Below are 221,546 nucleotides of genomic sequence, written 5' to 3' on the forward strand. Positions count from 1 at the left end.
GGAGAAGCTGCGCTTCGCCATCCGTGAAGGCGGCCGCACGGTTGGCGCCGGCGTCGTCGCAAGCATCATCGAGTAATCAACGTAGCTGTGACGGGGCCGGCCATGGCCGGTTCCATCACAATCGAGGCTGACATGAACGGTCAGAATATCCGAATCCGGCTCAAGGCGTTCGATCATCGTGTACTCGATGCATCGACCCGCGAGATCGTCTCGACGGCAAAGCGCACCGGAGCCCGCGTTCGCGGACCCATCCCGCTGCCCACGCTGATCGAGAAGTTCACGGTCAACCGTAGCCCCCACGTCGACAAGAAGAGCCGCGAGCAGTTTGAAATGCGCACGCACAAGCGTCTTCTCGACATTGTCGATCCGACCCCGCAGACGGTGGACGCGCTGATGAAGCTCGACCTCGCCGCCGGCGTGGATGTCGAGATCAAGCTCTGAGAGGGACGGCAACAATGCGGTCCGGTGTAATTGCCCAGAAGGTCGGCATGACGCGCATCTTTACGGATGCTGGCGAACATGTGCCGGTCACGGTCCTCAAGCTCGATCAGTGCCAGGTGGTTGCCCACCGCACGATCGAGAAGGACGGTTATGTCGCGCTCCAGCTCGGTGCTGGCCTGCGCAAGGCGAAGAATGTCTCGAAGGCGGCTCGCGGCCAGTTCGCGGTGGCTCAGGTCGAGCCGAAGCGCAAGGTCGTGGAATTCCGCGTTCCGGCCGATGGGCTGATCCCCGTCGGTGCCGAGATCACGGCGGACCATTTCCTGGCTGGTCAGTTCGTGGATGTCACGGGCACCTCGACCGGTAAGGGCTTCGCCGGCGCCATGAAGCGCTGGAACTTCGGTGGTCTCCGTGCAACCCACGGCGTGTCGGTCTCGCACCGTTCGCACGGTTCGACCGGCGGCCGCCAGGATCCCGGCAAGGTCTTCAAGAACAAGAAGATGGCTGGTCATCTCGGTGTCGAGCGTGTCACCACGCAGAACCTGAAGGTCGTCCGGACCGATGTCGAGCGCGGCCTCATCCTTGTTGAGGGTGCGGTTCCTGGCCCGGCCGGCGGTTGGATCGAGCTTCGTGACGCTGTGAAGCGCAAGCTTCCCGACGGCATCCCGACGCCCGGCAAGTTCCGGCTGCAGGATGAAGCCAAGGCTTCGGCGAAGAACGCGGACGAGGACAACGTGGCCGACGTCGAGGCGAAGAACGCCGAAGACGCCGCGACCGGTCCCGACACTGTTGATGGGGAGGCCGTCTGATGGTCGATATCAGCGTCAAGACGTTTGCGGGCGAAGACGCCGGCAACGTCACCCTATCGGACACGATCTTCGGTCTGGAGCCGCGCGCGGACATCCTGGCTCGTGTGGTTCGCTGGCAGCTCGCTAAGCGCCAGGCAGGCACGCACAAGTCGCTTGGTCGTTCCGAGGTGAACCGCACCAAGTCGAAGATGTACAAGCAGAAGGGCACGGGCCGCGCTCGTCACCACGCTGCGTCCGCTCCGCAGTTCCGCGGCGGCGGTCGTGCCTTCGGTCCGGTGGTGCGCAGCCATGCGCATGACCTTCCGAAGAAGGTGCGCGCCCTCGGTCTTCGCCTGGCTCTTTCGGCCAAGGTGAAGGACGGCGGCCTGATCATCGTCGAGAACGCGGCCCTGGCGGAAGCCAAGACCAAGGCGTTCCGCGAGACCATGGTCAAGTTGGGCCTGCAGTCGGCTCTCATCGTCGACGGCGCGGAAGTGGAAACCAATCTTGGCCGCGCGGCGCGCAACGTTCCTTATGTGGACGTGCTGCCGGTCCAGGGCATCAACGTCTATGACATCCTGCGGCGCGATACGCTCGTGCTCACCAGGGCTGCGGTGGACGCGCTCGAGGAGCGTTTCAAATGAGCAAGGATCCGCGCCACTACGACGTGATCATTTCGCCGATCATCACCGAAAAGGCGACGATGGCGTCCGAATACAACAAGGTTGTCTTCCGCGTCGCCAAGACGGCGACCAAGCCTCAGATCAAAGAGGCGGTCGAAAAGCTGTTCGACGTGAAGGTGACCGGCGTTAACACCCTCGTCCGCAAGGGCAAGGTGAAGCGCTTCAAGGGAAGGCTTGGCCAGCAGGGTGATGTCAAGAAGGCCGTTGTGACCCTCGCCGAGGGCCACTCGATCGACGTGACGTCTGGTCTCTGAGCGGGCGAGGGCACAGAAAATGGCACTCAAGCACTTTAAACCCGTCACCCCTAGTCTCCGTCAGCTGGTCCTCGTCGACCGGTCTGACCTGTACAAGGGCAAGCCGGAAAAGACGCTGACGGAAGGCTTGTTCTCCAAGGGCGGCCGCAACAACACGGGTCGCGTCACGGTCCGTTTCCGTGGCGGCGGTCACAAGCGCACCTACCGCGTGGTCGACTTCAAGCGCCGCAAGCTGGACATTCCGGCGACCGTCGAGCGCATCGAGTACGATCCGAACCGGTCGGCGTTCATTGCGCTGGTGAAGTATGCGGATGGCGAGCTGGCCTACATCCTGGCTCCCCAGCGCCTTGCGACGGGTGATCAGGTGATCGCCAGCCAGCTGGCCGACGTAAAGCCGGGCAATGCCATGGCGCTCCAGAGCATCCCGGTGGGCACGGTCGTGCACAACATCGAGATGAAGATCGGCAAGGGTGGGCAGATCGCCCGCTCGGCTGGTGCTTACGCTCAGATCGTCGGTCGTGACCAGGGTTACGTGTCGCTCCGCCTCAATTCTGGCGAGCAGCGGCTGATCAACGGCCAGTGCTTTGCGACGATTGGTGCGGTATCCAACCCGGACCATTCGAACCAGAACCTTGGCAAGGCTGGTCGTTCACGCTGGCTTGGTCGTCGTCCGCACAATCGCGGCGTGACCATGAACCCGGTCGACCATCCGCACGGCGGCGGCGAAGGCCGCACCTCGGGCGGCCGTCATCCGGTTACACCGTGGGGCAAGCCGACCAAGGGCAAGAAGACGCGTCGCAACAAGTCGACGACCAAGTTCATCGTGTCCAGCCGGCACGCCAGGAAGAAGTAAGGGGATCGGATCGTGGCACGTTCCATCTGGAAGGGACCTTTCGTCGACGGATATCTGCTCAAGAAGGCAGATGCCGCCCGCGGGTCCGGCCGCGCCGAGGTCATCAAGACCTGGAGCCGGCGTTCTACCATTCTGCCGCAGTTCGTGGGCCTTACTTTCGGCGTCCACAACGGTCAGAAGCACATTCCGGTCTTCGTCTCGGAAGAGATGGTGGGCCACAAGCTCGGCGAATTCGCTCCGACGCGGACCTATTACGGTCATGCGGCGGACAAGAAGGCCAAGAGGAAGTAATCCGATGGGCAAGCAAGCTCGTGAGCGCCGCCTCCCTGAAAACGAGGCGCAGGCCAAGACCCGCCTGATCCGGGTCAGCCCGCAGAAGCTGAACCTGGTGGCGCAGCTGATCCGCGGCAAGGCGGTCGCGACTGCGCTCGCCGATCTCCAGTTCTCGCGCAAGCGGATCGCCAAGGACGTCAAGAAGACGCTCGAAAGCGCCATCGCGAATGCCGAGAACAACCACAGCCTGGACGTCGACGATCTGGTCGTCGCCGAGGCTCACGTTGGCAAGGCGCTGGTCATGAAGCGGTTTTCGCCGCGTGCCCGTGGCCGCGTCGGCCGCATCGAAAAGCCGTTTTCGAACCTCACGATCGTGGTTCGTCAGGTTCGGGAGACCGCATAATGGGACAGAAGGTCAATCCGATCGGGCTGCGCCTCGGCATCAATCGTACCTGGGATTCGCGTTGGTTCGCGCAGGGTAACGAATACGGCCGGCTGCTGCACGAAGACATGAAGATCCGTGACGCCCTGCTCAAGGATCTGAAGCAGGCGGCGGTCTCGAAGATCGTCATCGAGCGTCCGCACAAGAAGGCCCGCGTGACCATACATTCGGCTCGTCCGGGTATTGTCATCGGCAAGAAGGGCGCCGATATCGAGAAGCTGCGCAAGAAGGTCGGTTCGATGACGGACAGCGATGTCCACATCAACATCGTCGAAGTGCGCAAGCCTGAGGTCGATGCGCAGCTGGTTGCCGACTCAATCGCCCAGCAGCTAGAGCGTCGCGTGGCGTTCCGCCGTGCTATGAAGCGCGCTGTTCAGTCAGCGATGCGCCTTGGCGCGGAAGGCATTCGCATCACCTGCTCCGGCCGTCTCGGTGGCGCGGAGATCGCGCGTACCGAATGGTATCGCGAGGGCAGGGTGCCGCTGCATACGCTGCGCGCCGACATCGACTACGGGGTTTCGACCGCGCACACCGCGATGGGCACCTGCGGCGTCAAGGTTTGGATTTTCAAGGGCGAGATCATGGAACACGACCCGATGGCGCAGGAGAAGCGCCTGGCCGAGGGTGAGGGTTCCAGCAACCGTGGGCGCCGCGAGCGCGAAACGGCCTGATCCGTTCCGGGATTGAGTGAGGAAAGATCATGCTTCAACCGAAGCGCACCAAGTTCCGCAAGCAGTTCAAGGGACGCATTTCCGGCGTCGCCAAGGGCGGGACGAATCTGGACTTTGGAACCTTCGGTTTGAAGGCGATGGAGCCCGAGCGCATCACGTCGCGTCAGATCGAGGCGGCTCGCCGCGCGCTAACGCGTGAGATGAAGCGCCAGGGCCGCGTCTGGATCCGCATTTTCCCGGACGTTCCGGTGACGGCGAAGCCGACCGAAGTCCGCATGGGCAAGGGTAAGGGCGCGATCGAGTATTGGGCGGCGAAGGTCAAGCCTGGCCGCATCATGTTCGAACTCGACGGCGTGAGCGAAGAGGTGGCCCGCGAGGCGCTGCGTCTCGCGGCTGCCAAACTGCCGATCCGTACGCGCTTTGTTGCGCGCATCGCGGAGTGAATGGAATGACGAAGATCATCGACATCCGTGGCCTCAGCGCCGACCAGGTCTCCGACGAGGTCCTGAAGCTGAAGCGCGAGCAGTTCAACCTGCGCTTCCAGCGCGCGACGGGCCAGCTCGAGAACACGAACCGCTTCCGTGAGATCCGCCGCGATATCGCGCGCCTCAATACGGTTGCTCGCGAGCGGGCCCTCGAAGAGGGTGCTACTGAAACCAAGCCGCGCGGCAAGCGCGCGGCGGCGAAGGCGAAGGCCTGAGGGTAAATCATGCCGAAGCGCATTCTCCGCGGCGTCGTTGTCAGCGACACCAACAATAAGACTGTGGTCGTGAAGGTCGAGCGCCGTTTCACGCATCCTCTTCTCAAGAAGACGGTGCGGCGCACAAAGAACTATCACGCACACGACGAGAACAACGTGTTCAAGATCGGTGATCAGGTCTCCATCGAGGAGAGCGCACCGATCTCGAAGCAGAAGCGCTGGCGGGTTGTCGAATCCGCTGCCGCAGCAGCTGAAGAAAACGTCTGAGACTGGGTATGGCGGGACAGGTCCCTTCGGGGAAACCGGTTCGTCATTAAAGAGGAAGTGATGCCATGATCCAGATGCAATCGAACCTCGACGTTGCCGATAATTCCGGCGCGCGTCGTGTCATGTGCATCAAGGTGCTTGGCGGTTCGAAGCGTAAGTATGCCTCCGTTGGCGACATCATCGTCGTCTCCGTGAAGGAGGCCATTCCGCGCGGCCGCGTTAAGAAGGGTGAAGTGATGAAGGCGGTGATCGTTCGCACCGCCAAGGACATCAAGCGCCCCGACGGTTCGGTGATCCGGTTCGACCGGAACGCCGCCGTTCTCGTGAACAAGGAAGGCGAGCCGATCGGGACCCGTATCTTCGGACCGGTGCCGCGCGAACTGCGCGCCCGCAACCACATGAAGATCATCTCGCTCGCGCCGGAGGTGCTGTAATGGCGGCCAAGATTAAGAAGGGCGACAAGGTCGTCGTGCTTTCGGGCAAGGACAAGGGCAAGACCGGTGAGGTCCTGCAGGTCATGCCGAAGGATGAGCGCGCCGTTGTGAAGGGCGTCGCCATGGTGGTTCGTCACCAGCGCCAGACCCAGTCCCAGGAAGGCGGCCTGATCCACAAGGAAGGCACCATCCACCTGTCGAACATCGCGCTCGCCGATCCCACCACGGGCAAGGCCACGCGCGTTGGCTTCCAGACCCTGGACGATGGCCGCAAGGTCCGCGTTGCCAAGCGCTCGGGAGAGCGGATCGATGCTTGATACTGTGAACTACACGCCGCGGATGAAGGAGCTCTACGAGAGCACCGTCCGCCAGAGCATGACCGAAAAGTTCGGCTACGAGAACGTCATGCAGGTGCCGACCATCGACAAGGTGGTCATCAATATGGGCGTCGGCGAAGCTGTCGCTGACTCCAAGAAGGTGGTTTCGGCGGCTGCCGATCTGGCACGTATCGCCGGCCAGAAGCCGGTGATCACCAAGGCACGCACCTCGATCGCGACGTTCAAGCTTCGTGAAGGCCAGTCGGTCGGCACCAAGGTGACGCTGCGCAAGACGCGCATGTGGGAGTTCCTGGACCGCTTCGTGAACGTGGCGCTGCCGCGTGTTCGCGACTTCCGCGGCCTGAACCCCAAGAGCTTCGACGGCCGCGGCAACTTCGCCACGGGCATCAAGGAGCACATCATCTTCCCGGAGATCAACTACGACCAAGTCGAGCAGATCTGGGGCATGGACATTATCGTCGCGACGACCGCGCGGACGGATGACGAGGCTCGCGAACTGCTTCGCAGCCTGAACTTCCCGTTCCGGACCTGAGCGGCGAGAGGAGAGACCGATGGCGAAGAAGAGCCAGATCGAAAAGAATAATCGCCGCAAGGCGATGGTCGTCAAGTTCGCCGCCAAGCGCGCCGAGCTGAAGGCGGTTGCCGACGATCAGAACCGTCCGATCGAGGAGCGCTTCGAGGCGCGCCTCAAGCTTGCGGAACTGCCGCGCAACTCGTCCAAGATCCGCGTGCGTCTGCGCTGCGAGATCACCGGCCGTCCGCGCGCGAACTATCGCAAGCTGAAGATGTCGCGCATTGCACTTCGTGAACTGGGCAACAAGGGTTTGATCCCTGGCCTGGTCAAGTCGAGCTGGTAAGGAGAACACGACCATGAGCATGGTTGATCCGCTCGGCGATATGCTGACCCGCATCCGCAACGCGCAGATGCGGCGCAAGACCAGCGTCACGACCCCCGGTTCCACGCTTCGGGCCCATGTGCTCGACGTGCTGAAGACGGAAGGTTATATCCGCGGCTATTCCTCGGCCGAGTTCGACGCCGGCCGTACGGAGTTCGAGATCGAACTCAAGTACTTCGACGGCGCGCCGGTGATCCGCGAGATCGCCCGCGTCTCGAAGCCGGGCCGTCGGGTTTATGCCTCGGTGAAGAATTTGCCCCGCGTGTCCAACGGACTCGGCGTGGCGATCGTCTCCACGCCGAAGGGCGTCATGGCTGACCACGAAGCTCGCGAGCAGAACGTGGGTGGCGAAGTTCTCTGCACGGTTTTCTGAACCGGCATACGAATAAGGAAAGCGCCATGTCGCGCATTGGCAAGAAACCGATCTCGGTCCCGCAGGGTGCGACGGCTACGGTCGATGGTCAGACGGTGAAGTTCAAGGGTCCGAAGGGCGAACTGTCCTTCGTTCTCCATGAGGACATCGAAGGCAAGTTGGAAGATGGCGCGGTTCGCGTCACGCCTCGTCATGAAACCAAGCGTGCACGATCCCAGTGGGGTCTGTCGCGCAGCATGGTTCAGAACCTGGCGGTTGGCGTGACCACCGGCTTCGAGAAGAAGCTGGAGATCGAGGGCGTAGGCTATCGTGCGTCGGTGCAGGGTAAGAACCTGGTACTCGCGCTCGGCTACAGCCACGACGTGACCTATGCCATCCCGGATGGCATCTCGATCGTCGCCGGCAAGCCCACCGAAGTCACGGTCTCGGGCATTAACAAGCAGCAGGTCGGCCAAGTGGCGGCCGAGATCCGCGAATGGCGTCCGCCGGAGCCCTATAAGGGCAAGGGCGTGCGCTATGCCGGTGAATTCATCTTCCGTAAGGAAGGCAAGAAGAAGTAACGGAGCGCACGATGGTCAAGGATCTCAAGGCGGCCACCCGGCGCAAGAACCGCGTCCGCCGCGCCCTTCGGAAGGTCGCGACGGCAGGACGCCCGCGCCTGTCGGTGTTCCGTTCGTCGAAGCATATCTATGCGCAGATCATCGATGATGTGCGCGGCCATACCCTGGCTGCGGCGTCGTCGAACGAAAAGGATCTCCGCACCCGGACGGGCGCCGATGTCGATGCGGCGTCTGCGGTCGGCAAGCTGATTGCCGAGCGTGCAACGCAGGCTGGCGTCACGGACGTGGTCTTCGACCGCGGTTCCTACATTTATCACGGGCGCGTCAAGGCGCTCGCCGACGGCGCCCGCGAGGGCGGCCTGAACTTCTAAGTCCCGTACGGGAAGAGGACGAGACATATGGCAAACGAGCCGAGAGGCCCGCGCAGCAACGACGGGCAGCGCGCTCAGCGTGGCGACGGTCGCGGTCCCGGTAGGGGCCGGGGCGGTCCCGAGCGCGAGGAGCGCGACAGCGAGTTCGTAGACAAGCTGGTGCACATCAACCGCGTCGCCAAGGTGGTGAAGGGCGGCCGTCGCTTCGGTTTCGCGGCACTCGTCATCGTCGGTGACCAGAAGGGTCGCGTCGGCTACGGTCACGGCAAGGCCCGCGAAGTGCCGGAGGCTATCCGCAAGGCAACCGAGGCCGCTAAGCGCGGAATGGTCCGGATTGCCCTGCGCGAGGGTCGCACGCTGCATCATGACGTTTCGGGCCGCTGGGGCGCCGGCAAGGTCATTGTGCGGGCGGCACCGGCAGGTACCGGCATCATCGCTGGCGGCCCGATGCGTGCTGTGTTCGAGACGCTTGGTGTCCAGGACGTGGTGGCGAAGTCGCTCGGCTCGTCCAATCCGTACAACATGGTTCGCGCGACGTTCGCGGCTTTGCAGGCTGAAGACAGCCCGCGCTCCGTGGCCGCTCGCCGCAACCTGAAGGTCTCGGCCCTGCAGTCTCGCCGTCGTGATTTCGACGCCAGCGAGCCTGTGGAAGCCTGATCTGGGAGAGCACATCATGGCAAAAACCCCGAACAAGGCAGCGCCCGCGGCCGGCTCGATCAACTCGGCCGGCAGCATCACCGTCGAGCAGACCGGCAGCCATATCCGCCGGCCTGACCACCAGCAGCGCACGCTGATCGGCCTTGGTCTCAACAAGATCGGCCGCCGCAAGACGCTGCCGGATAACGCCGCAGTGCGCGGCGCGATCGCGAAGGTCGCGCATCTCGTCCGGATCGTGGACGAAGCCTGAAGACAACGGCCCGGACAAGTTCCGGGCCGCCGCTTTACGCGGCACCTCTAAGATTGTAAGCGAGTTGCGGACTGCTCCCCCTGGCGTGAGCGGTCTTCTTGAGTGATGCGCGACATCGCGATCGCGCGCGAGCGAGCCAGACGGAGCAGAAGATGAAGCTGAACGAGATCAAGGACAACGCCGGCTCTTCCAAGAAGCGCATGCGTGTCGGCCGCGGCATTGGCTCCGGCAAGGGCAAGACCGGCGGACGCGGCGTGAAGGGCCAGAAGGCTCGCTCGGGTGTTGCTATCAATGCCTTCGAAGGCGGTCAGATGCCATTGCATCGTCGTCTGCCGAAGCGCGGCTTCGTCAACATCTTCCGCAAGGACTTCAACGAGCTGAACCTCGACCGGATCCAGACCGCCATCGACGCGGGCAAGATCGACGTTGCACAGCCGGTCACGGTCGACAGCCTGGTTGCAGCCGGCGTGCTCAGCCGCAAGCGTGACGGCGTCAAGCTGCTCGGCAAGGGCGAACTGACGGCGAAGAACGTGTCCTTCGAGGTTTATGCGGCTTCCAAGTCGGCGCTCGAGGCGATCGAAAAGGCGGGCGGTTCCGTCAAGATCCTTGCTCCGCAGGCCGAAGTGGCCGACGCCTGAGCGGATCGCGGACAGTACAGTAGAGATCGGAGCGGCGTGCTATGGCATCGGCGGCTGAACAGCTTGCGGCGAATCTGAACTTCGGGGCCTTCGGCAAGGCCACGGAGCTGAAGAAGCGAATCTGGTTCACGCTGGGCGCGCTGATCATCTACCGGCTCGGCACCTATATTCCGCTGCCGGGCCTGAATCCCGATGCGCTGGCGGATGTGTTCCGCCAGCAGAGCCAGGGCATAGTCGGGCTCTTCAACATGTTTTCCGGGGGTGCGGTCGGCCGTATGGCCATCTTCGCCCTCAACATCATGCCCTATATCTCGGCCTCCATCATCATCCAGCTGATGACGTCGGTTTCCCCGCGTCTCGAAGCCTTGAAGAAGGAAGGCGAGCAGGGCCGCAAGGTTCTGAACCAGTACACGCGCTACGGCACCGTTCTGCTTGCGACCGTGCAGGCCTACGGGATCGCGGCCGGACTGGCCAGTGCCACCAATGTTGTTCTGGAACCCGGCCCGTTCTTCTATCTGTCGACGGTCATCACGCTCGTCGGCGGCACCATGTTCCTGATGTGGCTGGGTGAGCAGATCACCGCCCGTGGTATTGGTAACGGCATTTCGCTGATCATCTTCGCCGGCATCGTGGCGGAGCTTCCTTCCGCGATTGCGGGAATGCTCGAGCTCGGACGTCAGGGTGCCTTGTCCACGCCGCTGATCCTCGGTGTGATGATCATGGCCCTGGCCGTGATTGCACTGATCGTCTTCGTCGAGCGCGCACAGCGCCGCATCGTGATCCAGTACCCGAAGCGCCAGGTCTCGGCCACGCGCATGACGGGCGGCGAGAACTCGCATCTTCCGCTGAAGCTCAACACCGCCGGCGTTATCCCGCCGATCTTCGCTTCCTCGCTTCTTTTGCTGCCGACCACTGCTGCCAGCTTCTCCGCCGCAGGCGGACCGGAATGGCTCACGACGATCACGACCTATCTCGGCCACGGTCGCCCGCTCTACATGGCGTTCTATGTCGCGCTTATCGTGTTCTTCGCGTTCTTCTACACGGCCATCGTGTTCAATCCGCAGGAAACGGCTGAGAATCTCAAGAAGTACGGCGGGTTCGTGCCGGGCATCCGGCCCGGCGAGCGCACGGGGCAGTACATCGACTACGTCCTGACGCGCATCACGGTGATCGGCGCCGCCTATCTGGCGCTCGTCTGCCTGATCCCCGAGATCCTGATTTCCTATGCTTCGGTTCCGTTCTACTTCGGTGGCACCTCGCTGCTGATCGTGGTCAGCGTTACCATGGATACGGTCGCGCAGGTGCAGGGCCATCTTTATGCGGCCCAGTACGAGGGCCTGATCAAGAAGGCCAAGCTGCGGGGAGGGCGCCGATGAGGCTGATTCTTCTCGGGCCGCCGGGAGCAGGCAAGGGCACTCAGGCGCTGCGCCTCGTGGAACGCTACGAGATTGTGCAGCTCTCGACCGGTGACATGCTGCGGGCTGCGGTTGCCGCCGGGACCGAGATCGGTCTGCGTGCAAAGGCGATCATGGACAGCGGCGAGCTTGTGCCCGACGAAGTCGTCGTCGGCATCGTCGCGGATCGCATCCAGCAGCCGGACGCGCGGCGCGGGTTCATCCTTGACGGGTTTCCCCGGACCGTCCGGCAGGCGGAAGCGCTCGAGCAGATGCTTGAGGAGAACGGGCTCGGCCTCGACGCCGTGATCGAACTCAAGGTCGATGAGGGCATTCTGCTGTCGCGCATCGAGAAGCGGGCGGGAGAGACCCCCGGGGGGCCTCGGGCCGACGACAATGCCGAGGCACTTGCAAAGAGGCTTGCAGTCTACCGTGAGCAGACGGCTCCGCTGGTTGCCTATTTCGAGGCGCGGGGCCTTCTCCGCACCGTCGATGGCATGGCGCCGGTGGATCGCGTGAGCCGCGAAATCGAATCCATTCTTGATGTCCGCTTAGAGGCAGCAAGAGGTTGACTTCGAGGGCGTATGCCCTCTATATCCGGGCCCTTGACCGCCGATAGCTTTGCTTCGGTGCCGGGTCCCCACGGGTCCGGCATCGTTTTCGTTTTGCCGGGGCTGAAGAATCCGGGCATCACTGCCCGATCAACACAACGGCCCTCGGGCGAACTGGGAGACTGCACGTGGCGCGTATCGCTGGTGTGAACATTCCGACGAACAAGCGCGTGATCATCGCGCTTCAGTACATCCATGGTATCGGCGCCAAGAAGGCCGAAGAGATCACGGAGAAGGTTGGCATCCCGGCAGAGCGCCGCGTGAACGAGCTGACCGACGCCGAGGTGATCCAGATCCGTGAAACCATCGACCGTGAGTATATGGTCGAAGGCGATCTGCGCCGCGATGTTTCCATGAACATCAAGCGCCTGATGGATCTTGGCTCCTACCGTGGCCTGCGTCACCGCCGTGGCCTTCCGGTCCGCGGTCAGCGCACGCACACGAATGCCCGTACCCGCAAGGGCAAGGCAAAGCCGATCGCCGGCAAGAAGAAGTAATTGCCTGGGCCGGCAGGACCGGCCCGTCCCTAGCGCCCGGCATTACGGGCGCGACCGAAGGACCAGAGGAAAGAAGATATGGCCAAGGAAGTGCAGCGCGTCCGCCGTCGCGAACGCAAGAACATCGTGTCTGGCGTCGCCCATGTGAATGCCACGTTCAACAACACGATGATCACCATCACCGATGTCCAGGGCAACACGGTTTCGTGGTCGTCCGCCGGTACGATGGGTTTCAAGGGCTCCCGCAAGTCCACGCCGTTCGCCGCCCAGATGGCGGCCGAAGATGCGGCCAAGAAGGCTGCCGAGCACGGCATGCGCACACTTGAGGTTGAGGTCCGCGGTCCGGGTTCGGGTCGTGAGTCCGCTCTCCGCGCGCTGCAGGCTGCGGGCTTTGCCGTGACGTCCATTCGGGACGTGACGCCGATCCCGCACAATGGCTGCCGGCCGCGCAAGCGCCGCCGCGTCTGACCACGCTTTGCAGATGGCGGGCTTCATGCCCGCCTTTCGGCGTCCATACGGGGCGCCGCGCCACATTTTAGAAGGTGCCGCCGTGATCCAGAAGAACTGGCAAGACCTGATCAAGCCAAACAAGCTCGAAGTCAGCCCCGGCCGCGATCCGCAGCGCTTCACCACCGTGGTGGCCGAACCGCTCGAGCGCGGCTTTGGTGTTACCCTCGGCAATGCACTCCGTCGCGTGCTGCTGTCGTCCCTTCAGGGCGCGGCCGTGACCTCGGTGCAGATCGATGGCGTGCTGCACGAGTTCTCGTCCATCGCCGGTGTGCGCGAAGATGTCACCGACATCATCCTGAACATCAAGGACATCGCGATTCGCATGCAGGGCGAAGGTCCCAAGCGGATGACGCTGCGCAAGCAGGGTCCCGGCGTGATCACCGCTGGTGATATCCAGGTTACCGGCGACGTCGCTGTGCTGAACCCGGACCACGTGCTGGCCACCCTCGACGAGGGCGCGGATGTGCGCATGGAGTTCACGGTCGACACCGGCAAGGGCTATGTGCCGGCAGACCGCAACCGCGCAGAGGATGCCCCGATCGGACTGATCCCGATCGACAGCCTCTACTCGCCGGTCCGCAAGGTGTCCTACAAGGTCGAGAACACCCGCGAGGGTCAGATCCTCGATTACGACAAGCTGACCGTCACGGTCGAGACGGACGGCTCGGTCACTCCGGATGATGCGCTGGCCTATGCCGCCCGCATCCTGCAGGACCAGCTCGAAGTCTTCGTCAACTTCGAAGAGCCGAAGAAGGAAGCGGAGCGCACCTCCATTCCCGAGCTGGCGTTCAACCCTGCCTTCCTCAAGAAGGTGGACGAGCTCGAATTGTCGGTTCGCTCGGCCAACTGCCTGAAGAACGACAACATCGTCTATATCGGCGATCTCGTTCAGAAGACCGAGGCGGAGATGCTGCGGACGCCGAACTTCGGCCGCAAGTCCTTGAACGAGATCAAGGAAGTGCTGGCGCAGATGGGTCTGCACCTCGGCATGGAAGTGACCGGCTGGCCGCCGGAGAACATCGAAGAGCTGGCGAAGCGCTTCGAAGAGCATTACTGAGCGCCGAACGGCGACACACGGCGTAAAAGGATAAACGACAATGATGCACGGCAAGCGCGGCCGCCGTTTCAACCGGACGCAGAGCCATCGGAGCGCGATGTTCTCGAACCTCGCGATCTCCCTGATCGAACACGAGCAGATCACGACGACGCTGCCGAAGGCGAAGGATCTTCGCCCGGTGGTCGAGAAGCTGATCACTCTCGGCAAGCGTGGTGACTTGCACGCCCGCCGTCAGGCGATCGCCGAGATCCGGCACCTGCCTGCAGTGAAGAAGCTGTTCGACGTGATCGGTCCGCGTTACGCGGAGCGCAATGGCGGGTATACCCGCATCATCAAGGCAGGCTTTCGCTATGGCGACAACGCGCCTGTGGCGGTGATCGAGCTTCTCGATCGCGACATCAACGCAAAGGGCGCGGTTGACGCTGCCCGCTCCGATGCTTCGGAAGACGCCGCCGCCTGATAGGCTGGCTACAGACTTGATCAAAGGCGGCTCCGGCCGCCTTTTTTCGTTTCGCTGGGACGCTTCAATGGATTTGCTCTGGGCCTTATAAACAGAGCGGGCGGGATGATGTTTGAGGATTCGTTGATGACGTTCATGAGGCCCATGCCGGCAACATCTCGATTGATGAAAGCGTCGGTGCTTGCATTGCTGGTCGCCGCGTCGGCCGTCACCGTGCAGTCCGCTCAGGCGCAGCAAAGGGCAGTCCCGGCCAGCACGGGCGATGTTCGTTTGTCGTACGCTCCCGTGGCGCGCCAGGTCTCGCCGGCCGTGGTCAATGTCTACGCGTCACGCGTGGTGCCGCAGCAGCGCGTGCGCGCGTTCCCGTTCGAAGACCCACTTCTTCAGGAATTCTTCGGCCGCCAGATGCCGTCCATGCCGCGTGAGCGTCTGCAACGCTCGCTCGGCTCCGGCGTGCTGGTCGACGCCTCGGGGCTTATCGTCACCAACAATCATGTCATCGAAGGCATGACCGATGTGCGTGTCTCGCTTGCTGATCAGCGAGAATTCGACGCCGACATCGTATTGACCGATCCGGCAAGTGACATCGCCGTCCTGCGTATCCTGGAAGGAAAGGGCGGGTTCCCGATCCTGCCGCTCGCGGAGACTGATGACGTCGAGGTCGGAGACGTGGTGCTTGCCGTCGGCAATCCATTCGGCCTCGGCCAGACGGTGACGCAGGGCATCCTGTCGGCGGTTCGCCGGGTCCAGAACAAGGAAGGCGGCGCGAGCGTCTACCTGCAGACCGACGCGGCGATCAACCAGGGCAATTCCGGCGGCGCTCTCGTAGACATGGGCGGCAAGCTGGTCGGCATCAACACCGCCATTTTCTCGAAGTCCGGCGGGTCGGATGGCATCGGCTTCGCGGTCCCGACGCCGATAGTCCGTCTCGTGCTCGACGCCGCGCGTGGTGGCGACAAAACGGTGCGGCGTCCGTGGTTCGGCGCGGAGACGCAGCAGGTCACCCGAGAGATCGCCGAGAGCCTTGGCGTGGACCGTCCCATCGGAGCGTTGATCGTCGATGTGCAGCCGAATTCGCCCGCCGCAGAAGCCGGGTTGAAGGCGGGCGACCTTGTCACCTCTATAGATGGTCGCGCCGTCGAGGACACGATGGCCCTGACCTACCAGCTGACGATCAAGCCGCTGGGTTCCAGCGCACGCTTGAACTTCGTGCGTGATGGCAAGGAGACGGCAGCCACGCTGAAGGTGCAGCCTGCCCCGGAAACCACGCCGCGCGACGAGCGTGTGATCGAGGGCGAAGGCCCGTTCGCGGGTGCCAAAGTGGTGAACCTTTCGCCGGCCGTCAGCGAAGAACTCGGCATCGGCGGACAGCCCACGGGGGTGATCGTCATGGACGTTGCGCGCGCTTCGATCGCCGGGCGTCTCGGCATACAGCGTGGTGATCGCGTTTTGGCCATCAACGACCAGCCTGTCGGCAGCGTTCGTGAACTCGCCGAAATGAACCAGGAGCGCCAGCGTTTCTGGAAGGTATCGATCGGGCGCGGCGGTCAGGTACTCACCCAGGTCTTCCGCTTCTGATGGCCGCGGGGGCGAGAGGCGCCAACCTGTTCGAGGCCGCTGGTCTGGAACAGGCGGCGCCGCGCCCGTTGGCCGACCGTTTGCGCCCGCGCAAGCTTGCGGAGGTCGTGGGGCAGGATCATCTGGTCGGAGAAGGCGGGGCGCTGGCCCGGCTTCTCCATTCCGCCAGCATCGGCTCCCTGATCTTCTGGGGGCCGCCGGGCACGGGCAAGACCACCGTGGCCCGCCTCCTGGCCGGCGAGACGAGCCTCTTCTTCGAACCGATCTCTGCCATCTTCAGCGGCGTTGCTGATCTGAAGAAGATCTTCGAGACGGCGCGCGGCCGCCGGCAGACCGGGCAGGGCACGCTGCTCTTCGTGGACGAGATCCACCGCTTCAACAGGGCGCAGCAGGATGCCTTCCTGCCCTTCATGGAGGACGGCACCATCACCCTGGTCGGCGCGACCACGGAGAACCCCAGCTTCGCGCTGAACGCCGCGCTCCTCTCCCGCGCCCGGGTGATGGTGTTCCGCTCTCTGGATGACGAGGCGATCAGCCGCCTCCTGTCGAGGGCCGAGGAGATCGAGGGCGTGGGTCTTCCGCTCGACGAGGAGGCACGTGCCTCGCTGGTCCGCATGGCAGATGGCGACGGTCGGGCGGTTCTAACGCTCGCCGAGGAACTCTGGCGTGCCGCGCGCCCAGGCGAGGTGTTCGACCTCGAAGGCGTGCAGGAGGTGGTCCAGCGCCGTGCACCCATCTACGACAAGTCGCAGGATGGCCATTACAACCTGATCTCGGCTTTGCACAAATCCGTGCGGGGCTCGGACCCCGATGCCGCGCTCTATTATCTCGCCCGCATGCTGGATGCAGGGGAAGATCCGCTCTACCTCGCGCGCCGACTGGTGCGCATGGCGTCGGAGGACATCGGCCTCGCCGACCCTCGGGCCTTGGTGGTCTGCAACGCGGCGCGTGAAGCCTACGAGCATCTGGGCACGCCGGAGGGTGAACTCGCGCTGGCTGAAGCCTGCGTCTATCTTGCGACAGCTCCGAAATCCGCTGCGGTCTACGTCGCCTACAAGCGCGCACGTGCCTTGGCGAAGAGCGGGGGGTCGCTGGTTCCGCCAAAGCACATCCTGAACGCTCCGACCGGCTTGATGAAGGATGAGGGTTACGGCGACGGTTATGCCTACGACCATGACATGCCCGACGCCTTTTCAGGCCAGAACTACTTTCCTGAAGGGATGGCGCGGCCGGTCCTGTACGAGCCGGTGGAACGGGGCTTCGAGCGGGAGCTTCGCAAGAGGCTGGATTATTGGGAGCGCTTGCGGCGTGAACGGAACGCCTGACATGTCAGCCTCCGGGACGACGGCGCCATTCGGTGGAGTGGATTGGTGAGCGCTGCCGATGTGCCACAGGATCGGCCGCATCCCTCCGTGAAGGAGCTCTTTCTTGGATTCTTCGGGATCAGCGTGGTCGGCTTCGGGGGCGTGATTCCCTGGGCGCGCTGGATGCTCGTGGAGCGGCGCAGATGGCTGACGCCGATTGAGTTCAACGAGATCATGGCCTTGGCCCAGACGCTGCCCGGCGGCAACATCCTCAACATGGCCGTCATCCTTGGACACCGGTACCACGGCTTCGCAGGTGCGCTGGCAGGCGTGCTGGGCCTGATCCTCGGCCCGTTCGGCATCGTCATATTGATGGCGATGTTCTTTGAGCGTTTTCAGGATCTCCCGGGAATTCAGGGAGCCCTTCACGGCATCAGCGCAGCGGCCATCGGCTTGATCGTGGCGCTTGCGGTGAAGATGATCCTGACCTTGAAGGGTGAGTGGATCGGTCTTGGCTTCGCGGCGGCGGCGTTCGTCTGCGTCGGCGTTCTGCGGCTTCCCCTGTTGCCCACGCTCGGCGTGCTCGCTCCCCTTAGTGTCGCCTATGCCTGGTTCCGGCTCGTGAGAGCAGCCCTTTGAGCGCGGAAGAGGAGCCCCTCGGCCAACTCGCGCGCGAGTTCGCATTGCTGGGCATCATCGCCTTCGGCGGCGTCAACACCATCCTGCCCGAGATGCAGCGGCAGGCGGTGGAGGCGCATGGCTGGATGAGCAACACGCAGTTCACGCAACTGTTTGCCATCGCGCAGGCCGCCCCCGGACCAAACTTCATGATCGTGACCTTGGTCGGCTGGCAGGTCGCGGGAATCCTGGGAGCGCTCACCGCGACGTTGGCGCTGATCGTACCAACCTTCGCGCTGGCTTACGCAGTCGCGGGCGCCTGGAGGCGGTTCAGCCAAGCACGGTGGCGAAAGGCCCTTCAGGCCGGATTCATCCCGCTGACGGTTGGCCTTGTGGCCGCCGGTGCCTTCGTTCTGTCGACGAGCACACTGGCCACATGGCAGCAGGGTCTGGCCATGGCATCGACCTTCCTGCTGGTCATGTTCACCCGCATCCATCCCCTGATCCCGCTCGCCGTGGCGGGCGTGCTGGGTTATCTCGGCGTGGTTTAGGGAGAGGTTCATGCAGGCGGTGGCGCTGGTCTTCGTCGGGGGCGGTCTTGGGGCGGCGCTCCGCCATGTTCTGAACAGTGCCGCACTCCGTGCATTTGGCGCCGAATTTCCCTGGGGCATCTTCGGCATCAACGTGGCGGGTTCGCTCCTGATGGGGCTGCTCGTGGGATGGGCTGGGGCGCGTGCGGTCGCAGTGCCGAACGCGATGCTGTTCCTCACCACCGGCGTTCTTGGCGGCTTCACCACCTTCTCCACGTTCTCCCTCGATGCGGTAACTCTGTGGGAGCGCGGAGCCGGTGTCGCAGCCGTTTTCTATGTTCTCGGCTCGGTGTGCCTGGCGATTCTTGCTCTGGCAGCAGGTCTCTTGATCGGGCGGGCGCTGGCATGATGCTGAAGCAACTGCCGCATGTGCTGATCATTTTCCTCGGGCTCGCCGTCCCGGCAGCCGCTCAGGATTGCGCCCAAGCGAACACTCAAGCGGACATGAACAGGTGCGCCGGCGAGGCGTTCATGCAGGCCGACGCGGCCTTGAATGCGGCCTATGCGGATCTGCGTCGCGAACTTGAGAACGAAGCCGAGCGCCAGACACTCCTCACGAAAGCACAGCGTGCATGGCTTGCCCTGCGCGATGCAGAATGCGACTTCAAGACAGTGGAGAGCAGGGGTGGCAGCGTGCATCCCTTGCTTGTCCAGCAATGCCGGACGGAGCTGACGGCGCGCCGCACCGGCGAGCTGCAGGCCCATGCGGCTTGCGTCCAGGCGGACAATTCCGCCTGTCTGGCACGATGAAGATCCGGGCGATGCTCGGCGGAAAGCTTGTAGACCATGGCCGGCGTTGAGATCGTCACCGTAAAGGACAGCGAAGACGGATTGCGGCTCGATCGCTTCCTGAAGGGGCGCTACCCCGCGCTCGGCTTTGCGCAGTTGCAGAAGATCCTGCGCACCGGGCAGGTGCGGGTGGACGGCGCTCGCGCCAAGCCGGCCGCGAAAGTCGTCGCAGGCCAGAGCGTCCGCGTGCCGCCACTAGGGGAGGCAAGCGACCCGGCCGCGCTGGAGAAGCGCAAGAAGGAGGTGTCGTCGCAGGACGCGGTCTTCCTGAGGCAGATGGTCATCTTCGAGGATCGTGACCTGATCGTCCTCAACAAGCCTCACGGGCTTGCGGTGCAGGGCGGGTCCGGCACCACGCGGCACATCGACGGCATGCTGCAGGCGCTTGTCGGCCCGGACGATGAGCGGCCGAAGCTGGTGCATCGGCTGGACCGCGACACCGCCGGCTGCCTTATCGTGGCGAAGACCCGCAAGGCGGCGGCCGCGCTTGCCAAGTCGTTCCGCTCGCGGTCCGCCCGCAAGATCTACTGGGCTCTGGTCCCGGGCGTGCCGAACCCCACGCAGGGCCGCATCTCCACCTATCTTGCCAAGGGTGGCGAGCAGGGCATGGAGCGCATGCGCGTGGCTCGTCACGGCACGGAGGATTCCAGCCACGCCATCACCTATTACGCGGTGATGGATAAGGCGGCGAACCGGGCATCCTGGCTTTCGCTGAAGCCGGTGACCGGGCGCACTCATCAGCTCCGCGCCCATCTTGAGCATATCGGCCACCCCATCCTCGGCGATCCGAAATACGGCGAGCAGCTCCAGCAATTCTCGGCCGACCTGCCGGACAAGCTGATGCTTTTGGCCCGGCGCATTACGCTCCCGCATCCGCGCGGCGGCACCATCGACGTTACGGCACCTTTGCCCGAGCATTTCAGGCAGGCGTTCGACGTGTTCGGCTTCGAGGAGCGCGGCGGCAAGGACCCGATCCTCGACGCACCGGAGGACTAGGGCAGGGGCTTCGTGCCCGGGATAGTCACGCCGCGAAGCATCCCCGCCAAGGCTTCGAATGAGGGACGCCGCACATCGGTGCGGCGCCACGCCAAGCCGATCGTGCGTCCGACAGCATCGTCTTCCAGTTCGATGTAGCGCAAATGCGCCTCAAGCAGCGGGTCCTCCGGCCGTGCGGCCAGTCCGGGCAGCAATGCGTGGCCGCTGCCCGCCGCCACGAGGTGGCGCAGCGTCTCGATGCTGGCTGCATGGCGGTGATCCCGCGCGACGCTGGGACGGGCGCACAGCGCCAAAGCCTGGTCGCGGATGCAATGGCCCTCGTCCATCAGCATCAGCCCCTCCACATCCAGATCGGCAATGCGAAGGCTCTTCCGGTTCGCCAGCGCCGACCGTGTAGAGCAGAGCCCCACGAAAGGCTCGAACAGGATGGCGGCTTCCGCCAGGCGCTCGTCCTCGACCGGCAGCGACAGCAGCACGCAATCGATCTGGCCGGCGATCAGCAGCCCGCTCAGGTCCGTGGTGAGACCTTCCCTCAGCACAAGCTGCAGATCGGGAAAGGCACTTCGCAGCGGCCCGAGAATATGGGGGACGAGGTAGGGACCGAGCGTTGCGATCACGCCCAGTCTCAGCGGTCCGGCCAGCGGATCGTCCAGCGTCCTGGCAAGATCGAACAGGCGGCGCGCCTCACCCAGCACCGCCCGAGCCTGCTCAATCAGGCCTGCTCCCGACGCGGTGATCCTCACATCCCGTCCGACGCGCTCGAACAGCATGACTCCCAGCTTGGCCTCGACCTTGCGCACCTGCGCGCTCAGGGAGGGTTGGGAAACGCCGCATTGCTCGGCCGCTGTCGTGAAACCGCCGGCGTCCGCAATGGCAACGACATATTCGATGTCACGAAGGGAAAGGCCGCCGAAGCTCATGGAGGATAGTAGATAGGATATTCCTATCGAGAATGAAGGAGATTTGTATTTCTCCTATCATGCTACATCGATATTGTAGCCGTTCCAGATTCAGACGAGGTGAACGGCATGAGCGACAACAGGACACTGACGACCCGACAGGGCCATCCGGTTCGCGACAACCAGAGCATGCGCACCGTGGGCGAACGTGGTCCGGCAACGCTCGAGAACTACCAGTTCCTCGAGAAGATCACCCATTTCGACCGTGAGCGCATACCGGAGCGCGTCGTGCATGCGCGTGGCGCCGGCGCCCATGGCTGGTTCGAGGCCTACGGAAAGATCGGCGACGAGCCGGCGTCCAAGTACACTCGCGCCCGCGTTCTGACCGAAACCGGCGTGAAGACGCCCATGTTCGTGCGCTTCTCCACCGTGGCCGGTGCCAAGGAAAGCCCGGAGACGGAGCGCGATCCGCGCGGCTTCGCCGTGAAGTTCAAGACGCTCGAGGGCAATTGGGACCTCGTGGGCAACAACCTGAAGATCTTCTTCATCCGGGACGCCATCAAGTTCCCGGACATGATCCACGCCTTCAAGCCGGATCCGGTGACGAACCGCCAAGAGCCGTGGCGCTTCTACGACTTCATCGCCGCGCACCCAGAATCGATCCACATGGTGACCTGGCTGAAGTCCCCGTGGGGCATTCCGGCCAATTACCGCGAGATGGAAGGCTCGGGCGTCAACACCTACAAGTTGGTGAACGCACAGGGCGAGGCCGTGCTTTGCAAGTTCCACTGGCAGCCGAAGCAGGGCGTCCGCAACCTGACCTCGCAGCAGGCCTCGGAGATCCAGGGCAAGGATGTCGGCCACGCGACGCGTGACCTCTACGACAACATCACCGCCGGCAACTTCCCGGAATGGGAGTTCTGCGTACAGATCATGCCGGACGGCCCAAATGACGACCTGAGCTTCGATCCGCTGGACGACACGAAGCGCTGGCCGGAAGACCAGTACCCGCTGCTGCCGGTGGGCCGCATGGTGCTGGACCGCGTGCCAGATAATTTCTTTGCGGAAGTCGAGCAGTCGGCCTTCGGCACGGGCGTGCTCGTGGACGGCATCGACTTCTCGGACGACAAGATGCTGCAGGGCCGCACGCTCAGCTATTCGGACACCCAGCGTTACCGCGTCGGGCCGAACTATCTGCAACTGCCGATCAACGCCCCGCAGGTCGGTTGCCCCTTCGCCACCAATCAGCGCGACGGCCAGATGGCCTATTACGTCGATCGCGGTGGCGAATCGAAGCACGTGAACTATGAGCCCAGCTATCTCGGCCAAGGCCTCAAGGAAGCCGAGCATAGGGCGCAGGAATATCGCCAGTTCATCGAGGGGCACCTCGGCCGCTACAAGCCGACCCGGGTCTCCGATGATTACGCCCAGGCTGGCGAGCGCTACCGCACCTTCCAGGATTGGGAGCGCGATGATCTCGTCAACAACCTGATCGGTGACCTGAAGCAGTGCCCGGAAGCCCTCGCACTGCGCATGGTGTGGCACTTCTGGAATGCGGATGAGGATTACGGCCGTCGCGTTGCGGAAGGCGTCGGCATCGATCTGGAGAAGGCGAAGGCCCTCGCGCCCCTGCCGGGCCAGCCCGCTCCGGGCGAAAACCGTGCTGGCCCGACCTATACGGACGGCAAGCTGGAAGCCCAGGCCGCTGCCGAGTAGGCCGCGATCTCGAACCGGAACAGAAAGCCCGCCAATCAGGCGGGCTTTTTATTTAGCCAGCACCAGGAACGCAAACACCGCGACAGCCCCGATCACAAGAAAAGGCCAGTAGCGCATCAACGGCCCGCTGGGCGCCTCCTCCGGAGGGGCCTTGGGCGTGGTCTTCACCTCGGCTGCCCGGGCCGCGGCGACTGCGGCCCTGCTGGGCGGAGTGCCGGCCGCCTCGTCGTCCGTGCCCAACGGGGAGGCCGCGGGATCTCCCTTGGAGATTTTCGACCCTGTCCGTCCGCTGTCGATATCAGCCCGAAGCTGCTCGGTTGTGGGGTCGGTCCGGTCGGAGCTTGGGTCGTTCATGGGGTGGCAACGTCGGCAGGGGCCGCAGGTTCCTGCGTTCGATCAGGCGTACGCCAACTCTCCCACGTTCGTGAGCGTGCGGAGGTCGCCGGGCCGAAGCTATTCAGACACCGAGGATGGTTTCTCGGGCGAAAGGCGATAAAACCGCCCCATGCAATTGGTAATCTTCGACGTCGATGGCACCCTGATCGACAGCCAGCACATGATCGTTGCCGCGATGACGCGCGCCTTCGAGGCGCATGGGCGCTCCGTGCCCACCCGCGACACCATCCTGTCCATTGTCGGGCTCTCGCTTGACACCGCGATGCGCACTCTGTGCCCCGAGGAACCGGAGGAGCTGTCCGGTACTCTCGCTACCGCCTACAAGGAGGCTTTCGCTGATCTGCGCACGAGCCGGGATCATGACGAGCCGCTGTTTCCGGGAGCCATCGAGGTGCTCGACGCCCTGAGCGAACGCGATGACGTGGTGCTTGGCCTGGCAACGGGCAAGTCATTGCGCGGCGTCCGGGCGGTACTGGATCTGCACGGCCTGCACGGGCGCTTCGCAACCATCCAGACCGCCGACGGCCACCCCTCGAAGCCTGATCCGTCCATGGTCCTGACAGCCGCAGCCGAGATGGGCATCTTGCCGAACCGAACAACCATGATCGGCGACACCACCTATGACATAGCCATGGGCCGCGCCGCGGGCGCACGCACCATCGGCGTTTCGTGGGGCTACCATCCCGCTGAACAGCTCGCCGCCACGGGCGCTCACATCATCATCGACCGTTTCAGTGAATTGCCCGAAGCACTCGAGAACCTTGTTGTGGAGGCCTGACCGTGAGCGAAGAGCGTGAAGATGCCATGGCCATGGCCAAGCGGCTGATGCGCCCGGAACTTGCCAAGCGGTTCTATAAATCTGCGGACATCCAGCCTGCCGAGGCAGGATATGCCGTGGTCCTCGACGGACGGGGTGTTCGAACCCCGGGGCGGAACCCTGTTGTCACGCCTTGGGAAAGCTTGAGCCAAGCTCTGGCAGCCGAGTGGAACGCGCAGGTGGACGTCATCAATCCGTCCACGATGCCTTTGAGCCGCATCGTCAATTCGGCCATCGATGGTGTGGCCCGCGACAGCGGTGCTGTTCGCGCCGAGGTGGTGAAATATTCCGGTTCCGACCTGATCTGCTATCGGGCGGAAGGGCCCGAGCGGCTGGTCGCGCGCCAGGCTGAAGCGTGGGATCCGATCCTCTCATGGGCCGAGAGACAGCTCGGCTCGCGATTCGTGCTGGCGCAGGGTGTCGTGTTCATCAGCCAACCGCCCGAGACGTCAGCGGCGATGGATCGGGCATTGGCCGATCTCGACACGTTCCGTCTCGCGGCCGTCAATGTCGTGACCACTCTCACAGGCTCCGCGCTGATCGCGCTCGCTTTGCTCCACGGCCACCTCACCTTGGCCGAAGCATGGGGCGCGGCGCATGTGGACGAGGACTGGAACAACGAGCTGTGGGGAGCGGACGAGGAGGCGGAGGTCCGTCGGGCACGGCGATTCGAGGAGTTGCGTGCCGCTGGCAGCATTCTCCAGATGGGGTCGCGAGAAGCAGCCACGGCATGAAAAAACCTCCGGGCGCAGTGCGCCCGGAGGTTTTTTCAGATTGCGTGAGTTCTTACTTGGCGGCGTCGCGATGGACGAGGCGCGCGCACTCGCCGGCCTCACGGCCGATCTTGCGGGCGTAGTCTTCTTCCATGCGACCGGCGTCAACGCCGGGCTTCAAGGTCTTGGTGAAGGCGTTTTCGAGAGTGTCGCCGTTCACGACATAGACTACCGCTTCGCGATAGGCCTTCAGCGCGTCGCCCTGAAGTCCCTTGGCGCACGCGTCCGCATCGGCCTTCGTTGCGAAAGCAGGCACCGGAGCGGCGAGAAGGGCGGCGATGATGAGTGTCTTACGAAGCATGTTGATCCCACGGACAAAAGGAGGGTGCCGGTGGGCTGCCCGAGAGCAGCCCGTTTAGGCACATACATCAGGAACGAAGCCGAGGCCGCTACCGTTCCGTCATCCTGTGGGTATTCCACCCAAATAGTGTGGTGCGGTCGAGAAGACTCGAACTTCCACGGGTTGCCCCACAGCGACCTCAACGCTGCGCGTCTACCAATTCCGCCACGACCGCATCGCCGACTGTTTAGGCCGGCGGCGCGTCTGTAACAAATCGGTGCATGGGCCACAAGGGCCACGATGCGCGATGTGCAGGCAATTGCGTGATGTGCCATATGCCTGTTGTCGCCCAGCCTGTCTGAACAGGAGATGACCGTTCGCCACCAACCATTGCGTCTGCCGGACGCACAGCCCTTTCCCGAATGGCGCGTGAGCTTCGGTCAGGTGCCGTATCCCGATGCCGTGGCACTGATGGAGAGCCGGGTTCAGGAGATCGTTGAAGGCCGCGCCCGCGAGCTTGTCTGGCTTCTGGAGCATCCGCCGCTCTACACGGCGGGCACCAGCGCGCGTGACGAGGACCTTCTCGATTCGATGAGGTTCCCGGTGTTCCGCACGGGACGGGGCGGCCAGTTCACCTATCATGGCCCCGGCCAGCGGGTGGTCTATGTGATGCTGGACCTTCGCCGCCGTGGAAATGACGTGCGCGCGTTCGTCGCCGGCCTCGAAGAATGGGTGATCCGCGCCTTGAAGCCGTTCAACGTGGACGGCGAACGAAGGGCTGGGCGAATCGGCGTCTGGGTGCGGCGGCCTGAAAAGGGTGCGGAAGCCGAGGACAAGATCGCCGCGGTGGGCGTGCGGCTCCGCCACTGGGTGAGCTTCCACGGCATCAGCCTGAACGTGGAGCCGGATCTCGATCATTATGCGGGGATCGTGCCGTGCGGGGTGCGAGGGCCCGGCGTCACCAGCCTTGTCGATCTTGGACGGCCTGTCGGCATGGACGAGGTGGATGCCGCTTTGCTCTCGGGGTTTCGTGACGTGTTCGGCGAGGTTCAGCGTTCGGAGGAATAACGCCATCAGGCGTCCGGACGTACCTCGAAGCCGGCGGGAGCGTGTTCATCCGGCGCGTCCATGCGCTCCACGCGCTGGACCTCCGCCGCAGGCGGCCCCTTCCAGATGAGCGACAGCGCATCGTCGACCACCGTCTGATGGCCGATGAGCAATGCCTCGACCGAACCATCGCGGCGGTTGCGGGTCCAGCCACGCAGCCGGTGCTCTTCGGCCATCTGCTGCAGCCAGCGGCGGTATCCAACTCCCTGCACCCGGCCGTGTATCAGCACGAGAACCCGGTCATCTGTCATCGCGGTACAGACCTTTCTGCCGACCGAAGGGGCTTCCGGTCGCCGGCCGCTTTGGGCCATAACCTCTGCCAAGCATATAAGCCGAGGATATCAGGACATGGACGTTCGCGCCGCCGTCGCGATTGCCGCTGGCAAGCCGCTTGAGATCACAACCGTCCAGCTTGAGGGGCCTCGTGCCGGCGAAGTGCTGGTGGAAATCAAGGCCACCGGCATCTGCCACACCGATTGGTTCACGCTTTCCGGAGCCGATCCCGAGGGCCTGTTTCCGGCCATTCTGGGCCATGAGGGCGCGGGTGTGGTCGTGGAAGTCGGAGCCGGCGTCACCTCGCTGAAGCCCGGCGACCATGTGATCCCGCTCTACACGCCGGAATGCCGCGAATGCCCGTCCTGCCTCTCGCGCAAGACCAATCTCTGCACCAAGATCCGCGGTACGCAGGGGCAGGGGCTGATGCCGGATGGCACTTCGCGCTTCTCCATCGAAGGCAAGAAGCTGCACCATTACATGGGCACCTCCACCTTCGCGAACTACACGGTGCTCCCCGAGATCGCGCTGGCGAAAATCCGCGAAGACGCGCCGTTCGAGAAGGTCTGCTACATCGGCTGCGGCGTCACGACGGGCGTCGGCGCCGTCATCAACACCGCCAAGGTGGAGCCCGGCTCCACGGCCATCGTGTTCGGCCTCGGCGGCATCGGCCTCAACGTTATCCAGGGCCTGCGCCTCGTGGGCGCGGACATGATCATCGGCGTCGACATCAACAACGACAAAAAGGCCTGGGGCGAGCGCTTCGGCATGACGCACTTCGTCAACCCCACGGAAGTGGGCGACGACCTCGTTCCCTACCTCGTCAACATGACCAAGCGTGGCGCGGACCAGATCGGCGGCGCGGACTACACCTTCGACTGCACGGGCAATACGAAGGTGATGCGGCAGGCGCTGGAAAGCTGCCATCGCGGCTGGGGTGAAAGCGTGGTCATCGGGGTGGCCGGCGCCGGACAGGAGATCGCCACCCGCCCGTTCCAGCTCGTCACGGGGCGGGTCTGGAAGGGCTCCGCCTTCGGCGGCGCGAGAGGCCGCACCGACGTGCCGAAGATCGTGGACTGGTACATGGACGGCAAGATCGAGATCGACCCCATGATCACCCATGTGATGCCGCTGGAGGACATCAATCACGGCTTCGAGTTGATGCACCACGGCGAGAGCGTGCGCGGCGTCGTGGTGTTCTGACGTTCCGGAAAGGAGGGCAGCGCCGAGCGCGTTGCCCTTATCTGGCCGCCACCAGCGTAACCGCCGCCCCGGGAGCCGCGGCAACCGGAACAGCCTTCGGCGCGGCCGGCTTTAAGGGCTGGGCAGGCGCAGCCTTGGCGGGTCCGGCAGGAGCCGCCGCAGGGCTCGGAGCCATAGGTTTCGGCAGGTTTTTCGCCGCCGCCGATGCCGCCTTCGATCCGTGGACGTGGATCAGCGCGTCCTTGGCGATCTGCCCCGTCATCGCATCTTCGAAACGCTGATCCTCTTGCGCGAGGGCGATTGCCGCGCCGATCAGGCCGTTCATCGCGCCGTTTTCCGTCGAAACGACATTGACGCGGCCGTGTTCCGTCTTGCCGGCTGTGTCGGTCACCACCAGCGTGGCCCTCATCCGGTTGGCATCGCCGACCAGCAGCGACATCGCGGCGTTCTTCTTGTGCAGGTCCGTGACCAATATGTGCAGCGTCTTGGGCTCACCCTGCGCCGGATAACGTGAGGCCTCCATCAGCGTCTTCGTGCGGATCGCCTCCGCCATCTGCGGCGAGCCAAGCGGCTTCGCCAGCTTTACCTCGACATTGCTGATGAATCCGGAGTTCGGCCCCTTGAGGATGCCTTCCGGTCCACACGCGCACAGCAATGTCGCCAGCGCGACGGCGCTGCCAATCTTCATCAATCGTTTCATGATTTCAGTCCCCCGCGAGCAGGTTAGCGGGATCTGCGTTCCCCTGTGTGACGAATAGGGGTGCTGCCGCACAATCATGGCGTGCGTTGCGCGCCTGCAACTAAAGTCGACCTGCAGCGGTGTTCGCAGAAAGGCAAAACACTCATTGCCCATTAGGGCATCTTCACTACAAGGACACCGATACACCCAGTTCGAGCGGACGGTTGCATGGCCGAGCCTGATGAAAAAGCCACGGCCGAGGTGATCCCGGAAACGTTGCTCGACGAGGAGGACGGGCTTCCGGCTGCCTTGATCGCCGCCGTTGCGGAAACAATCGAGACCGGGGATGCCGAGCGCCTGCGCGCGCTTGCGGGTGATCTTCATGAGGCTGACCTCGGCGACCTGATTCAGGCTCTTGAGCCCGATCTAAGACCGGGCCTCGTCGAGCTCCTCGGATCGGCCTTTCACTTCGCGGCCCTCACCGAGGTGGACGAAAGCGTCCGCCTTCAGATCCTCGAAGGGCTGCCCACGCAGACCATCGTGGACGGGCTGCGCGAGCTCGATTCGGACGACGCGGTATACATCCTGGAGGATTTGGAGGACGAGGATCGAAAGAAGATCCTGGATCGTCTGCCGCTCCCGGATCGCGCGGCCCTGGTGCGCGCGCTCGACTTCCCGGAAGAAGCCATCGGTCGCCTGATGCAGACGGACTTCGTGGCCGTGCCGCCGTTCTGGACGGTCGGCCGCGCGATCGATTACCTGACCGAGCTCGGGGAAGACGGACCCGAGACCTTCTACGAGATCTTCGTCATCGACCCGGTGTTCCGGCTCGAGGGGACGGTCTCGCTGGACAAGCTGCTGCGCAGTTCACGAACGGCCCAGCTGAAGACGGTGCTGAACGACGAGGTGCGTTCGTTCGAGGCGCTGGAAGACCGTGAAGATGTCGCTCGTCAGTTCCAGCGCTACAACCTTGTTTCCGCGCCGGTGGTCGACCCGGAGAACCGGCTTGTCGGCGTCGTCACTATCGACGACATCGTGGACGTCATCCAGCAGGAAGCCGACGAGGATCTGAAAGCGCTCGGCGGCGTCTTCGGCGACGAGGAGTTGTCGGACACCGTACGCGAAACCGCGCGAAGCCGTTTTCCGTGGCTCGCCATCAATCTCTGCACCGCCTTCATCACGGCGACCATCATCGGCCTGTTCTCGGACACCATCGAGCGGATGGTGGCGCTCGCGGCGCTGATGCCGATCGTCGCCAGCATGGGCGGCAACGCCGGCACGCAGACCATGACCGTTACGGTGCGGGCGCTGACGCATCGCGAACTCGGACGTCGGCGCATCCGCTGGATCATCAGCCGCGAAATGCTTGTCGCACTCGTCAACGGCGTTGCCCTGTCCATCATCCTCGGCGGGGTGGCGGCTGCCTGGTACCGGAACCCGGAACTTGGCGTCGTCATCGGCACGGCGCTGATCATCAACATGGTGGTGGCCGGGCTTTTCGGGGCGCTGATTCCCATAACGGTGCACCGGCTGAAGTTCGACCCTGCGGTCGCTTCCGGCGTGTTCCTCACCACCGCCACGGACACGGTCGGCTTCTTCGCCTTTCTCGGTATCGCAGCCTGGTGGTTCGGCCTCTGGTGAACCGCGAACTGCGGCGGATTGCGGCTTAAGGGCGGCAGGTCTATATGAGCCGTCTTTCGGCGCGCTGGAGCCTTCCTCCACCCAGCACGTTCATGGTGCGAACGTCCTTGCGGCGATTTGGGGTCAGAGGCCCGGCTCATGACTGAACAGTCGCCGAATGCATCGGCCATGCCCACCCCTACATCGGCTGACGGACACCATCCAGGTGGTGGCGCGAAGTGGATGCTGCTGCTCGGCAGCCTTGGCGTCGTCTATGGCGACATCGGCACGAGCCCGCTCTACGCGATGCGCGAGTCGCTGCTCCATGCCGGGGACAATCCGACGGACGTCGAGATCCTCGGCATCGTCTCGCTGCTGATCTGGGCGCTGATCATCGTGGTCACGCTCAAATACGTCGTGATGATGATGCGCGCCGACAATGGCGGCGAGGGTGGTACCTTCTCGCTGCTGGCGCTGGCGCAATCATCCTTGAAGACACCAAGCCCCGTGGTGCTGACGCTTGCCATCGTCGGCGCCGCGCTGTTCTACGGCGACTCGATCCTGACACCCGCCATCTCCGTCCTTTCGGCCGTGGAGGGGCTGACGACTGCTTCGCCATTGCCGAAAAGCTGGGTGGTGCCGGTCACGCTCGTCATCCTGACAGCTGTCTATGTGGTGCAATCCTACGGCACCGAGCGGGTGGCCACCTTCTTCGGGCCCATCATGCTGGTGTGGTTCGCTGTCCTCACCATCCTCGGTGTCGTCCACATCTTCGATGCGCCGGAGATCCTGTGGGCCCTGAGCCCCACCTACGCGCTAAGCTTCATGTTCGGCCACGGCATCATCGGCTTCACGGTGCTGGGCTCGGTCTTCCTCGCCGTCACGGGCGCCGAGGCCCTCTACGCCGACATGGGCCATTTCGGGCGCGACCCCATTCGGCGCGCGTGGCTGTTCTGCGTTCTGCCCGCGCTGTCGCTCAATTATCTCGGGCAGGGCGCGATGGCGCTGACGCAGCCCGAGGCCATCGAGAACCTGTTCTTCCTGACGGCACCGGAATGGGCGCGCCTGCCTTTCGTGCTGCTGGCAACTCTCGCCACCGTCATCGCCGCGCAGGCGGTCATCACGGGCGCCTATTCGCTGACGCGTCAGGCCATGATGCTGGGCCTGCTGCCGAGGCTTGAGGTCACCCACACCTCGGAGACGCAACACGGGCAGATCTACATGCCCAAGATCAACTGGCTGATGCTGGCCGGCGCCATCCTGCTCGTCATCCTGTTCGAAAACTCCAGCGCGCTTGCCTCGGCCTATGGCATCGCGGTGGTGGGCACGATGTTCACCACGAGCTTCCTCGCCATCGTGGTCATCGCGAGGGTGTGGAAGTGGGGCTGGTGGCTCGCGGTGCTCGTGATGCTTCCCTTCATCGTCATCGACACCTCGTTCCTCATCGCCAACCTGTTGAAGCTGTTCGACGGTGGATATGTGCCCCTTCTGCTTGGCGTGGTGATCGCGGTGATGATGTGGACCTGGGTGCGCGGCACCCGGATTCTTGCCGAGAAGGTGCGCAAGGGCAGCGTCCCGATGGTCGACCTGCTCAAGTCCCTGATGAAGACCTCGGCCACCCGCGTGCCGGGCACGGCCATCTTCCTGACCTCGGACCCGGAAGTCGCCCCGGCGGCGATGCTGCACAACCTGAAGCACAACAAGGTGCTCCACGAGCGCAACATCATCGTCACCGTCCGCACCCTGCAGCGGCCCTATGCCAGCCCGGAAGAGCGGATCAAGCTGGAGTGGATGGCGGAAGACTTCGCGCGCCTGCAGATCTGCTACGGCTACATGGAGACGCCGAACATCCCCAAGGCTTTGGCGAAGGCCAAGTCGCACGGGCTGAAGTTCGACATCATGTCGACCTCCTTCTTCATCGGCCGCCGCTCGCTGCGGGCGTCCGCCAAGGAGGGCATGCCGCTGTGGCAGGACAATCTCTATATCGGGCTCAGCAAGCAGGCCGACGACCTGATCGAGTACTTCCGCATACCAGCCGGCCGCGTTATCGAACTCGGCAGCCAGGTCACGCTCTAGAGCGGATCTTCCTGGCTGCCGGTCGTCAGCCTGTAGATGCCCTTGAACGCGTCGGGATCGACCGGCTTGCCCTTCCGCAGGATCGTGATGCGCCCGGCCTTCGCCAGACGGACGGCGGCGCGGCGCACCGGCTGCATCAGCGGGTGCCAGTCCGTGTCATTGGCAGCGCCTGCGGCCCGCGCGGCTTCCGATGGGCAGATGCTCTTGCCTGTGCCCCGTTCCGCGGTCATGCGCAGGATGATGTCCTCAAGCTGCCCGTCGTTCATGGCTGACCTTCTGTCCAGGCGGCGGCATCGCGCGAATCGGAGTTGAACTGGCGTCGCCAAAGCACGACCGCGACCAGAGCGGTGCTGGCGATCATCGCATAGGGACCGGCGAACCAGCCGAGATAGGCGATGGCGAAGAAAAACGCCCGAAGGCCACGGTTGAAGTTCTTCGCCGCCGAGGTGTTCATGCGTGCGGCACGCTGGATGGCCTGCTCCTTCTCGACGGGGTCGGGATGTGCGGGCGGAGGCATGACGCCGATCAGGATGGCCGCGTAGTTGAACAGCCGGTATGCCCAGACGAACTTGAAGAACGCGTAGGCGAAGATGAGAGCGAGGCCGAGAATCTTGGCTTCGAACAATGCGCGCGGGCTTGGTTCGGTGAACGGCAGGGCGGCGAACAGTTCCAGCGCACGATCGGTCAGGCCGAGGACGGACAGCGTGCCGCCGATTGCGATCAGCGAACTGGACGCGAAGAACGCGGTGCCGTTCTGGAGGCCGCTCATCAATTGGCCATCGATGATGCGGTTTTCACGCGAGTAACAGCTGCGCATCCACTGCACGCGAGCGAGGTGCATCGTGGCGTTCAGGCTTCCCCGGGCATGCTTGCTGCTCTCGAGATAGGCGTAATAGGCCAGCCAGGCTGCAATGAAGAAGACGAGCGCGGCGTAGTCGGCAAGGGTCATCCCGCTCACAGCAGTCCCAGCTCCCTTAGTTCGAGCAGCAGGTGCTGCGGCAGATCGCCAGCATCGCCGCCGGCACCGAGATCGCCCGGCGCATCATCATGCGCGAGATAGCGCCAGCCCTGAAAGGCCCGACGCGGCCAGGGCGTGACCCGCACCATCCGGGGCTCCAGCACGATGGCACAGCGCTGGATGCCGTCCTGGCCGGTGACGGCGCGTAGTTCCAGGATCTGCTGGCGCGCCAGCATCGTGCCCTTGATCACCCAGTACAGCGATCCCCCCTCGACGATCTCGGCGGCGCGGCTCGGCATCATGCGTGTGGTGTGGATCTGCTCGACGGGCAGGCCCGCGCGGCGGCGCTGGTCCAGCGTCTGCGCGATCCAGTCTTCCATGTCCTCGAAGGATTCGGCCCCGACGCAGAGCTTTTGAAGGTGAAGCGGCATGCTGCTTACCTGCCGTGCCCCGTGCGCCGCCGCAAGAGCCGCGCGCGCGGGTCAGACCTCGAACTGCGGCAGGGTCCAGCTTTCCTCGGCGGCGGACCGGCACCAGTCCCGCATATCCGGGTGGCCCAGAATGGCGTCCATATAGGCGCGGCTCTCAGCGGAAACCTGCACGTCATAGGTGACGAAGCGGGTGACCACGGGAGCGTAGAACGCGTCCGCCGCCGAGAAGCTGCCGAGCAGGAAGGGGCCGCCTTCGCCGAAGCGCCGGCGCGTCTCGGACCAAATGGTCTCGATGCGCGCGACGTTCTCGGCAACATCCTCGGCCACCGGAAAGCCGGGGATGCGCCGCCGCACATTCATGGTCATCTGCTTGCGAAGAGGCACAAAGCCCGAATGCATTTCCGCGCAGATGGAGCGCGCCCAGGCGCGTGCCTCCCGGCCCGCAGGCCAGATGGCGGCATCCGGGAAAGCCTCGGCGGCATATTCGATGATGGCCAGCGAATCCCAGACTGTGATCTCGCCGTGGCGCAGCGCCGGTACCTTGCCTGACGGCGAATGCTGCAGGATCTGCTCGCGGGAGCCCTCGATGTAGATTGGGATCACCACCTCGTCGAACCCGATGCCTGCACCTTTCAGCGCAAGCCATGGCCTCAGCGACCACGAGGAATAGTTCTTGTTCCCGATGATGAGCGTGAGGGTCATGTCAGGTCCCCGGTTTGTCATCGCAGTGTGCGGTGTGGCCCGTGAGGAAGGAAGTGCATTCGCGTGATGCGAGACATCAGCATCGGCAATGATGGCTTCAGTCAGTGAGCGTCCGACGGCACCGGCACATTGTCGATGAGGCGCGTGCCGCCGATGCGGGCGGCAACCAGCAGGCGCACCGGCCCATGATGCGGGCCTTCGATGGGCGTCAGCGACTCAGCGTGACGACCTTCGAGGTAGTCCACCGAGAAGCCGGCGCGCTCCACGGCCTGCCGTGCCCGGACAAGCGTCGCCCCCATCGGTGCGCCGCCGCCGATTAGGGACGCCGCCTCGGAGAGGGCGCGGTGCAGCGCCGGCACCGCCGCCCGGTGCTCGGGAGATAGGTAAGCGTTCCGCGACGACAGGGCGAGGCCGTCCGCCTCCCGCACGGTGTGGCCGGCCACGATGTCGATATCGATGTCGAGGTCGCGCACCATCTGCCGCACGACCTGCAATTGCTGCCAGTCCTTCTCGCCGAAAACCGCGAGATCGGGCCGCACCTGCAGGAACAGCTTGCTCACCACGGTCGCAACGCCGCCGAAGAAGTGTGGCCGGGCGTCGGATTCGAGCCCCAGCGCCGGCCCGGCATCGGGCACCACGCGGGTTGCGTACCCGGCAGGATACATCTCCTCGGCCGCCGGAGCGTAGATCAGGTCGACCTGCTCCTCGGACAGTTTTTCAGCGTCGGCCTCAAGCGTCCGTGGGTAGCGACCGAAATCCTCGTGGGGCGCGAACTGCGCCGGATTTACGAAGATGGACACGATCACCCTCGCGGCTCGCTGGCGTGCGGTGCGCACGAGGGCCAAATGCCCCTCGTGCAGTGCACCCATCGTCGGCACAAGTGCGATTGCATCGCCGGAGCCACGCCATTGGGCTGTGATCTCGCGCAGCCTGGCCTTGCTGTGGATGATGGGGGTCTGTGCAGCCATGCGGGTTCCTCCGGCGGCTCGCTCTAGCAGAGGGGGTAGAGCACCGACAAGCCGGCGCAAGGAGACCCGGTTTGCTCCGGAAGGCCGGCAAGGCTATGTGCCGGGAGACTTCGCCGATGCGTCACGAGGCGTATCGAACCGCAAGCACAAGGCCACACGCATGTTCATCGTCCTGTTGGTCCTCGCCGGCATTCTGCTGCTGGCATGGCTCGGCCGAAGATCACGTACTTCCGGCTCGGCGCAGGTTTACCCCCAGATGCGCCTGATCGGCGCGGTCGCCGTCCTCGCGCTCGGCGTTCTCCTGACGGCGATGGGCCGCTTCATCATCGGTGCCCCGATGATCCTGCTCGGCGCGGGGCTGCTGCTCAGTGGGATGCGCAGGCGTCGTTTTCAGCGGAAGCGATCGACGCGGGCCGCAAGCGGCTGGATCATGCTGGTGCACGACAGCACCACGGGGCGGATACGCGGTCAGGTGCTGAAGGGAGGCTTCGCGGGGCAGGATCTCGACGCCTTGAGCCTTCACCAGCTTTGGCAACTGGGGTCCGAACTTTCGCGCGCGGACCCCAACAGCCTGTCTTTACTCGAAGCTTATATGGACCGCCGGCAGCCCGGCTGGCGTGAAGACCTGCAGAGCGACCTGCGTTCTGGGAGCCACCACCCGGCGGGCAAGAGCCCGATGACCGAGCAGGAGGCGTACCAGATCCTGGGGCTTGATCCGGGGGCCGACGCGGCGGAAGTCAGCCGTGCGTACCGGCAGCTGATGAAGAAGCTGCATCCCGACCAGGGGGGGTCGAACGACCTCGCCAGCCGGATTAATCAGGCCAAGGACGTGCTCACCCGCGCTAAACGCTAGACTATCGGCGGTCGGATGCATCGGAATTCGCTCAGTTCTTGAGGGCGAAGCAGGAAAGGGCAGACTTCTTCAGCGCCTTGCACGCAGCCTGGGCGGAAGTTTCCGTCAGGCCGGCGAAGCGGGCGCGATACAGGGTCACTTCGCCCTTGTTCACCGTCTCGGTGAAGGACTGGGCGCGCGAATCGATCTTGCGCATGGTCGGCTGCGCGCGGTCGAGGAGGGCCGCTGCCTTGGCGGCGTCGTCGGTAGCGCCGATCTGGATCTGCCAGCCCGGGCGCTGCGGTGCGATGGCCGCCAGCGCGCCGTTCCCCGCGGTGGGTTCGTCGGCATAGGCCGCTGCAACCTTGGTGGACGCAGCCCGAGGTTCCGGAGCAGGACGCATCGACGGGATCAGCATACCGGCTTCAACCGGCCTCTGGATCTCGACCTGAGCCACCTGGCGCGGCGACGAACCAGGCGTCGTACCGCCATTCGCACGGTTCTCGTTCGCCGCAGGCTGGCTGCCCACGACCCAGCGCATATCCGGCTGCACGGGGGTCGTTGCAACTGCCGTCGCCATGGCGATGCGGCGTGCGATTGCGTCAGGGCTGGTCGCCGGCGTGGCCGCCGACGCGGGGACGGTAGGAGCGGCAGGCGCGGCGGCGGCGGTGACGGCGGCAGGCCGTGAGGGCGCAGGTACCGGAGTCGACTCGACGGCCGCCAGATCTGGAGTGCGCGGCTTGGGAAGCGGCATGCGCGTGGCTGTCGTTGTCGTTGTCGTCGTCGCGGCGACAGGCGCGGCTGCGGCGACCTGAGTGGTCAAGGTGGGCAGCGGCTCCGGCGCCACGCGCCCTTCCGCAATGACGGAGGTCTTTGCGCCGGTGGAGGCCTTCGGGAGGTTCTCCGCAACCAGCTTGCGCATGGCGGCATCGCGGGATGCGCCGGACCTTCCGCCCAGCACCACGGCGACGATGGAGCGGCCATTGTCATTGGCGGAGGTCAGCAGGTTGAACCCGGATGCCCGCACGAAGCCGGTCTTAATGCCATCCACCCCGCGCACCGAGCCGACGAGGCGGTTGTGGTTGCCGATCACGCGTCCCTTCCAGGTGAAGGTGCGGGTGTTGAAGTAGGGGAAATACTTCGGGAAACGATCCTGCACGGCACGGCCGAGGATGGCGAGGTCGGCGGCCGTCGTGACCTGACGGTCATCGGGCAGGCCGGACGCGTTCGCATACACGGTCGAGCTCATGCCGAGCGCGCGTGCCTTGCGCGTCATGCGCTGGGCGAAGGCAGTCTCGGAGCCGGAAAGGTTCTCGCCGATCGTATAGGCGACGTCATTCGCGGACTTCGTGACGAGTGCCTTGATCGCGTCTTCGACGCGGATGGTCTCACCGGGGCGAAGGCCCAGCTTGGATGGCGCCTGGCGCGCCGCATTTGCCGAGACCTTGAGGGGCGTATCGAGATCGACGGAGCCGCGTTCCAGTTCCTCGAAGAGGACATAGAGCGTCATGACCTTCGTCAGCGAAGCGGGATGACGGATCGCGTTCTGGCTGTCGGAGTGCAGGACACGCCCGGTCTTCGCGTCCACGACGATCGCGGAATAGGGCGGATTGTAGCCGCCACCGGCCGGCGCCTTCTTGGCGCGGCTCTTCTGCGACAGTTCTTTCTTCGAGGAAGCCTTTTTCTTGGCCGCCTCGGAAGGCGTGGTGGCCATCAGGCCCAGGACGAGTGCCGCGCTGAGTGCGCGCACGGCAAATCCCCAGCAGACAGCAGATACCTTACGCGAACTCATCGACAATCCCCACTATCCGACCTTCGCCCCAAGGTCGGTCCATGCGTCCAGCCCGGCGTTTCCGCCACGGTTCTTAGAATGCTGCGATTGCGGTTACGGAGGCGTTAAACACGATGAAATGGAAAGCGGGCGCTGACATGGCGCGTCGGGTTTCCTCACGCTTCCCGAAAGCTTGAACCGGGGGTGCTGGCAGAGAGGCGGGCGTGCTCCTAGATTAAGGGGCAACAGCGTCGGCTCGTGAGGGTTTGGGGTCGGCGCGACGGCATCAGGAAGCCAACCAGACTAATGACAGATCACTTTCTCGAGCGTGCGACAGGGGCAACGCGCCGGAATGACGACGGGGGCGGCGGCACCGTCCTCGCGCCGAAGACACGATTCAAGACGAAGCGCCCGAGCCTGTACCGCGTCCTTCTGCTGAACGACGACTACACGCCCATGGAATTCGTCGTTCACGTGCTGGAACGGTTCTTCAACAAGAACCGGGAGGAGGCCACGCAGATCATGCTGCACGTCCATCAGAATGGCGTCGGCGACTGCGGCACCTTCACCTACGAGATCGCGGAGACGAAGGTCACGCAGGTGATGGACTTTGCGCGACGCCACCAGCATCCTCTGCAATGCGTCATGGAAAAGAAATGAGGTCGACTTGCCGACTTTCTCGCACAGCCTAGAGCAATCGCTCCATCGGGCGCTGGCGCTCGCCAACGAGCGCCATCACGAATACGCAACCCTCGAGCATCTGCTGCTGTCCCTCATCGACGATGGGGACGCGGTGGCGGTGATGCGCGCCTGCAATGTCGATGTCGACCAGCTGAAGCGTAACCTCGCGGAATATGTAGACGCCGAGCTCGACAATCTCGTGACGGATGGTCACGAGGACTCGAAGCCGACGGCGGGCTTCCAGCGCGTCATCCAGCGCGCGGTCATCCACGTCCAGTCGTCCGGACGCGAAGAGGTCTCCGGGGCCAATGTGCTCGTGGCGATCTTCGCCGAGCGCGAGAGCCACGCGGCGTATTTCCTGCAGGAGCAGGACATGACTCGCTACGACGCGGTGAACTACATCAGCCACGGCATCGCCAAGCGCGCGGGCGCCGCCGATGCGCGTCCGAAGACCGGAAATGACGACGAGCCGTCCGGGACAGAAGACACGTCCAAGAAGAAGGCGGACGCGCTCGATACCTATTGCGTCAACCTCAACAAGAAGGCGCGCGACGGCAAGATCGACCCGCTGATCGGCCGTGACATGGAGATCCAGCGCACCATCCAGATCCTGTGCCGCCGCCAGAAGAACAACCCGCTCTTCGTCGGCGATCCCGGTGTCGGCAAGACCGCCATCGCCGAGGGCCTCGCACGCCGCATCGTGCGCCATGAAGTGCCCGAGGTGCTGGAAGACGCGGTGGTCTTTTCGCTCGATATGGGTGCGCTGCTCGCCGGCACCCGCTATCGCGGCGACTTCGAAGAGCGCCTGAAGCAGGTGGTGAAGGAACTGGAGAATACGCCCGGCGCCATCCTGTTCATCGACGAGATCCACACCGTCATCGGTGCGGGTGCGACCTCCGGCGGGGCCATGGATGCGTCCAACCTGCTGAAGCCGGCCCTCGCCAACGGCTCGCTGCGCTGCGTCGGCTCCACGACCTACAAGGAGTACCGCCAGCACTTCGAGAAGGACCGCGCTCTGGTGCGGCGCTTCCAGAAGATCGATGTCGCCGAGCCGACGATCCCGGACGCGATCGAGATACTGAAGGGCCTGAAGCCGTACTACGAGAGCTTCCATCGCGTGCGCTACACCAACGACGCCATCAAGGCAGCGGTGGAGCTGTCGTCGCGCTACATCCACGACCGCAAGCTGCCGGACAAGGCGATCGACGTGATCGACGAGACCGGCGCGTCGCAGATGCTGCTGCCCGAGGGGAAGCGGAAGAAGACCATCGGCATCAAGGAGATCGAGGCCGCGGTTGCGTCTATCGCACGCATTCCGCCCAAGGCCGTCTCCAAGGATGATGCGGAGGTTCTGCGCCATCTGACCGAGAACCTGAAGCGGGTGGTGTACGGCCAGAACGCGGCCATCGACGCTCTGTCTGCGGCCATCAAGCTGGCGCGCGCCGGTCTTCGGGACGCGGAGAAGCCCATCGGCTCCTACCTGTTCTCGGGCCCGACCGGCGTCGGCAAGACGGAAGTCGCCAAGCAGCTCGCCGACATCCTCGGTGTGCAGATGCTGCGGTTCGATATGTCGGAATACATGGAGCGCCACACGGTCTCGCGGCTGCTCGGTGCACCTCCCGGCTATGTCGGCTTCGACCAGGGCGGACTTCTGACCGACGGCGTGGACCAGCATCCGCATTGCGTGCTGCTGCTCGACGAGATCGAGAAGGCCCATCCGGACCTGTTCAACATCCTGTTGCAGGTCATGGATCACGGCAAGCTGACGGACCACAACGGCAAGACCGTCGATTTCCGCAACGTCATCCTGATCATGACGACAAATGCGGGCGCGTCCGACATGGCGAAGGAGGCCATCGGCTTCGGGCGTTCGCGGCGCGAGGGCGAGGACACGGAGGCCATCAACCGCCTGTTCGCGCCGGAGTTCCGCAACCGCATCGATGCTATCGTGCCGTTCGCGCCGCTCCCGGTCGAAGTGGTCCAGCTCGTGGTGGAGAAGTTCGTGTTGCAGCTGGAGGCCCAGCTGGCGGATCGCGGCATCACCATCGAACTGACCGACGAAGCCCGGGCATGGCTGGCGGAGAAGGGCTACGATCCTCGGATGGGTGCGCGTCCTCTGGCGCGCCTCATCCAGGAGACGATCAAGAAGCCGCTGGCCGAGGAAGTGCTGTTCGGCAAGCTGGTGAATGGCGGCGCCGTGAAGGTGCTGCTGGAAGGCGCGGGTACCGACAGCAAACTGGCCTTCGAGTTTCCGGCAGGTCGCATCGAGCAGCCCAAGCCGGAGAAGGTGGTCCGGAAGACTCGGGGCGAGCCGGACGAGGCCAAGGCTGTGAAGCCGAAGCGTCCCGGACGCAGCACCGTTCCGAAGGTGCCCACCCAGGACTAAGCGACATGAAAAAGCCCCCGGAGACGGGGGCTTTTTTTACGTTCGGCAGACGCCTCAGGCGTCGAGCGCTTCGCGGATCCGCTGCGCATTGGAGGCCAGAACCTCCGGCTTCTCCATCTGGTTGGAATGCGGGCGCAGCGGCACTCCGGTTTTCCGCGGCAGGATGTGGAAGTGCAGATGGAACACCACCTGACCGCCGGCATCCTCGTTGAACTGCTGAATGGTGAAGCCATCCGCGTCCATGGCAGCCACGGCGGCGCGGGCGACGTTCTGCACCACGCCAGTCACATAGCCGAGTTCCTCCGGCGGGCAGTCCAGCAGGTTGCGGACCGGCACCTTTGGAATCACCAGCACGTGCCCCTCTACACGCGGCATGATGTCCATGAAGGCGAGCGCGCGGTCGTCCTCGTACACCTTGTGGGCGGGCAGTTCGCCTCGAAGGATCTTGGCGAAGATGTTGCTCGGATCGTACTCGGCCATCGGGTCCTCTTGCGCTGAAAGGCTGCCGGCTTAGACGCGGTGAAGGTGAACATTCTAAGGCAGCACGCTCAATCGGGCGGCTGGTGCTTGAATGGCGTCTCCTGGTCGAGAGCCTCGCGTGAGCGCGCAATCTCTTCCCGCTCACGCGCCAGATAGGCCTGCGCCGCCTGCTCAAGTCCGGGATGGGCGAACAGGTGGGCTGAATGTGTGATGGAAGGCCGATAGCCGCGCGCGAGCTTGTGCCCGCCCTGCGCCCCGGCTTCAACGCGGCTCAGGCCATGAGCCAGGGCAAAGTCGATGGCCTGATAATAGCAGACCTCGAAATGAAGGAAGGGGTGCTCCTCGGTGCAGCCCCAATAGCGGCCGTACAGCGTGTCCCCGCCTATGAAGTTCAGCGCGCCGGCCACGGGGATGTCGCCGCGCATGGCGAAGATCAGCAGGATCTTGTCGGCCATGGCGCTTCCGACGCGGCTGAAGAACTCGCGCGTCAGGTATGGCCGGCCCCATTTGCGGGAGCCGGTGTCCTGATAGAACCGCCAGAACGCGTCCCAGTGATGCTCGCGGATGTCTGAACCTGTGATCCAGCGGATCTGCAGTCCGTCGGCCAGCGCATCGCGCCGCTCCCGGTTCAATGCCTTGCGTTTGCGTGAGGCCAGGGAGGCAAGGAAGTCATCGAAGCTGGCAAAGCCTTCATTGGCCCAGTGGAACTGGATATCGTCGCGGGCCAAGAACCCCATCCCGCTGTCCGTGAACAGCCGCTGCTCCTCGGCCGTCATGAAGGTGATGTGGACCGACGATGCCTCGACCCGTCGCATCACGCTGGCCAGTCCCTGGATCAAGCCGAGCCTCGCCATGTCATGCTCTGCACCAGGCTTTACCAACAGGCGGCGTCCGGTGGCTGGCGTGAACGGCACCGCTACCTGGATCTTCGGGTAATAGTCTCCGCCGGCACGTTCCAGCGCGTCGGCGAAAGCGTGGTCGAAGACGTATTCTCCCTGGGAGTGCGACTTCGCATAGGCCGGCGCTACGCCGAGCAGTGCTCCGCCCTCATCCTCGATCAAGAGGTGGATGGGTTGCCAGCCCGTCTCGGCCACCGCTGAGCCGCTGTCTTCCAGCGCCCGCAGAAATTCATGGGAGATGAAGGGGTTGTAGTCGGGACCGGTGCCGGTCCCACCGCTCGCCGAAGTGCCCGGATTGGCACAGGCGTTCCAGGCTGCGGCATCGATGGCGCTGATCGAGGGCAGGAGATTGACGCGGAGCTTGGCGCGCTCCGTGGATTGAACTGACATCTGCTCAATCTAAGCCGATCCGGCGCCGCGCCAAGGCCACCGCCGCAGCGGGCGACGGCCGAACGCGTACGCTTCAGGCGATCTCGAAGATCGCCTCGACTTCCACCGCCGCGCCGAAAGGCAATGCGGCGACACCCACGGCGGACCGGGCGTGGCGGCCAGCGTCTCCCATCGCTTCCACGAAGAAGTCGGAGGCGCCGTTCACCACCTTGGGCTGATCGCCGAAGCCGGGCGCGGACGCAACAAACCCGACGACCTTGACCAGCCGGACCACCCGGTCGAAGCCGCCCAGAGCGGCGTTCAACTGCGCCAGCACGTTGATGGCGCACAGGCGGGCTGCATCCTGAGCGGCTTCCACGGCAACGCCGTCTCCCAGACGGCCGGTCAGCGTGAGGCCGCTGGCGTCGATTGGAAGCTGGCCCGACACATAAGCGTAGCTGCCCGTGATAACGACCGGAACGTAGTTGGCGGCGGGCGGGTTGGGGCGGGGCAGGGTAACCCCGATTTCTTCCAGGCGGCTGTCGATGCTCGTTGTCATTGGGGTCTCCTCTGGGCGCGCCCGTCTTTGACGCAGCCGCACTGCATGCGCAAGCGGTCTGAACCGGGCAACCTAAAGCACGCGTTGCGCCGCCACCCGGCGGCACCTATCTTCGCCGAGCCTTCAGGGGAGAAATCGATGATCATGCCGCTTCCCCGAAGAGCACTGCGCGCGCTGACAATTTCCTTTGCGCTTGTGGCCGGCACGGCTGCGCTCGCCAGCCCCGCGGTGCCGGTCGATCGTCTCGTTCCCCACATAGCCGTCTACGACCTGAGCCTTGTCGAAGCGCGTGACCGTGCGGGCATCCGCACGATCAACGGACGGCTTGTCTACGAATTCGCGCGGCGTGACTGTCGGGCGGTGCTGACCTATCGGCAGGTGATGTCCATGCGCACCGGCGAGGGGCAGGGTACATCTCTCGACTTCCGCTCAGTGACCGACGAGGCGGATACCGCGCAAAGCTTCGACTTCGAGGCCAACAGCGTCGTGAGCGGTACGGACGCCACCGAGGTGGACGGCGTGGCGAAGCGCGGGAACCGCGGGCTCATCAAGGTGGAACTGCAAAAGCCCGAGCAGAAAAGCGCGGACCTGCCAGCTGAAACCATGTTCCCCACCGAGCATCTGCGCCACATCCTCGGTGCGGCCGAAACGGGCGCCTTCACCCTGCAGGCAGATGTGTTCGACGGTGGCGAGCCTGGCGATACCTCAAGCCCGTCGGTCACCTTCATCGGGCCGCCGAAGGCGCCCGGAAGCGCCGGCGGTGTTTCGCTGGGGCTAGAACTCGGCATGGATAAACTTCGCCGCTGGCCCGTGAGCATCAGCTATTTCGATGCGGCATCGACGGAGAGCGAGCAGACGCCGAAGTTCATCTTCGCAGCTGACCTCTACGAAAACGGGATAGCCGGCGCTCTGCGGCTCGACTACGGGAACTTCGTGGTCGAGGGCCGCCTCGTCTCGTTGAAGGCCTTGCCCGCCGGAGAGTGCAAGCAGCCGTGACGGCGCGGACATGCGCTGCGCGCCGCGAGGGGGCGCAGGCGCTAGTCCGGCTCGCGCCTTCGGGGTAGCCGCACCCCGGGCGCGAAGGAGATGCCCCGATCGAGGATGCCGGCGCCGAATTTCCGGCGAAGGTCATCGACGGCCTTCTCCGCCGCAATGCGCCTCGGCAGACCCGGATCCATGAGATCGGGCGGGTCACCGTCACCCAGCGGATGGAGGTCTTCCACCCCGATCCCGATCAGCCGGAAACGGGCGCCATTGGCCTCCTTTACGAGAAGGTCGCGCCCCGTCTCGAAGATCCGGCCGGCCAGTCGCGTCGGTGTTTCCAGCGAGCGACTGCGGGTGCGGCTTCGGAAATCCGGCGTCTTCAGCTTGAGCGTCACCCGCGTGCCGCTGAATTCAGCCGCCTTCAGCCGCGCCGACACGCGATCCGCCAAACTCCACAGGACAGCAGCGAGCTGCGCCGGATCGGAGATGTCCTCGTCGAAAGTGGTCTCGGCGCTGACGCTCTTGGTCTCCCGCTCCGGTCGAACCGGGCGGGTGTCATGGCCGTGCGCGAGGTTCCACAGATGGAGCCCGTGAGCGCCGTGGCGGCGCGCCATCTCCCTTGCGTCTAGCTGCCGCAGATGGCCGACCTCCGTGATGTGGTCGCGCGCGAGCCGCGCCTGCGCCGCCGCTCCCACGCCCGGAAGGATGCCAACCGGCTTATGGGTGAGGAATTCCTGGGCTTCCGCGGCGCCGATCACGGCGAAGCCGCGCGGCTTGTCGAGATCCGAGGCGATCTTTGCGAGAAACTTGTTCGGCGCCAGCCCGACCGAGACGGTGATGCCCAGCTCTGCTTCCACCCGCCTGGCGAACCGCGCAAGCGTGCGGGCGGGCACCAGCCCGTGCACACGTTCCGTGCCGCTGAGATCGAGAAAGGCCTCGTCGATGGAGACCGGCTGCACGAGCGGGGTCAGGTCCATCATCATGGCTCGCACCTGCCGTCCCACGGCGACGTATTTGCCATGTGTGGGCTTGATGACCACGGCCTCCGGGCAGAGCTTCAGCGCCTTGAACATCGGCATGGCGGAACGCACGCCGTTGATGCGCGCGATGTAGCAGCAGGTCGACACCACGCCCCGGCGACCGCCGCCGACGATCACCGGCTTGTCCCGAAGGTCCGGATTGTCGCGCTTTTCGACTGCAGCGAAGAAGGCATCGCAATCGACATGGGCAATGCTGAGCGAGTTGAGCTCCGGGTGGCGCACCAGCCGAGGGCTGAGACAGGCGCGGCATCGTGGCCCCTCTCCAGCCTCGGCCAGGCAGTCCCGGCAGAAGCCTGGGATCGCGCGGGTGATCAGTGCAGGTTCGCGCCGCCCAGCGCGCGGCGCGCCTCCGCCACGCGTTCCGGCGCCACGCCGCTCTCGGAGGAGAACCGCAGCAGCAGCTTTTCGTCTCCAAGGATGTGGTCCAGCACGCCGGCAAGGAACCCATGTTCCTTCGCCGCTTCCCGGATGCGCCGCGGGTCGAGACCCGTGACCGCGAGGAATGCACCGAGTTGCTCGGCGTCGCCCGCGAGAAACAGAAGGGCCTGGCCCGCAAGGTCGGCCGGATCCGGCTGGATACCTCGAACTTTCATCGTGCAGGTTCGCCCTTCGTCAACTTTTAGCTACTACTATTTTCGTCAACCACAACCAATGCCGCCCACCGCTTGCACGTGGGTCGCCAATGTTCCGCGGCGCGGAGGATCAGAGCTGATGGCCAAGACGATCCTCATTGTGGAAGACAATGAGCTGAACATGAAGCTCTTCAACGATCTTCTGCAGGCGAATGGATATCAGACGGTGCAGACGCGCAACGGCATCGAAGCCATAGCGCTGGCCCGCCTGCACAATCCCGACCTCATCCTGATGGACATCCAGCTGCCGGAAGTCTCCGGGCTGGAAGTGACCCGCTGGCTGAAGAACGACGAGGAGTTGCGCGGCATCCCCGTCATCGCCATCACCGCTTTCGCGATGAAGGGCGATGAGGAGCGGATCCGCGAAGGCGGTTGCGAAGCCTATCTTTCGAAGCCTATCTCGGTTTCCAAGTTCCTGGAGACCGTCCGCCATTTTCTCGACAGCTGAGGCCGCCACATGCCGGCGCGCATCCTTGTCGTAGACGATGTCTTGCCAAATGTGCGCCTGCTCGAAGCACGGCTGACAGCCGAGTATTTCGAGGTTGTCACGGCAATGAGCGGGCAGGAGGCCCTGGATGCCTGCGCCCGCAGTGCGTTCGATCTTGTGCTGCTCGACGTGATGATGCCCGGAATGGACGGCTTCGAAGTATGTCGGCGACTGAAGGCCGATCCCTCCACCTGCTACATACCCGTCGTCATCATCACCGCGCTTGATCAGGCGGTGGACAAGGTGGCGGGTCTCGAGGCGGGGGCGGACGACTTCCTGACGAAGCCCGTTTCCGAGCTGGCGCTCATGGCGCGGGTGCGCAGCCTCACACGCATCAAGCAGATGACCGACGAGCTGCGCATGCGGGCCAAGTCGGGGCTGCAGATCGGGCTGTCGAACAGCGTGCTCGACGCCGTTCTCGACGATGGCCTCGGCGGACGCATCCTGATCGTCGATGACCGCGCATCGTCCTACGAGCGCATGCAGCTCGCGCTGTCCATCAATCATCACGTTGAAGTCGAGACCTCCCCCCAGGAGGCGCTGTTCCGGTCGGCTGAGGGCGCCTACGATCTGGTGATTGTCAGCCTGAGCCTGCAGGGTTTCGACGCGCTCCGCCTGTGCAGCCAGATGCGCTCGCTGGAGCGTACCCGCCATCTGCCGATCCTCGCCGTGGTGGAGCCGGACGACAATCTACGCGTGATGCGGGGGCTGGACCTGGGCATCAACGACTTCCTGTCGCGCCCGGTAGACCGAAACGAACTCGTCGCACGCACGCTGACGCAGATTCGCAGGCATCGGTATACACAGCGGCTCCGATCCAAATACCAGATGAGCCTCCAATGGGCGGTCACGGATCCGCTGACCGGCATGCACAATCGCCGCTACATGGAAACGCATCTCGAGACGCTGCTGGACCAGGATCAGGACCGTCCGCGGCCTCTCAGCGTCATCATGGTGGACATCGATCATTTCAAGTCGATCAACGATCGCTACGGGCATGATCGCGGGGATGACGTGCTGCGTGGCTTCGGCGAACGCGTCCGCCAGAGTGTGCGTAGCGTGGACCTGGCCTGCCGCTATGGCGGCGAGGAGTTCATCATCCTGATGCCGGACGCCGATATCGGCGTGGCCCAGGCCGTCGGCGAGCGCCTGCGCCGCCGGATGGAGTCGGAGCCCTTCGGTGATGGAGCGGACGAACCGATCAGCGTCACGATCTCGGTCGGCATCACCGCCAGCCAGCCGAATGACAGCCCGGCTGCAATCATGAAGCGTGCGGACCTCGCGCTGTACCGTGCGAAGAGCGATGGTCGAAATCGCGTGGTCTCTGACGCCGCCTGAATTTTTGCGAGTAATCTTAAAAGTTTAGGTAAATTTTGCGCGGGCTGCGGCGGTACGTTGTTAGCGCTTTGATTCAAATGCGCTGCAACCTAAGTGTGGTGGGCCGGATGTTCGTTGGCTTTTGCCCGTGAGCGCCTGGTGGTCCAAGGACGGTGGGTCCGCCGCATCTCCTGCTGTTCGAGGGCCTCTACCGGCGGGGGCGGTCCAAAAGCCTCAACTCCAGGGCTGTCCCCGCCACCTCATACAGCACATGAACAAAGGGCCGGTGCGAGATCGCACCGGCCCTTTGTTCATTCAAACCAGCTGAGGCTTCAGATCACTTGATCTTCGTCTCGCGGAATTCGACGTGCTTGCGTGCGACCGGGTCGTACTTCTTCAGCACCATCTTCTCGGTCTTGGTCCGTGCATTCTTCTTCGTGACGTAGAAGAAGCCCGTGTCTGCAGTGCTCTGCAGCTTGATCTTGATCATCGCGGCCTTGGCCATGCGAAACTCCTCGGCGGCGCGCGGCGCACACACTGTGAATTCAGGAATGCGGCAAACTACGCATCCGAAGCCTGAAGTCAAGGATTCTCCACCGTCACCTTCTGTGAAGCGCTGCGTCCCGTCGCAATCCTCCAGGCCACAACGACCACATAGAGCAGGAACAGGAGCGCGATCGTCAGCGGCAGCCCATGTGGATTCCAGATGTCCATGCCGAGCCCCATGGCAGGCGGACCAGCCAGGAGACCCAGGCTGTACATCATGACGAAGGTGGCATTCGCGCCCGCCAACTGGGAGCCGCGGAACTGGGCGCCGAGATGCGCGAGGCCGACGGTGTACAAGCCCGCGACGAGGCCGCCCCAGATGGCGACGATGGGGAACAGAGCAAAGGCATGCTGCGCGGCGAACGGCATCGCCGCCGCCCCGACGAAACCGACTGCTCCGAGCGTCAGCAGCAGTTTGCGGCGGTCGACGCGGTCGCTGATGAGCCCCATCGGGATCTGCACCAGGACATTGCCTAGCGCGAGGATCGAGACAAGCAGGGCCGCACTGGCTTCGCTGTAGCCGTTCCTGAGCCCGTAGAGCGGCAGAAAGCTCATGCCGCCCGTCTCGACAGCGCCGAAGATGAACGCCGCGAGGACGGCGGACGGGGCCGCTGCAAGGTAGAGCAGCACCTGGTTGGACGGCGTGTGGTCGATGCTCGGCATCAATTGACCAGCCAGGGCCACGGGAATGATGGAGAGCAGGAACAGCACCGCGCCGATGACATAGGGCGTCATGGAGGTCGGCGGGAAGATCGTCAGCACGGTCGGCCCTATCGCGAACCCGACCGACAGGCATGATGCGTAGATGCCCATGACCAGCCCACGCGAGCCTTCAGGTGCCGCGGCGTTGATCCAGAACTCGGAGAGCACGAACAGGACGCAAAGGGAGACGCCGAACAGAAACCGGAGCGGGAACCACAGCCAGAACGGACCGGCATAATAGAAGCTGATGAACACTGCGGCGCCGAGAACAAGCGCGCTGATGAGCAGCCGCCGGGTGCCCATTCGCGCGGCGATGTTCGGAATGAACGGCGCGAGCATGATGGTCGCGACACCGGACATCGCGGTGTTGATCCCGATCATCGTGCCGGAAACGCCACGCGCCTCCAGCACAAAAGAGAGCAGGGGCACCGAAAGGCTGAGTCCGATGCCGACCACCGTGATGCACGTAATGGCGGTAGCGATGGCCAGCATCCGGTGACGCTGATCGGTGAAGACGCTCATGGATCAGATCTCGTCGCGCCGCATGCGGCCGGCGCGAAAACGAAAGAAGGGGACCGGCAGATCGCGGCTGATTCCCGCTTCTATACGCCGGAATAACTCTTCGAGGATGACACGCGTAATCGGAAGAAGGTCGAGTTCGTCGGTCTCTTCCCGCGTAAGCCAGCGAAGATCATCCAGTTCGGCATCCGGCCCTGCCGGCAACTCCCCGCGTGCCGCGACGCTCGCCGCATCGGCGGCAAAGAAGCGGGTGTCGTAGCGGCGGGGCAGGCCGGTGGGCGTTACCGCCCTTGCGATCAGTGCCAGCCCGGAAAGATCCGGGACAACGGATTCGCCCGCAAACGCAGACCATGACGGTGGTATCCGGCGGCGCTTCCACTCGCCCCGTACGCCAAGGAACAGCCCCGTCTCTTCGGCCGTCTCGCGAATGGCCGCCGCTGCAAGAGCCTGTGCCCGTTGCAGGCTCAGTCGCGGCGCGCCATTCGTCAGCTTTTGCTGCACATGGGCCGGCAAGCCATGTGCCAGCTCGATACCGCTGTCCGTGCGTTCCACGCGGCCGCCGGGAAAAACATAGATGCCGGGGAGGAACCGCATGGCCATGTTCCGGCGCCCCATAAGAACGCGGGGCCCGCTGTCTTCATGCGAAACCAGGATCAGCGAAGCCGCGTCATGGGGACGGCGCTGGGACGGGTGATACGAGGGGGCAGGTGGGGCGTTGGTCCCTTGGGCGTTTGGCGTTTCCGCCGGTCCGCGCAAGCTCACGCGGCTTCCGAACCATGCTGTCCCGGCGCGAAGCCGTGCATGCGCAGCGCCCATTGCATGCCGACCAGTGCACCCTTCACCACCGGGAGGAGCACGAGCGACATGACGATCGTCATGGGGAGCCAGAGCGCCATGTGCACCCAGACTGCCGGCTTCAGCGCCATCTCCACAGCCAGCAGCAAGGCAATGATGATGTGCGCCACGATGAAGATGACGACGTAGGCCGGCGCATCGTCGGCGCGGTGATGATGCAGTTCTTCGCCGCAGACGGCGCACTGGTCGACCACCTTGAGATAGCGGCCGAACATTCGCCCTTCGCCGCAATTCGGGCAGCGGCACATGGCTCCGCGCAGGATACCAGACATCAGCGAACGGTCCCGGGGCGGCGTCTGTTCGCTCACTGGCGCCTCTTGGTGCGGCGTGGTCGCGGCTCGTTGCCACCGGGGCGGCGCATGGCGCGCTTTCCACGGCCGGGCGGACGCATGGTGCGGCCCTCGCTGAGCACCTCGAAACGCAGCGCGCCGGCGACGGGGATGGCCTCGACCAGCTTCACCTCGACATCATCGCCCAGCCGGAACGCCTCGCCGGTGCTCTGGCCGATGAGCGCATGCTGCGCCTCGTCATGCACGTAGTAGTCCCGCCCCAGTGTCGATGCCGGTATGAACCCGGACGCGCCGGTATCGGCCAGCGTGACGAAGAGGCCGGACCGGGTGACGCCGGAGATGCGTCCGGTGAAGGTTGCGCCGATCTGCTCGGCCAGATGATGCGCGATCAGCCGGTCCACCGTGTCGCGCTCGGCCGCCATGGCGCGCCGTTCGGCAGCGGAGATGGCGGTGCCGATCTCGGCCATGATGGCCGGGGTCATGTGAGCCGGCAGCCCGTCGTCGCCGAAGTCGTGGGCGCGGATCAGCGCCCGGTGCACGATGAGGTCCGCATAGCGACGGATCGGCGAGGTGAAGTGCGCGTAGCGGCGCAGGTTCAGGCCGAAATGGCCGTAATTGTCCGCCCCGTACTCCGCCTGCGCCTGCGAGCGCAGCACGACTTGGTTCACGACCTCGCTGTGCTCGGTGTCGGCCACCTTCGCGAGGATGCGGTTGAAGTTCGCCGGGCGCAGATTCTCGCCCTCGGGAATCGCGATGTCCAGCGTCTTCAGGAACTCGCGCAGGCCTGCCATCTTCTCGAGCGATGGCGCGTCGTGCACCCGGAAAACAAGCGGCAGCTTCTTCGCCGTCAGAGTCTCCGCCGCCGCCACATTGGCGAGGATCATGAACTCCTCGATCAGCCGGTGAGCGTCCAGACGCGGAGGGACGATCACCCGGTCGACGCCGCCCTCGGCATTGAGGATGATCTTGCGCTCCGGAAGGTCGAGGTCCAGCGGCTGGCGCTGGTCGCGCGCTTTCTTCACGGCGGCGTAGGCAGCCCAGAGCGGCTTCAGGATCGTGTCGAGGATCGGCCGCGTCGTGTCGTCGGGATGATCGTCGATCGCGGCCTGCGCCTGCTGGTAGGAGAGGCGGGCCGCCGAGCGCATCATCACCCGATGGAAATGGTGCGACCGCTTCCTGCCCTCGGCATCGATGACCATGCGCACGGCAAGTGCCGGACGGTCCTGCAGGGGACGTAGCGAGCAGAGATCGTTCGAGATCCGCTCCGGCAGCATCGGCACGACGCGGTCCGGGAAGTAGACCGAATTGCCGCGGGTCAGTGCCTCGCGGTCCAGTGCAGTGCCGGGACGCACATAGGCCGCGACATCGGCGATGGCCACGGTGATGACGAAGCCGCCGGGATTGGACGCGTCATCATCCGGCGCTGCGTAGACGGCGTCGTCATGGTCCTTGGCGTCCGCCGGGTCTATCGTGACGAGAGGCAGGTCCCGCCAGTCCTCGCGGCCCGAGAGCTCCGCAGGCTCTGCCGCATCGGCTTCCGCCAGCACATCGTCCGGGAAGACGTGCGGAATGTTGTGCGTGTGGATGGCAACGAGGCTGATGGCCTTCTCGCTGTTCAGCGATCCCAGCCGCTCGCGCACGCGCCCGGTCGAATTGCCGTGCCGGCCTTCGCGCAGCAGGTCGGCGAATACGAGATCGCCATCCTTCGCGCCGCCTTCCTCGCCCGGTGCCACGTCCAGCGCGCGACCGAGCTTCTTCTTGTCCACCGGCTCGATCCGTCCTCCGCCGCCCTGGTTGGCGCGGAAGATGCCGAGCACGCGCTGGTTCTCGCGGGTGAGGACCTTGATGACGCGTCCAACCGGACGATTGTCTTCCTCGCGGGTGCTTTCGATCCGCAGAAGCACGCGGTCACCCAGACCTGGAGCATATTCGGGCTTGTGGCCACGGCGTGGAATGTGGACGACGATCTTCGGAGCGGGGCCGTCCCCCTCCCACTCGACCGGGGTGGCGAGCAGTTCGCCATCCTTGTCGCGGCCAGTCACTTCCGCCAGCACGACGCCGGGCAGGGCGCCCGGAGTGCGCAGCTTCCGGCTCGTGCGCCTCAGCGAGCCTTCGCGTTCCATCTCCTTCAGCAGCGCCTTCAGCGCCACCTTGGCCGCGCCGCCCTTGATGCCGAAGGCCTTGCCGATATCCCGCTTGCCGGCCTGCCCCGGATTCTGGGCGATGAAGGCGGCGATCTGGTCCTTGCTCGGAAGGTCGGGTGTGCGGGAGGGGGCCAATCGTGCTCCTTGTCAGTCGCTTGCGGTCGCCACGGCCTTGCGAGCCGCGGGCTTCTTCTTTGCCGGCGCCTTCTTGGCCGCCGCCTTCTTCGCCGGAGCCTTGCCATTCGCGGCGGCCTTGGCGGGAGCCTTTTTGCGGGCGGGCTTCGCACCGCCGCCGGCCTCCACCTTGGCTGCGATCAGGGAGACGGCCTCATCCAGCGTGAAGGTCTCCGGGTCGCGGCTCTTGGGTATCGTCGCGTTGATCTTGCCGTGGCTTACATAGGGTCCGAAACGCCCGGCGCGAAGGGTGACGGCGCCACCTTCGGGATGATCGCCAAGGGTTTTTGCCGGTGTAGAACCGGCGCGGGCGCCTCGGCCGCCGGCAGCCTTTTCGGCCAGCACGTCCACGGCGCGGTTGATGCCCACCTCGAAGACCTCCTCGGGCGTCGGCAGGTTCGCGTATTTGCCGTCATGCGAGATGTACGGCCCATAGCGGCCGATGCCGGCCTGGATCATCTTGCCGGTCTCGGGATGCAGGCCGATGTCGCGAGGCAGCGCCAGCAGCTCGACGGCCCGCTCTAGTGTCATCTCGCCGGGAGCCCAGCCTTTCGGCAGCGATGCCCGCTTCGGCTTGTCGCCATCGCCCAGCTGCACGTAAGGGCCAAACCGGCCGTCGCGCAGCGTGACGTCGAGCCCGCTCTGCGGATCCTGGCCCAGAACCTTGTTGCCGTCGCCGCCCACGCCTGCCGTGTCGTCCGCACCGCTTGCCGCGAGCGGCCGCGTGTAGCGGCATTCCGGATAGTTCGAGCAGCCGATGAAGGCTCCAAACTTGCTGGTCTTCAGCGAAAGCCGGCCGGTGCCGCAGACCTGGCATGTGCGCGGGTCGCCGCCGTCTGCGCGGGGCGGGAAGATATGCGGGCCGAGAACCTCGTTGAGGGAGTCCAGTACCTCGGTGGTGCGCAGTTCCTTGGTGCCCGCGATCGCCGCTGCGAAATCGCGCCAGAAGTCCCGCAGCACTTCTTTCCAGTCGAGCTCGTTGTCGGAGATGAGATCGAGCTTTTCCTCGAGGCTGGCCGTGAAGTCATACTCCACGTAGCGGCGGAAGAAGCTTTCGAGGAATGCCGTCAGCAGGCGTCCCGTGTCTTGCGGAACGAGGCGCTTCTTGTCGATCTCCACATAGCCGCGGTCGCGCAGCACACCGAGCGTGGCCGCATAGGTGGAGGGACGCCCGATGCCGAGCTCCTCCATCTTCTTCACGAGGCTTGCTTCCGTGTAGCGGGGCGGCGGCTCTGTGAAGTGCTGGGTCGAGGCAATCCCACGGTTCTCAAGCCGCTCATGCGCGGCAAGGATGGGCAGCCGGCGGCTGTCCTCGTCCTCGGAATCGTCGTCGCGGCCTTCCTGGTACAGCGCGAGGAAGCCATCGAAGGTGATGACCGTGCCCGAGGCGCGCAGCTCAAGGCCGCGACCACCAGCATGGGCCACGATCTCGGCCGTGGTGCGCTCCACCTCGGCGGATTCCATCTGGCTGGCGACGGTGCGCTTCCAGATCAGCTCGTAGAGCGCGAGTTGCTCCTTATCGAGATATTGCCGCACATCCTGCGGACGGCGCGACACATCGGTCGGCCGGATCGCCTCATGGGCTTCCTGCGCGTTCTTGGCCTTGGTCTTGTAGACGCGCGGCGCACCCGGCAGGTAGCGGCGGTCATAGCTGCGGCCGATGAAGGAACGCACCTGCGTGACTGCTTCCGGTGCGATCTGCACGCCGTCGGTACGCATATAGGTGATGAGGCCGACGGTCTCGCCGCCGATGTCCACGCCCTCGTAGAGCCGCTGCGCGGTGCGCATCGCGTTGGTGGCGGACAGGCCGAGCTTGCGGGAGGCTTCCTGCTGAAGCGTCGAGGTGGTGAAGGGCGGCTGCGGATGCCGCTTGCCGGGCTTTGCCTCCACCGAGGCTACGGAGAAGTCGGCAAAGTCGAGCGCGCGCTTGAAGGCCGCCGCTTCATCGCCGGAGTTGATGCCGAGCCGTGAGATCTTCTTGCCGTCGGCACCCACAAGGCGCGCCTCGAACGGCTCCCCCTTGGTGTTGGCAAGGGTCGCCACCAGAGACCAGTATTCCTGTTTGACGAACGTCTCGATGTCGCGTTCGCGGTCGCAGACCAGGCGCAGCGCCACGCTTTGCACACGGCCTGCCGAGCGCGCGCCCGGCAGCTTGCGCCACAGCACCGGCGACAGGGTGAAGCCCACCAGATAATCGAGCGCGCGGCGAGCCAGATAGGCGTCTACCAGAGCAGTGTCGATCTCGCGCGGCGCCTTCATGGCGTCGAGAACCGACTGCTTTGTGATGGCGTTGAAGACCACGCGCTGGACCGTCTGGCCTTTGAGCGCCTTCTTCTCCCGCAGCACTTCGAGCACGTGCCAGGAAATGGCTTCGCCTTCGCGATCAGGGTCGGTTGCGAGAATCAGGCGATCGGCGCCGCGGACAGCGCGGGTGATATCCGCCAGACGCTTCTGCGCCTTGGCGTCGACTTCCCACAGCATGTGGAAGTCCTGCTCGGGATCGACGGAGCCGTCCTTGGCGGGCAGGTCGCGCACATGCCCATAGGACGCCAGCACCTCATAACCGGAGCCAAGATATTTATTGATCGTCTTGGCTTTCGCCGGGGACTCGACGATGACGAGATCCATGGATGCCTGTCGGGAGAGGTGAGATCAAAGCGCCGGGTGGCGCGGCGAGAACATGGGGAAGCGGCCGCGGCAAGTCAAACCGCGCCTCTGTCGTGAAGCCGAATGCATGTTCAGGTTGTGTTTAGTAGATATTGCAATCAGCGCGAAAGGGAGCTAACCCTCTGATAGTGGGGCAGTTCAGGATTTATTCCGGTTGCAATCGCGATCCGGGCTGGGCCAGCTGATGGGGAGCTACCATGAACACGGACAACAGGGTCGGTTCCATGATCTCGCCTGTGCAGACGGCGGAATATGTGGCGGAGATGTCGAGCCAGCTATCCGCGCTTGCCAGTAAATCCGGACTGGATGTGGTTGCTTATCTGCTTGAGCTGGCGCGGCTCGAAGCAGAAGAAAATGCCAAGGCAATCCGCTGAGGTCGCCTTCAGATCAGGCTGATTCGACCATTTCCGTGGCGCTCCAGCCGTCCTGCAAGCTCAAGCTCAAGCAGCGACATTTGCACATCGCGGGCGGAAGAGCCGGATAGCCGTACAAGATCGTCCACATCGCAGGGCGAGGGGCCGAGTAGCCCCTCGATCCGGCTCCGCACCTCGCCATCCTCGTTCCATGCGGGGCTGACCTGACCACCTTCGGAGAAGCTGGTTTCGAACAGATCGGGTTGATGCCTCAGGCCCGGGCTTAGTGCTTCCACGACATGCTCGGCGCAGGTGATCAGCGTCGCTCCGTCGCGCAGCAGGCGGTTCGAACCTTCGCAGCGCGGGTCCAGCGGAGATCCCGGCGCAGCCATTACCTCGCGGCCGATCTCGTTCGCCAGCCGTGCAGTGATCAGCGAGCCCGAGCGCATGGCCGCCTCGACGATCACCGTGCCCATGGAAAGGCCGGCGATGATGCGGTTGCGCCGGGGGAAGTCGCGGGCGCGAGGCTCCCATCCCAGAGGCATCTCCGTCACTGCGGCACCCCCCTCAAGCACGCGGGCGAGCAGTGGAATGTGCTCCGGCGGGTAGATGCTGTCCGCACCTCCTGCCAGAACGGCGACGGTGCCGGTGGATAGGCTTGCCTCATGCGCCGCAGCGTCGATGCCACGGGCAAGACCCGACGTGATGCAAAAGCCTGCGCGGCCAAGATCCATCGCAAGCCGCGCGGCAAAGGTCCGCCCGGCAGCCGACGCGTTGCGTGCGCCCACGATGGACACCGACGGCTGCACAAAAACCGCGCTGCTTCCAATCACCGTCAGCAGTGGAGGGGCGCCTTCCATCTGGGCCAGCACTGCCGGGTAATCCGGCTCACCAAGTGCGATCACGCGGCCGCGGATGCGCGCCAGCCCTGCCAGTTCCCGCTCCGCGTCTGCACGTGAGCAGAGCCGGAGCTGCCGCGTGGCGCCGCCGCGACGCGCAAGATCCGGCAAGGCGGCGAGTGCCTCGCCCGCGCCGCCGAACTGGTTCAGGAGGGTCCGGAATGTGCGGGCGCCGACATTCTCGGACCGGATCAACCTCAGCCAGCTCAGCCGTTGCTCATCGGACAGCGCGAGGCCGAAGGATGGTGGCAAGACTCAGACGCTCTCGGTCTGGCGCGTCTTGCTGCCGATCTTTGTCTCGGTGCCAGCCATCAAGCGACGGATATTGGCATGATGCTTGACGAAGATCAGCACCGCCAGGATCAGGAACAGCACCGAAACCGACGCCGGCTTTCCCAGCCACAATATCAGAGGAGTCGCGGCCGCAGCGACGAGCGCGGAAAGCGATGAGAAGCGGGTGAGCCATGCAGTCGTCAGCCATATGGCAGCGAAAGCGATGGCAGACGGCCAGCTGAACGCGATCAGCAGGCCGATGAATGTCGCGACACCCTTGCCGCCCCGGAATCCGAGCCACACAGGAAAAAGATGGCCGATGAACGCGCCCAGGGCGGCGGCGATGGCCGCCTCGGGGCCCCACATCGCAGCAATCAGCACCGCGACAGTGCCCTTCAGCGCATCGCAGAGAAGCGTCGCGGCAGCCAAGTCCTTCCGGCCCGTCCTCAGCACATTCGTGGCGCCGATATTGTTGGAACCGATGCTTCGGATATCCCCCAGCCCTGCGGCGCGGGTCAGCAGCCAGCCGAACGGGACCGAGCCGAGCACGTAGCCGAAGGCGAGAGCAGCAAAGAGGAGAGGCAGCGAGAGGTCAGCCAAATCGGGCACCGGGAGGTGGGTTGCGCGAGACTATTGATACACCGTTCGACCGGCGACAAGCGTCCTGAGCACGACGCCCTCCAGCCGTGCCTCGTCGAAGGGCGTGTTCTTGGACTTTGAGTGAAGATTTCTGGGATCGAGCACGAAGGGCCGTTCCGGGTCAAAGAGGACGAGATCGGCGGGAGCGCCCCTGACCAATCGCCCGCCCGGAAGGCCGAGCAGGTCCGCCGGGCGCGTGGACAGCGAGCGCAGCAGGTGCGGAAGGCTCAGATGGCCGGCATTCACCAGCCGGAGCCCTGCGCTCAGCATTGTCTCCAGCCCCAGCGCTCCATCCGACGATTCCGCGAATGGCTGCCGCTTCTGCTCCACGTCCTGCGGATTGTGATCGGAGACCACGATGTCGATGAGCCCTTCCGCCAGCGCCTCGGCGAGCGCCTGCCGGTCCTCCTCGGCGCGAAGCGGCGGGGAGACCTTGAAGAAGGTGCGGTAGTCGCCGATGTCCGTTTCGTTGAAGGACAGGTGGTTGATCGAGGTGCCGCAGGTAAACGGCAGCCCTGCCTCTTTCGCGCGGCGGGCAATCTCTATCGAATCCCGGCATGTGATGATGGCGGCATGGTAGCGGCTGCGCGTCATGCGGACGAGGCGCACGTCGCGCTCCAGCATGATGGCTTCAGCCTCTGCCGGCCTTCCCGACAAACCAAGCCGGCTGCAATATTCGCCCGCATTCATCACGCCCGTTCCGGCAAGGTCCGGATCCTCGGTGTGATGGACGATCAGGGCGTCGAAATCCCGCGCATAGGTGAGAGCGCGGGTCATAACCCGGGCATTCGCAACCGAGCGCGCGCCATCGGTGAAGCAAACGGCGCCGGCCAGTTTCAGGAGGCCGATCTCCGTCATCTCCTGACCGCGCAGTCCCTTGGTCAGGGCAGCGGCGGGATGAAGGTTCACCACGGAATTGTCCCGTGCCCGGCGCAGCAGGTAGTCGACGATCGCGGGATCGTCGATCACGGGATCGGTGTCCGGCATGCACACCACGGTGGTGACGCCACCAGCGGCGGCGGCAAGACTGCCGGAGCGTATGGTCTCGCGGTGCTCCGCCCCGGGCTCGCCGAAGAAGGCCCGCATGTCGACGAGGCCCGGCGAGAGAGCCGCGCCGCCGCAGTCCACGATCTCCGCACCCTCTGGAGCGGTGGCGAGGTTGGGGCCAAGGTCGGCGATGACTCCATCCTGGATGAGAAGCGCCCCGCGCGTATCAGTTCCGCCGGCCGGATCGATCAGGCGGGCATTTCGCAGGAGGAGGGGACGTTCGCTCATGCCGGCACGCTGTTCGGGAGGTTGCGGGCAAGAGCTTCCAGCACGGCCATGCGGACGGCGACGCCCATCTCCACCTGTTCGCGGATCAGGCTCTGCGCGCCGTCGGCCACGTCCGAATCGATCTCGACCCCCCGGTTCATAGGCCCGGGATGCATCACGAGCGCGTCCGGCTTGGCCCAGGACAGCTTCTCGGCGTCGAGGCCGTAGAAGTGGAAATACTCCTTCACCGAGGGCACGAAGCTGCCGTTCATCCGCTCCAGTTGCAGGCGCAGCATCATCACGATATCGGCGTCCTTCAGGCCTTCGCGCATGTCCCGGAACACCTCGACGCCGAAGCGGTCGATGCCGCGCGGCAGCAGCGTGGAGGGCCCGATGACCCGGACTCGGGCGCCAAGCGCCTGAAGCGCGATGATGTTGGAGCGGGCCACGCGGCTGTGCAGCACGTCACCGCAGATGGCCACGATCAGCCCCATGATCCGCCCCTTGTTGCGGCGGATGGTCAGGGCGTCGAGCAGCGCCTGCGTCGGATGCTCGTGAGCGCCGTCGCCGGCGTTCACCACGGCGCAATCTACCTTGCGGGCCAGGAGATGCACGGCGCCGGCCGCGTGGTGGCGCACCACGATCAGGTCGGGGTGCATGGCGTTGAGCGTTGCTGCCGTGTCGAGCAGCGTCTCGCCCTTCTTGATGGAGGACGAGGCGACCGACATGTTCATCACGTCCGCACCGAGACGCTTTCCGGCGATCTCGAACGAAGACTGGGTGCGGGTCGAGTTCTCGAAGAACAGGTTGATCTGGGTTCGCCCGCGCAACGAGGAGCGGCGCTTCTCCACCTGCCGGTTCACGGCGACGGCTTCCTCCGCCAGATCGAGCAGGCCGGCGATCTCGAAAGGGGTCAATCCCTCGATACCCAGCAGGTGCCGGTGGCGGAACGTGAAGTCGGGGGCTGCTTGAGCGGTCATCCGAGCCGGTCTCTTAGGTGGAGTCGGAACCCCTCGCAAGGCGGTGCGTTCTTCTTCTAATCGCCGGCAGCCGCCGGCACCACCCCATGGAGGCCGGCATGGCTTTCCCGTTTAACATGCGTACAGCTGCAGCAGGTCTGGCGCTGCTCACTGCTCTCGGTGCCACCGGCGTTCAGGCCGCCCCTGCTTTCAACGCTGCGCCTGTGGTAGCACAGGCCACCGAAGGCGTCGCAGACGCCAACCTCACCGAAGTCCGCAACCGCCGTTATCACCGCGGCTATTACCGGCACCATGGCGGCATCGGCCCGGGGGTCGCGCTTGGAGCGCTTGGGGTGATCGCGGGCGCCGCGGTCGCCAACTCATACTACAACGACCGCTACTATGATGACGGCTATTACGCGCCGCGCCGGGTGTATCGCTACTATGAGGCACCGCCGGCTTACTATTACGCGCCCCCGCCGCGCAGGTACTACTACCGCTACTGAGAACGACAATGGAAAGGGCGCCACGGCGCCCTTTTTCATTAGCCGAGTATGGCGCGAAGGCGGTCGAGAGCGCCCTGGAGGATGAATGCGGCAGCGTGCGCGTCGATGACCTCAGCGCGCCGGGCTCGGCTTACATCCTGCTCGATCAGCATGCGCTCGGCCGCCACCGTTGAAAGCCGCTCGTCCCATAGCGCAATGGGGGTTTCCGTCCGGGTGGAGAGGTTGCGCGCAAAGGCGCGGCTGGCCTGGGCCCGCGGGCCTTCCGTTCCGTCCATATTGACAGGAAGCCCGAGCACAAAGGCTGCAATCCGCCGCTCTGCGGCGAGCTTCAGCAGCTTCTCCGCATCGGCGCTGAACTTGCCTTTCGTGAGGGTAAGGAGCGGCCCGCCAACCCTTCGGCTGTCATCGGAAGCCGCGAGGCCGATGGTCTTGGTGCCGAGATCGAGCCCGAAGAGCGAGCCTCGCGCAGGCAGGAGCGGGGCAAGTTCGTCTACGGTGAGGATGGGTGCGGGCATGGTGCGCCTTAGCACGCCCGGGTTCTGCGGCGAAGCAGCATGCGGTTGACCGGGCCGGCGGCGCCGCTACCTTCCGGCGCACCGATGGAGAGCAAGCATGCGCATCACCTGGTACGGCCATTCCGCCTTCAAGCTGCAGTTCGCCGACAAGGGCCTGCTTTTCGACCCCTTCATCACCGGCTCGGGTTACGGAGGCGGGCTCGATGACGCAATGGCCGGCGTGACGCATGTGCTGCTGACCCATGGCCACGACGATCACGTCGGCGACACGGTCGAGATCGCGAAGCGCACCGGCGCGACGCTGATTTCCAGCTTCGAGATCGTCAGCTGGCTGGGCCAGCAGGGTGTCGAGAAGGTGGAGCCGATGAACACCGGCGGCGCCATCACCGTGGACGACTTCACCGTCACCCTCACGCAGGCCTTCCACTCTTCGGGTGCCCTGGTGAACGGCGTCTTCGCGCAGCTCGGCCATCCCAACGGCATCATCGTGGAAGCGCCGGGGGAGCCGACCGTCTTCCACCTGGGCGACACCGGTTTGTTCGGCGACATGAAGCTGATCAACGAGCTGTACCGCCCGAAGATCGGCTTCGTGCCGGTGGGCGATCGCTTCACCATGGGTGCAAGAACTGCGGCCTACGCCGTGAACAACTTCTTCGACTTCGACCTTGTCGTGCCTTGCCACTACGGCACCTTCGGCCTGCTGGCACCCGATGCCGACAGCTTTGTGAAGCAGGTCACCAAGCCCGGCACTAAAGTAATGGTGCCGGAAAAAGGCCGCGCGTTTGAGGCTTAGGTATCACGCACGGTCCAGCGTGGTTGCGAGGCGCGGGCGGCAGGTGCTATCCGCAGGACGCATCAGTAAGCACTTACCTATCTCGAGGTCTTGATGGCGGTCGACGAGGCCCTGGTTCGGCGCGTGGCAAAGCTTGCCCGCATTGCGGTGACGGACAGCGAGGTGCCACACCTCGCGGGTGAGCTGAACGCCATCCTGAACTTCGTGGAAGAGCTTTCCGAGGTCGATGTCGAAGGCATCGAGCCAATGACCAGCGTCACGCCGATGAAGATCCCCATGCGCGAGGACAAGGTGACCGCGGGCGGCGAGCCCGAGCGGGTGCTGGCCAACGCTCCCGTCCGCGAGGGCAATTTCTTCGTGGTGCCGAAGGTGGTGGAATGAGCGACCTGACCGATCTGACGCTTGCCGAAGCCCGCGACGGGCTGGCCGCCAAGCGCTTCACGGCCGTTGAACTGACGCAGGCGCATGTGGATGCCGTCGCCGCGGCACGCGAACTGAACGCCTATGTGCTTGAGACGCCGGAGAAGGCGCTGGAGATGGCCCGCGCCTCCGACGAGCGGCTGGCGAAGGGGCAGGGCGGCACGCTCGAGGGCATCCCGCTGGGCGTGAAGGACATGTTCTGCACCGAGGGCGTGCGCACCACCGCGTGCTCGAAGATTCTCGGCGAGTTCGTGCCGACCTACGAATCCACCATCACGAGCCAGCTCTGGCGCGATGGCGCGGTGATGCTCGGCAAGCTCAACAACGATGAATTCGCCATGGGTTCGTCCAACGAAACCTCGGCGATGGGCAACGTCATCAATCCCTGGCGCGCCGAGGGATCGACCGAAAACCTCGTCCCCGGCGGCTCGTCCGGTGGCTCCTCTGCGGCTGTCGCGGCGCGGCTGTGCCTCGGTGCGACGGGCACCGACACGGGTGGCTCCATTCGCCAGCCTGCAGCGTTCACCGGCATCGTCGGCATCAAGCCGACCTATGGACGCTGCTCGCGCTGGGGCGTGGTGGCCTTCGCTTCGTCGCTCGATCAGGCCGGGCCGTTCGCCCGCACGGTTCGCGACAGCGCCATTCTGTTGCGCTCGATGTCCGGCTTCGATCCGAAGGATTCCACATCGGTCGATCTTCCGGTGCCGGACTACGAAGCGGCTCTTGGCCGCTCTGTGAAGGGCCTGCGCATCGGCCTGCCGAAGGAATACCGCGTCGAGGGCATGCCTGCGGAAATCGAGCAGCTTTGGCAGAAGGGTGCCGATTGGCTGCGCGACGCCGGAGCCGAGGTTGTGGAGATCTCGTTGCCGCACACGAAGTACGCCTTGCCGGCTTATTACATCGTGGCGCCGGCGGAAGCGTCGTCCAATCTCGCGCGCTATGACGGTGTCCGCTACGGCACCCGCGTGCCCGGCCGCGACGTGACGGAGATGTACGAGAACACCCGTGCCGCCGGGTTCGGCGCCGAGGTGAAGCGCCGCATCATGATCGGCACCTATGTGCTCTCCGCCGGCTATTACGACGCCTATTATCTGCGGGCGCAGAAGGTCCGGACGCTCATCAAGCGCGACTTCGACCTGGCCTTCGAGGCCGGCGTCGACGCCGTGCTGACGCCGACCACGCCGTCACCTGCCTTCGCCATCGGCTCGAAGAGCGAGGCCGATCCGGTCGAGATGTACCTGAACGACATCTTCACCGTGACGGTGAACATGGCCGGACTTCCGGGCATCTCCGTTCCGGCGGGCCTGTCCTCGGACGGTCTTCCGCTCGGCCTGCAACTCATCGGGCGCCCCTTCGATGAGGAAACGCTGTTCGCGCTCGGCCATGCCGTAGAGCAGGCGGCGGGCTCCCTGCCGAAGCCGCAGGCTTGGTGGCGGTGACCGCCGACCGTGACCTTCTTGCCGCGCAACGAGCGGTCATCGATGCGCTGGACGAGGAGTTCGTCGGCCTGCTGGCGCGCCGCCTCGCGGTGGTGGAAGAGGTCATCGGCATCAAGCACGCCAACGGCATTCCGGCCCTGCTGCCGGAACGCGTCGACGAGGTGATCGAGCATGTTCGCGCCCATGCGCGGACCGTAGGCGCGCCGGAGGACCTTGCGGAGCAACTGTACCGCGAGATCATCGGCTGGACGATCAGATACGAAGAAGGAAAGCTCCGCGCGTGAGTGAGATGGACCTCGCAACCTTCAAGGCATCCCTGGAAGCCGCTTCGCCGGCCGATGGCCTGTCGCGCCCGCTCGTCGCCCTGTGGTGGATGAAGAAAGGTGACTGGGAGCAGGCGCACAACAACGCGCAGGCTGACCGCACCAAGAACGGCGCCTGGGTGCATGGCCACCTCCACCGGGTCGAGGGCGATATCGACAACGCCGGCTACTGGTACGGGCAGGCCGGCCGCTCCCGCAGCACACGCCCGCTCGATGAAGAGTGGGACGACATCGCCGCGACCCTGCTCGCATCCGCACCGACGGATCGCTGAGGACACCGACATGGACATGCATTCCCGCCCCGCCGATCCGAAGAAGCTGATCCCCGGCGCCACCGGCGATTGGGAGATGGTCATCGGCATGGAGATCCATGCGCAGGTGACCTCGGAGGCCAAGCTGTTCTCCGGTTCATCGACCGAATTCGGTCGCCCGCCGAACTCCAATGTCTCGCTGGTGGACGCGGCGCTGCCCGGAATGCTGCCGGTCATCAACGAGGAATGCGTGCGGCAGGCGGTGAAGACCGGCCTCGGCCTGAAGGCGCAGATCAACCAGCGCTCGACCTTCGACCGCAAGAACTACTTCTACCCGGACCTGCCGCAGGGCTACCAGATCTCGCAGTTCAAGAGCCCCATCGTGGGCGAGGGCGAGGTGCTGCTCGACATGTTGGAGGGTCAGGTCAAGGTCGGCATCGAGCGGCTGCATCTGGAGCAGGACGCCGGCAAGTCGATCCACGATCAGGACCCGCTGAACTCGCTGGTGGACCTCAACCGTTCCGGCGTCGCGCTGATGGAGATCGTGTCCCGGCCGGATCTGCGCTCGTCGGAGGAGGCGCGCGCCTTCGTGACCAAGCTGCGCACCATCTTGCGCTATCTCGGCACCTGCGACGGCGACATGGAGAAGGGCAATCTCCGCGCCGACGTAAACGTCTCCGTGCGCCGTCCGGGCGACGATTTCGGGACGCGCTGCGAGATCAAGAACGTCAATTCGATCCGCTTCATCGGCCAGGCCATCGAATACGAGGCCCGGCGCCAGATCGAGATCCTTGAGGATGGCGGCAAGATCGATCAGGAGACGCGGCTGTTCGATCCCGGCAAGGGCGAGACGCGCTCCATGCGGTCCAAGGAAGAGGCGCACGATTACCGCTACTTCCCGGACCCGGACCTGTTGCCGCTCGATCTGCCGGAAGGGCTCGTCGAGCATCTTTCGGCCGATCTGCCGGAACTGCCGGACGAGAAGAAGGCACGGTTCCAGAGCGAATACGGCCTCTCGGCCTATGACGCGACGGTGCTGGTGGGCGAGCGCGCCTCCGCCGATTATTACGAGCAGGTGGCCGGCGCGGGCGATCCGAAGCTGGCTGCCAACTGGGTCATCAACGAGCTGTTCGGCCGCCTGAACAAGGAAGGCCTCGGCATCGAGGAGAGCCCGGTGTCGGCGGCGCAGCTTGCGGGCCTGATCGGGCTCATCAAGGACGGCACTATCTCCGGCAAGATCGCCAAGGACCTCTTCGAGATCGTCTGGACCGAAGGCGGCGACCCGCGCGAGATCGTGGAAGCGCGCGGCATGAAGCAGGTGACGGACACTGGCGCCATCGAGAAGGCCGTGGATGAGATCATCGCCGCGAACCCGGACAAGGTGGAGCAGGTGAAGGCCAAGCCCAACATGCTCGGCTGGTTCGTCGGGCAGGTCATCAAGGCCAGCGGCGGCAAGGCCAATCCGCAGGCGGTGGGTGAGATCCTGAAGGCAAAGCTGGGCCTGGAGTGATGGCGGTGACGCGGCTGCAGGAAGGGGCGCAACGCTCTCCCGCCGCCGCGTTCCTGCTGCTTCTGGCGGCCTACTTTGCCATTCAGGCACTGATCAGGGTGTTCATCGCGCCGTCGGCCGGGCTCGATGAGGCGGAAATCCTCATCACCGCGCAGTCTGCGGCCTGGGGACACGGCACGCAGCCGCCTCTGTACAACTTCTTGCAGATCGCCGGCTTCCAGATCTTCGGGACCAATGTTCTGGCCCTCGCGCTGGTCAAGAACCTCTTCCTGTTTGCGATCTTCGCCTTTGTCTATCTGGGAGCCCGCATCGTCCTGCCGGACGAGGCCGAAGCCCGTCTGGCGGCGCTCGCGATGTTCACGATCCCGCAGATCGCGTGGGAATCGCAGCGGGCGCTGACCCACACCGTCGCGGTGCTGGCGATGGCAGCGCTCACCTTCTTCGTGCTGGTGCGCGTCCTCAGGGACGGCCGGTGGCTGGACTATGTGGCGCTTGGCCTGTGCCTCGGCCTGGGCGCGCTGTCCAAGTACAATTTCGGCATCGGTGCCCTGGCGATGATCGTGGCCGCCGGCACGGTTCGCGAACTCAGGCCGCGTGTGCTGTCGTGGCGGATGCTGGCGAGCCTCGCGATAGCTGCGCTCGTCATCCTGCCCCACGCGCTTTGGGTGTCCGGCCATCTGGAGGATGCGCTGGCACGGACGCATAAGTTCCAGGCAAAGAGCGAGGCGGCGTACACGCTCGCACCCTCGCTCGCCGTGCTCTCCGGCAGCCTGCAATACGCGGTGCTCCCGCTCGCGCTATTCGCAATCTGCCTAGGCATCGCGAGACTGTGGCCACCCACACCGTCCGTGAGTGCGCGGCAGCGGACGCCGCTCCAGAGCTTTGCTCTCCGGATCATCCCGGTCGGCCTGGCCATGCTCGCGATCGGGGCGATCCCGGCAGGCATCACCGAATTCAAGGACCGCTGGATGAGCCCGCTGCTCTTCCTGCTGCCGCTGGCCGTTATCGTCCTGCTGGGCCACCGGCTTCAGCGGGGCGGTGCAAAGACCTTGCAGTACGTGTCCGTCCTGCTGGCGCTTGTCTCGATGGCCGCTCTCGCAGCGCTCCATCTGTGGACACGGGAAGGCCGCGAGCCTGCCGAAGCCAACGCTCCCATGCCCGCATTGGCCGAGAGCATTCGCCAGCAAGGCTTCACCCGGGGCACGATCATCGGCGGATCGACCACGCTTGCCGGTCAACTCAAGCTGGAATTCGCGGACAGCCCGGTGGTGGAGCCGCAATATGGCCTCCTGATAAAGCCCGACATCGGGCAACCCGTTCTGCTGGCCTGGCAGGGAGAAAACGCTCTTCCCGCCGATATGGGCGAGTTGTTCCGGGACATCTGCGGGGCACCATCTCCTGCGACCGCGCCCCGGCACGTCGCCGCGGAGTACCCCAACGGCATGATCTACGGGCTAAACTTCGTCGTGCTACGCGGATGTGAAGCCATTCCGGGCTAGCGTCGGAACACCGCATCACCATCTCTGTTTGCTCAGAGCCATGATCCGCGTGTTCCTCCTTTTTCTCATCCTCTTCGTCCTGCCGCTGTCCACACACGCCGTCTGGTGGTGGAAGCAGGGCTGGCCTGTCTCGTGGTCCTCGGCCAACTGGTCGTCCGCGAAGCTGCTGCCGAAAGCCGACAGCGAACCTGAAGCCGTCGTCCATGTCCTTGGCGCCCGCACCGGCGGTTGGAAGGGCATCTTCGCCCATCACAGCTGGGTCGTGATCAAGGAAGCCGGCGCCTCCCGCTACACCCGCTATGACGTGGTGGGGTGGGGCACGCCTGTGCGCACCAATGTGCGCGATGTCGACGGCTACTGGTACGGCAACGAGCCCTCGGTACTGGTGACCTTGCGCGGAGAGGCAGCGGAAGCTGCCATCCCCCGCATTCGGCAGGCGGTCGCCCAATATCCATTCGCAGGCACCGGCACCTACAAGGCCTGGCCAGGTCCGAACTCCAACACCTTCGTCGCCTACATAGCCGAGCAGGTGCCCGAACTCGCACCCGCTTTGCTGCCGACCGCCCTGGGGAAGGATTTCCGCTCGCCGGGTCTGTTCGCGGGGGCGGCGCCGAGCGGAGAGGGCTTTCAGCTATCCTACCGTGGCGTGGCCGGCCTGACCGTCGGCTGGGTCGAGGGTGTGGAGCTCAACCTCCTTGGGGCGGTCGCGGGTATCGACCTGCGCCGACCGGCCATTAAGCTGCCGGGCTGGGGCCGCATTGGCCTTTCGCCAGCCTGACCCCCTGATTCACTCTTCCCGTCATTGAAGCTTTGCGAGGCAGGGCCTACCTGCGTCGGGCAACCTTCCCGAGGAGCCCCGCATGTCCGTTTCGCAGCAAAACCCGATCGACCTCTTCTACTGGCCGACGCCCAACGGCCACAAGATCACGATCATGCTGGAGGAAACGGGGCTCCCATATCGCGTCGTGCCGGTGAACATCGGCAAGGGTGACCAGTTCAAGCCGGACTTCCTCGCCATCTCCCCGAACAACCGGATGCCGGCGATCATCGATCCCGATGGTCCGGATGGGCAGCCGATCTCCGTGTTCGAGTCCGGAGCCATCCTGCAATATCTCGGCCGAAAGACCGGCCAGTTCTACCCGTCGGACGAGCGCAAGCGCGTCGAGGTGGAGCAATGGCTGTTCTGGCAGATGGGCGGCCTCGGTCCCATGGCGGGGCAGGCGCACCACTTCCGGCTCTATGCGCCGGAGAAGGTGGAATATGGCATCAACCGCTACACCAATGAGGTCAATCGCCTCTACGGGGTGATGAACAAGCGGCTCGCCGACCGGGATTATCTGGCCGGAGAGTATTCGATCGCTGACATGGCCTGCATCAGCTGGACGCTGAACTGGGAACGACAGGGGCAGGACCCGTCGAAGTTCCCCAATGTGCAGGCTTGGATCGAGCGCCTGAAGGCCCGCCCGGGTGTCGAGCGCGGCCTTGCGGTGAAGACCGATCAGCCCGCGACCGATCTTGCGAGCGACAAGGAAGCGCAGAAGATCATGTTCGGGCAGCGCGCGACCTGAAGAAAACCGGCCGGGCAGGGGGAACTCGTACCAGCAGGGTAACGTTGAAAGGTGACCCTGTAGGTCAGGGTGTTCTTCAGGAGCGACAAAGATGGCGACGGCCCCAAACCCGACCGAAAACCTGAATCAGACGCCCCGCGCTTCAGGTGCGACCTCGACGTCTTCGGCGAAAGCGGCCGTCGGCAACAGTGCCGACGATCTTGCCGTGGATGCCCGCATCGCGAGCGCGGACCTCGAAACGCTGCGCGACGATGTCCTGCGTCTCAGCAAGGCCGTTACGGCTCTTGTCTCCGCGCAGGCGCAAAGTGCCCGCGTCACGGTGACGGACAAGGCCAACGAGCTCTACGACACCGGGCTGGATTATGTGCGCACGGCCGAGGATCAGGTCCGCAGCGTGGCAGATGATGTTTCAGTATCGGTTCGCCAGAACCCGCTTACCGCCATCGGCATAACCTTTGCCGTGGGCTACATTCTGGGCCGGATCCGGGGCCGCTGACATGTTGAACACCCTGCTTGCCGGCGGAGCCCTGCTGCAGGGTTTCAAGGCGGAGATGACGCTCAAGGCCCGGCACGCCGCCGTGCTGGCGGTGTTTGCCTTACTTGCGCTGGTCTTCCTCGGGGTGGGTCTTCTCGCGCTCGCCCTCGCAGCTGGCATCGCGCTCGCGCCGCATGTCGGCGGCGCGGCGGCTGCCGCCATTGTGGGTGTCTGCGCGCTGGGCATTGCTTCGCTGCTGATCTGGGTGGGTACTCGCCCCCGCACGGCAGCGGCTGCGGCTTCTGCGCCCCTGGCGCCTGCCGCGCAGCCGCTCCCCGGGGTCGATCCGCTGGCCGCGATTGCCGGGCTATCGGCGCTCGCCGCGTCCAAGCCCGTGCCGCTGATGGTCGGCGCTCTCGTGATCGGGCTCATGCTCGGCCGCCGCCGTTAGTCCCGGATGAAGCTCTACGGCTTCAGATAGGCACTGCCGTCAGCCGCACGCGCGGGATTGGCCACATATTTGCCCTCGGACGGAACAGCGATCTTGCGGAAGTCGCGGGAGAGGCGCTGCAGCGCCGAATCCATTTCGGGGCCTTCCATGGCACGCCCGTGGCCGGTTATGATCCTTGACGGGTGAAGTGCGGCGAGCTTGGCGACAGAAGCTTCCGACGCGTCCCAATCGATGGTGAAGTATTTCGGCGGCCCGTGCATCTCCGCAGCCTGAACGGCACTTGCGTAAGCCGACTCTGAAGCGGTGGTGACGAAAGCATCACCGACGATCATCGTGCGGTCCGCCTCGCGCCACAGCGAGACGTGGCCGGGCGAATGGCCGGGCGTGTGCACCCAGGTCCAGCCGGGCATGTGCGGGACACTGCCGTCCTGCGGCAGCGGATGGAGCCGTGAGGAAACATCCACCGGCCGCGTCGGGTACAGCGAGGACATCCCAGCCATCAAGCCGCCGCCCACGGAAGGGTCGCCGGAAGGGTAGGAAGCCCGTCCATCGAGATAGGGATGTTCGAGGTCGTGGGCGTAGACCGGCACGTCCCATTCCTCGGCCAGGTCTTCCAGCACCCCGACGTGATCGAAATGACCGTGCGTCAGAACGATCGCCGCAGGGCGGGCACCTTCTCCGAAGCGCCCCTCCGCGGCTGACTTGATCCTGTCCTTCGTACCGAACACGCCCGCATCGATCAGGACCCAGCCACGATCTCCCGCGCCGGGCGCACCGTAGAAGACCACATTCGCGATGAGGGCCCGGATATAGGCAAGATCCGGCGCCAGCTCCATGGTGCCGTCATCGGCTTCCGAGGTGATCTTCGCGTTGTCGCTCAGCGGGATCTGCTGGGTCATGTCGCTGCTCCTGAACCCTTCAAAAGCGCCAGGACGTTCAAGGTTCCGGACAAGGGCTGAAGGGCAATTCGCATGTGCGCGAGGGTGCGGACCTGCACCAACGGCAAATCCGCCCTAGCTCTCGGGAACACAGGCCCGACACGGAGCAAGCATGAGCAACATGACCATGAAAGACATTGCGGAGGCGATGCGCGACATCGATTTCGCGATGCTCAACACCCTCACCGATGACGGCAAGATCGCTGGCCGGCCCATGAGCAACAACCGCGACGTCGCCTTCGATGGCGACTCCTACTTCTTCACCTATGAGAACACCCGCACGGTCGAAGACATCAAGCGCAGCGCGGATGTGAACCTCTCCTTGCAGGGCAGCAAAGGCCTTCTCGGCAAGCCGCCGCTATTCCTCTCCGTCGAAGGCAGGGCGGAACTGATCCGTGATCGTGCCGTGCTCGAGAAACACTGGAACAGCGATCTCGAATACTGGTTCGAGCAGGGGCTGGATACGCCGGGCATCGTCCTGATCAAGGTCCACGCCACGCGCATCCATTACTGGAACGGCAACGAGGACGGCGAACTGCTCGTGTAGCTCGCGTCCGTCTGGCCGGTCCCCGCGATCTCCGGGGGCCGGCGGGCTGCCGGGCTGGGGCGGGCAGGAGACGGGGTCTAAGGTCGAGATCCGACGGGCCGGAGCGCTTCGAGTTTCTGCTCTGATCTGTTGAGATGGTACTGGGCGTGGTGCGCCTTTGTGTTTGGCGCTGGCGCAACCTAGATGACGGCGAGAACATCCAATCGAGGCAACGAGTGCCTCCCGTGGCGAGCTAGAGCAGGTCGTTGATGCGTTCACTCGAAGAACGAGCGAGGCAGTTTGCCAGCAATGCGCATGGCTCGATCGATCAGCGCCGGAAGTACACGGGCGATCCCTACATTGTGCATCCAATCGCTGTGGCTGAGATCGTGCGCTCCGTTCCACACACGGAGGAGATGATCGCAGCGGCACTCCTGCATGATGTAGTCGAAGACACGCCGGTCACGATCGAGGAGATCTACGCTGAGTTCGGGCAGGACGTTGGTGAGCTGGTTGGCTGGCTGACAGACGTTTCGAAGCCGTCAGACGGCAACAGGCGGACGCGCAAGCATCTCGACCTGCTCCATTCGGCAGGGTCTACCCCGGCTGCGAAGACGATCAAGCTGGCTGACCTGATCGACAACACCCTGACCATCAAAAAGCACGATCCGAGCTTCTGGCACGTCTACCGCCGGGAGAAGAAGGCGCTGCTTGGAGTTCTGAAGGAGGGCGACGCTGGCCTTTGGCAGAAGGCGAACGCTCAGGTTTGAGGCCTTCGGAGTTCCCTGGCCGGGTGCGGACCGTTGTTGCCTCGGCGGCGTTCAGTCTCTGAGGAGAAGCTGACCATGCCGGAAATGACAGACAAAGGCTTATCGGTACTCGTGTTCGCCGCCTACCACACGCTCGTAAGCGGGGAGGTGGTTCGCAAGGTCGTACTCAATGACGGCAAAGGCCATCAGGCCGACAAGCAGGGCGCGGAAGAGATGGTCGCCGCCGGCTTCCTGGAAGCTGAGGGTGAACGTGGCCGGCTCACAGATGCTGGCGAGGAAGCGCTGTCAGCGCTGCTGACAACCATTCGGCAGGCGCGACCGTATGCGACAAGGTGACACGTAGAGGGTCGGAGCCACCGACGCAGCACGTCCACGCCGGCGGCTTCCAATATCTTCAGACGCTACGGCGCGGGCTTGGTGGTCTGTTCCACGCCCGGGGCAGCATTCTGCAGGGCTGAGCCGGACTGGAAGGTCTGAAAGGCCAGGAAGAATGTGCCCAGCGAGGCGGCAAGAAGCACCCACGCGAACAGGGGTGTTTTCGTCGTTGTTGTCATAGCTGTTTCCTAGGGCAGGGGATCCTAGCGCTTTTCCGCCCGAAATGACCCTACAGACCGATACCGCAAGTTTACAGTGAGGCTCGGGAAACTAACCCTGCGCCTAACCACCGCACCCGCGATAGGCAGCGCAAAGGCGCCGTGCGCCTGATCTGGCAGGCGTTTCACGAGCCATCGATTGGGCGACAGATCGGCTTTGCCGAGGGGCCGGTCCGTCCTCGACAGTTATTCCCAACGGTTCGGCATCGAGGACGACTTCCCAAGCCTGAGCTGTGGGATCCAAGTGCTTGATGGCGTCTGGAGCGGGTATCAGGCTCCGCTGGTGCAAAGAACAGAGGGCTAGCGTGCCTTAACGGGAGCGGACAACCGCGACGGCATCGTGTTGAGCCAGGTTTGGAATTGGACCGAAGCTTGGGAGTTCTGCATTCGCAGTATGCGTTCCATGCCGGTGCCGGCGTTCGTGACAATCCCCAGATCAGCCACCAGAAGCGTGCGTCCCTCGGTTTCCGTCATCGTGATCGAGACACGTTCGTTCACGGTGGGGTTCCAACTGGACCCTAACAGCACGCTGCCGGCTACGCTGTCCGACTGTTTTTCCATGACGAGGAGATAAGGGGCGTCCTGCTTAATCTTGTAACCGCGCTGTACCATCTCGTTGACAACAACCGGCCTAACCTGCGCAACCGGAGCGGAGATAGTCACCTCGGGCTGGCCGCTCGCCGCTCCGTGTTTCTCGGATTTACACCCGGTGAGACCGACCGCCGCGAGAAGAACGAGAGCGTAAAGCTTCATGACCAACCTTTGAGGCCCCAGGCGTCTCAACCGGGGCTTGCGCGACGACAAAGCTTAACATGGCGCAGCCTACAATCTGGGGGGCGGCTGAGCATGCACGCAGTCACCCGCCGAAACCCCTGGGTCAACAACTAGCTGGATGAGCAGCTGTGGTCGGATCAAGTAAGGGGTAGGGGCCTCCGGATGAGCTTCACCGAAGTCGTCGCCGGGACGCTACACCGCACCGTCACGTGATCTGGGATGCCGGCCGACAGCGGCGGAATGGCTGCTACGGAGACATAGCGGCAGGGGCGAGTCTTCTTCGTTCAGTACGGCAGCTCCAGCCCTTTCAGCGGGCGTTTACTGATCGCCGTCGCTTTCCGTCTCCGATGTAAGCCGCTCAAGCTCAATCAGATCGTAAGCGTTGCCCTTCTCATCTAAAATCTCCACCCCGACTAGATCTGCTGCGACCATGCCATTGGCGGCGTTCAAAGCTTCACGTGCCCCTTCTGCCGTTACGGACATGCTCCCGCCGGTTCTCTCGTTGGCTTTCGGTCGAATTGTGAAGCGCATCTCTGGAGTCTCTGTTCTCGATGAGCCTTGCAGACGGCACGGTCCAGCTTATCGCGCATCTCGATACCCTTGTAACGAATTCTCGGGTCTCCTCTTCATCAGCAAGGTCGCCAATGGGTTATCGGACCGCAACGGATCTGATCCCAAGGAGACTGATCGATGGCTCGTGCCCATGCGCCTTTCTTTGGACAAGGAGAAAGCCAAAGGCGCAGCTTAGGTGCTACGATTTCGCTAGCCATCTTCACGATTCTCGCCTGTGGCCTGTCGGCTCTACCTTCCCGCGCTGGCGAATTAGTGACGTTCGTGGACGACCATGCGCCAGGGACGATCGTGGTCAGGACCGGAGAACGGAAGCTTTATCTCGTGGTGGGCCCTGCGCAGGCCCTGCGCTACACCGTCGGTGTCGGGCGTCCAGATCGTCAATGGACTGGCAGGTCGGTTGTAACGGGAAAGTATATCCGGCCGAACTGGGAGCCACCCGCGGAGGTGCGGCGCGACCGTCCGGCACTTCCGACGCTCATAGCAGGGGGCGCGCCCAATAATCCGATGGGCGCCGCGGCATTGACCCTGTCGGGAGGCGACTACGCAATACACGGCACAAATGCGCCGGCCTCCATCGGCGGCTTCGTCTCCTACGGATGCATCCGGATGTACAATCGCGACATCGCGGAGTTGTATTCCAGGGTGGGGGTAGGCTCTCCGGTGGTCGTCACCCGCTGAAACGCGGCTCAAGCCGACGATCGAGCACCCGGAGAGACCGCGCTGCGTCAGCTTGCCTGGATGCTGCGGGACACCCGACAGTTTTCCAGGTTTTCCTGCTCAGGAAGCGCCTAAATGTCTCTCAGGTTAACCATATTCGTCTTGGCACCAAGTTGAATCAGTTTGGTTGATTCTGCGGCTTTTCATGCACTCTCATTCGCAAAACTGCGATTATCTGCCGGTTAAAGCAGACGTAAGGACTTCGTTAACCTTTGGGCCCCGTGATGGGTCCACCGCAACCTCGATCGCATCGGGACCGGGCCTGCCTTGAGAGGAAGCCGAGATGTCACGTTTGCGCCTGTTGAGCCTGCCGGTGTGTGCCCTGGTGCCGTTGACCGCTCTTTCAGGCGGCGTCGGCGATGCTCAGGCGCAAAGCCTCGACAGCTTTGCCATCCTGGCCGGCGCGGCGATCACCAACACCGGCACGAGCGTCATCAACGGCAATATCGGGGTCTATCCCGGCTCGAGCGTGACGGGCTTCCCGCCGGGCCTGGTGACCGCGCCTTACACGACATACGTGACCGACGGGGTAGCCCAGCAGGCGCAGAGCGATCTCACCACGGCCTATAATTCGCTGCGCGGCCGGCCCAGTTCGGGTGACCTGACAGGTCAGGATCTCGGCGGACTGGTGCTGACATCCGGCGTCTACTCCTATGAGGCTGCCGCACAGCTCACCGGCACCCTGACCCTCGACGGGCAGGGCAACCCCAACGCCACCTTCATCATCAATGTCGGCAGCAGCCTGACCACGGCGAGCAGTTCCTCGGTGGCACTGATCAACGGAGCGCAGGGCGGCAATGTCTTCTTCGTCGTGGGCGCGTCGGCAACGCTCGGCACGGACACGGCCTTCACAGGCCAGATCCTTGCGCTGACCAGCATCACCCTGAACACCGGGGCGGACATCGCCTGCGGCGCGGCCCTGGCGCAGAACGGCGCGGTGGTCCTCGATACCAACACCATCTCGATCTGCGTGCTGGACGAAGCCGAGTTCGGCTCGGTGATCTCCCCGACAGCCAGCGACAACGAGACGGCGGTCGCGGACGCCATCGATGATTTCGTCGCCGGCGGTGGCACACTGCCCGCCGCCTTCGCGGACCTTCTCGCCTTCCTGTCGCCCGAGGAACTGGCGGCCGCCTTCTCCCAGCTGTCCGGTGAAGCGGCGACTGCCGTGGCCCCCGCCGGCATGCAGGCGATGAACTCCTTCCTGTCGCAGGTCTTCAGCCATCTGGACGACGACGGGAGTCCGTTCGGCGACAACACACCGGTGGACAGGCCCGGCACCGTACGCGCTCTCGGCTATGCCGGCGAAAGCCGTGCCGTTGCGGCAAGCCCGGCCTTCGAATCCTTCGACAAGGCCCCTGGCAGCCTTGATCCAAGCCGCTGGAACGTCTGGGCATCGGCCTACGGCGACACAAGCGACACCGACGGGGAATCCGGCCAAACCCGCAGCCGCTCGATCGACACCTATGGCATCGCCGCCGGCGTCGATTACCGGGTAACCCCCGACACGCGCATCGGCTTCTCCATGGGAGGCGGCACCAGCGATTTCGCCCTGTCGGGCGGTCTGGGCGGCGGCGAAAGCGATTTCGTACAGGCCGCGCTCTATGCCCGCACCGACTTCGATCGCGCCTATGTCTCCGGCGCCATCGCCGGATCGTGGAACGATGTATCGACGGAGCGGACCATCACCCTCGATGGCACCGATCGCCTGACGTCCAGCTTCTCGGCCTATGACGTGGCCGGACGACTGGAAACGGGATACCGGATCGCCTTGCCGGAGCTCGGAGCACTGCCGGGCGCCAGCTGGTTCACCCCCTATGGCGCACTCCAGGTGCAGGCCTTCCAAACCCCGGACTACGAGGAAGAGGCGGAAGCCGGGTCATCGGTGTTCGCGCTGCGCTTCGAGGAGCAGACCACCACCAATGTCCACACCGAGCTTGGATTCAAGGTTGGGCACCGGTTCACGCTATCCGACCGGTCGTCCCTGACCTTGCGGGGCAAGGTGGCCTGGGCCCACGACGAGTGGTCGGACATCAGCATCGACGCCGGCTTCATCGCCCTTCCGGGCTCCGAATTCACAGTGAACGGAGCCGAACCGGCCCAGGATGCCGTTCTGTTGTCGGCAGGCGCCGAGATCGGGCTGGGCGGAGGCTTTTCGGCGGCCGCGCTGTTCGACAGCAGACTGGCGGAGGAAAGCCAGGCCTATTCCGGGAGCGCGCGCCTGACCTACGCCTGGTGAGAAGATGCTTGCTGGGCGTGCCGGCGTGAGGGACACGCGCCCGGCCTTTCTGGCATCACCGCACCCACACGCGTATGCAACGCAGCTTCGGGCGGCGATCAGCAAAGCTCATATCGAGGCGGCGACCGCGGCGTCCGGCGTTTGGCTGCGTGGGCCGCACTACCAGCTTCCCGCTGCGGTTGAAGGGCTCGGCGTCGGCTGGTACGGGGCCTAGATCATACCAACTCCCAGAAACGCATGATGCCCGCAGCGGGTTAGATCGCAGCGGGCATCTCAACAATGCTCAGGAAGATCGCTCTTTCGTGTCTCAGAAGTGGTAGTTCAGGCCCACCTTGATGGTGTCGAGCTTGATGTCGACATCCGTGTCCGGCTCAAGCGCGAGATCTTCCGCATCGGCTTCGATGCGCAGATATTCGATCTTCGCCGAGACGTTCTCCATGAAGCGCCACTCAACGCCGCCGCCGGCAGCCCAGCCGAATGCAATATCGTCGTCAGCAAAGGGAGGGTAGTCAGCCTCAAAGCTGACGAACGCGGCACCGCCTGTGCCGTACACGAGAAGATTGTCGAAGGTGAAGCCGAGCCGACCGCGGGCAGTGGCGATAAAGTTGATCCGCGTCTCGATTGAGAAACCGTCTTCGTCGTCCAGATCGTTTGCCTCGATCCCGGTGCCAGCGATGTCGCCCTCAACACCAAGCAGGAAGCGCCCGAACTGCATGTTGTAGCCGACCTGACCGCCGCCGATGATGCCATCCTCATCGTCGAGGTCCAGGCCACCATAGCTGCCTCCTTCGCCACCTTCCAAAGAGATGAAGTCGTAGTCGCTGAAGCCGAAGCCGATGTGAACGCCTGCATAGAAGCCGGCCCAATCGCTAGGTGCAACCTCGGCTGTTTCGACGGGATAGGTCGGCATATCAGCCGCCACTGCTGCACCAGCAATCAAGACGGAAGCGGCGGAAGCGAGAAGCAGAGTGCGCAGCATAATTGGCCTCATGATTAGGCCTGCACACTACCCATCGTTGCGGGAGTTGTATGTGATCCTCGGGCCACAACTTCACGAATAGATAAAACTCGCAGTATCAGCGCAAGCAGCGGGTCGTGAAAACATGTTTCGATTTCAGGGCTCGCCCAGTACCTGGGCCCCTTCATCGTCGTTCGATGACCACCCGGGTCTATGGCGGAGAGGGCGGCCGACCGGGAGGACGAGATCTATTCGCTATCGCTGACCGTGGTTTGGCGAAGGGAGCGCGAACTCAAGCCCTTCATCGCTCGCTCGCTTTCACGTCTTAGCTTCACCATCAGAGAGCGCGGTAGCTGACCCCGAAGGATCAGTTGCTCTTGTTGAAGGCCGATAATTGACCGGACGCTCCGCGGCAGGTTCACCACCTGTTCCAGCTGGAACTCGTGCCTTCCATCCGCCATCGGGAGGCCGCCGAATGCTTCCTCATGGAAGGCCGTTCTGCAGTAGGTCCCTTCCGGTCCGTTATGTGTCGCCCGCGCCAATACGGGCTGCACCGAGGCAAGCTGACGCTGTTCTGCCATCAGGGCGAGGATCCCCCAATCCCAGCCCCAGTCCACCCTCCAGTCTGCACGGCCCTTCAGCCGGCGCGGAGTTAAGGTCCGCTCCCAGACCGGCTCAATATAACGCTGCCACTCTTGGTGCCGGAGTGCGAAACCGATCGAGTTGAAGGTGCGGTTCTCGAACAGGAGGCTGGGGCAGTTCGGCTCAGACAAGGAGCCGGTCGAGCCGCAGACCGTCGCCAGGAGGTTCAGGCACAGCCAGTTCGGTCGATGATTTTCAGCGTACCACAGCGCCAACTGCGTCGCGTCCGACGCAACCAGAAGGTCTTCCTCCAGATAGAGGTTGACCTGCGATCCACTGGCGAAGGCACGTCGCTGGACCTCGTACGGATTGCCGCTGATTCCCAAGACCCGATCATTCACTCGAACGTCCGCGCGGGCGCCTAGCATGCTCTCGCAGATCTGGACGATCTCACCGGCCGCAGAGCTCGGCTCAACCCCGACGTGAATGGTCCATCCATCGAGCTCATTGGCGACAAGCGACTGCAGCATCTCCCATAGAAGATGCGGCCGGTGCATGGCCGTGATCGTGATCGTTCTGTTCATGCCCAGCAGACTGCGATTGTCGGTGTGATTTCAAAGGTCTCATGGAGAACGGCAGGGCAGGGCTGCCACATATAGAATGGCAGCCCCTTGTCTCACAATCAGAGAGAACCTGGCCGTATATCAGTCGAGTTTCGGCCAGCGCAGTTGCCCCCCAGCCTCTGCTGCAACTTTAGTATCATGGGGCAACGCTTCTTAATAGATGCACAGCGGCAACACAGGTCGAGATCAGGGCGAAGTTCGGGGAGCGGCAGTCTTTCGCGATCTCCTGCAGCTCGTCGATAAGCCGCGTGTCGGGCACGCAAGCCCTGGCAGCTCACGGCGGGGAGTACGATCCAAAATGCCGCGCGCGATGCCAGGATCGTCGAAGCTGCGAGCGGTTTACAGCAAACCAGTTGTCAGATGACCTGCAACCGCGCAGCGGCCATCATGCCGCACGCGGCAACCATGCCCAAAAAGGCTGGCGGGAGCCTTCGAGTCGAAGGCCAGGGCCTGAACCCGCCGCTCCCGTAACAAAACATGCACTTAGGGAAGGTGGCGGAGACGGAGGGATTCGAACCCTCGAGACCCTTTTAGGGGTCTGCTCATTTAGCAAACGAGTGCCTTCAGCCTCTCGGCCACGTCTCCGGCAGGTGTTTGGTACAGGGTGCGCCCGCGCCGGTCAACGAGACTTGCGCGCATCATGACAGCTCCGCACCGCGGATTCTTGAGCGAAGCAGCAAAAAGCGCGCATGGTCGATGCATGCTCGCGCGACACGCCTTCAGTTCCTCACCCGAAATGGAAAACCTTGTGCTCGGCGTGGGCGAATCGTTCGCCGGCCGCACCTGGACACACCGGCTGGATGTGCGGGGCCGCGCCACCGCGCTCGCGGTGCATCAGCGGCATGGCCTGTCGCCATTGGCCGCGGACGTCCTCGTCGGCCGTGGCGTGGGGCTTGATGAGGTTGAGGCCTATCTCAGCCCCCATCTGCGCACCATGCTGCCGGAACCCTACAGCCTCACCGGAATGGAGGCCGCTGCCGAGCGCATCGCCCGTGCCGTGGAATCGGGTGAGCACGTCGCTATTTTCGGTGACTACGATGTCGATGGCGCGACATCCTCGGCGGTGCTGGCCACCTTGCTGCAGCACGCGGGCACCACGCACACGATCTACATTCCCGACCGCATCTTCGAAGGTTACGGGCCGAACGCCGAAGCCATCGGGCGTCTTGCGGAAGCGGGCGCACGCCTCCTCGTCACCGTGGATTGCGGCACGACCAGCCATGCTGCGCTTGCAGAGGCCGTGGCGCTCGGCCTCGATGTCGTGGTGCTGGATCATCACCAGACCGGCGAGACCCTGCCGGAGGTGCACGCACTGGTGAACCCGCAGCGCGCCGATGACCTGTCTGGCCAGACGCATCTTGCCGCTGTGGGCGTCACCTTCCTGGCCGTGGTCGCCATCAACCGACTGCTGCGCCAGCGCGGGTTCTGGACCGCTGCACGGCCCGAGCCGGACCTGCTCTGCCTGCTCGATCTTGTCGGGCTCGGCACGGCAGCGGACGTGGTGCCGCTGACAGGCGTCAACAGGGCCTTCGTCGGCAAGGGATTGGCGGCTCTTGCGCAGCGGCGGCGTCCCGGCCTGCGCGCCCTGGCAGACCTCGCCGGAATGCGCGGCCAGCCCAGCCCCTACCATCTGGGCTTCTTGCTGGGTCCCCGCATCAATGCCGGCGGCCGGATCGGCCGCGCAGACCTTGGCGCCCGGCTGCTTGTCTGTGAAGACGAAGCCGAGGCACGCGCCATCGCAGAGGAACTGGACACGCTGAACCGGGAGCGTCAGGCCATAGAGGCTGCCGTCCTGGCCCAGGCTTGCGAGCAGGCCGAAGCGGAGAGCGGGGCCGTGACCTTGGTGAGCGGTGAGGGCTGGCACCCGGGAATTGTCGGCCTTGTCGCCGCGCGCCTCGCGGAGCGCTGCCAGCGTCCCGCTTTCGCCATCGCTCTGGACGCGAATGGGCGCGGCACAGGGTCCGGACGTTCGATTCCCGGCGTCGACATCGGCTCCGCGGTCCGTGCGGCGGTGGAGGCTGGCCTTCTGCTGAAAGGCGGAGGGCACGCCGCGGCCGCAGGCGTGACCGTCCCTCCCGGAGGCATTCCCACATTCGCGGCGTTCCTGAACGAGCAACTGGCTGCCCCGACGGCGACGGCCCGGTCGGCGGATCTTCTCAAGATCGATGGCCTGGTAAGCGCTGCCGCTCTCCAGCCGGAACTCTGCACGGACCTTGCGCAGGCTGGGCCGTTCGGAGCCGGCAATCCGGAGCCGGTGCTCGCTTTGTCCGATCTGCTGCTGTTGTCCGTGGACGAAGTAGGATCGTCCGGCCATCTGCGGCTGCGCCTCAAGGCGGCAGACGGCACGCAGATGCGGGCCATAGCTTTCCGCGCGAAGGAGCGGCCATTGGGGAAGGGGCTGCTGTCGCATGTCGGACGCCGCGTCCATCTCGCCGGCTCCGCGCAGATCGATGACTGGGGCGGACGCAACAAGGTCGATCTCCGGGTGATCGATGCCGCTTCCGCAGGGAACTGACACAGAACGGTGATTTTTCTGGCCCGCAGCGCACCAAACGCGTTGCCAGATCAGCAAACCGCGCCCTATAAGACGCCCGCGCCGCGCGCCCTTCGTCTATCGGTTAGGACGTCAGCCTTTCACGCTGAAAAGACGGGTTCGACTCCCGTAGGGCGCGCCAATCACCCCGAATTGGATTGTGTTATCAGTGGGTGAGGCGCGATCCGCGACCAGCGGCGCCCCTCCGGAGGGGCGTTCACGTTCTTCGCCTCATCCCGGCTTCTACTGGAATGGAGCTGGCTGCTGGGAATCGTTCTGTCGGTCTCAGAAACCCGGACCTTTGGCACGCTTGCCCATGTCGGCCTGCACATCATGTCTGCTGGCAGCGGATATCGCCGAACCTGCATTTAGCAACGCCACGTACTCGGCGGCCTTCTTCGTAGAACTCGCCACGAATACGGGTTCGTCGCCATCATAAACGTTCCGGGGCGCCGTACGGCCCTGCCGGAAGCGCTCTGGCGGGGTTGTGACATCCGCGGGAACGGTGGGCAGCGTCAGCAATCGCTCGACATAAGCGGCGCCAGCGGCAGTGGCCCGATAGGTCGGCTGGTTGATCGCCATTCGGAAATGGCCGGGGCGGTCCTCCCAGACATCGCCCGGGTCCGGCTCCAACAAACCTCGCTCCATCAACCGTTTGACCGTATCGGGGTAGTAGGGGCAATGGCTCCAATAGAACGGCGCACGGCTGCCATGGTGATGCAGCAGGACACTGATCTCTAACGGCGTCATCTTTGCCTCCTTCAAGCCAGGAGGGCAGCGCGCACCATGCCCGAGAGCTCTTCCTTCACAAGGCCGGGCCAGCACCTCGCGCCGTCCGCTCTATCGTTATTATCTCGTGTTCCAATCTTGGCCTTTCCATAGGGCGACGCCGAACACATGCAGGGCTGCGGCCGATGACCCGCCGCGGTCGATCAGGCGCTCGTCACCTCATCATCAATGTTATCTTCATACCGCAAGCCATTGAAGATGCTGAAAGAACGCTGAACCGACTTCTCATCGAGGCCACGGGCAATGACGACGATCCTCGTGCCGCTGACACCATCGGGCCAGCGCTGCAGATGGACCGGCTTGTGGATCAGGTGCTGAACGCCCTGGATCACGACCGGGCTGTCATTACCTTCGATGGCGAGCAATCCCTTCAGCCTCAGCACCCTCTCCCCATGCCTGTTGAGCAGCATGGACAGCCACAGCGCGAAGCGCGGCCAGTGCAGCGGCTGGTCAGTGGTCAGCACGAAGGCGCGTATGTCGCGGTGGCTGTTCACATCGTGAGGGTGGTGGTGGTGCCCCCCGGATGATGCCGCGTGCAGCCAGCGCGCGACCTCCGAGCCTCTGGCCGCGAGATCGTGCACATCATGAAGGAAGATCGCGTCATCGGGCCTGAGATCCTCCGAGAACGGTAGAATCTCGGCCGTGGGGTTGATGGCCGACAGCCGCGCGTGCAGCGCAGCCTCCGCGTCTCCTTGAGCGAGATCTGTCTTGCTAATTACAAGGCGGTCCGCCACCGCCACCTGGCGCAGGGCTTCGGGATAAGCACTGAGGTTGGAGAGTCCGTTCGGCACGTCCACAACCGTGACGATGTTGCCGATGCGGAAATGGTGGCGCAGCATCGGATCGGCGCTCAGGGTGGCCACGATGGGAGCGGGATCGGCAATGCCGGTGGTTTCCACCGCCACCCGCGAAAACGACGGCAACTCGCCACGGCGGCTGCGCTCCAGAAGCGAGAGCAGGGCGTCCTTCAGGTCCCCGCGGATGGTGCAGCAGATGCAGCCGCTTTTCAGCAGAACGATGTCGTCGTCCATCGTCTCGACCAGGAGATGGTCGAGTCCGACTTCGCCGAACTCGTTGATGATGACGGCGGTGCCGGCGAGGCGCGGCAGGCGGAGCAGCCGGTTCAGCAGCGAGGTTTTTCCGGCGCCCAGGAAGCCGGTCAGCACGTTGACAGTGATCGGCTCCGTTAAGGTGCTCATCCGCCGCGCCGGGCTTCGAGCCGGTCCAGCAACGAGGGGTCCAGCGGGTCGCAGGGGCGGCGTGTCATCCGCTCGGCCTCCGGCCAGATGGCGCCGAAGTGATCCACCAAGCTCATCTTGCCGGTGTGCGAGCGGAGCGTGAAGCGGCCTGCCCACTCATCCAGCTTGAGGCCGTAGAGCCCCAGCACCTCATTGGCCAGGGCGGCACGGGCGCGCCGGTCGGCCGCCGGCATGACGCCCTCCGGTGCCGCGCCTCCGCTGGTCCAGTGATCGGCACCGGCGAAAGCGCCGCAAAGCCCGCACATGGCGCTGCCTCAGGATTGCGGGCGCGCGGTTCCGCTGCGCGGGAAGCGCGCCGCGAAGTCTTCCGCGATCTCCTCCATGGTGACGAACTTCACCCCGTCATGACCCTTCATGTAGTCGAACAGGCGCTGGTGCATCTGCAGCACATGGGGACGGCCCGAAACGTCCGGATGGATGGTGATGGGGAATACCGCATAATCGTAGTTCTCGTAGACCCAGTCGAACTGGTCGCGCCACGTATCCTCGATGTCGCGCGGGCTGACGAAGCCATGGCTGTTCGGCGCGGCCTTAATGAACATCATGGGCGGCAAGTCGTCGAGGTGCCATGAGGCGGGGATCTCGATGAGGTCCGTTTCCTCGCCGCGCGTATAGGGCTTCATCCAGGTGGATGGGTGCTGCGAATAGTCGATCTTCGTCCACTCGTCGCCCACCGTCACGTAATAGGGGTGGTGGTCGTTGTGCATCAGCGAGTGGTCGTACTTGATGCCTTTCTGCTTCAGCAACTCGTTCGTCTTGGAGCCGAACTCCCACCACGGCGCCACATAGCCGCGCGGCGGCTTGCCGGAGAGCTGCGTGATCAGCTCCACGCATTTGTCGAAGATCGCCTCTTCCTGCTCCGGCGTCATGGCAATGGGGTTCTCGTGGCTGTAGCCATGCATGCCGATCTCGTGGCCCGCATCGGCCACGGCCTTCATCTCGGCGGGGAAGCTCTCGATGGAGTGCCCGGGGATGAACCAGGTGGTCTTGATGCCCCACTTCTCGAAGAGACGCAGCAGCCGCAGGCTTCCGGTGCTGCCGGCAAAGGCGCCGCGGGAGATGTCGCACGGGCTGTCCTCGCCGCCATAAGAGCCGAGCCAGCCCGCCACCGCGTCGACGTCGATGCCGTAGGACACGAAGATCTCTTTGGCCATGTTCGTTCTCCCGTCGTGAAACCGCTGGCTCAGAAGGCAACAGCGCGGGAAGACTGGCAAACGGCGGCTGGTCTGGCCAGAGCAATTGTCATGCAGCGGCGCCCGTGGATCAGGCGTTCTGCAGCCATCCCTTCATGCCCTCGGCTGCCGCGGCGCCGGTGGCGAAGCAGGCCTGCAGCAGGTAACCGCCGGTGGGCGCTTCCCAGTCGAGCATTTCGCCGGCCACGAAGGTGCCCGGCAGCTTCTTCAGCATGAAATGGCTGTCGATTTCATCCAGCCTGACGCCGCCGGCGGTGGAGATCGCACGTTCCAGGCCCTGCATTCCGACATATTCTAGCCGCGTGCGCTTGATCAGCGCGGCAAGCGCGTCGGGATCGTCGGTCAGGTCTCGTCCAGCGGATTCCCGCAGCAGGCCAATCTGCGCCGGCTGCAGGTTTAGGGCCTTTCTCAGCCGGTTCGTCAGCGTGTCACGCCGACTTGGGCGGCTGAGGCGTTTTGAGATTTCGCCTTCGGAAAGATCCGGCTTCAGGTCGATCTCCAGCTCTGCCATGCCGCCGGCCAGAGCCGCCCGAAGCGGCGTAGACAGTGCGTAGACCGCACCGCCCTCAAGGCCGGACGAGGTCACCATCAACTCGCCCTCGGACGCGTGTCCTTCGACCATCACCTTGACGCGCTTCAGGGGGTGGCCGGCAAAGCGCGCCCGGAACACCTCCGACCACGCAATGTTGATGCCGTTGTTCGCAGCTTGCAGCGGTGCAAGCGCGATATCGCGCATGGCGAGGTGCGGCTGCCAGCCGCCGTCCGAGCCGAGCCTTGGCCAACTCGCGCCGCCAAGTGCCAGGAGCGTGACATCGGCCCTGATCTGCTGCGGCCCCTCCGGGGTATGGAAGAGAAGCGCTCCCTCCGGCGTCCATCCGTGCCATTCATGGCGCGTGCGGATCTGCACGCCGAAGGCGTTGAGCCGCCTGAGCCAAGCCCTCAAGAGGGGCGAGGCCTTGAAACTGCGTGGGAACACGCGCCCGCTGCTTCCGACGAAGGTGCTCTCGCCGAGCGCTTCCGCCCAATCTCGCAAGGCAGATGGAGGGAAGCTCCGCACGGCCGCCTCAAGAGCCCTTCCTGCCTCACCGTAGCGGTCGAGAAAGGTCTCCAACACTTCCGAATGCGTCAGGTTGAGCCCGCCACGCCCGGCCATCAGGAACTTGCGCGCCGGGCTGGGCATCCGCTCGAACACGGTGACCTGTACGCCAGACCCTCCAAGCACCTCTGCCGCCATCAGGCCCGCAGGACCGGCGCCGATGATGGCGGCCTTCAGGGGCGGGGCCTCTTTCAACCGGTCGTTCAGCGCCAGACAAGGCCAAGCATCGGAGCAAGTCCTAGACCGACCGCCAGCACCTTCCACAGGAAAGTCGGCACCAGCCATGCCGCGATGAAGCGCGAAATACGGACCAGTTGCGAGGCGACGAAGATGCCGAACAACAGGGATCCGATGTTCACCACATCGAGCCAGAATGGTGACAGAGCACCTGCGATCAAGGTGTAGAGCAGGGCCCAGGCCATCAGTGCTTCGACAAGATGGGCCGCGCGCCTGCCGCTATCGCCGTGGCGCCACGCGAACCACCGCGTGATCCCGTAGAACGAGAACAGCACGACCCAGATCACGACGGAGATGCGGCCACTTGGATCGAACGGCAGTTTGGCGAAGGCGGGACTGTCGTGGCCGATGCCCGTCGCGAACATCAATCCATAGGCAAGAGCCGCCACGATGAGCGGCAGCGTCGCGCCTGCAACGGCGCCACGCCAGTCCGTCCTGTTCAGCCACATGCCAGCAATCCTGAAGTCAAGGCTCAGCAGTTCCCCTGATTGTGCGACGGAAATACTACGATCCGGCCGTGTTCGTCCAGTAGCCGTTAGACCGTGCTGAAACTCCACGAAGTTGGTGGGTCGGCGGATTTGAGGCTGGGACCGCATCGTCGCGGGAGATTGTTCGAGCAGCGGACAGCGCCATATGCTTCGACCGATCACCGCGACGAGCGCCGGATTTACTCCGCAGCCTCTGCCTTCGGCCGTTGCCGCGCAGCCAGCACGCCCTTCAGGAAGCGGCCGGTATGGCTGCGCTCCACCTTGGCCACCTGTTCCGGCGTGCCCGCTGCCACGATCTCACCGCCGCCATTGCCGCCTTCGGGGCCGATATCGATGATCCAGTCGGCGGTCTTGATGACTTCGAGATTGTGCTCGATCACGACGACGCTGTTCCCCTGGTCCACCAGTTCATGCAGCACTTCCAGCAGCTTTGCGACGTCGTGGAAGTGCAGGCCGGTTGTGGGCTCGTCGAGGATGTAAAGCGTGCGGCCCGTGGCGCGGCGCGACAACTCCTTGGACAGCTTCACGCGCTGGGCCTCGCCGCCAGAAAGCGTGGTCGCTTGCTGGCCGACTTTGACGTAGCCAAGCCCGACGCGGGCCAAAGTCTGCATCTTGTCGCGGATGGACGGCACCGCCTTGAAAAGCTCGGCTGCTTCCTCAACGGTCATGTCAAGAACATCCGCTATGCTCTTGCCACGATAGAGGACTTCCAGCGTCTCGCGGTCGTAGCGCCGACCCTTGCAGACGTCGCAGGTGACGTAGACGTCCGGCAGGAAGTGCATCTCGATCTTTATGACGCCGTCGCCCTGGCAGGCCTCACAGCGTCCGCCCTTGACGTTGAAGGAGAAGCGGCCCGGCTGGTAGCCGCGTGTCTTTGCCTCCGGCAAGGCCGCGAACCAGTCCCGGATGGGGGTGAACGCCCCGGTATAGGTCGCGGGGTTGGAGCGCGGCGTACGGCCGATCGGCGACTGGTCGATGTCGATCACCTTGTCGAGGTGCTCCAGCCCGAACAACTCGTCATGCGCGCCTGGATGGTCGTTCGCCCCGTTCAGGCGGCGCGCCACCGCCTTGAACACGGTGTCGATCAGCAGGCTCGACTTGCCGCCGCCCGACACGCCGGTGATGCAGCAGAAGGTGCCGAGCGGAATCTCCGCCGTCACGTTCTTGAGGTTGTTCTCGCGCGCATTGGTGACCTTCAGGGTGCGCTTCTTGTCGAACTTGCGTCGCGTCTTGGGGATGGGCACCGACATCTCGCCTGTCAGGTACTTGCCCGTCAGGCTGTCCGGGTGCGCCATCACGTCTTCTGGCGTGCCCTGGGCGATGATCTGGCCGCCATGAATGCCGGCGCCGGGCCCGACATCGACCACGAAGTCCGCGATGCGGATGGCGTCCTCGTCGTGCTCGACCACCACGACGGTGTTGCCGAGGTCGCGCAGCCGCTTCAGCGTTTCCAGCAGGCGCTCATTGTCGCGCTGGTGCAGGCCGATCGACGGCTCGTCCAGCACATAGAGAACGCCGGTAAGGCCGGAGCCGATCTGCGAGGCCAGCCGAATGCGCTGGCTTTCGCCGCCGGAGAGAGTGCCAGAGGCGCGGCCTAGCGTGAGATAGGTGAGGCCGACATCGACCAGGAAGCGCAGGCGGTCGCGGATTTCCTTGAGGATGCGTCCGGCGATCTCGTTCTGCTTGGGAGTCAGCTGCTCGGGCAGGGCGATGAACCAGTCACTGGCCGCCGTGACCGACAGTTCCGTGATCTGCGAGATCGTCCGCATCCCGATCTTCACCGCCAAGGCTTCCGGCTTCAGGCGCGCACCGCCGCAGGCCGCACAGGGCGTCTCGCCCATATATTTGCCGATCTCCTCGCGCGCCCAGTCGCTGTCGGTTTCCTTCCAGCGGCGCTCGAGATTGGTGATGACGCCCTCGAAGGTCTTGCGCGTCTCGTAGGCGCGCAGCCCGTCGTCATACACGAACCCGATCTTCTCATTGCCCGAACCGCGCAGGATCACTTCCTGCGCTTTCTCCGGCAGTTCCTTCCACGGCGTGGTCAGCTTGAAGCCGTAATGCTTGGCGAGCGAGGTTAGCGTCTGTCCGTAAAATGGCGAGGTGCTTTTGGCCCACGGCGCGATGGCGCCGCCCTTCAGCGTGCGCGTCTCGTCCGGCACGATGCGCGCGGCGTCGATGCGCATTTCGTGGCCGATGCCGCCGCAAACGGGGCAGGCGCCGAACGGATTGTTGAAGGAGAACAGCCGCGGCTCGATCTCGGCGATGGTGAAGCCGGAGACGGGGCAGGCGAACTTCTGCGAGAAGGTGATGCGCTTGCCCGCACCCTTGTCATCCTTCTCGCCGGCATATTCGATGAAGGCAATGCCATCCGCCAGCCCGAGAGCCGTCTCGAAGCTGTCCGCCAGGCGCGCCGCGATGTCCGGACGCACCACGATGCGGTCCACCACCACGTCGATGTCGTGCTTCAGCTTCTTGTCGAGCACCGGCGCTTCGTCGATCGGGTAGAACTCGCCGTCCACCTTGAGCCGCTGGAAGCCCTTCTTCTGGAATTCGGCGATCTCCTTGCGGTACTCGCCCTTGCGGCCACGCACCACCGGCGCCAGCAGGAACAGGCGCGTGCCTTCCGGCAAGGCCATCACGCGGTCCACCATCTGGCTGACGGTCTGGCTCTCGATGGGGAGGCCGGTCGCAGGCGAATAGGGAATACCTACGCGCGCCCACAGCAGGCGCATATAGTCGTAGATCTCGGTGACGGTGCCCACCGTCGAGCGTGGGTTCTTCGACGTCGTCTTCTGCTCGATGGATATGGCCGGCGAGAGCCCCTCGATGCTGTCCACATCGGGCTTCTGCATCATCTCCAGGAATTGGCGGGCATAGGCCGACAGGCTTTCGACGTATCGCCGCTGGCCCTCGGCATAGATGGTGTCGAAGGCGAGCGACGACTTGCCGGAGCCGGACAGGCCCGTCATCACCACCAGCTTGTCGCGGGGGATGTCGAGATCGACGTTCTTGAGATTGTGCTCGCGTGCTCCGCGAATGGAGATCGTCTTGCCGGTCATCAAACAGCCCGAGGCCGGGCTTGCGCCGGCCGTTTCCGTGGAGAGTGGGAGTAGTAGCAATACACCATAGAAGTCTTGCGCCCGCGAGTCGCCGCATCTAAGAACATAGCAAGAACGAAGATGCGCCGCCACTTCGCCGTCGAGGCGTTTCGGCGGAGGGGATAACCGCCCGCTCCCGGTCATGCGCCTGTTGTCGAGGAAGCGTCCGGGCAATAGGGTGCCCAACATTTACGGACAGGAGATGGTCATGGCCGGCAGTGTCAACAAGGTCATTCTGATCGGCAATCTCGGCGCCGATCCGGAAATCCGCCGCACGCAGGACGGCAAGGGTATCGCTAATCTGCGCCTCGCGACGACCGAGAGCTGGCGTGACCGAAATTCCGGTGAGCGCAAGGAGAAGACCGAGTGGCACCGCGTGGTCATCTTCAGCGAACCGCTGGTGAAGGTGGTCGAGCAATATGTGAAGAAGGGCTCAAAGCTCTACATCGAGGGTGCGCTCCAGACCCGCAAATGGACCGATCAGCAAGGCGTCGAGAAGTATTCGACCGAGGTGGTCCTGCAGGGCTTCAATTCCGTCCTCACCATGCTCGACGGCCGCGGTGCGGGCGGCGGCTCCGGCGAGGATGAATATGGCGGTGGGGGTGACTTCGGCCGTTCAGGTGGCGGTGGCGGCTACGGGGGCGGAAGCGGCGGACGGCCTTCCGGCGGTGGTGGCGGTGAAAGCCGTGGAGGTTATGGTGGCGGCGGCGGAAGCAGCGGCGGCCGCATGGGCGATATCATCGATGATGAAATTCCGTTCTAGTCTCTTGCTCAGCGGTTAGCCCACCGTTTGCCTATAAAAGGAGCAGATCGACTTGGCGGAGATTCTGGAACTCTTTGTCACATAGACGGTTGTTCTCGCAAATCAGGCGTTCAATTGCGGCGCCACTTCGAAGGAGAATGTGATGAAGAAGATCCTGCTTGTTCCTGCTCTGATGATGTTTGCGGCTGCTCCGGCTCTTGCGCAGACGTCCCCGTCTTCCACGATCAATTCCGATATGGGCCGCGAGGCTTCGCAGATCGAGGGTGCCAAGGAGAGCCAGATGGGCCGCGACGCGACCGCTGCCAAGCCGACTGCTCCGAGCCAGATCGAGAACTCCGAGTCCCAGCGTACCGGCGCGACGCCGACCAACGAGAACCAGGACGAGATCAAGAAGCCCGTTCGCTAAGTTTCGAGCGGACTCACAGAAAAGCCGGCCATCCGAGGATGGCCGGCTTTTTTTATGTCCTAAGTTCGGCAAGCGCCCGGTCCAGATCTGCGGTGAGGTCCGCGACGTCTTCCAGCCCAATGTGGATGCGCAAGGTCGGACCTTCGAAGACCGAGGGCAGGGACCTGCTCTTCGAGATATCGAACGGAACGATCAGGCTTTCATAGCCGCCCCATGAGTAGCCCATCCCGAACAAGGCGAGAGCATCAAGGAAGCGGCGGACACGCGCGTTCTCCACTGGTTCGAGTTCGATGCCGAACAGCCCGCAAGCGCCACGGAAATCCCGCTTCCAGATTGCATGGCCGGGATCTTCCTCAAGCCCCGGATGCATGACGCGCCGTACCTCGGGCCTTTCGAGAAGCCAGCGGGCGATGGCGAGTCCGGAGGCGTGGTGCCGCTCTAGCCGGAGGCCCATCGTGCGCAGTCCGCGCGTCGCAAGATAGATGTCGTCCGGTCCAACCGTGAGCCCCAGATCGCCATGCGTGTCGCGCAGGCGCGGCCAGGCCGCCGCATTGGCCGACACCGAGCCGATCAGCACGTCGGCATGGCCGGACACATATTTGGTGCCGGCCTGTATCGACAGATCGACGCCATGGCCAAGCGCATCGAACAGAAGCGGCGTGGCCCATGTGTTGTCCATGAGCACGAGGGCGCCTCTGGCGTGCGCCGCCCCGGCTATGGCCGGTATGTCCTGAACTTCGAAGGTCTGAGAGCCCGGGCTTTCGGTGAACACGGCCTTTGTGTTCGGCTGCATCAGCTCCGCGATGCCGGCCCCGATCAGCGGATCGTAATAGGAGACCTCCACGCCGAAGCGCTTCAGCACGCCGTCGCAGAAATGGCGCATGGGGTGGTAGACGCTATCGGCCACCAGCATGTGGTCGCCGGCGGAAACGGCAGCCAGGATCGCCGTCGTTACCGCAGCAAGCCCCGATGGAGCCAATACCGTGCCGGCCGCACCTTCCAGCTCCGTCAGCGCGTCGCAGAGCGCGTCGATGGTGGGCGAATGGCGGCGGCCATACGAGTACCTGTTTCGGTTCGCGTAGAGGTCGTCGGCGCTCGAATAGAGCACCGTGGAGCCGTGGTAGACCGGCGTGTTCACGAAGCCGAATTGGTCGGCAGGGCGTCGCCCGGCGCTGACCAGGCGGGTGTTCGGCCCGGAGGTGCTTCCGGATTTCAGATGATCGGCCATGGCGATGGAGCGGTCCCGAGGAGAGGGTGTTATCCATCCTTGTGCCCGGCGCGATCCCCCGGATCAACCACGGGAACACCATGACCCCCGACACGTTGCCCTGAAGGGTACACTCCAGCTGGGACGAAGATGCAAAAGAACGAAGCCGATGAAAGTGCCACCGGCTCCGCCGACCGCGCCGCTCCGCTGATCGTATCCATGCAGGGGCTGGTGCGCACGTCGATCATCGGCATCTTTCTCATCCTGCTGACGGGCGCCCTCTACTTTGCGCAAGACGTGCTCGTTCCGATCGCGCTGGCCTTCTTCATCGCGGTTCTGCTGAGCCCGATCGTCCGGTTCCTTCAGCGGTTCGGCATCATGCCCGGCATCACCGCGACGGTGATCGTGGTTGCACTGCTCACACTCATCGGCGTCGGCGGCTATTCACTTAGCGGGCCGATCAGCGGCTGGATCGACAACGCCCCGCGCATCGGTCAGCAGATCGAGGAGAAGCTGTCTGTTCTCCGCAGCTCCTTCGGTTTCGTAGCGCAGGTCAACGAGCAGGTCAGCGAGCTCGGCGGCAAGGACGATCCCGACGTGCAGCAAGTGGTGATGAAGCAGCCCGGCATCCTCAACCGGGCGGCCACGGGCATGCCGGCCATCGCCACCAAACTCGGCCTGACGCTGGTCCTGCTGCTCTTCCTGCTCGCGGCGGGAGACCTCTTCCGGGAGAAGCTGGTCAAGGTGCTGCCGACGATGAAGGACAAGAAGCGCGCGGTGCACATCTCCAGGGACATCGAGCGCGAGGTCTCGCGCTATCTCCTCACCATCGCGTTCATCAACGTGGCCTATGGCGGCGCGGTCGGGATCGGCATGGCATTTCTCGGAATGCCAAACCCGGTTCTCTGGGGCGTGCTGGCGTTCTTCCTTGCCTTCATTCCCTATCTTGGCGCGCTGGTCGGATGCGGCCTTGTGTTCGTCGTGGCGCTGGTCTCGTTCCCGACCATCGGCTACGCGCTGCTCGCGCCCGCGATCTATGCCGTCGTGGCCATCATCGAGGGGCAGTTCCTCACGCCCATGATCGTTGGGCGCCGGCTCGAGATGAACGCCGTCGCCATCCTGATCTCGGTCGCGTTCTGGGGGTGGCTCTGGGGCATCATCGGCGCGCTGATGGCGGTGCCCATCCTGGTGATGATCAAGGTGTTTTCCGACCACGTGGAGGGGCTGGAACCGGTGGGCCAGTTCCTCTCCACCTCCACGCACAAGGACAGCTCTAGCCCTGAGAAATAGGCAGATCCTGCCGGCCGCCCCATTCCGCCCATGAGCCGTCGAACAGGCGAGGCACTTCATGGCCGAGTTGCTCGATGCCCAAGGCGAGAATGGCCGCTGATACACCGGAGCCACAGGTGGTGATGATCGGGCGCGTGGGATCGACGCCGCCGGCGCCGAAGGCCTCCGCCAGTTCCTCGCGGCTCTTGAGGCGCCCATCCGAGGCTAGCAAGGTCCGGTAGTGGACGTTGTGGCTGCCGGGGATGTGGCCGGGCCTCACGCCGGGGCGTGGCTCGGCTTCCTCGCCGCGATAGCGTCCGGGCGAGCGTGCATCGACGATCTGGATGTCGGCATCCAGCGCCGCCATGACATCATTCACATGCGCCACGGCGCCATGATCGAGGCGAGGAGAAAAGGTGACCGCCTCGGGATTGGCCTCGCCACTCTCCACCGGACGACCCTCTGCAAGCCATTTCGGCAAGCCGCCATCCAGCACATGGACATGCTCGGCGCCCATGATCTTCAGGTTCCACCACACCCGTGGAGCCGAGAACAGCCCGGCGCTGTCATAGACGACGATGATCCGGTTCTCGGACAGCCCGAGCGCACCGGCTGCAGCCGCGAAGTGCGCCTCGTCGGCCAAGGTGTGCGGAAGCCCAGAGGAAGGATCCGCCACCTTGTCGATGTCGAAGTGAACGGCACCCGGAATGTGCCGCTCATGGAACTCGGCTGCGGCATCGCGTCCGGCATCCGGCATGTGCCAGCTGGCATCGACCACGGACAGGTTCGGCTGGCCGAGATTGGCGGCCAGCCAGTCGGTGGAAACAAGGGTTCCCGTGCTCATCACCACTTGCCCGTATTGGGCATGGAAGACCACGGCTCCTGCGGCGGCAGAGCAGGGCCCTTCTGAAGGAGCTCGATGGAGATGTTGTCCGGTGAGCGCACGAACGCCATGTTCCCGTCCCGCGGCGGCCGGTTGATGGTTACGCCTTCCCGCATCAGGCGGTCGCAGGTCTCGTAGATGTTGTCGACCTCGAAAGCGAGATGGCCGAAGTTTCGGCCTTCGCCGTATTCCTCCGGATCCCAGTTGTAGGTGAGCTCGAGTTCGGGTGCCTTGCCGGCAAGCGCCGCGTCCTTGTCTTCCGGCGCGGCAAGGAAGATGAGGGTAAAGCGGGCGGCCGGCACCTCCTTGCGGCGCGTCTCGACCATGCCGAACTTGCGGCAATAGAAATCCAGCGAGGCGTCCACATCCTTGATGCGGACCATTGTGTGCAGATAGCGCATGGCGATTCTCCAAACGTGCCGTTGCGGGGGAAACTATGCGCTTCCTCCGCGTTCTCAAGGGGATGAGGCTCAACCGTCGCGCCCTGTGCAAGCCTGCAACAATGCGGCACTTATGCCACGATGCCGCCACTTTTCGCTTTGCCGGGCCGTGCGGGCTGCTATCCTCAACCCTTGATATGCGGGCGCAACGCCCGTGCTGAGCGGCGGCTATCATGGGTTCTGAAGGGCTGCACGGGCGCAGCGGAATGCCCGAACAGCAGACCGGCGAAAGCGAGGGCGGCCTCGCACTCGTAGAGGTCAGCGGATTCATCAAGTGGTTCGACGTCGCCAAAGGCTACGGCTTCATCGTGCCCGATGATGGCGGGCCCGATGTGCTTCTGCATGTCACCTGCCTGCGCCGCGATGGCTTCCAGACCGCCAGCGAAGGCACCCGCATCGTCTGCGAGGCCGAAGTCCGCTCCAAGGGGCTGCAGGTGTTCCGCGTGGTGTCGATGGACACATCAACAGCCATCAATCCGGCCGAACTGCCGCCGCGGACCCATGTGCATGTGGTGCCGACCAGCCCCGTGGTGCGCGCCGAGGTCAAGTGGTTCAACCGGACCAAGGGCTTCGGCTTCCTGACGTGCGGCGAGGGTACGCCCGACATCTTCGTCCATATGGAAACCCTACGCCGCTACGGCCTCACGGAGCTGAAGCCCGGCGCGACGGTGCTCGTTCGCTACGGCGATGGACCGAAAGGCCTTATGGCCGCCGAAGTCATGCCCGATGGTGAAGGTCATCTTCCCGCGTCGCACTGACTGGACCTCTTCCATGCGCCTGATCGCTGCCTTCATTGCCTTCGCATGCCTGTGGGCCGTGATGCCGCAGGCGCACGCGCAATCCCTGACGCCTCTAACCGTCGAGACGTCATCCGGTTCTCACCGCTTCATGGTCGAGATCGCGGACAACAATGCCTCGCGCGCCCAGGGCTTGATGTACCGGCGGGAACTGGCGGTCGACCGGGGAATGCTGTTCGACTTCCACCAAGAGCAGAACGTCTCTTTCTGGATGCAGAACACCTACGTCTCGCTCGACATCATCTTCGTCGGCACGGACGGCGTGGTGCGCCGCATCGAGGAGAAGGCAACCCCGTTGTCCGAGCGCATGATCGACTCCGGCACGCCGGTGCAGTTCGTTCTCGAGGTTCCGGCCGGCACCTCTGCCCGGCTCGGGATCAAGCGGGGATCGCGGGTAAAGCACGCGATCATCAAGGGCTAGGGTCTACTTCTTCGGCAGCAGGATCTGCGATCCGCGCTTCTCGATCTGCCCGCGCACCTTCTCCGCGATGGTCGCCAAAATCCACGGAAGGTCGACCTCGACGCGGACCTGCTGGTCCTCGACATGGATCCGTCCGCTGACCTCCTGCTTCATCATGACCATGCGGAAGTGCAGATCGTCCCCGACCCACTGATCTTCCAGCGTGGAGGTGTAGGCGGCAAGCTGCGGCTTCGCCTTGTCCAGGCCTTCGCGGATGCGGCGGACGGCCTCGCCGCGCGTGTGCTGGTGGGGAAGGGTGACGACGACGGGCTTCTTCATGGCGTCTCCTGATCTGCTCAAGAGATAGGGAGCCGTGCCGCTTTTGCGAGGCAAGGCCTAGCTTCGGCGCACCGGGAGCATCCGGTACAGCAGGCCGTCACGCCTGCCGAAATGGTGCCAGAGCGCGCCAAGAACGTGCAGCGCAACGAGGCCGAAGATCACATAGGCGAGGGTGATGTGCACCGTGTTCGGCAAGCGGCCGAGCGACTTGCCGAAAGCTGTCGTCACCACGATCCCGATGATGGGCTGCACGAGGATCGCAGCGTAGAGCACGACATGCGTGGCGCGTGCGAGAAGCGCCGTCGGCGGGCTCATTCCGTCCGGCAAGGCGCGGAAGCCATGTACGGAGCGCCAGAGCACCCGCACGACAGCGAGCGCGAGAATGGCGTAGCCGGAGATCAGGTGGGCGCGAAACAGGTAGAAGCGCGGATCGGTCCCGCGCTCGAAATAGCCCCAGGTCCATCCCGTGGCGAACTGCACCACGACGAGAACGGCGACGCTCCAATGGAGAAGTTTGGAGAAGCCGTCATAACTGCGGTCCATGGCCAAACCTCCCGGTGTCAGCTGAAGCGGGCTTCGATGTAGTCGATCTCGCGTACCAGCTTGCGGGCCGCCTCCTCGCCGATCTGACGGCGGCGGCGCAAGCGCAGGATCTGCTCGCGTTCCGCCCGCAAGGCGGACAGGCGAAGCTGCCGCTCCGCTTCCTCGAGCCTGACGACGGTCGGCTGCTCTCCGGACACCGCCTGACGAGAGGTGATGCGCTGGCGGTAAAGATCCGTCACGCGGGCCGCGACGTCTGCATAGAAGTCCGCATCCTCACGGCCCTCGGCGAGTTGGTGCTGGCGATGCCTGATCGCCCGGATGGCGGCTTCCGACGCAGCAATGCGCGCCTGTATTTCCTCGTCCTGACGCGACGGATCGGGCGGCAGTTCCAGATCGCAGAGAAGCGGCGGAAGCGCAAAGCTCGCGATCACCATGGAGAGAATGATCACGCCGGATGCGAGCAGAATTGCGAGGTTTCGAGCGGGAAAGTCCGAACCGTCCGGCATGATGAGCGGAAGCGTCAGCACGCCGGCAAGCGTGATTGCCCCGCGAACGCCGGCTATCGAGGTCGCAAGGACAAGGCGCCAGCTTGGCCGCGCGACCGCCTCCTGCCGTTTTCCGGCGCGAAAGAGGAAGAAGGTGAGGGAAGCCCAGACCCAGCCGAGCCGCAGCGCGATCAAAGCCAGGTTGATGGCCACGATGTAGACGACGAGCCAGAGCGGATTGCTGTCGCCGGCCTGTCGGACGCTCTCCATCGCGCCGTTCGCGATGCCCGGCAATTGCTCGCCGAGCAAGACGAAGATGATGCCGTTCGCCGCGAACTGGATGGTGTCCCACACGGCGGTCCCGCGCAGCCGCGTGGAGGCGCGCGCTTCCTGCCAAGTGCTGAAATAGCTCATCGATACGCCGGCCGAAACGGCGGCAAGGATGCCGGAGCAGTGCATCTCCTCGGCCAGGATGTAGGCGCCGAACGGGATCAGCAGCGTGAGGAGGATATAGCCACCCGGCTCCTCGCCGTAGTGCTGGTTCATCCACCTTTTCCCGGTAGCGGCCGCCCAGGTCACGGCAACTCCGATCGCGATACCTCCGATGGCCAGCCACAGGAAGGTGAGCGATGCATCGACAAGGGAGAAGGTGCCGGTCAGTGCGGCGGCGGTGGCGAAGCGCAGGCAGACGAGACCCGACGCGTCGTTCAGCAGCGACTCGCCTTCGAGGATGTGCATCAGGCGCTTGGGGATCGGCGTGCGCGACGTGATCGCGGACACGGCGATCGGATCGGTCGGAGACACCACGGCGGCCACAGCGAACGCCACCGCCAGCGGCATTGCCGGTATCAGCCAGTGGATCAGAAGCCCGACGATGAGGACGGTGAGGACGACGAGGCCGAGCGCCAGCTCAAGGATAAAGCCGATGTCCTGAAACAGGGCTTCATTGGGAATTCGCCAGCCATCGATGAACAGCAGCGGCGGAATGAACAGCAGGAAGAAGATGTCGGGGTGGAGCGTCACGCCGACATCCGCGACGGCGGTGAGGGCGGCACCCAGCGCAATCTGCACCAGCGGAAGCGGCACTGCGAACGGCAGCATCCGCACCAGCGAGCCGCTGACCACGACGGCAAACAGCAGGATCAGGACGATGGAAATCGTGTCCACGCACCGCTGCCTTTCGGGACGCCGTGTTTGCCGATCAGACCTTCAGGATCTGCGCCCGCCGATGCGGGCGCAGACGGTTCTGCCTATTCCCACTCGATGGTGCCGGGAGGCTTCGACGTGACGTCGTAGACCACCCGGTTGATGCCGCGCACCTCGTTGATGATGCGGGTGGCGGCGCGTCCGAGGAAGTTCATGTCGAAGTGGAAGAAGTCGGCCGTCATGCCGTCCGTCGAGGTGACGGCCCGCAGCGCCAGAACGTTGTCGTAGGTGCGGGCATCGCCCATCACGCCAACAGTCTTGACCGGGAGAAGCACGGCGAAGGCCTGCCAGATCACATCGTAAAGTCCGGCCCGGCGGATCTCTTCGAGATAGATGGCGTCCGCCTCGCGTAGCGTGTCCAGCTTGTCGCGGGTGATCTCGCCGGGAATGCGGATGGCGAGGCCGGGACCGGGGAAGGGATGCCGGCCGACGAAACCGTCGGGCAGGCCGAGTTCACGGCCCAGCGCGCGAACCTCGTCCTTGAACAGTTCGCGGAGCGGCTCCACGAGCTTCATCTTCATGCGGTCGGGGAGGCCGCCCACATTGTGGTGCGATTTGATGGTGACGGACGGGCCGCCATGGAAGGAGACGCTCTCGATCACGTCCGGATAGAGCGTGCCCTGCGCGAGGAAGTCCGCGCCACCGACCTTGGCCGCTTCGGAGTCAAAGACATCGATGAACAGGCGCCCGATGGTCTTGCGCTTCTGCTCCGGGTCCGACACGCCGGACAGCTCCCGAAGGAAAACCTCTGATGCATCAACATGTACGAGCGGGATGTTGTAGTGGTCCCGGAACAGGGTGACGACCTGTTCGGCCTCGCCCTTGCGCAGCAGCCCATGGTCCACGAACACACAGGTGAGCTGGTCGCCGATGGCTTCGTGGATGAGGACGGCAGCCACCGCGGAGTCGACGCCACCGGACAGCCCGCAGATCACGCGGCCGGAGCCGACCTGTTCGCGGATCTTCGCGGCCGCTTCCTGCCGGAAGGCGGCCATGGTCCAGTCGCCCTTCAGGCCGACGATTTCGCGGACGAAATTCCGCAGCAGGCGCGCGCCGTCGGGCGTATGTGCGACCTCGGGATGGAATTGCACGGCGTAATAGCGGCGCGCTTCGTCCACGATGGCCGCATAAGGCGCACCTTCCGAGACGGCGATGGCCTTGAAGCCGAGCGGCAGCGCGGTCACGCGGTCGCCATGGCTCATCCACACGGGGTATTTGTGGCCCTTCTCCCAGATGCCGTCGAACAGCTTGGAATCTTCGACCACTTCGATATCGGCGCGTCCGAACTCGCCCTCATGGCCGCTCTCGACGCCGCCGCCGAGCTGGGCAACCATCGTCTGCTGGCCGTAGCAGATGCCGAGAACGGGGATGTCGGCCTCGAACACCATGTCCGGAGCGCGGGGGGTGTCGAGATCCGTGACGGAAGCCGGGCCTCCGGAGAGGATGACCCCGTTGGGCTTGAAGGCCGCGAAGGCCTCGGCCGCCCTCTGAGACGGGACCACCTCGCAGTAGACGCCCTGTTCCCGCACACGGCGAGCGATCAGCTGCGTGACCTGCGACCCGAAGTCGATGATGAGGATGCGTTCGTGATGCGAGGCGTCAAACATGGCAAGGGGTTAGGGCAATCCTGCGCCCGCTGCAACGGCAATCCGCCTGCAAGACCGCAGGTCTGACCCGCGAAACGGTTTTGCAGCTTTTGAACGATACATCCTCGGCATCGGCAACCGGAGTGGCGCGCATGCAGGAGGCTTCACCGGTCGAGGACGAGCAGACCGTTCCTGTGTTCCACGAGCCGCCAGCTGCATGGGCTCGCCGCCAGGTTCTGGGACTCGCCTATGCGCTGAAGCCGGATCGCATACGAGACCTGCCGGGCCTTGCCGGGATCGCGGCGCGTGATCTCCTTAGCCCCACCACCGGACTGCCGGATCCGGCAAATGCGCTGACCCGCCCCGATGGCCTGTGTGGCCTCGCGCGTGACCTCTCGGTGCCGACACTGGTGAAAGCCTATGCAGCCGGGCTTTACCCGTTCAGCCACATCGGCCCGCAGAAATGGTGGTCGCCCTCGCAGCGTTGCGTGCTGTTCCTTGAGGAAACGCACATCGCCAAGCGCCTTCGCGCGCATCTGCGGCAGGCGCGCTTCCGCGTCACCTTCGACGAAGCGTTCGACCGCGTGATGATGGCCTGCGCCGCGCCGGACACCCGCCGCGTGCCGCTGACCTGGATCACGCCCGCCATCATGCGCAGGTTCTCGGCACTCCACCGTGCCGGCCACGCCCACAGCTTTGAGGTGTGGGACGGCGAGGGTGCTCTGGTTGGCGGGGGCTACGGAGTGGCGAGTGGCGGCGTGTTCGTCATCGAGTCGCGCTTCGCGGTGGTGCCGAACACATCGAAGATCGGCTTCATGGTGCTGGCTTGGCACCTACAGCGCTGGGGCTTCAGGCTGGCGGACAACAAGCGAACGCATCCGAACGTCGTGGACATGGGCTTCCGTGACGTTCCCCGGGCGGATTATCTCGGCATTCTGCACGCGGCCCCGCAGCCGGCGATGCGTGCCGGCCGCTGGATGGTAGAAGCCGGCTCCGCAGAAGTCGGCAACTGGGTGCCGGCAGGGTAGAGCCGCCGGCAGAGCCGAGTAGCCTGCCCCTAGCCTGCCTTCCGCATCAGCCCGACGAAGAAGCCGTCCGTGCCCGTGCGCTTCGGGGTCAGCACCAGCCCGCTGCCATCTGCGTTCGCGTAGGCTGCAAGCGCCGGCAGACCGGCGGTGATCGCGGCCTCTTGCGCCGGCAGTGTCGTGAACTCCGGATGTGTGGTGCGGAACGAGGCCAGGCGGTCGTCGTTTTCCTCGGGCAGCAGCGAGCAGGTGATGTAGGCCAGGCGTCCGCCGGGCTTCACCAGTCGCGCCGCATCGGCCAGCGCTGCATCCTGCTCGTTCTGGCGAACCTCGATGGAGCCGGGCCGCAGGCGCCACTTGGCGTCGGGATTGCGCCGCCATGTGCCGGTTCCGGTGCAGGGCGCGTCCACCAGAACGAGATCGGCCTTGCCGACCAGATCCGCCATGACATCCTGCTGCCCGCGCGGCGAGCGAACCTGCAGATTGCGCACGCCGGCACGCTCAGCACGTTCATGCAGCGGCGCCAATCTGCGGATATCGCGATCATATGCAAATAGTTGGCCGCGATTGTTCATCCCGCCTGACAGGGCCAGCGTCTTGCCGCCGGCTCCGGCGCATAGGTCGATGACCTGCTCGCCGGGAGCCGCCGCGGCGATCATGGCCGCAAGCTGCGATCCCTCGTCCTGCACCTCCACCAGCCCCTTCAGGAAGGCAGGCTCGGACTGCACCGGTGGCCCACGCCCGTCGTCGAGCAGGTTGATGCGGATGCCGAGGGGCGAGATTGGCGTCTCCGAGGCTCCCAGATGATCGAGCGCCTTCAGGGCCTGCTCGCGGTCGGCCTTCAGCACGTTGACGCGCAGGTCGAGAGGCGCGCGTTCCGCCATCGCGGAAAGTTCAGCGCCGCGCTCTTCGCCGAAGACGCGTGCGAAATGGCTGTCCAGCCATTCCGGATAATCGCCGCGTACCCATTCCGGTGCGCCATCCAGCGTGCCGTGGATGAACGCGTGCTGTTCCGCTTCCGTCAGCGGCTCCGGCGCGTGCGGGCTGTCTGCGATGGCTGCCGCCATGTACTCCGCGTTCTTGCCGCGAACGAAGGCGAGGGCACCGAGAACCAGCGCCCGCGGACTGTCGTCGCCCATGCGCCAGGCGATGGAGGCACGATGGCGCAGTGCGTCATAGACGAGGCTGGCGATGCCGGCCCGGTCGCGGGAGCCTGCGAAGCGGTGCGCGGTGCCCCAGTTCTTCAGGGCATCGGAGGCAGGGCGGCGGGCCGAAGCCATCTCGGCCAGAACCTCGATGGCAGCAGCAGCATGGGCTGCAGTTTTCATAGTGAGGCCACCAGCATGTCGATGAAAAACAGGAACCACATGGCGAACAGCGCGACGACGCCCACGCAGAAGGCCAGTGCGCGGCGGCGCACCTCATTAGTCGTCGTGTAGATCAGCGCATGCACGATGCGGCTGACGACGAAGACCCAGGCCAGCACGACGAAGACGAAGCCGGCCTTCTCCGTGATGATCGCCAGGGGAACGAGCGCGAAGAACAGGACGGGAAGTTCGAACTGATTTTTGTAGCAATTGTTGACGAGCGTCGGCTGGCGCGGAAAACCGGCGCCGCCTTCTCGATAGCCCGCGAGGTCGAACGTGCCGGACTTAACCGCGACATAGCGCTCGCGCGCCAGCCAGAACAGCAGCCCGAACATCAGCGCGGCCTGCACGAAGACAGGCAAAAGGACGTCGAAACGTGTCAACGATCAGGACCGCGACGGATAATTGGGGCTTTCGCGGGTGATCGTCACATCGTGCACATGGCTCTCGCGCAGGGCAGCGCCCGAAATTCGCACGAACTCGGCCTTGTCCCGAAGCTCCTGGAGGTTTGCTGCCCCCACATAGCCCATTGCGGCGCGTAGCCCGCCGGCGAGTTGGTGAAGCACGCTGCCGAGCGGACCCTTGTAGGGAACCTGGCCCTCGATGCCTTCCGGCACCAGCTTCAGGCTGTCCTTGATGTCCTGCTGGAAGTAGCGGTCTGCCGAACCCTGGGACATGGCGCCCACCGAGCCCATTCCGCGATAGGCCTTGTAGGAGCGTCCCTGATACAGGAACGTCTCGCCGGGGCTCTCCTCGGTGCCCGCGAGCAGCGAGCCGACCATCGCGACTTCCGCGCCGGCCGCCAGCGCCTTGGCGAGGTCGCCGGAGTACTTGATCCCGCCATCGGCAATCACCGGAATATCCTGCTTTGCGGCTTCCTCGGCGGCTTCCAGTACGGCCGTGAGTTGCGGCACGCCGACACCTGCCACGATGCGCGTGGTGCAGATGGAGCCCGGCCCGATGCCGACCTTGACCGCGTCCGCGCCGGCATCGATCAGCGCCTTGGCGCCGGAGGCGGTGGCCACATTGCCGGCCATGACCTGAACATTGTTGGAGATGCGCTTCACGCGCGCGACCTGTTCCAGCACATGTGCGGAGTGTCCATGCGCGGTGTCGATCACCACGAGGTCGACGCCGGCATCGATCAGCATCTCGGAACGCTCGAAGCCCTTGTCGCCAACGGTAGAGGCCGCGGCGACGCGCAGACGCGCATGCTCATCCTTGTTGGCGAGCGGGTTCGCGACAGCCTTCTCGATATCCTTGACGGTGATAAGGCCGGTGCAACGGAAATCGTCATCGACCACCAGCAGCTTCTCGATGCGGTGCTGGTGCAGGAGGCGGCGCGCCTCGGTCTGGTCGACGCCTTCGCGCACGGTGACCAGACGGTCCTTGGTCATCAGTTCGGAGACGGGCTGCGCCTGGTTGGTCGCGAAGCGCACATCCCTGTTGGTCAGGATGCCGACCAGCTTGCCGGGACGGCCGCCGGCGCCGCGCTCGACCACCGGAATGCCCGAGATGCGATGCCGCGTCATCAACTCGAAAGCGTCGGCAAGCGTCTGGTCGGGGTAGATGGTGACGGGGTTCACCACCATTCCGCTCTCGAACTTCTTCACCGCGCGGACCTGATCGGCCTGCTCCTCGGGTGCGAGGTTGCGGTGGATGACGCCGAGGCCACCCGCCTGCGCCATGGCGATGGCGAGACGCCACTCCGTGACAGTGTCCATGGCCGAGGAAATGATCGGCAGGTTGACGGAGATGCTGCGGGTTACGCGCGAGCGGATATCCGCGTCGCTGGGCATGATAACGGACGGGCCGGGGCGCAGGAGAACGTCGTCGAAGGTGAGTGCTTCGCCGCCGAATCGGGTTTCGATAAGCTTGGCCATGCCAACATCCTTGCGTTCGGGTGAGCGGCAGGGCGGCGCTTGGGGCGCGTCGCGGCTGCTCTGAGAGGTTGGCGGTGGTGCATATCACCCCTTCCGGCAACGCGAAAGCGCAGCTTCCACTTCTCTGCCATGCAGAGGGGCACTAGGTAGGCGCCATGCCACCCCGCGTCCTCGTCCCACTCATCGTCGCCTGCGCTCTCTTCATGGAGAACCTGGACTCGACGGTTCTGTCCACAGCGCTGCCTGCCATCGCGCGGGATATCGGCGAGGATCCTATCCGGCTGAAGCTGGCTTTGACGTCCTACCTGCTCAGCCTCGCGGTCTTCATCCCGGCCTCGGGATGGCTCGCGGATCGCTTCGGCGCGCGTCTGGTTTTCCGCGCGGCCATCGGGGTGTTCCTGCTCGGATCGATCCTCTGCGGCCTTGCCGGCAATATGGAGCAGATCATCGTTGCACGGATCGTACAGGGCATGGGCGGGGCCATGATGGTCCCCGTGGGGCGGCTCGTCATCCTCCGCACCGTGCCGAAGTCTGAACTGGTCGGATCACTGGCGTGGCTGACCATTCCCGCGCTGGTTGGCCCGGTCGTCGGTCCGCCGCTGGGCGGCTTCATCACCACCTACTTCCACTGGCGCTGGATCTTCTGGATCAACATCCCGATCGGAATTCTGGGATTGGTTCTGGCCACGATGTTCATCCCCGACATCCGCGAGGCTGTTCGCACCCGGTTCGATTCGCTGGGGTTCGTGCTCTCCGGCATGGGGCTCGCGTCTTTTGTCACCGGGTCGACAGCCTTTGGCCTCGACATCTTCCCCCGACCCGTGATTTTCGCGCTTCTCGGCACCGGCGCGGTCATGCTGATCGCCTACTGGTTTCACGCCCGGCGCGCGGCGGCCCCGATCCTCGACCTGACCTTGTTCAGGATCCCGACATTCTGCGTCAGCATCATCGGCGGTTCGCTGTTCCGCGTTGGCGTCGGTGCGTCGCCCTTCCTTCTGCCGCTGATGTTCCAGATCGGGTTCGGCCTGAACCCGTTCCACTCGGGCATGCTTACCTTCGTCTCGGCACTGGGCGCCATCGCGATGAAGATCAGCGCGCCACCGATCCTGCGGAATCTAGGCTTCCGGACCGTTCTCATCATCAATGCGGTCCTGAGTGCCGCCTTCGTCGCCGCGCCGTCGCTGTTCACGCCGCAGACGCCATGGGGGTTCATCCTGGTTGTGCTGCTGATCGGCGGTTTTTTCCGCTCGCTTCAGTTCACGGCCGTGAACGCGCTAGGCTACTCGGACATAGACAACGAGCGCATGAGCCGCGCCACCTCGATGACGAGCGTTTGCCAGCAGGTTGCGCTCTCCGTAGGCGTGTCCATCGGTGCGCTCACGCTGGAATCCGCCATGCGCCTGCGCGGTGGCACGGAACTGCTGCCGGCGGACTTCACATGGGCCTTCGTGCTGGTGGGAACGATGTCGTTCCTGTCGTTCCTCGTCTTCCTGCGTTTGCCGCCAGAGGCGGGTGCGGAGGTTTCCGGCCACCGCAGGCAGGGGCTCGTGGTACCCGATCCCGTCATCGAGATGCGGGAGAAGGCCTGAGCTGTTCAATTCGCAGGTGGCCAGTGTCCCGGCGAAGGCCGGGACCCATACCGCACAGCCCCACCGTTGGATGTCGGCCAGCACACGGTCTCGCTGGAACCCCGGAGCCTCCAGCTCGATTGTAGAAGCAAGGAGGACTTCATCATGATCATGCGTGTTCTGAAGGCCGCTGCCATGCTTTGGGTAGCGAAGAAAGTATTCAACAAGGGCGCTGCCCGGACCGACGTGGACGCGCGCCGCTAGGCGCCGCGGAATCCTGTGGCCAACACGTAGAGCTCCGACGAGCCGACCCGGCTCGCCGGTGGCTTTACGTGCTTCACGTCCCGGAAATTCTTCTTCAGCTCCGCGAGCAGCGCCACCTCGGTGCCGCCCTGCAGAACCTTCGCGAGGAACCGCCCGCCGGGCGCCAGAACTTCCGTGGCAAATTCCGCTGCCGCTTCGACAAGTCCCATCGTGCGAAGGTGATCGGTTGCCTTGTGGCCGGTCGTATTAGCCGCCATGTCCGACAACACGACATCCGCCGGACCGCCGAGCATCTCCTTCAGGAGAACCGGTGCGCGATCGTCCAGAAAATCGATCTGCGCGAAGGTCATGCCGGGGATCGGTTCGATGTCGAGGATGTCGATACCCACGATCTTGCCGCGCTCGGGCGCTCCGATCTTCCCAACCGAGACCTGCGCCCAGCCGCCGGGAGCAGCACCGAGATCCACCACGCGGTCGCCCGGCTTCAGGATGTGGTGACGTTCGTCGATCTCGATCAGCTTGTAGGCCGCACGCGAGCGAAAGCCTTCGCGCTTCGCACGGGCGACATAAGGATCGTTGATCTGCCGCTGAAGCCATAGCTGCTGCGATGTGGTGCGACCGCGCGCCGTCTTGAGGCGCTTCGGGAGATTTCGCCCGCCGCCACCTTCAGCTCCGCCCTTCGTGGTCATCCTTGTGCGGCCCGGTTGCTGCCACGCCACATCCCGTCGGCGCGCATGAGTTCGATAAGCATTCCCTCGCGCAATCCGCGATCGGCGACCCGCAAGCGGGTGCAGGGGAAGCGGCGCCGGAACGCTTCGAGAATAGCACAGCCGGCCAGCACAAGATCGGCGCGTTCGCGTCCGATGCAAGGGTTGGCGACACGCTCCTCATAGGACATTGCACGAAGCCGCCCGACCACCGTGGCGATCTGGACGTCCGATAGCCAGGTCCCGTCGACGCGCCGGCGGTCGTAACGCGGCAGGTCCATATGGACGCCTGCCAAAGTGGTCACCGTGCCGGAGGTGCCCAGCATGTGCACCTTGCCGCAGGCCTTGCGAAGCGCCTCCTTTTCCGGGAAGGCGTCGAGCATGGGCTCCACCTGCCGGACCATGGCTTCGAAGACCTCTTCGGTGACTTCATTGCCGCCGTGATGCTCGGCGAGGGTGACCACTCCGATGGGCAGGGACAGCCAGGACCGGATCCGGGGCTCGCCGGAGAAGCCATGCTTCTGCCGCTCCAGCCACACAAGTTCGGAAGAGCCGCCGCCGATGTCGAAGATCAGGACGCCGTCCGACTGCGGATCCGCCAATGGAGCGCAGCCGAGCGCCGCGAGGCGCGCTTCGGTGCCACGATCGATGATCTCGAGCTCAAGGCCGGTTTCCTGCCGCACCCGTTCGCTGAATTCGCAGCCGTTCTCTGCCGCGCGGCAGGCTTCGGTGGCGATCAGGCGCGTGCGCTGCACCCCCCGGGAGACGATCTTGTCCCGGCAGATCTTGAGGGCCTCGATCGCGCGCAGGATCGCGTCCGACGACAGCCTGCCGGAACCCCCAAGGCCTTCGCCGAGCCGCACGATACGGGAAAACGCATCCACCACGCGGAAGCCATCCCAGACCGGACGCGCGATGAGGAGGCGGCAATTATTGGTGCCGAGATCAAGGGCCGCGTAGAGCGGGGACAGACGTGCCGAAGCGCCGGGGACCGAAGCAGGCTTGTGCCGACCTTCGGTCTCGCCGGGCCGCGCGCCTGCAGGCGCAGCGGCTGCCATCTTCGGCGGCGCTCGGAATTCCACTTCATGTCCTTCGAACGCGTCAAAAGACTGAGCGCGTTCATAGAGTTCTGTTCGAGCGAAGTTTAACAACCCACGCCCGTGGCGCAAGGCCGGCGTGTTCACGACCGTACCATGATGGCCTTGCGGCATGGGCTGGCGCATGCTCTTCGTCGGCTTGTTTGCGCCCGTACCCATGGAGGCGACCTGTGTCCGTCCAATCCACCATCCGCCGCATCACCGCGCCCGAAATCAGCGCGCGAAAAGGCGGCGAGCCCATAGTCACCCTGACGGCCTATCATGCGCACACGGCAGCAGTGGCGGACGATCTCGTCGAACTGCTCCTTGTCGGCGACTCCCTCGGCATGGTGATGCACGGGCTGGAGACGACCGTTCCTGTCACGATGGAAATGATGATCCTGCAGGGTCAGGCCGTGGTGCGCGGGTCGAAGCGCGCGCTGGTCGTCGTGGACATGCCCTTCGGCTCCTACGAGGAAAGCCCGGCCGAGGCGTTTCGTGCCTGCGCCCGCATGCTGAAGGAGACAGGTGCCGGCGCCGTGAAGCTGGAAGGCGGCGTGCGCATGGGCGAGACCATCCGCTTCCTCACCGAACGCGGCGTGCCGGTGATGGGCCATGTCGGCCTCACCCCTCAATCAGTGCTGACCCTTGGCGGCTTCAAGGCGCAGGGCCGGGACGAGAAAGACTGGGATGCCATCCTTGCCGATGCCCGCGCCGTGGACGAGGCAGGCGCTTTCTCCATCGTCGTGGAAGGTGTCGCCGAGCCGCTGGGTGCCAAGATCACGGAGCTCTGCAAGGCGCCGACGATCGGCATCGGTGCATCGGCCGCGTGCGATGGCCAGATTCTCGTGATGGAGGACATGCTGGGCCTGACGGACCGGGTGCCCAAGTTCGTGAAGAAGTACGGCACGCTGCGCGATCACATCCGCGGGGCCATCCAGGCCTATGCCGGAGAGGTGAGGGATCGGAGCTTCCCGGCGCCCGAGCACACCTACTCCATGAAGAAAGTCTAGGCAGCGGCGTTTGCACGGGCGGTGGTGCGTGTCTATGGTGCGCGCCGCTCGGCCCCGGCCGAATCCAGCGTAGCGCAGGCTCATGTCCGACATATTCAACGAGATCGACCAAGACATCCGGCAGGAGCGGCTCGGCCGCCTGTGGCGCCGTCTTGGCCCGGCCGTGATTGCAGTGGCCGTCCTGATCATCGTCGGGGTCGGCGGATGGCGTTATTGGGAGCATAGCAAGGCCGAACAGGCTGCGGCCGCGGGTGCGCGTTATGAGGCGGCCCTGGCGCTTGCGCGCGATGGCAAGCATGCGGAGGCCGACGAAGCGCTGAAGGCCATCGCGGCCGACGCTCCGGAAGGCTACCGCGCACTTGCCCTGTTCAGGGCCGCGAGCGAGCAGGCAGCGGTCGATCCGGCGAAGGGGATCGGCGCATTCGAGGCCATCACGCAGGACGGCAGCATCACGCCCGTGCTCCGCGACATGGCCCGCATCCGTGCCGGATACCTGTTGATCGACACCGGCAGCCCGGCAGATGTCGCCAGCCGCGTCGAGGTCTTGGCAGCACCCGGCAATTCTTGGCGCCATGCGGCGCGGGAGATTCTCGCGCTGTCCCATTGGAAGGCCGGCGACATGGCGGAAGCACGGCGCTGGGCCGAGGAACTCGTTGCCGATGTGGAAGCGCCTGCGGGCAGCCGTGCGCGTGCGCAGATCCTTCTTGATCTTGCCTCCGGCGCCAGCCAGCCGGGCGCAGCGGTGCCGGAGGAGGCGCCTGTGGCCGAAGCTGCGCCTGCGGACGCGGCACAGCCCGGCGCGCCGGACAGCGCAGCACCGCAGGTTGCCGTTCCCGCGACTTCGCCGGTGCCCGAAGCAGGCGGCGCTCTGGACGCCCCGTCAGATGGAACTACGATGCCCGAACTGCCTGGCTCCGCTGGTCCTGATGCCGCTGCGCCTGACGCGCCGGCCATTACGGAACCGCCAGCAGCCGACGGCGCTCCGGCGCCACAGAACTGAGAGGGAATTCAGGATGACTCCCAGGTTGCGCCTTGTACTCGTCACTGCGGCGCTCGGTCTGGCACTGTCCGGCTGCGACACCGCAAGGTCGTTGAACCCGTTCGCCGAAAAGGAAAAGGCGCTTCCGGGTGAGAGGCGGCCCGTCTTCGCGCCGGGCGACCCCTTTGCCGGTCCGCGCCGCCTGCCGTCGCCGAACAGTGAAGCGCAGAGCCCGACCGTTCCTGCCGCATCCGCGCCGCGCTAACCCAGCCACCGGCGGGAGCCGAAACCATGTTACCCGTCGTAGCCATTATCGGGCGGCCCAATGTGGGCAAGTCCACGCTGTTCAACCGACTCGTCGGTCGTCGAATCGCGCTTGTAGATGATCGTCCCGGAGTGACCCGCGATCGACGTGAGGGCGAGGCCACCGTCGGGGATCTCGAGTTCATCGCGATCGATACGGCAGGCTTGGAAGACGCCGAGGAAGCGACGCTTGCCGGGCGCATGCGCGCGCAGACGATGTCGGCCGTCGAAGGCGCCGACATCATCCTGTTCGTCATGGACGCACGCGTCGGCATTACGCCCGAGGACGAATACTTCGCGGGGATTGTGCGCAAAGCCGGCAAGCCGGTCGTGCTCGTTGCCAACAAGGCAGAAGGCCATGGCGGGACTGCCGGAGCCTATGATGCCTTCCGCCTCGGACTGGGTGATCCGGTTCCGCTCTCCGCCGAGCACAATGAGGGGTTTGTCGATCTCTATCAGGCGCTGAACGCCGCCATCGGCCATGAGCCTCCGGAAGAGGATGAGGACGAGGAAGATGACGGCCCGCGCGGCCCGCTCTCCATTGCAGTTGTCGGGCGTCCGAACGCGGGCAAATCGACACTGATCAACCGGCTCGTGGGCGAGGATCGTCTGCTGACCGGTCCTGAAGCCGGCATCACCCGCGATTCCATCGCGGTGGATCTTGTCTGGCGCGGGCGCGATATCAGGCTCGTCGACACCGCGGGAATGCGGCGCAAGGCGCGCATTCAGGACAAGCTTGAGAAACTGGCGGTCTCCGACTCGCTGCGCTCCATTCAGTTCGCCGAAGTCGTGGTCGTCATGCTCGACGCCACGATCCCGTTCGAGAAGCAGGATCTGCAGATCGCCGACCTCGTGTCGCGCGAGGGCAGGGCGCTCGTCATCGCCCTCAACAAATGGGATCTTGTGGAAGAGCGCGCGGGTGCCATGAAGCGTCACCGCGAAGCGGCCGACCGCCTGCTGGCGCAGGTGCGCGGAATGCCTCTGGTTCCCATCTCGGCCGCCACCGGCGAGGGCGTGGACAGGCTGATGGAGGCCGTCCTCCAGGCTCACGAGGTCTGGAACCGGCGTGTGCCGACGGCGCGCATCAATCGCTGGCTGGAAGGTGTTCTGGAGCACCATCCGCCGCCGGCGGTACGGGGCGCGCGCGTGAAGCTGCGCTACATGACCCAGACCAAGGCCCGTCCGCCCACCTTCGTGCTGTTCGGCACGCGCACGAGCGTGTTGCCCGAGAGCTATGTTCGCTATCTGGTGAACGGATTGCGGGAGGCGTTCGAACTGCCGGGCACGCCGATTCGGCTCACCTTCCGCGAGCCGAAAAACCCCTACGATCCCGAATAGGGATCAGGCTGGCGGCTGAAAGGCCAGCAGGCGGCCGGACCGTGCTTCGAGCAGGCGTCCGGTTTCCTGGAACGCCGGATCCACGAGGGTCAGCACGTGCTGCGCCACGTCGGCTGCGGTCGGCAAGGTCTGCGGATCCTCTCCGGGCATTGCCTGCTGGCGCATCTTTGTACGCGTCGCGCCGGGATTGAACAGGTTCACACGGATGGCCGTGCTGCGCGTCTCTTCCGCATAGGTGCGCACCAGTGCGTCAAGCGCGGCCTTGGAAACGGCGTACGGGCCCCAATAGGCGCGGATGTTGGTGGCTGCCCCCGAAGAGACGAAGACTGCGCGCCCAGCATCGGAGCGGCGCAGCAGCGGGTCCATGGCCTTGATCAGGCGGTGATTGGCCGTGAGGTTCACGGCCATCACATTGTCCCACGGCTTCTGGTCGACATGGCCGAGCGGGCTCAGGGGGCCGAGGACGCCCGCATTGCCCACAAGCACGTCGAGCTTGCCGAACCTGTCGGCCAGAGCGATGGCGAGCCGATCGACACCTTCGAAGTCGAGTACGTCCAGTGGAACCAGCGTCGCGCTGCCGCCCGCCGCCCGGATGGCATCGTCGAGCTTCTCCAGTCCGCCAACTGTCCGGGCCACCGCAACCACATGCGCGCCAGCACCGGCAAGAGCCTCGGCAATAGCCGCACCGATGCCGCGTGATGCGCCGGTGACCAGCGCCACGCGGCCCGTCAAATCAGGAACGGCCATCGGTCAGCTGGCTTCTGCGAGAAGGGACAACTGCTTCACGCCGCCGGTCTCGTTCATGAGGTCCGTCAGCGGAGTCGGGTAGTCGCCGGTGAAGCAGTGGTCGGTGAAGCGCGGATTGGCAGGATCGCGGGCACCTTCGCCCATTGCGCGGTAAAGCCCATCGACCGACAGGAAGGCCAGGCTGTCCGCACCGATGAACTGGCGCATGCCTTCGAGATCGAGGCGCGCAGCCAGCAGCTTGTCGCGCTCCGGCGTGTCGATGCCGTAATAGTCCGAATGCGTAATCGGCGGGCTTGCAAGCCGGAAATGCACCTCGGTGGCGCCGGCGTCGCGCATCATCTGCACGATCTTCACGGACGTGGTTCCGCGCACGAGGCTGTCATCCACCAGCACCACGCGCTTGCCCTCGACGCGGCTGCGATTGGCCGAATGCTTCAGGCGCACGCCCAGTTCACGGATGCGCTGTGTCGGCTGGATGAAGGTGCGGCCGACATAATGGTTGCGGATGATGCCGAGCTCGAACGGCACGCCGCTCTGCTGCGAGAAGCCGAGCGCCGCAGGCACTCCGGAATCCGGGATCGGGACGATCACGTCGGCGGGAACCGAGGACTCGCGGGCCAGTTCCACGCCCATCCGCTTGCGCACGTCGTAGACGCTCTTGCCCTGGACGACCGAGTCCGGGCGAGAAAAATAGATGAACTCGAAGATGCAGGGACGTTCCGCCTGCTTCGGGAACGGCTTGTGCGATTCGATGCCATCCTCCGTGATGACGACCACTTCGCCGTTCTCCACGTCACGGATGTATTTAGCGCCGATCATGTCCAGCGCGCAGGTCTCCGACGCCAAGATGTAGTGGCCATCCAGTTCGCCGATGACGAGCGGGCGGATGCCCAGCGGATCGCGAGCGCCGATCAGCTTCTTTGTGGAAAGCGCCACGAAAGCGTAGGCGCCTTCCAACTGGCGCACGGCATCGATGAAGCGATCGAGGAAGCGATTGCGCTGGCTGCGGGCGACCAGGTGCAAAACAGCCTCGGTGTCGGTGGTGGACTGGCAAATGGCGCCTTCGGCCACGAGCTGCCGCCGCAATGCGAGGCCATTGGTCAAATTGCCGTTATGGGCGACGGCGAAGCCGCCGGTCGCCAGTTCCGCAAAGAGCGGCTGCACATTGCGAAGGATGGTTTCGCCGGTCGTCGAATAACGATTGTGGCCAACAGCGGCGGTGCCGGGCAGGCGCTCGATCACCGCCTGGTCGGAAAAGCTGTCGCCGACGAGGCCCATCCGCTTTTCCGCATGGAAGCGATTGCCATCGAACGTGACGATGCCGGAGGCTTCCTGGCCGCGGTGCTGAAGAGCGTGAAGGCCGAGCGCGGTTATGGCTGCCGCATCGGGGTGGCCGAAAATGCCAAAGACGCCGCATTCTTCATGCAAGCGGTCCGCTTCCAGTTCACGCCAGAAATCATCCGCACCGGCGGCATGGGAATCGGTGTTCATCCAGAACTCCTCGCAGGGCCGGCTTTAATCCGGGGCCTGAGTCGTATTCAGCAGGCGCTGCATGTTTTGCCGCTCGGCCGGCCTGTAGCCGCTTTCGCCGGGCGGGCGTTCGGTTTCGCCAGATTCGCCACCCGCAGGTGCCTGCGAATCCACGTCGGGCGCGTTTGCCGGATCGCCGCTGCTGCCTGGCAGATCCTTGAACCGGTTCAAGATGGTGCTTTCGGGGTCTTCCGGCAACATCGCGCGCAATTGTGCGCCTGCGCTTTCGAGAGCGGGCCGGGATGCCGCCTGCACCGCCCACGCCGGCTGCTGCTGCGTGGGGACAAGCCAAGAGAAGAACAGGAAGGCGATAACCGCGAGCAGGAAGCCGCGCGCGCCGCCGTAAAGAAAGCCGAGGCCGCGATCGAACGGACCGATGCGGCTGTCGAGGATGGCGTCCGACAGGCGCATGGTGATGAGAGAGACCACGATGAGCGTGACGATGAAGATCGCGCCGCCGGCCATCACATCGACCAGGATCTTCGGCTCGAGGTTGATCTGGCTGCGCGCGTAATCCCGGACCATCGGAAGCAGGTAAAGCGTGGCGAAAGCCGCAGCGGCCCAGGAGGCAATCGACAGAACTTCCCGCGTGAAACCGCGAACCATGGCGAGCAGCGCTGAGAGCAGGACAACGCCGATAAGGATGAAATCGAGAACGGTTATCGACATGAAAAACGGCCCTGGCGGTCGGTGCGCGGCGCGGCGCCCTTATAGCGGGCCGACGCCGTGGCGTCACGCATCATTCATCCAAGGCCTGATCCGCGAGCGCCCGCCGCTGTGCGCCGGCACGACCGCGCGCCCCTCGCGCGGCGATCTCCGCCACCAATCCGTCGAGCGCCGTGAGGCCGGTGAGGCAGAGGCCGGAATCCGCCTTTGCGTCCCCTGAGCCAGCCGCACCGATCGCGCGCGAGAAGCCGAGGCGGGCGGCTTCCTTCATGCGCAAGCCGGCATGAGCCACGGGACGCACCGAGCCCGAAAGGCTGACCTCTCCGAAGAACACGCTGTCCAGCGGCAGCACCGAGCCAGCGAAGGAGGAGACCAGCGCCGCCGCAACCGCGACATCGGCGGCGGGTTCGACGATGCGCAGGCCTCCAGCCACATTCAGGTAGACGTCGTGACTGCCCAGACGCACACCGGCATGGGCTTCCAGCACCGCCAGCACCATGGACAGCCGGTTCGAATCCCAGCCCACCACGGCGCGCCGGGGCGTGCCGAGGGAGGAGGGCGCCACAAGCGCCTGGATCTCTACGAGGATGGGCCGCGTCCCTTCCATTCCGGCGAACACAGCGACGCCCGGTGCGGCGACGTCGCGGCTGGAGAGGAACAGTGCGGATGGATTGGCGACGTCCTCGAGCCCGGCGCCCGTCATCGAGAACACGCCGATCTCGTCCGTCGGACCGAAGCGATTCTTCTGTGCCCGCAGCACGCGGAAGGCATGGCCCTGCTCACCCTCGAAGGAGAGCACTGCATCCACCATGTGCTCGACCACGCGAGGACCTGCGATCTGGCCATCCTTGGTGACATGGCCGACGAGGATCACCGTTGCGCCGGAGGTCTTTGCGTAGCGGATCAGCGCCTGTGAGGAGGCGCGCACCTGCGTGACCGTTCCGGGCGCCGATTCGACGCTGGAGGTCCACATGGTCTGGATGGAATCGATGATGACGAAGCGGGGTGGCGCTCCGGCCGTCAGGGTGCTGAGGATGTCTTCCACATTCGTCTCGGCGGCGAGTTCCACAGCCGCATCCGCCAGCCCGAGACGTGTTGCGCGCATGCGCACCTGCGCCGTCGCTTCCTCGCCAGAGATATAGACCGTGCGGTGTCCCGCCCTCGCCAGCGCCGCGCAGGCCTGGATGAGCAGCGTGGACTTGCCGATGCCGGGCTCGCCGCCAAGCAGGATGGCAGAACCATGGACGAACCCGCCGCCCGTGACGCGGTCCAACTCGCCGATGCCCGACGTGATGCGGGGAGCTTCCTGCTGGCCGCCGCTGAGCCCTTCCAGTTCGATGCGCCGGCCGCCGCGAACGGAAATGGCGCCGCCTTTGCCGACCGGAGCCGCGGCTGCTTCTTCCGCGATGCTGTTCCAGGCGCCGCAGCTTTCACAGCGTCCGGACCAGCGATTGTGGACCGAGCCGCAGCCCTGACAGACGAATGTGGATTTCGCACGCGCCATGATTCACCTCGGGTGCATCATGCCGGAAATCAGCCGCCGCTTCCACTTAAATGTTCCTACTATGTTCTCAGCCGTGCTTACGTGGTTGTGACCGTCCGGGAGCATCCGGTGGCTGCCTGCACCCGTATAGTCAGACAGGAGGTGGATCATGTTCAGCAGACGGACAATCTTGCTCGGCGGTGCAGCGGTGCTGGGCGCGTTGGGCATTCGCGGCTTCGGGTTTGGATTCACGGAGCCTGCGATGGCCGAGAGTTTCGAGGTCGAGAAGACCGTGGAGCAGTGGAAGGCGCAGCTGTCCGCGCAGCAATTCGCGGTGCTCCGGCGGGAAGCCACGGAGCGTCCGGGATCGAGCCCGCTGAACAAGGAGCATCGCGCCGGCGTCTTCTCCTGCGCGGGCTGTGACCTGCCCTTGTTCTCCTCGGAGACCAAGTTCGAGAGCGGCACGGGATGGCCCAGCTTCTTCCGTCCACTGCCGGAAGCGGTCGGAACGCGCACGGATCGCGCGCTCGGCATGGCACGCACGGAGGTGCATTGCCGCCGCTGCGGCGGCCATCTTGGTCATGTCTTCGACGACGGGCCAAAGCCCACCGGGCTACGCTACTGCATGAACGGCGTGGCCATGACGTTCAAGGCCTCGCAGACAGGCTAGATCGTGTAGGTCCGTGCGTATCGGGCGCCGAGCCCGGTCAGCATCTCGTAGCTGATCGTGCCCGCATGTCCGGCGACCTCATCCACCGTGATGCCGTCGCCAAGCAGGCAGGCAAAGTCGCCGCGGCTCACCGAACCGAGGGGCATGTCGGTTACGTCCACGGCAAGAAGGTCCATGCTTATGCGGCCGATCAGCGGGCAGCGTTGGCCGCGGACGATGGTCTCCGCGCCTGTGCGGAGGCTGCTCGACCCGCCGGCGCGCAGGAAGCCGTCTGCATAGCCCACTGACACGATAGCGATCCGCGACGGGCGCTTCGTCATCTCGGCAGCGCCGTAGCCCACGCCCTGACCCTCCGGCACATCGCGAACCTGCACGACGCGGCCCTCCAGCCGCACCACCGGGCGCACGGGATTGTCGCGCCACGGCACGGGATTGCCGCCATAGACCGCGATTCCGGGACGGCACAGGTCGAAGCGTGCGTCCGGGTTCGCAATGGTCGCGGAAGAGTTGGCGAGGCTGGCTGGCACGTCGCCGAAGGCTGCCACGATCTTCCTGAAGTCGGCGATCTGCCGCACAGTCAGGGGATGAGCCTCTTCATCGGCACAAGCCAAATGGCTCATGATCAGCGAGGGTTGGAAGCCGAGCGTGCCGGCACTGTACCGCTCCGCAACCCCGAATGCCTCTTCGAGCGTGATACCCAGCCGGTTCATGCCGGTGTCGACGTGGATGGCTGCTTCGCCGCCACCAGCCGCCTGCCATTCCCCGATTTCGGGCAGGCTGCCAAGCACGGGCCGCGCACGCAGTTCGGAGACGATAGCGGTCGCGCCCGGCGTTAGCCCGTTGAGCACGTAGATGACGGCATCCGGCAGCAGAGGCCTCAGTACCCGCGCTTCTGCCAATTGCGCGACGAAGAAGGTGCGCGCCCCGGCATCCCACAGAGCTGGTGCGACCTGCGCGGCGCCGAGCCCGTAGGCATCCGCCTTCACCACCGCCGCGCATTCCGCCGGCGCCGCAAGATCCGCCAGCTGGCGCCAGTTGGCGGCGATGGCGCCGAGATCCACGATCAGCCGTGCGCCGGCTTCCTCCGGCGGCCGAAAAGTGCCGTCCATCAGTCGCCCATCCGCTCCGGCAGATAATCCTCGCGCGCAAGATTGCCGAAGCGTGTGACTTCAGCCTCGAACTGCACCTGCACCGTGCCGGTAGGTCCATGGCGCTGCTTGCCGATGATGACCTCGGCCTTGCCATGCAGCTGGTCCATCTCGGTCATCCACTTGATGTGCTCTTCGGTGCCTTCGCGGGGCTGCTTGTTCTTGTGGTAATACTCCTCGCGGAACACGAACATCACCACGTCGGCGTCCTGCTCGATGGAGCCGGATTCGCGCAGGTCGGACAGCTGGGGCCGCTTGTCGTCGCGGCTTTCGACCTGTCGGGACAGCTGCGACAGGGCGATGATGGGGACGTTGAGCTCCTTGGCCAGGGCCTTGAGGCCGGTCGTGATCTCCGTCACTTCCTGCACGCGCCCGGCGTCCTTCTTGCCGGAGCCCGACAGCAGCTGGATGTAGTCGATCACCAGCATGTCGAGGCCCTTCTGGCGCTGCAGCCGGCGGGCACGGGCGGTCAGCTGCGAGATGGTGATGCCGCCGGTCTCGTCGATGTAGAGCGGCACGCTCTGCATCAGCCGCGCCGCATCCGACAGGCGCATGAACTCTGCTTCGGTGATGTCGCCGCGGCGAATCTTGTAGGAGGCGATGTCCGCCTGCTCGGCGATGATACGCGTTGCCAGCTGCTCCGCCGACATTTCGAGCGAGAAGAAGCCGACGATGCCGCCATCCACGGTCTTCAAATTGCCGTCCGGTCCTTCCTCGCCGCGCCACGCCTTGGCGATGTTGAAGGCAATGTTCGTGGCGAGCGCCGTCTTGCCCATGCCCGGGCGTCCGGCGACGATGATTAGGTCGGAGCGCTGCAGGCCGCCCATCATCTTGTCGAGGTCGTCCAGGCCGGTCGCCACGCCGGACAGGTGCCCGTCGCGCTTGAACGCGTTGGCGGCCATGTCCACGGCGGTGTAGAGCGCGTCGGCGAACCGCTGGAAGCCGCCGTCGTAGCGGCCCAACTCGGCGACCGCATAGAGCTGGCGTTCCGCTTCCTCGATCTGCTGGCGCGGCGGCATGTCCACCGGCGCGTCGTAGGCGATGTTGACGAGGTCTTCGCCGATGTGGATCAGCGAGCGCCGGATCGCGAGATCGTAGATCGTGCGGCCGTAATCCTGAGCGTTGATGACGCTGGTGGCCTCGGCCGCGAGGCGGGCGAGATACTGGGACAGGGTAAGTCCGCCGAGGTCCACGTCGGTCGGCAGAAAGGTCTTCAGCGTGACCGGCGTCGCGACTTTTCCTGCGCGGATCAGCCCGGCGGTGATCTCGAAGATGCGCTGGTGGATAGGCTCATGGAAATGATGCGGCTCGAGGAAGTCCGAGACGCGGTAGAACGCCTCGTTATTCACGAGCACGGCGCCGAGCAGCGCCTGTTCCGCCTCGATGTTGTGCGGGGCTACGCGGTAAACGGGTTCCGGCACTGCGGTCAGCGCGCGGGCGGTGTTGTCGCCGAAAGCCATGTCATCCTGTCAGGAGCGGGTGAAGCGGGATCATCGGACCATGGGCTCGATTCCGCATCCGCCTTCACGGCATCAACAGCAGTTCACAGCTTTAAGCGCAAGGCGGCGCATGGCCTCTTGACTCACTCTCCCGCGAGACGAAGCGGCACGGCCTCCCGTCTTCGGAGATCCTGTTCACGCTCCGCGATGTAGCCGCGGGTGATCGGCAGGGTCTCGATCCTCTTCGCCAGCTGAACCTGGAATACCACGATGTCGCCGCAGCGGAAGGAGGCCTCGGAGCCGGCGAGATAGAACTCCCACATGCGCACGAACGCCTCGTCGTACAGCGCGGCCGCTTCCTCGCGACGTGCCATGAAACGCTCGCGCCAGGCCTTCAGCGTCTCGGCATAATGAAGGCGCAGCACCTCGACGTCCGTGACGATCAGGCCGGAGCGCTCGATGGATGCCGTTATCTCTGACATGGCCGGGATGTAGCCGCCGGGGAAGATGTACTTTTCCACCCAGGGATTGTTCGAGCCCGGCCCGTCGATGCGGCCGATGGTGTGCATCAGCATCACGCCATCCGGCGCCAGCAGGCGAGCGCTTTGCTGGAAGTAGGTCTCGTAGAAGCCGACCCCGACATGCTCGAACATGCCGACGGAGACGATGCGGTCGAAGTTGCCCCTCGTGTTGCGGTAGTCTTCCAGCCGGAAATCGACGTGTCGGTCGAGATGACGCTCCTGCGCGCGGCCGCGGGCGATTGCGAGTTGCTCCTCCGACAGCGTGATGCCGGTCACATCCGCGCCGGCCTGCTCCGCCAGGTACAAGCCCAAGCCGCCCCAGCCGCAGCCGATGTCGAGCACCCGATGCCCCGGCTCCACCGCGAGCTTGGCGGTGATGTGCCGCTTCTTGGCCATTTGCGCGTCGTCGAGGCTTTGTCCCGGATGTTCGAAATAGGCGCAGGAATACTGCCGGTCCGCATCGAGGAAGAGGTCGTAGAGGCGCCGGTCGAGATCGTAGTGATGCGCCACGTTCCGCCTTGAACGCGCGCCGCGGTTCATCTGCCGCCATTGCCGCACCAGCTTGCGGACCCGTGCCCTTGCACGCGAGGCTGCGGGGTAGGGACGCCCGTGCAGGTTGCCGAGCATCAGGTCGAGGACATCGGCGACCGACCCGTCCTCGACCACGAGGCGGCCCAGCATGTAGAGCTCGCCGAGCGCCAGGTCCGGGTTGCGGAGCAAGGCACGTTGCGCGGCAGCATCGGTGAAGCGGATTGCGAGGTCCGGTCCAGTCCCGTCGCCGGTGCGGAACCGCTTGCCATCGTGGGTAATCACATCGAGCGATCCGCGGCGGATCGCGTGGCGCATCATGGATTCCAGAAGCATGGCCATCGGCATCTCCATGTCCGGAGCTTCCGACCGCAGGTGTCAGAAGTCCTGAAACATCCCGATGGCTGATTAGGACTCCGGATAAATACGGATGCAATGCTTAGAACGACGTACGCCCGGCTCAAGGGCCGGGCGTACGCAAGCGATGTTGTGACAGATCAGGCTTCGCCGCGACCTTCGTCCTCGCCGACATAGGTCTCGAACGCAACTTCCTCGGCGCGCTGGGTGAGGTCTTCACCCTGCACCTGGCGCTCTGCCTCGACGGCGCTGCGTGCGACGTTGACGGTGACCGTCACGTTGACTTCCGGATGCAGCGTGATCTCGACCTGATGCAGGCCGATCGTCTTGATCGGGATGTGCAGCACCACCTGCTGGCGGCCAACGCTGAAGCCGGCGGCGGTCAGGGCGTCGGCAACGTCGCGGCCCGACACCGAACCGTAGAGCTGGCCCGTTTCGCCCGCCTGGCGGATGACGCTGACGCGCTGTCCGTTCAGCTGCTCGCCGACCTTCTCCGCCTCGCTGCGAAGCTCGAGGTTGCGGGCTTCGAGCTGAGCACGCTCACGCTCGAAACGGGCGCGTGCGTCGTTGTTGGCGCGGAGCGCCTTGCCCTGCGGAAGCAGGAAATTGCGGGCGTAACCGTCCTTGACGCGGACTTCTTCGCCCATCTGGCCGAGCTTTGCGATGCGCTCGAGAAGGATGACCTGCATAATATTCTCCGTTCAGTTTTCTTGTTGTGATGTCAGTTGCGGGAAGGTGGCTTGCGCCGCGCTGCCCGATCGGCGGCCCGGCTGCGGAGCTGGAACATCTGTTCCGCAATGCCGAGAATGGCGAGAAAGACGAGGGTCCAGGTCTGGACCGCGAGCAGGAGGTAGGTGCCCGTCAGAAGGAGGCCGCGCCCGCTGATGCCGCGGCTCACCGCATGCAGGCAGGCAAGGCCCTGGATGGAGAAGGCGACGGCAAGAGCCGAGGCGATGATGCCGAAGCAGAAGCCAACGCCCGGCACCATGGCGCCCGCGATCGACAGTGCGAAGGCCGGGAGCGCGAGCCCGGGAAGCGTCAGCATCGGCAGTTCGGGCCAGGGGCGCGCCAGCCGCGACGACGCCCGCACCACGCGGCCGGCCACCCAGAGATTGAACAAGGTGTTCGCGGTCCAGACGGCGGCACCCAGCGGCGGGAGCGCGATCACCGCAAGCTCCGCCAGGCGCGCAGGATCCCCGCCTCCCGGCAGGACGATGGGTGCATCCGCCGCCGTGCCGGTCTCCTGCCGGAGGAAGGTCTCGAACATGACCTTCAGCATCTCGCGGTATTCGGTGATGGAGCCCGCCAGCAGAATGGTCATGAGCACGAGAGCCGCGCCGACAGCCGCGGTCCACAAGACCAGCCGTCCGATGGGATACCAATCGACGCCGTCTTCCTGGCGCTCACCGCGAGGGCGGGCGAGCAGGCACAGATAACCCAGCCACCAGGCAGGCAGTCCGATGGACAGGGCGTAGCCGCGTGCTGTCTCGAAGCCCGCGACGCCCAGGAGCATCGCAGACGCGGCAGCCGCACCGACGAGGCCGGCGCGATGATTCCAGCCCATGCTGGCGATGAGAATTGGGAGCGGCGCGAACATGAACAGCAGGACGGCCAGCATCGATCCCGAGAGCAGGGAGAGGCTGAGCGTTGCCGATGCTGCACCGGCCGCGAGGCCGACGATGAGGAAAATCATGTCCGCAAGCTGTCCCGCTTTGAGCGGTTAGAGGCCGGTCAAAGCCGCCCCAACCTTGAGTAAGGTGGCGGTTCCGGACGAAGGGTCCGGAACCGCCGGATCATCACTTGATGACGTAGGGCAGCAGGCCGAGGAAGCGGGCGCGCTTGATGGCGCGGGCCAGTTCACGCTGCTTCTTCTGCGAGACCGCAGTGATACGCGAGGGAACGATCTTGCCGCGCTCGGAAATGTAGCGCTGCAGGAGCTTCACGTCCTTGTAGTCGATCTTGGGTGCGTTCGCGCCGGTGAAGGGGCAGGTCTTGCGGCGGCGGAAGAACGGACGGCGTGCGCCGGCTGCGGAAGAGGTGCTCATGCGTCTTCTCCTTCAACCTCGGCAGCCGCAACCGCTTCGGTGCGCTCTTCGCGACGGGGGGGACGGTCGTCGAACTCACGACGCGGCGGACGGTCGCCACGCTCGCTGCGCTCGCGCTCGTCGCGGTCGCGGCGCTGCATGACGGCCGACGGCTCGGTCTCGTGCTCTTCGACGCGGATGGTGAGCACGCGAAGCACGTCCTCGTTGATCTTCTGCAGGCGCTCAAGCTCGGCAACAGCCGCCGGAGGGGCGGTGATGTTCATGAGCGAGTAATGCGCCTTGCGGTTCTTGGCGATGCGGAATGCGAGGCTCTTCACGCCCCAATATTCCGTCTTGCCGACTTCGCCGCCATTGTCCGTGATGACGGTCTTGTACTGCTCCACGAGCTCTTCGACCTGCTGGGTCGTGAGGTCCTGGCGCGTCAAGAATACATGCTCGTACAGAGGCATGGATGTTGAGCCTTTCCTTCGGTTGTCGGATGCCCGCCCGGCGCTGAGCCCTTCAAGCCCGGAAAGGCTCGAACCACTCTCGAAGGCGGAGACACGGGACGACGGGTTTCCAGGAAACCCTGCCGCGCATGCGCGACCGTCCGTTCAGCCCCCGGCCGAGGCATCACGAAGCGGGTGCTTATACGCGAAGCCGCCGGGAATACAAGGCGGGCACCGCACTCGTTCCGTGCATGGCTGCAATGAACGCCGGGCAGACACAGCACCTTGATGAGTAGCAAACGATACATATCTCACGGTGCAAGGACGACGCCTCCCATCGAGGGTGTGCCGCCCGCCACCACCGGGCGTACCGCCCCACACGCTGTCAGGAGATATGACATGAACCTCGCTCGCACCCTTATCCTTTCCGGCGCCCTTGCTCTTTCGGCCGGCGCGGCTCTCGCCGACTCCACGGATGTCAGCCGTATCCAGGAAGGCATCCGTGACGCACAGCGTCCCGCCGCTGTCCTGCAGGAAGGCCGTTCCTCCGCCGTCGGCGCGCCGCAGCTTGCTGAGCAGCCAAGCGTGGCGGCGCAGAACACCAATGCAAATGGCCCGCGCACCTCGGACCCGATCTACTTCCAGCAGGCCAATGGCCGCCAGAACCGCTGATCGCCTGCAAGGCAACAAGCAAAGAGGCCGTCCTTCGGGGCGGCCTTTTCTTTTGAGCTGCCTTGACACTTCCATGCGCCCGCGTGTCTCTGCGCGCCCGAACATATGACGAGGGCAGACATGGCGATCGCATTGGTGTTTCCGGGGCAGGGCAGCCAGCAGGTCGGCATGGGGCGCGCGCTCGCCGAGACGTTTCCCGTGGCCCGCGCGGTCTTCGATGAAGTCGACGCCGCACTCGGGCAGAAGCTCTCGGACATCATGTGGAACGGTCCGGAGGACCAGCTGACGCTGACCGCCAACACGCAGCCGGCGCTCCTCGCGGTGTCCATCGCGGCACTGCGGGTGCTGGAGGCCGAGCGCGGTTTGGATCTCCCCTCTCAGGTAAAGTATGTCGCCGGGCATTCGCTCGGCGAATATTCCGCCCTGTGTGCCGCCGGCAGCCTCTCCGTGGCGGATGCCGCAAGGCTGCTGCGGATTCGCGGCGAAGCCATGCAGCAGGCGGTGCCCGTGGGCGCCGGCGGCATGGCGGCTCTCATCGGCACCGATCCCGAGCAGGCCGCCGAAATCGCGCGCGAGGCTGCGGGTGAGGATGTGCTGAGCGTCGCGAATGACAATGGCGGCGGGCAGGTGGTCGTATCAGGCCATAAGGCTGCCGCCGAGCGGGCCATCGAAATCGCAAAGGCTCGTGGCGTGAAGCGCGGCGTCCTTCTGTCGGTTTCCGCACCCTTCCATTCGCCCCTGATGGCACCGGCTGCCGAGCGCATGCGTGAGGCATTGGCCGAGGCGGATGTGCGCGCCCCGGTGGTGCCCGTCGTCGCCAACATGACCGCTTCCGCCGTGACGGACCCCTTCGAAATCCGCCGATTGCTGGTGGAGCAGGTCACGGGCACCGTTCGCTGGCGCGAAAGCGTGGCCTATATGGCGGCGAATGGCGTTACGCGCTTCGTCGAGGTCGGGTCGGGCAAGGTCCTGGCTGGCCTTGTGAAGCGCATTGCCGACGGTGCCACCGCCAGTTCGGTCGGTACCCCAGAGGATATCGCGGCGTTCAGCGCCTGAGGAGGACAATCATGTTCGATTTGACCGGCAAGAAGGCGCTCGTTACCGGCGCCACGGGCGGAATCGGTGGCGAGATCGCCCGCGCGCTTCACGCACAGGGCGCTCACGTGGCCCTGTCGGGAACCCGCCGCGAGGTGCTGGAGGAACTGGCCTCGCAAATCGGCGAACGCAGCCATGTCGTCCCCTGCAACCTTTCGGACGCAGCCGCCGTGGATGCTCTTGCCGGCGAGGCAGAGGGTGCACTCGGCGGGCTCGACATCGTCGTCCACAACGCGGGAATCACCCGCGACAACCTCTTCATGCGCATGAAGGATGAGGAGTGGGACCAGGTCCTGGCGGTGAACCTGACCGCAGGCTTCCGGCTTTATCGCGCCGCCATGCGGGGCATGATGAAGCGCCGCAGCGGCCGGCTCATCGGAATCACCTCGATCGTCGGCGTCACCGGCAATCCGGGGCAGGGCAATTACGCCGCGTCGAAGGCCGGCATGATCGGCATGTCGAAGGCTTTGGCCCAAGAAGTCGCGAGCCGCAACGTGACGGTGAACTGCGTGGCGCCGGGCTTCATCGAGACGCCCATGACGGATGCGCTGAACGAGAAGCAGAAGGAAGCCATCATCGGCCGTGTGCCGGCCGCACGTCTTGGCTCGGGCGCTGACATTGCGGCCGCAGTGGTTTATCTCTCCAGCGACGAGGCCTCCTACGTGACCGGCCAGACGCTGCATGTGAACGGCGGAATGGCCATGATCTGACCTTTCGCCGCCGGTTCGCCCCGTGTGTGGCGGCTTGTGGTCAATGCAGAATAAGTGTGTTAATCGACCCGCGATTTGGGCCTTGGGGAATACGCTGACACAGGAGCCGCGGTGGCATTCCGCGGGCTGGTCAGCTAAACGGGCACAACCATCGTAAGCCCGATCGGGGGGCGGCTCAGGCCGATTTCTGTGGCGGCGGGTTTCAACGAAGTTTGTTTAAGGAATGAGCGATGAGCGACATTGCCGACCGGGTTAAGAAGATCGTCGTGGAGCATCTTGGCGTGGACGCCGAGAAGGTCACGGACAATGCGAGCTTCATCGACGACCTGGGCGCGGACAGCCTCGACACCGTCGAACTGGTGATGGCTTTCGAGGAAGAGTTCGGCGTCGAGATCCCGGATGATGCGGCCGAGACCATTCTGACGGTCGGCGACGCGACGCGCTTCCTCGAGAAGAACGTCGCCTGAGTTCCAACGAGTAACGGGAAGCGCTCAAGGCGCTTCCCGCAGAGGTTTTGATGAGACGGGTCGTCGTTACCGGAATCGGAATGGTTTCGCCGCTGGCCAGCGGCGCGGAGCTGACCTGGCAGCGCCTGCTGGAAGGCAAGAGCGGCGCGCGGAAGATCGAGAAATTCGAGACCTCCGATCTGCCCTGCAAGATCGCTGCGAATGTTCCGCGTGGTTCGTCCGAGGGCGAGTTCAACGCTGACGAATGGATGGAGCCCAAGGAACAACGCAAGGTCGATGATTTCATCGTCTTCGCTATGGGGGCTGCAGGCCAGGCTCTGGACGACGCAAACTGGCATCCCGAAAGCGAAGAAGATCAGTGCGCTTCGGGCGTGATGATCGGCTCCGGCATCGGCGGTATCGAGGGAATCGCCGACGCGGCCCTGACGCTGCGGGAAAAGGGTCCCCGCCGCATCTCCCCGTTCTTCATTCCGGGACGCCTGATCAACCTTGCCGGCGGATATGTGTCGATCCGGCACGGTCTCCGCGGTCCCAACAATGCCGTGGTCACGGCCTGTTCGACAGGATCGCACGCCATTGGCGACGCTGCCCGGATCATTGCTCTCGGCGATGCCGATGTGATGGTTGCCGGCGGCACGGAATCGCCGATCGGTCGTCTCTCGCTCGCGGGGTTCGCCGCATGCAAGGCGCTTTCCACGAATTTCAACGACACTCCGGAGCGGGCATCACGCCCGTATGACCGCGGGCGCGACGGCTTCGTCATGGGCGAGGGCGCGGGTGCCGTGGTCCTGGAAGAGCTGGAGCATGCCAAGGCCCGCGGCGCCAAGATCTATGCCGAAGTCATCGGTTACGGCATGTCGGGCGACGCGTTCCACATCACCGCACCGACCGAGGACGGCAACGGTGCCTATCGTGCCATGAGCGCCGCGCTCAAGCGCGCCGGCATTCAGCCTTCCGACATCGACTACATCAACGCGCACGGCACCTCGACGCCTCTCGGAGACGAGATCGAGCTTGGCGCGGTGGAGCGCCTCGTGGGCAACGCGGCCGGCCGCATCTCGATGTCGTCGACCAAGTCGGCGATCGGCCATCTGCTCGGTGCTGCAGGCGCCGTGGAAGCGATTTTCTCGGTTCTTGCGATCCGTGACAATGTCGCACCGCCGACCATCAATCTCGAAAATCCCTCCGTGGAAACGGCGATCGATCTGGTCCCGCTCGTGAAGCGGGAGCGGGAGATCAATGTCGTCCTGTCGAACTCCTTCGGGTTCGGAGGCACGAATGCCTCGCTGGTGTTCAGGCGCTATCAGGACTGATCGGTCTTTCGCCGCATTTGGTCGCGAAGACCCATGCCTGGGTCTGGAACCTTGAGGTGACTGGTCAGCGATGATTGACGACAAGGATCCACGGGACGATCTCGCGCCTCCTTCGGCGAACGACGAACCGGCCGCGCAGCCCCGAAAAGGCCGTGCCGCCCGCGACCGCCGGCGCACGCGCAAGGGCCGGGGCGGCTTCGTAACCGGCGCCAGCATCTTCCTGACGCTGCTCACGGTCGCTCTCCTCGCCGCCTTTGCGGTCGCTCATTACGGGGTCAGGGACTACAATCGTCCCGGCCCTCTCAAAGAGCAGACGACTGTCGTCATCCCGAAGGGCTCGGGCTTACGTGACGTGGCGGAGCGGCTGTCTGCCGCGAAGGCGATCGACAACGAGACCGCGTTCATCCTGGGCGTCCAGTTCACCGGCAATCGCGGAAAGATGCAGGCCGGCGAGTATGCGTTGCCGGCGGGTGCGAGCATGAGCCAGATCGTGGGCATGATCGCCTCGGGCAAGGTGGTGGCATATACGGTCACCATCCCCGAGGGGCTGACCTCGATGCAGATCGTGCAGAGGCTGGAGCAGGAGGAACTCCTCACCGGCACCGTGCGGAACGTGCCGCCGGAGGGTACCCTTCTGCCGGAAACCTATGAAATCGTTCGCGGCACCACCCGCGAGGCGCTTCTCCAGCGGATGTCTGCCGCACATACGAAGCTGCTCGCGGATGTCTGGTCGCGCCGCAATCCATCGATCCCCGTGAAGACGCCACAGGAACTGGTGACGCTTGCCTCCATCGTGGAGAAAGAGACCGGAGTCGCGAGCGAACGCCCACGCGTGGCCTCGGTTTTCTCAAACCGCCTGCAGAAGCGGATGAGGATCCAGTCGGACCCCACCATCATCTACGGCCTGGTTGGCGGGAAGGGCACCCTTGGGCGCCCCATCCTGAAGAGCGAGATCCTGCGCCCGACGCCCTACAACACCTACACCATACCTTCACTGCCGCCCGGCCCCATCGCCAATCCGGGCCGTGCTTCGCTGGAAGCCACAGCGAACCCTCTGCAGACGAACGATCTCTACTTCGTTGCGGACGGAACCGGCGGGCATGCATTCGCGCCGAGCTATGCCGAGCATCAGAAGAATGTTGCACGGTGGCGCAGCCTTGCGAGCAGCACTGACAATGATCGTGCGGCACCCGATGCCGTGCCGCAAGCACCAGCCGGTGCACCCGCAGCGGCTGCGCCTCGCGCAAACCCCGCCGCCAGCCGGCCTTGACACCGACACTGAAGGGCAGGCCATGACGCTGTCGAGTATGACGGGCTTTGCCCGCGCCGACGGGGCGCTGAACGGCGCGCGTTGGACGTGGGAGCTGAAGACGGTGAACGCGCGCGGCCTCGACATCCGCGTCAGGGTTCCGGCAGGCTTCGACGACCTTGAGGCGAAAGCGCGAAATGCAATTGCGGAGCGCCTCACCCGCGGCACCTGCCAGGCGGGGCTCAGCCTCACCCGCGAAGGATTGGCGCCGAGGCTGCAGGTCAACGAAGCCGTCCTGCAATCCGTGGAAGCCGCGCTTCTGGTGCTGAAGACAAGGATCGACGCCACGCCGCCATCGCTGGACGGGCTGCTGGGAATTCGCGGCCTTGTCGATGTGGTTGAGCCGTCGGTCGATGCCGAAGCGCATGCGGCGGAGTTCTCGGCGATCCTCGGCACCTTGGGCGAGGTCCTCGACGGTCTGGAGGCCACTCGGGCCGAGGAGGGCAGAGCGTTGCAGGCGGTGCTCCAGCAAAGGCTCGCGAGCATGAGCGAACTTGCACGCGCGGCTGATGCCTTGCCGGCGCGGCAGCCGGAAGCCATCCGCACCAGGCTTGCCGAGCAGATAACGGCGCTGCTTGGCGCGGCGCCCGCGCTGGATACGGACCGACTTCATCAGGAGGCGATCCTTCTGGCCAGCAAGGCCGATGTCCGCGAGGAACTGGACAGGCTCGGAGCCCATCTGCAGGCAGCGCGGGACTTGCTTGCCGAGGGGAAGGCCGTCGGCCGCCGTCTGGACTTCCTCTGCCAGGAGTTCAGCCGCGAGACGAACACCCTTTGCGCCAAGTCGAACGACATCGCGCTCACGGCGATTGGCCTCGAACTCAAGGCGGTCGTTGAACAATTCCGCGAGCAGGTGCAAAACGTCGAATGATCGCCGAACGCGTAGAGATTGCCCGCAGGGGCATCATGCTGGTCGTGTCTTCGCCCTCGGGTGCCGGCAAGACGACCCTGACCCGTAACCTCCTCCAGAAGGAGGAGAATGTGGTTCTTTCGATCTCGGTGACGACGCGCGAGCGCCGTCCGAGCGAGATCGATGGGGTGCACTATCACTTCATCAGCAGCCGCCAGTTCGAGCGGCTACGGGAGTCGGGTGAGCTACTGGAGTCGGCCGAGGTGCACGGCAATTTCTACGGAACGCCCCGTGAGCCGGTCGAGAAGGCGCTTTGCGAAGGTCATGACGTGCTGTTCGACATCGACTGGCAGGGCACGCAGCAATTGCGCGCGAGCAGCCTGAGCCCCGATGTGATCAGCGTGTTCGTGCTGCCGCCGTCCGCTCCCGAGCTGAAGGCGCGTCTGGAGCGCCGTGCCGAGGATTCCGCGGAGACGATCCGGCGCCGGCTGGGGAATGCGGCCGAGGAAATCCCGCACTGGACGGAATACGATTACGTGCTGGTGAACCGCGACCTCGAGAAGAGCTTCGACCGCCTGCGCTCCATCCTCACGGCGGAGCGGCTGAAGCGGGTCTATCCACAGGATATCAACAGCTTCGTCGACGGGTTGTTGGATGATCTGCGAGACCTGAGCCGGGCTTGATCACAGGGAACGGGCACGTTCCGCCTCAAGCAGCCGCGCGAGGGCCGCAAAGCCCTCCACACCGATCTCCTCCGCCCGCCGCGTCTCCTGAATGCCGCACGCCGTCAGCGCTGCGACAGGATCACGGAACACGCCCTTCAGGCTCTGCCGGAGCATTTTCCGGCGCTGCCCAAACGCCGCCTGCGTCACCTGTTCAAGGTCGCGCGCGCGGCACGGATGCGGTTCGGATCTTGGCACGAGATGAACGACGGACGAGGTGACCTTCGGCGGAGGCACGAAGGCGGACGGGGGAACGTCGAACAGGATGCGGGCTTCCGTGCGCCAGCCGGCGAGCACGCCCAGCCGGCCGTAAGCCTCGGAACCCGGCTGCGCCACGATGCGCTCCGCGACTTCTCGCTGGAACATCAACGTCAGTGATCCCCACCAGGGCGGCCATGGCCCTGTCAGCCAGCCGATCAGCAGCGCGGTGCCCACATTGTAGGGGAGGTTCGCCACCACGCGTGCCGGCCCGCTGAAATGCTGCGACGCATCCAGCGCCAGCGCGTCACCCTCAATGACTTCGAGGCGGCCGGGATAGTGTTCCGCCACCTCGGCAAGGGCGGCCACGGCGCGACTGTCTTTCTCAATGGCGACGACGCGCTTTGCGCCCATGGCGAGGAGGCCGCGGGTCAGCCCGCCGGGGCCGGGTCCAACCTCTAGAACCTCGACGCCTTCGAGAGGGCCCGATGCGCGTGCGATGCGCGCTGTCAGGTTCAGGTCGAGCAGGAAGTTCTGGCCAAGACTCTTCCGCGCCGACAATTCGTGTCGCCGGATAACGTCGCGCAGCGGGGGGAGATCGTCTATCGCGCTCACAAGGCCTGCCGCGCCGCGAGCTTTGCCGCCAGTTTGAGCGCTGCGATCAGGCTCGACGGATCTGCACGGCCCTGGCCCGCGATGTCGAAAGCCGTGCCATGGTCGGGCGATGTCCGGACAAACGGCAAGCCGAGGGTGACGTTCACCGCCCGGTCGAACGCCAGCGTCTTGATCGGGATCAACGCCTGGTCATGGTACATCGCGAGCACCACGTCATAATTCTCGCGTGCGGCGGCGTGGAACAGGGTGTCGGCCGGAAAGGGCCCCGACGCCGCTATGCCTTCCTGAACAAGCGCCTGGACCGCCGGCTCGATGATGTCCCGATCCTCAAGGCCTATCGCGCCCTCTTCACCCGCGTGCGGGTTGAGGCCTGCCACGGCGATCCGGGGTTTGCGGACATGGAAGCGCGTGCGCAGGTCAGCAGCCACGATGCGGGCCGTTTGGACGATGAGGTCGGTCGTGAGCGCAGCCGGCACGGCGGCCAGCGGGATATGCACCGTCACCGGCACCACGGCCAGATCCTCGCACCACAGCATCATCACCGGTATGGATGGGCCGCCGCGCTGTTCCGCCAGAACGCCCAGATAGTCGGTGTGCCCGGGATGGGGAAAGCCGACACGCAGCAGCGGCGCCTTGGCGATGGGATTGGTAACCACGGCCGAGGTCTTGCCGGCATAGGTCAGTTCCACGGCGCGCCGGATGGATTCGATGACCGCCGGAGCGTCTGCGGCATTGGGGATGCCGGGTTCTGCCAGCACTGCCATGTCGAGCGGGATCACCGGCAGGGCCAGCGGGAAGAGTTCCTGCGCTCGGTCGGCCTCGGTGACGGCGATGGGTACCGCCAGGCCGAGTTGCCTGGATAAGGTCGCCAGATGGTCAGGGTCCGCCAGGATGGCGAAGGGCGGAACATGAGAGCCCTGGCGGTCAACCCACGCCTTGAGCGCAAGCTCGGGGCCTATACCTGCCGGCTCTCCCATCGTGAGAGCGAGAGGGGCGCTCATGCCGCGACTTCCCTGTGACGCGCTTCCAGCCTGCGCAACTTAGTCGCTGTCGCTGTTCACGTTGATGGAGGTGCCGCCACCACCGAGAGTCCGAAGCGCAAAGGTCACATAGACCTTCTGCACGGGATCCTCGTTGCCGTTTTCGCTGAAATCGACCGCGTAGTTCAGGCCGAAGGCAAAGCACTCGTCCATGTAGCCGATGCCGGTCTCGGTCTTGTCGAACTTCTCGGTGTCGATGTTGTAGCGGGCAGCACCAGCGACATAGACCTCGTCGGTCAGCTTTACCTTCAGATTGCCGAGGATGCCTTCGCCGACATCCCCGAAGCCGAGCCGGCGCTGGTCTTCATAGCGGCCGTAGAGGACTGCTCCGGAGACGGGTCCCTTGTCGAAGCGGGCCTCCAGCTCGATGGCGTTCGTGTAGAGGTTTTCCTCGTTGAAGCGGAAGCGTGCGGCAAACGCCAGTTCCTTCGTGAACTGCGCATAGGCACTAGCTACGTAGTCGGAGCGGTCGTTTTCCAGGCCGGTGCCTTCGCCCGTGTGCGTCAGGTCGTCTGCCGCAAAGGAGTTCAGGCCGAACAGGTGGTACGACTGGCCGGCCATCACATTGATGAAGCCGCCATTGCGCGTGGTCAGTGTGTACTGCGCACCGATATTGGCACGGCCGCCGCCTTCGATCCGGTCATAGCCGGAGAACTTGTCCCACGAGAACAGCGTGGAGGTGTCGAAGAACAGGCTCTGCGCGTCCTCGTTCGGAACGTCGCCGATATGTCCTTCGTCCGGGCGCACGATTATCTGGGCGATCGGCTCGAACACGTGGCTGCCGAGGCTGTTCTCCATCGCGAACGGGTAGCGATATTCCAGCCCGGCGCCGACCATGCCGCGCGCCATCGTGGAGGAATCTGTGTTGATGAGGCTCGCGAGGTTCTCGCTGTCTTCCGGATCGATCCAGATGAAGTCGCCCCGTGCATAGGCGAACGGCGTCCAGACCTGACCGAGCGGGTCGATCATCTCCTTGCGCCATTTCACGTCCGTCGATAGGCGCGTGTAGGCGCCGCCCACGCCGGCTGCGATGCAGTCCGTGGTGAAGACGTCGCAAGTCAGGTTCCGCCGGCGCAGATCGCGCGAAGATATGTCGTCCCCGAGAAGCTCTCCCAGCCGCGCATTGTCGCGCGTCAGCGGCTCGAAATCCGTGTCCTTGCGGTAGGTGTTCGTCAGGTTGACGTCGAACGATAGCTCGCCGCCAAGCACCGGCTTGTCGAAGACGTAGTTGTAATCCCAGACGCCGACGACCGGCAGCTGGTCCTGCACGTCGTCCGACGACAGGCCGTAGAAATAGTACCCGCGTGCCTCGAAGAACGAGCGCTCTCCCTGACCCGTCAGGTAGAGCGTCGAAATGGCCTCGGACCAGTCCGCACCCCAGAGATCGTAATCGTCGAGTACCCAGCGGTCGGACAGGACGTTGATGTTCCAGCCCCACGACCACATCTCGTTGATCTCGAAGTGGCCCTTGGTCTGGATGGCTCCCCGCGCATCCTGCTGTTGATCCAGCTCCTTGAACGCGTAGGGATCATCCTGGAACAGGCCCGCTGCGCGGAACGAGTAGGTGCCGTTCTCCAGCCGGTGCCGGAACTCGACATCCGCCAGCACACCTTGCCCGGACAGCGCCGCCGGCGCGAACGTCACGTCCATGTTGGGCGCGATGTTCCAGAAGAACGGCGTCTTCACCCCGAAGCCGTATTCGGTCGAGGACATGATGTGCGGGGGCAGGAAACCCGTCTTGCGCTTGACCGTCGGATCCGGCGACGAGAAGTACGGCAGCCACGCGACAGGCTGGCCGAAGAACTCGAGTTTCGCATCCTCATAGTGGATGGTCTTGGTGCCCTGATCGTGGATGATGCGGGCGGCCTTGACCTGCCAGAGCGGCGGCTTCTCCGGATTGTCGCGGCAGGGTTCGCAGGCCGTGTAGACCCCGTTGTCGAAGACGGTGACGTTGCCACCCTGACGAGTCGCGCTGCGAGCCGCGAAGCGCGTTTTGTCGGCGCTTTCCACAGTCAGCGACTGCACGAATCCCTCGCGCATGTCGTCCGTCAGTTCCAGCTCGGCCGAGTAATAGACGTTCTTCTGCGGATCGGTCATCCGCACATTGCCGCGAGCCCGAACGCGCCCGCCGGCTTGGTCGTAGTCGACCCGGTCCGCTTCGAGCACGGAGCCCCGCTGGTAGAGCTTCACATTGCCGACGGCCGAGACGGTGCTGCGCGCATCGTCATAGATCATCTCGTTGGCCGTGACATACATCTGGCCGTCGTTCGCAGGCACCCCCACAGGAGGCGCTGTCTGCGCGGACGCTGCAGCATGACCGAGAATCAGGAACAGGACGGCGGTCGCGCCGACGGCACTGCGTCGCCACGCGGGGAGGGAACCGCCATGGTTGGCGATCCTCATCATCCGTCCTCTCTGAAGAGCAGCACTGTTACGCTCACTAACGCCCCAATAACGGCCGGCCCCCAGGCCGCGAGTGCCGGGGAAATGAAGCCTGCAGCTCCGAAATCCTCGACGATCTCGTTCACTACATAAAGCACGAACCCCGCGCCCACACCACCAACAATCGCCTTGGCCATGCCGCCCGTTCGGACGAAGCCGAGGGCAACGGAAGCCGCGATCAGCACCATGGCTGCGAGCAGCGCCGGGCGAGCCAGCAGTACCTGATATTGCATCTGCAGTCTTAATGCCGGGATACCGGCGCGCTGCGACAAATCGATCACGCGCGGTAGCTCCCAGAAGGACACGGTCTCGGCGGGCGCAAGGCTTTCCGCCACCTGACTTGCGGAAAGCGAAGTCGCGAGCGTGTAGGTCTGGTCCGCTTCCGGGGCCGCGTTAACCCGCAGGATTCGCGCGTTTGCCAGCTCCCAATAGCCATTGTGCAGGATCGCTAGAGGCGACTCCACCCGCTCCTGGAAAGCGCCTGCCTTCGAGAACACGAACGCGGTCACGCCGGTGAGGCGAGTGCCGCGTTCGGCGGACGCATCCGCCCGCAGGACCGACTGTCCATCCACGCTTTGTTGCCTGATCCAGCGCCGGCCGGTGGGCGCGGCTGTGCCGTTGCTGCCGCGCCGCAGCGCTGATTCTTCCGCGTTCGCGTGCTCCTTCAGGGTAGCGGACAGCGGATTGAACGCCGTGGTGGCCGCAATGCCCACAAGGACGGCGACGAGCACGGTCGGCAGCACGATCTGCCAGATGGAGAACCCGCTGGCCCGTGCCACGACAAGCTCGAGGCGTCGGGACAGCAGGAGAAACGCCATGATGGCCGCGAACAGCACCGCGAAGGGCAGGGTCTGTTCGGTGATGGAGGGCACCCGCGCGCCCGAGATGAGCAGGAGGCGCAGAGCCGATGCATCCGGCGAGTCGCCCGATTTCCGCAGCAGCTCGAGGAAATCGATGATCAGGACAAGGACGGATATGCCGATGAAGAAGAACAACGTGGTCCAGAGAAGACGCTTCGCGATGTAGAGCGACAGACGCAACGGCATCTCAGGCCTGCTGCAGGCTGCGGCGGCGCGGCAGAGAGATGCCGCGGCCAAAGATCAGGGCAAGGGCTGCCGCACCTGTCAGGAACAGGAAGGCATAGAGAGCCGGCACCGCCCAGGCCGCCGACGAGGCGAGGTTGATCAGGCCCAGTCCTGCGACCCGCACCGCCACGATAGCCGCCACCGCCGCCAGGGTCGCGCTGATCCGGCCCTGCCTGTTGCTGCGCGTCCGTCCCAGAGCCGCGAATGCGATCAGCATGAACACCACCGGATAGATCGGATTCGTCAGCCGGTCATGCAGTTCGGCGCGTATGCGGCCGCGTTTCCCGCTGGTGTCGACGGCCTCGGCCGGAGGGTTCAGGAGGTTCTGCACGGTCTGTTCCCGGGGGCGGAAGCTCGCCGTCGCGCTCTGGCTCGCCAGCGGCGAAAGATCGAATGCGTAGCTTTCGAACACCACGATGGAGACATCGTCGCTGCCGCTCGCCTTGCGCTGGAGCGCTCCATTTTCCAGCACGATGTACGAAGTATCCCCGGCCTGAACAACGCGGCCTCGCTCGGCGGTGTAGACGAGGTTCTGCCCGGGCTCGCTGTCATCCTCGATGAGCATGCCCACGAGCGAATTGCCGGCCCCGCTGGCGCGCACGTGAACGGTGATGCCCTGGCTGAAGGTGCTGAAGGCACCCGGTCGCAGCACATTGACGATAACGTCCGCACGGATGGCGGTCACAATCTCGCGCACAGCACGCAGGCTGGCCGGGATGGCGGATGTGCTGAGCACGCCGGTGGCGATGGCCACGACCACCGTCACAACGATGAAGGGACGCATCAGCTGAAGCGGCGTGGCGCCGGCTGCGCTCATGGCTGCCAGCTCGGAATCGCTGTTCAGCCGGTTCAGCACCCACATCACCGCACCGAAGAGGGCAACCGGCGCGACGACGAGCGCAAGGCTTGGCAGGCCAAGTGTGGTGACGAGGAGAAAGGTCCACAGGGACTGGCCCTTCGATGTCAGAAGGTCGATCTGGCGCAGCGACTGCGTCACCCAGACGACCGCCGTCGTGGCGAAAAGACTCGTCAGGAACGACGCGCCCGTCATGCGGATAATGTAGCGGTCGAGCGCGGTCAGCATGGTTCCGGGGATCAGGCCCTTGTGCCGCGCGCTGGTCGGATGCAGCGGCCTGTTCTAAACACGTCATCGAGCGGCGCAGCCCTGGCGCGCCCCAACACGACGCGGAGTATCTACCCGAATGGCCTCCAATCCAACCATCGCTTTCGTTGCACCTTCGATCCCCGAGACGGGTGTTGCCGTCGTGCTCACCGACAGCCGCCTTGGCTTCTCCGGCACCTCCGCCAGGATCATCGAGGCGCTGGGCGACTTCGGCCGGTATGCAAAGGCCGCGAAGTTCACGGGCAAGGCCGGCACAACGCTGGAGATCCTTGCGCCGCAGGGCAGCACGTTGGATCGGCTGGTCGTCTACGGCCTCGGGCGCGGCGAAGGCGATCCCGCGACGGAGTGGGTGAAGGCCGGCGGGCAGGTGCTCCGCAAGATCGGACAGGCCGAAAGCGCGACCGTGCTGGTCGATGTGCCGCCGGGGCTGGACGACGATGCAGCCATAGCTGCGTCGCAGATGGCACTGGGCGCCCGGCTTCGCGCCTACACCTTCGACCGCTACAAGACGAAGAAGAAGGACGAGGACGAGAACGGCGCCTGCGCCAACGCGCTCAACATCGCTCTCGAACAGCACGAGAAGGCAGCCGAGCTGTGGACTGCCCAGCAGGCAATCGCGGACGGCGTGGACATCGCCCGCGACCTCGTCAACGAGCCGTCCAACATCCTGTATCCCGAAGCATTCGCGCAGCGCGCCGCCAAGCTGGTTGATCAGGGCGTCGACGTTGAAATCCTCGACGAAGCCGCAATGAGCGAGCTCGGAATGGGCGCGCTTCTCGGCGTCGGCCAGGGCTCGGAGAACGAGAGCCGCATCGTGGTGATGCGCTGGAACGGGGCGGGCGACGATTCCGCGCCCGTCGCGTTCGTCGGCAAGGGCGTCACCTTCGACACCGGCGGCATCTCCATCAAGCCTTCGGGCAGCATGGAGGACATGAAGGGCGACATGGCGGGAGCGGCCTGCGTCGTCGGGCTCATGCACGCACTGGCCGCGCGTAAGGCGAAGGTCAACGTGGTCGGCCTGATCGGCCTCGCCGAGAACATGCCAGATGGCGCAGCGCAGCGGCCGGGCGACATCGTCACCTCCATGTCGGGCCAGACCATCGAGATCATCAACACGGACGCCGAAGGCCGACTCGTCCTTGGCGACGTGCTCTGGTACGCGCAGGACCGCTTCAAGCCGGTCTTCATGGTCGATCTCGCAACACTGACCGGGGCCGTGCTGGTCGCTCTCGGACAGGAGCATGGCGGCCTGTTCTCGAACAATGACGAGCTGTCGGACCGCCTGCTGGCATCCGGCAAGGCCACCGGTGAGCGCGTGTGGCGCCTGCCGCTCGACCCGGCCTATGACAAGATGATCGACTCCAAGTTCGCGGACATGAAGAACACCGGCGGCCGCCATGGCGGGTCCATCACGGCGGCGCAGTTCCTGCAGCGCTTCGTGAACGGCACCCCATGGGCGCATCTCGACATCGCCGGAACCGGCATGGGCTCGCTGCAGAACGACCTCAACCAGAGCTGGGGCTCCGGCTGGGGCGTGCGGCTGCTCGACCGGCTGGTCGCCGACCACTACGAAGCCTGAGTGAAGCGCGGGGCGGTGAAAGCCGCCCCGTCTCCTTGCAGCGATGACAGAGATCCTTTTCTACCACCTCCAGAGCCAGCCCGTTGAGCGCGTGCTGCCGCAATTGCTTGGCAAGTGCCTGGAGCGCGGCTGGAACGTGGTGGTGCAGGCCTCAAGCGAGGAGCGTGTCCAGGCGCTGGACGACGCGCTGTGGACCTACTCAGCGGAGAGCTTCCTGCCGCACGGAACGGTGCGGGACGGGGCCGTAGAGACCCAGCCAATCTTCCTGACGCCCGAGGACATCAATCCGAACAAGGCCAAAGTTCGCGTCCTTGTCGACGGCGCGTCCGGACCTGATCTTGCCGGCTACACCCGTGCGATCGTGATGTTCGACGGCAATCTGACCGATGCGCTCGCGACAGAGCGCGAGCGCTGGAAGGCGCTGAAAGCGGCCGGCCATCAGGTCACCTACTGGCAGCAGGATGGCGATGGCCGCTGGGTGAAGAAGGCCTGAGGGCCCGCTTTCCTAAAGTGCCTGACCGCCCGAAACCTCGATGCGCTGGGCATTGATCCAGCGGCTCTCCTCGGAGAGCAGTCCGGCGACGACCGGCCCGATATCGTCGGGGAGGCCGACGCGCCCAAGCGCGGTGATCGCTGCGATATGCTTGTTGATGTCCGTGTTGTCGCGCACCGCGCCGCCGCCGAAATCCGTCTCGATGGCGCCCGGGGCGATTGTGTTGACGGCGATCCCGCGGCCGCCGAGCTCCTTTGCCATGTAGCGCGTCAGCACCTCGATCGCGCCCTTCGCTGCGGCATAGGCCGCGTAGCCGGGATAAATCATCTGCGTCAAACCGGACGAGAAGTTGACGATGCGGCCGCCGTCCGCGATCTGCGGCAGCAGTTCCTGCGTCAGGAAGTAGACGCCCTTGAAGTGCACGTTCACGAGCTGGTCGAACATTGCCTCCTCGGTTTGCCCGATCGTCGCCATGCTGCCGTGGCCGGCATTGTTGACGAGGTGATCGAACTGGGTGCGGCCCCAGACATCGCCAAGCAGGGTCTTCACCTGCGCAGCAAACGCCGGGAAGCTGGAGGCGGAACCGACATCCAGCTGAAGGGCGGCGGCGGTTCTGCCCATTGCGGTGATCTCGGCCACCACCGCTTGCGCATCTTCGGCGCGGCTCTGATAGGTGATGATGACGTCGCCGCCGCGGCGTGCCACGGCGAGGGCGGTGTTGCGGCCAAGGCCACGGCTGCCGCCGGTGATGAGCGAAATCTTGGTCATGTCACGGCCTCCATCGGGTGAGGCCGAATGGATAAACCGGGCAGGGCTGAATGCCTTTGCCGGAAGCTCCGCCATTCTTGCCTGAAAATCCGGAAGCGATGCACGGACTTCGGGGATGGGCTACATTGGCGGCATGCCGGATGCCCTTCTTTCCACCGTCGAAACTCACGCCAACGCTCATGCCGGAGCCGATGGGATGGCGCAGACGCCGCTGACCGGCGTCACGATCATCCGCTCCGAGGCGCCGAGCGGTCTGGCCCATGCGGTGTCGAAGCCACTGATCTGCCTTGTCCTGCAGGGGCGCAAGCACGTAACCGTTGGCAGGGAAGAACTCGATTTCGGTGCCGGGGACTCTCTGGTCATCACCGGCGATATGCCCATGGTGAGCCAGATCACCCAGGCCCGCGCAGATGCGCCTTACCTGTCCATCGTCTTCGAACTCGACACGGCGCTGATTACCGATCTCTGCCTCGAGATAGGGAACGCGGCGGGGCCCGGAGGCCCGCCCGTTCAGATCGGACCGACGGATCGCGAAGTGTCCGACGCCGCTTTGCGGCTCATGAGGCTTGTCGAGCGCCCGGCTTCGATCCCGGTTCTCCGCGAACAGCTGATGCGGGAGCTGCACTATTGGCTGCTGATGGGGCGGCACGGCCCCGCAGTTCGACGGCTTGGCTGGCCCGACGGGCACGAGCAGCGGGTGGCGCGGGCAGTTGCGGTGATCCGCGCCGAATTCAGTCGGCCGATCCCGGTCGGGCGCCTCGCGGCGGTGGCCGGCATGAGCTTGTCCTCGTTCCACCACCACTTCCGCGCGGTGACATCGTTGTCCCCGTTGCAGTTCCAGAAGACGCTGCGCCTCATCGAGGCGCGCCGCCTGATGATCGCGGAAGGACGGTCGGCCAGCGCGGCAGCTTTTGCCGTCGGCTATGAAAGCGCGCCGCAGTTCACGCGCGAATATGGCCGCATGTTTGGCTCTTCGCCGGCGCGAGACGCCGAGGCGGCACGAGGCGTGTTGGAAGCTGCCGAGTAGTGTCGTCTACTCGGCCGCCTCGGCCATCTGCTCGAGTTCGCCATTGGCCGCCATCCAGGCTTCCTCGGCCTCCGCGAGCTGGTTCGACGCCGTTGCCCGGCGTTTGGTGAGCTGCGAAAGCTTCAGCGGATTGCTCGCGGCAAGCTTCGGATCGGCGAGTTCGCGGTCATACTTCGCGATCTCCACCTCCAGCTTCGCCACCTTGGCCTCGCAGTCCTTCACCTTGACGCGCAGCGGCGTCAGGTCAGGCTCGCCCTTGTCCGCCTTCTTGGCGGGTTTGCCGTCGCTGTCACCGCGGGCGGCCCTCAGCACCTGCTTCTGGTAATCCTCGAGCGTGCCGTCATAGGGCGTCACGGTGCCGTTCGCGACCAGCCACAGCTCGTCTGCGCAGGCGTCCAGCAGATAACGGTCATGGCTGACTAGGATCACCGCGCCCTCGTATTCGTTCAGCGCATCGGCGAGAGCGGCGCGGCTGTCGATGTCGAGATGGTTGGTCGGCTCGTCGAGGATGAGAAGTTGGGGGGCCTCGAACACCGCAAGCCCCATCGCGAGGCGCGCCTTCTCGCCGCCGGACAGGCTCTTCACCGGCACCTCGGAGCGTTGACCCGAAAAGCCGATGCGCGCGGTGCGGCCGCGCACGACGGATTCGGCCGCGCCCGGCATGCGCTCGCGCACATGCTGGTAGGGGCTGTTCTCCATCACGAGGCCTTCGGTGGTGTGCTGTGAGAAATAGCCGACCGTGAGCTTGGACGAGCGCTGCATGCGCCCGGCCATCGGCTGCAGTTCGCCCGCGAACAGCTTCGACAGCGTGGACTTGCCGTTGCCGTTGGCGCCAAGCAGGCAGATCCGCTCGTCCGGTCCAAGGTTCAGGTTCAGCTTCTTGAGGATCGGCGTGTCGCCATAGCCGATCGTCACGCCGTCGAGCGCGATGATGGGCGGCGCCAGCGGCTTGTCGAAAGGCGGTATGTAGAAGGGCGGCACATTGCTTTCGATGGAGACGGAGATGGTCTCCATCTTCTCCAGCCGCTTGACGCGGGACTGTGCCTGCTTCGCCTTGGAGGCCTTGGCCTTGAAGCGAGCCACGAAGGCTTCCAGCTTCGAGCGCTCGTCGTCCTGCTTCTTCTTGGCCTTCGCGTCGAGCAGCAGCTTTTCGCGCCGCTGGCGGTCGAAGCTGGTGAAGTTACCGCGATAGAGGACGAACTTGCTCTGGTCGAGGTGCAGGATGTGGTCGACGGACGCGTCCAGCAGGTCGCGGTCATGGCTGATGACGAGGACGGTGCGCGGATAGCGCGCCAGATAGTCCTGCAGCCAGAGAGTGCCTTCGAGGTCGAGATGGTTGGTCGGCTCGTCGAGCAGCAGCAGGTCCGGCTCGGAAAACAGCACCGCTGCGAGCGCCACGCGCATGCGCCAGCCGCCGGAGAAGGACGAGCAGGGCCGCGCCTGGGCCTCGGTGTCGAAGCCGAGGCCGGAGAGAATGCGGGCCGCGCGGGCCGGAGCCGAATGGGCGTCGATGTCCACGAGGCGGCTGTGGATCTCGCCGATGCGGGCTGGGTCGGTGGCGGTCTCCGCCTCCTCCAGCAGCCGGGTGCGCTCGACGTCCGCCGCCAGCACGCGCTCGATGAGGCTGTCCGGACCCGAGGGCGCTTCCTGCGCCACGCGGCCGAAGCGCGCGCCCTTCGGAAGCTTCAGCGATCCATCGTCCGGCGAGATGTCGCCGGCCACCGCCTTGAAAAAGGTGGTCTTCCCCGTGCCGTTGCGTCCGACAATGCCGACGCGTGCGCCTTCCGGGATGAAGACGCTGGAATTCTCTATGAGTGTGCGCCCCGCGATGCGGAGCGTGAGATCGGTAACCTGAAGCATGGGCGCTTTGTGCCGTCAGACACGCTCGGGAGCAAGCCTTAGACGATCAACTATGCGACGGAAAGCCGCTGTCGGCTGCGAACGACTCGCACTTGTCGTGTTTCGATTGCAGAAGAAGGCATGCCGTGTATAAGCCGGCACTTACCAGTATATCTACGGGGTCTGACTATGACCGTCGAGCGCACATTCTCGATAATCAAGCCTGATGCGACGCGTCGCAACATCACCGGAAAGGTCATCGACAAGATCGAGAGCGCCGGACTGAAGATCGTAGCCTCCAAGCGCGTTCAGCTGTCCCGCGAGCAGGCCGAAGGCTTCTACGCTGCTCACAAGGAGCGCGGCTTCTTCAAAGATCTCGTCACCTTCATGATCTCCGGCCCCGTCGTGGTGCAGGTGCTCGAGGGCGAGAACGCCATCGCGAAGTACCGCGAAGTGATGGGCGCGACGAACCCGGCGAACGCCGATGCCGGCACGATCCGCAAGGAACTCGCCGAAAGCATCGAAGCCAACACCGTGCATGGCTCGGACTCGCCCGAAGCGGCGCAGACCGAGATCAAGTTCTTCTTCGACGACAACGAGATCGTCGGCTGATCCGGATGGCCGGCCCCGGGGCCGGCCATTCCTTTTCGGCCAAAGACGGCAGTGTCTTTCTTTTAACGGGTGGAAACGACGTCCCTTAGGGACAGAAAGAGGCAAATCTGATGGAATTTGGCGCGACTGAATGGCTGGCCCTCGGCCAGATTATCTGGATCAATGCCCTGCTCTCGGGCGACAACGCGGTCGTCATCGCCATGGCCTGCCGGTCACTGCCGCCGGCTCAGCGCCGCACCGGCATGATCCTGGGCGCGGGCGTGGCCATCGGCCTGCGCATCATCTTCACCCTCATCATCGTGACCCTGATGGGCATCCCCTATCTGAAGGTCATCGGCGCGCTCGCGCTGCTCTACATCGCCATCGACCTCATCCGTCCCAAGAACGACGATGAGCACGGCGTCCAGGGCCACGACAATATGTGGCGCGCGGTCGGCACCATCGCCATTGCCGACGTGGTGATGAGCCTCGACAACGTCATCGCCATCGCAGGCGTCGCGGGCGACCACTGGGGCCTGCTCATCCTGGGCCTCGTGATCTCGATCCCGATGATCATCGCCGGCAGCGCCATCATCCTCGCGGCCATCGACAAGTTCCCCATCATCGTGTGGGCGGGCGCGGCTCTGCTCGGCTTCGTGGCCGGCGAGATGCTCGTCTCCGACGTGGCACTGGTCGAGCGCTTCGGCGAGGCGTTCATCCACAGCTGGGAGACGACCGTCGCCATCGTACTCGCCGCGGCCGTCGTCATGGTCGGCTGGCTGTTGTCGCGTATCTCCGCCGAGAAGCGCGCCGAGGCCGAGGACCTGACCCCGACGCACTGACGCGGCTGCGCCGCTGGCGCAAACCACGCTTACATCTTGCAATGCGGGTGCCCTCGGGGTTACCCGCATTGTTGTTTTCAGGGGGTAGGGATGCGGACTTCCGGGTTTATGATTGCGGCATTGTCTGTCGGTGCGCTGGCATGTGCAGGCTTCGTGCCGGCGGCGGCTGCGCAAGGTCTCTTCGGCAGTGGCGCCGGCAAGTCGGCCCCCGCCGCGCCTCTGACGCGGGATGGGGTAAGGGTAAAGCTGCTGGACAGCTGCGTCCTGACCCAGACAAAGCCCGGCGTCGATGGCGGGGCCGCACCGCAGTGCCGCTGCTACACGGCAGCCGTCACCAAGGCGATGACCCCGGATGAGATCGCATCCTATTCCGGCAAGATGCCGAAGCGGATGGAGCCTTTGGCCGAAGCGGCTTGGGCTACCTGCCAGAAGAAGGGCTGAACGACCCGGGGTCGGGTGCAAGAATCGCCCCCGACGCTCTGCAATATGGGTCCCGGCCTACGCCGGGACGTGGCTGAGCGTGTTGCACGATCGGCGTCCCGACGAAGGTCAGGACCCATACGCTCAGAGAAGCAGTCGCGCCGCACTCACCCAACGAGCCCATTCGATCCAGCAAAGCTCAGCCGGCTAGGCTGGCGGCCACAGCAGCGCCGGGGCCGCCTCCAGGCCGGGTGAATCAAACACTACCCGCTCACCCTCGACTCGCGCGGCACCCGACGCGACCAGCCTGAGCGCGTGTGGATAAAGCCTGTGCTCCGCGGCAAGCACCCGCGCCGCCAGCGCATCAGCATCGTCTCCCGGCAACACCGGCACAGCCGTTTGCGCGATGATCGGCCCGGTATCCACATCCTGCCGGACGAAGTGCACCGAGCAGCCGTGCAGCTTCACATCGGCTTCCAGAGCCCGCTCGTGGGTGTGCAGCCCGCGGAAGCTGGGCAGCAGCGAAGGGTGGATGTTGATCAGCCGGTCCGTCCACTTCGCGACGAAATACGGCGACAGCAGGCGCATCCAGCCGGCAAGGCAGACAAGCTCGACATGTGCGGCCTCAAGCTCGGCATCGACCATCATCTCGAGTCCGGCACGGTCATGGCTGCGGTGATCGAAGGCAACCGCGTGCACGCCGGCCGCGCGCGCCTTTTCCAGCCCGCGCGCATCTGGCCGGCTCGAGATCACCACTGCGATCTCGGCAGGAAAGTCCGGATCCTCGGCGGCCGCGATCAGCGCCGACATATTGGTGCCGCCCCCGGAGATGAGGATGCCGACGCGCGTCCGCTTCATCAGAACGAGAGATCCAGGCTGCCTTCGAGCAGCGTGGCTTCGCCAGTCCGGGGCACGATCTCGCCGAGCCGCACCACGGTCTCGCCGGCATCGGCGAAGGCCGCGCCGACCGCATCGGCCATGGCTGCATCCGCCACCACGACCATGCCAATCCCGCAATTGAATGTACGCAGCATCTCGCTCTGTTCGATGTTCCCGGTCGCCGCCATCCAGCGGAATACGCCGGGCGTCTCGATGGCGGAAAGATCGACGCGTGCCGCCAGATCGTCGGGCAGAACCCGAGGAATGTTGTCCGGGAAGCCGCCGCCCGTGATGTGCGCCAGACCCTTCACGCCGCCGGTCTCCTTCAGCACGCGAAGGATCGACTTCACGTAGATGCGGGTCGGCGCCAGCAAGGCGCGGCCAAGGCTGATGGCCGGCGCGAACGGGGCGGGCGCGTCCCAGCCGAGGCCGGAAATCTCGACCACCTTGCGCGCCAGCGAGTAGCCGTTCGAATGCACGCCGGAGGAGGCGAGGCCGAACAGCACATCGCCCGAGGCGATGCCGCGCGGCAGCAGGGTTCCGCGCTCCGCCGCACCGACCGCGAAGCCGCCGAGATCGTAATCGCCTTCCGCATACATGCCCGGCATCTCGGCGGTTTCGCCGCCGATCAGCGCGCAGCCGGCCTCGACACAGCCTTCGGCAATGCCCTTCACCACATCCACGCCCGTCTGGGGAGCGAGTTGGCCGCAGGCGAAATAGTCGAGGAAGAACAGCGGTTCGGCGCCCTGGACGACGAGGTCGTTGACGCTCATGGCCACGAGATCGATGCCGATCGTGTCATGGATGCCGGTCTGGATGGCGATCTTGAGCTTCGTGCCCACACCGTCTGTCGCCGCGACGAGCACCGGATCCTTGTAGCCGGTGGCTTTCAGGTCGAACACGCCGCCAAACCCGCCGATCTCGGCATCCGCCCCGGGCCGGCGCGTCGCGCGGACCAGCGGCTTGATGGCATCGACGAGCGCATTGCCGGCGTCGATGTCCACGCCCGCGTCGCGATAGGTCAGCCCCTTTGTCTCAGCCATCATGTTCTCCCGTCGCGCACGGATTACCCCGCACGGGAAGCGGTTTCAACGAGGGTCATTCCCAAAGTCCGTACTCTTCCCATTTCGCGCGCGGAATTTCCCGGCCGATCGTGTATTTCAGCGCCTTCGCTGCGGTGTGGCCCGGGGCGAGGGTGCACGTGTACTGCAGATTGTACCAGCGCCCCGCGCGCCGGAACGCAGCACCCGAGGCGGTCACCTGTTCGCCCGCCGTGACGGAACCGGCGCGGGCATCCGAGACGACACGGTCGACGCCGGAATACTCCTTCTGCTTGCTGATGCGGCGCGCGGCATCGATGTCGCAGACCTCCAGCATCCGTGTAGCAGGCTCCAGCTTCTCCAGGCTCTTCTGCAGTCCTCTTTCGGCAGAATGCGCCGGAAAGGATGAGGCGAGGGCGACAACGGTGAACAGGCTCGGCCATTTTCTCATGCGGCCTTGTGGCGGTGCCGCGCTGCTTCGCGCAAGGTCGCTAAACGTCGAACGCGCCATGCCCTGTGACGTGGATGGCGGCATCTGCTAGGCCGGTCATCATGGCGCTGAACATACCCACCATGATCACCATCGCGCGGCTTTTCGCTGTTCCGCTGGTCGTGTGGCTGATGCTCAGCGGTTATGGCCATGCTGCCTTCGTGGTGTTTCTCGCAGCCGGCATCTCGGATGCGATCGACGGTTATCTGGCGCGCGTCTGGGACCAGAGGACGGAGCTCGGAGCCTATCTCGATCCTATCGCCGACAAGGCGCTGCTGGTCTCGATCTATGTGACGCTTGCCGTCGGCGGTGACATTCCGGTGTGGCTGGCCATCGCCGTGGTGTCGCGCGACGTGCTTATCGTCGGCGCGGTGATCCTGTGCTGGGGTCTTGAACAGCCGTTTGCCATCCGGCCGCTGAAGATCTCGAAGATCAACACGGCGGCGCAGATTTCGTTTGCGGCTCTTGCGCTTGCGGTCGTCGGCTTCGACATCGACGCGGGCACATGGTTCCACCAGTGCGGCCTGTTGGTGGGTGTGTTGACGCTTGCGTCGGCCGCCGCCTATCTGGCGGCTTGGATGAGGCACATGGCCCCACCAGAGGAACGCCCATGATCCCGGAACCGCAGGTCGAACAGCAGGCAGTCTCCTCCGTCCCGGTGAAGGTGCGCCTCAGCCTGCCGCGGCAGGCGCTGTTCTGGAGCGCTGGATTTCTCGTCCTCGTCCTCATCCTCTGGCTGCTCAGCAACATCCTGCTGCCTTTCGTGGCCGGCTTTGCTCTCGCCTATTTTCTCGATCCCCTGGCAGACAGGCTCCAGCGCACCGGCCTGAGCCGGACCTTGTCTGCCCTGGTCATCCTGCTGACCTTCGTGCTGCTCGCCGTGGTCGGTATCGCGGTCCTGGCGCCGCTGCTCGTCAACCAGTTCAATTCCTTCCTCGAGAACCTGCCGAACATCATATCGCGCATTCAGGCCCTGATCGCCGGTCCGGGCTTGGGATGGCTGCGCGAAATCACCGGAGGCATGGTGCCGGACGTCCAGGCTTCGGTGGACGCGATGGTCGGCCAGGGCGCAGGCTGGTTCGGCGGCGTCCTGAAAGGGCTGTGGTCTACGACGGGCACTCTGATGTCGATCGCCAGCCTGTTCGTGGTCACGCCGGTGGTCGCCTTCTACATGCTGGTCGACTGGGACCGCATGGTTCGCGAGGTGGACTCGCTCATACCGGTCTACCACCGTGAGACCGCGCGGGGCCTTGCCTCCGAGATGGACGATGCCATCGCCGGCTTCGTGCGGGGGCAGGGCGCAGTGTGCCTGATTCTGGGCGGCTTCTATGCCATCAGCCTCTCCCTTGCTGGCCTCAACTTCGGGCTCCTGATCGGCCTCATCTCCGGCATCATCGGGTTCATTCCCTATGTAGGATCGGCCACGGGTTTCGTGCTGGCCGGGGGTGTTGCCCTCGTCCAGTTCTGGCCGGATTACCTCTGGATAGGCCTCGTCATCGGCATCTTCATCCTCGGCCAATTCGTCGAGGGCAACATCCTGCAGCCTAACCTTGTGGGCCGGTCCGTGGGCCTGCATCCGGTCTGGCTGATGTTCGCCCTCGTGGCGTTCGGATCGCTCTTCGGTTTCGCCGGACTTCTACTGGCCGTGCCGCTGGCCGCCGCGATTGGCGTGCTGACCCGCTTCGCCACCCGCCAGTACAGGGAAAGTCCTATCTATTCCGGACGGCCGAGCGAGTCGGACCTCATCATATGACGGGGGCTTCTCCGCGCCAGTTGACCTTCGCGCTGGAGGGCTCACCGCGTCTTTCGGCGGAGGATTATCTGGTCGAGCGTTCCAATGCGCCGGCTCATGCACTGGTGACGTCCTGGCCCAACTGGCCGTCGCGCGCCGTGCTGCTCTACGGCCAGCCCGGTTCGGGAAAAAGCCACCTTGCCGCCATCTGGGCCGAAGTGGCCGGTGCTCGGATCGCTACTGCCGCGCAGTTGCGGGAGGCCGATATCGCAGCTCTTCCGGCGGGCTTCCAGCTTGCCGTGGAGGACATCGACAGCGCCGATGTTCATGAGGAAGTCCTCTTCCACCTCCTCAACACGGCCCGAGAGCGGGAGGGCTGGCTGCTCCTCACCTCCGCAACCGAGGTCACGGCGTCATGGCCGCGAATCCGCGATCTGTCATCGCGTCTCCGCGCCATGCCGAGGGCGGACCTCTCGGCACCCGGTGATGAACTTGTTCGTGCGGTGCTCGTTAAGCTCTTCGATGACCGCCAGCTTGCGGTCGATGTAGAGGTCATCGACTATGTTGCCCGGCGCATGGAGCGTTCCATTGGATCGGCGCGCCGGCTGGTCGCCGAACTGGACCAGGAGGCGCTGGCGCTTGGCCGCGGCATCACCCGGCCGGTTGCCGCTGCCGTACTGGCACGGCTAAGCATCGGAGAGGATTGAGCCCGTGACTGTCGTTCAGCCGCCACGTACGCGTCTTAAAGCTGCGACATCCACCCCGCAGGCGAGCCCCCAAATGACCGATCTTGAGCTGGACGACAACGCAGTGCAGGACAATCCGGTCGCCGTCACGCAGCCGTCCTCGGACCTCAGGCACTCGCCGGACAGGTTCATCAATCGCGAGCTCTCCTGGCTGCAGTTCAATCGCCGCGTCATGGAAGAAGCGGCGAACCCGAACCATCCATTGCTGGAGCAGGTGCGGTTCCTGTCCATCTCCGCCAACAATTTGGACGAGTTCTTCATGGTGCGCGTAGCCGGCCTCAAGGGGCAGGAGCGCACCGGCGTCACGGTCATAAGCCCGGACGGACTGACGCCGACCGAACAACTGGCGCGGATCAACGACGTGGTCGTCGCCCTGGCGGGAGACCAGCAGCGCCGTTGGCTGGAACTGCAGCCGGAGCTTGCCAAGGCCGGGATCGTCATGGTCGGGCCCGCTGATCTCAGCGCGACCGAGCATGCGTGGCTCGAAGACTACTTCATGCAGTACATCTTCCCGGTGCTGACGCCGATGGCTGTCGACCCGGCGCATCCGTTCCCGTTCATTCCCAATCTCGGCTTCTCGCTGGCGCTGCAGATGGCGCGGCACAGCGATGGTCGCGCGCTCAATGCGCTTGTCCGCGTTCCTGCGAAGATCGACCGCTTCATCCGCCTGGCAAACAGCGAAGGTGGCACGACGCGCCTGGTGCTGCTCGAGGATGTCATCGGGCTCTTCATCAACCGGCTCTTCCCCGGCTACCTCGTGAAGGGGCAGGGCGCCTTCCGCGTCATTCGTGACAGCGACATCGAAGTCGAGGAGGAGGCGGAAGATCTCGTCCGCCTCTTCGAATCGGCCTTGAAGCAGCGTCGCCGCGGAACGGTCATCCGTCTCGAAATCCAGAGTGCGACGCCGCCCGAACTCCTGCAGTTCGTAGCCGCCGCCCTGCACGTCCGCGAGACCGAGATATTCCTCGTCGACGGGCTGATCGCGTTGAACGAGCTCTCGCAGGTCGTTTCCGTCGAACGCCCGGAGCTGAAGTTCATCCCCTACAATGCGCGCTTTCCGGAGCGCATCCGCGAACATGGGGGCGATTGCTTTGCCGCCATCAAGCAGAAGGACATCATCGTCCATCATCCCTATGAGAGCTTCGATGCCGTCGTTCAGTTCCTGAACCAGGCTGCGCGGGACCCGGATGTCGTCGCTATCAAGCAGACGCTCTACCGCACCTCGTCCGACAGCCCCATCGTCCGCGCCTTGATGGAAGCTGCCGAGGCCGGAAAGTCGGTGACGGCACTGGTCGAGCTGAAGGCACGCTTCGACGAGGAAGCCAATATCCGCTGGGCCCGAGACCTGGAAAAAGCCGGTGTGCAGGTTGTCTTCGGCTTCATCGAGATGAAGACGCACGCCAAGCTCTCGCTGGTGGTGCGCCGCGAGTCGGGTCAACTCGTCACGTACTGCCATATGGGGACTGGCAATTATCACCCCATCACGGCGCGCATCTACACCGACCTCAGCTTCTTCTCCGCAGACCCGGTCATCGCGCGCGACGTTGCCCGCCTGTTCAATTTCATCACGGGCTACGCCGAGCCGGCGGAACTTGAAGTGATGGCGGCGTCACCTTTCACGCTGCGGCGTCGCATTCTCGAACACATCGCCGGCGAGATCGCGCACGCCAAAGCAGGCCGCCCGGCGGCCATCTGGGTGAAGCTGAACAGCCTCGTCGACAGCGTGATCATCGACGCGCTTTACGATGCCAGCCGCGCGGGTGTGGAAGTGGATCTCGTCATCCGCGGAATCTGCTGCCTGCGTCCAGGTGTGCCGGGCCTGTCGGACAACATCAGGGCGAAGTCGATCGTCGGCCGCTTCCTGGAGCATTCCCGCGTGATCTGTTTCGGCAACGGCCACGGGCTGCCGCATCCAAGGGCCGTCGTCTACATCTCCTCGGCGGACTGGATGCCTCGCAACCTTGATCGCAGGGTGGAAACGCTGGTGCCGATCCTCAATCCCACCGTGCACGAGCAGGTGCTCGACCAGATCATGGTGGCGAATCTGAAGGACAACCAGCAGAGCTGGACCGTACTGCCGGACGGCACCTCCCGCAGAATCCATCCGCAGGATGGCGAGGAACCGTTCAACGCCCATCGTTACTTCATGACCAATCCGAGTCTTTCCGGCCGTGGCAAATCCGTCAAGAAAAGCCCGCCGCGCCGTATCGCACGCCGTGGGCGGGACTGACCCAGTGTCTGTGGCGACGTCCGTTTCCCGGGAGATGGAGGAGGCGAGGGGCCGGTTGCGCATGGGCGCCACCGTGGCCGTCATCGACATCGGGTCGAACTCCGTTCGTCTCGTCGCCTATGAGGGGCTGGCACGCAGCCCCACGCCTTTGTTCAACGAGAAGGCCATGTGCGGCCTTGGCCGCTCGGTTGCGCTGACGGGAAGGCTAGCTGACGAGGCCGTCGCGTGTGCGCTCGCGGCCCTGCGGCGCTTCCGGGCTCTTTGCGACGTTATGAATGTCGGGCAGCTGTGGGTTCTCGCGACGGCCGCCGCGCGGGATGCCGAGAACGGCCAAGCCTTCCTCGAGGAGGCGTCACGCATTTGCCGTGCCGAGATCCAGCTGCTCTCGGGCAAGCGCGAAGCCTATCTCTCCGCTCTCGGCATCGTCTCCGGCGTCCATGATCCGGACGGCATCGTGGGCGATATGGGCGGCGGCAGCCTTGAGCTGGTGCGTGTCTTCGACCGCACGATCGGCAACGGGATCACGCTTCCTCTCGGCGGCCTGTTCCTCCAGGACGCAGCCGACGGCCAGATCAAGAAGGCCGAGAAACTGATCGTCGACCAGTTGAAGCGGGTGCCGGACATCGCCTCCTATGAGGGCAAGACCTTCTATGCCGTTGGCGGCACATGGCGAGCGCTCGCGCGCCTGCACATGTCGGAAAAGGACTACCCGCTGCGCGTCATGCACGGCTACACCATTCCGGCGAAGGAGGCCTTGGCCTTCTGTCGCCGGGTGGCCACCAGCAACCCGGCGGGACTGCGCGGCGTGGAGTCCGTTGCCAGCGACCGGCGGCCTTTGCTGCCCTATGGCGCCTTGCTGCTCCAGCACATCATCACCGCGGCGAAACCGCAGGATGTCATGATTTCCGGCGTCGGCGTGCGCGAAGGCCTTCTCTACGAGGTGCTGGATGACGCGGAGAAGCAGCAGGATCCGCTGGTGACGGCTGCTGCCGATCTGAGCGCGCTGCGCTCCCGCTCACCCCGCCATGGTTACGAGCTTGTCGACTGGACGGACCAGTTGTTCGAGTCGGCCGGTCTCGATGAGAGCGATGAGGAGGCGCGTCTTCGCCACGCCGCCTGCCATCTCGGCGATCTCGGCTGGCGGGCCCATCCCGACTACCGGGGGGAGCAGAGCTTCAACATTATCGCCAACGCCGCTTTCGTGGGCGTCGACCACAGCGGGCGCGGCTATCTGGCTCTGGCTGTCTACTACCGCCATGAAGGCTTGCGCGACGAGGGTGTCAGCCCACGGCTGCGGGCACTCGTGACCCCGCGTCTGCTGGAGCAAGCCCGCCTTCTCGGCGCCGCGATGCGCGTGGCCTATCTTGTCTCGGCGTCTACGCCCGGCGTTCTGCCGCGCGCCGCGCTGGTGGTGTCCGGAGACCGGCTGGTGCTGACGCTGCCGCCGGAACTGGCCGATCTCAAGGGCGACCGCCTCGCGAACCGCGTTCGCCAGATGGCAAAGCTGCTCGGCAAGGAACCGGCAGTCCAGGTCTCGCCTTAGCCGAGATTCAGCCGGCGGTCGGAAGTGCCGCCACGCGGCCGCGCTTGAGGCCGAGCGCGATCTCGCCACGCTTGAGGCCCAGAGCTTTCTCGCCGAACAATTCGCGCCTCCAGCCCGCCAGAGCCGGCACGTCCGGGGCATCTTCTCCCGCGATACGTTCCAGATCATCCGTGGTCGCGAGAATTTTCGGCGCAACGCCCTCCTTCTCGGAGACCATCTTCAGGAGCACCCGCAGCAGTTCGACGGTTGCGCCGGTGCCGTTCTGGGCGGGGCGATCACGCTCGATCTTCGGGATCGTCGCCGTCTCGCGCTCCAGCCCCCGCTTCACGGCAGCCAGCACATCGGTGCCCGAGCGCGAGCGCTCGAAGCCGTTCGGCACGCCGCGCAGCCCGCCAAGGGCTTCGACTGTGGTGGGAGCCCGGAGCGCGATCTCGCCAAGGATCTCATCCTTCACGATGCGCGAACGCGGCACGTCGCGACTCTGCGCCTCGGCCTCGCGCCACGCTGCGATCTCCATGAGGACGGCAAGGTCGCGCGGCTTGCGCAGCCGCACCTTGATGCGCTTCCACGCATCCTCCGGCGCCTGCCGGTAGGTGTCGGGCGAGGTCAGCACCGCCATCTCCTCGCTGACCCAGTCGGCGCGTCCGCGCTTCTCAAGGCCCTCGGCGAGGTGCCGGTAGACATCCCTGAGATAGGTGACATCGGCCAGAGCGTAGGTGATCTGAGCCTCCGACAGAGGGCGACGGCTCCAGTCCGTGAACCGCGACGACTTGTCGAGCATCACATTGCTGACGCGCTGGACCAGCTGGTCGTAGGACACGGACTCGCCGTAGCCCAGCACCATTGCCGCGACCTGAGTGTCGAACACGGGATGCGGGATCATCTCGGCCAGGTGCCAGATGATCTCGATGTCCTGCCGCCCGGCGTGGAACACCTTCAGCACCCTCTCGTCCGCCATCAGGTGGAAGAGAGGCGAAAGATCGATGTCGGGCGCGAGCGCATCCACGGCCACGGCTTCGTGGTCATCCGCGAGCTGGACGACGCACAGCTTCGGCCAGAAGGTGCTTTCCCTCAGGAATTCCGTATCGACGGTGACGAAGGCGGAGTTTGAGAGCCGGCGGCAGGCAGCCGCGAGATCTGCGGTAGTCGTGATCATCATGCAGTGCATATAGACTGAGTCCATCCGCAGCACGACTCAACTACGCAGCCAAGGTTGACAAGTCGGCGGCGTGCGTGCGTCTTCCGCCCCTGTTTTTCGCCCAGAGCGACACCGGGATCCCCTTATGCATCGTTATCGCACCCACACCTGCGGCCAGCTTCGCGAGGAGCAGATCGGCGACACCGTGCGGCTGTCCGGCTGGGTGCATCGCGTCCGGGACCATGGCGGCGTGCTGTTCATCGACCTGCGCGATCATTACGGCATCACCCAGTGCGTTGCAGACCCCGACAGCGCGGCCTTCGCAGCGGTCGAGAAGATGCGCTCGGAATGGGTGGTGCGTCTGGAAGGCTCCGTCCGCAAGCGTCCCGCCGGCACGGAGAATTCCGATCTTCCGACCGGCCAGATCGAGCTGTTCATCACGGGCGCGGAAGTGCTGGGCGCGGCCGCCGAACTGCCGCTGCCGGTGTTCGGCGAGCCGGATTATCCGGAAGAAATCCGCCTCCGCTACCGCTTCATCGACCTGCGCCGCGAGACGCTGCACCGCAACATCATGACGCGCACGAAGATCGTGGCGTCCATGCGCCGCCGCATGACGGAGGCTGGATTCACGGAATTCGCCACGCCGATCCTGACCGCGTCGTCCCCGGAAGGCGCGCGCGACTTCCTGGTGCCCTCGCGCATCCACCCCGGCAATTTCTACGCGCTGCCGCAGGCGCCGCAGCAGTACAAGCAGCTGCTGATGGTGGCCGGCTTCGACCGCTACTTCCAGATCGCTCCCTGCTTCCGCGACGAAGACCCGCGCGCCGACCGCCTGCCGGGCGAGTTCTACCAGCTCGATCTGGAGATGAGCTTCGTCGAGCAGGAAGACGTGTTCCAGACCATGGAGCCGGTGCTGCGCGGCGTGTTCGAGGAGTTCGCCGAGGGCAAGCCGGTAACCCAGGAATTTCCGCGCATACGGCATGCCGATGCCATGCTGAAATATGGCTCCGACAAGCCCGACCTGCGAAACCCGCTGGTCATCGCCGATGTCAGCGACGAGTTCATGCGTGACGGCGTGACCTTCAACGCCTTCCGCAACGTCATCGGCTCTGGCGGCGTGGTGCGCGCCATCCCGGCGCCGGGCGCCGCCGTGCAGCCGCGCTCCTTCTTCGACAAGCTGAACGACTGGGCACGCGGCGAGGGGGCTCCGGGCCTTGGCTATGTCGTGTTCGATGACGAGACCGGCGTGCTGACGGGCAAGGGCCCCATTGCGAAATTCATCCCGCCAGACGTGCTGGCCGCCATCGCCTCCAAGGCCGGCGTTGGCGCGGGCGATGCGGTGTTCTTCTCCGCCGGCGTGGAAGAGAAGGCGGCCAAGCTGGCGGGCGCGGCGCGCATCCGCATCGGCGACGAACTCGGCGTCAGCGACAAGGATCGCTTCGAGCTGTGCTGGATCGTCGACTTCCCGTTCTACGAGTGGAACGAGGAGGAGAAGCGGGTCGACTTCGCGCACAACCCGTTCTCGATGCCGCAGGGCGGCCTCGAGGCGCTGCAGACCAAGGATCCGCTGACGATCCCGGCCTTCCAGTATGACCTCGTCTGCAACGGCTTCGAGATCGCCTCCGGCGGCATCCGCAACCACAAGCCCGACACCATGCTCAAGGCCTTCGAGCTGGCGGGCTACGGCGAAGATACCGTGGTCGAGCGCTTCGGCGGCATGTACCGGGCCTTCCAGTACGGCGCGCCGCCCCATGGCGGCATGGCTGCGGGCGTGGACCGCGTGGTGATGCTGCTGTGTGGCGCGCAGACCGTGCGCGACGTGGCCCTTTTCCCGATGAACCAGCGCGCCGAGGACATCCTCATGGGTGCGCCGGCTCCGGCAAGCACCAAGCAGCTTCGCGAGCTCAGCCTGCGGGTCAATCCGCTGGAGAAGAAAGCGGTCTAGCCCGTTCGGGGCGCTTGAACGGCGCGCCCGAACCGGCTTCATTCGGCACCCCAAGACACGAGAGCTGACCCATGGCCTCCAACATCTCCGACGAGTTGCGCAAAGCGGCGGTGGCCTTCCACCGTTACCCGACGCCGGGCAAGCTGGAGATCCAGGCCACAAAGCCGCTCAGCACCCAGCGCGACCTCGCGCTGGCCTATTCGCCGGGCGTTGCGGCAGCCTGCGAGGCCATTGCGGAGAACGAAGAGCTCGCGGCGGAACTGACGATCCGCCAGAACCTCGTCGGCGTCATCTCCAACGGCACGGCGGTGCTGGGCCTCGGCAATATCGGCCCGCTGGCCTCCAAGCCGGTGATGGAGGGCAAGGCCGTCCTCTTCAAGAAGTTCGCCGGCATCGACGTCTTCGACATCGAGATCGCGGCGACCGAGCCGGACCGGGTGGTCGAGGTGGTCGCGGCGCTGGAGCCGACTTTCGGCGGCATCAACCTTGAGGACATCAAGGCGCCGGAGTGCTTCGAGATCGAGGAAAAGCTGAAGGCGCGGATGAAGATCCCCGTCTTCCACGACGACCAGCACGGCACCGCCATCATCGTTGCCGCCGCCATCGTCAACGCCCTCGAACTGGCCGAGAAGCGGATCGAGGACGTGAAGATCGTCACGTCCGGTGCTGGGGCGGCGGCGACGGCGTGCCTCAACCTCCTCGTCAGCATGGGCGCCCGCAAGGAGAACATCTGGGCGACCGACATCGAGGGCGTCATCTATGAGGGCCGCAACACCCTCATGAACCCTTGGACGGGCATCTACGCCCAGCCGACCGACAAGCGCACGCTGGGCGAAGTCATCGAGGGTGCCGACATCTTCCTCGGCGTCTCTGCCGGAAACGTGCTGAAGCCCGAAATGGCCAAGCTGATGGCGGAGAAGCCGCTGATCCTGGCCTTGGCGAACCCCGTTCCCGAGATCATGCCCGACCTCGCGCGCGAAGTGCGTCCCGATGCCATGATCTGCACCGGGCGCTCCGACTTCCCCAACCAGGTCAACAACGTCCTCTGCTTCCCCTTCATCTTCCGCGGCGCGCTCGATGTCGGCGCGTCCACCATCAACGAGGAGATGAAGCAGGCGGCGGTGAAGGCCATTGCGGCCCTTGCCCGCGAGGCGTCCTCGGACGTCGTGGCCCGCGCCTATGGCGGCGACACGATCCCGTTCGGCCCGGAATCGCTGATCCCGAACCCGTTCGATCCGCGCCTCATCCTGCGCATTGCGCCGGCCGTGGCCCGGGCCGCGATGGAGAGCGGCGTCGCCCGCCGTCCGATCGCGGACTTCGACGCCTACGATGATCGCCTGTCGCGCTTCGTCTACCGGTCCGGCTTCGTGATGAAGCCGATCTTCGCGGCCGCGAAGGAGCAGCCGAAATGCGTGATCTACGCCGAGGGCGAGGACGAGCGCACGCTGCGTGCCGCGCAGGTCGTGATCGAGGAGGGCATTGCCCGGCCTGTGCTGATCGGCCGTCCTTCCGTTATCGAGACTCGCCTGAAGCGCTTTGGCCTGTCCATCAAGGCCGGGCAGGATTTCAAGATCGTCAATCCCGAGGACGATCCGCGCTACCGCGACTACGTCTCGCTCTATCTGGAGCGGGCAGGGCGGCACGGCGTGACGCCTGATTTGGCGCGCACCATCGTCCGCACCGATGCGACGGTTATTGCCGCTCTGTCGGTGCTGCGTGGCGAAGCGGATGCCATGATCTGCGGGCTTGAGGGCCGCTACCCAAACCACCTCTCGACCATCGACGATGTTCTCGGAAAGCGCGAGGGCGTCTCGGATTACGCAGCCGTCTCGCTGCTGATCACCACGCGCGGTGCGCTGTTCATTACCGACACCTATGTCAGCCTTGAGCCGACGGCGATGCAGATTGCCGAGAAGGCCCGCCTCGGCGCCGAGGTCGTGCGCCGCTTCGGCCTTGAGCCGAAGGTTGCGCTCCTCAGCCACGCCAATTTCGGCTCCCGCGCATCGGGTACCGCGGGCAAGATGCGGGATGCTCTCGCCATCCTCACGGCGCAGGAGCCGGGTCTTGAGGTTGATGGCGAAATGAACGCCGACCTCGCCCTTTCACAGGAGCTCCGCGACCGCGTTCTGCCGTCATCGCGCCTGAAAGGCGAGGCGAACCTGCTGGTGATGCCGGACCTCGACGCCGCCAAGATCGCCTCGCAACTCGTGGCGGCGATGGACGGCTCGCTGCCGATCGGGCCCATCCTTGTGGGCGCCGCGCACCCGGCGCAGATCGTGACCTCGACCACCACCGTGCGCGGCCTCGTAAACGTCACATCGCTTGCGGTCATGGAAGCGCAAACCCGCTCCGAAGGCTAGCTTCCTTCAAGCGTTTGTCGTGCTGGGGCGGCGCCGCTCAGGCGCCGCCCCAGTTCATCGTCAGGCCGCCATCCATCGTCCAGGTCTGGCCGGTGACGTAGTCGCCATAGTCCGAGGCCAGGAACAGGGCCAGCCGCGCGATCTCGACTGGCTGGCCGGCCCGATGCCACGGGATCTCCTTGAAGCTGGCCTCCCGCTTCTCCGGATCGTCGATGCGCTCTTGCGTCATCGGCGTCTCGATCATGCCGGGCGCGATATTGTTCACATTGATGCGCAACTCGGCCAGCTCAACCGATAGGCTCCGGGTGAGGGAGCCGAGCCCGGCCTTGCTCATGCCGTAAGGAGCGGACTGCGCCGTCGGCAGGTGCTGCGCCACGGATGAGATGTTGACGATGCGTCCCTTGCCGCCATTGGCCTGCCGCAGCTTGACGAAGGCCCGGGCGCAGTACAGCGGCCCCTTCAGGTTCGTGTCGAGCACCACGTCCAGCTGATCGTCAGCGAGATCGGCCACCGGTGTCTTCTCGCCCATGCCCTTGCCGGCATTGTTGACCAGCACGTCGGGAACGCCGAATTCCACGGCCGCCCGCTCGAAGAAGCTGCCAACGGCACCGGAGTTGCGAACGTCGAGTTGCGCCACCATCGCGCGCCGGCCAGTGGCCTCGATCCGGCGCTTCGTTTCGGCGGCACCGGCTTCATCCGTGTGGAAGGTGATCACCACGTCGGCGCCAGCCTTGGCGAACTCCTCGGCGATGGCTTGACCAATGCCGGAATCCGCTCCCGTGACGAGGGCGATCTTGTTGTCGAGGCGCATGGTGTCTCCCAGGTTTCGGGATCAACGTGGCGCCCGGGCCCTCGTTCCCGCCCGGCACCGTGCGCTCAGGCGGCGCGCGCCTCCCGCATGACGCGGTTCACGTAATCGATGTCGCCGACCGAAGGCAGGCTGGCCTCGATGCCGAGATGCTGGACCGAGTGGGCCGAGGCCGCGCGCGCGAAGCGGAAATGCTCGCTCCAGGGCGCGTAGGGGCGCGCCAGATAAGAGTAGACATAGGAGCCGTGGAAGATGTCGCCGGCGCCGTTGGTGTCGACCACACGCTCCTCGGGCACGCACAGGGCCGGCATCGCCGAAACCTCGCCCGTCTCGTCGTACCAGAGGGAGCCGCGCTCCCCGAGCGTGACGGCACCGATCCGGCAGCCGCGCGACTTGAGGTAGTCCAGCATCTCTCCGGGTGTCAGCTGCATCTGTTCGCACATGCGCTCGGACACTGCCGCCACGTCTATGAAGGCCAGCAACTCGTCCGTGTTCTCACGCACGCCGCCGCCGTCGAGCGAGGTCAGGATCCCGGCTTCGCGGCAGACCCGCGCATAGTGGAGGGCGGCGTCCGGCTGGTGCCCGTCGAGGTGCAGCGCGCGGCAGCGCCCGAGATTGAGGCTGGGGAAGGGGTGCAGGTGCGCATCGTCGCGGCACCGCACGATGGCTCTTTTGCCGCCATTGGGCATGATGAACGACAGGGAGGCGCCGCGCACCTTCCGGGCGTGCAGCGGGATCAGGTACTTGGCAGCCATATCGTGGAACATGCGCGACAGCCAGTCGTCGCCCATCGTGGTCAGCAGGTCCGGCGCAATGCCGAGCTTGGCGCAGCAGAAGGCGGCAGTGACCGCATTGCCGCCGAAGCTGACCGCATAGTCATCGGCCAATATCTTCTCGTCGCCCACGGGTATGTGCGGCGTGATGAAGGTGACGTCGATGTAGGTATGCCCGATGAACAGCGCCTGCATCGCCAATCCCTCCCATGATCATGCCCAGAAGAAGACACGATCCGTTCAGCCATCATTAAGGCTGCCAATACTCTAATGCAGGTCAGAGCTTCGGCGGTTCCATGGGCGTCTTGCAACCCCTGACCTTCGAGGATCGTGAAGATCGAAGACGTGACGGCGCAGGGCGCGCCAACATTCCGGGGGAAGACATGATTCGTGGTGTTGCACTGGCTGGCGCTATCCTGATGGCCGGCACATCTTTTCAGGCACAAGCGCAGGACGCACTGGCCGGCGGCCTTCTCGGCGCGGGCGCAGGCGCCATCCTGGGCGGCGCGATCACCGGCAAGGCTGGCGGTGCGGCAGCGGGCGCACTGCTGGGCGGCGCAACGGGCGCGATCATTGCCGACCAGAACGACCGGCGGCCGCGCTACCGCGCCGAACGTAGGGGCTATTACTTCACCTCGCGGCACCGCTGCTTCTACGAGCATCCGAATGGCGACGTGGTCCGGGTTTCGAACCGGCCCTGCTGAGAAAAGAGAACACCGCCGGCTTTTGCCGGCGGTGTTCTTTCATGATCAGCCCTGAAGAGAAGGGTTGAGACGCGGGATCTCCTGCTTGGGGCAGCGATCCATGACCGCCTCGATCCCTGCGGCGCGGGCCTTCTCCGCCGCCTCCTCGTTCACGACGCCGATCTGCATCCAGATCACCTTCGGCTTGCTGGACATCGCAAGAGCTTCGTCGACGATCGCGCCGACATGCTCGGAGGCGCGAAACACCTCCACCATGTCCACCGGCTCCGGGATGTCGGACAGCTTTCCATAGACCGGACCATCCAGCATGGTCTGCCCTGCGAGGCCCGGGTTCACCGGGAATACGCGATAGCCCTTCTGCTGAAGAAACTTGGCGACGTAATGCGAAGGCTTGTCCTCGCTGCCACTGAAGCCGACCACGGCGATGGACCGCACGTCTTCCAGAATGCTGCGAACTTTGTCGTCGCTGAGGCCGTCGATGGTCATGGGCTGAACTCCGTTTGATCCTGCGGCCTATATATGTCGCCGCCTGTCGAGGCGTAGCCCGGACCAACTGCCGCAACCCTCCTCAGCCGTGGAACGCTGCACCGTTGCCTGCGTTTCCACAGAGGTCCGCACGTCAGAGGAGCATCGCATGTCCACCAGTTTCATCCTGTGCGAAAACCCCGTTCCAGGGGGCGTCAGCATCCGCATCTATCAGGATGCGGACATGGTGCTGGGACAGGTCATCGCTCCCGACAGCGTCATCGACGGCAGCCATACGGCCGCCGAAGCCGACAAGGATGGCGAGATCGGCATTCATCAGGCGCTTGCCTCCGCGATCGAGCTGGCCGCCAGCAACAATGATCAGGTTGCCGTCATCGACCCTCAGGGGCTTTGGAAGGAAGAATGGGGAGCACTGATCCGCCTCTGAACGGGGGTTTCATGATACCATTTTTGTAACTCATTGATTCCGTTGGGTTTTGCCGAGCGCCTGCTAATTGCGTTCCGCGTGGTCCTCATGTAGAAGCACCAGCAACCGGCCGCCTGTACGGTCGCCGTGCTTTTCCAAGGGACCAACACCATGTCTACCTTTTCGGCCAAGCCTGCCGAGATCGAGAAGAAGTGGGTGCTGATCGACGCCGAGGGTCTCGTCGTCGGGCGCCTTGCTTCCATCATCGCCCTGCGGCTTCGCGGCAAGCATCTGCCGATCTTCACGCCCCACGTTGATTGCGGCGACAACATCATCGTCATTAACGCCGAGAAGGTCGTGTTCACCGGCAAGAAGCGCCAGGACAAGTCTTACTTCTGGCACACCGGCTATCCGGGCGGCATCAAGGAGCGCAAGGCGCGCACCATCCTCGAGGGCCGTTTTCCGAACCGCATCATCGAGAAGGCCGTCGAGCGCATGCTCCCGCGCGGCCCGCTCGGCCGCAAGCAGCTCGGCAATCTCCGGGTCTATGCCGGCACCGAGCATCCTCACACTGCGCAGCAGCCGGCGACGCTCGACGTTGCGGCCCTGAACACCAAGAACGTCCGGAACTGAGCCGATGGCCGAAAACATCCAGTCTCTCGAAGAACTTCGTGGTGCACTCGGCGGCGCATCTGCTCCGTCCGAGGCTCCCCGTTACGTCCAGAAGCTCGACGCCCAGGGCCGCGCCTACGCGACCGGCAAGCGCAAGAACGCGGTTGCCCGCGTTTGGATCAAGCCGGGCTCGGGCAAGGTCGTGGTCAATGATCGCGCGCTCGAAGTGTACTTCGCCCGTCCGGTGCTGCGCATGATCCTGCAGCAGCCGCTGGGCGTGGCCAACCGCAATGGCCAGTATGACATCCGCGTCACCGTTGCCGGTGGCGGACTGTCCGGCCAGGCGGGCGCGGTGCGCCACGGCCTGTCCAAGGCGCTGACCTATTTCGAGCCCGAGCTTCGCGGCGTGCTCAAGAAGGCCGGCTTCCTGACCCGCGACGCTCGCGTCGTCGAGCGTAAGAAGTACGGCCGCGCCAAGGCTCGCCGCAGCTTCCAGTTCTCGAAGCGCTGATCCGCTTCTGCAATCTTCCAAAAAGGCGGGCTCAGGCCCGCCTTTTCTATGTCAGCGTTGCTCGCGCGCCGTCTTCCGCATGCCGTCGAGCGCCTTGATGCCCTCGATGGTGATCTGCAGAGAGCGCAGCTTGTGCGCCGCCCAGCCGTTTTCGATCAGGCTTGGGATGACGGGGAAGTCATCCACCTGCAGCAATGGCGTGCTATCGAGCCATCGCATCGGAACCCAGCGGCCCCGCGCACCTTCAAGGACTGTGAGAACCCGGCACTGCGACTGAGTAGGATACATCGTACACCCCCGCGAAATGTTCGATCCTCTCAGTAGAGCTCCGAAGTTCGCTGCGCGAAAGATGCGCAGTCGCGCTTGTGCCCATTTTCCGGGCTTGCGCGTTTATCGTGCCACAGCAGGGGACACTTTATGGCTTCCGATCCGCACCATCCGCGTCCAATTGACCGCGCGCTCGACCCGAACTTTCGCCGCGGGCAGAGCATGGAGCCCAATTATTCGGGCGTGGTCTCCTTCCTGCGCCGCCCTTATCTGCGCGATCCCTCCGGCTTCGATGCCACGGTCTGGGGCGTGCCACTCGATACGACGGTGTCGAACCGGCCGGGCACCCGCTTCGGACCGCGTGCGCTGCGCGACGCATCCACGATTCTCGATGGCGATCCGGTCTACCCGTTCGGAACGGACATCTTCGAGGACCTCTCCGTTTGCGACAGCGGCGATGCCGTTTTCGACTACGGACTTCCGTGGGAAATGCCGGCCGCCATTGAGGCGCAGGCTGCGGAGCGTCTGGCCACGGGGGCTCATCTCGTGACGCTCGGCGGCGATCACTTCCTGACCTATCCCGTGCTCAAGGCGCTGGTGGAGCGGATGGGCCGTCCCGTGGCCCTGATCCAGTTCGATGCGCATCAGGATACCTGGGGCGAGGAAGACGAACGCCGGCTCGACCATGGCACCATGATCTCGCGGGCGGTGAACGACGGCCTGATAGTGCCTGAGAAGAGCATGCAGATAGGCATCCGGACCCACGCGCCCGTGGACAAGGGCATAGCGGTGGTCAGCGGCTTCGAAGTCGGTGACCTCGGCGCCCAGGCGATGGCTTCGCGTGTGCTGGCGCATGTCGGCAATACGCCGGTCTATGTCTCGTTCGACATCGACGCGCTGGACCCCGCCTTCGCGCCGGGCACGGGCACTCCCGTGTGCGGAGGACTTTCCACGCGCGAGGCTTTGGCGATCCTGCGCCGGCTCGACGCTCTCGATCTGAAGGGCTTCGACGTGGTGGAAGTTTCCCCGCCTTACGACCACGCGCAGGTCACCGCCTTGGCCGGCGCCACGCTGGCGCACTATTATCTCGGCCTGCTCGCCGCACGAAAGGCGAGGGGGCTCAGCATCGCCCCCTGAGATCTGCGGGTCAGCCGATCTCGATGTCGAGCCCCAGATCGAGCACCGGGGATGAGTGGGTGATCCAACCCGTCGAGATCAGGTCCACGCCACTTTCCGCGATCGCGGCAACGGTCGCCGGCGAGACATTGCCGGACGCCTCCGCGATCATTCGCCCCTCGATGCGGCGCACAGCTTCCCGAAGCTGATCGGGCGTCATGTTGTCAAGCAGGACGACATCGGCTCCCTCGGCCAGCACCTCGTCCAGTTGGGCAAGCGTGTCGACCTCGATCTCGATCTTCACCAGATGCCCCACGCCAGCCTTCGCTGCGCGGAGGGCAGGGGCGATGCCACCGGCCACGGCGATGTGGTTGTCCTTGATGAGCACGGCATCGTCGAGACCGAAACGGTGGTTTGAGCCGCCGCCGCATCGCACGGCGTATTTCTCGAAGACCCTCAATCCGGGCGTCGTCTTGCGTGTGTCCGCGACCTTGGCGCGAGTGTGGGCAACGGCGTCTGCGAACACGGACGTTGCGGTGGCGACGCCGGACAGCCGCCCGAGGAAGTTAAGCGCAACACGTTCGGCAGTGAGAATGGCACGCGCGGGACCGTGGATGCGCGCGACCACGTCACCCGGCGCGACGCGCGAACCATCCTCGACCACGGCTTCGAAGCGCACGCGCTCGTCCAGCCGGTGAAAGGCCGCGCGCGCAAGATCGAGCCCCGCGATGACGCCCGGCTTCCGTGCCGCGATGATGGCCCTTGCTTCCGCGTCCGCCGGGATGGTCGCCTGCGTCGTGAGATCCCCGGCGCGGCCAAGATCCTCCAGGAGCGCAGCCTCGACAGCTTGCTGGACGAGGATGGGATTGAGCGGCGCAATCATTCGGCAGCCTCCGAGGCGGGTATGCCGGCCCGGTCGGCCACGTTCCGCGCCTCGTCCAGCGTGAAGAAGCTGCGACGGGCGAATTGCGCACTGGCTTCGGGGAAGTCGGTGCGCGCATGACCACCACGGCTTTCGCGACGGAGCAGGGCGCCGGCCGCCACCAGAACGCCGATGGTCGCAAGGTTTCGCAGGCTGTCCGAACCGCCACCGGTTTCCAGGGCCCGAAGCTGCTGCAATGCCGTGACCAAACCATCTTCGCTGCGCAGCACGCCGACATGGCGGCTCATCATCTGGCGCAGCTCCCACACGTCGGGAGCATCTACAGGGATGTCCGCGGGCGGACCGGACGCCTCCGCAGGCGTCGGGGATGAACTCATCGCCAGAGAGCGGATATCTTCGGCGATACGAGCGCCGAACACGACGGCTTCGAGCAGTGAATTGGAGGCCAGCCGGTTCGCGCCATGCGCTCCGGTGCAGGCCACTTCGCCGCAGGCCCACAGCCCCTTCAACGAGGTGCGCCCGTCGCGGTCGGTCGCCACGCCGCCCATGTGGTAATGCGCCGCCGGTGCCACCGGAATGAGGTCGCGCACCGGATCGAGCCCCGCCTCGCGGCAGATGGCGTAAACGCCCGGGAAACGCTCCGGAAACCGCGCACCGATGGCGTCGCGGGCATCGAGAAAGGCTCCACGGCCGGCGGCGATCTCCGCGAACACGCCACGCGCAACCACGTCGCGCGGACCCAGTTCGGCATCGGGATGCAGCGCGGCCATGAAGCGTTCGCCGCGACCGTTCACCAGCACCGCGCCGTCGCCGCGCAGGGCCTCCGTGGCGAGGGGAGCGGGATCGCGGCCGATATCGATGCCGGTCGGGTGGAACTGCACGAACTCCGTGTCCGCGAGCACGGCACCCGAACGCGCCGCCGCGCCGAGACCGTCGCCGCAGGCGGTCAGGGGATTGGTGGTCACGGCGAACAGATGACCGATACCGCCGGTGGCCAGCACCACGGCGTCGGCGCGGATCGTTTGAACCGTGCCGCTATTTGAGCGGCCTTTGACCCCACGCACTGTGCCGGCTTCGCAGACGAGGTCGGACAGCGCCCAGCCCTCGATCACGCGGATGGAGGCCGTGCGGCGGACAGCGGAGGTCAGGGCTTCCATGATGGCCTTGCCCGCAAGATCGCCCCGCACGCGCACGATCCGGCGCGCCCGGTGCGCCGCCTCCCGGGACAGCGCAAGCTTGCCCTCCAGGTCGCGGTCGAACGGGACTCCGTAGTCCAGCAGGTCGCAGATTCGCTGTCCCGCCTCCTCGGCAATGAGGCGCGCGATGTCCGGGTCGACGATGCCGGCACCTGCAAGCATCGTGTCGGCGGCATGAGCCTCCGGCGTGTCGCCGTCGCCGATGGCCGCCGCGATGCCGCCCTGCGCCCATGCCGATGCGCCGTGGCCGAGCACCGTTCGCGTCAGCAGCGTCACGGGGTGCGGTGCCAGCTTCAGCGCACAGAACAGCCCTGCCAAGCCGCCGCCGACGATGACCACCCCGCCGTTAGGGGAACCAATTTGCGCGTTCATAGGGCCACCTCTCCGTGGGCTGGAGTGCAGGCGCTTGGGTGGGTCAGATCTTGAGGTTGACCATGCGCTCCACCGAACGCCGGGCGCGTTCGGCAATCAGAGGGTCGATCAGGATCTCGTCTCGCATGGTCAGCAGGCTGTCGAGGATCTTCGGCAGCGTGATGCGCTTCATGTGCGGGCACAGATTGCAGGGCCGCAGGAACTCCGTCTCCGGCGACATGGAGGCGATGTTGTCGGCCATGGAGCATTCCGTGATCATCACCACGCGCTTCGGCTTACGGGTGGCGACATAGTCCTGCATCTTGGCCGTGGAGCCCGTGAAATCGGCCTCCGCCAGCACATCCGGCGGGCATTCGGGATGCGCGATGATGGTGATGGTGGGGTCGTCCTCGCGCAGGCGGCGCAGTTCCTCGCCGGTGAAGCGCTCGTGCACCTCGCAATGGCCTTTCCACGAGATGATCTTCACCTTGGTCTGCGTGGCAATCCACGCCGCGAGATACTCGTCCGGCAGGCAAAGCACCTCCGGGGTGCCGAGCGACTCGATCACTTCCACCGCATTGCCGGAGGTGAGGCAGATATCGGCCTCGGCCTTCACCGCCGCCGAGGTGTTCACGTAGACGGCCACCGGCACGCCCGGATATTGCCGCTTCAGCGCTCTGACGTCTTCGGCCGTGATCGACTCGGCCAGTGAGCATCCCGACAGCATGTCCGGGATCAGCACCGTCTTGTCCGGGTTCAGCAGCTTCGAGGTCTCGGCCATGAAGTGCACGCCGCCCTGGATGATGACGTCGGCATCGCTCTTGGCGGCCTCGCGTGCCAGGGCGAACGAGTCGCCCACCACATCTGCCACGCAGTGGTAGATCTCGGGCGTCTGGTAGTTGTGCGCCAGCAGCACCGCGTTGCGCACCTTCTTCAGGTCGTTGATGGCCTTCACGAACGGTGCATGCACCGGCCATTCCATCGGCGGGATCACGTGCTTCACGCGCTCATAGAGGTGCGCAGTCTCACGGGCCACTTCTGGCGTGTAGTCCAGATTGGGACGGGGCAGCACGCCGTACCTTTCCGCCGCGCTGCGGGCGGGCTGGACGCCAAAGAGCGGGAACGGGAGACCGAAAGCCGAGGCAACCGAAGACAGAGCCATCGCCATCTCCTTTATGCTCAAAATGAGCATAAGACGGTTCGAAGAAAACCGGCTGGGTGCCGGTATGTGCCCATCTCATGACGGACCTGCAAAACATACTTGTTTATTCGCCGGTTTAAAGCCGTCACAGATCTTTTTTATCTTCAGCGCTCAACGAACGCTGGCGTACCATGGCTGCTGGTGCGAACCGACGGTGCGGGAGAGATCGATGGCTGATGCGGGACAGAAGATCAGGGCGGGCATCTTCGGAGCGTCGGGCTATACCGGGGCAGAGCTCGTACGGCTGCTGGGCCAGCATCCGCAGGTCGAGATCACCGCGCTGACGGCGGATCGCAAGGCCGGTCAGGCCATGGCCGAGGTTTTCCCGCAGTTCATAGGCCGCGACCTGCCGGCGCTCACCACGATCCGCGAGGTCAACACGGACGCTATCGATGTCGTGTTCTGCGCTCTTCCGCATGGAACCACGCAGCACGTCATCGCGGACCTGATGATGGACCAGCCCAGCTTGCGGATCGTCGATCTTTCGGCCGACTTCCGGCTCTCGGACGTCGCCGAGTACGCCAAGTGGTATGGCCACAATCACGAGGCGCTCGACCAGCAGAAGGAAGCCGTCTACGGCGTCACCGAGCTGTACAGGGATGCCATTGTAAAGACCCGGCTGACCGCCAATCCCGGCTGCCATTCCACCACGGCCATCCTGCCCGTCGTTCCCCTGCTGCGCGCCGGCCTGATCGACACCGACTGCATCGTCATCGATTCGAAGACCGGAATGTCCGGGGCAGGGCGGTCCGCCAGCGAAGCCATGCTGTTCTCCGAGGTTGCGGAAGGCCTCCACGCCTATGGCGTCGGCAAGCACCGGCACACGGCCGAACTGGACCAGGAGTTCAGCAAGGCGGCAGGGCATGAAGTGCTGGCCAGCTTCACGCCCCACCTGGCGCCCATGATCCGCGGCATCTACGCCACCATCTATCTGCGCACGAAGGGTGGCGCATCTGCCGGTGACGTGCACAAGGCGCTTGCGGATGCGTACAGCGGCGAGACCTTCGTGCAGGTGCTGCCGCTTGGCCAGGTGCCGCAGTCGCGCCATGTGCGCGGCTCCAACAACTGCCAGATCGGCGTCGTTGCCGACCGTGTGGAGGGCCGTGTCATCGTGATTTCGACCGTGGACAATCTGCTGAAGGGTGCTTCGGGTCAGGCGGTCCAGAACTTCAACGCGATGTTCGGATTTCCGGAGAGCACCGCGCTAGCCATTTCGGGCATGTTCCCGTGAGATCAGCCGCTTTGTTGTTGCTCGCGGGCGCGGCACTGGCCGCGTCCGGCTGTTCGAGCCCCAGCGCCAGGTATGGCCTGGCTCCGCCTGCGAAGGATCGCGAGTCGTTCCCCAACATCAACGCCCCGGTGGGTGTCCCGCAGCAGCCGCCGCTGTCCCAGGAGCAACAGGCCGCCGAGAAGGCCCGTGTCGCCCAGGGCGCCGCGCGATGATCGCCACCTGACGCGAAACCGCCTCTTTCCGACTGGAAGGTGTTAGATTACGCAGAGGCGCGCGAAGCCGCCTTCCGGGAATGTGATGATGACGCAGGACTTTCACTCGATCCGCCGTTTGCCGCCTTACGTGTTCGAGCAGGTGAACCGGGTGAAGGCGCAGGCGCGCCAGAACGGCGCGGACATCATCGATCTCGGCATGGGCAATCCCGATTTGCCGACGCCGGAGCACATCACCGAAAAGCTGATCGAGAACGCGCGCCGCCCGCGCACCAATCGCTATTCGACATCGAAGGGCGTGCCCGGCCTTCGACGCGCTCAGGCCGCCTATTACGAGCGCCGCTTCGGCGTGAAGCTGAACCCCGACACCCAGGTCGTCGCCACACTCGGCTCCAAGGAAGGCTTCGCCAACATGGCGCAGGCCATCACGGCACCGGGCGACGTCGTGCTGGTGCCGAACCCCAGCTATCCGATCCACGCCTTCGGCTTCCTGATGGCCGGTGGCGTCATCCGCAACGTGCCGTCGACGCCCGACGACACCTATTTCGTGGCGCTTGAGCGCGCGATCCAGCACTCCATCCCGAAGCCGCTGGCGGTCGTGCTCTGCTACCCGTCTAACCCGACAGCGGAGGTCGCAAGCCTCGACTTCTACAAGGAGGTGATCGCCTTCGCGAAGAAGCACGAGATCTGGGTGCTCTCCGACATCGCCTATTCCGAAATCTATTTCGATGCGCCGCCGCCCTCCATCCTGCAGGTGCCGGGCGCGTTCGACGTGGCGGTGGAATTCACCTCCATGTCCAAAACCTATTCCATGCCGGGCTGGCGCGTGGGCTTTGCTGTCGGCAACGAGCGCCTCATCTCGGCGCTGTCGCGGGTGAAGAGCTACCTCGACTACGGCGCCTTCACGCCCATTCAGGTCGCGGCTTCCGCCGCGCTGAACGGACCGCAGGACTGCGTGGCGGAGATGCGCGAGGTCTACCGCAAGCGGCGCGACGTGCTGGTGGACACCTTCACCAAAGCCGGGTGGGCCATTCCCTCGCCGAGCGCCTCCATGTTCGCCTGGGCGCCCATCCCGGAGAAGTTCCGGGCCATGGGAAGCGTCGAGTTTTCCAAGCTGCTGGTGGAGAAGGCCGATGTGGCGGTCTCTCCCGGCGCCGGCTTCGGCGAGCATGGCGACGATTACGTGCGCATCGCGCTGGTGGAAAACGAGCATCGGATCCGCCAGGCCGCACGCAACATCCGCCGCTTCCTTGAAACGGCTGATCAAACCATGCACAACGTGGTCCCACTCGCCGCCGCTCGTTGATCCACGAAGGCATCTGTCCGGGACTGCTCATGAAATCCCCCTTGAGGATCGGTGTCGCCGGTCTCGGCACGGTCGGTTCGGCCGTGATCCGCATTGTCGGCGAACGCGCAGCCGCTCTTGAAGCAAGCGTAGGCCGGCCGATCATCGTCACCGCCGTCACGGCGCGCGACCGCAGCCGCGATCGCGGCGTGGATCTGTCCGGCGTGCGGTGGCATGAAAATGCCCTTTCGCTCGCAGCAGATCCCGAGGTCGACCTCTTCGTCGAACTGATCGGCGGTGCCGATGGCGCGGCACGCCTTGCGGTGGAAGCGGCTCTTGCAGCCGGAAAGCCGGTTGTCACGGCCAACAAGGCCCTCATCGCCGCCCGTGGCCAGGACCTTGCCCTGAAGGCCGAGGCCGCCGGAGTGGCGCTCGCCTTCGAGGCGGCCGTTGCCGGTGGCATTCCCATCATCCGCACCCTGCGGGAGGCGCTGCCGGCCAGCCGTGTCACCCGCATCTCCGGCATCCTCAACGGAACCTGCAACTACATCCTGTCCCGGATGGAGGAGGAGGGGCTGTCCTTCGCCGACTGCCTGGCCGATGCAAAACGCCTCGGCTATGCGGAAGCGGACCCCACCTTCGACATCGGCGGCTTCGACACCGCGCATAAGCTCGCGATCCTCGCCAGCCTTGCCTTCGGCACGCGGGTGGATGCCGACTCGATCTATATCGAGGGCATCGCCAACATCGAATCGCTCGACCTCGCGACGGCCGACGAACTGGGCTACCGCATAAAGCTGCTGGGCGTGGCGACACGCACCGATGCCGGCATAGAGCAGCGCGTGCATCCCACCATGGTGCCGAAGCGCAGCGCGCTGGCCGAGGTCATGGGCGTTACCAATGCCGTCGCGATCGATGGATCGGCTGTTGGGGAGTTGACCCTTGTTGGTCCCGGCGCGGGCGGCGACGCAACGGCGTCGGCGGTGATCGCCGACATCATGGACGTCGCGCGCGGCGCGGTCCGCGCGCCGTTCGGCATATCTGCGGCCGATCTCGAGGAGCCGGTGCGTGCGCCCATCCGCACACACACGGGCGGCTATTACATCAGGCTTTCCGTCGTGGACCGTCCCGGCACCGCTGCGGCGATCGCAACGCGCATGGCGGAGCAGGATATCTCGCTGGAGAGCATCCTGCAGCGCCGTCCCAAGGGCCGGAAGGCGCTGGAAACTGCAGAGGATTCGGCAGTACCGCTCGTGCTCATCACGCATGCCACGACGGAAGCCGCCGTGCGGCGTGCGCTCGACGCCGTGATGGCCGACGGCCATCTGGGTTGCGCGCCTCAGGTCATCCGCATCGAAAAGGAATAAGGGCCAAGGCCCGGGGGGAGAGCATGGAAAAGATCACGGTTGAATCCGGCAGGATCATCGAACGCATCCTGACCCTCGAACTGGTGCGGGTCACCGAACGCGCCGCGGTTGCTTCCGCGCGCCTGCGCGGACGCGGGCAGGAAAAGGCCGCCGACCAGGCCGCTGTGGATGCCATGCGGCGCGAGCTGAACAATCTCGACATCGACGGGACCATCGTCATCGGCGAAGGCGAGCGCGATGAAGCGCCGATGCTCTTCATCGGCGAGAAGGTCGGCAACGGCACCGGTCCACAGGTGGATATCGCCGTGGATCCGCTGGAAGGCACCACCCTGTGCGCCCAGGACATGGCGGGCTCGATCTGCGTGATGGCGATGGCCGAGGGCGGCACGCTGCTGCACGCGCCGGACGCCTATATGGAGAAGATCGCGGTCGGCCCCGGCTACTCCGCCGACGTGATCAACCTCGATGCGTCGCCGGCCGATAACATCAACGCGGTGGCCCGCGCCAAAGGCGTGAAGCCGTCCGAGATCGGCGTGCTGATGCTCGACCGGCCGCGCCACAGGGCCATGCTCGAGGCCGTGCGCGCCACCGGCGCCAGCGTGCGCCTCATCACCGACGGCGACATCGCCGGCATCATCTACACGACCCAGCCCGAGAAAACCGGCATCGACATCTATATGGGCATCGGCGCCGCGCCTGAGGGCGTTCTGGCAGCCTCTGCCCTGCGTTGCGTCGGCGGGCACATGCAGACCCGCCTCGTGCTCGACACCGAGGAGAAGATCGCGCGCGCCGCGAGCATGGGCATCTCCGATCCGAGGCGCATCTATCTGGGTTCGGACCTTGCACGCGGTGACGTCATCGTGGCTGCGACCGGGGTGACGGATGGACCGCTCGTTTCCGGCGTCAGCTTCGGCAAGACGCACATCGAAACCGAAACGGTGGTGTACCGGTCCGCGACCGGCACGGTTCGCCGTATCCGTGCAGAGCACCGTGAGATGGGCAAGTTCCACTTCGGCTGAGGTGATGGCACAACCAAGCGGTATCGCGCCTTCTTCCAAGAAGGTTGCGATACTCCGCAGGCTTGCGATAGTTCACCTGCGGTGGCGGCAGACTGCCGGGCAGGTCAGTAGAGCGGCGGGGCAATGACGTTAGAGGCGCAGGACAACGAACTGGCACGCCTGTCCAGCGGCGTTCCGGGACTGGATAAAATCCTGCAAGGCGGCTTCCTCGAGGGCGGGATCTACATCATCCAGGGCGATCCCGGCTCCGGGAAGACCATCTTCGCCAATCAGGTCTGCTTCAGCCATCTCGCCGCAGGCGGACGCGCTGTGTATGCGACGCTGCTGTCCGAGAGCCATTCGCGGCTCTTGCAACAGCTACGCACCATGGCATTTTTCGACGAGACCGCGCTGCCCGACCGGATGGTCTATCTCAGCGCGCTCAACGCACTCGAGGACAAGGGCCTTAGCGGGTTGCTCGATCTGCTGAGGCGCGAGATCATTGCCCGCAGTGCCACGATGCTTATCGTGGACGGGTTCCTCGCCGTAGAGGCGTCGTCATCCAGCGAGCGCGAGTTCAAGAAATTCGTGCATGAACTGCAAAGCCACGCCATCTCAGCGGGCTGCACGGTGTTCCTGCTCACGAACGGCGCGAACCGCCCCGCACGTCCCGAGCGGACCATGGTGGACGGCATCCTCACTTTGAGTCGCCGCGACTACGAGGCGCGCAGCGAGCGCGAACTCGAAGTGATGAAGTTGCGTGCCTCCGGCTATCTCGGGGGACGGCACGCCTATGATATCGGGAGCAGGGGACTGACGGTCTATCCCCGGCTTGAGGCGCATTTCTCCCGTCCGTCGCGGAACGAGGAATTCAGCGCCGAGCGGCTCTCCACCGGCGTGCCCTCGCTCGACACGCTAATGGGCGGCGGAATACCGGGCAGTTCCACCACGGTTGTCTTCGGCGCACCCGGTACGGGCAAAACGACCCTCGGCCTTCATTGGGCCGCCAGCGGTCCGGCAGATGAGCCGACCCTGTTCTTCGGCTTTTTCGAATCGCCGCCGCGTCTCCTGCACAAGGCCGATACGCTTGGTCTGCCCCTGCGGGAGCGGGTGGAGAAGGGCCTCACGGAGATTCTCTGGCAACCTGCAACCGAACAGAACTTCGACGAGCTTGGCGTCAGGCTTCTGGACGCGGTCGATCGGCTCGGTGCCCGGCGCGTCGTGGTCGACGGGCTCGGCGGTTTCACGGGTTCAACGCCGTCGTCCAGCCGCATCTCCCCGTATTTCGCCGCTTTGTCCAACGAGTTGCGCGTTCGCGGACTGGCCACGCTCTACACTGCGGAGAGCCGGCAGGTGACCTCCGCACCGGTGGAGATGCCGATCGACAATATTTCCAGCCTGGTCGAGAACCTTCTGTTCTTTCGTTTCGTTGAGCTTCACTCGGAACTTCGAAGGCTCGTATCTGTGATCAAGATGCGCGACGGCGACTTCGATGCGACCTTGCGCGAGTTCAAGATTTCGGCCGAAGGGCTGCAGGTTATGTCCAGCAGATTCAGCGCCGAAGGCCTCATGACGGGAATCGCGCACGAGCCGCGTTAGCATGCGTCCTCGCGGCGGACGCATCGGTTAGGTCAGGGCAGCATTTCACGCTGCCTCAATGGGAGTTTGCCCAGACGTGCGGACAATCCTTGTCGTCGATGACGAATTCGGGGTTGCCGATGTGCTCGCGGCAGCGCTGGAAGACGAGGGCTACCGGGTCAACACGGCAGCCAACGGTCGCGAGGCTCTCACCCGCCTGGGGGAAGAGGTGCCGGATCTCGTCATCTCCGATTTCATGATGCCGGTGATGGACGGACCAGCCATGGCACATGCCATTCGGGAGGCAGGGCACGCGGATCTGCCGATCATCATGATGAGCGCCATGCCGGAAGCCGCCGTTCGGCAGCGTTTCGACGGCTATTTCGGCTTCTTGCGGAAGCCTTTTCGCATCCACGTCGCCGCCGATCTGGTGGCGCGTGCACTGGGCGAGCAGCCCAATCCCTTCACCTGAGGTTTTCGCGGGCCAACTGGGAATTGATCTCCAGCGCCGCCAGCGCGCCCTCTGCGGCAGCCACCACCGCGAACTGGGCGCGCTGAGATGCGTCCCCCGCCACGAAAAGACCGGGCACATTGGTCTTCTCGTTGCCTTCGGTGCGCACGACACCCTTCTCCGTCAGTTCGCAGCCGAGCTTGGTGGCGAGGCCGCAATTGAGCTTTGCGCCGGTGATGAAGAACAACGCGTCCCGTTCTAGGAAAGAGCCATCCTCGAAGCGGATGCCGGACAGCGCATCGTCACGGCTCTCCAAGCGCGAAACCTTCTCTTCGCGTATGACGATGCCGTTGCGATTCAGCAGATCGCGCTGCTCTTCCGAGAACCCGCAAACTCCGTCTCCCAGCAGCACGATGTCGTCCGACCAGGTCTTGAGCTGCAGCGCGAAGTTGAGGCCGTGATCTTCGGGGCCGTAGACCGCGAAACGCCTGTCCCGCTCCTCCCAACCGTCACAATAGGGGCAGTTGTACACGCCGTGGCCATAGAGCTCATGGAAGCCCGGGATGTCGGGCAGGTTGTCCACGACGCCGGTGGCCAGCAGCACCTTTCGCGCGCGTTCCCGTTTGCCGTCGCCCAGCACGGCTTCGAAGCCGTCCGGCTTGAAGTTGATGTCGTCTACGCCGACGTCGCGGATCTCCACCGACGGGTATTTGGCAAGTTCGGCGCGGCCGAGATCCCGGATTTCGAAGGGCAGGGCGCCGTCGCGGGTGATGAAGCCGTTGACGCCGCGCGAGACAGAGTTGCGCGGCTTGCCCGCATCGCAGAGCAACACCGTGCGGCGGCAGCGACCCAAGACAAGAGCAGCGTTCAGGCCGGCCGGCCCGCCGCCGACGATGATTGCATCAAACATGCCCACAAACGGCGCCACACGCCGAACGTTCCATTACGCTGGATCGCTGGCCATCTCATCGCGAAGGGCTTCCAGCTCCAGCCATTCGTCCTCGGCTTTCGATAGGTCGGCTTCCGCCTTGGCCAAGGCGTCTCCAGCCTTCGCGAAGCCCACCGGATCGCGGGTGTACAAAGCCGGGTCGGCCAACACCCCGCGCAGCCGCGCGATCTCCGCTTCCATCGCCGCGATCCGCGCCGGCGCCGTGTCGAGCAGGTGCTGCTGCTTGAACGACATCTTCTTTCGGCTGACCTGACGAGGCGGCTGCGCCGGAGCCGAGGCACGCATGGCCGGTTCGGCTGCGGCGTCCTTGCGCACCTTGGCTTCGACGCCCTTGCCGCGCTGGGCGAGCATGTCGGCATAACCGCCGGCATATTCGACCCAGAGGCCGTCTCCCTCCGCCACGACGACGGATGTCACCGTGCGATCGAGGAAGTCACGGTCATGGCTCACGAGGATGACGGTTCCCGGATAGTCCGAGACCATCTCCTGCAATAGATCCAGCGTTTCCAGGTCGAGGTCGTTGGTCGGCTCGTCGAGCACCAGCAGGTTGGAGGGCTGCGCCAGCGCCCGGGCAAGCTGTAGCCGCCCGCGCTCGCCGCCGGAGAGGCGCGAAATCGGTGAACCGGCCTGTTCCGGCTGGAACAGGAAGTCCTTCATGTAGCTGATGACGTGCTTGGTCTGCCCGCCCACGAACACGGTGTCGCCGCTTCCGCCCGTCAGTGCTTCGCGCAAGGTCCAGGACGGGTCGAGGCTGGCACGCTTCTGGTCCATGCCCGCCAGTTCGATGCTGGCGCCAAGGCGGACGCTGCCTTTGTCCGGCGCTACGACGCCTGTCAGCAGGTTGATCATCGTCGTCTTGCCGGCACCGTTCGGGCCGATCAGGCCAAGGCGGTCGCCTCGCGCCACGCGGATCGAGAAGTCCCGCACCACCGTCTGGTCTCCCCAGCTCTTGGTGATGTTCTTGGCCTCCGCCACCAGCTTGCCGGACGTGCCGCCTTCGGTGACGACCATCTTCACGTCGCCGACCGACTTGCGATGATCGCGGTAATCCGTGCGCAGCGACCCGAGTTGCTCCAACCGCCGAACGTTGCGCTTGCGCCGTGCAGTCACGCCGTAGCGCAGCCAATGCTCCTCGTCGGCGATCTTGCGGTCCAGCTTGTGGCGGTCGCGCTCTTCCTGCTCCAGCACCTCGTCGCGCCAGGCTTCGAAATGGGAGAAGCCCCGGTCGAGGCGCCTGGTCTTGCCGCGATCAATCCACACCGTCGCGCGTGACAGGTTTTCGAGGAACCGCCGGTCATGGCTGATCAGCACGATGGCGGAGCGCAGGCTCTTCAGTTCGCTCTCAAGCCATTCGATTGCCGGCAGATCGAGATGGTTCGTGGGCTCGTCGATCAGCAGGATGTCCGGTTCCGGGGCCATGACCCGTGCCAGCGCGGCACGTCGGGCTTCGCCGCCGGAAAGGCGGGCGGGATCCTCGTCGCCGGTGAGACCCAGGTCTTCCAGCAGCATGCGCGCGCGATACTCGTCGTCGCCCGGGTTCAACCCGGCCTCGACATAGGCAAGCGTCGTCGAGAAGCCCGTGAAGTCCGGCTCCTGCGGCAGGTATCGAAGCGTCGTGCCCGGCTGGAGGAACCGCGTTCCGTCGCTTGGTTCGATCAGTCCGGCCGCGATCTTCAGCAGGGTCGATTTGCCGGAACCGTTGCGGCCGACAAGGCACAGGCGCTCCCCGGCCGAAACGGAAAGGTCCGCCTGCTCGAGAAGGGGCGTACCCCCGAAGGTCAGGGCTATATTCTGGAGGTGGAGAAGGGGAGGGGCCATCGGCAGGACTTAGAGGTGACGGCCGCCCGGGGCAAGCAGAAGACGGCCCCTGTGAGGTCACCGCAACCAGGGGACGAGTGTTGCACCCAAGGTACATCCACGACGGGAACACAATGCTAGGTTGCGAACACTGGTTTGGAGATTTCCGATGTTGCGTGCCGCTCTTTTGTCCACTGCCTCCCTGCTGACCGCCGTTCCGGCGCTGGCTGCCGACATGCCGGCCTACACGCCCGAGGCTGCCGTTGCCGCGGCGCATGACTGGACCGGCTTCTATGCCGGTGTGAACGTAGGGTATGGCAGCGGCGATATCGGTACGACCGACAGCACGGTGACGACCACCGGCCCCCTCGTGGGCATCCCGGCGGAATCTCTGCCTGACGGCACCACGTTCCCTGGCGACGATTCCTCGGCTGACATCGAGGGCGTGATCGGCGGCGGACAAATCGGCTACAATCACCAGGTCGGTTCGCTGGTGTTCGGCATCGAAGGCACCATCCAGGGTGCGGAGCTCGAAACGTCCAGCGCCTTCCTCGGCAGCGAGGCGGGTCCCTTCTACGAGACCGAAGCCGCGCTCGACTTCTATGGAACGGTCGTCGGCCGCGTCGGCTTCGCGTTTGACCGCGTCCTCGTCTACGCCAATGGCGGTCTCGCGATCGGACAGGGCTCTGCCAGCCTGAGCATCACCGGCGGTACGGAAGAGGATCCGACAGGCCCGACCTTCTCCGATGATCAGGAGGAAACCTTCTTCGGCTACGCAGTTGGGGCAGGCGTCGAATTCGCGATGTTCGACAATTGGAGCGTGAAGGCCGAGTACCAGTATCTCGACTTCGGCGACGAAACCTTCGACTTCGAGTTCCCGGCGACCGGTGACGGCAGCAGCGCGACCTCCACGGGCGAGATCGATCTTCATACCGTCAAGGTCGGTCTGAACTACCACTTCTGATCGCGCGTCACAGAAAAGCCCCGCCGGTTATGCCGGCGGGGCTTTTTCTGTTCATTACAGGCCGCTTGGCCTTGCGGATGCCCGTCCTGGATTGGCGACCCCAGCAGGGCTCGAACCTGCGACCCGCAGCTTAGAAGGCTGCTGCTCTATCCAGCTGAGCTATGGGGCCCTGGTGCCGCGGCAGGACGCTAGTGCGTCCACTGGCCGACGCGGCCCCATTTGAAATTGTCGGAATAGGAGAAGCGCAGTGCCTTCGCCTCCTTGGGCTCCGAAACCTGATAGGGGATGCCGGCCTTCTGTGCGTAGGCGATGGCTTCCTCTTTGGTGTCGAAGTTCAGCCGCACCTGACGCTGGGTGTCGTCACTGCTCGTCCAACCCATCAGCGGCTCGATCGAGCGTGGTGTGGCGGGCTCGAAATCGAGAACCCAATGCTCCGACTTTGCATTGCCGGATTGCATGGCGTTTCGCGTGGGCTTGTAGATACGGGCGGTCATCTTCCGTCTCGACAGTGGGTGTGGTCGGGGCGGCCGGATTCGAACCAGCGACCCTCTGGTCCCAAACCAGATGCGCTACCAGACTGCGCTACGCCCCGACAGCGCCGACAGGCGTCCTATGTGGCACGGCCCCTTGGACCGGGCAAGCCCATCCCATTGAACGAAGTGCCGGTTCGGGAATTATCCAACCATGCGGCCGCAGGAACATTGCGGTTCAGGCGTTTCAATGAACATGGGGCACAGCCCTCTCAGTGATGGAGTATTTGATGAAGAAGATCCTCGTTTCCGGTATGGCGGGCATGATGGCGCTGGCCAGCGTCGCTGTTCCCGCATCCGCGCAGGTTGCCGGCACCCACGCACCGGTGGCTGCTGCCGCTGAGAGCAACAACGGCATCGAGACCGTCCAGCGCCGCTATTACGACGACCGCCGCTACCGCAATGATCGCCGTCACCGTCATTACCGTGACCGTGGCAGCAATGTCGGCGTGGGCGTTGCAGCGGGCGTGCTCGGTCTCGCGGCCGGCGCTGCCATTGCAAGCTCGGCGAACCGCAATCGGGACGACGCCTACGAGTTCTGCGCCTCGCGCTTCCAGAGCTGGAACCCGCGCACCGGCCTCTACCTGGGCGCCGACGGACGTCAGCATTCCTGCCCGTAAGTTTCAGACAATTTTTGACAAAAGGCCGCCTCCGGGCGGCCTTTTTTTGTCGCCAGGGTCGAGTTTTCCCGGAGCGTGTGGACAAGCCCGTCATGTCTTGCGCCGTCATGGCGCCGTCGGCATTGTCCGGCCGGGTTAAGGCTTGTTAACGGAGAGGGTGATGCGCCGAATCGTATGCGCAGTGGCGCTGGGTGCGGGCGTGATGTCGCTCAACGTGTTCTCGGCACTGCCGGCCTGGTCGGAACAGACCGAGCTGAACCATCTCGATTGCCTCTTCGATGAGGCTTTGAACGGCTTCCGCTGCCCGCCGCTTGTGTCCGGACCGGCTGTCGCCGGGATCGAGGCGGCATCCACGCCAGCGCGCGGAACGGCCGAGTGGAACGCGTATTGCGCCTCCAAGTACAAGAGCTTTGACCCCACGAGTGGATCGTACCGGACCTTTTCCGGGGAGGTTCGTGAATGCGCGTAGCGGTAAGTTTACGTTAAACTCAGCTAAAATTGGATTAAAGCTGGTCGTTCCTCAGTGCCTGCCGCATCTTCAGGGTGCGGGGGAGGATTAGACCGCGAGGAGATCGCATGAGCGTCCAGACTACGGAACGGGTCGTGACCCTGCCTGAAGGCGGACTGATCGTCATCGCAGGACGCGCAGGTTCGCTCGGCCCCTACAGGGTCGATGAAGCCCGCCTCGCGGAGCGCATTGAACGTTTCGTGTATCGTCGCGTCTGAGCGGCAGCACGGGTTTGGCCCGCAGACCGGAATCGTCTAGTCTCGGGCGCTTCCTGAAAGTTGATTGAGACAGTGGCAGACAACGAAGACCGGCCGACCGGCGGATCCGACATCAAGGCGGTGTCGATCACCGAGGAGATGAAGAAGAGCTACCTCGATTACGCGATGAGCGTGATCGTGAGCCGCGCTCTTCCCGATGTGCGAGACGGGCTGAAGCCGGTCCATCGCCGCATCCTGTTCTCCATGAACGAGGCCGGCTACACACCCGATAAATCCTACCGCAAGTCCGCCCGCATCGTCGGCGACGTCATCGGTAAGTATCACCCGCACGGCGACCAGTCGGTCTACGACGCGCTGGTCCGCATGGCGCAGGAATTCTCCATGCGCGTCATGCTGGTGGACGGGCAGGGCAATTTCGGCTCCGTGGACGGCGATCCTCCTGCGGCCATGCGCTACACCGAAGTGCGGCTTGCGCGTCCGGCGCTCGGCCTCTTGGCCGACATCGACGAAGACACCGTCGACTTCCAGGACAACTACGACAATTCGGAACGTGAGCCGAAGGTTCTCCCGGCGCGTTTCCCGAACCTGCTCGTCAATGGCGCAGGCGGCATCGCCGTCGGCATGGCAACCAACATCCCGCCTCATAATATGGGCGAGGTGATCGATGCCTGTCTGGCCCTGATCGACAATCCCGATCTAGATGTCGAGGGGCTGAACGAGATCGTTCATGGCCCGGACTTCCCGACGGGTGCGATGATCCTCGGCCGCAGCGGCATCCGCCAGGCCTACGCCACGGGTCGCGGTTCGGTCACCATGCGCGGACGCGCGACCATCGAGGAGATCCGCAAGGACCGCGAAGCCATCGTGGTCACCGAGATTCCGTACCAGGTCAACAAATCCACGCTCATCGAGAAGATGGCGGAACTGGTGCGCGAGAAGCGGGTGGAGGGCATCTCCGAACTCCGCGACGAATCCGACCGAAACGGCATGCGCATCGTCATCGAGCTGAAGCGCGATGCGGTGGGCGAGGTGGTGCTGAACCAGCTCTATCGTTTCACGGCGCTGCAATCGACCTTCGGCGTCAACATGGTGGCGCTGAACGGCGGCCGCCCCGAGACGATGAACCTCAAGGACGTGCTGCAGGCCTTCCTCGCCTTCCGCGAGGAAGTCATCAGCCGGCGCACCCGCTTCCGGCTCGGCAAGGCGCGCGACCGCGCCCACGTCTTGGTCGGCCTGGCCATCGCCGTCGCCAATATAGACGAGGTGATCAAGCTGATCCGCGAGGCGCCGGACCCGGCGACCGCCCGCGAACAGCTGATGTCGCGCCACTGGCCGGCGCAGGACGTGGCCCCGCTGATCCTTCTGATCGCCGACCCGCGCCACATGGTGAGCGAGGACAACACCTATCGGCTGTCGGCCGAGCAGGCGCGCGCCATCCTCGACCTTCGCCTGCAGCGCCTCACCGCTCTGGGGCGCGACGAGATCGCCGACGAGTTGAACAAACTTGGCCGGGAGATTGCCGACTTCCTCGACATCCTGCGCTCGCGCGCACGCATGCTGACCATCATCCGCAACGAGCTTCAGGAAGTGCGTGCGGCGCATGCCACCCCGCGCAAGACGGAGATCCTCGAAGCCGATGGCGACATGGATGACGAGGACCTCATCCAGCGCGAGGACATGGTCGTCACCGTCAGCCATTCCGGCTACGTGAAGCGCGTGCCGCTCGCCACCTACCGGGCGCAGCGCCGTGGCGGCAAGGGCCGCTCGGGCATGAGCACGAAGGAAGAGGATTTCGTCACCCGGCTGTTCGTGGCGTCCACGCATGCCGAGGTGCTGTTCTTCTCCTCGGCCGGGCAGGTCTACAAGATGAAGGTGTGGCGCCTGCCGCTTGCCGCTCCGCAATCGCGCGGCAAGGCCTTCGTCAACCTGCTTCCGCTGGATGCCGACGAGCGCATCACCTCCATCATCGTGCTGCCCGAGGACATGGCGTCCTGGGAGCGCAACGAGATCATGTTCGCCACCACCGGCGGCACGGTGCGCCGCAATGCGATGGCAGACTTCCTGAACGTCAACCGCAACGGCAAGATCGCCATGAAGCTGGAGGAGGGCGAGCACATCGCCGACGTCCAGCTCTGCGGTCCGCAGGATGACGTGCTGCTGACCACCGCCAACGGCAATTGCATCCGCTTCTCGGTCGAGGACGTGCGCGTCTTCAAGGGCCGCGATTCGGTCGGTGTGCGCGGTATTCGGCTCGATGGCGACGACCGGGTGATCTCGATGGGGATCATCCACCATGTCGAGGCCTCTCCGGCGGAGCGCGTGGCCTATCTGAAGATGTCGAACCAGCTGCGGCGCGGCCTCGGTGGCGAGACCGAAGACACCGCCGTGGAGAACGAGGAAGCGGTTCCGGACGTCGAGATCACGCAGGAGCGCTACGCCCAGATGAGCGCGGCGGAGCAATACCTGCTGACGATATCCGAGCGCGGTTACGGAAAGCGCAGCTCGTCGTTCGAGTACCGCATCACCAATCGTGGCGGTAAGGGCATCGTCGCCATGGCCGTGAACGCCCGCAACGGCAAACTGGTGGCCTCCTTCCCCGTGGAAGACCGCGACCAGATCATGCTGATCACCAATGGCGGTCAGACGATCCGCGTGCCGGTCGACGGCATCCGGATCACTGGCCGCAGCACCCAGGGCGTCACCGTGTTCAACACGGCCGAGGGTGAGAAGGTCGTCTCGGTTGAGAGCATCAGCGAAGAAGCTGATGAGGCCGACGAGATCGCCTGATCAAAGCCCACCGCACCCACCAAAAGAAAAGGCGCCTCGCGGCGCCTTTTCTTCTCAGTTGAGCGTCAGGGGTATCAATCGCTGACGCGCACGCGGGTAAGAACCGTCTCATTGGACACGCCGGCCTTCGCAACGGTCACGAAGCGCTTCGAGGCGTGCTCCGACATCGCCACCTGATGAGCGCCGACGATGCGCCCGAAGGCCTCGCCGCCATCCATGCTGGTGTCCGCAGCAAGCTGCGGGGCGACCGACAGGGCGTCGCCCTTGGCGGACAGGTTGGAATTGGTGGTGATGGAGGTCGCCGCTGGGGTGACATCCGCGACCGGCGTGGCTTTCGCCATCCGGGCCTGGTCCGCGTACGTCCACGCCGTCAGCGTGATCGCCGATACCACCGCCATTGTTGTCGCAAAACCCCGAAGCATTTCGTGCTCCTCACATCTCTTGCATCTACAACACGACCAAGCGAAAAAAGTTTCATCGAGGGTCGCCTGAGACATTTTTGTTAAAGTGTCCGTAATCCTTCTGCACTTGCAGGTGCTTCCGCCGCGGGCTAAAGCCGCCTCATGATCCGCACGGCCCTCTACGCCGGTTCCTTCGACCCCGTGACCAATGGGCACGTCGACGTATTGCGGTCCGCCGCTTTCATGTTCGACCGCGTCGTCCTGGCCGTCGGCACGCATCACGCGAAGACGCCGATGCTCAGTGCAGAAGATCGCGTCTCTCTGCTCAAACAGGTATGTGCGCCGATCGGGCTGGATAAGGGCTGCGATGTTCGGATCACGACCTTCAACGGTCTTGTGATCGACGCCGCACGGCAGGCCGATGCCCGTTTCCTCATACGTGGCCTGCGCAACGGCACGGATTTCGATTACGAAATGCAGATGGCCGGCATGAACGCCGCCCTCGCGCCCGACATCCACACCATCTGCATTCCCGCTTCGGTTGCCAGCCGCCCCATCACGGCCACTCTTGTCCGGCAGATCGCAGCCATGGGTGGCGATATCTCGGCGTTCGTGCCACAGCCCGTTGCCGCCAAACTGGCCGAACACCTGTCCGGGTCCTCTGAAGGAGAAAGCCGTTGATCAAGTACATGCTTGCGGCCGCGTTGGCGTTCGCCGCAATGGTGCCGGCCGCACAGGCACAAGGCGCGGGACAGACCCTTACGCTCGAGACCACGAAGGGACCGGTCGCCATCCGCCTGCGTCCGGATCTGGCGCCTGAGCATGCCAAACGCATGATCCAGCTTGCGGGCGAGGGCTTCTACAACAATGTGGTCTTCCATCGCGTGATCCCCGGCTTCATGGCTCAGACGGGTGATCCGACGGGCACCGGCACCGGCGGGTCCAAGTACCCGGACCTGAAAGCCGAGTTCAGCAAGACGCCGTTCGTGCGCGGCACCGTGGGCATGGCCCGCGCGCAGAGCCCCAACAGCGCGAACAGCCAGTTCTTCATCACTTTCGGTGACGCCGCGTTCCTCAACAGCCAGTACACGGTCGTGGGCGAAGTGGTTTCCGGCATGGAGAACGTCGACAAGATCAAGACCGGCGAGCCGGTCCGCAACCCAGACCGCATCGTCAAGGCCAGCGTGCAGTAAGCGGTCGACCCAAGGAAGGACATCACATGGCAGAAGCAGAAGACATCCTGGTTCTCGAAACCAGCAAGGGTCCCGTCGAGATCGCGATGCGTCCCGATCTGGCACCTGGCCACGTGGCCCGTATCAAGGAGCTGGTACGCGAAGGCTTCTACAACGGCACGCCGTTTCACCGCGTCATCGAGGGCTTCATGGCCCAGACCGGTGACCCGACGGGCACCGGCATGGGCGGCTCGGGCAAGAAGCTGAAAGCGGAGTTCAACGCCGGCAAGCATGTGCGCGGCACCGTCTCCATGGCTCGCGCGCAGAGCCCTGACTCCGGCGACAGCCAGTTCTTCATCTGCTTCGAGGACGCGAGCTTCCTGAACGGCCAGTACACCGTGTGGGGCGAGGTCGTGTCGGGCATGGAGAACGTCGACAAGATCAAGCGCGGCGAGCCCGTGCGCGATCCCGACACCATCCTGTCGGCCAAGATCAAAGCCGACGCCTGAGCGCAGCGATGCTGGCCAAGATTCTCTTATCAGCCTTCGCGCTGACGGCCGGCGTCGCCTTTTCGGTGCAGAGCGGCATCAATGCCGGGCTTGCACGGCAACTTGGGTCGTCGCTCATCGCGGCGACCATCTCCTTCAGTGTCGGCACCATCGCCCTGACAACGATCGGCTTGGCCACGGGGCAACTGGTCATCGGGAGCGGCTCCCTGAAGTCCGTGCCGGTGTGGATGTGGCTGAGCGGTGGCCTGCTGGGCGCCTGCATCGTCTACAGCAGCGTTCTTCTCGTGCCGCGGCTTGGCGTTGCGGCCGTGGCTGCGCTCATCATTGCCGGACAACTGATCGCGGCCGCAGTGATGGACCATTACGGCCTGCTCGGCGCTCCGGTCCACGAACTCACCGTTCTGCGGATGACCGGGCTGCTCCTGCTGATCATGGGCGCGGTGCTCGTCCGCTTCACTTGACGCCGGAACACAGACCGGCCCATCACCCCGCCATGGATGTTCAGCTGTTCGACTTCGACCTGCCGGAGGAGCGCATCGCCTTGCGCCCCGCGGAGCCGAGGGATCATGCGCGGATGATGGTGGTGCGGCCCGGTGCCGAGCCGGAGATCGGGCATCGCGGCGTCCTCGACCTTCCCGATCTCCTGCAGCCCGGCGACGCTCTGGTGGTCAACGACACACGCGTCATCCCGGCGCAACTGAGCGGCCGGCGGATCGGACGCGGAGACAGCGAGCCACGCATAGACGCGACCCTGCACAAGCGGGTGGACGCGCAGACATGGCTCGCCTTCCTGAAGCCGGGGCGCAAGATCGCGGCAGGCGACCGCATCAGCTTCGGTGGCGACGTGCTGGAGGCGCTGGCAGTCGAGAAGAACGAAGGAGGCGACGTCGCACTGCGATTCTCATGTTCGGGCCCGGAACTCGACGCCGCTATCGCCGCGACCGGCACGATGCCGCTGCCTCCTTACATCGCGGGCAAACGGCCTGCCGACGCGCGAGATCATGCGGACTACCAGACGGCCTTTGCCGAGCACGATGGCGCCGTGGCCGCGCCGACGGCCGGCCTGCATTTCACGGAAAGACTGCTGACCAGTCTCACGGATCGCGGCATCGGCTTGCACCGGCTGACGCTGCATGTGGGCGCCGGCACCTTCCTGCCGATGAAGGCGCAGGACACGCGCGACCACCGCATGCACTCCGAATGGGGTACGATCTCCCCGGAAACCGCCGAGGCGCTGAACGCGGTACGTGCACGGGGAGGGCGGGTCGTTGCAGTCGGCACCACCGCGCTGCGTCTGCTGGAGAGCGCCGCCACGGAGAGCGGCATCATCCAGCCCTTCAGCGGCGACACCGACATCTTCATCACGCCGGGCTACCGCTTCCGCGCCGTCGACGCGCTGATGACCAATTTTCACCTGCCGAAATCGACGCTGTTCATGCTGGTCTCGGCCTTCGCGGGGCTGGAACGGATGCAGCGCGCCTACGGGCACGCCATCGCAGACGGCTACCGCTTCTATTCATACGGCGATTCAAGCCTGCTCTTCCCGGACCGCACATGACCGAGCCTTTCAGCTTCACCCTGCACGCGCGCGACGGCGCAGCGCGGCGCGGCACCATCCGCACGGCCCATGGCGAGGTGGCGACGCCGGCCTTCATGGCCGTGGGCACGGCGGGCACGGTCAAGGCCATGCAGATGCGCGACGTGCGCGAGACGGGCACGGATGTGGTGCTGGGCAATACCTACCACCTGATGTTGCGGCCGGGCGCCGAGCAGGTCGCTAAGCTGGGCGGGCTGCACAAATTCGCGGGCTGGCCGCACACCATGCTGACCGATTCCGGTGGCTTCCAGGTGATGTCGCTGGCCAAGCTGCGGAAGGTGACGGAGCAGGGCGTGGCCTTCCAGTCCCATATCGACGGCTCCAGGCACATGCTGACGCCCGAGCGCAGCATGGAGATCCAGGGCCTGCTGGGTTCCGACATCCAGATGCAGTTCGACGAGTGCGTGTCGCTGCCGAACAGCCGCGACGAGATCGACCGCGCGATGCGGCTGTCGCTGCGCTGGGCCGAGCGCTCAAAGGCCGCCTTCCGGGGCGGAGACGGGCAGGCTGTGTTCGCCATCGTTCAGGGCGGGGACCAGACGGACCTGCGCCGGGAATCGGCCCGTGAACTGGTCGCCATGAACTTTCCCGGCTACGCGATAGGCGGCTTGGCGGTGGGTGAGCCGCAGGACGTGATGCTGCGCGTGCTGGAGGACACCCTTCCGGACCTGCCACAGGACCGACCGCGCTATTTGATGGGCGTCGGCACGCCCGACGACATGCTGCAAAGCGTCGCGCGCGGCATCGACATGTTCGACTGCGTGATGCCGACGCGCGCCGGCCGCCACGGTCTGGCCTATACCCGCTATGGCCGAATCAATCTCAAGAACGCCCGCCACGCAGACGATCCGCGCCCTCTTGATCCCGAAAGCACGTGTCCGGCAGCGCGCGACTATTCGCGGGCCTACCTCCACCATCTCGTCCGCTCGGGAGAGATCCTGGCCATGACGCTGCTGACCTGGTCTAACATCGCCTATTACCAGTCGCTGATGCGTGGTGCGCGCGAGGCCATCGAGGCCGGGCGCTACGCGGACTACGTAGCTGATGCCAGGGCGTGCTGGGAGCGCGGCGACGTCGCGCCCTGACGCGATCGGGGCGAAACCCTCAGGTCGCGAGCATGGCCGCACGCAGCGTCAACAGTGCAAGGGCGAAAGCGGACACCGTGGCGGTGCACAGAAGCGCCATCACGACGGTGAAGAAGTCTATCTTGATTTGCGCCAGCATCGTCCGTCCTCCTTTGATCCCCCGAAGGCTAACGGCGGCAGACGGTTCCTATTCCCGCTTCTGGCGAAGCCGCGGGAGAAATCCCCGTGCAGAGGCGAGTGGAGGTAGCTGTCCGACGAACTGTGCGACGGCGGAGTAGACGGGCGGTTGTGATTGAGATCGCTGGTGAGCCGGGCGGGGGTCGAACCCGCGACCACATGATTAAAAGTCACGTGCTCTACCACTGAGCTACCGGCCCCAGCGATGCGCGGAACCTATGGGGAGGTCCGGCGGGGGTCAAGCCGCTTCGCCTTCAAGCGTACTTTTGACTTTCCCTGTGCGGTGTTCGGCCATAACTCCGGCAAGGATGTCCGCGACCGCTGGCTGTGTTAACAGCCCCTTGGGACGGCGCGGACGTTCAGGAAAGCAGGCGATACGCAGGAGGAAAACCCGATGTCCGATGACCAGAAGATTGCCAGACGCGCTTATGAGCTTTGGCAGAGTTCGGGCCATCAGGGTCTGGACGTCGATCATTGGCTTGAGGCAGAGCGCCAGATCCTGAAGGAGCAGCAGGAAGCGCACGCCACCGCGCTGGCCGATCCGGAGACCCCCGCCGCGCCCGACGAAACCGTTGCTCCCGGCAAAACCGCCCGCGCGCGCGTGCAGCCGAAGGCCGACACTCCGGCCTCTGCGAAAATCGGCAAGAAGGATCCGGGCTTCACGGCGGCAGAGCCGAAGACCGCCAAGGCCAAGAAGCCGTCGATGGATGCCGCAAGCAGCGAAAGCCCGGCCCGTGCCACCCGGAAGAAGAAGGCAGATGCCTGAGCTGCGGTCGGCGCAGTGCCGGTAGCAGGAGGTTCCCTGGAGGCCGACGGCCCGGAAGACCTCTTCGATGCGGCTATCATCGGGGCGGGACCGGCCGGGGCGTCCTGCGCCATCTGGCTGGCGCGGCTCGGCTGCCGCGCGATTCTCATCGAAGCCGCAGGCTCCCCCGGCGGACTGCTGCGCGAGACGCCCTTCCGCAATGACTGGATCGCCACGCAGCCGGGCGCGACAGGCTTCGAGCTCGCAGCCAATCTGGGCGTAAGCCTTGCAGCCGCGAGTGTTTCCACGATCATGGGACGTCGCGTAGACGCGGTTGACGGAGGGCAGGGACGTTTCAGCGTCCATCTGGCCGGTGGGCAGTCGGTTCGCGCCAGACATGTCGTTCTCGCCACCGGTGTTCAGCCTGTCCGGGGCGGGTTGGTGCCGGGCGAAAGCATCCTGATCGGGCCCGGTCGCCACGTGGCGGAGGCGCGGTTCACCGGCCAGCGTGTCGCCATCCTGGGCGGTGGGGACAACGCGCTGGAGAACTACGCTTTCATCCGCACACGCGGCGCCGCGCAGGTGCACGTCTATGCCCGGACCTTGCGCGGACAGCGCGCTGCTATCGCTGCCGCAGAACCCGCGGACCTGCATGTCGGCACATATGATGTGGACGGCCTCACCCTCTGCGTGAGCGGCCAGCGATATGACCGGCTGGTCGTGATGTATGGCTGGGAGCCTTCGCCCCTCCCGGAGATGCCCGCGAAGCTCGCGCGGGACAGGCGAGGCTTCCTGGATGTCCATCCGCACACCTGCGAGACCCGCCTTGCGGGTCTGTTCGCCATCGGAGAGGTGACTCGGCGAAACCACCCCTGCGTCGTGACGGCGATGGCCGATGGGATCGTCGCCGCCAAGACCATCCAGGCGAGCGTGGAACTTACCTAATTACGGCAACCAAGGTGGTGCCTCCGCGTTAACGGTCCGACAGAGACGGGGATCGTGAAGAATGACGCGCGAAATGGCACGAATCGAGGATGGCGTTTCGACCGGGTCTGGCTCGTCGCGCATCGGCACCGTGGCGCTGGGCGCCGCCATCCTTGCTTTCACCATGTGGCGCGGCCATTCCGCAGATCCGCGCGGCGGCAAGCATGGCGATCATGCGGGCGCCGGGGCCGGAACATCGGCAAAAAGCAAGACGGCGCGCGGTCGGGAAGCCGAAACTCCCACGCAGATTCCGGCTCGCGGTTGGACGGACATCCTACTGCGCGTCTACAACGAGATCTCGGAAGATCGCGTTCTCGCCGTTGCGGCGGGCGTCACCTTCTACGCACTGCTCGCCATCTTCCCGGCTCTGACGGCCTTCGTCTCACTTTATGGACTGATCGCCGACCGGGCGACTTTGTCCGAGCACCTCAACGCCCTCAGCGGTGTGATGCCGGGCGGCGGCATGGAGATCATCTCCGAGCAGCTGACGCGCCTGACCAGCCAGCCGGAGCAGGCGCTGGGCTTCGGCTTCGTCTTCGGTCTCGCGCTTGCGCTCTGGAGCGCCAATGCCGGGATGAAGGCGCTCTTCGACGCGATCAACGTCGCTTACGGCGAGAGGGAGAAGCGCGGGTTCTTCGCGCTGAACCTGCTGTCCCTCAGCTTCACCGTCGGCGCGATCCTGTTCCTGGTGATCGGCCTCATCGCCATCGTCGTGGTGCCGATCGTGCTCAACTGGTTCGGGCTGCAGGGGGCCACCGAAGGCCTTCTCGCGATGCTGCGCTGGCCGGTGATGCTCGTCGTGGCGGCCCTGGCCATCTCGCTCCTCTACCGCTTTGGGCCGAGCCGCGAGCGGGCCAAGTGGCGGTGGGTGTCCGTCGGCAGCGTGGTTGCGGCTCTGTTGTGGCTCGGCGGCTCGCTGCTGTTCTCCTGGTACGTCACCAATTTCGGCTCGTACAACGAAACCTATGGCTCGCTGGGCGCCGCGATCGGCTTCATGACCTGGATGTGGTTGTCGACGGTCATCATCCTCGTAGGCGCCGAACTCAACTCCGAGGCAGAGCACCAGACGGCCAAGGACAGCACCTCCGGTGCCCCGAAACCAATGGGAGAACGAGGCGCCCAGATGGCGGACAATGTGGCTGGCTGAGGCTTCGCAAAGGCGCTGTCAAAGAGCGCCCGGGATGTCATAAGCCTGTCACCCTGCCTCCCTACAAGCTGCGGCGACCGCCCGGGAACGCCGGTCGGTCAGACCTGCCGTGAATGTCGCGGACGGGCACAACCTCAACGACAGGAGAGGCAAGATGAAGCATATCGGCCTGAATGCATTCAAGTCGGCTATCATCGCCGCAGCCGCCATCACAGTGGCTGGCGCCGCGAATGCGCAGACGATCACCGGCGCTGGCGCGTCGTTCCCGGCCCCGGTTTATGCCAAGTGGGCGGACGCTTATAAGACCAAGACCAACACCTCGGTGAACTATCAGTCGATCGGCTCCGGCGGCGGCGTCAAGCAGATCAAGGCCAAGACGGTTACCTTCGGTGCGTCCGACGCCCCGCTGAAGAAGGAAGATCTGGACCAGGCTGGCCTCGTTCAGTTCCCGACGGTCATCGGCGGCGTTGTTCCCGTCATCAATGTCGAAGGCATCGAATCTGGTGCGATCGTTCTCGACGGCGAGACCCTGGCGAACATCTATCTCGGCGAAGTGAAGACCTGGAACGATCCGGCCATCGCGAAGCTGAACCCGAACGTGAAGCTGCCGAGCACGGCCATCGCCGTCGTTCGTCGCTCGGACGGTTCGGGCACCACCTTCCTGTTTACGGATTACCTCTCGCAGGTGAACCCGAACTTCAAGTCGAAGATCGGCGCCGCCACCGCTGTCGAATGGCCGGTTGGCCTCGGCGCCAAGGGCAATGAAGGCGTTGCCAACACTGTCTCGCAGACGCAGGGCGCGATCGGCTATGTCGAGTACGCCTACGCCAAGCAGAACAAGATGGCCCACGCCAACATGATGAACCAGGCCGGCAAGAACGTCGCACCGACGGCTGCAGCCTTCGAAGCTGCTGCCGGCAGCGCCGACTGGAAGAGCGCACCGGGCAACTACCTGGTCCTCACCAACCAGCCGGGCGATGCTTCGTGGCCGATCACGGGCGCGACCTTCATCCTGATGCACAAGCAGCCGCAGGACGCGAAGGCTTCCGCCGAAGCTCTGAAGTTCTTCGAGTGGGCTTACAGCGCCGAAGGCGACAAGCTGGCCTCTGATCTCGACTATGTGGCTCTGCCGGACAACGTTACGACCGACATGCAGGCCATGTGGAAGGCCGAGATCAAGACCGCTAACTGATCCCGTTAATAGCAAGGGGGCCTCTGTGCCCCCTTGCTTTCTGTGCCCAAAGCCTGGAGACGGTGATGGCCGACATCAGCTTATCGGACGTGCACGTGGTCAGTTCGCGACAAAAGACGCTCAAGCGCTTCAACATCGCCGACGTCATCTTCCATCGCGCGACGCAAGCCGCGGCGATCCTCGTCCTCCTGATCCTGGGCGGCGTGATCTTCTCGCTGATCCGGGGCTCCATTCCGATTTTCCGCGAGTTCGGTCTCGCATTCTTCGTCACGCAGAGCTGGAACCCGGTTACCGAACAGTTCGGCGGCCTGGCAGCGATCTACGGCACGGTCGTCACCTCGCTGATCGCCATGCTGATCGCGGTTCCCCTCGGCATCGGTATCGCCATTTTCCTGACGGAACTTTGCCCGCAGTTCCTGCGCCGCCCGATCGGCATCGCAGTTGAGCTCCTGGCCGGTATCCCCAGCATCATCTATGGCATCTGGGGCTTCTTCGTCTTCGCTCCGTTTCTCCAGCAGACGCTGCAGCCTTTCCTGATCAACGTCACGGCCCCGATCCCGGTGCTGTCCTACCTGTTTGCAGGTCCGCCCTACGGCATCGGCATCCTGACCGCGAGCCTGATCCTCGCGATCATGGTTCTGCCCTTCATCACCTCGATCACACGCGACGTATTTCTCACGGTGCCGCCGGTCCTCAAGGAAGCGGCATACGGCGTGGGATGCACGCGCTGGGAAGTCATCCGCAATGTCGTGATCCCCTACACACGCGTCGGCGTGGTGGGCGGCGTCATGCTCGGCCTCGGGCGTGCTCTCGGCGAGACGATGGCGGTCACCTTTGTGGTGGGCAATGCCAACCGCATCTCGGCATCGCTGCTGCAGCCGGGAACCACCATCTCCGCGACCATTGCCAACGAGTTCACCGAAGCCACCGGCGACATCCACACCGGGTCGCTGATCGCGCTTGGCCTCATCCTCTTCTTGATCACCTTCACGGTTCTGGCGATCTCCCGCCTGCTGTTGATGCGGGTGGCCAAGGCATCGGGAGCCTGATCCATGTCCTCGCTCCACGCACGCCGGCGCATCACGAACCAGATCTTCATGACGCTGTCGCTGGCCGCGGCCGTCATCGGCATCACCTGGTTGTTCCTCATCCTCGGCACGCTTGTCCTCAAGGGCGCAGCCGGCCTCAATCTCGCGGTCTTCACCGAGATCACGCCACCGCCGCAAGGCGAAGGCGGTGGCCTGCTGAACGCCATCGTCGGCAGCCTGATCATGACCTCGATCGCGGTTGCCGTCGGCACCCCGGTCGGCATCCTGGCCGGCACTTACATGGCTGAGTACGGACGTCACACGAAGCTCACCACGGTCGTGCGCTTCATCAACGACATCCTGCTCTCGGCACCCTCCATCGTCATCGGCCTGTTCATCTACGAGCTGATCGTCGCACGGATGGGCCACTTCTCGGCGATAGCGGGCGCTGCGGCACTTGCGGTGCTGGTCATACCGGTCGTGGTCCGCACGACGGAAGACATGCTGCTCCTGGTGCCTGATCAGCTTCGCGAGGCGTCGACGGCTCTCGGCGCGCCGCGCTGGTTCGTCATCCGCAAGGTTGCCTACACGGCAGCCAAGGCCGGGATGGTCACCGGCGTGCTGCTGGCGGTCGCACGTGTCTCCGGCGAGACCGCTCCGCTGCTGTTCACGGCGCTGAACAACCAGTTCTGGAGCACAGACCTTACACAGCCCATGGCAAGCCTTCCGGCCACCATCTTCAACTTCGCTCTCAGCCCCTATGAAGGCTGGCAGCAACTGGCCTGGACCGGGGCCCTTCTCATCACCTTCGCGGTGCTGACGCTCAGCATTACCGCGCGCTACCTCACTTCGCGGAGCTGATCATGACCGACACGTCGCTTCTATCCCCGACCGATCCTGCCGGAGCTGTCGCACCCAAGCCGGCGATCCCCGTGTCGAACGATGGGTCATCGTCCTCTCCCACGACCATCACCATCAATCGTGCGACGGACCGTCACGAGAAGGTTTCGATCCGTAATCTCAAGTTCTACTACGGCGAGCACCTGGCGCTGAAGTCGATCAACCTGCCGCTTTACGAGAAGACGGTCACCGCCTTCATCGGCCCGTCGGGTTGCGGCAAGTCCACGCTGCTGCGCGTGCTGAACCGCATCTACGAGCTCTATCCGAACCAGCGCGCCGAAGGCGAGGTTCTGCTGGACGGTCGCAACGTGCTTTCGCCCGACCAGGACCTGAACCTGCTGCGCGCGCGCATCGGCATGGTGTTCCAGAAGCCGACGCCGTTCCCGATGACGATCTTCGAGAACGTGGCGTTCGGCATCCGCCTCTACGAGAAGCTTTCGAAGGCGGATATGGAGCAGCGGGTGTTCTCGGCTCTCGAGCGCGCCGGCCTCTGGAAAGAGGTCAAGGACAAGCTCAACGCCAGCGGACTCAGCCTCTCCGGCGGCCAGCAGCAGCGTCTGTGCATCGCACGTGGCATCGCGGTGAAGCCGGACGTGATCCTGCTCGACGAGCCGGCCTCCGCGCTCGATCCGATCTCGACCGGCAAGATCGAGGAACTGATCAACGACCTGCGGTCGGAGTACACGATCTGCATCGTCACGCATAACATGCAGCAGGCGGCCCGCGTCTCCGAGTTCACGGCCTTCATGTATCTCGGCGATGTCATCGAGTTCGACCGCACGGAGAAGATCTTCACCAATCCGAGCGAGAAGCGGACGCAGGACTACATCACCGGCCGTTTCGGCTGATCGACGTCCTCAGGTCACAGCGTTTTGAGGCCCGGCGAAAGTCGGGCCTTTTGCTTGGCGTTGAGCCGCGTTCCGGCGCCGTGCTATGGCAGGCGGATGAGCGAGACCACATTTCAGCGAGAGATCATCGAGGCACCCGGCGGCGAGAAGCGGGTTCTGCTTCATTCCTGCTGCGCCCCGTGCTCGGGCGAGGTGATGGAGGCCATGCTGGCCTCGGGGATCGATTACACGATCTTCTTCTACAATCCGAACATCCATCCCGAGCGGGAATACCTCCTGCGCAAGGATGAGAACGTGCGCTTCGCCGAGAAGCACAACGTGCCGTTCGTGGATGCCGACTACGACAAGGACAATTGGTACGCCCGTGCCCGGGGCATGGAGTGGGAGCCGGAGCGGGGCGCCCGATGCACCATGTGCTTCGACATGCGCTTCGAGCGCACAGCGCTCTACGCGCACGAGCATGGCTTCCCCGTGATCACGTCCTCCCTCGGCATCTCGCGCTGGAAGGACATGAACCAGATCAACGGATCGGGACGGCGCGCGGCGGCACGCTACGAAGGCATGACCTACTGGGAGTACAACTGGCGCAAGAAGGGCGGCTCCTCGCGCATGATCGAGATCTCCAAGCGCGAGAACTTCTACCAGCAGGAATATTGCGGCTGCGTCTATTCCCTGCGGGACACCAATGTCTCGCGGCGCGAGCGCGGGCGCGACCCGATCAAGCTCGGGGTGCTCTATTACGGGCAGGCCGAAACGGACGATGCGCCGGAGCAGGGCTGAGGGGCTTCACGCAACGCCCAGCAGGCGGATCAGTCCGTAGCTGAACACGCCAAGTGCCGCGAGCGAGAGGCTTGCGGCCAGGAACACCCGCCGTCCGACGCGCGCCAGCACCCGCAGGTCAGCGCTGAGGCCGAGAGCCGCCATCGAGATGACCGTCAGCCACTCGGTGATTGCCGCCAGCGCGGGCAGTACCGGCCCCGGGATCAAGCCCGCGCCTCGTGCGGCCACCATCGCCACGAAGCCGATGATGAACCACGGCAGCATCACCGCGGCCGAAGGCCGTCTTCCTCCTGATCCTTCTGCGAACCACAGGCTGATCGCCACGATGACCGGCCCCAGCATCAGCACGCGCAGCAGTTTGACCACGGTGCCGACCTGCAGGCTCAGTTGCGACACCGGGGCAGTGGCGGCCAGAACTTGCGGCACGGCATAGACCGTCAGGCCTGCGAAGATGCCGTACTGGTTCGCGGAATAGCCGATGAGGCCGGGCAGGGACGGCAGGAACAGGACGGCGGCGATCCCCAGAACTGCGGTGAAGGTGATGGATGCGGCCACGTCGCGCGCCGGCGCGCGGATCACAGGTGCCACGGCTGCGATGGCAGAGTTGCCGCAGATCGAGTTTCCGACGGCAATGAGCAGTGCCAACGGCTTGTCGAGGCCGGCCATGCGGCCGAGCAGGTAGCTGGTGGGGACCGACAACGCGACGACGGCCGCGATGCCGAGGAGCAAAGCGGGCCCGGCTGCCATCACCGCAGCCGGATCGATCAACGAGCCCAGCAGAACGACTGCGATCTCCAGCAGCGTCTTGGAAGAGAAGCAGATGCCCGCTCTGGTGGACGCCTGCAGTGGCAAGGTGCTGCGGACGGCCAGCCCGAAGACGATCGCGAGCGGCACGGCATCCAGCACCGGGTGCCCCAGCAGCCGGACTTCAACCCAGGACGCGGCGCGCGCCGCCAGCGCCACGCCGACGCACAACATCAGTCCCGGTAAAAGGCCGCTCCACGACGTGGGGCGGCGGCTTGGCTCCAAATCCACTATCATTCCGGCAGGATGGCAGGCGTCGCTGTTAGGTCTATCGCGACTTTCCCGATGTTCTGTGCACTATTATCGAACGATGACCCTGGAGCAGCTCAAGATCTTTGTGGCCGTCGCGAAGCGGGAGCACCTCACCCGCGCTGCGGAGGGGCTCAACCTGACGCCGTCGGCGGTCAGTTCCTCCATCCGTGCGTTGGAGGAGCGGTACGGACTCTGCCTGTTCCACAGGGTAGGGCGGCGCATCGAACTAACCGAGGAAGGACGCATGTTCCTTCCGCATGCGCGTGACGTCCTGGCTTCGGCGCAGGATGCGGAACGGGCGTTGAAGGAGACCGGCGGGCTGATCCGCGGGCGTATCGGCGTGTCGGCAAGCCAAACGATCGCCGGGTACTGGCTGCCCCCGTTTCTCGCGAGATTCCGCGAAACCTATCCCGGCTTGGAGACGAACCTGCTGGTGGGCAACACCGCTGATACGGTTGGCGACGTTTTCCATGGCCGGGCCAATATCGGCTTCGCTGAGGGCGAGGTTGAGCACCCCGACCTGACGGTTCGAGCCGTGGCGACCGACCAACTCATAGTGGTTGTGCCCGTGCGGCATGCCTGGGCCGACGGGCGGCACCTATCCCCGACGGAGATTCGGAATGGTGACTGGATCTTGCGGGAGCAAGGCTCCGGCACCCGGGCGCTCTTCGAGAAGGCGCTGGCGGCTCAGGACATCGCGGCCGGCGACCTGAAGGTCCTGCTGGCGCTTCCCTCGAACGAGGCCGTGCGCTCGGCGGTTCTTTCCGGGGAGTATGCCACCGTCATGTCGGAAGCAGTGGCCGCACCGGATCTTGCCACCGGCCGGCTGGTGAAGGTCGGCATGGATCTGCCGCCGCGCCATTTCTGGCTGCTGCGGCACCGAGAGCGCTACCGGACCAAGGCATCCGCCGCTTTGGAGGCCTTGGTCACGGCAAGAACTAGCCCAGAAACTCCAGCACAGCCCCGGTGAAAGCCTCGGCCTGCTCGACATTGATGATGTGCGAGCCGCGAAGGATGAGGCCGCTCGAATTCGGCACCCGGCCCACGATGAGGGCAGCCTCGTTCGGCGACGTGTTTTGGTCGTTCGAGCCCACGATGACGAGGGTCGGCGAGGTGACGGCGCGGATGCTCTCGCGCTGGTCCATGTCGCGCATCGCGGACGAACAGCCGATGAAGCCGTCGAGGGTGGTCTGCACGAACTGCGCACGGATGGCATCCACGGCTCCGGCGTTCGCCGTCAGGAACTCCTTGGTGAACCACATGCCCATGGTCGGGTTCGCCAGAGGCTCGATGCCGCGGTTCTGCGCCGTCTTGATGCGGCCGTTCCAGACCTCAGGCGGACCCATGAACACGCCCGCGCTGGCCACCACGAGCCGTTGGATGCGCTCCGGCGCGGTCGACGCGATCCGCAGGCCCACCATGCCGCCGATGGAGAGGCCCACCCAATGCGCGCTCTCCACGCCGGCCGCATCCATTACGGCGATGGAATCCCCTGCGAGCTCGTCGATGGTGTAGGGCGCTGCCGGTGAATTGGACTGGCCGTGGCCGCGGCGGTCATATCGCACGACCCGGAACCGCTCCGTCAGGGCAGCCAACTGCGGCTGCCACATTCCGTGCGTCGTCCCCATCGAGTTCGACAGCACCAGTGCCGGCGCATCGGCGGGTCCGTCCACAGTGTAGAAGAGGCGGACGCCGTTGTTGTCTGCGAAAGCCATTTGTGTGCCTCAGCGAATTTCGACGGCGAAGCTGTCGAGGGCCGGTGCGGCCGTGATGAGGCCGCGCTCCTTCATGAACGCGCCGAAGCCCTCATAGCGCGCGCGATCCAGGAGGCCCGGCTGCTTGGCGAAGCGCGGTAGGGTGGCGGCCCATGCGGCGGTGTTCAGCTCGTCGTCCAGCTTGGGATAGGCCTTGGTGAAGGCTTTCCAGCTTTCTTCGGGATGGTTCAGCAGTTGCACCGTCGCTTCCTGCCCGGCAGCGAGGAAGCGCTTCAGCCGGTCGTCGCCGAGGCTGTCCTTGTGCGCGACGTAGATCAACTCGTCATAGAGCGGCACGCCGTGTTCCTCGGGGAAGAAGACAGTGCTGGTCCCGCCGGCGATCTTCACCTGCGTAGGCTCGAAATTTCGGAAGGCGCCGATCACGCCATCCACCTGCTTGGCCATCAGGGCTTGCGTCAAAGCGAAGTTGACGTTGACCATCTCGACGTCCTTCGCGGAGAGGCCGGCGTTCTCGAGCATCACGCCCATCAGCGCGTCCTCGAAGCCGGAGATGGAATAGCCGACCTTCTTGCCCTTTAGGTCGGCGATCGATTTCACCGGACCGTCCTTCAGGACCAGCAGCGAGTTCAGCGGCGTGTCCACCAGCGTGCCGAAGCGCACGACGGGCACGCCTTCCTGCACCTGGAGATAGAGGTTCGGCTGATAGGTCACGGCCACGTCCGCCTGCTTGGCGCCGACGAGCCGAGGCGGCGCGTTGGGATCGGCAGGTTCGACCAGTTCGACATCCAGGCCGTGCTTCTCGAACAGGCCGTTCTGCTTGGCGATGACGAGAGGCGCATGATCCGGGTTCACGAACCAGTCCAGCAGCACCGTCAGCTTGTCGGCGGCTGCGGCGGGGCTGAGCGAGAGGCCGAGGGCGACCAAGGCGGCGGCAAGACGCTTCATCGGGAGAACCTCATTGCGCGCGCCTCAGGAGGGGCGGCGATCATCGGACCAGGGGATCAGACGGGCGAGCGCCGCGTCCAGGGTGAACCAGAGAACGGCTGCGACCAAGCCGAGGATCAGGAGGGCCGCGAACAGCACATCCGTCTGCGCGCGGGCATTGGCATTCAGCATCACATAGCCAAGACCCGATGACGCGCCAACCCATTCGCCCACCACGGCCCCGATGGGTGCCGCGGCAATGGCGACGCGCAAGCCCGAGGCAAGCGAGGGCAGGGCGGACGGTACCTTCAGCAGGCGCAGGGTCTGTAAGCGCGAGGCACCGTGCAGGCGTGCGAGATCCAGCAGCCCGGGATCGGTGCGCCGCAGGCCGTCCTGAAAGGCTGAGGTGATGGGAAAGAAGATAATGATCGTCGTCATCACGATCTTGGACGCCAGTCCGTAGCCGAACCAGACCACGAGCAGGGGAGCGATGGCGAAGACCGGCAGCACCTGCGACAGCACCAGAAGGGGCAGCAGCCAGCGGCGCATGGTCTCCGACGACGCCACCAGCAGGGCAGCCGAGACGCCCAGCACAGTGCCCGCGAAGAGTCCAAGCAGGATCTCCTGTAGCGTCACCAGGGCATTGTCGAAGAGGTAGACGTGGTTCTTCAGGATGGCCGCGAAGACGCGTTCCGGGCCGGGAAGGATGAATGGCGGCGGACCGAACAGCTTTATGCCAGCCCACCACGCAGACAGCAGCACCGCCGCCGTAACGATGGCGCGCAGGACGGAGGCGGCTGGGGCGGGAAGACGAAGATTCATGTGGACCGGCCTCTTCCTTAGAGGCGGCGCGGACCCGGTTCAACGTGATAGGGCATCGCACCCGATGACCGGACCGGGAAAAGCCCTTATGAGAGGCGACCCGGCGACGCAGCCGGAAACCGGGACCAGACACATGGCACAGAGAACCTGTCTCACAATCGTGCTCGCGGCCGGCGAAGGGACGCGCATGCGTTCCAGCCTGCCCAAGGTGCTGCACCGCGCGGCGGGCCGCACGCTTCTGGGTCACGCGCTCGCATCGGCGGAAGGCGCCGGCGCCGAAAGGCTGGCCGTGATTGTCGGACCGGGGCGCGAGGACGTGGCGGCCGAGGCGCAGGCGGCTCGCCCGGATGCGCAGGTTTTCACCCAGACGGAGCGTCTCGGCACGGCGCATGCGGTGCTGGCGGCGCGTGAGGCTCTGGGGAGCCCGGCCGACGATGTCCTGATCCTGTTCGCCGATACGCCCCTGATCCGTTCCTCCACGCTGTCGCGGATGCGGGACGAACTCGCAGCCCGCGCGGACATTGCGGTGCTGGGCTTCCGGGCCGCGGATCCCACCGGATATGGCCGGCTCATCGTGCAGAACGGCAGCCTTGCCGCCATTCGCGAGGAAAAGGATGCGAGCGCCGACGAGCGCGCGATCGACCTCTGCAATGCCGGGCTGATGGCCATGGCCGGCAAGCACGCGCTTTCGTTGCTGGACGAGGTCGGCAACGCCAATGCCAAGGGCGAGTACTACCTTACGGACGTGGTGGAGATCGCCCGTGCGCGCGGTCTCAAGGCCGTTGTGCTCGAGGCTCCGGAGGCCGAGGTGCAGGGCGTCAACACGCGCGCGCAGCTGGCATCCGCCGAAGCCGCCTTCCAGCAGCGCCTCCGGGCTGCGGCGCTGGAGGCCGGGGTAACGCTGATCGCTCCGGAGACGGTGTTCTTCTCCTCGGATACGGTGCTGCAGCCCGACGTGCTGGTGGAGCCGAACGTGGTGTTCGGACCCGGGGTGCATGTGGAAAGCGGTGCCGTCATCCACGCATTCAGCCATCTTGAGGGCGCACACGTGGGCTCGGGCGTCTCCATCGGTCCGTTCGCGCGGCTCCGGCCAGGCGCGTCGCTCGCCGAAGGCGTGCGCATCGGCAACTTCGTGGAGATCAAGAACGCCGTGCTCGATGCCGGCGTGAAGGTGAACCACCTCGCTTATGTGGGCGACAGTCATGTCGGCGAGAACGCCAATATCGGCGCCGGCGCCATCACCTGCAATTACGACGGCGTGAACAAGCACCGCACCGAGATCGGCGCGGGCGCCTTCATCGGCGTCAATTCCGCGCTGGTGGCGCCGGTCACGATAGGCGAGGGTGCCTATGTCGCGACCGGCAGCATCATCACCGAGAACGTGCCGGCGGATGCCCTGGCCGTGGCTCGCAGCCGCCAGACGGTGAAGCCGGGCTGGGCCGAAGAGCGCCGGAAAACCGTGACGAAGACGAAGCGGGACTGATGTCTGCCTCAGGATGAGGTCGTGCTGGATCAGCGATCGGCCGAAATCCGGGCGGTCATATTCGGACAAAGTTTGTTATTTTGCGCAAAGCTGGCCTTCGGCTTAGACACTCTGCCGGCCGGAGAACAATCTGTATGTGCGGTATTGTCGGAATCCTGGGCAACAAGCCTGTTGCCCCGCAGATCGTGGACGCGCTGAAGCGTCTCGAATATCGCGGCTATGATTCCGCGGGCGTCGCCACTTTGGAAGATGGCGAGCTCGACCGCCGCCGCGCGCCCGGCAAGCTGCGTTATCTGGAGGAAAAGCTGGAGAGCGAGCCGCTTGGCGGCAATGCCGGGATCGGCCACACCCGGTGGGCCACCCATGGCGGACCCAGCGAAGAGAACGCCCATCCGCACTCCACGGCCCGCGTTGCGGTGGTGCACAATGGCATCATCGAGAACTACAAGGAGCTGAAGTCCGAGCTCATCGCTCAGGGTGTCCATTTCTCCAGCGAGACGGACACCGAGGTGATCGCCCACCTCGTTTCAGAACAGCTCGACGCCGGCAAGACGCCGGAACAGGCCGTGCCCGCCGTGCTGTCGCGTCTGCGCGGGGCCTTCGCGCTGGCCTTTCTGTTCCGAGGCGAGGACGATCTCATGATCGGCGCCCGGCGCGGCAGTCCCCTCGCCGTCGGGTACGGCAATGGCGAGATGTTCCTGGGCTCCGACGCCATCGCGCTCGCGCCCTTCACCGACCGGATCAGCTATCTCGACGACGGCGATTGCGCGGTCATGACCCGTCGCGGTGTCACGGTGCGCGACTGCGATGGCTCGGGTGCTGCCGTGTCGCGCACGATCCAGCGCTCGCTCGCCAGCGCCGCCCAGATCGACAAGGGCAATTACCGCCACTTCATGGCCAAAGAGATCGCGGAGCAGCCGGAGGTCGTCGGGCATACGCTGTCGCACCATCTCGACATGAGCGCGGGCCGCGCCCGGGTTCCCGAGGGCCTCGACTTCGCGGCGCTTGATCGTCTCGCCATTTCGGCTTGCGGCACGGCCTTCTATGCCGGCCTCGTGGCGCGCTACTGGTTCGAGAAATATGCGCGGATGCCGGTCGACATCGACATCGCATCGGAGTTCCGCTACCGCGAGCCGCCGCTGAATGGCGGCGGTCTCGGCATCCTCATCTCGCAGTCCGGCGAAACCGCCGACACGCTGGCAACTTTGCGCCATTGCCGCCAGCAGGGCATGCAGATCGCCTCAGTGGTCAATGTCCCGACCTCCACCATTGCCCGGGAATCTGATGTCGCCCTGCCTACGCTCGCCGGGCCTGAGATCGGCGTTGCTTCCACCAAGGCGTTTACGTGCCAGCTGGCGACGCTTGCGAGCCTTGTCATCGCCGCCGGCCGCGCGCGCGGGGTGCTGGGCGCCGACGACGAGGCCGAGCTTGTCGGTGCTCTCATCGAACTGCCGCGCCTGATGGCCGAGACGCTGAAGCTCGAGCCGCAGATCGAGGAACTGGCGCGGACCTTCGCCAAGGTGCAGGACGCGCTCTATCTCGGCCGTGGCACCAGCTATCCCATCGCCATGGAAGGCGCGCTGAAGCTCAAGGAAATCTCCTACATCCACGCCGAAGGCTATGCGGCTGGCGAGCTAAAGCACGGACCGATCGCATTGGTCGACGAGAAGGTGCCGGTGGTGGTGCTGGCGCCGTTCGACAACCTTTTCGAGAAGACCGTCTCGAACATGCAGGAAGTGGCGGCCCGTGGCGGCAAGATCGTGCTTGTGACGGACGCTGCCGGTGCCGAACATGCCGGCGAAACGCTGAAGACCCTGGTGCTGCCCTCGGCCCACCCCTTCGTGACGCCCATCCTCTACGCGCTGCCCATGCAATTGCTGGCCTATCACACGGCCGTGTTCATGGGCACCGACGTGGACCAGCCGCGCAATCTGGCGAAGTCCGTTACCGTGGAGTGAGTGCGCTCAGGAACCGGTCGGGTTGCTCGGCCGCGTTCCGACATAGATCGCCGATGCTACGAGCAGCACGGCCGTGATCGCGAAGGCGTAGCGGGGCGCACCCGAAAACCAGACGATGACGAGCGACAGCGCCATGCCGGACAGCGCAAATGCCTTGCCGCGCACGGAGATCGACCCGTCGCGGCGCCACGCGACCACCTCCGGTCCAAGCTGTGGGTGGTTGAGCAGCCAGAGCTCGAAGCGTGGCGAGGATCGCGAGAAGCAGGCAGCAGCAAGAATCAGGAAGATGGTGCCGGGCAGGAGGGGCAGGACAACGCCGACGACACCGATGGCCAGGAGGATCCAGCCCGCGACGAAAAAGAGCGGTCGCAGTGGGTCCGGGTTGGGTGTGGTGGCCATGTCAGAGGTTTTGGACCCGCACCGCTCCGCCTACAAGTGGTTGCCAAAACATCTGAGCGATTCCAATCTGTTGCGCATGACGGGGAGATGTGCGGATCATGGGTAGCAAGCAGCCGACGACACCGCCGCTGCTGTCCCCGGAGCCCACGCCCGGCAGGGGCTCGTTCGGCGCTCGCGTCAGGGCCTATTTCTTCACCGGCCTTCTCGTGGCCGGCCCCTTGGCCATCACCGCCTACATCACCTGGTGGCTCATCGCGCTGATCGACGGCTGGATGCGGCCCTTGATTCCGACCGCCTACAATCCCGAGACCTATCTTCGGTTTTCCGTTCCGGGGGTGGGGCTTCTCGCAGCCTTCGTCGGCCTGACGCTGCTGGGTTTCCTGACCGCCAATCTCGTCGGCCGCTCCTTCGTCGCGTTCGGTGAACGGCTGCTCGACCGCACCCCCTTCGTCCGCTCGCTCTACAAGGGCGTGAAGCAGATTTTCGAGACCGTATTCAAGCAGGATGGGACGAGCTTCCGGCGTGTTGGCCTGATCGAATGGCCGGGGCCGGGCTTGTGGTCGATCTGCCTTGTGTCCGAACACACGCGCGGGCGGCTTGCGGCGGCGATGCCGGGGGACGGCTACCTCAACGTGTTCGTGCCCTGCACGCCCAACCCGACAACCGGCTATTTCGTCGTGATGCACGAGAGCCTGATCAAGGACCTCGATGTCAGCACCGACGAGGCCTTCAAGATGATCATGTCCATGGGCATCATCCAGCCGGAAGACCGCCTTCCGCAACTGGCGGCGCTTCCGCCGCAGGCCGCCGAGCCTAGCCTGCCCTGAGCAGGCGAGCGGCATCGTCCTTCTCGAACAGGTAGAGCAAAGCGCGGAGCGCCTCTCCACGTGGGCTCTTCAGCAGCGGGTCGCGATCAAGGATCAGGATAGCGTCCTTCCGGGCCGCCTCCAGCAGTTCGCCGCTGATCTCCACATTCGCCAGCCGCGTTGCCGCCAGCCCGCTCTGCCGTGTGCCGAGCACCTCGCCTTCGCCGCGCAGCCGCAGATCCTCCTCGGCTATGCGGAAGCCATCCTCGGTCTCGCGCACGATCTTGAGGCGTGCCTCGGCGGTTTCCCCGAGCGGCCCCTTGTAGATGAGGAGGCAGGATGACTTGGCCGAGCCACGGCCCACTCGTCCGCGTAGCTGGTGAAGCTGCGAGAGGCCGAAGCGCTCCGCATGCTCGATGACCATGATGCTGGCTTCCGGCACATCGACGCCGACCTCGATGACCGTGGTGGCAACCAGGATGCGCGTTTCGCCGGCCGCGAAGCGCGCCATCACGGCATCCTTCTCCGGCCCCTTCATCTTGCCGTGGACCAGCGACACCTGACCGGGGAAATGGTGGTCGAGGTCGCGGAAGCGTTCCTCGGCCGCTGCCGCGTCCACCAGTTCCGACTCGGCGACCAACGGACACACCCAGTAGACCCGGGCTCCCGTCTCCAGCGCTCGGCTCAACCCTTCGAAAACCTCGTCCAGCCGCTCGTTCGAGACGAGCCGCGTGTCGATGGGGTGGCGCCCGGCCGGTTTCTCGTAGAGCGCGGAGATGTCCATGTCGCCGAAATAGGTCAGCACGAGAGTGCGCGGGATCGGCGTTGCCGTCATGACCAGCACGTCCACGGCTTCACCCTTGGCGGCGAGGGCAAGGCGCTGGTGCACGCCGAAGCGGTGCTGCTCGTCCACCACGGCGAAGGCGAGATCGTGGAACACCACATGGTCCTGAAACAGGGCGTGCGTGCCGATCAGGATGTGGATGTCTCCCGACGCCGCGCCGGCCAGAATGGCTTCGCGATCGCGGCCTTTCTCGCGGCCCGTCAGGATGGCGACGTTCAGCCCGGAGCCTTCGGCCAGGCGGCTGATGGTCTTGAGGTGCTGTCGGGCCAGGATTTCGGTCGGCGCCATCATGGCGCATTGCCGCCCGGCTTCCAGCACGGAAGCCATCGCGAGGAGGGCAACCACCGTCTTGCCGGCTCCCACATCGCCCTGCAGCAGGCGCAGCATGCGCTCGGGCGAGGCAAGGTCTCCGCGGATTTCGGTTACGGAGCGTTCCTGCGAAGGGGTGAGCTCGAAGGGCAACGCGGCTTCGAGACGCCGGGAGATGCGTCCATCGCCTGCGGTCGAGCGCCCGTGCTCGCGCTTCATGTTCGCGCGGACAAGACCGAGCGCCAATTGACCCGACAACAGCTCGTCATAGGCAAGCCTGTGGCGGGCCGGGTTCTCCGGCGCGATGTCTTCCGGCTGGTGCGGCGCGTGAAGCTGGCGCAGCGCCTCACGGAAACCCGGCCAGCCACGCGCCGCAGGCATGTTCGGCTCCTGCCATTCCGGAAGCACGGGAGCAGCATCCAGCGCCGCGCGTGCCGCCCGCGAGATCAGGCCGAGAGTGACGCCTTCCACGAGCGGGTACACCGGTTCGATGGTCGGCAGCTTGGAAAGCCCGGCCTCGTCCAGGATGCGGTCCGGATGGACCATCTGGAGCATGCCGTCATAGCTCTCCAGCTTTCCGGACACCCAGCGCTTGGCGCCGACCGGCAGCTGGCGCTCCACATAGTTCCGCTGCGCGCCGAAGAAGACCAAAGTCAGAAACCCGGTCCCGTCCGTCATCACCACGCGATGCGGAGCCTTTGGCCTGTTGCGCGGCGGGGCCTGATGCTCGTCCACTGTGACCTCGACCGTGACCACGGTTCCGGGCTCAGCTGCGGAGAGCTTGGGCCGCGCGCGGCGGTCCACGAAGCCGGACGGCAGGTGGAAAAGCACATCGACGACGCGCGGATCGGGGCCGAGCAGCCGTGTCAGCGGAAGAACGCTTTTCGCGCCGAAGCCGCTCAGGCTCTCGACGGAGGCGAACAGGGGATTGAGGATGGCGGGACGCATGGGGCAGGGCGACCGTGCCCCGAACCGAAGCCGCCATCAAGACGCTTCTCGTGCGCCGTTCCCGCACCTTCGACGAACGCGCGGTTGCAGCGGCGCCGTCAAGTGCCTAATCCATGGGGGTGACCGGAACGACCGCCGACCATCCTGACCTCGACCCCCGCCGCCGCCGCGCCCTTTTCCGAGCATGGCACCGGGGTACGCGCGAGATGGACTTCATCCTCGGACGTTTTGCCGATGCCGAGATTGCCGGCATGAACGATGACGATCTCGACACGTTCGAACATCTGCTGCAGGCGATCGATGCGGACCTGCTGGCCTGGGTCTCGGGCGGGCGCATCCCTCCCGAGGAGTACAGGAGCGCATTGTTCGAGCGCATCCGCGCCTTCCATGGACTGCCGGCGCGTCCGGTGTGATCTGGTGAGTTTATGCTGAAGCACGCCGAAGTGCTGGCCCGTGGCGGCCAGCTTGTCTTTGCCCACACGCCCGATGGCATGGATGCCCTCGTGGTGGCCGATCTCGCGCGGGCACTTGCGCGCGGCAACCGCGATGCGCCGGCGGCCATACTGCATGTCAGCCGAGAGCGGTCGCGGATGCAGAACATGGAGCGGGCGCTCGCCTTCTTCGCGCCGGATGTGGATGTGCTGCTGTTCCCCTCATGGGACGTGCTGCCCTATGACCGCGCCTCGCCGAACCCGGCGATCTCCGCGCAGCGCATGACGACGCTCGCCCGGCTGGCCCGCACCAAGCAGGGCGACAAGCCGCGCGTGGTGCTGACCACGTCCAACGCCCTGGTGCAGCGGGTCACGAGCCGCGCGGCCATCGCCGCGCAGAGCCTGTCGGTCGCGCCGGGAAATGCGGTGAACTCGGACAATCTCATCGGCTGGCTGGAGACCAACGGCTTCCTGCGGGCCTCGACGGTGCGCGACACCGGTGAATACGCCGTGCGTGGCGGCATCATCGACCTGTTTCCGCCGGGCCTTCCCGCGCCGGTGCGGCTCGACTTCTTCGGCGACACGCTGGAATCCATTCGGCCCTTCGACCCCGAGACGCAGCGCTCCACGAGCCAGCTCCGCTCGCTCGATCTGGTGCCGGTCAGCGAAGTGCTGCTGACGCAGGACACGATGCGCCGCTTCCGCCAGTCCTACGTGGCGGAGTTCGGCACGCCGCAGCGCGGCGACCCGCTCTATGAGGCGGTGAGCGAGGGGCGGCGCTATCCCGGCGTGGAGCATTGGCTGCCGCTGTTCAGCGACGGCATGGAAACGCTGCTGGACCATGTGCCCGGTGCGGCCGTCGTGCTTGACCACCAGGCCGAGGATGCCATCAGCCAGCGGCTCAATCAGGTGGCGGATTACTACGACGCCCGAGTTTCGACGCCGGATGCCGGCGGCGCGCCCTACAAGCCGCTGAAGCCGAACCGGCTCTACCTCGCCGAGGACGAACTGAAATCCCGACTGGAAGAGGCGGCACTGGCGCGCCTCCACCCGTTCGAGGCGGAAGCTCCCAAGGGTGCGAAGCTGGTCGACGCCGGCGGACGTCCGGGGCGGTCGTTCGCTCCGGAACGCGCGAACGAGAATGCCAATGTGTTCGAGGAAGCGGCCCGCCACATCCGGGGGCTTCAGGAGGTCGGCAAGCGCGTGATCGTCGCCGCGTGGTCTGACGGCGCGCGTGAGCGGCTGGCCCATGTGCTGGGCGACCATGGGCTTGAGGACGTGCGGGAAGTCCCGCGCTGGGCCGATGCGCAGGGGCTGAAGACCGGTGCCGTGGCCCTTGCCGTGCTCGGGCTGGAAGCTGGCTTCGAGACGCCTGACATCGCCATAGTGGCCGAGCAGGACATTCTCGGCGACCGGCTGGCGCGTGGCCGCAAGAAGCCGCGCCGGGCGCAGGACTTCCTGACCGAGTCGACGGGTCTCTCGGCGGGCGACATCGTGGTCCATGTCGATCACGGCATCGGCCGCTTCGTCGCCCTCAAGGCCATCGAGGCGCTGGGTGCGCCGCATGACTGTCTTGAAATCGTCTATGCCGGCGACACCAAGCTGTACCTCCCGGTCGAGAACATCGAGCTTCTGTCGCGCTACGGGTCCGAGGACACCGAGGTCCAGCTCGATCGCCTCGGCGGCGCTGGGTGGCAGAACCGCAAGGCCAAGCTCAAGCAGCGCATCCGCGAGATGGCGGGCGAGCTCATCAAGGTGGCCGCGCAACGCCAGACGCGGGAAGCCACGCGCCTGCTGCTGGCGGACACGATGTACGAGGAGTTCGCGGCCAAGTTCCCGTACGACGAGACGGAAGACCAGCTCAACGCCATCAACGCCGTGCTGGACGACCTCGCGGCCGGCCGCCCCATGGACCGCCTCGTCTGCGGCGATGTGGGCTTCGGCAAGACCGAGGTTGCCCTGCGTGCTGCCTTCGTCACCGCCATGAACGGCAAGCAGGTGGCCGTCGTGGTGCCGACCACCCTTCTGGCGCGCCAGCACTTCCGTGGCTTCGAGGAGCGGTTCCGCGGGTTTCCGCTGAAGGTCGCGCAGGCCTCGCGCTTCGTCAGCCAGGCCGACATGAAGAAGACGAAGGAAGGCCTCGCATCCGGCGATGTCGATGTCGTGGTCGGCACGCATGCGCTGCTCAGCAAGGCCATCAACTTCAAGGATCTCGGCCTCGTCATCGTCGACGAGGAGCAGCATTTCGGCGTGGCCCACAAGGAGCGCCTGAAGCAGCTGCGCGCCGATGTGCATGTGCTGACGCTGACCGCCACGCCGATCCCGCGCACCCTGCAACTGGCGCTGACCGGCGTCCGCGAACTGTCCATCATCGCCACGCCACCCGTCGACCGGCTTGCCGTGCGCACCTATGTGGCGCCGTTCGATCCGCTGGTGGTGCGGGAAGCCTTGCTGCGCGAGCGCTATCGCGGCGGGCAGAGCTTCTACGTCGCGCCGCGCCTCGAGGACATCAAGGTCATCACCGCGTTCCTCGAAGCCCATGTTCCCGAGGTGAAGTTCATCGTCGGCCATGGCCAGATGGCCGCGGGCGACCTGGAGGACGTGATGAGCGCCTTCTACGAGGGCAAATACGATGTGCTGGTCTCCACCACCATCGTGGAATCCGGGCTCGACATTCCGAACGCCAACACGCTCATCGTCCATCGCGCTGATATGTTCGGTCTCGCGCAGCTCTACCAGCTGCGCGGCCGTGTCGGACGCGCCAAGACGCGTGCCTACGCTATCCTGACCACACCCGAGCACAAGACGCTGACGGTGAACGCCGAGAAGCGGCTGAAGGTGCTGCAGTCACTCGACAGCCTGGGCGCCGGCTTCCAGCTGGCGACACACGATCTCGACATCCGCGGCGCGGGCAACCTGCTGGGCGACGAGCAGTCCGGCCATATCCGCGAGGTCGGCTACGAGCTCTACCAGCAGATGCTGGAGGAGGCGATCGAGGCGCTGAAGGAGGGCGGCGAAGTCCAGGTTCAGGAGCAGTGGTCGCCGCAGATCGCCATCGGCACACCGGTGCTGATTCCGGAGACCTACATCGAGGATCTGGAGCTGCGGCTCGGCCTCTACCGCCGGCTGTCCTCCCTGAGCGAGGACGAGGACATTGCGGCCTTTGGCGCCGAGCTGAAGGACCGCTTCGGCCCACGCCCGCCGGAGGTGGACCATCTGCTCAAGATCGTCCGCATGAAGGCCCTGTGCCGCCGCGCCAATGTCGAGAAGATCGATGCCGGGCCGAAGGGCGTGGTGCTGTCCTTCCGGGACAACCACTTCGCCAATCCAGACGGGCTGATCCAGTGGCTGGCCAAGGAGCGGGACGTGAAGCTGCGGCCCGATTTCAAGCTGGTCTTCAAGCGCGAATGGACCACGCCGGACCTGCGCCTCAAAGGCACGACGAACCTGATGAAGTCACTGGTGAAGATCGCCGAGGCCGGGAAAACCGTGGCGGCCGCCTGAGCGGCTACTTCCCGACCTCGCGCCACCACGTCTCGGGTATCGGGCCGTATAGGGGCGTCGTGGCGGGATGGCCGATGCGGTCCCACCGCGCGATCCACTTCTTCGAAAGGTGATAGAGCGGCACCACATAGAAGCGGGACATCAGCACCCGGTCCAGAGCCCGTGTTGCGGAGACCAGATCGTCGCGCGAGCCGGCCTTTACGATGGCGGCGATCATGGCGTCGATCGCGGGCTGCTTCGCGCCCATATAGTTGCGCGTGCCCGGCGCATCCGCCGCCGAGGAGCCCCAGTAGAAGGCCTGCTCGTTGCCCGGGGACAGTGAGTTGTCCCAGGTGTAGACGGTCATGTCGAATTCGTAGCCAAGCAACCGGCTCTCGAAGCCGACGGTATCCGCCAGCCGTATATCGGCCGTGATGCCGGCGCGGGCGAGGTCCCGCGCATAGGCCAGCGCGATACGCTCCTGGTCCTTGCTCTTCACCAGCAGTTCGAAGCGGAACGGCTGGCCGGCCTTGTTCCTCAAGGTGCCGCCATCGAGGCGCCAGCCGGCCTCTTCGAGAAGCCTCAGGGCCCCGCGCAATTGTTCTCGGTCCCGGCCGCTTCCATCCGTTTTCGATGGCTGCCAGACCCCTTCGAGCACATCCCCCCGCACTGTATCGGGGAAGGGGGCCAGCAAAGCTCGCTCGGCATCGTCCGCCTTTCGCCCGCGCGCCGAAAGATCCGATCCCTCGAAGAAGGACGCCGTGCGCGCATAGGCGCCATGGAAGAAGCCTGCATTCACCCACTCGAAGTCGAACAGCGTGGAGAGAGCTTCCCGCACGCGAATGTCCGCGAAGAGGGGACGCCGCGTGTTGAACACGAACGCCTGGATCGGCCTTGGCGCGCCGCTTGTGAACTCTTCCTTCTCGATCTGCCCACCGGTGGTTTGGGAACCCCCATAGGCGTTCAGCCAACGAGCCGGGTCCTGCTCCGGCCGGATGTCGATCTGCCCCTTGCGGAAGGCGTCGAACATCGTGTTGGCATCGCGGTAGAAATCGTAGCGAAGCTCCCCGAAATTCCCGAGGCCGCGCGCAACCGGGAGTGCGGCACCCCAGTAATTGGGGTTGCGGGTCAGGGTGAAACTGGTGCCCGGCCGCACATCGGAGATCACGTAGCGCCCGCTGCCGATGAGTGGCCGTAACCCCTGCGTTTCGAAGGCGTTGGGATCAATGGTGTGTTTGGCCAGCACGGGGAGAAGGCCGAGGATCAGCGGCAGTTCGCGGTCGGCATTGGCCGAGAGGTCGAAGCGCACGGTGCGCTCGTCCCGCACCTCGGCGGCAACGACCTTGCTGTAGTAGGTGCGATGATTCGGGCGGCCATGGTCCCGGAGAAGCTGCCAGGAGAACACCACGTCCTCGGCGGTGACCGGCCGTCCGTCCGAAAATCGCGCTGCGGCGTTCAGCCTGAACTCAACGAAGCTCCGGTCTTCCGGAACGGCCACGCTCTCCGCCAGGAGTCCGTAAAGCGTGAAAGGCTCGTCATAGGAGCGCGCCATCAACGGCTCGACCACCGCGTTGGCGATGCCCGCCGGCACCGTCCCACGCACGGCGAACGGGTTCAGGCTGTCGAAACTGCCGAGCACTCCCTGCACCAGCCGACCGCCCACGGGTGCGTCGGGGTTGGCGTAGGGCAGGTGGGCGAAATTCGGTGGCAAGGCTGGTTCGCCATGCATTGCGATCGCATGCCGATGCACCGCGTTCTGAGCAGAAGCCGCAGCCGGCGCGAAGACCGACAAGAGTACAGACAACACGGCCCCGAATTTCACCACGCACGCGCTCCCCGAAACACCAGCCAAGAGTGATTCGCAGTTTAGCATGGGCATTCGCGGCTCCTTTTCGCTTAAGAAACCATGAGCGTGCTTGTGCATGGTCACGCTGATGCCGTATTTCGCCACGACACAGCGACCATTCCATTGAGACAGCGCTTGCGGGTAAATCCCGCCGACTGCACGGGAACCAATCTGCCATGAAGCCCATCGCCTCACTGACATCCCGCCTTGTGCTCGCTGGCGCCGTCGCGCTGGTGCTGCCGGCCTCCATTGCGTCGGCGCAGGCTCCTTCGCTGATCCAGCCGCAGCAGCCCAAGCCGCCTGCGGCCGCTCCTGCTGCACCCCGTCCTGCCGCGCCGAAGCCCGCTGCGCCGAAGCCCGCCGCACAGGCGAGGCCGTCCGCACCCGCGCCGGCGGCTCCCAACCTGCCGAAGACCACGCCGGCCGTGGCTCCGCCCGCCGGTCAGCCGGCTCCGGAGTGGCTCAAGGTCTGCGGCAAGGACGAGAAGACCAAGACCGAGCTTTGCACCGTCACCAGCTACATCACCGCCGATGCGGGCAATGTGGTCGGTGAAATCCGGATACTCGACGTGAAGCGCGAGAAGGAAACCAAGCGCATCATCGAGGCGCTCGTTCCCCCGGGCTTCCTGATCCAGCCGGGCGTCAACCTCGTCATCGACGATAACAAGACGCCGATGCCGGGCCGCTACCGTGTCTGTTTTCCGAATGTCTGCCTGGCCGAAGTCCAGCTGACCGACGAGAGCCTTGCCGGCATCCGCAAGGGAAGCACGCTCACCTTCTTCGCGGCCAATCCGCAGGGCCAGTGGGTCGGCGCCAAGACCTCGCTTGCCGGTTTCAGCGCCGCCTATGATGGCGCTGCACTGGACCCGAAGGTGTATGAGGAGCGTCGCAAGAGCTTCGAGGAAACCCAGAACAAGCTGCAGTCGGCGCTCGTGAAGCGTGCGCAGGAGCAGCGCGGCAAGATCCAGGGTGGAGACGCCGGCACTGCGGCTCCGGCAGCTGCTCCCCCAGCAGCTGCGGGCACGCCAGCCGCTCCGTCGCAGTAGGCTCGCGGCAAATCGCACATCATGACGCGCGGTCCTTCGGGCCGCGCGTTTTCGTTGTGGTCAGACCGGTTTCGCGCTTTCCAGCGCCAATCCTTGGCGCACAAGCGCGCGCCGCACTGGAGCAATGCGGCTGAGAGCCGCCAGGCCACCTGCGCGGAGCGCCTGCACCGGTAGAGAGCGCGTCAAAAGCGAGCGATTGAGCAGGTCGCTTGCGATGGAGCGTGGCTCGACGTCCAGTTGACGCTGTCGCGCGTAGCGCCCGAGGAGGGCGACGTCGCCGGGATCAGCGCCGCTCATAACGGCGGGTATGATGAGGTCGGCGAGGCCAGCAGCATCCCGGAAGCCGAGGTTGAGCCCCTGCGCGCCAATCGGCGGCAGCACATGGGCCGCTTCACCCACGAGAGCGATCCGCCTGGCCGCAAAGCTGGATGCGCGGAGGCTTGCCAGCGGTCGGCAGGACGGCTTGCTGTCGATGGTGATCCTGCCGAGAAGCCCGAACGATTCGCGCTCCAGCACATGCTGGAGGTCTCCGGCTGCCAGACCTTCAAGACGCGCCACCTGATCCGGCCGGGCAACATAGACGACGCTGGATCTGTTGCCGGGCAGGGGCACGACGGTGAACGGCCCACCGCTGCGATGGAACTCGGTCGAAACGTCCTCGTGCGACCGGGTGTGGCTGATGTTTAGCGTCATCGCGGCCTGATCGTAGCGCCTTGTGCGAGCGCTGATGCCGGCCGCGGCGCGGCTGATCGAGCCTCGCCCGTCGGCCCCGACGAGGAGCGGAGCCCCGAGTTCGGTGCCGTCCTCCAGACGGACCACCACGCCCGCCTCGTCAGGATGCACAGACTGTGCGTTCGATGTGTAGAGGCGCAGCGTCGGCATGGCATCCGCGTAGCCGCGCAGCGCGGCTGTGAGGGCCTTGTTCTCGATGTTGTGGCCGAAGGCGGACAGCCCCACATCGGCTGCCTCGAACACCACCTCCGGGGCACGGATCAGATTGTCTGACGCATCTACAATCCGCAGCCGCCGCAGCACGCCGGTCTGGCGAGACAGCAAGGGCCAGAGCTGCAGGCGCTCGAGGATCTGGAGCGATCCATGCATCAAGGCCGTGGTGCGATTGTCGTCCGGGGCAGGGGGCGCCACCAGCGCGACGCGGACCCCGCCATGGGCCAGCAGGGCAGCCGTCAGCAGGCCCGTCGGTCCACCGCCTACAACGATCACATCGGCCGCAAGATCACTATCCATCACCCAGCTTCTTCCCCGTGCCGGTCTGGCACGCTTCCGGTCAGACATGTCGCTGGTCTATATCTAGCCATTCCTGGTGCATCTGGTAGCCGCTGGCGCGGATACGACGTCGCACGCTTACCTCCTCGGGAGACCTCATTATGCCAATGGCGATGCGCATCCACGAAACCGGCGGCCCGGAGGCCATGCGGTGGGAAGAGGTGGCGAGCCGGCCACCGGGGGCCGGCGAGGTCCGCGTGCGGACAACCGCCATCGGCGTCAACTTCATCGACGTCTACTTTCGAACCGGCCTCTATAAGCAGGACCTGCCCTTCACTGCCGGCAAGGAAGCGGCCGGCGTGGTGGAGGAAGTGGGCGCGGGAGTGACGGCATTCAGCGTCGGCGACAGGGTTGCGTCGGCGTCGCTGCCCGGCGCCTACGCCACCGAGATCACCGCACCTGCCGCGATCTTCGTGAAGGTGCCGGACACGATTGCCGATGAAACCGCAGCAGCCATGATGCTGAAGGGCATGACGGCACGCTACCTGCTACGGAAGACCTTCCGGGTCGAGGCCGGGCATACCGTGCTGATCCACGCCGCGTCGGGTGGGGTCGGCAGCATCGCGACGCAATGGGCGCACCATCTCGGCGCAACCGTCATCGGCACGGTCGGCTCCCCCGAAAAGGCTGAGCTTGCGAAGGCACAGGGCTGCGACCACACGATCCTGTACCGGGACGAGGACTTCGTGGCCCGCGTGGCGGAGATCACCGGCGGCGCCAAGTGCGATGTCGTCTATGACAGCGTGGGGCAGGCGGCCTATCCCGGCTCGCTGGATTGCCTGAAGCCGCTCGGCATGTGGGTGCTGTTCGGCCAGTCTTCCGGACCGGCGAAGACGTTCGATCCCGTGATGCTGTCGCAGAAGGGTTCGCTGTTCATGACGCGGCCGACCCTGTTCAGCTACACCGCAACGCCGGAAACCCTGGCCGAGACGGCGAACGACCTCTTCGACGTGGTCGCCAGCGGTGCGGTCAAGATCGAGATCGGCAATCGCTTCGCACTGTCAGACGCGGCAGACGCCCACCGCGCGCTCGAAGGCCGGCAGACCACCGGCTCCACGGTGCTGATCCTCTGATCTAGGCCGCGACGCCCCAGAGATCGTGCGCGTCCGCGCGCTCGATCTTGACGGTGACGATCTCGCCCACGCGCAGCGGCAGGCGGCTGCGGACGTTGACGCTGCCGTCGATCTCCGGCGCATCCCCCTTGGTGCGGCCGCGGCCGAGCGCGCCATCGGCGTGGTCGATCAGGACCTGGAAGCGCTTGCCGACCTTGTTCTTCATCTTGCGGGCGCTGATCTTTTCCTGCCGCTCCATGAAGCGGCGGTGGCGCGCCTTCTTTACGTCGTCAGGAACGACCGGACCGAGCTCATTGGCCGGAGCGCCGCTGACGGGCTCGAACGGGAAGCAGCCGACGCGGTCGAGCTGCGCCTCGTCCAGCCAGTCCAGCATGAACTCGTGGTCGGCGTCCGTTTCGCCCGGAAAGCCGGCGATGAAGGTGGAGCGGATGGTGATGTCGGGGCATATCTCGCGCCAGCGGCGGATGCGCTCCAACGTCTTCTCCTGATGCGCCGGGCGGCGCATGGCCTTCAGCACATTCGGGCTGGCATGCTGGAGAGGAATGTCGAGATAGGGGAGGATCTTCCCCTCCGCCATCAGCGGGATGACCTCGTCGACATGCGGGTAGGGGTAGACGTAGTGCAGGCGCGTCCACACGCCGAGCGAGCCTAGCTCGCGGCACAGATCGAGGAACTTGGTGCGCACCTGACGGTCGCCCCACAGGCTCTCCTGAAAGCGCATGTCGATGCCGTAGGCGCTGGTGTCCTGCGAGATGACGAGCAGTTCCTTGACGCCGGCTTTCACCAGCTTCTCCGCCTCGCGCAGCACATCTCCTGCCGGGCGGCTGACGAGATCGCCCCGCAGCTGCGGGATGATGCAGAAGGTGCAGCGGTTGTTGCAGCCCTCGGAAATCTTCAGATAGGCGTAGTGCCGCGGCGTGAGCTTGAGCCCCTGCGGCGGCACCAGATCCACGAACGGATCGTGCACCGGCGGCGCTGCGCGGTGCACCGCCTCCACAACGGCCTCATACTTTGCCGGGCCGGTGATGGAGAACACATTGGGGAAGGCGTCTCGGATCTGCTCGGGCTGTGCGCCCATGCAGCCGGTCACGACCACCTTGCCGTTCTCGGCCATGGCCTCGCCGATTGCCTGCAAGCTTTCGGCCTTTGCGGAATCGAGGAAGCCGCAGGTGTTGACGATCACCACATCGGCGCCGCGATAGGTCTTCGACAACTCATAACCCTCGGCACGAAGCTGGGTCATGATCCGTTCGGAGTCCACGAGGGCCTTGGGGCAGCCAAGGCTCACGAGCCCCACGCGCGGGGCGGGCCGGTCGTCCATCGATGTCATCCGAGAGGGTGTGGCCGAGGCCAACGTTGCGCAGCGCTATAACACCCGACTGAGTTTTTCGAAAGATTCCAGCCGCGCAAAGAAAAAGGGCCCGCCATGCGGCGGACCCTTCGACGACGTGCGGCGATGCCGCGCGACACTAGTCTCAGGCGGCTTTCGCCTTTGCCTTCTTGTTCACATTGGCCAGAGCGAGCTTGTTCAGGAGCTCGTCCGTCTTCTTCTCCTCGGCCAAAGTCTGCTCGAGGAGGCCGACCGCCTCGTCCATGCCGAGCTGCTGCGCCCAGGCGATCATGGTGCCGTAGCGGGTGATCTCGTAGTGCTCGACGGCCTGGGCATCGGACAGCAGGGCCGCGTCGAGAACATCCTTGTCCTCGATCTCTTCCATGGCTTCCTTGCTCTCCTCGATCAGGCCTTCCATCGCTGCGCAGGGCTTGCCCTGGGCGCGCTTGCCGACGAGTTCGAACACCTTCTCAAGGCGCTCGACCTGACCTTCCGTTTCGGTGCGGTGCGTCTCGAAGGCCTGCTTCAGCTCGGGAGAGCCTGCCTTCTTGGCCATCTTCGGCAACGCCTTCAGGACCTGCTTTTCAGCGTGATAGACGTCCTTGAGCGTGTGAAGGAAGAGGTCTTCCATCGTCTTGACTGCCATGTCGATTTCTCCGCTCGGGTGGGGTTCCGGGCAGAGAACGTCCCGTCCGCGGACGGGTTCCTGATTGCACGGTTTCGCGCAAAGGAATCTTGAGGGCGCGGCCTAGCCGCCGGTGACGGACATGTGCCGCCCGACCGACGGCTTCTGCTGGCGGTCGATGATGAAGTCGTGACCCTTCGGCTTGCGCGCAATCGCCCGCTCGATGGCGTCATGCAGCGCCTCGTCGCCTTCGGACTGCCGCATCGGTCCACGCAGGTCGGCGGCATCCTCCTGGCCGAGGCACATGAACAGCGTTCCGGTGCACGTCACGCGCACGCGGTTGCAGCTCTCGCAGAAATTGTGGGTCATCGGCGTGATGAGCCCAAGCCGGCCGCCGGTCTCGGCCACATGCACGTAGCGGGCAGGGCCACCGGTGCGGTCAGGCAGATCCGTCAGCGTGAAGCGTTGCGCCAGCCGTGCGCGCACAAGGGAGAGGGGCAGGTACTGGTCCGTCCTGTCGCCGTCGATCTCGCCAAGGGGCATGGTCTCGATGAGGGTCAGGTCCATGCCATGGCCGTGGGCCCACACCATCATGTCAGCCAGTTCGTCCTCGTTCTGGTCCTTCAGCGCGACGGCGTTGATCTTCACGTGGATGCCGGCTGCCCGCGCGGCCGAAATGCCGTCCAGCACCCGGCCGAGGTCACCGCGCCGCGTGATGGTGCGGAACAGGTCAGGCTTGAGCGTATCGACCGATACGTTGATGCGCCGGACGCCAGCTTCCGCCAACTCCGTCGCATAGCGGGCAAGCTGGCTACCGTTGGTGGTGAGCGTCAGCTCTTCGAGGGCCCCGGAGTCGAGATGGCGCGAAAGGCCGCGTATCAGGGTCATCAGGTCCCGGCGCACGAGCGGTTCGCCACCCGTCAGCCTGAGCTTGCGCACCCCACGACTGATGAAGGCCGAGCAGAGCCTGTCCAGCTCTTCCAGCGAGAGCAGGTCCCGCTTTGGCAGGAAGGTCATGTCTTCCGCCATGCAGTAGACGCAGCGGAAGTCGCACCGATCCGTGACTGAGACACGCAGATAGGTGATCGCGCGCTGGAAGGGATCCACCAGTGGCGGAAGGGAGACGGCGTCTATCGAGGACACGGACGGCATCCATCCGATGTAGGTGGGAAAGCGCCAATCTGCAAATCGGCAATCGCTATCGGCGCATCGGGCTTCCCGATCATACTCCATAAAAAAGCCTGCCGCGCGAGGCGGCAGGCTTTCCAGTCGAAGATGGATGATTACTGCTGCGGCTTGGCAGCGGAATCGTCGAGCTTCGGTGCCTTTTCCAGATCCTCGCGCGAAACGGACAGGATGATGCGATCCTGAAGCGTGGAGTCACGGGACGCATCCGTGTTCGTGTTCGCGGCGCTCTGATTGGCCGGGGCACTGCTGGTCGTCGTGCCAGTGGGAGCGGTGCCTGAAGCAGCGTTCGGGTTCTCGGGCGCTGCGCCGGAGCCCTTGGCAGCCGGATCGTTCGCGTTGGTGTTGTTCATGGCTGCGTCATTGCCGGTCGCTGCCGTGCCCGTTGCTGCGCGGCCCGTTTCGGTGCCGGCTGCGGACGCGGTGTTCGTGCTCGGCGCCTCGAAGCGCAGCGACGCGAACGGCACCGCCACTTCGCTGGCGCCCAGACCAAGGAAGCCACCGACGTTGATCACGACCGCAGACACATCGCCCGACTTGTCGAGCAGCACGTCGCCGATGTCGCCGATGGTTTCGTTCTGGTCGTTGTAGACCGTGCGGCCCATGAGGTCCGAACCACGGAACTTGTTCATCTCGACCTTCTCGATGAACTGGACCGGGCCCGATGCGCCGGCAGCGGGAGCCGGAGCCTGTGCGAAGGCCGGAACGATCATGGAGGAAGCCAGCAGGGCTGCACAGATGGTCTTGTTCAGCATCTCTCTTCTCCTATTATGGATGATGGGAGCGTTGCTGCACCCAATCTGCTAACCGCGAAGGCGCGAAGACGTTCCGTGAACAGGTCAGGTTTCTCGATCTGTTCGACCACAGCTGATCAAGTGACTGGTACATCTACGGATCTTGGCGATCCACCAGAGCGGATGCTCTGAAAACCGGCAGCTTTGATCGAGACCTTGCGCCCGGAACGATCATCAGGATCGCCGGATCGGCCCCGGGCTTCGGCTTGGCCGCTGGCGTCGCTGCAAAGCTCACATCCCGATGGGGAGAAACACAATGAGGGTTCGCAAGCTCACACTCGCCGACACCGTGCTGGAGCGCTCGCCCGGTCAGGGCGCAGACGTGTTCGTCGGCAATCTGGTCGACGAGCGGGATGAAGGCCCGATCACCATCGGCTACGGACGTTATGCGCCGGAGGCGAGCCTGTCCGAGACCATGGCCGTCGACGACGTGATGATCGTCCTGGAAGGGCGGCTATCGGTCTCCACGGAAGCCGGCACGGTCACGGCAGGTCCGGGCGAGATCATCTACATGCCCAAGGGCGAGACGGTGACGATCCGCTCGCACGAGGCAGGCGCGCTCACCGCTTACGTGACCTATCCACACTGGAGGACGGCGCGCGATTAGCGCCTCCGTCTGCGACTTTTCCCGGAGTTAACTGACCAGCTTCAAAACAGAGGCAAGTTCGTCGTCCGCAAGTTTCTGCAGCTCGGGGTGGTGACTTGGCGACAAGCTTCAGTTCATTGTTGGCCAGTGCGCGTTCTTCTTGATGTCGAACAATAGCCATTCAGCGTCTTCAGACGCAACATACGCGGGCCTTGCAGCTCTGTGATCATTAACTGCTCACGCTTGGTCGCGCAGAGTAGTTGCTGCATCTTTCGTTGATCTATCGTCGGGCGGTTGCTGTGGAACGATGAACTCAGGCATCTGCACGATGGCGAGGTGAGGGAAGTGCTGGCGAGCGTGGCCGCCGAACAGGGGCACTTGCCGCCTGAACCTTGCGGAGCCCCGGCTCTGGGCAGCCAGGCAGTCTCCGAAGCCTTTGCCTTTGGCCGGTTCGTGCGCTCTCTTGCACACCCCGGTACGCAAAATCAGCGGCTTAGCACGGCGACATGGCGGACGGAGTGGGATTCGAACCCACGGTGAACTTGCGCCCACGGCGGTTTTCAAGACCGCTGCCTTAAACCACTCGGCCATCCGTCCGCCGCCCAAACACCACAGAGCGCGACGCAAGGCAAGCGTCGGCGGCCACAGACTTATTGCAAAAAAGCACGGCTTTTTGCACACAGCTTCAGAAGACGTAAAACCTACCTGGGCTAGCCTTCTCAAGGGCGGTATCGACGCCTGCGCATACGGCCGATCTGGATGCTCCTGGATTACACCTCGCTCTTGCTTGCAGCAGGCTTTTCCGCGGCGGCGCTAGCCCTGACGCTCATCGCGACATGGCTGTCCTCGCGCGCCGAGGCATTCCTGCTGACCTGGGC

General features: G+C 64.9%; 237 protein-coding genes and 7 tRNA genes (1 of these 244 running past the window's edge). 141 read left to right on the forward strand and 103 right to left on the reverse strand.

What is annotated here, in order from left to right:
* The 35 genes from SCD90_RS03420 to SCD90_RS03590 form a co-directional block, all read left to right on the forward strand.
* The coding region (locus SCD90_RS03420) for an EF-Tu C-terminal domain-related protein (protein ID WP_159731174.1) at positions 1–76 on the forward strand (76 nt) is incomplete at its 5' end.
* A 56-nt stretch (positions 77–132) separates the two neighbouring features.
* Complete coding sequence (gene rpsJ, locus SCD90_RS03425; protein ID WP_319843239.1) at positions 133–441, forward strand: 30S ribosomal protein S10; 309 nt, start codon at positions 133–135, stop codon at positions 439–441.
* A gap of 14 nt (positions 442–455) precedes the next feature.
* Positions 456–1,247 (forward strand): 50S ribosomal protein L3, encoded by a 792-nt coding sequence (gene rplC, locus SCD90_RS03430; RefSeq protein WP_319843240.1) that lies wholly within the window; start codon positions 456–458, stop codon positions 1,245–1,247.
* Complete coding sequence (gene rplD / locus SCD90_RS03435; protein ID WP_319843241.1) at positions 1,247–1,870, forward strand: 50S ribosomal protein L4; 624 nt, start codon at positions 1,247–1,249, stop codon at positions 1,868–1,870. Before rplC ends, rplD begins: the two co-directional genes overlap by 1 nt.
* Complete coding sequence (locus SCD90_RS03440; RefSeq protein ID WP_319843242.1) at positions 1,867–2,163, forward strand: 50S ribosomal protein L23; 297 nt, start codon at positions 1,867–1,869, stop codon at positions 2,161–2,163. The genes rplD and SCD90_RS03440 overlap by 4 nt, the downstream gene beginning before the upstream one ends.
* A 19-nt stretch (positions 2,164–2,182) precedes the next feature.
* On the forward strand, positions 2,183–3,016 hold the full coding sequence (gene rplB, locus SCD90_RS03445; RefSeq protein ID WP_319843243.1) for a 50S ribosomal protein L2: 834 nt from the start codon (positions 2,183–2,185) through the stop codon (positions 3,014–3,016).
* Positions 3,017–3,028: 12 nt separating this feature from the next.
* Positions 3,029–3,307, forward strand: a complete 279-nt coding sequence (gene rpsS / locus SCD90_RS03450) for a 30S ribosomal protein S19 (protein ID WP_319843244.1) — start codon at positions 3,029–3,031, stop codon at positions 3,305–3,307.
* Positions 3,308–3,311: 4 nt separating this feature from the next.
* Positions 3,312–3,692: a 50S ribosomal protein L22 gene (gene rplV, locus SCD90_RS03455; protein WP_319843245.1), complete on the forward strand. Its 381-nt coding sequence runs from the start codon at positions 3,312–3,314 to the stop codon at positions 3,690–3,692.
* Positions 3,692–4,402: a 30S ribosomal protein S3 gene (gene rpsC / locus SCD90_RS03460; RefSeq protein WP_319843246.1), complete on the forward strand. Its 711-nt coding sequence runs from the start codon at positions 3,692–3,694 to the stop codon at positions 4,400–4,402. Before rplV ends, rpsC begins: the two co-directional genes overlap by 1 nt.
* A gap of 29 nt (positions 4,403–4,431) precedes the next feature.
* Entirely contained in the window at positions 4,432–4,845 is a 414-nt protein-coding gene (rplP, locus tag SCD90_RS03465; RefSeq protein ID WP_319843247.1) for a 50S ribosomal protein L16, read from the forward strand.
* A 5-nt stretch (positions 4,846–4,850) separates the two neighbouring features.
* Entirely contained in the window at positions 4,851–5,102 is a 252-nt protein-coding gene (gene rpmC, locus SCD90_RS03470; RefSeq protein WP_319843248.1) for a 50S ribosomal protein L29, read from the forward strand.
* A gap of 9 nt (positions 5,103–5,111) precedes the next feature.
* A complete protein-coding gene (gene rpsQ, locus SCD90_RS03475; protein ID WP_319843249.1) occupies positions 5,112–5,369 on the forward strand; it encodes a 30S ribosomal protein S17 in 258 nt (85 codons plus the stop codon).
* Between the two features lie 65 nt (positions 5,370–5,434).
* Positions 5,435–5,803, forward strand: coding sequence for a 50S ribosomal protein L14 (gene rplN, locus SCD90_RS03480; protein ID WP_319843250.1), 369 nt, complete (start codon positions 5,435–5,437; stop codon positions 5,801–5,803).
* A complete protein-coding gene (gene rplX / locus SCD90_RS03485; protein WP_319843251.1) occupies positions 5,803–6,120 on the forward strand; it encodes a 50S ribosomal protein L24 in 318 nt (105 codons plus the stop codon). The genes rplN and rplX overlap by 1 nt, the downstream gene beginning before the upstream one ends.
* The gene (gene rplE / locus SCD90_RS03490) at positions 6,113–6,673 is read left to right on the forward strand and encodes a 50S ribosomal protein L5 (protein WP_319843252.1); all 561 of its coding nucleotides are present in this window, start codon (positions 6,113–6,115) and stop codon (positions 6,671–6,673) included. The genes rplX and rplE overlap by 8 nt, the downstream gene beginning before the upstream one ends.
* 19 nt (positions 6,674–6,692) lie before the next feature.
* The gene (rpsN, locus tag SCD90_RS03495) at positions 6,693–6,998 is read left to right on the forward strand and encodes a 30S ribosomal protein S14 (protein WP_319843253.1); all 306 of its coding nucleotides are present in this window, start codon (positions 6,693–6,695) and stop codon (positions 6,996–6,998) included.
* Positions 6,999–7,011: 13 nt separating this feature from the next.
* Positions 7,012–7,410: a 30S ribosomal protein S8 gene (gene rpsH / locus SCD90_RS03500; protein WP_319843254.1), complete on the forward strand. Its 399-nt coding sequence runs from the start codon at positions 7,012–7,014 to the stop codon at positions 7,408–7,410.
* A 26-nt stretch (positions 7,411–7,436) separates the two neighbouring features.
* Positions 7,437–7,970, forward strand: a complete 534-nt coding sequence (rplF, locus tag SCD90_RS03505) for a 50S ribosomal protein L6 (RefSeq protein WP_319843255.1) — start codon at positions 7,437–7,439, stop codon at positions 7,968–7,970.
* Positions 7,971–7,981: 11 nt separating this feature from the next.
* The gene (rplR, locus tag SCD90_RS03510; protein WP_319843256.1) at positions 7,982–8,341 is read left to right on the forward strand and encodes a 50S ribosomal protein L18; all 360 of its coding nucleotides are present in this window, start codon (positions 7,982–7,984) and stop codon (positions 8,339–8,341) included.
* Between the two features lie 27 nt (positions 8,342–8,368).
* Entirely contained in the window at positions 8,369–8,998 is a 630-nt protein-coding gene (rpsE, locus tag SCD90_RS03515; RefSeq protein WP_319843257.1) for a 30S ribosomal protein S5, read from the forward strand.
* Positions 8,999–9,014: 16 nt separating this feature from the next.
* Positions 9,015–9,248 carry a 50S ribosomal protein L30 gene (gene rpmD / locus SCD90_RS03520; RefSeq protein ID WP_319843258.1) on the forward strand — a complete coding sequence of 78 codons (234 nt, stop codon included), beginning with the start codon at positions 9,015–9,017 and terminating at the stop codon, positions 9,246–9,248.
* A gap of 152 nt (positions 9,249–9,400) precedes the next feature.
* Positions 9,401–9,886, forward strand: a complete 486-nt coding sequence (gene rplO / locus SCD90_RS03525; RefSeq protein WP_319843259.1) for a 50S ribosomal protein L15 — start codon at positions 9,401–9,403, stop codon at positions 9,884–9,886.
* Positions 9,887–9,927: 41 nt separating this feature from the next.
* Entirely contained in the window at positions 9,928–11,262 is a 1,335-nt protein-coding gene (gene secY, locus SCD90_RS03530; protein WP_319843260.1) for a preprotein translocase subunit SecY, read from the forward strand.
* Entirely contained in the window at positions 11,259–11,852 is a 594-nt protein-coding gene (locus tag SCD90_RS03535; protein ID WP_319843261.1) for an adenylate kinase, read from the forward strand. The genes secY and SCD90_RS03535 overlap by 4 nt, the downstream gene beginning before the upstream one ends.
* A gap of 167 nt (positions 11,853–12,019) precedes the next feature.
* A complete protein-coding gene (gene rpsM, locus SCD90_RS03540) occupies positions 12,020–12,388 on the forward strand; it encodes a 30S ribosomal protein S13 (protein WP_319843262.1) in 369 nt (122 codons plus the stop codon).
* A 78-nt stretch (positions 12,389–12,466) separates the two neighbouring features.
* Positions 12,467–12,856, forward strand: a complete 390-nt coding sequence (rpsK, locus tag SCD90_RS03545; protein ID WP_319843263.1) for a 30S ribosomal protein S11 — start codon at positions 12,467–12,469, stop codon at positions 12,854–12,856.
* A gap of 25 nt (positions 12,857–12,881) precedes the next feature.
* On the forward strand, positions 12,882–13,955 hold the full coding sequence (locus SCD90_RS03550) for a DNA-directed RNA polymerase subunit alpha (protein ID WP_319843264.1): 1,074 nt from the start codon (positions 12,882–12,884) through the stop codon (positions 13,953–13,955).
* Between the two features lie 40 nt (positions 13,956–13,995).
* Positions 13,996–14,415 carry a 50S ribosomal protein L17 gene (gene rplQ / locus SCD90_RS03555; RefSeq protein ID WP_319843265.1) on the forward strand — a complete coding sequence of 140 codons (420 nt, stop codon included), beginning with the start codon at positions 13,996–13,998 and terminating at the stop codon, positions 14,413–14,415.
* A gap of 165 nt (positions 14,416–14,580) precedes the next feature.
* Positions 14,581–15,993: a Do family serine endopeptidase gene (locus SCD90_RS03560; protein WP_319843266.1), complete on the forward strand. Its 1,413-nt coding sequence runs from the start codon at positions 14,581–14,583 to the stop codon at positions 15,991–15,993.
* Positions 15,993–17,318: a replication-associated recombination protein A gene (locus SCD90_RS03565; protein WP_319843267.1), complete on the forward strand. Its 1,326-nt coding sequence runs from the start codon at positions 15,993–15,995 to the stop codon at positions 17,316–17,318. Before SCD90_RS03560 ends, SCD90_RS03565 begins: the two co-directional genes overlap by 1 nt.
* A 45-nt stretch (positions 17,319–17,363) precedes the next feature.
* Positions 17,364–17,936 (forward strand): chromate transporter, encoded by a 573-nt coding sequence (locus SCD90_RS03570; protein WP_319843268.1) that lies wholly within the window; start codon positions 17,364–17,366, stop codon positions 17,934–17,936.
* Positions 17,933–18,466 (forward strand): chromate transporter, encoded by a 534-nt coding sequence (locus SCD90_RS03575; protein ID WP_319843269.1) that lies wholly within the window; start codon positions 17,933–17,935, stop codon positions 18,464–18,466. The genes SCD90_RS03570 and SCD90_RS03575 overlap by 4 nt, the downstream gene beginning before the upstream one ends.
* Positions 18,467–18,476: 10 nt before the next feature.
* Positions 18,477–18,854, forward strand: a complete 378-nt coding sequence (gene crcB / locus SCD90_RS03580; RefSeq protein WP_319843270.1) for a fluoride efflux transporter CrcB — start codon at positions 18,477–18,479, stop codon at positions 18,852–18,854.
* Positions 18,851–19,255 carry a lysozyme inhibitor LprI family protein gene (locus tag SCD90_RS03585; protein ID WP_319843271.1) on the forward strand — a complete coding sequence of 135 codons (405 nt, stop codon included), beginning with the start codon at positions 18,851–18,853 and terminating at the stop codon, positions 19,253–19,255. The genes crcB and SCD90_RS03585 overlap by 4 nt, the downstream gene beginning before the upstream one ends.
* A gap of 36 nt (positions 19,256–19,291) precedes the next feature.
* On the forward strand, positions 19,292–20,290 hold the full coding sequence (locus SCD90_RS03590; protein WP_319843272.1) for an RluA family pseudouridine synthase: 999 nt from the start codon (positions 19,292–19,294) through the stop codon (positions 20,288–20,290).
* On the opposite strand, the gene SCD90_RS03595 is transcribed toward SCD90_RS03590, so the two are convergent.
* Positions 20,287–21,210, reverse strand: coding sequence for a LysR substrate-binding domain-containing protein (locus SCD90_RS03595; RefSeq protein ID WP_319843273.1), 924 nt, complete (start codon positions 21,208–21,210; stop codon positions 20,287–20,289). The genes SCD90_RS03590 and SCD90_RS03595 overlap by 4 nt on opposite strands.
* A 108-nt stretch (positions 21,211–21,318) precedes the next feature.
* Between SCD90_RS03595 and SCD90_RS03600 the strand changes: the two genes are divergently transcribed.
* Positions 21,319–22,905: a catalase gene (locus SCD90_RS03600; RefSeq protein WP_319843274.1), complete on the forward strand. Its 1,587-nt coding sequence runs from the start codon at positions 21,319–21,321 to the stop codon at positions 22,903–22,905.
* Positions 22,906–22,953: 48 nt separating this feature from the next.
* On the opposite strand, the gene SCD90_RS03605 is transcribed toward SCD90_RS03600, so the two are convergent.
* Entirely contained in the window at positions 22,954–23,259 is a 306-nt protein-coding gene (locus tag SCD90_RS03605) for a hypothetical protein (protein WP_319843275.1), read from the reverse strand.
* Positions 23,260–23,410: 151 nt separating this feature from the next.
* On the opposite strand from SCD90_RS03605, the gene SCD90_RS03610 reads away from it, so the two are divergent.
* Both SCD90_RS03610 and SCD90_RS03615 read left to right on the forward strand, forming a co-directional pair.
* Complete coding sequence (locus tag SCD90_RS03610; protein ID WP_319843276.1) at positions 23,411–24,079, forward strand: HAD-IA family hydrolase; 669 nt, start codon at positions 23,411–23,413, stop codon at positions 24,077–24,079.
* Positions 24,080–24,081: 2 nt separating this feature from the next.
* A complete protein-coding gene (locus tag SCD90_RS03615; RefSeq protein ID WP_319843277.1) occupies positions 24,082–24,852 on the forward strand; it encodes an ATP12 family chaperone protein in 771 nt (256 codons plus the stop codon).
* A 52-nt stretch (positions 24,853–24,904) separates the two neighbouring features.
* Here the strand turns inward: SCD90_RS03615 and SCD90_RS03620 are convergent, their stop codons facing one another.
* Together SCD90_RS03620 and SCD90_RS03625 are read right to left on the reverse strand one after the other, a co-directional pair.
* The gene (locus SCD90_RS03620) at positions 24,905–25,192 is read right to left on the reverse strand and encodes a hypothetical protein (protein ID WP_319843278.1); all 288 of its coding nucleotides are present in this window, start codon (positions 25,190–25,192) and stop codon (positions 24,905–24,907) included.
* Between the two features lie 129 nt (positions 25,193–25,321).
* Positions 25,322–25,406, reverse strand: a tRNA-Leu gene (locus tag SCD90_RS03625).
* A 134-nt stretch (positions 25,407–25,540) separates the two neighbouring features.
* On the opposite strand from SCD90_RS03625, the gene lipB reads away from it, so the two are divergent.
* The gene (gene lipB / locus SCD90_RS03630; RefSeq protein ID WP_319843279.1) at positions 25,541–26,239 is read left to right on the forward strand and encodes a lipoyl(octanoyl) transferase LipB; all 699 of its coding nucleotides are present in this window, start codon (positions 25,541–25,543) and stop codon (positions 26,237–26,239) included.
* Positions 26,240–26,244: 5 nt separating this feature from the next.
* Here the strand turns inward: lipB and SCD90_RS03635 are convergent, their stop codons facing one another.
* Positions 26,245–26,529 (reverse strand): acylphosphatase, encoded by a 285-nt coding sequence (locus SCD90_RS03635; RefSeq protein WP_319843280.1) that lies wholly within the window; start codon positions 26,527–26,529, stop codon positions 26,245–26,247.
* A 97-nt stretch (positions 26,530–26,626) separates the two neighbouring features.
* Here SCD90_RS03635 and SCD90_RS03640 point away from each other — a divergent pair, with 97 nt between their 5' ends.
* Positions 26,627–27,754: an S-(hydroxymethyl)glutathione dehydrogenase/class III alcohol dehydrogenase gene (locus SCD90_RS03640; protein WP_319843281.1), complete on the forward strand. Its 1,128-nt coding sequence runs from the start codon at positions 26,627–26,629 to the stop codon at positions 27,752–27,754.
* Between the two features lie 37 nt (positions 27,755–27,791).
* Here the strand turns inward: SCD90_RS03640 and SCD90_RS03645 are convergent, their stop codons facing one another.
* On the reverse strand, positions 27,792–28,817 hold the full coding sequence (locus SCD90_RS03645; RefSeq protein ID WP_319843282.1) for a hypothetical protein: 1,026 nt from the start codon (positions 28,815–28,817) through the stop codon (positions 27,792–27,794).
* Here SCD90_RS03645 and mgtE point away from each other — a divergent pair.
* Both mgtE and SCD90_RS03655 read left to right on the forward strand, forming a co-directional pair.
* Entirely contained in the window at positions 28,743–30,074 is a 1,332-nt protein-coding gene (gene mgtE / locus SCD90_RS03650; RefSeq protein ID WP_319843283.1) for a magnesium transporter, read from the forward strand. The genes SCD90_RS03645 and mgtE overlap by 75 nt on opposite strands.
* 138 nt (positions 30,075–30,212) lie before the next feature.
* Entirely contained in the window at positions 30,213–32,129 is a 1,917-nt protein-coding gene (locus SCD90_RS03655; RefSeq protein WP_319843284.1) for a potassium transporter Kup, read from the forward strand.
* On the opposite strand, the gene SCD90_RS03660 is transcribed toward SCD90_RS03655, so the two are convergent.
* The 5 genes from SCD90_RS03660 to panC form a co-directional block, all read right to left on the reverse strand.
* Positions 32,126–32,395, reverse strand: a complete 270-nt coding sequence (locus SCD90_RS03660; protein WP_319843285.1) for a DUF3253 domain-containing protein — start codon at positions 32,393–32,395, stop codon at positions 32,126–32,128. The genes SCD90_RS03655 and SCD90_RS03660 overlap by 4 nt on opposite strands.
* Positions 32,392–33,078: a DUF599 domain-containing protein gene (locus tag SCD90_RS03665; protein ID WP_319843825.1), complete on the reverse strand. Its 687-nt coding sequence runs from the start codon at positions 33,076–33,078 to the stop codon at positions 32,392–32,394. Before SCD90_RS03665 ends, SCD90_RS03660 begins: the two co-directional genes overlap by 4 nt.
* Before the next feature lie 5 nt (positions 33,079–33,083).
* Positions 33,084–33,518, reverse strand: a complete 435-nt coding sequence (locus tag SCD90_RS03670) for a DUF1489 family protein (RefSeq protein WP_319843286.1) — start codon at positions 33,516–33,518, stop codon at positions 33,084–33,086.
* A 51-nt stretch (positions 33,519–33,569) separates the two neighbouring features.
* Entirely contained in the window at positions 33,570–34,220 is a 651-nt protein-coding gene (locus SCD90_RS03675; protein WP_319843287.1) for a glutathione S-transferase family protein, read from the reverse strand.
* A gap of 101 nt (positions 34,221–34,321) precedes the next feature.
* Complete coding sequence (gene panC, locus SCD90_RS03680; protein WP_319843288.1) at positions 34,322–35,188, reverse strand: pantoate--beta-alanine ligase; 867 nt, start codon at positions 35,186–35,188, stop codon at positions 34,322–34,324.
* Positions 35,189–35,348: 160 nt separating this feature from the next.
* Here panC and SCD90_RS03685 point away from each other — a divergent pair, with 160 nt between their 5' ends.
* Positions 35,349–36,041, forward strand: coding sequence for a DnaJ domain-containing protein (locus SCD90_RS03685; RefSeq protein ID WP_319843289.1), 693 nt, complete (start codon positions 35,349–35,351; stop codon positions 36,039–36,041).
* 31 nt (positions 36,042–36,072) lie between these two features.
* Here SCD90_RS03685 and SCD90_RS03690 read toward each other — a convergent pair whose 3' ends face one another.
* Complete coding sequence (locus SCD90_RS03690; protein WP_319843290.1) at positions 36,073–37,770, reverse strand: serine hydrolase; 1,698 nt, start codon at positions 37,768–37,770, stop codon at positions 36,073–36,075.
* A 327-nt stretch (positions 37,771–38,097) separates the two neighbouring features.
* Between SCD90_RS03690 and clpS the strand changes: the two genes are divergently transcribed.
* A complete protein-coding gene (gene clpS, locus SCD90_RS03695) occupies positions 38,098–38,451 on the forward strand; it encodes an ATP-dependent Clp protease adapter ClpS (RefSeq protein WP_319843291.1) in 354 nt (117 codons plus the stop codon).
* Between the two features lie 7 nt (positions 38,452–38,458).
* The gene (clpA, locus tag SCD90_RS03700) at positions 38,459–40,858 is read left to right on the forward strand and encodes an ATP-dependent Clp protease ATP-binding subunit ClpA (RefSeq protein ID WP_319843292.1); all 2,400 of its coding nucleotides are present in this window, start codon (positions 38,459–38,461) and stop codon (positions 40,856–40,858) included.
* Between the two features lie 54 nt (positions 40,859–40,912).
* Here clpA and SCD90_RS03705 read toward each other — a convergent pair whose 3' ends face one another.
* From SCD90_RS03705 to SCD90_RS03715, 3 genes are all read right to left on the reverse strand, one after another.
* Entirely contained in the window at positions 40,913–41,338 is a 426-nt protein-coding gene (locus SCD90_RS03705; RefSeq protein ID WP_319843293.1) for an HIT family protein, read from the reverse strand.
* Between the two features lie 68 nt (positions 41,339–41,406).
* On the reverse strand, positions 41,407–42,627 hold the full coding sequence (locus SCD90_RS03710) for a GNAT family N-acetyltransferase (RefSeq protein ID WP_319843294.1): 1,221 nt from the start codon (positions 42,625–42,627) through the stop codon (positions 41,407–41,409).
* A gap of 73 nt (positions 42,628–42,700) precedes the next feature.
* Positions 42,701–43,165, reverse strand: a complete 465-nt coding sequence (locus SCD90_RS03715) for a RidA family protein (protein ID WP_319843295.1) — start codon at positions 43,163–43,165, stop codon at positions 42,701–42,703.
* Positions 43,166–43,303: 138 nt separating this feature from the next.
* On the opposite strand from SCD90_RS03715, the gene SCD90_RS03720 reads away from it, so the two are divergent.
* Positions 43,304–44,161, forward strand: a complete 858-nt coding sequence (locus tag SCD90_RS03720) for an EipB family protein (protein WP_319843296.1) — start codon at positions 43,304–43,306, stop codon at positions 44,159–44,161.
* A 41-nt stretch (positions 44,162–44,202) separates the two neighbouring features.
* On the opposite strand, the gene SCD90_RS03725 is transcribed toward SCD90_RS03720, so the two are convergent.
* Positions 44,203–45,504, reverse strand: coding sequence for a DNA polymerase IV (locus SCD90_RS03725; RefSeq protein WP_319843826.1), 1,302 nt, complete (start codon positions 45,502–45,504; stop codon positions 44,203–44,205).
* Positions 45,501–45,782, reverse strand: coding sequence for a DUF3572 domain-containing protein (locus tag SCD90_RS03730; protein ID WP_319843297.1), 282 nt, complete (start codon positions 45,780–45,782; stop codon positions 45,501–45,503). The genes SCD90_RS03725 and SCD90_RS03730 overlap by 4 nt, the downstream gene beginning before the upstream one ends.
* A 118-nt stretch (positions 45,783–45,900) precedes the next feature.
* Between SCD90_RS03730 and SCD90_RS03735 the strand changes: the two genes are divergently transcribed.
* Both SCD90_RS03735 and SCD90_RS03740 read left to right on the forward strand, forming a co-directional pair.
* Positions 45,901–46,269, forward strand: coding sequence for a response regulator (locus SCD90_RS03735; RefSeq protein ID WP_319843298.1), 369 nt, complete (start codon positions 45,901–45,903; stop codon positions 46,267–46,269).
* A gap of 9 nt (positions 46,270–46,278) precedes the next feature.
* Entirely contained in the window at positions 46,279–47,646 is a 1,368-nt protein-coding gene (locus SCD90_RS03740) for a PleD family two-component system response regulator (RefSeq protein WP_319843299.1), read from the forward strand.
* A 316-nt stretch (positions 47,647–47,962) separates the two neighbouring features.
* Here the strand turns inward: SCD90_RS03740 and rpmG are convergent, their stop codons facing one another.
* The 6 genes from rpmG to topA all read right to left on the reverse strand — a co-directional run bounded on the left by rpmG (position 47,963) and on the right by topA (position 55,483).
* A complete protein-coding gene (gene rpmG / locus SCD90_RS03745; RefSeq protein ID WP_319843300.1) occupies positions 47,963–48,130 on the reverse strand; it encodes a 50S ribosomal protein L33 in 168 nt (55 codons plus the stop codon).
* Between the two features lie 77 nt (positions 48,131–48,207).
* On the reverse strand, positions 48,208–49,395 hold the full coding sequence (locus tag SCD90_RS03750; protein WP_319843301.1) for an MFS transporter: 1,188 nt from the start codon (positions 49,393–49,395) through the stop codon (positions 48,208–48,210).
* 3 nt (positions 49,396–49,398) lie between these two features.
* The gene (locus SCD90_RS03755) at positions 49,399–49,986 is read right to left on the reverse strand and encodes an NUDIX hydrolase (protein WP_341849673.1); all 588 of its coding nucleotides are present in this window, start codon (positions 49,984–49,986) and stop codon (positions 49,399–49,401) included.
* Positions 49,987–50,150: 164 nt separating this feature from the next.
* The gene (locus SCD90_RS03760; protein WP_319843827.1) at positions 50,151–50,519 is read right to left on the reverse strand and encodes a DUF983 domain-containing protein; all 369 of its coding nucleotides are present in this window, start codon (positions 50,517–50,519) and stop codon (positions 50,151–50,153) included.
* A 32-nt stretch (positions 50,520–50,551) separates the two neighbouring features.
* Positions 50,552–52,816 (reverse strand): ribonuclease R, encoded by a 2,265-nt coding sequence (gene rnr / locus SCD90_RS03765; RefSeq protein WP_319843303.1) that lies wholly within the window; start codon positions 52,814–52,816, stop codon positions 50,552–50,554.
* A 12-nt stretch (positions 52,817–52,828) separates the two neighbouring features.
* Entirely contained in the window at positions 52,829–55,483 is a 2,655-nt protein-coding gene (topA, locus tag SCD90_RS03770) for a type I DNA topoisomerase (RefSeq protein WP_319843304.1), read from the reverse strand.
* Positions 55,484–55,719: 236 nt separating this feature from the next.
* On the opposite strand from topA, the gene SCD90_RS03775 reads away from it, so the two are divergent.
* Entirely contained in the window at positions 55,720–55,896 is a 177-nt protein-coding gene (locus tag SCD90_RS03775) for a hypothetical protein (protein ID WP_319843305.1), read from the forward strand.
* An 8-nt stretch (positions 55,897–55,904) separates the two neighbouring features.
* On the opposite strand, the gene dprA is transcribed toward SCD90_RS03775, so the two are convergent.
* The 4 genes from dprA to SCD90_RS03795 are packed head-to-tail and all read right to left on the reverse strand — an operon-like array spanning position 55,905 to position 59,920.
* A complete protein-coding gene (dprA, locus tag SCD90_RS03780; protein WP_319843306.1) occupies positions 55,905–57,026 on the reverse strand; it encodes a DNA-processing protein DprA in 1,122 nt (373 codons plus the stop codon).
* Between the two features lie 3 nt (positions 57,027–57,029).
* On the reverse strand, positions 57,030–57,647 hold the full coding sequence (plsY, locus tag SCD90_RS03785) for a glycerol-3-phosphate 1-O-acyltransferase PlsY (RefSeq protein ID WP_319843307.1): 618 nt from the start codon (positions 57,645–57,647) through the stop codon (positions 57,030–57,032).
* A gap of 30 nt (positions 57,648–57,677) precedes the next feature.
* Entirely contained in the window at positions 57,678–58,961 is a 1,284-nt protein-coding gene (locus SCD90_RS03790; protein ID WP_319843308.1) for a dihydroorotase, read from the reverse strand.
* Complete coding sequence (locus tag SCD90_RS03795) at positions 58,958–59,920, reverse strand: aspartate carbamoyltransferase catalytic subunit (RefSeq protein ID WP_319843309.1); 963 nt, start codon at positions 59,918–59,920, stop codon at positions 58,958–58,960. Before SCD90_RS03795 ends, SCD90_RS03790 begins: the two co-directional genes overlap by 4 nt.
* 98 nt (positions 59,921–60,018) lie before the next feature.
* Between SCD90_RS03795 and SCD90_RS03800 the strand changes: the two genes are divergently transcribed.
* A complete protein-coding gene (locus tag SCD90_RS03800; RefSeq protein WP_319843310.1) occupies positions 60,019–60,405 on the forward strand; it encodes a hypothetical protein in 387 nt (128 codons plus the stop codon).
* A gap of 38 nt (positions 60,406–60,443) precedes the next feature.
* Here SCD90_RS03800 and ruvX read toward each other — a convergent pair whose 3' ends face one another.
* Positions 60,444–60,920 carry a Holliday junction resolvase RuvX gene (ruvX, locus tag SCD90_RS03805; RefSeq protein WP_319843311.1) on the reverse strand — a complete coding sequence of 159 codons (477 nt, stop codon included), beginning with the start codon at positions 60,918–60,920 and terminating at the stop codon, positions 60,444–60,446.
* Between the two features lie 97 nt (positions 60,921–61,017).
* Here ruvX and SCD90_RS03810 point away from each other — a divergent pair, with 97 nt between their 5' ends.
* From SCD90_RS03810 to SCD90_RS03860, 11 genes are all read left to right on the forward strand, one after another.
* The gene (locus SCD90_RS03810; RefSeq protein ID WP_319843312.1) at positions 61,018–61,713 is read left to right on the forward strand and encodes a metal-dependent hydrolase; all 696 of its coding nucleotides are present in this window, start codon (positions 61,018–61,020) and stop codon (positions 61,711–61,713) included.
* Positions 61,714–61,806: 93 nt separating this feature from the next.
* Positions 61,807–62,094, forward strand: a complete 288-nt coding sequence (gatC, locus tag SCD90_RS03815; RefSeq protein WP_319843313.1) for an Asp-tRNA(Asn)/Glu-tRNA(Gln) amidotransferase subunit GatC — start codon at positions 61,807–61,809, stop codon at positions 62,092–62,094.
* A complete protein-coding gene (gene gatA, locus SCD90_RS03820) occupies positions 62,091–63,572 on the forward strand; it encodes an Asp-tRNA(Asn)/Glu-tRNA(Gln) amidotransferase subunit GatA (RefSeq protein WP_319843314.1) in 1,482 nt (493 codons plus the stop codon). Before gatC ends, gatA begins: the two co-directional genes overlap by 4 nt.
* The gene (locus tag SCD90_RS03825; protein WP_319843315.1) at positions 63,563–63,856 is read left to right on the forward strand and encodes a chorismate mutase; all 294 of its coding nucleotides are present in this window, start codon (positions 63,563–63,565) and stop codon (positions 63,854–63,856) included. The genes gatA and SCD90_RS03825 overlap by 10 nt, the downstream gene beginning before the upstream one ends.
* A gap of 5 nt (positions 63,857–63,861) precedes the next feature.
* On the forward strand, positions 63,862–64,167 hold the full coding sequence (locus SCD90_RS03830) for a hypothetical protein (RefSeq protein ID WP_319843828.1): 306 nt from the start codon (positions 63,862–63,864) through the stop codon (positions 64,165–64,167).
* Positions 64,168–64,177: 10 nt separating this feature from the next.
* Positions 64,178–65,656, forward strand: coding sequence for an Asp-tRNA(Asn)/Glu-tRNA(Gln) amidotransferase subunit GatB (gene gatB / locus SCD90_RS03835; protein ID WP_319843316.1), 1,479 nt, complete (start codon positions 64,178–64,180; stop codon positions 65,654–65,656).
* A gap of 5 nt (positions 65,657–65,661) precedes the next feature.
* Positions 65,662–67,155: a glycosyltransferase family 39 protein gene (locus SCD90_RS03840; protein WP_319843317.1), complete on the forward strand. Its 1,494-nt coding sequence runs from the start codon at positions 65,662–65,664 to the stop codon at positions 67,153–67,155.
* Positions 67,156–67,195: 40 nt separating this feature from the next.
* Positions 67,196–67,933: a DUF3750 domain-containing protein gene (locus SCD90_RS03845; RefSeq protein ID WP_319843318.1), complete on the forward strand. Its 738-nt coding sequence runs from the start codon at positions 67,196–67,198 to the stop codon at positions 67,931–67,933.
* Positions 67,934–68,015: 82 nt separating this feature from the next.
* Positions 68,016–68,723 carry a glutathione S-transferase N-terminal domain-containing protein gene (locus SCD90_RS03850; RefSeq protein ID WP_319843319.1) on the forward strand — a complete coding sequence of 236 codons (708 nt, stop codon included), beginning with the start codon at positions 68,016–68,018 and terminating at the stop codon, positions 68,721–68,723.
* 91 nt (positions 68,724–68,814) lie between these two features.
* Positions 68,815–69,219 carry an ElaB/YgaM/YqjD family protein gene (locus tag SCD90_RS03855; protein ID WP_319843320.1) on the forward strand — a complete coding sequence of 135 codons (405 nt, stop codon included), beginning with the start codon at positions 68,815–68,817 and terminating at the stop codon, positions 69,217–69,219.
* Position 69,220: 1 nt separating this feature from the next.
* Positions 69,221–69,649, forward strand: coding sequence for a phage holin family protein (locus SCD90_RS03860; protein WP_319843321.1), 429 nt, complete (start codon positions 69,221–69,223; stop codon positions 69,647–69,649).
* A 14-nt stretch (positions 69,650–69,663) separates the two neighbouring features.
* On the opposite strand, the gene SCD90_RS03865 is transcribed toward SCD90_RS03860, so the two are convergent.
* Entirely contained in the window at positions 69,664–70,548 is an 885-nt protein-coding gene (locus SCD90_RS03865) for an MBL fold metallo-hydrolase (RefSeq protein ID WP_319843322.1), read from the reverse strand.
* 151 nt (positions 70,549–70,699) lie between these two features.
* Here SCD90_RS03865 and SCD90_RS03870 point away from each other — a divergent pair, with 151 nt between their 5' ends.
* The 3 genes from SCD90_RS03870 (at position 70,700) to SCD90_RS03880 (ending at position 72,219) form a co-directional block, all read left to right on the forward strand.
* A complete protein-coding gene (locus SCD90_RS03870) occupies positions 70,700–71,134 on the forward strand; it encodes a pyridoxamine 5'-phosphate oxidase family protein (protein WP_319843323.1) in 435 nt (144 codons plus the stop codon).
* A 248-nt stretch (positions 71,135–71,382) separates the two neighbouring features.
* On the forward strand, positions 71,383–71,883 hold the full coding sequence (locus SCD90_RS03875; RefSeq protein ID WP_319843324.1) for an HD domain-containing protein: 501 nt from the start codon (positions 71,383–71,385) through the stop codon (positions 71,881–71,883).
* Between the two features lie 75 nt (positions 71,884–71,958).
* Positions 71,959–72,219 (forward strand): hypothetical protein, encoded by a 261-nt coding sequence (locus tag SCD90_RS03880; protein ID WP_319843325.1) that lies wholly within the window; start codon positions 71,959–71,961, stop codon positions 72,217–72,219.
* Positions 72,220–72,284: 65 nt separating this feature from the next.
* On the opposite strand, the gene SCD90_RS03885 is transcribed toward SCD90_RS03880, so the two are convergent.
* The 3 genes from SCD90_RS03885 to SCD90_RS03895 all read right to left on the reverse strand — a co-directional run bounded on the left by SCD90_RS03885 (position 72,285) and on the right by SCD90_RS03895 (position 73,733).
* Positions 72,285–72,437: a hypothetical protein gene (locus tag SCD90_RS03885; RefSeq protein WP_319843326.1), complete on the reverse strand. Its 153-nt coding sequence runs from the start codon at positions 72,435–72,437 to the stop codon at positions 72,285–72,287.
* Between the two features lie 339 nt (positions 72,438–72,776).
* The gene (locus SCD90_RS03890; RefSeq protein ID WP_319843327.1) at positions 72,777–73,229 is read right to left on the reverse strand and encodes a hypothetical protein; all 453 of its coding nucleotides are present in this window, start codon (positions 73,227–73,229) and stop codon (positions 72,777–72,779) included.
* Between the two features lie 339 nt (positions 73,230–73,568).
* The gene (locus tag SCD90_RS03895) at positions 73,569–73,733 is read right to left on the reverse strand and encodes a hypothetical protein (protein WP_319843328.1); all 165 of its coding nucleotides are present in this window, start codon (positions 73,731–73,733) and stop codon (positions 73,569–73,571) included.
* A 342-nt stretch (positions 73,734–74,075) separates the two neighbouring features.
* Here SCD90_RS03895 and SCD90_RS03900 point away from each other — a divergent pair, with 342 nt between their 5' ends.
* Both SCD90_RS03900 and SCD90_RS03905 read left to right on the forward strand, forming a co-directional pair.
* Positions 74,076–74,501: a L,D-transpeptidase gene (locus SCD90_RS03900; protein WP_319843329.1), complete on the forward strand. Its 426-nt coding sequence runs from the start codon at positions 74,076–74,078 to the stop codon at positions 74,499–74,501.
* Between the two features lie 322 nt (positions 74,502–74,823).
* Entirely contained in the window at positions 74,824–76,779 is a 1,956-nt protein-coding gene (locus SCD90_RS03905; RefSeq protein WP_319843330.1) for an ice-binding family protein, read from the forward strand.
* 307 nt (positions 76,780–77,086) lie between these two features.
* Here the strand turns inward: SCD90_RS03905 and SCD90_RS03910 are convergent, their stop codons facing one another.
* The 3 genes from SCD90_RS03910 to SCD90_RS03920 form a co-directional block, all read right to left on the reverse strand.
* Positions 77,087–77,758: an outer membrane protein gene (locus SCD90_RS03910; RefSeq protein ID WP_319843331.1), complete on the reverse strand. Its 672-nt coding sequence runs from the start codon at positions 77,756–77,758 to the stop codon at positions 77,087–77,089.
* 227 nt (positions 77,759–77,985) lie between these two features.
* Positions 77,986–78,903: a hypothetical protein gene (locus SCD90_RS03915; protein WP_319843332.1), complete on the reverse strand. Its 918-nt coding sequence runs from the start codon at positions 78,901–78,903 to the stop codon at positions 77,986–77,988.
* A 532-nt stretch (positions 78,904–79,435) separates the two neighbouring features.
* A tRNA-Ser gene (locus SCD90_RS03920) sits at positions 79,436–79,527 on the reverse strand.
* Positions 79,528–79,642: 115 nt separating this feature from the next.
* On the opposite strand from SCD90_RS03920, the gene recJ reads away from it, so the two are divergent.
* Both recJ and SCD90_RS03930 read left to right on the forward strand, forming a co-directional pair.
* The gene (recJ, locus tag SCD90_RS03925; protein ID WP_319843333.1) at positions 79,643–81,457 is read left to right on the forward strand and encodes a single-stranded-DNA-specific exonuclease RecJ; all 1,815 of its coding nucleotides are present in this window, start codon (positions 79,643–79,645) and stop codon (positions 81,455–81,457) included.
* Between the two features lie 85 nt (positions 81,458–81,542).
* Positions 81,543–81,617: transfer RNA gene (locus tag SCD90_RS03930), tRNA-Glu, on the forward strand.
* A 143-nt stretch (positions 81,618–81,760) separates the two neighbouring features.
* Here the strand turns inward: SCD90_RS03930 and SCD90_RS03935 are convergent.
* The 7 genes from SCD90_RS03935 to uvrA all read right to left on the reverse strand — a co-directional run bounded on the left by SCD90_RS03935 (position 81,761) and on the right by uvrA (position 89,596).
* Positions 81,761–82,225, reverse strand: coding sequence for a hypothetical protein (locus tag SCD90_RS03935; protein ID WP_319843334.1), 465 nt, complete (start codon positions 82,223–82,225; stop codon positions 81,761–81,763).
* Positions 82,226–82,407: 182 nt separating this feature from the next.
* A complete protein-coding gene (locus tag SCD90_RS03940; RefSeq protein WP_319843335.1) occupies positions 82,408–83,463 on the reverse strand; it encodes a CobW family GTP-binding protein in 1,056 nt (351 codons plus the stop codon).
* On the reverse strand, positions 83,460–83,768 hold the full coding sequence (locus SCD90_RS03945; RefSeq protein ID WP_319843336.1) for a hypothetical protein: 309 nt from the start codon (positions 83,766–83,768) through the stop codon (positions 83,460–83,462). The genes SCD90_RS03940 and SCD90_RS03945 overlap by 4 nt, the downstream gene beginning before the upstream one ends.
* A 9-nt stretch (positions 83,769–83,777) precedes the next feature.
* Positions 83,778–84,677 carry a polysaccharide deacetylase family protein gene (locus tag SCD90_RS03950; protein ID WP_319843337.1) on the reverse strand — a complete coding sequence of 300 codons (900 nt, stop codon included), beginning with the start codon at positions 84,675–84,677 and terminating at the stop codon, positions 83,778–83,780.
* A 109-nt stretch (positions 84,678–84,786) separates the two neighbouring features.
* Complete coding sequence (locus tag SCD90_RS03955) at positions 84,787–85,989, reverse strand: BaiN/RdsA family NAD(P)/FAD-dependent oxidoreductase (RefSeq protein ID WP_425265646.1); 1,203 nt, start codon at positions 85,987–85,989, stop codon at positions 84,787–84,789.
* A 26-nt stretch (positions 85,990–86,015) separates the two neighbouring features.
* Positions 86,016–86,498 carry a tryptophan-rich sensory protein gene (locus tag SCD90_RS03960; protein WP_319843339.1) on the reverse strand — a complete coding sequence of 161 codons (483 nt, stop codon included), beginning with the start codon at positions 86,496–86,498 and terminating at the stop codon, positions 86,016–86,018.
* A gap of 218 nt (positions 86,499–86,716) precedes the next feature.
* Positions 86,717–89,596 (reverse strand): excinuclease ABC subunit UvrA, encoded by a 2,880-nt coding sequence (uvrA, locus tag SCD90_RS03965; RefSeq protein ID WP_319843340.1) that lies wholly within the window; start codon positions 89,594–89,596, stop codon positions 86,717–86,719.
* A gap of 247 nt (positions 89,597–89,843) precedes the next feature.
* On the opposite strand from uvrA, the gene ssb reads away from it, so the two are divergent.
* Together ssb and SCD90_RS03975 are read left to right on the forward strand one after the other, a co-directional pair.
* The gene (ssb, locus tag SCD90_RS03970) at positions 89,844–90,398 is read left to right on the forward strand and encodes a single-stranded DNA-binding protein (protein WP_319843341.1); all 555 of its coding nucleotides are present in this window, start codon (positions 89,844–89,846) and stop codon (positions 90,396–90,398) included.
* Positions 90,399–90,540: 142 nt separating this feature from the next.
* Positions 90,541–90,804, forward strand: a complete 264-nt coding sequence (locus SCD90_RS03975; RefSeq protein ID WP_319843342.1) for a hypothetical protein — start codon at positions 90,541–90,543, stop codon at positions 90,802–90,804.
* A gap of 52 nt (positions 90,805–90,856) precedes the next feature.
* On the opposite strand, the gene metC is transcribed toward SCD90_RS03975, so the two are convergent.
* Positions 90,857–92,032 carry a cystathionine beta-lyase gene (metC, locus tag SCD90_RS03980; protein ID WP_319843343.1) on the reverse strand — a complete coding sequence of 392 codons (1,176 nt, stop codon included), beginning with the start codon at positions 92,030–92,032 and terminating at the stop codon, positions 90,857–90,859.
* Positions 92,033–92,161: 129 nt separating this feature from the next.
* Between metC and SCD90_RS03985 the strand changes: the two genes are divergently transcribed.
* Positions 92,162–93,301: an AI-2E family transporter gene (locus SCD90_RS03985; RefSeq protein WP_319843344.1), complete on the forward strand. Its 1,140-nt coding sequence runs from the start codon at positions 92,162–92,164 to the stop codon at positions 93,299–93,301.
* Here SCD90_RS03985 and sseA read toward each other — a convergent pair.
* A complete protein-coding gene (gene sseA, locus SCD90_RS03990; RefSeq protein ID WP_319843345.1) occupies positions 93,285–94,124 on the reverse strand; it encodes a 3-mercaptopyruvate sulfurtransferase in 840 nt (279 codons plus the stop codon). The genes SCD90_RS03985 and sseA overlap by 17 nt on opposite strands.
* Positions 94,124–94,564, reverse strand: a complete 441-nt coding sequence (locus SCD90_RS03995) for a VOC family protein (protein WP_319843346.1) — start codon at positions 94,562–94,564, stop codon at positions 94,124–94,126. Before SCD90_RS03995 ends, sseA begins: the two co-directional genes overlap by 1 nt.
* 245 nt (positions 94,565–94,809) lie before the next feature.
* Between SCD90_RS03995 and SCD90_RS04000 the strand changes: the two genes are divergently transcribed.
* Together SCD90_RS04000 and SCD90_RS04005 are read left to right on the forward strand one after the other, a co-directional pair.
* Positions 94,810–95,361 (forward strand): cold-shock protein, encoded by a 552-nt coding sequence (locus tag SCD90_RS04000; protein WP_319843829.1) that lies wholly within the window; start codon positions 94,810–94,812, stop codon positions 95,359–95,361.
* A 13-nt stretch (positions 95,362–95,374) separates the two neighbouring features.
* Entirely contained in the window at positions 95,375–95,821 is a 447-nt protein-coding gene (locus SCD90_RS04005; RefSeq protein WP_319843347.1) for a DUF192 domain-containing protein, read from the forward strand.
* A gap of 3 nt (positions 95,822–95,824) precedes the next feature.
* On the opposite strand, the gene SCD90_RS04010 is transcribed toward SCD90_RS04005, so the two are convergent.
* The 4 genes from SCD90_RS04010 to guaA form a co-directional block, all read right to left on the reverse strand.
* Complete coding sequence (locus SCD90_RS04010) at positions 95,825–96,139, reverse strand: polyhydroxyalkanoic acid system family protein (protein ID WP_319843348.1); 315 nt, start codon at positions 96,137–96,139, stop codon at positions 95,825–95,827.
* A gap of 57 nt (positions 96,140–96,196) precedes the next feature.
* On the reverse strand, positions 96,197–96,682 hold the full coding sequence (locus SCD90_RS04015; RefSeq protein ID WP_319843349.1) for a cytochrome b: 486 nt from the start codon (positions 96,680–96,682) through the stop codon (positions 96,197–96,199).
* A 17-nt stretch (positions 96,683–96,699) separates the two neighbouring features.
* Positions 96,700–98,334, reverse strand: a complete 1,635-nt coding sequence (locus tag SCD90_RS04020; protein WP_319843350.1) for a Na+/H+ antiporter — start codon at positions 98,332–98,334, stop codon at positions 96,700–96,702.
* An 83-nt stretch (positions 98,335–98,417) separates the two neighbouring features.
* On the reverse strand, positions 98,418–99,980 hold the full coding sequence (guaA, locus tag SCD90_RS04025; protein ID WP_319843351.1) for a glutamine-hydrolyzing GMP synthase: 1,563 nt from the start codon (positions 99,978–99,980) through the stop codon (positions 98,418–98,420).
* Positions 99,981–100,111: 131 nt separating this feature from the next.
* Here guaA and SCD90_RS04030 point away from each other — a divergent pair, with 131 nt between their 5' ends.
* Positions 100,112–100,987 carry a leucyl/phenylalanyl-tRNA--protein transferase gene (locus SCD90_RS04030; RefSeq protein ID WP_319843352.1) on the forward strand — a complete coding sequence of 292 codons (876 nt, stop codon included), beginning with the start codon at positions 100,112–100,114 and terminating at the stop codon, positions 100,985–100,987.
* Between the two features lie 29 nt (positions 100,988–101,016).
* On the opposite strand, the gene SCD90_RS04035 is transcribed toward SCD90_RS04030, so the two are convergent.
* Genes SCD90_RS04035 through guaB form a run of 3 tightly spaced genes read right to left on the reverse strand, consistent with a single transcriptional unit; the run spans position 101,017 to position 104,234 of the window.
* Positions 101,017–102,312, reverse strand: a complete 1,296-nt coding sequence (locus SCD90_RS04035) for an RsmB/NOP family class I SAM-dependent RNA methyltransferase (protein WP_319843353.1) — start codon at positions 102,310–102,312, stop codon at positions 101,017–101,019.
* A complete protein-coding gene (locus tag SCD90_RS04040) occupies positions 102,309–102,734 on the reverse strand; it encodes an MAPEG family protein (RefSeq protein WP_319843354.1) in 426 nt (141 codons plus the stop codon). Before SCD90_RS04040 ends, SCD90_RS04035 begins: the two co-directional genes overlap by 4 nt.
* 3 nt (positions 102,735–102,737) lie before the next feature.
* Positions 102,738–104,234 carry an IMP dehydrogenase gene (gene guaB, locus SCD90_RS04045; RefSeq protein WP_319843355.1) on the reverse strand — a complete coding sequence of 499 codons (1,497 nt, stop codon included), beginning with the start codon at positions 104,232–104,234 and terminating at the stop codon, positions 102,738–102,740.
* Positions 104,235–104,389: 155 nt separating this feature from the next.
* Here guaB and SCD90_RS04050 point away from each other — a divergent pair, with 155 nt between their 5' ends.
* Positions 104,390–105,823 carry a DHA2 family efflux MFS transporter permease subunit gene (locus tag SCD90_RS04050; protein WP_319843356.1) on the forward strand — a complete coding sequence of 478 codons (1,434 nt, stop codon included), beginning with the start codon at positions 104,390–104,392 and terminating at the stop codon, positions 105,821–105,823.
* Between the two features lie 239 nt (positions 105,824–106,062).
* On the opposite strand, the gene SCD90_RS04055 is transcribed toward SCD90_RS04050, so the two are convergent.
* Positions 106,063–106,755 (reverse strand): RlmE family RNA methyltransferase, encoded by a 693-nt coding sequence (locus tag SCD90_RS04055; RefSeq protein WP_319843357.1) that lies wholly within the window; start codon positions 106,753–106,755, stop codon positions 106,063–106,065.
* A complete protein-coding gene (locus SCD90_RS04060) occupies positions 106,752–107,831 on the reverse strand; it encodes a Ppx/GppA phosphatase family protein (protein WP_319843358.1) in 1,080 nt (359 codons plus the stop codon). The genes SCD90_RS04055 and SCD90_RS04060 overlap by 4 nt, the downstream gene beginning before the upstream one ends.
* 209 nt (positions 107,832–108,040) lie before the next feature.
* On the opposite strand from SCD90_RS04060, the gene panB reads away from it, so the two are divergent.
* The 4 genes from panB to der all read left to right on the forward strand — a co-directional run bounded on the left by panB (position 108,041) and on the right by der (position 111,482).
* A complete protein-coding gene (panB, locus tag SCD90_RS04065) occupies positions 108,041–108,862 on the forward strand; it encodes a 3-methyl-2-oxobutanoate hydroxymethyltransferase (RefSeq protein ID WP_319843359.1) in 822 nt (273 codons plus the stop codon).
* Between the two features lie 82 nt (positions 108,863–108,944).
* On the forward strand, positions 108,945–109,862 hold the full coding sequence (locus SCD90_RS04070; protein ID WP_319843360.1) for a tetratricopeptide repeat protein: 918 nt from the start codon (positions 108,945–108,947) through the stop codon (positions 109,860–109,862).
* Positions 109,863–109,887: 25 nt separating this feature from the next.
* Positions 109,888–110,106: a hypothetical protein gene (locus tag SCD90_RS04075; protein ID WP_319843361.1), complete on the forward strand. Its 219-nt coding sequence runs from the start codon at positions 109,888–109,890 to the stop codon at positions 110,104–110,106.
* Between the two features lie 26 nt (positions 110,107–110,132).
* Positions 110,133–111,482 carry a ribosome biogenesis GTPase Der gene (gene der / locus SCD90_RS04080; protein ID WP_319843362.1) on the forward strand — a complete coding sequence of 450 codons (1,350 nt, stop codon included), beginning with the start codon at positions 110,133–110,135 and terminating at the stop codon, positions 111,480–111,482.
* Positions 111,483–111,485: 3 nt separating this feature from the next.
* On the opposite strand, the gene SCD90_RS04085 is transcribed toward der, so the two are convergent.
* The 4 genes from SCD90_RS04085 to radA form a co-directional block, all read right to left on the reverse strand.
* On the reverse strand, positions 111,486–112,229 hold the full coding sequence (locus tag SCD90_RS04085) for an SDR family NAD(P)-dependent oxidoreductase (RefSeq protein ID WP_319843363.1): 744 nt from the start codon (positions 112,227–112,229) through the stop codon (positions 111,486–111,488).
* A gap of 3 nt (positions 112,230–112,232) precedes the next feature.
* Entirely contained in the window at positions 112,233–113,720 is a 1,488-nt protein-coding gene (purF, locus tag SCD90_RS04090) for an amidophosphoribosyltransferase (protein WP_319843364.1), read from the reverse strand.
* A 24-nt stretch (positions 113,721–113,744) separates the two neighbouring features.
* The gene (locus SCD90_RS04095; RefSeq protein WP_319843365.1) at positions 113,745–114,428 is read right to left on the reverse strand and encodes a CvpA family protein; all 684 of its coding nucleotides are present in this window, start codon (positions 114,426–114,428) and stop codon (positions 113,745–113,747) included.
* 70 nt (positions 114,429–114,498) lie between these two features.
* The gene (radA, locus tag SCD90_RS04100) at positions 114,499–115,929 is read right to left on the reverse strand and encodes a DNA repair protein RadA (RefSeq protein WP_319843366.1); all 1,431 of its coding nucleotides are present in this window, start codon (positions 115,927–115,929) and stop codon (positions 114,499–114,501) included.
* A 148-nt stretch (positions 115,930–116,077) separates the two neighbouring features.
* Between radA and msrB the strand changes: the two genes are divergently transcribed.
* Positions 116,078–116,578 (forward strand): peptide-methionine (R)-S-oxide reductase MsrB, encoded by a 501-nt coding sequence (gene msrB, locus SCD90_RS04105; RefSeq protein ID WP_319843367.1) that lies wholly within the window; start codon positions 116,078–116,080, stop codon positions 116,576–116,578.
* On the opposite strand, the gene alr is transcribed toward msrB, so the two are convergent.
* The 7 genes from alr to rpsF form a co-directional block, all read right to left on the reverse strand.
* Positions 116,575–117,687 carry an alanine racemase gene (alr, locus tag SCD90_RS04110; RefSeq protein ID WP_319843368.1) on the reverse strand — a complete coding sequence of 371 codons (1,113 nt, stop codon included), beginning with the start codon at positions 117,685–117,687 and terminating at the stop codon, positions 116,575–116,577. The genes msrB and alr overlap by 4 nt on opposite strands.
* Complete coding sequence (locus SCD90_RS04115) at positions 117,687–119,186, reverse strand: replicative DNA helicase (RefSeq protein WP_319843369.1); 1,500 nt, start codon at positions 119,184–119,186, stop codon at positions 117,687–117,689. Before SCD90_RS04115 ends, alr begins: the two co-directional genes overlap by 1 nt.
* Positions 119,187–119,308: 122 nt before the next feature.
* A complete protein-coding gene (locus SCD90_RS04120) occupies positions 119,309–120,556 on the reverse strand; it encodes a cyclopropane fatty acid synthase (protein ID WP_319843370.1) in 1,248 nt (415 codons plus the stop codon).
* A gap of 155 nt (positions 120,557–120,711) precedes the next feature.
* On the reverse strand, positions 120,712–121,260 hold the full coding sequence (gene rplI / locus SCD90_RS04125; protein ID WP_319843371.1) for a 50S ribosomal protein L9: 549 nt from the start codon (positions 121,258–121,260) through the stop codon (positions 120,712–120,714).
* Between the two features lie 32 nt (positions 121,261–121,292).
* Positions 121,293–122,264 carry a DUF2232 domain-containing protein gene (locus tag SCD90_RS04130; RefSeq protein WP_319843372.1) on the reverse strand — a complete coding sequence of 324 codons (972 nt, stop codon included), beginning with the start codon at positions 122,262–122,264 and terminating at the stop codon, positions 121,293–121,295.
* 103 nt (positions 122,265–122,367) lie between these two features.
* Positions 122,368–122,616 carry a 30S ribosomal protein S18 gene (gene rpsR, locus SCD90_RS04135; protein WP_319843373.1) on the reverse strand — a complete coding sequence of 83 codons (249 nt, stop codon included), beginning with the start codon at positions 122,614–122,616 and terminating at the stop codon, positions 122,368–122,370.
* A complete protein-coding gene (gene rpsF, locus SCD90_RS04140; protein ID WP_319843374.1) occupies positions 122,613–123,065 on the reverse strand; it encodes a 30S ribosomal protein S6 in 453 nt (150 codons plus the stop codon). The genes rpsR and rpsF overlap by 4 nt, the downstream gene beginning before the upstream one ends.
* Positions 123,066–123,443: 378 nt before the next feature.
* Between rpsF and SCD90_RS04145 the strand changes: the two genes are divergently transcribed.
* The 8 genes from SCD90_RS04145 to gmk all read left to right on the forward strand — a co-directional run bounded on the left by SCD90_RS04145 (position 123,444) and on the right by gmk (position 130,143).
* Positions 123,444–123,716 (forward strand): hypothetical protein, encoded by a 273-nt coding sequence (locus tag SCD90_RS04145; protein WP_319843375.1) that lies wholly within the window; start codon positions 123,444–123,446, stop codon positions 123,714–123,716.
* A gap of 120 nt (positions 123,717–123,836) precedes the next feature.
* Entirely contained in the window at positions 123,837–124,772 is a 936-nt protein-coding gene (gene fabD, locus SCD90_RS04150; protein ID WP_319843376.1) for an ACP S-malonyltransferase, read from the forward strand.
* A gap of 11 nt (positions 124,773–124,783) precedes the next feature.
* A complete protein-coding gene (gene fabG / locus SCD90_RS04155) occupies positions 124,784–125,521 on the forward strand; it encodes a 3-oxoacyl-[acyl-carrier-protein] reductase (protein WP_319843377.1) in 738 nt (245 codons plus the stop codon).
* Positions 125,522–125,751: 230 nt separating this feature from the next.
* Entirely contained in the window at positions 125,752–125,988 is a 237-nt protein-coding gene (locus SCD90_RS04160) for an acyl carrier protein (protein WP_319843378.1), read from the forward strand.
* 50 nt (positions 125,989–126,038) lie between these two features.
* A complete protein-coding gene (gene fabF, locus SCD90_RS04165) occupies positions 126,039–127,301 on the forward strand; it encodes a beta-ketoacyl-ACP synthase II (RefSeq protein ID WP_319843379.1) in 1,263 nt (420 codons plus the stop codon).
* 70 nt (positions 127,302–127,371) lie between these two features.
* A complete protein-coding gene (mltG, locus tag SCD90_RS04170; RefSeq protein ID WP_319843380.1) occupies positions 127,372–128,571 on the forward strand; it encodes an endolytic transglycosylase MltG in 1,200 nt (399 codons plus the stop codon).
* A gap of 22 nt (positions 128,572–128,593) precedes the next feature.
* Complete coding sequence (locus SCD90_RS04175; RefSeq protein ID WP_319843381.1) at positions 128,594–129,481, forward strand: YicC/YloC family endoribonuclease; 888 nt, start codon at positions 128,594–128,596, stop codon at positions 129,479–129,481.
* Positions 129,478–130,143, forward strand: coding sequence for a guanylate kinase (gene gmk, locus SCD90_RS04180; RefSeq protein ID WP_319843382.1), 666 nt, complete (start codon positions 129,478–129,480; stop codon positions 130,141–130,143). Before SCD90_RS04175 ends, gmk begins: the two co-directional genes overlap by 4 nt.
* On the opposite strand, the gene rsmA is transcribed toward gmk, so the two are convergent.
* The 5 genes from rsmA to lptF are packed head-to-tail and all read right to left on the reverse strand — an operon-like array spanning position 130,144 to position 136,646.
* A complete protein-coding gene (rsmA, locus tag SCD90_RS04185; protein WP_319843383.1) occupies positions 130,144–130,995 on the reverse strand; it encodes a 16S rRNA (adenine(1518)-N(6)/adenine(1519)-N(6))-dimethyltransferase RsmA in 852 nt (283 codons plus the stop codon).
* Positions 130,992–131,996, reverse strand: a complete 1,005-nt coding sequence (pdxA, locus tag SCD90_RS04190; protein WP_319843384.1) for a 4-hydroxythreonine-4-phosphate dehydrogenase PdxA — start codon at positions 131,994–131,996, stop codon at positions 130,992–130,994. The genes rsmA and pdxA overlap by 4 nt, the downstream gene beginning before the upstream one ends.
* A gap of 39 nt (positions 131,997–132,035) precedes the next feature.
* The gene (locus tag SCD90_RS04195; protein ID WP_319843385.1) at positions 132,036–134,441 is read right to left on the reverse strand and encodes an LPS-assembly protein LptD; all 2,406 of its coding nucleotides are present in this window, start codon (positions 134,439–134,441) and stop codon (positions 132,036–132,038) included.
* Positions 134,438–135,523: an LPS export ABC transporter permease LptG gene (gene lptG, locus SCD90_RS04200; RefSeq protein WP_319843386.1), complete on the reverse strand. Its 1,086-nt coding sequence runs from the start codon at positions 135,521–135,523 to the stop codon at positions 134,438–134,440. Before lptG ends, SCD90_RS04195 begins: the two co-directional genes overlap by 4 nt.
* Position 135,524: 1 nt before the next feature.
* Positions 135,525–136,646, reverse strand: coding sequence for an LPS export ABC transporter permease LptF (gene lptF / locus SCD90_RS04205; RefSeq protein ID WP_319843387.1), 1,122 nt, complete (start codon positions 136,644–136,646; stop codon positions 135,525–135,527).
* Positions 136,647–136,764: 118 nt separating this feature from the next.
* Between lptF and SCD90_RS04210 the strand changes: the two genes are divergently transcribed.
* Positions 136,765–138,264, forward strand: coding sequence for a leucyl aminopeptidase (locus tag SCD90_RS04210; protein ID WP_319843388.1), 1,500 nt, complete (start codon positions 136,765–136,767; stop codon positions 138,262–138,264).
* Between the two features lie 43 nt (positions 138,265–138,307).
* Entirely contained in the window at positions 138,308–138,757 is a 450-nt protein-coding gene (locus SCD90_RS04215) for a DNA polymerase III subunit chi (RefSeq protein ID WP_319843389.1), read from the forward strand.
* A gap of 12 nt (positions 138,758–138,769) precedes the next feature.
* On the opposite strand, the gene SCD90_RS04220 is transcribed toward SCD90_RS04215, so the two are convergent.
* Positions 138,770–139,525, reverse strand: coding sequence for an SDR family NAD(P)-dependent oxidoreductase (locus SCD90_RS04220; protein WP_319843390.1), 756 nt, complete (start codon positions 139,523–139,525; stop codon positions 138,770–138,772).
* A 115-nt stretch (positions 139,526–139,640) separates the two neighbouring features.
* On the opposite strand from SCD90_RS04220, the gene SCD90_RS04225 reads away from it, so the two are divergent.
* Entirely contained in the window at positions 139,641–140,552 is a 912-nt protein-coding gene (locus tag SCD90_RS04225; protein WP_425265635.1) for an AraC family transcriptional regulator, read from the forward strand.
* Between the two features lie 6 nt (positions 140,553–140,558).
* Here the strand turns inward: SCD90_RS04225 and SCD90_RS04230 are convergent, their stop codons facing one another.
* Positions 140,559–142,412 (reverse strand): ABC-F family ATP-binding cassette domain-containing protein, encoded by a 1,854-nt coding sequence (locus SCD90_RS04230; protein WP_319843391.1) that lies wholly within the window; start codon positions 142,410–142,412, stop codon positions 140,559–140,561.
* Positions 142,413–142,580: 168 nt separating this feature from the next.
* On the opposite strand from SCD90_RS04230, the gene ndk reads away from it, so the two are divergent.
* The 3 genes from ndk to SCD90_RS04245 all read left to right on the forward strand — a co-directional run bounded on the left by ndk (position 142,581) and on the right by SCD90_RS04245 (position 144,265).
* Complete coding sequence (gene ndk / locus SCD90_RS04235) at positions 142,581–143,003, forward strand: nucleoside-diphosphate kinase (RefSeq protein WP_319843392.1); 423 nt, start codon at positions 142,581–142,583, stop codon at positions 143,001–143,003.
* A gap of 110 nt (positions 143,004–143,113) precedes the next feature.
* The gene (locus SCD90_RS04240) at positions 143,114–143,824 is read left to right on the forward strand and encodes a TerC family protein (RefSeq protein ID WP_319843393.1); all 711 of its coding nucleotides are present in this window, start codon (positions 143,114–143,116) and stop codon (positions 143,822–143,824) included.
* Positions 143,825–143,944: 120 nt separating this feature from the next.
* On the forward strand, positions 143,945–144,265 hold the full coding sequence (locus tag SCD90_RS04245) for a hypothetical protein (RefSeq protein ID WP_319843394.1): 321 nt from the start codon (positions 143,945–143,947) through the stop codon (positions 144,263–144,265).
* Between the two features lie 186 nt (positions 144,266–144,451).
* Here SCD90_RS04245 and purN read toward each other — a convergent pair whose 3' ends face one another.
* The 3 genes from purN to SCD90_RS04260 are packed head-to-tail and all read right to left on the reverse strand — an operon-like array spanning position 144,452 to position 146,614.
* On the reverse strand, positions 144,452–145,102 hold the full coding sequence (gene purN, locus SCD90_RS04250; protein ID WP_319843395.1) for a phosphoribosylglycinamide formyltransferase: 651 nt from the start codon (positions 145,100–145,102) through the stop codon (positions 144,452–144,454).
* A complete protein-coding gene (gene purM, locus SCD90_RS04255) occupies positions 145,102–146,169 on the reverse strand; it encodes a phosphoribosylformylglycinamidine cyclo-ligase (RefSeq protein ID WP_425265636.1) in 1,068 nt (355 codons plus the stop codon). The genes purN and purM overlap by 1 nt, the downstream gene beginning before the upstream one ends.
* A 52-nt stretch (positions 146,170–146,221) precedes the next feature.
* Positions 146,222–146,614, reverse strand: a complete 393-nt coding sequence (locus SCD90_RS04260) for a DUF930 domain-containing protein (RefSeq protein ID WP_319843396.1) — start codon at positions 146,612–146,614, stop codon at positions 146,222–146,224.
* A 74-nt stretch (positions 146,615–146,688) separates the two neighbouring features.
* Here SCD90_RS04260 and SCD90_RS04265 point away from each other — a divergent pair, with 74 nt between their 5' ends.
* The 5 genes from SCD90_RS04265 to ppx all read left to right on the forward strand — a co-directional run bounded on the left by SCD90_RS04265 (position 146,689) and on the right by ppx (position 152,904).
* Positions 146,689–147,267: a CDP-alcohol phosphatidyltransferase family protein gene (locus SCD90_RS04265; protein WP_319843397.1), complete on the forward strand. Its 579-nt coding sequence runs from the start codon at positions 146,689–146,691 to the stop codon at positions 147,265–147,267.
* A complete protein-coding gene (locus SCD90_RS04270) occupies positions 147,264–148,406 on the forward strand; it encodes an AI-2E family transporter (protein WP_319843398.1) in 1,143 nt (380 codons plus the stop codon). The genes SCD90_RS04265 and SCD90_RS04270 overlap by 4 nt, the downstream gene beginning before the upstream one ends.
* On the forward strand, positions 148,403–149,092 hold the full coding sequence (locus SCD90_RS04275) for a P-loop NTPase family protein (RefSeq protein WP_319843399.1): 690 nt from the start codon (positions 148,403–148,405) through the stop codon (positions 149,090–149,092). The genes SCD90_RS04270 and SCD90_RS04275 overlap by 4 nt, the downstream gene beginning before the upstream one ends.
* 73 nt (positions 149,093–149,165) lie before the next feature.
* Complete coding sequence (locus SCD90_RS04280) at positions 149,166–151,361, forward strand: RNA degradosome polyphosphate kinase (protein WP_319843400.1); 2,196 nt, start codon at positions 149,166–149,168, stop codon at positions 151,359–151,361.
* Positions 151,362–151,422: 61 nt separating this feature from the next.
* Complete coding sequence (gene ppx / locus SCD90_RS04285) at positions 151,423–152,904, forward strand: exopolyphosphatase (protein WP_319843401.1); 1,482 nt, start codon at positions 151,423–151,425, stop codon at positions 152,902–152,904.
* A gap of 7 nt (positions 152,905–152,911) precedes the next feature.
* Here the strand turns inward: ppx and rnd are convergent, their stop codons facing one another.
* The gene (rnd, locus tag SCD90_RS04290; RefSeq protein WP_319843402.1) at positions 152,912–154,063 is read right to left on the reverse strand and encodes a ribonuclease D; all 1,152 of its coding nucleotides are present in this window, start codon (positions 154,061–154,063) and stop codon (positions 152,912–152,914) included.
* Between the two features lie 124 nt (positions 154,064–154,187).
* Between rnd and aspS the strand changes: the two genes are divergently transcribed.
* Together aspS and SCD90_RS04300 are read left to right on the forward strand one after the other, a co-directional pair.
* Positions 154,188–155,987 (forward strand): aspartate--tRNA ligase, encoded by a 1,800-nt coding sequence (aspS, locus tag SCD90_RS04295; RefSeq protein WP_319843403.1) that lies wholly within the window; start codon positions 154,188–154,190, stop codon positions 155,985–155,987.
* Between the two features lie 71 nt (positions 155,988–156,058).
* Entirely contained in the window at positions 156,059–158,347 is a 2,289-nt protein-coding gene (locus SCD90_RS04300; RefSeq protein WP_319843404.1) for an NADP-dependent malic enzyme, read from the forward strand.
* A gap of 37 nt (positions 158,348–158,384) precedes the next feature.
* Here SCD90_RS04300 and SCD90_RS04305 read toward each other — a convergent pair whose 3' ends face one another.
* Positions 158,385–159,158, reverse strand: a complete 774-nt coding sequence (locus SCD90_RS04305) for an SDR family NAD(P)-dependent oxidoreductase (RefSeq protein ID WP_319843405.1) — start codon at positions 159,156–159,158, stop codon at positions 158,385–158,387.
* Between the two features lie 65 nt (positions 159,159–159,223).
* A complete protein-coding gene (locus SCD90_RS04310) occupies positions 159,224–160,123 on the reverse strand; it encodes a sugar kinase (protein ID WP_319843406.1) in 900 nt (299 codons plus the stop codon).
* Between the two features lie 188 nt (positions 160,124–160,311).
* Between SCD90_RS04310 and SCD90_RS04315 the strand changes: the two genes are divergently transcribed.
* Positions 160,312–160,632, forward strand: coding sequence for a glycine zipper domain-containing protein (locus SCD90_RS04315; RefSeq protein ID WP_319843407.1), 321 nt, complete (start codon positions 160,312–160,314; stop codon positions 160,630–160,632).
* A 45-nt stretch (positions 160,633–160,677) separates the two neighbouring features.
* Here the strand turns inward: SCD90_RS04315 and SCD90_RS04320 are convergent, their stop codons facing one another.
* A complete protein-coding gene (locus tag SCD90_RS04320; RefSeq protein ID WP_319843408.1) occupies positions 160,678–161,118 on the reverse strand; it encodes a CoA-binding protein in 441 nt (146 codons plus the stop codon).
* Between the two features lie 148 nt (positions 161,119–161,266).
* On the opposite strand from SCD90_RS04320, the gene SCD90_RS04325 reads away from it, so the two are divergent.
* The 3 genes from SCD90_RS04325 to rpsI all read left to right on the forward strand — a co-directional run bounded on the left by SCD90_RS04325 (position 161,267) and on the right by rpsI (position 162,647).
* Positions 161,267–161,545, forward strand: coding sequence for a hypothetical protein (locus SCD90_RS04325; protein WP_319843409.1), 279 nt, complete (start codon positions 161,267–161,269; stop codon positions 161,543–161,545).
* 150 nt (positions 161,546–161,695) lie between these two features.
* On the forward strand, positions 161,696–162,157 hold the full coding sequence (rplM, locus tag SCD90_RS04330) for a 50S ribosomal protein L13 (protein WP_319843410.1): 462 nt from the start codon (positions 161,696–161,698) through the stop codon (positions 162,155–162,157).
* Positions 162,158–162,161: 4 nt separating this feature from the next.
* The gene (rpsI, locus tag SCD90_RS04335) at positions 162,162–162,647 is read left to right on the forward strand and encodes a 30S ribosomal protein S9 (protein WP_319843411.1); all 486 of its coding nucleotides are present in this window, start codon (positions 162,162–162,164) and stop codon (positions 162,645–162,647) included.
* A 51-nt stretch (positions 162,648–162,698) separates the two neighbouring features.
* On the opposite strand, the gene SCD90_RS04340 is transcribed toward rpsI, so the two are convergent.
* The gene (locus SCD90_RS04340; RefSeq protein ID WP_319843412.1) at positions 162,699–162,866 is read right to left on the reverse strand and encodes a hypothetical protein; all 168 of its coding nucleotides are present in this window, start codon (positions 162,864–162,866) and stop codon (positions 162,699–162,701) included.
* A 198-nt stretch (positions 162,867–163,064) separates the two neighbouring features.
* Here SCD90_RS04340 and speB point away from each other — a divergent pair, with 198 nt between their 5' ends.
* Positions 163,065–164,051, forward strand: coding sequence for an agmatinase (speB, locus tag SCD90_RS04345; RefSeq protein ID WP_319843413.1), 987 nt, complete (start codon positions 163,065–163,067; stop codon positions 164,049–164,051).
* 10 nt (positions 164,052–164,061) lie between these two features.
* Here the strand turns inward: speB and nadC are convergent, their stop codons facing one another.
* From nadC to nadA, 3 genes are read right to left on the reverse strand one after another with little or no spacing between them, the layout of a single operon-like run.
* Positions 164,062–164,913 carry a carboxylating nicotinate-nucleotide diphosphorylase gene (gene nadC / locus SCD90_RS04350; protein ID WP_319843414.1) on the reverse strand — a complete coding sequence of 284 codons (852 nt, stop codon included), beginning with the start codon at positions 164,911–164,913 and terminating at the stop codon, positions 164,062–164,064.
* Positions 164,910–166,481 carry an L-aspartate oxidase gene (locus tag SCD90_RS04355; protein WP_319843415.1) on the reverse strand — a complete coding sequence of 524 codons (1,572 nt, stop codon included), beginning with the start codon at positions 166,479–166,481 and terminating at the stop codon, positions 164,910–164,912. The genes nadC and SCD90_RS04355 overlap by 4 nt, the downstream gene beginning before the upstream one ends.
* A 43-nt stretch (positions 166,482–166,524) precedes the next feature.
* Positions 166,525–167,622, reverse strand: coding sequence for a quinolinate synthase NadA (gene nadA / locus SCD90_RS04360; protein WP_319843416.1), 1,098 nt, complete (start codon positions 167,620–167,622; stop codon positions 166,525–166,527).
* Positions 167,623–167,830: 208 nt separating this feature from the next.
* Between nadA and argC the strand changes: the two genes are divergently transcribed.
* From argC to SCD90_RS04390, 6 genes are all read left to right on the forward strand, one after another.
* On the forward strand, positions 167,831–168,892 hold the full coding sequence (argC, locus tag SCD90_RS04365; RefSeq protein ID WP_319843417.1) for an N-acetyl-gamma-glutamyl-phosphate reductase: 1,062 nt from the start codon (positions 167,831–167,833) through the stop codon (positions 168,890–168,892).
* A gap of 300 nt (positions 168,893–169,192) precedes the next feature.
* Positions 169,193–170,410, forward strand: a complete 1,218-nt coding sequence (locus SCD90_RS04370; RefSeq protein ID WP_319843832.1) for an LL-diaminopimelate aminotransferase — start codon at positions 169,193–169,195, stop codon at positions 170,408–170,410.
* Positions 170,411–170,439: 29 nt separating this feature from the next.
* Positions 170,440–171,756 (forward strand): homoserine dehydrogenase, encoded by a 1,317-nt coding sequence (locus tag SCD90_RS04375; RefSeq protein ID WP_319843418.1) that lies wholly within the window; start codon positions 170,440–170,442, stop codon positions 171,754–171,756.
* Between the two features lie 23 nt (positions 171,757–171,779).
* On the forward strand, positions 171,780–172,775 hold the full coding sequence (glpX, locus tag SCD90_RS04380) for a class II fructose-bisphosphatase (RefSeq protein WP_319843419.1): 996 nt from the start codon (positions 171,780–171,782) through the stop codon (positions 172,773–172,775).
* Between the two features lie 123 nt (positions 172,776–172,898).
* Positions 172,899–174,353 carry a DUF7125 family protein gene (locus tag SCD90_RS04385; protein ID WP_319843420.1) on the forward strand — a complete coding sequence of 485 codons (1,455 nt, stop codon included), beginning with the start codon at positions 172,899–172,901 and terminating at the stop codon, positions 174,351–174,353.
* A 76-nt stretch (positions 174,354–174,429) separates the two neighbouring features.
* A complete protein-coding gene (locus tag SCD90_RS04390) occupies positions 174,430–174,804 on the forward strand; it encodes a response regulator (RefSeq protein ID WP_319843421.1) in 375 nt (124 codons plus the stop codon).
* Here the strand turns inward: SCD90_RS04390 and SCD90_RS04395 are convergent.
* Positions 174,797–175,693 carry an NAD(P)/FAD-dependent oxidoreductase gene (locus SCD90_RS04395; protein ID WP_319843422.1) on the reverse strand — a complete coding sequence of 299 codons (897 nt, stop codon included), beginning with the start codon at positions 175,691–175,693 and terminating at the stop codon, positions 174,797–174,799. The genes SCD90_RS04390 and SCD90_RS04395 overlap by 8 nt on opposite strands.
* 33 nt (positions 175,694–175,726) lie before the next feature.
* Positions 175,727–177,550, reverse strand: coding sequence for an ABC-F family ATP-binding cassette domain-containing protein (locus SCD90_RS04400; RefSeq protein WP_319843423.1), 1,824 nt, complete (start codon positions 177,548–177,550; stop codon positions 175,727–175,729).
* A gap of 148 nt (positions 177,551–177,698) precedes the next feature.
* Between SCD90_RS04400 and SCD90_RS04405 the strand changes: the two genes are divergently transcribed.
* Complete coding sequence (locus tag SCD90_RS04405; RefSeq protein ID WP_319843424.1) at positions 177,699–178,493, forward strand: outer membrane protein; 795 nt, start codon at positions 177,699–177,701, stop codon at positions 178,491–178,493.
* Between the two features lie 92 nt (positions 178,494–178,585).
* On the opposite strand, the gene SCD90_RS04410 is transcribed toward SCD90_RS04405, so the two are convergent.
* The 3 genes from SCD90_RS04410 to SCD90_RS04420 form a co-directional block, all read right to left on the reverse strand.
* Positions 178,586–178,662: transfer RNA gene (locus SCD90_RS04410), tRNA-Arg, on the reverse strand.
* 19 nt (positions 178,663–178,681) lie between these two features.
* On the reverse strand, positions 178,682–178,987 hold the full coding sequence (locus SCD90_RS04415) for an ETC complex I subunit (RefSeq protein ID WP_319843425.1): 306 nt from the start codon (positions 178,985–178,987) through the stop codon (positions 178,682–178,684).
* A gap of 21 nt (positions 178,988–179,008) precedes the next feature.
* Positions 179,009–179,085, reverse strand: a tRNA-Pro gene (locus tag SCD90_RS04420).
* Positions 179,086–179,253: 168 nt separating this feature from the next.
* On the opposite strand from SCD90_RS04420, the gene SCD90_RS04425 reads away from it, so the two are divergent.
* The 4 genes from SCD90_RS04425 to gyrA all read left to right on the forward strand — a co-directional run bounded on the left by SCD90_RS04425 (position 179,254) and on the right by gyrA (position 183,156).
* A complete protein-coding gene (locus SCD90_RS04425; RefSeq protein WP_319843426.1) occupies positions 179,254–179,643 on the forward strand; it encodes a BA14K family protein in 390 nt (129 codons plus the stop codon).
* A 160-nt stretch (positions 179,644–179,803) separates the two neighbouring features.
* Positions 179,804–180,112, forward strand: a complete 309-nt coding sequence (locus SCD90_RS04430) for a BA14K family protein (protein ID WP_319843427.1) — start codon at positions 179,804–179,806, stop codon at positions 180,110–180,112.
* Between the two features lie 107 nt (positions 180,113–180,219).
* A complete protein-coding gene (locus tag SCD90_RS04435; protein WP_319843428.1) occupies positions 180,220–180,369 on the forward strand; it encodes a hypothetical protein in 150 nt (49 codons plus the stop codon).
* A 138-nt stretch (positions 180,370–180,507) separates the two neighbouring features.
* The gene (gene gyrA / locus SCD90_RS04440) at positions 180,508–183,156 is read left to right on the forward strand and encodes a DNA gyrase subunit A (RefSeq protein WP_425265647.1); all 2,649 of its coding nucleotides are present in this window, start codon (positions 180,508–180,510) and stop codon (positions 183,154–183,156) included.
* A gap of 74 nt (positions 183,157–183,230) precedes the next feature.
* On the opposite strand, the gene SCD90_RS04445 is transcribed toward gyrA, so the two are convergent.
* Entirely contained in the window at positions 183,231–183,554 is a 324-nt protein-coding gene (locus tag SCD90_RS04445) for a hypothetical protein (protein ID WP_319843430.1), read from the reverse strand.
* Positions 183,555–183,719: 165 nt separating this feature from the next.
* Here SCD90_RS04445 and coaD point away from each other — a divergent pair, with 165 nt between their 5' ends.
* From coaD to tgt, 6 genes are read left to right on the forward strand one after another with little or no spacing between them, the layout of a single operon-like run.
* Positions 183,720–184,238, forward strand: coding sequence for a pantetheine-phosphate adenylyltransferase (coaD, locus tag SCD90_RS04450; RefSeq protein WP_319843431.1), 519 nt, complete (start codon positions 183,720–183,722; stop codon positions 184,236–184,238).
* Between the two features lie 38 nt (positions 184,239–184,276).
* The gene (locus SCD90_RS04455; protein WP_319843833.1) at positions 184,277–184,750 is read left to right on the forward strand and encodes a peptidylprolyl isomerase; all 474 of its coding nucleotides are present in this window, start codon (positions 184,277–184,279) and stop codon (positions 184,748–184,750) included.
* A 26-nt stretch (positions 184,751–184,776) separates the two neighbouring features.
* Positions 184,777–185,238 (forward strand): peptidylprolyl isomerase, encoded by a 462-nt coding sequence (locus SCD90_RS04460; protein ID WP_319843432.1) that lies wholly within the window; start codon positions 184,777–184,779, stop codon positions 185,236–185,238.
* An 8-nt stretch (positions 185,239–185,246) separates the two neighbouring features.
* Positions 185,247–185,699: a DMT family transporter gene (locus tag SCD90_RS04465; protein ID WP_319843433.1), complete on the forward strand. Its 453-nt coding sequence runs from the start codon at positions 185,247–185,249 to the stop codon at positions 185,697–185,699.
* A 32-nt stretch (positions 185,700–185,731) separates the two neighbouring features.
* A complete protein-coding gene (gene queA, locus SCD90_RS04470) occupies positions 185,732–186,796 on the forward strand; it encodes a tRNA preQ1(34) S-adenosylmethionine ribosyltransferase-isomerase QueA (protein WP_319843434.1) in 1,065 nt (354 codons plus the stop codon).
* Complete coding sequence (gene tgt, locus SCD90_RS04475; protein ID WP_319843435.1) at positions 186,793–187,920, forward strand: tRNA guanosine(34) transglycosylase Tgt; 1,128 nt, start codon at positions 186,793–186,795, stop codon at positions 187,918–187,920. Before queA ends, tgt begins: the two co-directional genes overlap by 4 nt.
* A gap of 302 nt (positions 187,921–188,222) precedes the next feature.
* Here tgt and SCD90_RS04480 read toward each other — a convergent pair.
* Positions 188,223–188,297, reverse strand: a tRNA-Lys gene (locus SCD90_RS04480).
* Between the two features lie 194 nt (positions 188,298–188,491).
* Between SCD90_RS04480 and SCD90_RS04485 the strand changes: the two genes are divergently transcribed.
* The 8 genes from SCD90_RS04485 to SCD90_RS04520 all read left to right on the forward strand — a co-directional run bounded on the left by SCD90_RS04485 (position 188,492) and on the right by SCD90_RS04520 (position 195,721).
* Positions 188,492–188,863 carry a DUF2934 domain-containing protein gene (locus SCD90_RS04485; protein ID WP_319843436.1) on the forward strand — a complete coding sequence of 124 codons (372 nt, stop codon included), beginning with the start codon at positions 188,492–188,494 and terminating at the stop codon, positions 188,861–188,863.
* A 15-nt stretch (positions 188,864–188,878) separates the two neighbouring features.
* Entirely contained in the window at positions 188,879–189,787 is a 909-nt protein-coding gene (locus SCD90_RS04490) for an NAD(P)/FAD-dependent oxidoreductase (protein WP_319843437.1), read from the forward strand.
* A gap of 61 nt (positions 189,788–189,848) precedes the next feature.
* Entirely contained in the window at positions 189,849–190,973 is a 1,125-nt protein-coding gene (locus tag SCD90_RS04495; RefSeq protein ID WP_319843438.1) for a YihY/virulence factor BrkB family protein, read from the forward strand.
* A gap of 154 nt (positions 190,974–191,127) precedes the next feature.
* Positions 191,128–192,165, forward strand: coding sequence for a phosphate ABC transporter substrate-binding protein PstS (pstS, locus tag SCD90_RS04500; RefSeq protein WP_425265637.1), 1,038 nt, complete (start codon positions 191,128–191,130; stop codon positions 192,163–192,165).
* Between the two features lie 65 nt (positions 192,166–192,230).
* Positions 192,231–193,214: a phosphate ABC transporter permease subunit PstC gene (pstC, locus tag SCD90_RS04505; protein WP_319843439.1), complete on the forward strand. Its 984-nt coding sequence runs from the start codon at positions 192,231–192,233 to the stop codon at positions 193,212–193,214.
* A 3-nt stretch (positions 193,215–193,217) separates the two neighbouring features.
* Entirely contained in the window at positions 193,218–194,054 is an 837-nt protein-coding gene (pstA, locus tag SCD90_RS04510) for a phosphate ABC transporter permease PstA (RefSeq protein ID WP_319843440.1), read from the forward strand.
* A gap of 2 nt (positions 194,055–194,056) precedes the next feature.
* The gene (gene pstB, locus SCD90_RS04515; protein ID WP_319843441.1) at positions 194,057–194,941 is read left to right on the forward strand and encodes a phosphate ABC transporter ATP-binding protein PstB; all 885 of its coding nucleotides are present in this window, start codon (positions 194,057–194,059) and stop codon (positions 194,939–194,941) included.
* Positions 194,942–195,037: 96 nt separating this feature from the next.
* Complete coding sequence (locus SCD90_RS04520; RefSeq protein ID WP_319843442.1) at positions 195,038–195,721, forward strand: epoxyqueuosine reductase QueH; 684 nt, start codon at positions 195,038–195,040, stop codon at positions 195,719–195,721.
* 6 nt (positions 195,722–195,727) lie between these two features.
* Here the strand turns inward: SCD90_RS04520 and SCD90_RS04525 are convergent, their stop codons facing one another.
* Positions 195,728–196,699, reverse strand: a complete 972-nt coding sequence (locus SCD90_RS04525) for a YeiH family protein (protein WP_319843443.1) — start codon at positions 196,697–196,699, stop codon at positions 195,728–195,730.
* A gap of 136 nt (positions 196,700–196,835) precedes the next feature.
* Between SCD90_RS04525 and SCD90_RS04530 the strand changes: the two genes are divergently transcribed.
* Positions 196,836–197,747: a LysR substrate-binding domain-containing protein gene (locus SCD90_RS04530; RefSeq protein WP_319843835.1), complete on the forward strand. Its 912-nt coding sequence runs from the start codon at positions 196,836–196,838 to the stop codon at positions 197,745–197,747.
* Here the strand turns inward: SCD90_RS04530 and pcaD are convergent.
* From pcaD to SCD90_RS04545, 3 genes are read right to left on the reverse strand one after another with little or no spacing between them, the layout of a single operon-like run.
* Complete coding sequence (gene pcaD, locus SCD90_RS04535) at positions 197,716–198,492, reverse strand: 3-oxoadipate enol-lactonase (RefSeq protein WP_319843444.1); 777 nt, start codon at positions 198,490–198,492, stop codon at positions 197,716–197,718. The two genes, SCD90_RS04530 and pcaD, sit on opposite strands and share 32 nt — an antisense overlap.
* A 9-nt stretch (positions 198,493–198,501) precedes the next feature.
* Positions 198,502–199,437 (reverse strand): ABC transporter substrate-binding protein, encoded by a 936-nt coding sequence (locus tag SCD90_RS04540; RefSeq protein ID WP_319843445.1) that lies wholly within the window; start codon positions 199,435–199,437, stop codon positions 198,502–198,504.
* A 24-nt stretch (positions 199,438–199,461) separates the two neighbouring features.
* Positions 199,462–200,238, reverse strand: a complete 777-nt coding sequence (locus SCD90_RS04545) for an ABC transporter permease (RefSeq protein ID WP_319843446.1) — start codon at positions 200,236–200,238, stop codon at positions 199,462–199,464.
* Positions 200,239–200,371: 133 nt separating this feature from the next.
* Between SCD90_RS04545 and glmU the strand changes: the two genes are divergently transcribed.
* Together glmU and glmS are read left to right on the forward strand one after the other, a co-directional pair.
* Positions 200,372–201,721, forward strand: a complete 1,350-nt coding sequence (gene glmU, locus SCD90_RS04550) for a bifunctional UDP-N-acetylglucosamine diphosphorylase/glucosamine-1-phosphate N-acetyltransferase GlmU (protein WP_319843447.1) — start codon at positions 200,372–200,374, stop codon at positions 201,719–201,721.
* A 134-nt stretch (positions 201,722–201,855) separates the two neighbouring features.
* Positions 201,856–203,679 carry a glutamine--fructose-6-phosphate transaminase (isomerizing) gene (gene glmS / locus SCD90_RS04555; RefSeq protein ID WP_319843448.1) on the forward strand — a complete coding sequence of 608 codons (1,824 nt, stop codon included), beginning with the start codon at positions 201,856–201,858 and terminating at the stop codon, positions 203,677–203,679.
* A 6-nt stretch (positions 203,680–203,685) separates the two neighbouring features.
* Here glmS and SCD90_RS04560 read toward each other — a convergent pair whose 3' ends face one another.
* Entirely contained in the window at positions 203,686–204,078 is a 393-nt protein-coding gene (locus tag SCD90_RS04560; protein ID WP_319843449.1) for a YbaN family protein, read from the reverse strand.
* A gap of 98 nt (positions 204,079–204,176) precedes the next feature.
* On the opposite strand from SCD90_RS04560, the gene SCD90_RS04565 reads away from it, so the two are divergent.
* Positions 204,177–204,905 (forward strand): DUF502 domain-containing protein, encoded by a 729-nt coding sequence (locus tag SCD90_RS04565; RefSeq protein ID WP_319843450.1) that lies wholly within the window; start codon positions 204,177–204,179, stop codon positions 204,903–204,905.
* Here SCD90_RS04565 and recG read toward each other — a convergent pair.
* A complete protein-coding gene (recG, locus tag SCD90_RS04570; protein ID WP_319843451.1) occupies positions 204,892–206,985 on the reverse strand; it encodes an ATP-dependent DNA helicase RecG in 2,094 nt (697 codons plus the stop codon). The two genes, SCD90_RS04565 and recG, sit on opposite strands and share 14 nt — an antisense overlap.
* A gap of 119 nt (positions 206,986–207,104) precedes the next feature.
* Here recG and SCD90_RS04575 point away from each other — a divergent pair, with 119 nt between their 5' ends.
* Positions 207,105–207,398, forward strand: coding sequence for an FAD assembly factor SdhE (locus tag SCD90_RS04575; protein ID WP_319843836.1), 294 nt, complete (start codon positions 207,105–207,107; stop codon positions 207,396–207,398).
* A 12-nt stretch (positions 207,399–207,410) separates the two neighbouring features.
* A complete protein-coding gene (gene mfd, locus SCD90_RS04580) occupies positions 207,411–210,920 on the forward strand; it encodes a transcription-repair coupling factor (RefSeq protein ID WP_319843452.1) in 3,510 nt (1,169 codons plus the stop codon).
* 4 nt (positions 210,921–210,924) lie between these two features.
* Here the strand turns inward: mfd and SCD90_RS04585 are convergent, their stop codons facing one another.
* Positions 210,925–212,610: an extracellular solute-binding protein gene (locus SCD90_RS04585; protein ID WP_319843453.1), complete on the reverse strand. Its 1,686-nt coding sequence runs from the start codon at positions 212,608–212,610 to the stop codon at positions 210,925–210,927.
* A gap of 311 nt (positions 212,611–212,921) precedes the next feature.
* Here SCD90_RS04585 and SCD90_RS04590 point away from each other — a divergent pair, with 311 nt between their 5' ends.
* Positions 212,922–213,791, forward strand: coding sequence for an invasion associated locus B family protein (locus tag SCD90_RS04590; protein WP_319843454.1), 870 nt, complete (start codon positions 212,922–212,924; stop codon positions 213,789–213,791).
* Between the two features lie 60 nt (positions 213,792–213,851).
* Here SCD90_RS04590 and SCD90_RS04595 read toward each other — a convergent pair whose 3' ends face one another.
* Positions 213,852–215,036 (reverse strand): UbiH/UbiF family hydroxylase, encoded by a 1,185-nt coding sequence (locus tag SCD90_RS04595; protein WP_319843455.1) that lies wholly within the window; start codon positions 215,034–215,036, stop codon positions 213,852–213,854.
* A gap of 140 nt (positions 215,037–215,176) precedes the next feature.
* On the opposite strand from SCD90_RS04595, the gene SCD90_RS04600 reads away from it, so the two are divergent.
* Positions 215,177–216,148 (forward strand): quinone oxidoreductase family protein, encoded by a 972-nt coding sequence (locus SCD90_RS04600; RefSeq protein ID WP_319843456.1) that lies wholly within the window; start codon positions 215,177–215,179, stop codon positions 216,146–216,148.
* 1 nt (position 216,149) lies between these two features.
* Here the strand turns inward: SCD90_RS04600 and rimO are convergent, their stop codons facing one another.
* From rimO to SCD90_RS04620, 4 genes are all read right to left on the reverse strand, one after another.
* The gene (rimO, locus tag SCD90_RS04605; protein WP_319843457.1) at positions 216,150–217,469 is read right to left on the reverse strand and encodes a 30S ribosomal protein S12 methylthiotransferase RimO; all 1,320 of its coding nucleotides are present in this window, start codon (positions 217,467–217,469) and stop codon (positions 216,150–216,152) included.
* Positions 217,470–217,623: 154 nt separating this feature from the next.
* Complete coding sequence (locus tag SCD90_RS04610; protein ID WP_319843458.1) at positions 217,624–218,124, reverse strand: YciE/YciF ferroxidase family protein; 501 nt, start codon at positions 218,122–218,124, stop codon at positions 217,624–217,626.
* 102 nt (positions 218,125–218,226) lie between these two features.
* Positions 218,227–219,246, reverse strand: a complete 1,020-nt coding sequence (moaA, locus tag SCD90_RS04615; protein ID WP_319843459.1) for a GTP 3',8-cyclase MoaA — start codon at positions 219,244–219,246, stop codon at positions 218,227–218,229.
* A 140-nt stretch (positions 219,247–219,386) separates the two neighbouring features.
* Complete coding sequence (locus tag SCD90_RS04620; RefSeq protein WP_319843460.1) at positions 219,387–220,043, reverse strand: PRC-barrel domain-containing protein; 657 nt, start codon at positions 220,041–220,043, stop codon at positions 219,387–219,389.
* Positions 220,044–220,338: 295 nt separating this feature from the next.
* On the opposite strand from SCD90_RS04620, the gene SCD90_RS04625 reads away from it, so the two are divergent.
* Positions 220,339–220,689 carry an AraC family ligand binding domain-containing protein gene (locus tag SCD90_RS04625; protein WP_319843461.1) on the forward strand — a complete coding sequence of 117 codons (351 nt, stop codon included), beginning with the start codon at positions 220,339–220,341 and terminating at the stop codon, positions 220,687–220,689.
* Positions 220,690–221,175: 486 nt separating this feature from the next.
* Here SCD90_RS04625 and SCD90_RS04630 read toward each other — a convergent pair.
* A tRNA-Ser gene (locus SCD90_RS04630) sits at positions 221,176–221,265 on the reverse strand.
* 162 nt (positions 221,266–221,427) lie between these two features.
* Between SCD90_RS04630 and SCD90_RS04635 the strand changes: the two genes are divergently transcribed.
* Positions 221,428–221,546, forward strand: the 5' end (the start) of a protein-coding gene (locus tag SCD90_RS04635) for a GGDEF domain-containing protein (protein WP_319843462.1). Its footprint extends 1,033 nt past the window's final position; only the first 119 of its 1,152 coding nucleotides appear in the window; the start codon lies at positions 221,428–221,430; its stop codon lies beyond the right edge, outside the window.

This window comes from Terrihabitans rhizophilus, from assembly GCF_033898525.1.
GTDB classification, from domain to species: Bacteria; Pseudomonadota; Alphaproteobacteria; order Rhizobiales; family Methylopilaceae; genus Flaviflagellibacter; species Flaviflagellibacter rhizophilus.

Coding starts and splice junctions, on each gene's coding strand:
- rpsJ (WP_319843239.1), top strand. CDS start 133: ATGAACGGTCAGAATATCCGAATCCGGCTCAAGGCGTTCGATCATCGT.
- rplC (WP_319843240.1), top strand. CDS start 456: ATGCGGTCCGGTGTAATTGCCCAGAAGGTCGGCATGACGCGCATCTTT.
- rplD (WP_319843241.1), top strand. CDS start 1,247: ATGGTCGATATCAGCGTCAAGACGTTTGCGGGCGAAGACGCCGGCAAC.
- SCD90_RS03440 (WP_319843242.1), top strand. CDS start 1,867: ATGAGCAAGGATCCGCGCCACTACGACGTGATCATTTCGCCGATCATC.
- rplB (WP_319843243.1), top strand. CDS start 2,183: ATGGCACTCAAGCACTTTAAACCCGTCACCCCTAGTCTCCGTCAGCTG.
- rplV (WP_319843245.1), top strand. CDS start 3,312: ATGGGCAAGCAAGCTCGTGAGCGCCGCCTCCCTGAAAACGAGGCGCAG.
- rpsC (WP_319843246.1), top strand. CDS start 3,692: ATGGGACAGAAGGTCAATCCGATCGGGCTGCGCCTCGGCATCAATCGT.
- rplP (WP_319843247.1), top strand. CDS start 4,432: ATGCTTCAACCGAAGCGCACCAAGTTCCGCAAGCAGTTCAAGGGACGC.
- rpmC (WP_319843248.1), top strand. CDS start 4,851: ATGACGAAGATCATCGACATCCGTGGCCTCAGCGCCGACCAGGTCTCC.
- rpsQ (WP_319843249.1), top strand. CDS start 5,112: ATGCCGAAGCGCATTCTCCGCGGCGTCGTTGTCAGCGACACCAACAAT.
- rplN (WP_319843250.1), top strand. CDS start 5,435: ATGATCCAGATGCAATCGAACCTCGACGTTGCCGATAATTCCGGCGCG.
- rplX (WP_319843251.1), top strand. CDS start 5,803: ATGGCGGCCAAGATTAAGAAGGGCGACAAGGTCGTCGTGCTTTCGGGC.
- rplE (WP_319843252.1), top strand. CDS start 6,113: ATGCTTGATACTGTGAACTACACGCCGCGGATGAAGGAGCTCTACGAG.
- rpsN (WP_319843253.1), top strand. CDS start 6,693: ATGGCGAAGAAGAGCCAGATCGAAAAGAATAATCGCCGCAAGGCGATG.
- rpsH (WP_319843254.1), top strand. CDS start 7,012: ATGAGCATGGTTGATCCGCTCGGCGATATGCTGACCCGCATCCGCAAC.
- rplF (WP_319843255.1), top strand. CDS start 7,437: ATGTCGCGCATTGGCAAGAAACCGATCTCGGTCCCGCAGGGTGCGACG.
- rplR (WP_319843256.1), top strand. CDS start 7,982: ATGGTCAAGGATCTCAAGGCGGCCACCCGGCGCAAGAACCGCGTCCGC.
- rpsE (WP_319843257.1), top strand. CDS start 8,369: ATGGCAAACGAGCCGAGAGGCCCGCGCAGCAACGACGGGCAGCGCGCT.
- rpmD (WP_319843258.1), top strand. CDS start 9,015: ATGGCAAAAACCCCGAACAAGGCAGCGCCCGCGGCCGGCTCGATCAAC.
- rplO (WP_319843259.1), top strand. CDS start 9,401: ATGAAGCTGAACGAGATCAAGGACAACGCCGGCTCTTCCAAGAAGCGC.
- secY (WP_319843260.1), top strand. CDS start 9,928: ATGGCATCGGCGGCTGAACAGCTTGCGGCGAATCTGAACTTCGGGGCC.
- SCD90_RS03535 (WP_319843261.1), top strand. CDS start 11,259: ATGAGGCTGATTCTTCTCGGGCCGCCGGGAGCAGGCAAGGGCACTCAG.
- rpsK (WP_319843263.1), top strand. CDS start 12,467: ATGGCCAAGGAAGTGCAGCGCGTCCGCCGTCGCGAACGCAAGAACATC.
- SCD90_RS03550 (WP_319843264.1), top strand. CDS start 12,882: ATGCCCGCCTTTCGGCGTCCATACGGGGCGCCGCGCCACATTTTAGAA.
- rplQ (WP_319843265.1), top strand. CDS start 13,996: ATGATGCACGGCAAGCGCGGCCGCCGTTTCAACCGGACGCAGAGCCAT.
- SCD90_RS03560 (WP_319843266.1), top strand. CDS start 14,581: ATGAAAGCGTCGGTGCTTGCATTGCTGGTCGCCGCGTCGGCCGTCACC.
- SCD90_RS03565 (WP_319843267.1), top strand. CDS start 15,993: ATGGCCGCGGGGGCGAGAGGCGCCAACCTGTTCGAGGCCGCTGGTCTG.
- crcB (WP_319843270.1), top strand. CDS start 18,477: ATGCAGGCGGTGGCGCTGGTCTTCGTCGGGGGCGGTCTTGGGGCGGCG.
- SCD90_RS03585 (WP_319843271.1), top strand. CDS start 18,851: ATGATGCTGAAGCAACTGCCGCATGTGCTGATCATTTTCCTCGGGCTC.
- SCD90_RS03590 (WP_319843272.1), top strand. CDS start 19,292: ATGGCCGGCGTTGAGATCGTCACCGTAAAGGACAGCGAAGACGGATTG.
- SCD90_RS03595 (WP_319843273.1), bottom strand. CDS start 21,210: ATGAGCTTCGGCGGCCTTTCCCTTCGTGACATCGAATATGTCGTTGCC.
- SCD90_RS03600 (WP_319843274.1), top strand. CDS start 21,319: ATGAGCGACAACAGGACACTGACGACCCGACAGGGCCATCCGGTTCGC.
- SCD90_RS03605 (WP_319843275.1), bottom strand. CDS start 23,259: ATGAACGACCCAAGCTCCGACCGGACCGACCCCACAACCGAGCAGCTT.
- SCD90_RS03610 (WP_319843276.1), top strand. CDS start 23,411: ATGCAATTGGTAATCTTCGACGTCGATGGCACCCTGATCGACAGCCAG.
- SCD90_RS03620 (WP_319843278.1), bottom strand. CDS start 25,192: ATGCTTCGTAAGACACTCATCATCGCCGCCCTTCTCGCCGCTCCGGTG.
- lipB (WP_319843279.1), top strand. CDS start 25,541: ATGACCGTTCGCCACCAACCATTGCGTCTGCCGGACGCACAGCCCTTT.
- SCD90_RS03635 (WP_319843280.1), bottom strand. CDS start 26,529: ATGACAGATGACCGGGTTCTCGTGCTGATACACGGCCGGGTGCAGGGA.
- SCD90_RS03640 (WP_319843281.1), top strand. CDS start 26,627: ATGGACGTTCGCGCCGCCGTCGCGATTGCCGCTGGCAAGCCGCTTGAG.
- SCD90_RS03645 (WP_319843282.1), bottom strand. CDS start 28,817: ATGAAGATCACCCGCAAGCGCGCGCAGGCGCTCGGCATCCCCGGTCTC.
- SCD90_RS03655 (WP_319843284.1), top strand. CDS start 30,213: ATGACTGAACAGTCGCCGAATGCATCGGCCATGCCCACCCCTACATCG.
- SCD90_RS03660 (WP_319843285.1), bottom strand. CDS start 32,395: ATGAACGACGGGCAGCTTGAGGACATCATCCTGCGCATGACCGCGGAA.
- SCD90_RS03665 (WP_319843825.1), bottom strand. CDS start 33,078: ATGACCCTTGCCGACTACGCCGCGCTCGTCTTCTTCATTGCAGCCTGG.
- SCD90_RS03670 (WP_319843286.1), bottom strand. CDS start 33,518: ATGCCGCTTCACCTTCAAAAGCTCTGCGTCGGGGCCGAATCCTTCGAG.
- SCD90_RS03675 (WP_319843287.1), bottom strand. CDS start 34,220: ATGACCCTCACGCTCATCATCGGGAACAAGAACTATTCCTCGTGGTCG.
- panC (WP_319843288.1), bottom strand. CDS start 35,188: ATGGCTGCACAGACCCCCATCATCCACAGCAAGGCCAGGCTGCGCGAG.
- SCD90_RS03685 (WP_319843289.1), top strand. CDS start 35,349: ATGTTCATCGTCCTGTTGGTCCTCGCCGGCATTCTGCTGCTGGCATGG.
- clpS (WP_319843291.1), top strand. CDS start 38,098: ATGACAGATCACTTTCTCGAGCGTGCGACAGGGGCAACGCGCCGGAAT.
- SCD90_RS03705 (WP_319843293.1), bottom strand. CDS start 41,338: ATGGCCGAGTACGATCCGAGCAACATCTTCGCCAAGATCCTTCGAGGC.
- SCD90_RS03710 (WP_319843294.1), bottom strand. CDS start 42,627: ATGTCAGTTCAATCCACGGAGCGCGCCAAGCTCCGCGTCAATCTCCTG.
- SCD90_RS03715 (WP_319843295.1), bottom strand. CDS start 43,165: ATGACAACGAGCATCGACAGCCGCCTGGAAGAAATCGGGGTTACCCTG.
- SCD90_RS03720 (WP_319843296.1), top strand. CDS start 43,304: ATGATCATGCCGCTTCCCCGAAGAGCACTGCGCGCGCTGACAATTTCC.
- SCD90_RS03730 (WP_319843297.1), bottom strand. CDS start 45,782: ATGAAAGTTCGAGGTATCCAGCCGGATCCGGCCGACCTTGCGGGCCAG.
- SCD90_RS03735 (WP_319843298.1), top strand. CDS start 45,901: ATGGCCAAGACGATCCTCATTGTGGAAGACAATGAGCTGAACATGAAG.
- SCD90_RS03740 (WP_319843299.1), top strand. CDS start 46,279: ATGCCGGCGCGCATCCTTGTCGTAGACGATGTCTTGCCAAATGTGCGC.
- rpmG (WP_319843300.1), bottom strand. CDS start 48,130: ATGGCCAAGGCCGCGATGATCAAGATCAAGCTGCAGAGCACTGCAGAC.
- SCD90_RS03750 (WP_319843301.1), bottom strand. CDS start 49,395: ATGAGCGTCTTCACCGATCAGCGTCACCGGATGCTGGCCATCGCTACC.
- SCD90_RS03755 (WP_341849673.1), bottom strand. CDS start 49,986: ATGCGGTTCCTCCCCGGCATCTATGTTTTTCCCGGCGGCCGCGTGGAA.
- SCD90_RS03760 (WP_319843827.1), bottom strand. CDS start 50,519: ATGTCTGGTATCCTGCGCGGAGCCATGTGCCGCTGCCCGAATTGCGGC.
- topA (WP_319843304.1), bottom strand. CDS start 55,483: ATGGATCTCGTCATCGTCGAGTCCCCGGCGAAAGCCAAGACGATCAAT.
- SCD90_RS03775 (WP_319843305.1), top strand. CDS start 55,720: ATGAACACGGACAACAGGGTCGGTTCCATGATCTCGCCTGTGCAGACG.
- SCD90_RS03790 (WP_319843308.1), bottom strand. CDS start 58,961: ATGAGCGAACGTCCCCTCCTCCTGCGAAATGCCCGCCTGATCGATCCG.
- SCD90_RS03795 (WP_319843309.1), bottom strand. CDS start 59,920: ATGACCGCTCAAGCAGCCCCCGACTTCACGTTCCGCCACCGGCACCTG.
- SCD90_RS03800 (WP_319843310.1), top strand. CDS start 60,019: ATGGCTTTCCCGTTTAACATGCGTACAGCTGCAGCAGGTCTGGCGCTG.
- ruvX (WP_319843311.1), bottom strand. CDS start 60,920: ATGCCCGCACCCATCCTCACCGTAGACGAACTTGCCCCGCTCCTGCCT.
- SCD90_RS03810 (WP_319843312.1), top strand. CDS start 61,018: ATGCGCATCACCTGGTACGGCCATTCCGCCTTCAAGCTGCAGTTCGCC.
- gatC (WP_319843313.1), top strand. CDS start 61,807: ATGGCGGTCGACGAGGCCCTGGTTCGGCGCGTGGCAAAGCTTGCCCGC.
- gatA (WP_319843314.1), top strand. CDS start 62,091: ATGAGCGACCTGACCGATCTGACGCTTGCCGAAGCCCGCGACGGGCTG.
- SCD90_RS03830 (WP_319843828.1), top strand. CDS start 63,862: ATGGACCTCGCAACCTTCAAGGCATCCCTGGAAGCCGCTTCGCCGGCC.
- gatB (WP_319843316.1), top strand. CDS start 64,178: ATGGACATGCATTCCCGCCCCGCCGATCCGAAGAAGCTGATCCCCGGC.
- SCD90_RS03845 (WP_319843318.1), top strand. CDS start 67,196: ATGATCCGCGTGTTCCTCCTTTTTCTCATCCTCTTCGTCCTGCCGCTG.
- SCD90_RS03850 (WP_319843319.1), top strand. CDS start 68,016: ATGTCCGTTTCGCAGCAAAACCCGATCGACCTCTTCTACTGGCCGACG.
- SCD90_RS03855 (WP_319843320.1), top strand. CDS start 68,815: ATGGCGACGGCCCCAAACCCGACCGAAAACCTGAATCAGACGCCCCGC.
- SCD90_RS03860 (WP_319843321.1), top strand. CDS start 69,221: ATGTTGAACACCCTGCTTGCCGGCGGAGCCCTGCTGCAGGGTTTCAAG.
- SCD90_RS03865 (WP_319843322.1), bottom strand. CDS start 70,548: ATGACCCAGCAGATCCCGCTGAGCGACAACGCGAAGATCACCTCGGAA.
- SCD90_RS03870 (WP_319843323.1), top strand. CDS start 70,700: ATGAGCAACATGACCATGAAAGACATTGCGGAGGCGATGCGCGACATC.
- SCD90_RS03875 (WP_319843324.1), top strand. CDS start 71,383: ATGCGTTCACTCGAAGAACGAGCGAGGCAGTTTGCCAGCAATGCGCAT.
- SCD90_RS03880 (WP_319843325.1), top strand. CDS start 71,959: ATGCCGGAAATGACAGACAAAGGCTTATCGGTACTCGTGTTCGCCGCC.
- SCD90_RS03885 (WP_319843326.1), bottom strand. CDS start 72,437: ATGACAACAACGACGAAAACACCCCTGTTCGCGTGGGTGCTTCTTGCC.
- SCD90_RS03890 (WP_319843327.1), bottom strand. CDS start 73,229: ATGAAGCTTTACGCTCTCGTTCTTCTCGCGGCGGTCGGTCTCACCGGG.
- SCD90_RS03895 (WP_319843328.1), bottom strand. CDS start 73,733: ATGTCCGTAACGGCAGAAGGGGCACGTGAAGCTTTGAACGCCGCCAAT.
- SCD90_RS03905 (WP_319843330.1), top strand. CDS start 74,824: ATGTCACGTTTGCGCCTGTTGAGCCTGCCGGTGTGTGCCCTGGTGCCG.
- SCD90_RS03910 (WP_319843331.1), bottom strand. CDS start 77,758: ATGCTGCGCACTCTGCTTCTCGCTTCCGCCGCTTCCGTCTTGATTGCT.
- SCD90_RS03915 (WP_319843332.1), bottom strand. CDS start 78,903: ATGAACAGAACGATCACGATCACGGCCATGCACCGGCCGCATCTTCTA.
- recJ (WP_319843333.1), top strand. CDS start 79,643: ATGCTCGCGCGACACGCCTTCAGTTCCTCACCCGAAATGGAAAACCTT.
- SCD90_RS03935 (WP_319843334.1), bottom strand. CDS start 82,225: ATGACGCCGTTAGAGATCAGTGTCCTGCTGCATCACCATGGCAGCCGT.
- SCD90_RS03940 (WP_319843335.1), bottom strand. CDS start 83,463: ATGAGCACCTTAACGGAGCCGATCACTGTCAACGTGCTGACCGGCTTC.
- SCD90_RS03945 (WP_319843336.1), bottom strand. CDS start 83,768: ATGTGCGGGCTTTGCGGCGCTTTCGCCGGTGCCGATCACTGGACCAGC.
- SCD90_RS03950 (WP_319843337.1), bottom strand. CDS start 84,677: ATGGCCAAAGAGATCTTCGTGTCCTACGGCATCGACGTCGACGCGGTG.
- SCD90_RS03960 (WP_319843339.1), bottom strand. CDS start 86,498: ATGTGGCTGAACAGGACGGACTGGCGTGGCGCCGTTGCAGGCGCGACG.
- uvrA (WP_319843340.1), bottom strand. CDS start 89,596: ATGACCGGCAAGACGATCTCCATTCGCGGAGCACGCGAGCACAATCTC.
- ssb (WP_319843341.1), top strand. CDS start 89,844: ATGGCCGGCAGTGTCAACAAGGTCATTCTGATCGGCAATCTCGGCGCC.
- SCD90_RS03975 (WP_319843342.1), top strand. CDS start 90,541: ATGAAGAAGATCCTGCTTGTTCCTGCTCTGATGATGTTTGCGGCTGCT.
- metC (WP_319843343.1), bottom strand. CDS start 92,032: ATGGCCGATCATCTGAAATCCGGAAGCACCTCCGGGCCGAACACCCGC.
- SCD90_RS03985 (WP_319843344.1), top strand. CDS start 92,162: ATGCAAAAGAACGAAGCCGATGAAAGTGCCACCGGCTCCGCCGACCGC.
- sseA (WP_319843345.1), bottom strand. CDS start 94,124: ATGAGCACGGGAACCCTTGTTTCCACCGACTGGCTGGCCGCCAATCTC.
- SCD90_RS03995 (WP_319843346.1), bottom strand. CDS start 94,564: ATGCGCTATCTGCACACAATGGTCCGCATCAAGGATGTGGACGCCTCG.
- SCD90_RS04000 (WP_319843829.1), top strand. CDS start 94,810: ATGCCCGAACAGCAGACCGGCGAAAGCGAGGGCGGCCTCGCACTCGTA.
- SCD90_RS04005 (WP_319843347.1), top strand. CDS start 95,375: ATGCGCCTGATCGCTGCCTTCATTGCCTTCGCATGCCTGTGGGCCGTG.
- SCD90_RS04010 (WP_319843348.1), bottom strand. CDS start 96,139: ATGAAGAAGCCCGTCGTCGTCACCCTTCCCCACCAGCACACGCGCGGC.
- SCD90_RS04015 (WP_319843349.1), bottom strand. CDS start 96,682: ATGGACCGCAGTTATGACGGCTTCTCCAAACTTCTCCATTGGAGCGTC.
- guaA (WP_319843351.1), bottom strand. CDS start 99,980: ATGTTTGACGCCTCGCATCACGAACGCATCCTCATCATCGACTTCGGG.
- SCD90_RS04030 (WP_319843352.1), top strand. CDS start 100,112: ATGCAGGAGGCTTCACCGGTCGAGGACGAGCAGACCGTTCCTGTGTTC.
- SCD90_RS04035 (WP_319843353.1), bottom strand. CDS start 102,312: ATGAAAACTGCAGCCCATGCTGCTGCTGCCATCGAGGTTCTGGCCGAG.
- guaB (WP_319843355.1), bottom strand. CDS start 104,234: ATGGCCAAGCTTATCGAAACCCGATTCGGCGGCGAAGCACTCACCTTC.
- SCD90_RS04050 (WP_319843356.1), top strand. CDS start 104,390: ATGCCACCCCGCGTCCTCGTCCCACTCATCGTCGCCTGCGCTCTCTTC.
- SCD90_RS04055 (WP_319843357.1), bottom strand. CDS start 106,755: ATGACCACGAAGGGCGGAGCTGAAGGTGGCGGCGGGCGAAATCTCCCG.
- SCD90_RS04060 (WP_319843358.1), bottom strand. CDS start 107,831: ATGGCAGCCGCTGCGCCTGCAGGCGCGCGGCCCGGCGAGACCGAAGGT.
- SCD90_RS04070 (WP_319843360.1), top strand. CDS start 108,945: ATGTCCGACATATTCAACGAGATCGACCAAGACATCCGGCAGGAGCGG.
- der (WP_319843362.1), top strand. CDS start 110,133: ATGTTACCCGTCGTAGCCATTATCGGGCGGCCCAATGTGGGCAAGTCC.
- SCD90_RS04085 (WP_319843363.1), bottom strand. CDS start 112,229: ATGGCCGTTCCTGATTTGACGGGCCGCGTGGCGCTGGTCACCGGCGCA.
- purF (WP_319843364.1), bottom strand. CDS start 113,720: ATGAACACCGATTCCCATGCCGCCGGTGCGGATGATTTCTGGCGTGAA.
- SCD90_RS04095 (WP_319843365.1), bottom strand. CDS start 114,428: ATGTCGATAACCGTTCTCGATTTCATCCTTATCGGCGTTGTCCTGCTC.
- radA (WP_319843366.1), bottom strand. CDS start 115,929: ATGGCGCGTGCGAAATCCACATTCGTCTGTCAGGGCTGCGGCTCGGTC.
- msrB (WP_319843367.1), top strand. CDS start 116,078: ATGTTCAGCAGACGGACAATCTTGCTCGGCGGTGCAGCGGTGCTGGGC.
- alr (WP_319843368.1), bottom strand. CDS start 117,687: ATGGACGGCACTTTTCGGCCGCCGGAGGAAGCCGGCGCACGGCTGATC.
- SCD90_RS04115 (WP_319843369.1), bottom strand. CDS start 119,186: ATGGCTTTCGGCGACAACACCGCCCGCGCGCTGACCGCAGTGCCGGAA.
- SCD90_RS04120 (WP_319843370.1), bottom strand. CDS start 120,556: ATGGCCATGCTTCTGGAATCCATGATGCGCCACGCGATCCGCCGCGGA.
- rplI (WP_319843371.1), bottom strand. CDS start 121,260: ATGCAGGTCATCCTTCTCGAGCGCATCGCAAAGCTCGGCCAGATGGGC.
- SCD90_RS04130 (WP_319843372.1), bottom strand. CDS start 122,264: ATGATTTTCCTCATCGTCGGCCTCGCGGCCGGTGCAGCATCGGCAACG.
- rpsR (WP_319843373.1), bottom strand. CDS start 122,616: ATGAGCACCTCTTCCGCAGCCGGCGCACGCCGTCCGTTCTTCCGCCGC.
- rpsF (WP_319843374.1), bottom strand. CDS start 123,065: ATGCCTCTGTACGAGCATGTATTCTTGACGCGCCAGGACCTCACGACC.
- SCD90_RS04145 (WP_319843375.1), top strand. CDS start 123,444: ATGAACCTCGCTCGCACCCTTATCCTTTCCGGCGCCCTTGCTCTTTCG.
- fabD (WP_319843376.1), top strand. CDS start 123,837: ATGGCGATCGCATTGGTGTTTCCGGGGCAGGGCAGCCAGCAGGTCGGC.
- fabG (WP_319843377.1), top strand. CDS start 124,784: ATGTTCGATTTGACCGGCAAGAAGGCGCTCGTTACCGGCGCCACGGGC.
- SCD90_RS04160 (WP_319843378.1), top strand. CDS start 125,752: ATGAGCGACATTGCCGACCGGGTTAAGAAGATCGTCGTGGAGCATCTT.
- fabF (WP_319843379.1), top strand. CDS start 126,039: ATGAGACGGGTCGTCGTTACCGGAATCGGAATGGTTTCGCCGCTGGCC.
- mltG (WP_319843380.1), top strand. CDS start 127,372: ATGATTGACGACAAGGATCCACGGGACGATCTCGCGCCTCCTTCGGCG.
- SCD90_RS04175 (WP_319843381.1), top strand. CDS start 128,594: ATGACGCTGTCGAGTATGACGGGCTTTGCCCGCGCCGACGGGGCGCTG.
- gmk (WP_319843382.1), top strand. CDS start 129,478: ATGATCGCCGAACGCGTAGAGATTGCCCGCAGGGGCATCATGCTGGTC.
- pdxA (WP_319843384.1), bottom strand. CDS start 131,996: ATGAGCGCCCCTCTCGCTCTCACGATGGGAGAGCCGGCAGGTATAGGC.
- SCD90_RS04195 (WP_319843385.1), bottom strand. CDS start 134,441: ATGATGAGGATCGCCAACCATGGCGGTTCCCTCCCCGCGTGGCGACGC.
- lptG (WP_319843386.1), bottom strand. CDS start 135,523: ATGCCGTTGCGTCTGTCGCTCTACATCGCGAAGCGTCTTCTCTGGACC.
- lptF (WP_319843387.1), bottom strand. CDS start 136,646: ATGCTGACCGCGCTCGACCGCTACATTATCCGCATGACGGGCGCGTCG.
- SCD90_RS04210 (WP_319843388.1), top strand. CDS start 136,765: ATGGCCTCCAATCCAACCATCGCTTTCGTTGCACCTTCGATCCCCGAG.
- SCD90_RS04215 (WP_319843389.1), top strand. CDS start 138,308: ATGACAGAGATCCTTTTCTACCACCTCCAGAGCCAGCCCGTTGAGCGC.
- SCD90_RS04220 (WP_319843390.1), bottom strand. CDS start 139,525: ATGACCAAGATTTCGCTCATCACCGGCGGCAGCCGTGGCCTTGGCCGC.
- SCD90_RS04225 (WP_425265635.1), top strand. CDS start 139,641: ATGGGCTACATTGGCGGCATGCCGGATGCCCTTCTTTCCACCGTCGAA.
- SCD90_RS04230 (WP_319843391.1), bottom strand. CDS start 142,412: ATGCTTCAGGTTACCGATCTCACGCTCCGCATCGCGGGGCGCACACTC.
- ndk (WP_319843392.1), top strand. CDS start 142,581: ATGACCGTCGAGCGCACATTCTCGATAATCAAGCCTGATGCGACGCGT.
- SCD90_RS04240 (WP_319843393.1), top strand. CDS start 143,114: ATGGAATTTGGCGCGACTGAATGGCTGGCCCTCGGCCAGATTATCTGG.
- purN (WP_319843395.1), bottom strand. CDS start 145,102: ATGAAGCGGACGCGCGTCGGCATCCTCATCTCCGGGGGCGGCACCAAT.
- purM (WP_425265636.1), bottom strand. CDS start 146,169: ATGATGGCTGAGACAAAGGGGCTGACCTATCGCGACGCGGGCGTGGAC.
- SCD90_RS04260 (WP_319843396.1), bottom strand. CDS start 146,614: ATGAGAAAATGGCCGAGCCTGTTCACCGTTGTCGCCCTCGCCTCATCC.
- SCD90_RS04265 (WP_319843397.1), top strand. CDS start 146,689: ATGGCGGCATCTGCTAGGCCGGTCATCATGGCGCTGAACATACCCACC.
- SCD90_RS04270 (WP_319843398.1), top strand. CDS start 147,264: ATGATCCCGGAACCGCAGGTCGAACAGCAGGCAGTCTCCTCCGTCCCG.
- SCD90_RS04275 (WP_319843399.1), top strand. CDS start 148,403: ATGACGGGGGCTTCTCCGCGCCAGTTGACCTTCGCGCTGGAGGGCTCA.
- SCD90_RS04280 (WP_319843400.1), top strand. CDS start 149,166: ATGACCGATCTTGAGCTGGACGACAACGCAGTGCAGGACAATCCGGTC.
- ppx (WP_319843401.1), top strand. CDS start 151,423: ATGGGCGCCACCGTGGCCGTCATCGACATCGGGTCGAACTCCGTTCGT.
- rnd (WP_319843402.1), bottom strand. CDS start 154,063: ATGATGATCACGACTACCGCAGATCTCGCGGCTGCCTGCCGCCGGCTC.
- aspS (WP_319843403.1), top strand. CDS start 154,188: ATGCATCGTTATCGCACCCACACCTGCGGCCAGCTTCGCGAGGAGCAG.
- SCD90_RS04300 (WP_319843404.1), top strand. CDS start 156,059: ATGGCCTCCAACATCTCCGACGAGTTGCGCAAAGCGGCGGTGGCCTTC.
- SCD90_RS04305 (WP_319843405.1), bottom strand. CDS start 159,158: ATGCGCCTCGACAACAAGATCGCCCTCGTCACGGGAGCGGATTCCGGC.
- SCD90_RS04310 (WP_319843406.1), bottom strand. CDS start 160,123: ATGCAGGCGCTGTTCATCGGGCATACCTACATCGACGTCACCTTCATC.
- SCD90_RS04315 (WP_319843407.1), top strand. CDS start 160,312: ATGATTCGTGGTGTTGCACTGGCTGGCGCTATCCTGATGGCCGGCACA.
- SCD90_RS04320 (WP_319843408.1), bottom strand. CDS start 161,118: ATGACCATCGACGGCCTCAGCGACGACAAAGTTCGCAGCATTCTGGAA.
- SCD90_RS04325 (WP_319843409.1), top strand. CDS start 161,267: ATGTCCACCAGTTTCATCCTGTGCGAAAACCCCGTTCCAGGGGGCGTC.
- rplM (WP_319843410.1), top strand. CDS start 161,696: ATGTCTACCTTTTCGGCCAAGCCTGCCGAGATCGAGAAGAAGTGGGTG.
- rpsI (WP_319843411.1), top strand. CDS start 162,162: ATGGCCGAAAACATCCAGTCTCTCGAAGAACTTCGTGGTGCACTCGGC.
- SCD90_RS04340 (WP_319843412.1), bottom strand. CDS start 162,866: ATGCGATGGCTCGATAGCACGCCATTGCTGCAGGTGGATGACTTCCCC.
- speB (WP_319843413.1), top strand. CDS start 163,065: ATGGCTTCCGATCCGCACCATCCGCGTCCAATTGACCGCGCGCTCGAC.
- nadC (WP_319843414.1), bottom strand. CDS start 164,913: ATGATTGCGCCGCTCAATCCCATCCTCGTCCAGCAAGCTGTCGAGGCT.
- SCD90_RS04355 (WP_319843415.1), bottom strand. CDS start 166,481: ATGAACGCGCAAATTGGTTCCCCTAACGGCGGGGTGGTCATCGTCGGC.
- nadA (WP_319843416.1), bottom strand. CDS start 167,622: ATGGCTCTGTCTTCGGTTGCCTCGGCTTTCGGTCTCCCGTTCCCGCTC.
- argC (WP_319843417.1), top strand. CDS start 167,831: ATGGCTGATGCGGGACAGAAGATCAGGGCGGGCATCTTCGGAGCGTCG.
- SCD90_RS04370 (WP_319843832.1), top strand. CDS start 169,193: ATGACGCAGGACTTTCACTCGATCCGCCGTTTGCCGCCTTACGTGTTC.
- SCD90_RS04375 (WP_319843418.1), top strand. CDS start 170,440: ATGAAATCCCCCTTGAGGATCGGTGTCGCCGGTCTCGGCACGGTCGGT.
- glpX (WP_319843419.1), top strand. CDS start 171,780: ATGGAAAAGATCACGGTTGAATCCGGCAGGATCATCGAACGCATCCTG.
- SCD90_RS04385 (WP_319843420.1), top strand. CDS start 172,899: ATGACGTTAGAGGCGCAGGACAACGAACTGGCACGCCTGTCCAGCGGC.
- SCD90_RS04395 (WP_319843422.1), bottom strand. CDS start 175,693: ATGTTTGATGCAATCATCGTCGGCGGCGGGCCGGCCGGCCTGAACGCT.
- SCD90_RS04400 (WP_319843423.1), bottom strand. CDS start 177,550: ATGGCCCCTCCCCTTCTCCACCTCCAGAATATAGCCCTGACCTTCGGG.
- SCD90_RS04405 (WP_319843424.1), top strand. CDS start 177,699: ATGTTGCGTGCCGCTCTTTTGTCCACTGCCTCCCTGCTGACCGCCGTT.
- SCD90_RS04415 (WP_319843425.1), bottom strand. CDS start 178,987: ATGACCGCCCGTATCTACAAGCCCACGCGAAACGCCATGCAATCCGGC.
- SCD90_RS04425 (WP_319843426.1), top strand. CDS start 179,254: ATGAAGAAGATCCTCGTTTCCGGTATGGCGGGCATGATGGCGCTGGCC.
- SCD90_RS04430 (WP_319843427.1), top strand. CDS start 179,804: ATGCGCCGAATCGTATGCGCAGTGGCGCTGGGTGCGGGCGTGATGTCG.
- SCD90_RS04435 (WP_319843428.1), top strand. CDS start 180,220: ATGAGCGTCCAGACTACGGAACGGGTCGTGACCCTGCCTGAAGGCGGA.
- gyrA (WP_425265647.1), top strand. CDS start 180,508: ATGAAGAAGAGCTACCTCGATTACGCGATGAGCGTGATCGTGAGCCGC.
- SCD90_RS04445 (WP_319843430.1), bottom strand. CDS start 183,554: ATGGCGGTGGTATCGGCGATCACGCTGACGGCGTGGACGTACGCGGAC.
- coaD (WP_319843431.1), top strand. CDS start 183,720: ATGATCCGCACGGCCCTCTACGCCGGTTCCTTCGACCCCGTGACCAAT.
- SCD90_RS04455 (WP_319843833.1), top strand. CDS start 184,277: ATGGTGCCGGCCGCACAGGCACAAGGCGCGGGACAGACCCTTACGCTC.
- SCD90_RS04460 (WP_319843432.1), top strand. CDS start 184,777: ATGGCAGAAGCAGAAGACATCCTGGTTCTCGAAACCAGCAAGGGTCCC.
- SCD90_RS04465 (WP_319843433.1), top strand. CDS start 185,247: ATGCTGGCCAAGATTCTCTTATCAGCCTTCGCGCTGACGGCCGGCGTC.
- queA (WP_319843434.1), top strand. CDS start 185,732: ATGGATGTTCAGCTGTTCGACTTCGACCTGCCGGAGGAGCGCATCGCC.
- tgt (WP_319843435.1), top strand. CDS start 186,793: ATGACCGAGCCTTTCAGCTTCACCCTGCACGCGCGCGACGGCGCAGCG.
- SCD90_RS04485 (WP_319843436.1), top strand. CDS start 188,492: ATGTCCGATGACCAGAAGATTGCCAGACGCGCTTATGAGCTTTGGCAG.
- SCD90_RS04495 (WP_319843438.1), top strand. CDS start 189,849: ATGACGCGCGAAATGGCACGAATCGAGGATGGCGTTTCGACCGGGTCT.
- pstS (WP_425265637.1), top strand. CDS start 191,128: ATGAAGCATATCGGCCTGAATGCATTCAAGTCGGCTATCATCGCCGCA.
- pstC (WP_319843439.1), top strand. CDS start 192,231: ATGGCCGACATCAGCTTATCGGACGTGCACGTGGTCAGTTCGCGACAA.
- pstA (WP_319843440.1), top strand. CDS start 193,218: ATGTCCTCGCTCCACGCACGCCGGCGCATCACGAACCAGATCTTCATG.
- pstB (WP_319843441.1), top strand. CDS start 194,057: ATGACCGACACGTCGCTTCTATCCCCGACCGATCCTGCCGGAGCTGTC.
- SCD90_RS04520 (WP_319843442.1), top strand. CDS start 195,038: ATGAGCGAGACCACATTTCAGCGAGAGATCATCGAGGCACCCGGCGGC.
- SCD90_RS04525 (WP_319843443.1), bottom strand. CDS start 196,699: ATGTTGTGCGTCGGCGTGGCGCTGGCGGCGCGCGCCGCGTCCTGGGTT.
- SCD90_RS04530 (WP_319843835.1), top strand. CDS start 196,836: ATGACCCTGGAGCAGCTCAAGATCTTTGTGGCCGTCGCGAAGCGGGAG.
- pcaD (WP_319843444.1), bottom strand. CDS start 198,492: ATGGCTTTCGCAGACAACAACGGCGTCCGCCTCTTCTACACTGTGGAC.
- SCD90_RS04540 (WP_319843445.1), bottom strand. CDS start 199,437: ATGAAGCGTCTTGCCGCCGCCTTGGTCGCCCTCGGCCTCTCGCTCAGC.
- SCD90_RS04545 (WP_319843446.1), bottom strand. CDS start 200,238: ATGAATCTTCGTCTTCCCGCCCCAGCCGCCTCCGTCCTGCGCGCCATC.
- glmU (WP_319843447.1), top strand. CDS start 200,372: ATGGCACAGAGAACCTGTCTCACAATCGTGCTCGCGGCCGGCGAAGGG.
- glmS (WP_319843448.1), top strand. CDS start 201,856: ATGTGCGGTATTGTCGGAATCCTGGGCAACAAGCCTGTTGCCCCGCAG.
- SCD90_RS04560 (WP_319843449.1), bottom strand. CDS start 204,078: ATGGCCACCACACCCAACCCGGACCCACTGCGACCGCTCTTTTTCGTC.
- SCD90_RS04565 (WP_319843450.1), top strand. CDS start 204,177: ATGGGTAGCAAGCAGCCGACGACACCGCCGCTGCTGTCCCCGGAGCCC.
- recG (WP_319843451.1), bottom strand. CDS start 206,985: ATGCGTCCCGCCATCCTCAATCCCCTGTTCGCCTCCGTCGAGAGCCTG.
- mfd (WP_319843452.1), top strand. CDS start 207,411: ATGCTGAAGCACGCCGAAGTGCTGGCCCGTGGCGGCCAGCTTGTCTTT.
- SCD90_RS04590 (WP_319843454.1), top strand. CDS start 212,922: ATGAAGCCCATCGCCTCACTGACATCCCGCCTTGTGCTCGCTGGCGCC.
- SCD90_RS04595 (WP_319843455.1), bottom strand. CDS start 215,036: ATGGATAGTGATCTTGCGGCCGATGTGATCGTTGTAGGCGGTGGACCG.
- SCD90_RS04600 (WP_319843456.1), top strand. CDS start 215,177: ATGCCAATGGCGATGCGCATCCACGAAACCGGCGGCCCGGAGGCCATG.
- rimO (WP_319843457.1), bottom strand. CDS start 217,469: ATGGACGACCGGCCCGCCCCGCGCGTGGGGCTCGTGAGCCTTGGCTGC.
- SCD90_RS04610 (WP_319843458.1), bottom strand. CDS start 218,124: ATGGCAGTCAAGACGATGGAAGACCTCTTCCTTCACACGCTCAAGGAC.
- SCD90_RS04620 (WP_319843460.1), bottom strand. CDS start 220,043: ATGCTGAACAAGACCATCTGTGCAGCCCTGCTGGCTTCCTCCATGATC.
- SCD90_RS04625 (WP_319843461.1), top strand. CDS start 220,339: ATGAGGGTTCGCAAGCTCACACTCGCCGACACCGTGCTGGAGCGCTCG.